The 166,749-nt window shown below is 67.9% G+C and carries 167 protein-coding genes (1 of these 167 running past the window's edge); 82 read left to right on the top strand and 85 right to left on the bottom strand.

The window, feature by feature from the left end:
- Positions 1-339 (bottom strand): hypothetical protein (locus H0X95_RS15190; RefSeq protein WP_077208843.1); only part of this gene is annotated, 339 nt, incomplete at its 3' end.
- A 158-nt stretch (positions 340-497) separates the two neighbouring features.
- Here H0X95_RS15190 and H0X95_RS15185 point away from each other — a divergent pair.
- The gene (locus H0X95_RS15185; RefSeq protein WP_034203627.1) at positions 498-866 is read left to right on the top strand and encodes a DUF3175 domain-containing protein; all 369 of its coding nucleotides are present in this window, start codon (positions 498-500) and stop codon (positions 864-866) included.
- A 42-nt stretch (positions 867-908) separates the two neighbouring features.
- Entirely contained in the window at positions 909-2,231 is a 1,323-nt protein-coding gene (locus H0X95_RS15180; protein WP_006498327.1) for a cation:proton antiporter, read from the top strand.
- 4 nt (positions 2,232-2,235) lie between these two features.
- Here H0X95_RS15180 and ligD read toward each other — a convergent pair whose 3' ends face one another.
- From ligD to H0X95_RS15120, 12 genes are all read right to left on the bottom strand, one after another.
- Positions 2,236-5,013 (bottom strand): DNA ligase D, encoded by a 2,778-nt coding sequence (ligD, locus tag H0X95_RS15175; RefSeq protein WP_196446096.1) that lies wholly within the window; start codon positions 5,011-5,013, stop codon positions 2,236-2,238.
- A 51-nt stretch (positions 5,014-5,064) separates the two neighbouring features.
- Positions 5,065-6,084, bottom strand: coding sequence for a non-homologous end joining protein Ku (gene ku, locus H0X95_RS15170; RefSeq protein WP_059722873.1), 1,020 nt, complete (start codon positions 6,082-6,084; stop codon positions 5,065-5,067).
- Positions 6,085-6,156: 72 nt separating this feature from the next.
- Positions 6,157-8,271, bottom strand: coding sequence for a catalase HPII (gene katE, locus H0X95_RS15165; RefSeq protein WP_059722871.1), 2,115 nt, complete (start codon positions 8,269-8,271; stop codon positions 6,157-6,159).
- Between the two features lie 133 nt (positions 8,272-8,404).
- Positions 8,405-8,791, bottom strand: coding sequence for a DUF3022 domain-containing protein (locus H0X95_RS15160; RefSeq protein WP_059722869.1), 387 nt, complete (start codon positions 8,789-8,791; stop codon positions 8,405-8,407).
- Positions 8,788-8,949: a DUF1328 family protein gene (locus H0X95_RS15155; protein WP_006498332.1), complete on the bottom strand. Its 162-nt coding sequence runs from the start codon at positions 8,947-8,949 to the stop codon at positions 8,788-8,790. The genes H0X95_RS15160 and H0X95_RS15155 overlap by 4 nt, the downstream gene beginning before the upstream one ends.
- Positions 8,950-8,995: 46 nt before the next feature.
- A complete protein-coding gene (locus H0X95_RS15150) occupies positions 8,996-9,184 on the bottom strand; it encodes a DUF3008 family protein (RefSeq protein ID WP_006498333.1) in 189 nt (62 codons plus the stop codon).
- Between the two features lie 72 nt (positions 9,185-9,256).
- Positions 9,257-10,690 (bottom strand): RNA polymerase factor sigma-54, encoded by a 1,434-nt coding sequence (locus H0X95_RS15145; protein ID WP_006498334.1) that lies wholly within the window; start codon positions 10,688-10,690, stop codon positions 9,257-9,259.
- 231 nt (positions 10,691-10,921) lie between these two features.
- Entirely contained in the window at positions 10,922-11,431 is a 510-nt protein-coding gene (locus H0X95_RS15140) for a DUF892 family protein (RefSeq protein ID WP_059722866.1), read from the bottom strand.
- Positions 11,432-11,492: 61 nt separating this feature from the next.
- A complete protein-coding gene (locus H0X95_RS15135; protein WP_034204037.1) occupies positions 11,493-11,807 on the bottom strand; it encodes a hypothetical protein in 315 nt (104 codons plus the stop codon).
- Between the two features lie 44 nt (positions 11,808-11,851).
- The gene (locus tag H0X95_RS15130) at positions 11,852-12,163 is read right to left on the bottom strand and encodes a hypothetical protein (protein ID WP_006498337.1); all 312 of its coding nucleotides are present in this window, start codon (positions 12,161-12,163) and stop codon (positions 11,852-11,854) included.
- Positions 12,160-12,402 (bottom strand): hypothetical protein, encoded by a 243-nt coding sequence (locus H0X95_RS15125; RefSeq protein ID WP_006498338.1) that lies wholly within the window; start codon positions 12,400-12,402, stop codon positions 12,160-12,162. The genes H0X95_RS15130 and H0X95_RS15125 overlap by 4 nt, the downstream gene beginning before the upstream one ends.
- Positions 12,403-12,597: 195 nt before the next feature.
- Positions 12,598-12,900 (bottom strand): hypothetical protein, encoded by a 303-nt coding sequence (locus H0X95_RS15120; protein WP_034203633.1) that lies wholly within the window; start codon positions 12,898-12,900, stop codon positions 12,598-12,600.
- Positions 12,901-13,064: 164 nt separating this feature from the next.
- On the opposite strand from H0X95_RS15120, the gene H0X95_RS15115 reads away from it, so the two are divergent.
- The 13 genes from H0X95_RS15115 to H0X95_RS15055 all read left to right on the top strand — a co-directional run bounded on the left by H0X95_RS15115 (position 13,065) and on the right by H0X95_RS15055 (position 24,398).
- Entirely contained in the window at positions 13,065-13,319 is a 255-nt protein-coding gene (locus H0X95_RS15115; RefSeq protein WP_006498340.1) for a hypothetical protein, read from the top strand.
- Between the two features lie 88 nt (positions 13,320-13,407).
- Positions 13,408-13,839, top strand: coding sequence for a CBS domain-containing protein (locus H0X95_RS15110; RefSeq protein ID WP_058903681.1), 432 nt, complete (start codon positions 13,408-13,410; stop codon positions 13,837-13,839).
- 91 nt (positions 13,840-13,930) lie between these two features.
- Positions 13,931-14,413, top strand: coding sequence for a PRC-barrel domain-containing protein (locus tag H0X95_RS15105; protein ID WP_006498342.1), 483 nt, complete (start codon positions 13,931-13,933; stop codon positions 14,411-14,413).
- Between the two features lie 249 nt (positions 14,414-14,662).
- Positions 14,663-15,862 carry a tyrosine-type recombinase/integrase gene (locus H0X95_RS15100; RefSeq protein WP_003103175.1) on the top strand — a complete coding sequence of 400 codons (1,200 nt, stop codon included), beginning with the start codon at positions 14,663-14,665 and terminating at the stop codon, positions 15,860-15,862.
- On the top strand, positions 15,859-16,923 hold the full coding sequence (locus H0X95_RS15095) for a PDDEXK nuclease domain-containing protein (protein ID WP_003103173.1): 1,065 nt from the start codon (positions 15,859-15,861) through the stop codon (positions 16,921-16,923). The genes H0X95_RS15100 and H0X95_RS15095 overlap by 4 nt, the downstream gene beginning before the upstream one ends.
- Positions 16,924-17,293: 370 nt before the next feature.
- Positions 17,294-17,800, top strand: coding sequence for a RadC family protein (gene radC / locus H0X95_RS15090; RefSeq protein WP_003103172.1), 507 nt, complete (start codon positions 17,294-17,296; stop codon positions 17,798-17,800).
- A 125-nt stretch (positions 17,801-17,925) separates the two neighbouring features.
- Positions 17,926-18,183, top strand: a complete 258-nt coding sequence (locus tag H0X95_RS15085) for a metal-sensing transcriptional repressor (protein ID WP_003103170.1) — start codon at positions 17,926-17,928, stop codon at positions 18,181-18,183.
- A 9-nt stretch (positions 18,184-18,192) separates the two neighbouring features.
- Positions 18,193-19,503 carry an MFS transporter gene (locus tag H0X95_RS15080; RefSeq protein WP_003103168.1) on the top strand — a complete coding sequence of 437 codons (1,311 nt, stop codon included), beginning with the start codon at positions 18,193-18,195 and terminating at the stop codon, positions 19,501-19,503.
- 261 nt (positions 19,504-19,764) lie between these two features.
- Positions 19,765-20,115 (top strand): DUF2958 domain-containing protein, encoded by a 351-nt coding sequence (locus tag H0X95_RS15075; RefSeq protein ID WP_003103166.1) that lies wholly within the window; start codon positions 19,765-19,767, stop codon positions 20,113-20,115.
- A gap of 65 nt (positions 20,116-20,180) precedes the next feature.
- Complete coding sequence (locus H0X95_RS15070; RefSeq protein WP_003103165.1) at positions 20,181-20,459, top strand: hypothetical protein; 279 nt, start codon at positions 20,181-20,183, stop codon at positions 20,457-20,459.
- Positions 20,460-21,170: 711 nt separating this feature from the next.
- A complete protein-coding gene (locus H0X95_RS15065; RefSeq protein WP_116803341.1) occupies positions 21,171-21,995 on the top strand; it encodes a DUF932 domain-containing protein in 825 nt (274 codons plus the stop codon).
- 79 nt (positions 21,996-22,074) lie between these two features.
- Entirely contained in the window at positions 22,075-24,126 is a 2,052-nt protein-coding gene (locus tag H0X95_RS15060; protein WP_116803340.1) for a ParB/RepB/Spo0J family partition protein, read from the top strand.
- A gap of 62 nt (positions 24,127-24,188) precedes the next feature.
- The gene (locus H0X95_RS15055; RefSeq protein WP_016851780.1) at positions 24,189-24,398 is read left to right on the top strand and encodes a hypothetical protein; all 210 of its coding nucleotides are present in this window, start codon (positions 24,189-24,191) and stop codon (positions 24,396-24,398) included.
- Positions 24,399-24,527: 129 nt separating this feature from the next.
- Here H0X95_RS15055 and H0X95_RS15050 read toward each other — a convergent pair whose 3' ends face one another.
- On the bottom strand, positions 24,528-24,689 hold the full coding sequence (locus tag H0X95_RS15050) for a hypothetical protein (RefSeq protein WP_023083643.1): 162 nt from the start codon (positions 24,687-24,689) through the stop codon (positions 24,528-24,530).
- Positions 24,690-25,499: 810 nt separating this feature from the next.
- Between H0X95_RS15050 and H0X95_RS15045 the strand changes: the two genes are divergently transcribed.
- Positions 25,500-25,814, top strand: coding sequence for a DUF736 domain-containing protein (locus H0X95_RS15045; RefSeq protein WP_003107092.1), 315 nt, complete (start codon positions 25,500-25,502; stop codon positions 25,812-25,814).
- Positions 25,815-25,877: 63 nt separating this feature from the next.
- On the opposite strand, the gene H0X95_RS15040 is transcribed toward H0X95_RS15045, so the two are convergent.
- Positions 25,878-26,183 (bottom strand): helix-turn-helix domain-containing protein, encoded by a 306-nt coding sequence (locus H0X95_RS15040; protein ID WP_020750592.1) that lies wholly within the window; start codon positions 26,181-26,183, stop codon positions 25,878-25,880.
- A 240-nt stretch (positions 26,184-26,423) separates the two neighbouring features.
- On the opposite strand from H0X95_RS15040, the gene H0X95_RS15035 reads away from it, so the two are divergent.
- The 32 genes from H0X95_RS15035 to H0X95_RS14880 all read left to right on the top strand — a co-directional run bounded on the left by H0X95_RS15035 (position 26,424) and on the right by H0X95_RS14880 (position 56,843).
- Positions 26,424-26,774 (top strand): DUF2958 domain-containing protein, encoded by a 351-nt coding sequence (locus tag H0X95_RS15035; RefSeq protein ID WP_003107096.1) that lies wholly within the window; start codon positions 26,424-26,426, stop codon positions 26,772-26,774.
- Between the two features lie 309 nt (positions 26,775-27,083).
- A complete protein-coding gene (locus tag H0X95_RS15030) occupies positions 27,084-27,845 on the top strand; it encodes a DUF2285 domain-containing protein (protein WP_003107098.1) in 762 nt (253 codons plus the stop codon).
- 83 nt (positions 27,846-27,928) lie between these two features.
- The gene (locus tag H0X95_RS15025) at positions 27,929-28,210 is read left to right on the top strand and encodes a helix-turn-helix transcriptional regulator (RefSeq protein WP_003107109.1); all 282 of its coding nucleotides are present in this window, start codon (positions 27,929-27,931) and stop codon (positions 28,208-28,210) included.
- Between the two features lie 26 nt (positions 28,211-28,236).
- On the top strand, positions 28,237-29,094 hold the full coding sequence (locus H0X95_RS15020; protein WP_003107111.1) for a replication initiator protein A: 858 nt from the start codon (positions 28,237-28,239) through the stop codon (positions 29,092-29,094).
- 253 nt (positions 29,095-29,347) lie between these two features.
- Positions 29,348-29,986, top strand: a complete 639-nt coding sequence (gene parA, locus H0X95_RS15015) for a ParA family partition ATPase (protein ID WP_003107112.1) — start codon at positions 29,348-29,350, stop codon at positions 29,984-29,986.
- The gene (locus H0X95_RS15010; protein WP_003107114.1) at positions 29,983-30,255 is read left to right on the top strand and encodes a hypothetical protein; all 273 of its coding nucleotides are present in this window, start codon (positions 29,983-29,985) and stop codon (positions 30,253-30,255) included. Before parA ends, H0X95_RS15010 begins: the two co-directional genes overlap by 4 nt.
- Positions 30,252-30,785, top strand: coding sequence for a DUF2840 domain-containing protein (locus tag H0X95_RS15005; RefSeq protein WP_003107117.1), 534 nt, complete (start codon positions 30,252-30,254; stop codon positions 30,783-30,785). The genes H0X95_RS15010 and H0X95_RS15005 overlap by 4 nt, the downstream gene beginning before the upstream one ends.
- Entirely contained in the window at positions 30,782-31,369 is a 588-nt protein-coding gene (locus tag H0X95_RS15000; RefSeq protein WP_003107118.1) for a S26 family signal peptidase, read from the top strand. Before H0X95_RS15005 ends, H0X95_RS15000 begins: the two co-directional genes overlap by 4 nt.
- Before the next feature lie 448 nt (positions 31,370-31,817).
- The gene (locus H0X95_RS14995) at positions 31,818-33,800 is read left to right on the top strand and encodes a relaxase/mobilization nuclease domain-containing protein (protein ID WP_003104027.1); all 1,983 of its coding nucleotides are present in this window, start codon (positions 31,818-31,820) and stop codon (positions 33,798-33,800) included.
- Between the two features lie 110 nt (positions 33,801-33,910).
- Positions 33,911-34,309 carry a BlaI/MecI/CopY family transcriptional regulator gene (locus H0X95_RS14990; RefSeq protein WP_003104024.1) on the top strand — a complete coding sequence of 133 codons (399 nt, stop codon included), beginning with the start codon at positions 33,911-33,913 and terminating at the stop codon, positions 34,307-34,309.
- Positions 34,309-35,304, top strand: a complete 996-nt coding sequence (locus H0X95_RS14985) for a M56 family metallopeptidase (RefSeq protein WP_020750593.1) — start codon at positions 34,309-34,311, stop codon at positions 35,302-35,304. Before H0X95_RS14990 ends, H0X95_RS14985 begins: the two co-directional genes overlap by 1 nt.
- A 139-nt stretch (positions 35,305-35,443) precedes the next feature.
- Positions 35,444-36,691 carry a TolC family protein gene (locus tag H0X95_RS14980; protein ID WP_003104019.1) on the top strand — a complete coding sequence of 416 codons (1,248 nt, stop codon included), beginning with the start codon at positions 35,444-35,446 and terminating at the stop codon, positions 36,689-36,691.
- Positions 36,688-37,917 carry an efflux RND transporter periplasmic adaptor subunit gene (locus tag H0X95_RS14975; protein WP_003104017.1) on the top strand — a complete coding sequence of 410 codons (1,230 nt, stop codon included), beginning with the start codon at positions 36,688-36,690 and terminating at the stop codon, positions 37,915-37,917. The genes H0X95_RS14980 and H0X95_RS14975 overlap by 4 nt, the downstream gene beginning before the upstream one ends.
- Positions 37,918-37,927: 10 nt before the next feature.
- Entirely contained in the window at positions 37,928-41,068 is a 3,141-nt protein-coding gene (locus tag H0X95_RS14970; RefSeq protein ID WP_003104015.1) for an efflux RND transporter permease subunit, read from the top strand.
- A gap of 110 nt (positions 41,069-41,178) precedes the next feature.
- Entirely contained in the window at positions 41,179-41,916 is a 738-nt protein-coding gene (locus tag H0X95_RS14965; RefSeq protein WP_020750594.1) for a HupE/UreJ family protein, read from the top strand.
- A gap of 22 nt (positions 41,917-41,938) precedes the next feature.
- The gene (locus tag H0X95_RS14960) at positions 41,939-42,571 is read left to right on the top strand and encodes a hypothetical protein (protein ID WP_003104009.1); all 633 of its coding nucleotides are present in this window, start codon (positions 41,939-41,941) and stop codon (positions 42,569-42,571) included.
- A 126-nt stretch (positions 42,572-42,697) separates the two neighbouring features.
- Positions 42,698-42,961 (top strand): hypothetical protein, encoded by a 264-nt coding sequence (locus H0X95_RS14955; RefSeq protein WP_126559609.1) that lies wholly within the window; start codon positions 42,698-42,700, stop codon positions 42,959-42,961.
- 84 nt (positions 42,962-43,045) lie between these two features.
- A complete protein-coding gene (locus H0X95_RS14950; RefSeq protein ID WP_003104006.1) occupies positions 43,046-43,990 on the top strand; it encodes a LysR family transcriptional regulator in 945 nt (314 codons plus the stop codon).
- Positions 43,987-44,265, top strand: a complete 279-nt coding sequence (locus H0X95_RS14945) for an EexN family lipoprotein (protein ID WP_003104004.1) — start codon at positions 43,987-43,989, stop codon at positions 44,263-44,265. The genes H0X95_RS14950 and H0X95_RS14945 overlap by 4 nt, the downstream gene beginning before the upstream one ends.
- Positions 44,266-44,501: 236 nt before the next feature.
- A complete protein-coding gene (locus tag H0X95_RS14940) occupies positions 44,502-46,511 on the top strand; it encodes a conjugal transfer protein TraG (RefSeq protein WP_003104002.1) in 2,010 nt (669 codons plus the stop codon).
- Positions 46,508-46,972 carry a ribbon-helix-helix protein, CopG family gene (locus tag H0X95_RS14935; RefSeq protein ID WP_003104000.1) on the top strand — a complete coding sequence of 155 codons (465 nt, stop codon included), beginning with the start codon at positions 46,508-46,510 and terminating at the stop codon, positions 46,970-46,972. Before H0X95_RS14940 ends, H0X95_RS14935 begins: the two co-directional genes overlap by 4 nt.
- Entirely contained in the window at positions 46,969-48,021 is a 1,053-nt protein-coding gene (gene trbB, locus H0X95_RS14930) for a P-type conjugative transfer ATPase TrbB (RefSeq protein ID WP_003103998.1), read from the top strand. The genes H0X95_RS14935 and trbB overlap by 4 nt, the downstream gene beginning before the upstream one ends.
- Positions 48,018-48,401, top strand: coding sequence for a TrbC/VirB2 family protein (locus H0X95_RS14925; protein WP_003103996.1), 384 nt, complete (start codon positions 48,018-48,020; stop codon positions 48,399-48,401). The genes trbB and H0X95_RS14925 overlap by 4 nt, the downstream gene beginning before the upstream one ends.
- The gene (locus H0X95_RS14920; protein WP_003103993.1) at positions 48,398-48,670 is read left to right on the top strand and encodes a VirB3 family type IV secretion system protein; all 273 of its coding nucleotides are present in this window, start codon (positions 48,398-48,400) and stop codon (positions 48,668-48,670) included. The genes H0X95_RS14925 and H0X95_RS14920 overlap by 4 nt, the downstream gene beginning before the upstream one ends.
- Before the next feature lie 15 nt (positions 48,671-48,685).
- Positions 48,686-51,145, top strand: coding sequence for a conjugal transfer protein TrbE (trbE, locus tag H0X95_RS14915; protein ID WP_003103990.1), 2,460 nt, complete (start codon positions 48,686-48,688; stop codon positions 51,143-51,145).
- On the top strand, positions 51,142-51,867 hold the full coding sequence (gene trbJ / locus H0X95_RS14910; RefSeq protein WP_003103988.1) for a P-type conjugative transfer protein TrbJ: 726 nt from the start codon (positions 51,142-51,144) through the stop codon (positions 51,865-51,867). Before trbE ends, trbJ begins: the two co-directional genes overlap by 4 nt.
- Positions 51,868-51,879: 12 nt before the next feature.
- Complete coding sequence (locus H0X95_RS14905) at positions 51,880-52,212, top strand: hypothetical protein (RefSeq protein ID WP_010791835.1); 333 nt, start codon at positions 51,880-51,882, stop codon at positions 52,210-52,212.
- Complete coding sequence (trbL, locus tag H0X95_RS14900; RefSeq protein WP_003158124.1) at positions 52,209-53,588, top strand: P-type conjugative transfer protein TrbL; 1,380 nt, start codon at positions 52,209-52,211, stop codon at positions 53,586-53,588. Before H0X95_RS14905 ends, trbL begins: the two co-directional genes overlap by 4 nt.
- A gap of 24 nt (positions 53,589-53,612) precedes the next feature.
- Positions 53,613-54,317, top strand: coding sequence for a conjugal transfer protein TrbF (trbF, locus tag H0X95_RS14895; RefSeq protein WP_003097768.1), 705 nt, complete (start codon positions 53,613-53,615; stop codon positions 54,315-54,317).
- Complete coding sequence (gene trbG / locus H0X95_RS14890) at positions 54,314-55,306, top strand: P-type conjugative transfer protein TrbG (protein WP_003097771.1); 993 nt, start codon at positions 54,314-54,316, stop codon at positions 55,304-55,306. The genes trbF and trbG overlap by 4 nt, the downstream gene beginning before the upstream one ends.
- Positions 55,307-55,308: 2 nt before the next feature.
- On the top strand, positions 55,309-56,601 hold the full coding sequence (locus tag H0X95_RS14885; RefSeq protein WP_003097773.1) for a TrbI/VirB10 family protein: 1,293 nt from the start codon (positions 55,309-55,311) through the stop codon (positions 56,599-56,601).
- Positions 56,598-56,843 (top strand): DUF2274 domain-containing protein, encoded by a 246-nt coding sequence (locus H0X95_RS14880; protein WP_003097776.1) that lies wholly within the window; start codon positions 56,598-56,600, stop codon positions 56,841-56,843. Before H0X95_RS14885 ends, H0X95_RS14880 begins: the two co-directional genes overlap by 4 nt.
- 341 nt (positions 56,844-57,184) lie before the next feature.
- On the opposite strand, the gene H0X95_RS14875 is transcribed toward H0X95_RS14880, so the two are convergent.
- Complete coding sequence (locus H0X95_RS14875) at positions 57,185-57,664, bottom strand: response regulator (RefSeq protein WP_059722863.1); 480 nt, start codon at positions 57,662-57,664, stop codon at positions 57,185-57,187.
- 233 nt (positions 57,665-57,897) lie between these two features.
- Between H0X95_RS14875 and H0X95_RS14870 the strand changes: the two genes are divergently transcribed.
- Both H0X95_RS14870 and H0X95_RS14865 read left to right on the top strand, forming a co-directional pair.
- Complete coding sequence (locus H0X95_RS14870; protein ID WP_059723083.1) at positions 57,898-58,563, top strand: UdgX family uracil-DNA binding protein; 666 nt, start codon at positions 57,898-57,900, stop codon at positions 58,561-58,563.
- Positions 58,560-59,864: an NRAMP family divalent metal transporter gene (locus H0X95_RS14865; RefSeq protein WP_049006772.1), complete on the top strand. Its 1,305-nt coding sequence runs from the start codon at positions 58,560-58,562 to the stop codon at positions 59,862-59,864. The genes H0X95_RS14870 and H0X95_RS14865 overlap by 4 nt, the downstream gene beginning before the upstream one ends.
- A gap of 87 nt (positions 59,865-59,951) precedes the next feature.
- Here H0X95_RS14865 and H0X95_RS14860 read toward each other — a convergent pair whose 3' ends face one another.
- From H0X95_RS14860 to H0X95_RS14830, 7 genes are all read right to left on the bottom strand, one after another.
- Positions 59,952-60,563, bottom strand: coding sequence for a hypothetical protein (locus tag H0X95_RS14860; protein WP_006498349.1), 612 nt, complete (start codon positions 60,561-60,563; stop codon positions 59,952-59,954).
- 59 nt (positions 60,564-60,622) lie between these two features.
- Positions 60,623-61,237, bottom strand: coding sequence for a DUF4142 domain-containing protein (locus tag H0X95_RS14855; protein WP_034203636.1), 615 nt, complete (start codon positions 61,235-61,237; stop codon positions 60,623-60,625).
- Between the two features lie 34 nt (positions 61,238-61,271).
- The gene (locus H0X95_RS14850; RefSeq protein WP_006498351.1) at positions 61,272-62,129 is read right to left on the bottom strand and encodes an SDR family oxidoreductase; all 858 of its coding nucleotides are present in this window, start codon (positions 62,127-62,129) and stop codon (positions 61,272-61,274) included.
- Between the two features lie 128 nt (positions 62,130-62,257).
- The gene (locus tag H0X95_RS14845; protein WP_059722861.1) at positions 62,258-62,824 is read right to left on the bottom strand and encodes a hypothetical protein; all 567 of its coding nucleotides are present in this window, start codon (positions 62,822-62,824) and stop codon (positions 62,258-62,260) included.
- 60 nt (positions 62,825-62,884) lie between these two features.
- The gene (locus H0X95_RS14840; RefSeq protein WP_006498358.1) at positions 62,885-63,184 is read right to left on the bottom strand and encodes a DUF2795 domain-containing protein; all 300 of its coding nucleotides are present in this window, start codon (positions 63,182-63,184) and stop codon (positions 62,885-62,887) included.
- Between the two features lie 27 nt (positions 63,185-63,211).
- The gene (locus H0X95_RS14835; RefSeq protein WP_059722859.1) at positions 63,212-64,240 is read right to left on the bottom strand and encodes an SDR family oxidoreductase; all 1,029 of its coding nucleotides are present in this window, start codon (positions 64,238-64,240) and stop codon (positions 63,212-63,214) included.
- 30 nt (positions 64,241-64,270) lie between these two features.
- Positions 64,271-64,675 carry a BON domain-containing protein gene (locus tag H0X95_RS14830; RefSeq protein WP_006498360.1) on the bottom strand — a complete coding sequence of 135 codons (405 nt, stop codon included), beginning with the start codon at positions 64,673-64,675 and terminating at the stop codon, positions 64,271-64,273.
- A 244-nt stretch (positions 64,676-64,919) separates the two neighbouring features.
- Here H0X95_RS14830 and H0X95_RS14825 point away from each other — a divergent pair, with 244 nt between their 5' ends.
- Positions 64,920-66,239 (top strand): glycosyltransferase family 4 protein, encoded by a 1,320-nt coding sequence (locus tag H0X95_RS14825; RefSeq protein WP_006498362.1) that lies wholly within the window; start codon positions 64,920-64,922, stop codon positions 66,237-66,239.
- Positions 66,239-67,285 (top strand): UDP-glucuronic acid decarboxylase family protein, encoded by a 1,047-nt coding sequence (locus H0X95_RS14820; protein ID WP_006498363.1) that lies wholly within the window; start codon positions 66,239-66,241, stop codon positions 67,283-67,285. The genes H0X95_RS14825 and H0X95_RS14820 overlap by 1 nt, the downstream gene beginning before the upstream one ends.
- A gap of 24 nt (positions 67,286-67,309) precedes the next feature.
- Here H0X95_RS14820 and H0X95_RS14815 read toward each other — a convergent pair whose 3' ends face one another.
- Complete coding sequence (locus H0X95_RS14815; RefSeq protein WP_059722857.1) at positions 67,310-69,616, bottom strand: hybrid sensor histidine kinase/response regulator; 2,307 nt, start codon at positions 69,614-69,616, stop codon at positions 67,310-67,312.
- A 118-nt stretch (positions 69,617-69,734) separates the two neighbouring features.
- Here H0X95_RS14815 and H0X95_RS14810 point away from each other — a divergent pair, with 118 nt between their 5' ends.
- Together H0X95_RS14810 and H0X95_RS14805 are read left to right on the top strand one after the other, a co-directional pair.
- Complete coding sequence (locus H0X95_RS14810; protein WP_034203638.1) at positions 69,735-70,430, top strand: PIG-L family deacetylase; 696 nt, start codon at positions 69,735-69,737, stop codon at positions 70,428-70,430.
- On the top strand, positions 70,409-71,332 hold the full coding sequence (locus H0X95_RS14805; RefSeq protein WP_059722855.1) for a glycosyltransferase family 2 protein: 924 nt from the start codon (positions 70,409-70,411) through the stop codon (positions 71,330-71,332). The genes H0X95_RS14810 and H0X95_RS14805 overlap by 22 nt, the downstream gene beginning before the upstream one ends.
- A gap of 17 nt (positions 71,333-71,349) precedes the next feature.
- Here H0X95_RS14805 and H0X95_RS14800 read toward each other — a convergent pair whose 3' ends face one another.
- Together H0X95_RS14800 and H0X95_RS14795 are read right to left on the bottom strand one after the other, a co-directional pair.
- Positions 71,350-72,717, bottom strand: coding sequence for a sigma-54-dependent transcriptional regulator (locus H0X95_RS14800; protein ID WP_059722853.1), 1,368 nt, complete (start codon positions 72,715-72,717; stop codon positions 71,350-71,352).
- A complete protein-coding gene (locus tag H0X95_RS14795) occupies positions 72,702-72,890 on the bottom strand; it encodes a hypothetical protein (protein WP_124550664.1) in 189 nt (62 codons plus the stop codon). The genes H0X95_RS14800 and H0X95_RS14795 overlap by 16 nt, the downstream gene beginning before the upstream one ends.
- A gap of 341 nt (positions 72,891-73,231) precedes the next feature.
- On the opposite strand from H0X95_RS14795, the gene H0X95_RS14790 reads away from it, so the two are divergent.
- Positions 73,232-74,266, top strand: coding sequence for a sigma-54 interaction domain-containing protein (locus H0X95_RS14790; protein WP_196446095.1), 1,035 nt, complete (start codon positions 73,232-73,234; stop codon positions 74,264-74,266).
- A 31-nt stretch (positions 74,267-74,297) separates the two neighbouring features.
- Here H0X95_RS14790 and H0X95_RS14785 read toward each other — a convergent pair whose 3' ends face one another.
- The gene (locus tag H0X95_RS14785; RefSeq protein ID WP_034203640.1) at positions 74,298-75,248 is read right to left on the bottom strand and encodes a glycosyltransferase; all 951 of its coding nucleotides are present in this window, start codon (positions 75,246-75,248) and stop codon (positions 74,298-74,300) included.
- Positions 75,238-76,326 (bottom strand): glycosyltransferase family 9 protein, encoded by a 1,089-nt coding sequence (locus tag H0X95_RS14780; protein ID WP_043206015.1) that lies wholly within the window; start codon positions 76,324-76,326, stop codon positions 75,238-75,240. The genes H0X95_RS14785 and H0X95_RS14780 overlap by 11 nt, the downstream gene beginning before the upstream one ends.
- Positions 76,327-76,415: 89 nt before the next feature.
- Between H0X95_RS14780 and H0X95_RS14775 the strand changes: the two genes are divergently transcribed.
- Positions 76,416-77,468: an RNA-guided endonuclease InsQ/TnpB family protein gene (locus tag H0X95_RS14775; RefSeq protein ID WP_059722851.1), complete on the top strand. Its 1,053-nt coding sequence runs from the start codon at positions 76,416-76,418 to the stop codon at positions 77,466-77,468.
- A 13-nt stretch (positions 77,469-77,481) separates the two neighbouring features.
- Here the strand turns inward: H0X95_RS14775 and H0X95_RS14770 are convergent, their stop codons facing one another.
- The 9 genes from H0X95_RS14770 to H0X95_RS14730 all read right to left on the bottom strand — a co-directional run bounded on the left by H0X95_RS14770 (position 77,482) and on the right by H0X95_RS14730 (position 87,680).
- Entirely contained in the window at positions 77,482-78,483 is a 1,002-nt protein-coding gene (locus H0X95_RS14770) for a glycosyltransferase family 2 protein (protein WP_059722849.1), read from the bottom strand.
- Positions 78,480-80,225: a carbamoyltransferase family protein gene (locus H0X95_RS14765; RefSeq protein WP_006498374.1), complete on the bottom strand. Its 1,746-nt coding sequence runs from the start codon at positions 80,223-80,225 to the stop codon at positions 78,480-78,482. The genes H0X95_RS14770 and H0X95_RS14765 overlap by 4 nt, the downstream gene beginning before the upstream one ends.
- 3 nt (positions 80,226-80,228) lie before the next feature.
- Positions 80,229-81,431: a glycosyltransferase family 9 protein gene (locus H0X95_RS14760; RefSeq protein WP_196446094.1), complete on the bottom strand. Its 1,203-nt coding sequence runs from the start codon at positions 81,429-81,431 to the stop codon at positions 80,229-80,231.
- Complete coding sequence (locus H0X95_RS14755; RefSeq protein WP_006498376.1) at positions 81,428-82,039, bottom strand: D-glycero-alpha-D-manno-heptose-1,7-bisphosphate 7-phosphatase; 612 nt, start codon at positions 82,037-82,039, stop codon at positions 81,428-81,430. Before H0X95_RS14755 ends, H0X95_RS14760 begins: the two co-directional genes overlap by 4 nt.
- Positions 82,030-82,779, bottom strand: a complete 750-nt coding sequence (locus H0X95_RS14750; RefSeq protein WP_006498377.1) for an SDR family oxidoreductase — start codon at positions 82,777-82,779, stop codon at positions 82,030-82,032. Before H0X95_RS14750 ends, H0X95_RS14755 begins: the two co-directional genes overlap by 10 nt.
- Before the next feature lie 184 nt (positions 82,780-82,963).
- Entirely contained in the window at positions 82,964-83,491 is a 528-nt protein-coding gene (locus tag H0X95_RS14745) for a hypothetical protein (RefSeq protein WP_043205925.1), read from the bottom strand.
- The gene (locus H0X95_RS14740; RefSeq protein WP_226244865.1) at positions 83,433-86,243 is read right to left on the bottom strand and encodes an ABC transporter transmembrane domain-containing protein; all 2,811 of its coding nucleotides are present in this window, start codon (positions 86,241-86,243) and stop codon (positions 83,433-83,435) included. The genes H0X95_RS14745 and H0X95_RS14740 overlap by 59 nt, the downstream gene beginning before the upstream one ends.
- 47 nt (positions 86,244-86,290) lie before the next feature.
- Complete coding sequence (locus H0X95_RS14735) at positions 86,291-87,142, bottom strand: BON domain-containing protein (protein WP_048987206.1); 852 nt, start codon at positions 87,140-87,142, stop codon at positions 86,291-86,293.
- A gap of 184 nt (positions 87,143-87,326) precedes the next feature.
- Positions 87,327-87,680: a hypothetical protein gene (locus H0X95_RS14730; protein WP_043205927.1), complete on the bottom strand. Its 354-nt coding sequence runs from the start codon at positions 87,678-87,680 to the stop codon at positions 87,327-87,329.
- 279 nt (positions 87,681-87,959) lie between these two features.
- On the opposite strand from H0X95_RS14730, the gene H0X95_RS14725 reads away from it, so the two are divergent.
- Complete coding sequence (locus H0X95_RS14725) at positions 87,960-89,552, top strand: PAS domain-containing hybrid sensor histidine kinase/response regulator (protein ID WP_059722847.1); 1,593 nt, start codon at positions 87,960-87,962, stop codon at positions 89,550-89,552.
- A gap of 4 nt (positions 89,553-89,556) precedes the next feature.
- On the opposite strand, the gene H0X95_RS14720 is transcribed toward H0X95_RS14725, so the two are convergent.
- The 4 genes from H0X95_RS14720 to H0X95_RS14705 all read right to left on the bottom strand — a co-directional run bounded on the left by H0X95_RS14720 (position 89,557) and on the right by H0X95_RS14705 (position 92,395).
- On the bottom strand, positions 89,557-89,880 hold the full coding sequence (locus tag H0X95_RS14720) for a four-helix bundle copper-binding protein (protein WP_006498383.1): 324 nt from the start codon (positions 89,878-89,880) through the stop codon (positions 89,557-89,559).
- Between the two features lie 32 nt (positions 89,881-89,912).
- Positions 89,913-91,118, bottom strand: a complete 1,206-nt coding sequence (locus tag H0X95_RS14715; RefSeq protein WP_034203647.1) for a zinc-dependent alcohol dehydrogenase — start codon at positions 91,116-91,118, stop codon at positions 89,913-89,915.
- Between the two features lie 136 nt (positions 91,119-91,254).
- A complete protein-coding gene (locus H0X95_RS14710; RefSeq protein WP_034203648.1) occupies positions 91,255-91,725 on the bottom strand; it encodes a membrane protein in 471 nt (156 codons plus the stop codon).
- A 31-nt stretch (positions 91,726-91,756) separates the two neighbouring features.
- A complete protein-coding gene (locus tag H0X95_RS14705) occupies positions 91,757-92,395 on the bottom strand; it encodes a MarC family protein (RefSeq protein WP_058903692.1) in 639 nt (212 codons plus the stop codon).
- Between the two features lie 122 nt (positions 92,396-92,517).
- On the opposite strand from H0X95_RS14705, the gene H0X95_RS14700 reads away from it, so the two are divergent.
- On the top strand, positions 92,518-92,736 hold the full coding sequence (locus H0X95_RS14700) for a DUF6566 family protein (RefSeq protein WP_043205930.1): 219 nt from the start codon (positions 92,518-92,520) through the stop codon (positions 92,734-92,736).
- A gap of 49 nt (positions 92,737-92,785) precedes the next feature.
- Here the strand turns inward: H0X95_RS14700 and H0X95_RS14695 are convergent, their stop codons facing one another.
- Together H0X95_RS14695 and H0X95_RS14690 are read right to left on the bottom strand one after the other, a co-directional pair.
- The gene (locus tag H0X95_RS14695) at positions 92,786-93,163 is read right to left on the bottom strand and encodes a DUF5594 family protein (protein WP_059722845.1); all 378 of its coding nucleotides are present in this window, start codon (positions 93,161-93,163) and stop codon (positions 92,786-92,788) included.
- A 42-nt stretch (positions 93,164-93,205) separates the two neighbouring features.
- Positions 93,206-94,735 carry an FAD-dependent oxidoreductase gene (locus H0X95_RS14690; RefSeq protein ID WP_059722844.1) on the bottom strand — a complete coding sequence of 510 codons (1,530 nt, stop codon included), beginning with the start codon at positions 94,733-94,735 and terminating at the stop codon, positions 93,206-93,208.
- Between the two features lie 232 nt (positions 94,736-94,967).
- On the opposite strand from H0X95_RS14690, the gene H0X95_RS14685 reads away from it, so the two are divergent.
- On the top strand, positions 94,968-96,128 hold the full coding sequence (locus tag H0X95_RS14685) for an NAD-dependent formate dehydrogenase (protein ID WP_059722841.1): 1,161 nt from the start codon (positions 94,968-94,970) through the stop codon (positions 96,126-96,128).
- 27 nt (positions 96,129-96,155) lie between these two features.
- Here the strand turns inward: H0X95_RS14685 and H0X95_RS14680 are convergent, their stop codons facing one another.
- From H0X95_RS14680 to H0X95_RS14660, 5 genes are all read right to left on the bottom strand, one after another.
- Positions 96,156-97,580 (bottom strand): aminotransferase-like domain-containing protein, encoded by a 1,425-nt coding sequence (locus H0X95_RS14680; protein ID WP_034203651.1) that lies wholly within the window; start codon positions 97,578-97,580, stop codon positions 96,156-96,158.
- A gap of 381 nt (positions 97,581-97,961) precedes the next feature.
- The gene (locus H0X95_RS14675; protein WP_006498393.1) at positions 97,962-98,210 is read right to left on the bottom strand and encodes a hypothetical protein; all 249 of its coding nucleotides are present in this window, start codon (positions 98,208-98,210) and stop codon (positions 97,962-97,964) included.
- Between the two features lie 35 nt (positions 98,211-98,245).
- Positions 98,246-98,701 (bottom strand): DUF1269 domain-containing protein, encoded by a 456-nt coding sequence (locus H0X95_RS14670; RefSeq protein ID WP_048989244.1) that lies wholly within the window; start codon positions 98,699-98,701, stop codon positions 98,246-98,248.
- Between the two features lie 87 nt (positions 98,702-98,788).
- Entirely contained in the window at positions 98,789-99,241 is a 453-nt protein-coding gene (locus H0X95_RS14665) for a phosphate-starvation-inducible protein PsiE (protein ID WP_006498395.1), read from the bottom strand.
- Entirely contained in the window at positions 99,238-99,615 is a 378-nt protein-coding gene (locus H0X95_RS14660) for a LysR family transcriptional regulator (protein ID WP_034204043.1), read from the bottom strand. Before H0X95_RS14660 ends, H0X95_RS14665 begins: the two co-directional genes overlap by 4 nt.
- Before the next feature lie 414 nt (positions 99,616-100,029).
- Between H0X95_RS14660 and H0X95_RS14655 the strand changes: the two genes are divergently transcribed.
- From H0X95_RS14655 to H0X95_RS14635, 5 genes are all read left to right on the top strand, one after another.
- A complete protein-coding gene (locus H0X95_RS14655) occupies positions 100,030-101,109 on the top strand; it encodes a Dyp-type peroxidase (RefSeq protein ID WP_059723909.1) in 1,080 nt (359 codons plus the stop codon).
- Positions 101,102-101,917, top strand: coding sequence for a family 1 encapsulin nanocompartment shell protein (locus tag H0X95_RS14650; protein ID WP_006498398.1), 816 nt, complete (start codon positions 101,102-101,104; stop codon positions 101,915-101,917). The genes H0X95_RS14655 and H0X95_RS14650 overlap by 8 nt, the downstream gene beginning before the upstream one ends.
- A 104-nt stretch (positions 101,918-102,021) precedes the next feature.
- Positions 102,022-102,291 carry a hypothetical protein gene (locus H0X95_RS14645; RefSeq protein WP_006498399.1) on the top strand — a complete coding sequence of 90 codons (270 nt, stop codon included), beginning with the start codon at positions 102,022-102,024 and terminating at the stop codon, positions 102,289-102,291.
- Positions 102,292-102,838: 547 nt separating this feature from the next.
- Complete coding sequence (locus tag H0X95_RS14640; RefSeq protein ID WP_059723907.1) at positions 102,839-105,667, top strand: ATP-dependent Clp protease ATP-binding subunit; 2,829 nt, start codon at positions 102,839-102,841, stop codon at positions 105,665-105,667.
- Between the two features lie 124 nt (positions 105,668-105,791).
- Positions 105,792-108,071: an FdhF/YdeP family oxidoreductase gene (locus H0X95_RS14635; protein WP_058903695.1), complete on the top strand. Its 2,280-nt coding sequence runs from the start codon at positions 105,792-105,794 to the stop codon at positions 108,069-108,071.
- A gap of 97 nt (positions 108,072-108,168) precedes the next feature.
- On the opposite strand, the gene H0X95_RS14630 is transcribed toward H0X95_RS14635, so the two are convergent.
- Positions 108,169-109,590, bottom strand: coding sequence for a purine-cytosine permease family protein (locus tag H0X95_RS14630; RefSeq protein ID WP_048989242.1), 1,422 nt, complete (start codon positions 109,588-109,590; stop codon positions 108,169-108,171).
- 392 nt (positions 109,591-109,982) lie between these two features.
- Here H0X95_RS14630 and H0X95_RS14625 point away from each other — a divergent pair, with 392 nt between their 5' ends.
- Complete coding sequence (locus H0X95_RS14625) at positions 109,983-110,915, top strand: LysR substrate-binding domain-containing protein (protein WP_034203656.1); 933 nt, start codon at positions 109,983-109,985, stop codon at positions 110,913-110,915.
- A gap of 75 nt (positions 110,916-110,990) precedes the next feature.
- On the opposite strand, the gene argE is transcribed toward H0X95_RS14625, so the two are convergent.
- The 8 genes from argE to H0X95_RS14585 form a co-directional block, all read right to left on the bottom strand.
- The gene (gene argE / locus H0X95_RS14620; protein ID WP_059723905.1) at positions 110,991-112,154 is read right to left on the bottom strand and encodes an acetylornithine deacetylase; all 1,164 of its coding nucleotides are present in this window, start codon (positions 112,152-112,154) and stop codon (positions 110,991-110,993) included.
- Complete coding sequence (locus tag H0X95_RS14615; RefSeq protein WP_059723903.1) at positions 112,147-112,824, bottom strand: DUF1028 domain-containing protein; 678 nt, start codon at positions 112,822-112,824, stop codon at positions 112,147-112,149. The genes argE and H0X95_RS14615 overlap by 8 nt, the downstream gene beginning before the upstream one ends.
- Before the next feature lie 8 nt (positions 112,825-112,832).
- Positions 112,833-113,270, bottom strand: a complete 438-nt coding sequence (locus tag H0X95_RS14610; RefSeq protein ID WP_006498408.1) for a RidA family protein — start codon at positions 113,268-113,270, stop codon at positions 112,833-112,835.
- A gap of 73 nt (positions 113,271-113,343) precedes the next feature.
- On the bottom strand, positions 113,344-114,666 hold the full coding sequence (locus tag H0X95_RS14605; protein ID WP_006498409.1) for a flavin-containing monooxygenase: 1,323 nt from the start codon (positions 114,664-114,666) through the stop codon (positions 113,344-113,346).
- A 294-nt stretch (positions 114,667-114,960) separates the two neighbouring features.
- Complete coding sequence (locus H0X95_RS14600; protein WP_006498410.1) at positions 114,961-115,407, bottom strand: hypothetical protein; 447 nt, start codon at positions 115,405-115,407, stop codon at positions 114,961-114,963.
- Positions 115,408-115,596: 189 nt separating this feature from the next.
- Positions 115,597-116,220, bottom strand: coding sequence for a hypothetical protein (locus H0X95_RS14595; protein WP_230878213.1), 624 nt, complete (start codon positions 116,218-116,220; stop codon positions 115,597-115,599).
- Positions 116,221-116,254: 34 nt separating this feature from the next.
- The gene (locus tag H0X95_RS14590; RefSeq protein ID WP_006498412.1) at positions 116,255-116,548 is read right to left on the bottom strand and encodes a RebB family R body protein; all 294 of its coding nucleotides are present in this window, start codon (positions 116,546-116,548) and stop codon (positions 116,255-116,257) included.
- Positions 116,549-116,662: 114 nt separating this feature from the next.
- Positions 116,663-117,220, bottom strand: coding sequence for an RNA polymerase sigma factor (locus tag H0X95_RS14585; RefSeq protein ID WP_006498413.1), 558 nt, complete (start codon positions 117,218-117,220; stop codon positions 116,663-116,665).
- A 411-nt stretch (positions 117,221-117,631) separates the two neighbouring features.
- Here H0X95_RS14585 and H0X95_RS14580 point away from each other — a divergent pair, with 411 nt between their 5' ends.
- Complete coding sequence (locus H0X95_RS14580; RefSeq protein ID WP_059723901.1) at positions 117,632-118,306, top strand: Crp/Fnr family transcriptional regulator; 675 nt, start codon at positions 117,632-117,634, stop codon at positions 118,304-118,306.
- 82 nt (positions 118,307-118,388) lie between these two features.
- On the opposite strand, the gene H0X95_RS14575 is transcribed toward H0X95_RS14580, so the two are convergent.
- The 4 genes from H0X95_RS14575 to H0X95_RS14560 all read right to left on the bottom strand — a co-directional run bounded on the left by H0X95_RS14575 (position 118,389) and on the right by H0X95_RS14560 (position 120,480).
- Positions 118,389-118,712 (bottom strand): RebB family R body protein, encoded by a 324-nt coding sequence (locus tag H0X95_RS14575; RefSeq protein WP_059723899.1) that lies wholly within the window; start codon positions 118,710-118,712, stop codon positions 118,389-118,391.
- 180 nt (positions 118,713-118,892) lie between these two features.
- Positions 118,893-119,243 carry a RebB family R body protein gene (locus tag H0X95_RS14570; RefSeq protein WP_006498416.1) on the bottom strand — a complete coding sequence of 117 codons (351 nt, stop codon included), beginning with the start codon at positions 119,241-119,243 and terminating at the stop codon, positions 118,893-118,895.
- Between the two features lie 191 nt (positions 119,244-119,434).
- Entirely contained in the window at positions 119,435-119,770 is a 336-nt protein-coding gene (locus H0X95_RS14565) for a RebB family R body protein (RefSeq protein ID WP_006498417.1), read from the bottom strand.
- An 80-nt stretch (positions 119,771-119,850) separates the two neighbouring features.
- Positions 119,851-120,480, bottom strand: a complete 630-nt coding sequence (locus H0X95_RS14560; protein ID WP_034203663.1) for a hypothetical protein — start codon at positions 120,478-120,480, stop codon at positions 119,851-119,853.
- Positions 120,481-120,958: 478 nt separating this feature from the next.
- Between H0X95_RS14560 and H0X95_RS14555 the strand changes: the two genes are divergently transcribed.
- Both H0X95_RS14555 and trpS read left to right on the top strand, forming a co-directional pair.
- A complete protein-coding gene (locus H0X95_RS14555; protein WP_006498419.1) occupies positions 120,959-121,111 on the top strand; it encodes a hypothetical protein in 153 nt (50 codons plus the stop codon).
- 209 nt (positions 121,112-121,320) lie between these two features.
- A complete protein-coding gene (gene trpS / locus H0X95_RS14550) occupies positions 121,321-122,334 on the top strand; it encodes a tryptophan--tRNA ligase (RefSeq protein ID WP_048989245.1) in 1,014 nt (337 codons plus the stop codon).
- Positions 122,335-122,353: 19 nt separating this feature from the next.
- Here the strand turns inward: trpS and H0X95_RS14545 are convergent, their stop codons facing one another.
- The 4 genes from H0X95_RS14545 to H0X95_RS14530 form a co-directional block, all read right to left on the bottom strand.
- The gene (locus tag H0X95_RS14545; RefSeq protein ID WP_034203664.1) at positions 122,354-122,761 is read right to left on the bottom strand and encodes a VOC family protein; all 408 of its coding nucleotides are present in this window, start codon (positions 122,759-122,761) and stop codon (positions 122,354-122,356) included.
- A 92-nt stretch (positions 122,762-122,853) separates the two neighbouring features.
- Complete coding sequence (locus H0X95_RS14540) at positions 122,854-123,774, bottom strand: bestrophin family protein (protein ID WP_048989239.1); 921 nt, start codon at positions 123,772-123,774, stop codon at positions 122,854-122,856.
- Positions 123,775-123,935: 161 nt separating this feature from the next.
- Positions 123,936-124,943, bottom strand: a complete 1,008-nt coding sequence (gene cydB, locus H0X95_RS14535; RefSeq protein ID WP_006498423.1) for a cytochrome d ubiquinol oxidase subunit II — start codon at positions 124,941-124,943, stop codon at positions 123,936-123,938.
- A 2-nt stretch (positions 124,944-124,945) separates the two neighbouring features.
- Positions 124,946-126,346 carry a cytochrome ubiquinol oxidase subunit I gene (locus H0X95_RS14530; RefSeq protein ID WP_006498424.1) on the bottom strand — a complete coding sequence of 467 codons (1,401 nt, stop codon included), beginning with the start codon at positions 126,344-126,346 and terminating at the stop codon, positions 124,946-124,948.
- A 422-nt stretch (positions 126,347-126,768) separates the two neighbouring features.
- Between H0X95_RS14530 and fdhD the strand changes: the two genes are divergently transcribed.
- The 5 genes from fdhD to moaD all read left to right on the top strand — a co-directional run bounded on the left by fdhD (position 126,769) and on the right by moaD (position 131,121).
- Complete coding sequence (gene fdhD / locus H0X95_RS14525) at positions 126,769-127,638, top strand: formate dehydrogenase accessory sulfurtransferase FdhD (RefSeq protein WP_059723898.1); 870 nt, start codon at positions 126,769-126,771, stop codon at positions 127,636-127,638.
- Positions 127,635-128,849 (top strand): molybdopterin molybdotransferase MoeA, encoded by a 1,215-nt coding sequence (locus tag H0X95_RS14520; protein WP_059723896.1) that lies wholly within the window; start codon positions 127,635-127,637, stop codon positions 128,847-128,849. Before fdhD ends, H0X95_RS14520 begins: the two co-directional genes overlap by 4 nt.
- A 217-nt stretch (positions 128,850-129,066) precedes the next feature.
- Positions 129,067-130,191: a GTP 3',8-cyclase MoaA gene (gene moaA, locus H0X95_RS14515; protein ID WP_059723895.1), complete on the top strand. Its 1,125-nt coding sequence runs from the start codon at positions 129,067-129,069 to the stop codon at positions 130,189-130,191.
- Between the two features lie 47 nt (positions 130,192-130,238).
- On the top strand, positions 130,239-130,811 hold the full coding sequence (locus tag H0X95_RS14510; RefSeq protein WP_058903700.1) for a molybdenum cofactor biosynthesis protein MoaE: 573 nt from the start codon (positions 130,239-130,241) through the stop codon (positions 130,809-130,811).
- A 52-nt stretch (positions 130,812-130,863) separates the two neighbouring features.
- On the top strand, positions 130,864-131,121 hold the full coding sequence (gene moaD, locus H0X95_RS14505) for a molybdopterin converting factor subunit 1 (protein ID WP_006498429.1): 258 nt from the start codon (positions 130,864-130,866) through the stop codon (positions 131,119-131,121).
- A gap of 37 nt (positions 131,122-131,158) precedes the next feature.
- Here moaD and H0X95_RS14500 read toward each other — a convergent pair whose 3' ends face one another.
- The 3 genes from H0X95_RS14500 to H0X95_RS14490 form a co-directional block, all read right to left on the bottom strand.
- Complete coding sequence (locus H0X95_RS14500) at positions 131,159-133,081, bottom strand: AMP-binding protein (protein WP_059723893.1); 1,923 nt, start codon at positions 133,079-133,081, stop codon at positions 131,159-131,161.
- 74 nt (positions 133,082-133,155) lie between these two features.
- Entirely contained in the window at positions 133,156-133,959 is an 804-nt protein-coding gene (locus H0X95_RS14495) for an enoyl-CoA hydratase-related protein (protein WP_034203671.1), read from the bottom strand.
- A complete protein-coding gene (locus H0X95_RS14490) occupies positions 133,956-135,302 on the bottom strand; it encodes an aminotransferase class III-fold pyridoxal phosphate-dependent enzyme (RefSeq protein ID WP_059723891.1) in 1,347 nt (448 codons plus the stop codon). Before H0X95_RS14490 ends, H0X95_RS14495 begins: the two co-directional genes overlap by 4 nt.
- 125 nt (positions 135,303-135,427) lie before the next feature.
- Here H0X95_RS14490 and gcvA point away from each other — a divergent pair, with 125 nt between their 5' ends.
- The gene (gene gcvA, locus H0X95_RS14485; protein ID WP_006498433.1) at positions 135,428-136,348 is read left to right on the top strand and encodes a transcriptional regulator GcvA; all 921 of its coding nucleotides are present in this window, start codon (positions 135,428-135,430) and stop codon (positions 136,346-136,348) included.
- A gap of 57 nt (positions 136,349-136,405) precedes the next feature.
- Here the strand turns inward: gcvA and H0X95_RS14480 are convergent, their stop codons facing one another.
- Positions 136,406-137,830, bottom strand: a complete 1,425-nt coding sequence (locus H0X95_RS14480) for an aminotransferase-like domain-containing protein (protein WP_006498434.1) — start codon at positions 137,828-137,830, stop codon at positions 136,406-136,408.
- A gap of 565 nt (positions 137,831-138,395) precedes the next feature.
- Between H0X95_RS14480 and H0X95_RS14475 the strand changes: the two genes are divergently transcribed.
- Positions 138,396-140,570, top strand: a complete 2,175-nt coding sequence (locus tag H0X95_RS14475; RefSeq protein ID WP_059721789.1) for a DUF4132 domain-containing protein — start codon at positions 138,396-138,398, stop codon at positions 140,568-140,570.
- 15 nt (positions 140,571-140,585) lie between these two features.
- On the opposite strand, the gene H0X95_RS14470 is transcribed toward H0X95_RS14475, so the two are convergent.
- From H0X95_RS14470 to H0X95_RS14430, 9 genes are all read right to left on the bottom strand, one after another.
- The gene (locus H0X95_RS14470) at positions 140,586-141,497 is read right to left on the bottom strand and encodes a hypothetical protein (RefSeq protein ID WP_062885696.1); all 912 of its coding nucleotides are present in this window, start codon (positions 141,495-141,497) and stop codon (positions 140,586-140,588) included.
- A gap of 86 nt (positions 141,498-141,583) precedes the next feature.
- A complete protein-coding gene (locus H0X95_RS14465; protein ID WP_006498438.1) occupies positions 141,584-141,907 on the bottom strand; it encodes a TfoX/Sxy family protein in 324 nt (107 codons plus the stop codon).
- Between the two features lie 56 nt (positions 141,908-141,963).
- Complete coding sequence (locus tag H0X95_RS14460; RefSeq protein ID WP_058903705.1) at positions 141,964-143,700, bottom strand: site-specific integrase; 1,737 nt, start codon at positions 143,698-143,700, stop codon at positions 141,964-141,966.
- Between the two features lie 128 nt (positions 143,701-143,828).
- Positions 143,829-145,097: an MFS transporter gene (locus H0X95_RS14455; RefSeq protein ID WP_034203675.1), complete on the bottom strand. Its 1,269-nt coding sequence runs from the start codon at positions 145,095-145,097 to the stop codon at positions 143,829-143,831.
- Between the two features lie 15 nt (positions 145,098-145,112).
- Positions 145,113-145,901, bottom strand: a complete 789-nt coding sequence (locus tag H0X95_RS14450; RefSeq protein WP_059721785.1) for a peptidylprolyl isomerase — start codon at positions 145,899-145,901, stop codon at positions 145,113-145,115.
- Between the two features lie 9 nt (positions 145,902-145,910).
- A complete protein-coding gene (gene narI / locus H0X95_RS14445) occupies positions 145,911-146,594 on the bottom strand; it encodes a respiratory nitrate reductase subunit gamma (RefSeq protein ID WP_058903707.1) in 684 nt (227 codons plus the stop codon).
- 24 nt (positions 146,595-146,618) lie between these two features.
- Positions 146,619-147,323 carry a nitrate reductase molybdenum cofactor assembly chaperone gene (gene narJ, locus H0X95_RS14440; protein WP_058903708.1) on the bottom strand — a complete coding sequence of 235 codons (705 nt, stop codon included), beginning with the start codon at positions 147,321-147,323 and terminating at the stop codon, positions 146,619-146,621.
- Positions 147,320-148,849: a nitrate reductase subunit beta gene (gene narH / locus H0X95_RS14435; RefSeq protein WP_034203679.1), complete on the bottom strand. Its 1,530-nt coding sequence runs from the start codon at positions 148,847-148,849 to the stop codon at positions 147,320-147,322. Before narH ends, narJ begins: the two co-directional genes overlap by 4 nt.
- Positions 148,846-152,616, bottom strand: coding sequence for a nitrate reductase subunit alpha (locus H0X95_RS14430; protein WP_059721784.1), 3,771 nt, complete (start codon positions 152,614-152,616; stop codon positions 148,846-148,848). Before H0X95_RS14430 ends, narH begins: the two co-directional genes overlap by 4 nt.
- A gap of 435 nt (positions 152,617-153,051) precedes the next feature.
- On the opposite strand from H0X95_RS14430, the gene H0X95_RS14425 reads away from it, so the two are divergent.
- The gene (locus H0X95_RS14425; protein ID WP_059721782.1) at positions 153,052-154,230 is read left to right on the top strand and encodes a tetratricopeptide repeat protein; all 1,179 of its coding nucleotides are present in this window, start codon (positions 153,052-153,054) and stop codon (positions 154,228-154,230) included.
- Positions 154,231-154,313: 83 nt separating this feature from the next.
- On the opposite strand, the gene H0X95_RS14420 is transcribed toward H0X95_RS14425, so the two are convergent.
- Both H0X95_RS14420 and H0X95_RS14415 read right to left on the bottom strand, forming a co-directional pair.
- The gene (locus tag H0X95_RS14420; protein WP_006498440.1) at positions 154,314-154,505 is read right to left on the bottom strand and encodes a DUF2964 family protein; all 192 of its coding nucleotides are present in this window, start codon (positions 154,503-154,505) and stop codon (positions 154,314-154,316) included.
- 13 nt (positions 154,506-154,518) lie between these two features.
- Positions 154,519-154,998 (bottom strand): universal stress protein, encoded by a 480-nt coding sequence (locus tag H0X95_RS14415; protein ID WP_048986217.1) that lies wholly within the window; start codon positions 154,996-154,998, stop codon positions 154,519-154,521.
- 296 nt (positions 154,999-155,294) lie between these two features.
- Here H0X95_RS14415 and H0X95_RS14410 point away from each other — a divergent pair, with 296 nt between their 5' ends.
- From H0X95_RS14410 to H0X95_RS14395, 4 genes are all read left to right on the top strand, one after another.
- Positions 155,295-156,056: a 2-keto-4-pentenoate hydratase gene (locus tag H0X95_RS14410; RefSeq protein WP_059721780.1), complete on the top strand. Its 762-nt coding sequence runs from the start codon at positions 155,295-155,297 to the stop codon at positions 156,054-156,056.
- A 31-nt stretch (positions 156,057-156,087) separates the two neighbouring features.
- Positions 156,088-157,500, top strand: coding sequence for a hypothetical protein (locus H0X95_RS14405; RefSeq protein ID WP_048986216.1), 1,413 nt, complete (start codon positions 156,088-156,090; stop codon positions 157,498-157,500).
- 119 nt (positions 157,501-157,619) lie between these two features.
- Positions 157,620-159,788, top strand: coding sequence for a hypothetical protein (locus H0X95_RS14400; protein WP_080323835.1), 2,169 nt, complete (start codon positions 157,620-157,622; stop codon positions 159,786-159,788).
- 7 nt (positions 159,789-159,795) lie between these two features.
- A complete protein-coding gene (locus H0X95_RS14395) occupies positions 159,796-160,503 on the top strand; it encodes a DUF3142 domain-containing protein (RefSeq protein WP_059721776.1) in 708 nt (235 codons plus the stop codon).
- A 43-nt stretch (positions 160,504-160,546) separates the two neighbouring features.
- On the opposite strand, the gene H0X95_RS14390 is transcribed toward H0X95_RS14395, so the two are convergent.
- The gene (locus tag H0X95_RS14390) at positions 160,547-160,921 is read right to left on the bottom strand and encodes a gamma-glutamylcyclotransferase family protein (protein WP_059721775.1); all 375 of its coding nucleotides are present in this window, start codon (positions 160,919-160,921) and stop codon (positions 160,547-160,549) included.
- A 57-nt stretch (positions 160,922-160,978) separates the two neighbouring features.
- Positions 160,979-161,629, bottom strand: a complete 651-nt coding sequence (locus H0X95_RS14385) for a LysE family translocator (RefSeq protein ID WP_059721773.1) — start codon at positions 161,627-161,629, stop codon at positions 160,979-160,981.
- 165 nt (positions 161,630-161,794) lie between these two features.
- Here H0X95_RS14385 and H0X95_RS14380 point away from each other — a divergent pair, with 165 nt between their 5' ends.
- Positions 161,795-162,715: a LysR substrate-binding domain-containing protein gene (locus H0X95_RS14380; protein ID WP_059721772.1), complete on the top strand. Its 921-nt coding sequence runs from the start codon at positions 161,795-161,797 to the stop codon at positions 162,713-162,715.
- Between the two features lie 96 nt (positions 162,716-162,811).
- Here H0X95_RS14380 and H0X95_RS14375 read toward each other — a convergent pair whose 3' ends face one another.
- Both H0X95_RS14375 and H0X95_RS14370 read right to left on the bottom strand, forming a co-directional pair.
- A complete protein-coding gene (locus tag H0X95_RS14375) occupies positions 162,812-163,648 on the bottom strand; it encodes an alpha/beta fold hydrolase (RefSeq protein ID WP_006498449.1) in 837 nt (278 codons plus the stop codon).
- 144 nt (positions 163,649-163,792) lie between these two features.
- Complete coding sequence (locus H0X95_RS14370) at positions 163,793-164,626, bottom strand: oxidoreductase (protein WP_006498450.1); 834 nt, start codon at positions 164,624-164,626, stop codon at positions 163,793-163,795.
- A gap of 94 nt (positions 164,627-164,720) precedes the next feature.
- On the opposite strand from H0X95_RS14370, the gene H0X95_RS14365 reads away from it, so the two are divergent.
- The gene (locus H0X95_RS14365) at positions 164,721-165,692 is read left to right on the top strand and encodes an AraC family transcriptional regulator (RefSeq protein WP_043205938.1); all 972 of its coding nucleotides are present in this window, start codon (positions 164,721-164,723) and stop codon (positions 165,690-165,692) included.
- A 48-nt stretch (positions 165,693-165,740) separates the two neighbouring features.
- Here the strand turns inward: H0X95_RS14365 and H0X95_RS14360 are convergent, their stop codons facing one another.
- A protein-coding gene (locus H0X95_RS14360; RefSeq protein ID WP_059721770.1) for an MFS transporter crosses the window boundary here: on the bottom strand, positions 165,741-166,749 show its 3' portion. It continues 197 nt past the right edge of the window; 1,009 of the gene's 1,206 nt are visible here — the last part of the coding sequence; its start codon lies beyond the right edge, outside the window; its stop codon occupies positions 165,741-165,743.

Genomic DNA, 166,749 nt, shown 5'->3' with positions numbered 1-166,749 from the left:
GCCCGACCCGCCGCCGACCCCGCCGCCGGTGGCGCCGCTACCGCCTTCGCCCGCACCGTTCGGGCCACCGCCCGGCTTCACATGGCCGGCCGACCCGCTGTGCGAACGCATGCCGTGCTTCGCGCCATGCCGCTGCGTGCCGGCCGGCGGGGGCGGCGCGGTCGTATTGCCGTTGGTGCCCGGCGTCGACATGTCCATCGACGGATTCGGCGCGCCGGTGCCCTCGTCCGAGCGCTGCGAGTTCTGCGCCCATGCGGCCGGTGCGGCCGCGACGATCGCGACGGCTGCGCACGCCAGCACGTGCCGCGCGACACACTTCGATTCGAATGCTGATTTCATGGCGTTTTCTCCCTGTGGGTGATCGCTTGATGGAAATTCCTGCTCCGGTCTTTCAGCAAGGCCCATGCCGTCGTCGGCACGTTCGCGACCCGGCACGCGGTTTGCGTCCGCCGTGTTCGCACGACCGTCCTGTGATTCCATACGGAGCCCCTTGCCTTATGCCTTCCGCTTCTGCTTCCCACGCGCACGCCAAGTCGCACGGCAAACGCCACACGCGCCGACCCGGCCGCGCGCGCAGCGCCGACCCGACCCACCGCAAGCGCTGGTCCGGCGAAGTCACGCAAAAAAGCGATGCACTCGACATCGAGCCCGACATCTTCAAATCCGACGATCCGGCCGCGATCGCCGCGTCGCTGAAGCGCTCGGCCGAACACAGCCGCCGCCGCAAGGCGTCGCCGTTCCAGTCGGCGATGTCGATGCTGAACTTCTACGTGAACCGCGCGGGCCGCAACCTGCCGAAAACACGCCGCGCGACGCTCGAACGCGCGAAGCGGAAGCTGCGCGAGGCATTCGGCCGCAAGCCCTGACGGCTGGCGCGCCGCCTCTCTCCCCCTGCTGCGATCACACGCATGCATGAAACGCTCTGGTATCTGATCATCGGCGCGGTGCTGCTCGGCATGGGCGTCGTGACGTCCACGCTGCGCCACCTGCCCTGCAGCTCGGCCATGATCTATCTGGTGCTCGGCGTCGCGCTCGGTCCGACCGGCGCCGACCTGCTGCACCTCGACCTCGAACGCGACGGGCGCCTGCTGCGCGAGATCGTCGAAGTCGCGCTGCTCGTGTCGCTGTTCGCGATCGGGCTGCGGTTGCGCGTGCCGCTGTCCGACAAGCTGTGGCTCGTGCCGTGCCGTCTCGGGCTGCTCGCGATGGTCGTCACCGTGCCGCTGCTCGCCGTCTGCGCGGTGCTCGCGCTGGGCCTGGGCTGGGGCCCCGCGCTGCTGCTCGCGGCGATCCTCGCGCCGACCGACCCCGTGCTCGCGCACGACGTGCAGGTGCACGATCCGGGCGATCGCGACCTGGTGCGCTTCGCGCTGTCCGGCGAAGGCGGGATGAACGACGGCATCGCGCTGCCGTTCGCGCTCGCGGGGCTCGCGCTGTGCGGCGCACCGGGCGCGACGCACGGTATCCCGCCGTTGTCCGGCACGTTCGCGCTGGTCGCGCTATGGGGCATCGCGGGCGCGGCCGCGATCGGCGGCGGACTCGGCTGGGTCACGACGAAGACGATCGGCTGGCTGCGCACGCGGCACGCGCAGGCGCTCGGCCTCGAAGGTTTCTTCGCGCTCGCGCTGATCGTGCTGTCGTTCGGCGCCGCGCAGCTCGCGCATACGTTCGGCTTCATCGCGACGTTCGCGGCCGGCGTCGCGATGCGGCGCGTCGAGCATCGCGCGAGCGGCGACCGCCCGCCGCGCGAAGTGATCGGCCAGATCGATTCGGAAGACGTCGTCGCGACCGAGAAGCATCCGGAGAAAGCGCATGCGTTCATGGCCGAATCGGTGCTCGGCTTCACGATCGAGCTCGAACGGATCGCCGAGGCGATCGTGATGACGATGGTCGGCAGCGTGCTCGCGACGCTGCCCGGCCCGCTGCTCACGTGGGGCGCCGTCGCGCTGGCCGCCGTGCTGTTCGTCGCGGTGCGCCCGCTCGCGGTGCTGGTCACGCTGGCCGGCTCGCGTGCGACGCATGCGCAGCGGCGGCTGATGGCGTGGTTCGGCATTCGCGGGATCGGCTCGTTCTACTATCTGCTGTTCGCGCTCGAGCACGGACCGTCCGACGTCGTGCGCCCGCTCGCGGCGCCGGTGCTGGCGGTGGTGTCCGCGTCGGTAGTCGCGCACGGGATTTCCGCGACGCCGCTGATGAACTGGTATTACCGGCTGCAGCAGCATCGGCGCTGACGGCTCACGCATCGGCGCCGAGCCGCGCGCGCATCGCCGCGGTGATGCGCTGGCGCGTCTTCGCATAACCTTCCCACGGGTCGCGCTTCAGCGTATCCAGCCGTTCGTGCAGCGTGTCGATCGTCCATTGCGCGCCGCCCGTCGTCGCGGGCACCTCGTCCCAGTCGAGCGGCACCGACACGCCCATGCCGGGCCGCGCGCGCACCGAATACGCGGCGATCGTGCTCGCGCCGCGGCCGTTGCGCAGATAGTCGACGAAGATCTTGCCGCGCCGGTGGCGCGGCCCCATCGTCGCGGTGAAACGGTCGGGCAGCGTGCCGGCGACGTGCTGCGCGACCGCGCGCGAAAAGTCCTTCACGTCGTCCCAGCCCGCATGCCGCGTGAGCGGCACGACGACGTGCAGCCCCTTGCCGCCGCTCGTCTTGCAGAACGATACGAGCCCGAGTTCGTCGAGCAGCCCGCGCACGAGCTGCGCGGCGTCGATCATCGTGCGCCACGGCAGCGCCGGGTCGGGATCGAGGTCGAACACGATGCGGTCGGGCCGCTCGATGTTCGACGCGTGCGCGTTCCACGTATGCAGCTCGACCGTGCCCATCTGCGCGGCGCCGAGCAGCGCGTCGACGCTGTCGATCGACAGCAGCGGCCCGTGGCCCGGGTCGAGCCCTTCGTGCTGCGTGACGAACGGAATCTCGCGGCGTTCCGCGTGCTTCTGGAAGAACAGTTCGCCGGCGATGTCGCCGGGTGCGCGCACGAGCGACACGGGCCGGCCTTTCAGGTCGGGCAACAGCCACGGTGCGACCCATTGCCAGTACCGCGCGAGATCGAGCTTGCGCGTGCCGCTTTGCGGATCGAGCACGCGCTCGGCATGCGTGATGCGCACGCGGCCGATCGTATCGTCGCCGGTATCGGCATCGGCGCGCGCGGCGCGCGCCTGGCCCGTGCTCGCGTGACGATCGGTGCGCGACGCACGCCGCGGCTTGTCCCGCGTAGTCGAACGCTGATCCATCGCCCCCTCCGTTTCCGTGTGTGTCGGCATCTCGCGGACGATCTGCTCCGCCGGCTTGTCGTCGCGCAACGCGATGAACGCGGCCTGCCGCACGATGCCGTCACCGGTCCATTCGGCGAATTCGCATTCGGCGACGAGCGTCGGCTCGACCCAGTGCACGCGCGTGCGCGTGCGTTCGCGCGGCGGCGCATCGAACGGCATCGTGTCGCGCTCGTGCTTGCGCAGGATCGCGGCGAGACGGTCGAGCATCCGCGCGTCGAAGCCGGTGCCGACGCGGCCGACGTAGCGCAGCGGCCCCGGCCCGCGTCGCCGTTTGCCGGCCGGCGCCGGTTCGTGCACGCCGAGCAGCAGCGCGCCGAAGCCGTGCCGGCTGCCGGACGGCTCCGTAAAGCCGCCGATCACGAACTCCTGCCGGCGCCGGCATTTGAGCTTGATCCACGCGGGCGAACGGCCAGCGCGGTAGCGCGACTCCGCGCGCTTGCCGATCAGCCCTTCGAGGCCGGTGTCGCAGGCGCTCGCGATCAGCGATGCGATGTCCTCGCCGAGATCGGGCGAAAAGCGCACGCGCGCCGGGTCGCAGTTCGCGAGCAGCGGCTCGAGCAATGCACGACGGGCGGTGAGCGGCGCGTCGCGCAGATCGTAGCCGTCGAGATAAGGCAGATCGAACACGAAGAAAGTGATCGTGTCCGAACGGTCCGTGCCGAACGCGTTCTGCAGCGCCTGGAAATCCGGCAGGCCGTTGTCGCCTAGCACGACGGCCTCGCCGTCGAGCCACGCGTCGTCGACGTCGAGCGCCGCGAGCGCGTCGCGCTGCGCGCGCAGCTTCGCGGTCCAGTCCCGGCCTTCGCGCGTCATCAGCGTGACGCGTCGACGCGCGCCCTTCCCGGCAATGCGCGCGAGGATTCGATAGCCGTCGAACTTCAGTTCGTAGCACCAGCCGCCCTGAGTCGGCGGCGCATCGACCAGCGTCGCGAGTTGCGGCGCGACGCGCTCGGGCAGCGGCGCGCGCACCGCGCCTTCGACTTGCGACGGTTCGGTGGGGCGCGGACCTTCGTGACTTTCGGGGCTTTCGCGTCGCGCGGCACGTGCATCGCCATTCGCGCCATCCGCGCTGTTCGATCCGCGACGCCGCGCAGCATGCTTGCGCGCCGCGCCGTGGGACGCATCGTCACGCACACTCCCCGGCCGCTCGCCGACGACGTCGAATTCATCGGCGCTGCGCGCGTCGTCGTCGCGCTCCTTGATCAGCAGCCACTGCTCCTGACGCCCCTCCTGCCGCCCGCTGCGCACGAGCGCCCAGCCGCCGTGCAGCTTTTCGCCGTCGAGCCGGAACGTCAGCTTGCCGGCCCGATAGCCTTCGCGCGCATGCGCGATGCCGCCATCGGGCGTCCACGTACCTTCGTCCCACACGACGACCGACCCCGCACCGTAATGCCCGGCCGGAATCTCGCCTTCGAACGACGCGTATTCGAGCGGATGATCCTCGACGTGCACGGCGAGCCGCTTCACCTGCGGATCGAAGCTCGGCCCCTTCGGCACGGCCCACGACTTCAGCGTGCCGTCGAGTTCGAGCCGGAAATCGTAGTGCAGCCGGCGCGCGTGGTGCTCCTGGATCACGAAGCGCAGCGGATGGCCTGCGCGTGCGGCAGGCTTCGCGTTTGGCTGCGTCCCCGCTTTCGTCTGCGCCTTCGCACGACGCTTGCCGTGTGCGCCTTCGGGTTCGGGCGTCGCGCCGAAATGGCGCTTGCGGCGATACGGATCGAGCTTGCCGGCCATCGCGTCACCTCGTCGGAGTCGAAGTCGAAATCGGCGTCGGCGTCATCGACGTCATGCCGCGTGCTTGCGGCGCGCGGCGGTCTTCTTCGCCGCAGGGTCGCTCGCCGCGCCGCGTTTCGCTGCAGTCCGCTTCGCCGCGGTTTTCGTCGCGGCGCCTTTCGATGCGGACTTCGCCGCCGGCTTGCGGCGCGCGCCGCTCCGCGATGACGACGACGACGCCGCCTCGTCCTCCGCTTCGTCGCGCGCCTCGCGCAGATCCGCCGCGCGTGCGCCGGCTCCGCCCTTCAGGCTGCGCTTCAGCAACTCGGTGAGATCGACCACGTTGCTCGCCGCGCGGCCGGTCTGCGCGGGCCGGTCCTCGATCTCCTCGATCTTGCCGGCGCGCACCTTGCGCTCGACCAGTTCGAGGATGTCGTCGCGGAACGTGTCGTGATATTCGTCGGGGGTCCATTTGCCCGACATGTCGTCGATCAGCTTCTTCGCCATCCCCAGCTCGCGCGCGGTGACGCCCGCGCCCTTCGCGTCGTCGGCCGGCACCGACAGCTCGTCGAGCGGCCGCAATTCCTCCTGCCAGCGCAGCGTATCGAGCGCGAGCATCGGCCCGACCGGGATCAGCGCCCCCAGATGCTGGCGGTCGCGCATCACCACGAGCGCGATGCCGATCTTGCCGCTGTCCTTCAGCGCGTCGCGCAGCAGCGCATAGACCTTCTCGCCCTTGCGGTCCGGCACCAGGTAGTACGGCGTGTCGAGATAGAGGAACGACACGGCGTCCTCGTCGACGAAGGTCAGGATGTCGACGGTCTGCGTCGATTCCGGGTTCGCCGCGCGGATTTCGTCGTCGGTGAGCACGACGTAGCGCTCCTTCTCGTACTCGTAGCCGCGTACGATGTCCTCGCGCGTGACCTCCTTGCCGGTGCGCTTGTTGATCTGCCGATAGCCGATCGGGTCCATCGAGCGCTTGTCGAGCATCCGGAACGACGGCTTCACGGTGCGCGTCGCCGGAAACAGCTGCACGGGCACGTGCACGAGCCCGAAGCTGATCGCGCCTTTCCATATCATCCGCGGTGCCATGCGTGTTCCTCCTTGCCGAATGCGCGCCCGCCCGCGGGCAGGCGCGCCGTACGGCGCGCGCCGCTGTCGGCCCTATGCCGGCAGCTCCGCCGCCTGCTGTTCGCGCGCCCACACGCGATGCTGGCCGAGGTGGTCGGACAGCGTGTTCAGCACCTTGTCGAGATCGACGGGCTGGCCGACGCACACGCCTTCGGCCGGGTCCGGCAGATGCGCGGCGCTGAGCAGTTGCCGGCCCGACCCGACGGCCGCGATCGGCTTCAGGTGCTTGAACGCCTCGCGCACGAAATGGCGGGCGTCGGCGCTGTGCGCGAGATCGCGGCCATCGCCGTCACCGCCGCACACGAACACCGCGTCGAACATCACCGACGGCATGCCGACGAGCGTCGCCTCCGGCACGATGCCGCCGATCGGCGCGAGTGTCGGCGCGACGATCGTCGGCACCGCGTGCGCGGCCTGCAGCGCGTCGCGCACCTGTTCGACCAGCACCGGGTTCACGCCGGGCGTCGCGATCAGCGCGATCTTGCGCGAGTGGATGCCGGGCTTCGCGCGGCCGATCAGGCTCAGCGCGGGCGAGCGTTGCGGCACGGCCGGCGTCGCGGCCGCCTGCGGCGCGGGCAACCCGAGCCGTTCGGCGACCTGCGCGGCGAGCCCCGCGTCGAAGCGCGCGATGATCTCGTTGACCACCCGCTCGCGAATGTGCGGCTGCGTCACCTTGCCGAGTTCGAAGCAGTACGCGTCGCGGATATGCCGCTGCTCGATGTCCATCATGCTCTGGTAGAACAGCGCGGCCTGCGAGAAATGGTCGGCGAACGATTCGCTGCGCACGCGCACCTTGTGGCCTTCGAGCGGCTCGGGCACGGTCTCGAACCCGCCGCCGGCAGGCGCGGGCGGCGTCTCGCGCGGCCAGCCGCCGCTCGTCGAGTTCGGCTCGTACGACGCCTGGCCGACGTTGATCGTCTGCCGGTGCAGCGCGTCGCGCTGGTTGTTCGCGAACGGGCACACCGGCCGATTGATCGGGATCTCGTGGAAATTCGGTCCGCCAAGCCGGCTCAGCTGCGTATCGGTGTACGAGAACAGCCGCCCCTGCAGCAGCGGATCGTTCGTGAAGTCGATGCCCGGCACCACGTGGCCCGGGTGAAACGCGACTTGTTCAGTCTCCGCGAAGAAGTTGTCGGGGTTGCGGTTCAGCGTCATCCGGCCGATCGGCCGCACCGGTACGAGCTCTTCCGGCACGAGCTTGGTCGGGTCCAGCAGGTCGAAGTCGAATGTGTCCGCATCGGCCGGATCGATCATCTGCACGCCGAGTTCGAACTCCGGATAGTCGCCGCGTTCGATCGCCGTCCACAGGTCGCGCCGGTTGAAATCCGGATCGTGGCCGGCGATCCGCTGCGCCTCGTCCCACAGCAGCGAATACGCTCCGCTCACGGGCCGCCAGTGGAATTTCACGAAACGCTCGACGCCGGCCGCGTTCACGAAACGGAACGTATGCACGCCGAAGCCGTCCATCGCGCGATAGCTCGCCGGCAGCGCGCGGTCCGACATCAGCCACAGCACCATGTGCGTGGTTTCCGGCACCAGCGACACGAAATCCCAGAACGTGTCGTGCGCGGACGCGCCGGTCGGCATCTCGTTCGGCGCCTCGGGCTTCACCGCGTGCACGAAGTCGGGAAACTTGATCGCGTCCTGGATGAAGAACACCGGCATGTTGTTGCCGACGAGATCGTAGTTGCCTTCCTCGGTATAGAACTTCACCGCGAAGCCGCGCACGTCGCGCACGGTGTCGGCCGACCCGCGCGGCCCCTGCACGGTCGAGAACCGCACGTACACCGGCGTTTCGGCGGCCGGGTCCTGCAGGAACGCGGCCTTCGTGTAGTCGGCCATCGGCTCGTACACGCGGAACACGCCGTGCGCGGCCGAGCCGCGTGCGTGCACCACCCGCTCCGGAATGCGCTCGTGATCGAAGTGCGTGATCTTCTCGCGCATGATGAAGTCTTCGAGCAGCGACGGGCCGCGCGCGCCGCCGCGCAGCGTGTTCTGGTTGTCGGCGATCCGCACGCCCTGGTTGGTGCGAAGCGCTTCGCCGTCGGGCCGCGCCCGGTTCTGTTCGAGCTGGCGGGATTTCGCGCTGTCGGGCGGCTGCGTCGGCTGCGTGGGTGGCGTCTTGCCGGCGGATGGGGGATTCGTCATCGCTATCGGTCCTCGTGGCATTCGGATGGGCCGCCGCAGCACGCGCCGACGCGGCGCGCCGCGGCACGCGCGTGCGGACGGCAGGAAAAGCCGGCCCGACGCGCCGCGAACGGCGGCGGAGCCGGCGACGACGTCAGGGCGCGCGCAGCGCCGCGTCGAATTCGGCGGCCGTCACGTCGAGCGTCACGCTGCATTCGATCACGGCGTCCTCGACGCGCGGCTTGTGCTCGTCCACCGCACGCCGCGCGCGGTCGCACAGCTGCGTGCGCACGCGCAGCCGGTCGGCCGTGTCGAGCACCGTGTAACGCTCGATCACGTCCGCATCGAAGCGCATGTCGACCGTGCAGCGCCATTCGCGCGCGTCCTCGTCGGACGGCACGCGCACCCACGACACATGGATCGTCAGTCGCCCGGATGCGTCGTCCGCATGCACGACGACGGTCGACTGCGACGGAAAACCGATCGCGAACGCGTGCTCGAGTTCCGCGACGCGCTGCGACCGGTCGGGCATCACGCTCATCGTCGCACGACGCCCAGCAGCAACGTGACCAGGAAGATCACGACGAAGATGTAGAACAGGATCTTCGCGATTTCGGCCGCGCCGGCGGCGATGCCGCCGAAGCCGAACACGGCGGCAATGATCGCGATGACGAAAAAGATGATGGCGTATCGAAGCATGGAACCCTCCTGGATGACAGCGGTCGTCACTAAACGTCGGCGCCGGTCACGCATCGTGCTTGTGTTTCGGTTTGCCGTGCGTGGGCGTGGAAGCCATTTTCTCGAGCTCTTTCTCGCTCATCGACTTGGCCATCGATTTCGACGGCGGTTTCAGGTCCTTCATTTTCGTGTCACCGCGCTTGGCCGACAGCGCGGCGCCTGCGGCGCGCTGCTGGGCCTGGGATTTGGCTGGCATGATTGCGCTCCTCTCGTTGGCGCGCGGGCCGACGCGACGGACGGCACGCGCGTGGTTGGAACAGTGGGGCCGTCACGCGGCGTCGCGACGCCGCAGATCGGCCGGCGGAATCTTCATCGCCTGGCGATACTTGGTCACCGTGCGACGCGCAAGAAGAATGCCGCGGCCCGCGAGGTTTTCCGCGAGCGCGACATCGGACAGCGGATCGGTCTGCCGCTCGGCCGCGATCATGTCGCGGATCAGCACCTTCGCGGCCGACGCCGAACACACGCCCTTGCCGGCTGCTTCCAGCTTGCGCGGGAAGAAATGCTTGAACTCGAACGTACCGTGCGGCGTGGCCATGTACTTGTTGCCGGTCGCGCGCGAGACCGTCGATTCGTGCAGGTCGAGCTCTTCCGCGATGTCGCGCAGCACCAGCGGCTTCATCGCGATCTCGCCGTAGCGGAAGAAATCGCGCTGCCGCGCGACGATGCACTCGCCCACGCGCTGGATCGTGTCGAAGCGCTTCTGCACGTTGCGGATCAGCCAGCGTGCTTCCTGCAGTTGCTGGCCGAGCGGCGAATCGCGCTCGCCGCTCGACTGCGCGAACAGCGTCGCGTAGCGCTCGTGCAAGCGGGCGCGCGGCAGCACGGCCGGGTTGATCGTCACGATCCACTCGTCGCGCACCTGGCGCACGATCACGTCGGGCACCACGTAGTCGCCGCGCGTGCTGCCGTAGTGATTGCCGGGGCGCGGGTCGAGCCCGCGCACCAGCGCGCACGCCGCGTGCAGCGTCTGCTGATTGCAGCCGAGGCGTCGCTGGATCTCGGCCGTCTCGCGGCGCGCGAGGCGCTCCAGATGTTCGCGCGCGATCGCTTTCGCTTCCGCGAGCGCCGGCGTGCCGGCGGGAATCGCATCGAGCTGCAACACCAGGCATTCGGACAGCGAGCGGGCCGCGATGCCCGGCCGGTCGAGCATCTGCACGAGCCGCAGCGCGACCGCGAGATCCTGCTCCGACAGCAGCCAGGCCGGATCGGCGGCGACCAGCAGTTCAGGCAGTTCCTGACGCAGGTAGCCGTCGTCATCCAGCGCATCGATCACGAGGCGCGCGGCTTCGCGGTCGCGCTTGTTGAGCGGATAGAGCCGCAGCGCATCGTGCAGTTGCTGATGCAGCGACGGCTCGGCGGCGATCCATTCGCCGGGCGACAGGCCGTCGGTGTCGTCACCCTGACGGCTCGTGCCGCGCGGCGCGGGTGCGGCGGTAAACGGCACCTCGCCATCCGGCGGGCGGATTTCGTCGCGCTCGGGCGCCGCTTCGGGCGCGGCGGCTTCGGTCGGCTGCTCGGGCGTTCCGGCAGCGGTGTCATCGTCGCCCTGGCCGTCTTCGAGAAACGGGTTCATGTCGAGCGCCTGGCGCAATTCCTGTTGAAATTCGAGCGAGGACAACTGCAGCAGCCGCAGCGACTGCTGAAGCCTCGGCGTAAGTGCCAGATGCTGTCGCATCTGCAGCGCAAGCGAGACGGGCATCGAAAGCCTCCTGACGGTTCGGTTCGCGGTATGTTTTCACCCTCTTCTACCGGACGTCACGCAGCTTCCGTGCCAGCCGCGCGAAGCGCGAGCCGTCGCGGCTCTCGCGGGTTCGCACCCCGTTTCGCCACGCGTCAAGGCCGCTTTTTTACAAGCCGGGGGGCAAGTTTGGGGCACGCATTTCGCTCGCGGGAAAATGCATGCCGAGGCTGCCGCCCGGCGGCCCCGCCGTCACCGCTTCGCATCGATGCGATCGACCGCCGAACGGTCGAGGAACGCGGTCGTCAACGCCGGCAGATGGCGCAGCAACCACGCGGCCATGTCGCGCTCCTGCTGCAGGATCCGCTCGCAACACGCGCGGATTTCCTCTTCGCCGGCCGCGTGCGCCGCCGCGACGAGCGCGGTGTACGCGGCGATCTGCAGCTGCTCGAACGCATAACCGGCCAGCGCCGTCTTCACGACTTCGTCGTCCGCCAGCATGCCGCTCGCGATCTGCCCGTATGCGGCGACGCGCGCGGCGAGATCCTTGGTCGCCGATGGCGACGTGCCGAGCCGCATCAGGCACGCTTCGACGAGCGCCTGCTGGCCGAGCGTGTCGTCGAGATGCAGCCGCAGCCGGTCCTGCAACTGCGGATAGTGACCGACGCGCTTCAACTGCGCGTCGATCATCGTCTCGGCCTTGCGCTCCATCGCGTACGCATCGCGCAGCCAGTCCTCCAGGTGCTCGTGCTGGTTCGCCATCGCATTTCTCCGGCCGCATCGCGGTGCGGCATGCCGTGACGCGTCGCCGCGACGCGTGCCATCAGTACTGCATCGGCGGCGGCGTGCCCGGCAGCGGCGGGTCGCCCTGCGCGCCGTTCGGGCCCGGCGGCGGCACGTCGGCCGGCTCGCCGACGTTCGCGTCCTTCGGCATCGTGTTGCCCGGCGACGGACGCGTGTCGTAACGCGTATTCGCGTCCGGCATCGTCGTGGTCGACTGCGCGCCGCGGCCGTCCGGCGGCGCGGGCGGCGCCGCCCGCGTGCCGTAGGTGCCGCCGGTCGGTTGCGTGCATGCGCCCAGCGCGCACGCGGCGGCGAACGCACAGGCGCCCACGCGTATCGTCTGGATCGTGTTCATCGAATCCTCCATCGAGGGCTCCAGGCCGGCGCATCGAGCGCCGCTCAGAGCCGGTTGAAATGGAAATCGCCCGCGTACGCGGTCGGTGCGCGGCGCGCCATCATCGTGTCGAATTCGGCCGCGACGCGCGTGAGCGTGCCGCGTTGCCGGTCGACGTCGGCCCGTTCGAGCGCGGCGAATGCATCGGCGTCGAACGTCACGGTCAGCGACGCCGGATGGCCGTCGACCCGAAAGCCGATATGCAATGCGCCGGCCGGCTGTTCCTCGACGTGGAACGGAATCTCGCGCGCCTCGAAATGACGGCCGAGCGTCTCGGCGATGTCGCGCAGCAGGCCGGGTTTCACGCGGATGCTCATTGCAGACCCTCCGTTCGCATCCGCGGCATCGCGCCGGCGGGCCGCGCCCGCACGGGCGGCTCGCGCGACGGCGGATCCCGTTCCGGCGGCGCATGCCCGGGCGGATCGCCCTCCGGTTCCCGATACGGTTCGGGCATGTCCGGCGGCACGTCGTCGGGATCGGGCGGCTCGGGGTCCGGCTCGATGTCGGGAAGCGGCGGTTCGGGCCGTTGCAGCCATTGCGCGGAGTCGTGTTTCATCGGCGTTCCCTCGTTGCGGGGTTCGGGTACGGATCGGCGCGGCGCGCCGCACACCGTGGATTCGCAAGCCGCATGCCCTCCGTGCCGGTCGTCCGCGCGGCGGGAGCGCGCGGGAATCGGCACGCAGGCGCGCGGCTGGCCGCGAAGCGCCATGCCTTCGCTACACCGTTCGCTGCAAATCTTGCAAGCACGCCGCTACGCGTCGTACGCGGCCATCACGAGCCACAGCTCGCGGCCGTCGTCGCGCACGCGCGCGGCGAGCGCGTACGGATCGGACGGCTCGCACGCCCGCTGCAACGCGAAACGGGCGGGCTCGGTTGCGCCGAACGTCTCGTCGCCGAGCGGCCGCACGTCGGCCTTGCCTTCGAACATCCGGCGCTCGGGCCGGTAGATCAGCGGTTCGTGCTTCCACGTATCGAAATGGCTCTTCACCGAATCGAATCCGCCGCCGCATACGTTGACCTCATAGCGCACCCCTGGTCGTCGTTTCGGAATCATCGTCGTGCCTCCCGTCGATGTGCGCAGCAGGCTTCCTGTTGCGCCGTGTCGTGATCGTCGTCATGGTCGTCGCGGTCGCAGCGGCAAGTCGCGTGCCGTCCATGCGCGCCGGGAACGGCCGTTGCGGCACAGGCGGGTCATCGTCACCGATACGGAGCACCGCCATGAAGGATTCGACCCGGCACGGCCACGACGCACCGGCGCACGAGCGGCAGCCCGACCCGCAACCGCCGCTGAAGGAGCACGACCAGACGCGCACGCGCCATTCGGAACGTCATATCGACAAGCAGCTCGAGGACACGTTTCCGGCCAGCGACCCGCCCGCGACCGGCGGCGTCACGCGCATCGAGCCCGACACGCCGCCCGGCACGCACGACGACGGGCCGTGGCAGGAGAAGCGCGAAAGCGACCCCGAGTGACGAGACGGCCGCGCGCACGGCATGCGGTTTGCTGGATCGCAGCACCCGCATCGGCACATTGCTTCACCCAACCCGCAAGGAGAATTTCATGCATCGCGTCAACGAAATCATGTCGCAGGACGTCGTGCGGATCGCCCCGACCGACTCGATCCGTCATGCCGCCCAACTGATGGAGCGCTACGACATCGGCGCGCTGCCCGTGTGCGACAACAACCGGCTGATCGGGATGGTGACGGACCGCGATCTCGCGGTGCGCGCGATCTCGGCCGGCAAGCCGCCGGAGACGCGGATCCACGAGGTCGCGTCCGGCCCGATCGAATGGTGCTTCGACGACGATTCGCTGGACGAGATCCAGCACTACATGGCCGACGCGCAACTGCGCCGGCTGCCCGTCGTCGATCACGACAAGCGGCTCGTCGGCATGCTGTCGCTGGCCGACATCGCGACGCGCACGGCCAGCCCCGAGCGCGACGACGTCGCGAACACGCTGGAAGGCGTGTCGCAACCGAAGCAGACGTGACGGAGCGCTTTTTCCGCTTCGCCCGACCACCCCGCGCGACCCGCTGGGCCCATCCGGGCACGGTCGCGCCCCACGCAGCCAGGAGGAAACCATGCAGACTCCCGATCAAGGTCAGACCCGCATCATCGGCAAGGGCGCCGCGACGGCGGCCGGCCCCGGCCCCGACGTGATGGCAGCCGATACGCTGGAAGGCGACAAGGTTTATACGACCGACGGCGACGATGTCGGCAAGATCAAGGACATCATGCTCGACGTGCGCTCCGGCCGCATCGCGTATGCGGTGCTGTCGAGCGGCGGCATTCTCGGCATCGGCGACAAGCTGCACGCGATTCCGTGGAGCGCGCTGACGCTCGACACCGAGCGCAAGTGCTTCCTGCTGTCGGTATCGTCCGAGCGGATCCGCAATGCGCCGGGGTTCGACAAGGACCACTGGCCGGCAATGGCCGACCCGCAATGGGCCGAGCCGCTGCACGAGTTCTACGGCAGCACCCCGTACTGGAGTGCCGGCGACGAACTCGGGCTGACCGACCCGACCGAGGACCTCGACGATCCGCGTACGCGCGGCCGTCACTGACCGCCCACTGACGCGCGCCGGTTCACCGGCGCCTCCGTTCGACACGCCCCGCCCCGCGCGGGGCGTTTTTTTGTTTCACGATGACTCCAGCCCGGTAGTTCGCTGGACTGCGCCGCAGCTCGATACAGCAGGTTTATCAATAGCTTACGCGCGTCCATCATATGCCGGTGCTTTCTGAAACTTGACCCGGTTTTCCCTCGCGCCGCTCCTATCTGGCTCTTGGAATCCGGGTCGTTCCAAGGAGTCATCATGGCAAAGATCAAGCTCACCAAGACCGCCGTGGAGGCGGCCCAGCCCCAGGCCAAGGATGTTGAACTGCGGGATACCGTGGTGCCCGGCTTCCTGTGCAAGATTACCCCGACGGGCCGCCGGGTGTTCATGCTCCAGTACCGCACGAACTCCGGCCAGCCCCGCAAGCCCTCGCTGGGGCTGTACGGGGAACTGACCGTCGAACAGGCACGAGTCAAGGCACAGGACTGGCTGGCCGAGGTTCGCCGGGGCGGCGACCCCGGCGGCGCCAAGGCCGAGGCGCGCAAGGCGCCCACGATGGCCGAGTTGTGCAAGAAGTTCATGGAGGACTACTCCAAGAAGCGCAACAAGCCCAGCACGCAGGACGGCTATCAGGGCGTCATCGACCGCAACATCATCCCGCTGCTGGGCCGCAAGAAGGTGCATGACGTGAAGCGGCCCGACATTGCCGGGCTGATGGAGAAGCTGGCCTACAAGCCGACCGAGGCGAACAAGACCTTCGGCGTGCTGCGCAAGATGTTCAACCTGGCCGAAGTGTGGGGCTACCGCCCGGACGGCACAAATCCGTGCCGCCACGTCCCGATGTACCCGCCGGGCAAGGAAACCCGGCTCATCGTGGACGAGGAAATGGTGCGGCTCTTCCGCCATCTGGAGAAGCTGGAGGCGGAAGGGCTGGAGAACTACGTCATCCCTCTGGCGATCCGGCTGCAATTCGAGTTCGCCGCCCGGCGCTCCGAAATCTGCCCGCTCGAATGGAGCTGGCTGGACTTCGAGAACCGGCGCGTGGTGTGGCCCGACAGCAAGGTCGGCGGCATTTCCAAGCCCATGAGCGAGGAAGCCTATCGGCTGCTTTCGACGGCGCCGCGCCGGGAGGGCTGCCCTTATGTCCTGCCGTCGCCCAACGACCCGGCCAAGCACCTGACCTTTGGCGAACACTATGGCGGCTGGTGCCGGGTGCTCAAGGCCGCCGGCGTCCCGCACGTCGGCACGCACGGCATCCGCCATCGCTCGACGACCGACATTGCCAATTCTGGCGTACCGACCAAGGTGGGGATGAAGCTGACGGGCCACAAGACCGTGGCGATGTTCATGCACTACGTCCATACCGAGGACAAGCCGGTGCGCGATGCCGCCGAGCTGGTGGCCAGCCGGCGCCAGGCCATCACGGGCGCGCGCCAGCTTGCGGAGGCGGCAGCATGAACACGCGCCGGTCATCCGCAGCATCGTCCGCAGCGCCTTCGGCGCTGCTGGGCGACATTCGGGCACTGATCGAGGCGGCGCGCAAGCGCGCCGCCTCGACGGTGAATAGCGAACTGACGATGCTCTACTGGCGCATCGGCCAGCGCATCCATACGCAGGTCTTGGACGGGCGCCGGGGCGCTTATGGCAAGGAAGTCCTGCCTACCCTGGCGGCGCAGTTGGTGAAGGAGTACGGCAACAGCTTTGCCGAGCAGAACCTGCGCCGCATGGTGCAGTTCGCAGCCACCTTCCCCGACGAGCAGATTCTCGTATCACTGATACGAGAATTGAGCTGGACGCACTTCATCGCCCTGATCCCGCTGAAAGACCCGCTCCAGCGGGACTATTACGCGCAGATGGCGAGCGTCGAACGCTGGAGCGTGCGGACGCTGCGCGAGCGCATCGACTCGATGCTGTACGAGCGCACGGCACTGTCCCAAAAGCCGGGCGAGACGATCGCACAGGAGTTGGCGACGATGCGCGATGCGCAGCGCATGTCGCCCGCCCTGGTCATGCGCGACCCGTACATCCTCGACTTCCTGGGGCTGCGGGACACTTGGCAGGAAGGCGACCTGGAAGCGGCGATCATCCGGGAAATGGAATCCTTCCTGCTGGAGCTGGGCGCGGGTTTCAGCTTCGTGGCCCGGCAGAAGCGCATCCAAATTGACGGCGAGGATTTCCACCTCGACCTGCTGTTTTACAACCGCAAGCTGCGCCGGCTCGTGGCAGTGGAGTTGAAGGTCGGCGAGTTCAAGGCGGCTTTCAAGGGACAGATGGAGCTTTACCTTCGCTGGCTGGACAAGCACGAACGGGAGCCGGAGGAAGCCTCGCCGCTGGGAATCATCCTTTGCACCGGCAAGAAGCGCGAGCAGATCGAATTGCTGGAGCTGGACAAGTCGGGCATCCACGTCGCCGAGTACCTGACCGCCTTGCCGCCGAGGGGCGTGCTGGTGGAGCGACTGCAACAGGCAACGCAGCGGGCACAGTTGCAGATCGAGCAGCGCAAAATCGACAACGAGTAGCCCTGTCCCAAGCAGTCGGGCGTCCCGGCGTGCCGCCGTCGCGCTGTCGTGCTGCGCATCGAGCCTCGCTGCGCGACTCTCGCCCCATCCGGGCTTCCATCGTTCCCTCGCTTTGCTCGGCTGACGCCTCCGGCCCGACTCGCTGATCCGGGCCTGCGCACTCCGCTTGCCAAAAGCCGACTGTGTGCAGTGGGCGGGTGTGGGCGGTCTTGCTGTTCCCTTCACCGTATCACGGCGTTCTCGCCGTCAAGGGCGGCGCGCGCTTGTGCGCGCTTGCGTCCTGGCGGCCGTCTGCGACCCCTGACTGCTTGCGCTGCGCCGTGCTGGCCACGGTTCCGGGCAATTCCGCCCGAGCAACCGGAGCACGATCATGTCGCAACTGACCCTCTCTCACGATACCCCGCTGATGGTGCGCGATGGCCGTGGGCGCTATCGGCCGGCGGACGCCGACCAGATTCTGGAAGCCGCGCGCCAGGTCATCGAACAGAAGATGCAGCGCGGCGAGGCGTTCACTTCGCCGGCGGCGGTGAAGGACTACCTGCGCGCCAAGCTGGCCGGCTTCGAGCACGAGGTCTTCGCGGTGTTGTTCCTCGACACGCGCCATCGGCTGATCGACTACGTGGAGATGTTCCACGGCACGATCGACGCCGCCGAGGTGCATCCGCGCGAGGTGGTGAAGCAGGCACTGCGGCTCAATGCAGCGGCGGTCATCGTTTCGCACAACCATCCGAGCGGAAACCCCGAGCCGAGCGCGGCCGATAAGGCGATGACCTCGCAGCTTCGGCAGGCGCTGGCGCTGGTGGACGTTCGCACGCTGGATCACATCATTGTCGCTGGAAGCCGTACCACGTCATTCGCCGAACGCGGCCTGCTTTGACCTTGGGGGCTTCGGCCCCCTTTTTGCTGCATCCGGTGCCGATTGACAAAGCACACCTGCGGCGGCCGACAGAAGGGCGGCAAGGCGATTTTGTCATATCCCCCCTGGGGGGATACAATTGCCGCATGAAAGCGACGCACAAGCACTCAACCCACACCGACCTTGTGAAGCGACTCAAACGCGCCGAGGGCCATCTTCGGCACGTCATCGGCATGATCGAAGGTGGTCAGTCCTGCCTTGACATCGCCCGCCAGCTCGCGGCGGTGGAAAGCGCGGTGACGGCGGCAAAGCGCGTCCTGATCCACGACCACATCGACCACTGCCTGTCCCATGACGAGGACTCCGTTCTGGCCGAAATGAAGGCGCTGACCAAACTGCTCTGAGGCCATCCCATGCTCTCCGTTCTGAAGAACCGCACCTATCGCCACCTGTTTTCCGCCCAGGTGATCGCACTCGTCGGCACCGGCCTGATGACAGTGGCGCTCGGCCTGCTTGCCTACGATCTGGCCGGCGCGGATGCCGGCGCGGTGCTCGGGACGGCGCTGGCCATCAAGATGCTCGCCTATGTCGGCGTCGCACCTGTCGCGCAGGCTTTCGCCGACCGGCTGCCGCGACGGTCGTTGCTGGTCGCCCTCGACCTGGTGCGAGCATCCGTTGCGCTCTGCCTGCCCTTTGTCAGCGAAATCTGGCAAATCTATCTGCTGATCTTCGTGCTACAGGCGGCGTCCGCAGGCTTCACGCCGACCTTTCAAGCCACCATCCCGGACATCCTTCCCGACGAAGACGAATACACGAAGGCGCTGTCTCTTTCCCGGCTGGCCTACGATCTGGAAAGCCTGATTTCCCCAATGCTGGCCGCCGCGCTGCTGACCGTCATCAGCTTTCACAATCTGTTTGCGGGAACGGTTCTCGGCTTCCTCGTCTCGGCCGCGCTCGTGGTCAGCGTGGGGCTGCCCACAACCGTACCCGGCCCACGCCGGGGCATCTGGGATCGCACTACGCGCGGCACGCGCATTTACCTCGCCACGCCACGCCTGCGAGGTTTGCTGGCAATCAGCCTCGCCGTGGCGGCAGCAGGATCAATGGTGATCGTCAACACGGTGGTTATCGTCAAGGCGCGCTTCGGCCTGGGCGAATCCGAGGTGGCGTGGGCGCTGGCCGCCTTCGGAGGCGGCTCGATGATTGCGGCATTCGCGCTGCCTCGCTTGCTCGACAAGATTGCTGATCGGCCAGCCATGATTGCGGGGGCAACGATGCTGGTGTTGGGGACAGCAGCCGGAGCGATGATTCCGACCTATGCCGTCCTAGTGGTGATCTGGCTGGTGGTCGGCTTTGGCTACAGCGTGGCGCAAACGCCATCCGGTCGGTTGCTGCGTCGCTCCGCTCACCCCGAGGATCGTCCTGCGGTCTTTGCTGCGCAATTCGCCCTGTCCCATGCGTGCTGGCTCATCTGCTACCCCTTGGCCGGTCGCTTCGGTGCTGCCTTTGGACTGCAATCGACCTTCATCGTCATGTCGCTGATCGGTCTTGTAGGAGTGGGATTGGCGTTGCGGCTCTGGCCCGCTAGTGATTCTTCCGACATCACTCACGATCACCCTGATCTGCCGTCAGATCATCCTCACTTGCGCGAACACGCAGATCGCGGCGGGCATCGCCACCCTGCGATCGTGGACGACCTGCACCGGGACTGGACGCGCGTTTAGCGGCTGTCAGCGTTTCACATCCCCAACGCCTCCGGCCCGGATTGCTAGATCCGGGCCTGCGCGCTCGCTTGCCCAAAATCGGAGTGAGTGGGGGCGGTCTTGCTGTTCCCTTCATCGTGCCACGGCGTTCTCGCCGTCAAGGGCTGCGCGCGCCATGCGCGCTTGCGTCCTGACGGCCGTCGTTGACCCCTGACGGCTTGCGCTGCGCCGTGCCCCGGAAGGGTCGGGCAATTCCGCCCGGCAACCTTCCAGGAGTTCACCATGAACAACGCACTCATCACCGACGAGCAGCGCATCGTGCTGCTGGCCAACGGCCGCGAATCCTTGGAGAACCCGGACTTCGATCCGGCACCCGTGGTCAAGCTGTTCACGCCGGACGCTGGCGCGACCTGGCTGCTGACCGAGATTGATCCCGACGACCACGACCACGCCTTTGGTCTTTGCGACCTGGGCCTGGGGGAGCCGGAAATCGGCTGGGTCAGCCTGGACGAGCTGGCGGCGGTGCGCGGCGGGCTGGGCCTGCCGATCGAACGTGACCTGTCTTTCCGCGCCGAGAAGCGGTTGAGCGTCTATGCGCGCGATGCGCGGCTGGCCGGGCGGATCGTTGTCTGACCCGGCCCTGGGAGCGCTGCAAGGCGCTCCTTGTGCTTTCTCAACCATCACAGGAGATCAATGCCATGAGCAGCCATAACGACTACATCATCGAAATCACGGCGCAGCACGATGCGCTCAAGCCGTTCGCGCCGGAGAACGGCCAGCCCTTGCGCTTCAAGATCGGCGACGCGGTGATCTACACCAACGAATTTGGCGCACAGTTCCGGCGCCGCGTTACCGGGTTCTACCGGCCAACCGCGCTTTCGGGCCTGTACGCGCGCGGTGCGCGCTACCTGCTGAACTCGTCATCGCCCTGGATGCCAGTTTCGGAATCCAGCCTGCGCCCTGACGACTCGGCGTGATGCCTTCGCACCCCTGACGGGGCGCTGCGCGCTGCGCTTGCCTCCAGGGGAAAGCCCTGCGGGCTATCCCCGCCGCGCGATGCTTGGCGCCCCTCAAAGACCGCCGAACCGGCTGCGCCGGATCGGCCTGACCACAGTAGTCGCTGTCGAACCTGTTTCCCGATGACTGGCGCATGAGCTTGTGCATCAAGCATTGAAGGCTGTGCGTCCCCGGCCAAGAAACATGGCCGGTCACGCTGTCGTGCGCGTGGCGCATCGAGCCGCCTGCGGCGTCTCGCCCCTGACGGGCTTCCATCGTTCCCTCGCTCCGCTCGGCTGACGCCTCCGGCCCGGCTTCCAGATCCGGGCCTGCGCGCTTCGCTTGCCGTGCGGTCGGCGTGTTGAGGGGCCGTTGCCATGTCCAGCCGTCTCCCCTGACTTCATCACCTTCACCGCGACTGTAGCCCGCGGCCGTGTGCCGTCAAGGCGCGCAGGGCCGTGTCCTCGGCTTCGCCTGCGGGCCGCACCAACCCTGCGCTTATCTCCTTGACGGCCCCCCGTCCGCGCGCTCCTGACCGTCGCGGGCGATGAACTCAGGAAAGACGGTGGCAACAGGGCCAACCGGGTTCCTCGTGCCGACCGCACCGAACAGCCGAAAGGCTGGGCTTCCGAATCTAGGAATCCGGTGTGCGGTGAACAGCAAACCCTTTTTTCTTTGTCAGGAGAAATGCCATGCAACTCGCATCCCGCTTCGCTTCCCGCTCCCCGGTGCTGCGTTCGGAACGTCCCTTGTCGGATGACCAAATCCGGGCCGTGGCCCCGTCGATCTTCGCCAAGGCACCGCACGAAAGCCGCTCCGAGCGGTACAGCTACATCCCCACCGCCACCGTGCTGCAGGAACTGCGCGGGGAAGGCTTCGAGCCTTTCATGGTGACGCAAACCCGCGTGCGCCACGACGACCGCCGCGACTACACCAAGCACATGATCCGGCTGCGCCACGCCAGCCAGATCAACGGGCGCGAGGCCAACGAAATCATCCTGCTGAACTCCCATGACGGCACCAGCAGCTATCAGATGCTGGCCGGGATGTTCCGCTTCGTTTGCAGCAATGGCCTTGTCTGCGGCGACACCGTGGCCGACGTGCGCGTACCCCACAAGGGCGACGTAGCCGCTCACGTCATCGAAGGCGCATACGAAGTCCTGCACGGCTTCGACCGGGTGCAGGAATCGCGCGATGCCATGCGCGCCATCACGCTGGACGCCGGGGAATCGGAAGTGTTCGCCCGCGCTGCGCTGGCGTTGAAGTACGACGAGGACAAGCCCGCGCCCATCACGGAATCGCAAATCCTGATGCCGCGCCGCCATGACGACGACCGCCGCGACCTGTGGAGCGTGTTCAACCGCACGCAGGAGAACTTGACCAAAGGCGGCCTGTCCGCCCGCGCCGCGAGTGGCCGCCGCCAGACCACCCGGCCCGTGCAGGGCATCGACCAAAGCGTGCGCCTGAATCGCGCCCTGTGGCTGCTGGCCGATGGCCTGCGCCAGTTGAAAGCCTGAATCCCCACGCGGCAGGGGCAGGCAGCAGCCCTTGCCGCTTCTCTCGCTGCTGCATCCCTAACCGCAAGGAGTTATCACCATGAACGCCGTACTCAAAACCGAAGCCGTCGCCATCGAAGCCGCCGCACCGCTGGAAATGGCCGACCCGTCCAAGAACCTGATTCTGGTTCCGCTCTCGCAGTTGCTGCCGCGCCGCTCCAAGCGCAACGCCCGCAAGATGCCGCGCCTGTCCATCCCCGAACTGGCCGCGAGCATTGCCCGCATCGGCCTGCTGCAAAACCTGATCGTCATCCTTTCCGCAGATGGCGAGGCTTACGAGGTGGTGGCAGGCGACCGCCGACTGACCGCCTTGAAGCTGCTGGCGAAGAAGAAGCGCATCCCCGCCGACTACGAAGTGCCGTGCCTGCTGGTGCCCGATGCTTCGGCCCGTACCGTCAGCCTCGCGGAAAACCTGATGCGCGAGCAGATGCACCCCGCCGACCAGTTCGAGGCGTTCGCCGCGCTGGTCAAGGAAGGCCGGCCCATCGAGGACATTGCCGCCGACTTCGGCGTGTCCCCGCTGGTGGTGCAGCGCCGCTTGAAGCTCGCCCACATCGCGCCGCGCCTGATGGCCGACTACCGCGCCGGAACCGTCACGCTGGAACAGTTGATGGCCTTGACCATCACCGACGACCACGCCGCGCAGGAGGCCGCGTTCTATGGTGCGCCGGAATGGCAGCGCAGCCCGTCCAAGCTGCGCGAGCGCCTGACCGAACGCGAAATCGACGCCTCGCACGCGCTGGTGCGCTTCGTCGGGCTGGACACCTACCGGCAGGCAGGCGGCGGCGTCCGCCGCGACCTGTTCGCAGAAGGCGATGCCGGAACCTACCTCACCGATACCGCAGTGCTGGAAACGCTGGTGCGCGACAAGCTGGCAACGCTGGCCGAGGACGTGCGCGCCGAGGGGTGGGCATGGGTGGAGGCCGTGCCGCATCTGGCCTACGAGGAACGGCAGGCGTTCCAGAACGCCCCGCGCCATCGCCGCGAGCCGACCACCCGCGAAGCCCGCCGCATCGCCTCGCTGGAAACCCGCCTCGAAAAGATCGACGCCGAACTGGAAGAAGCCTGCGACGCCGAGGACAAGGCCAAGGCCGAGAAGCTGGAACAGCGGCGCGATCAGGTGGTCGGGGAACTGCAAGACGCGGAGGATGCCTTGCAGGGCTATGCCCCCGAGGTGCGCGAGGTGGCCGGTGCCATCGTCACCATCGACCGCAACGGCGAGGCCGTCATTCATCGCGGCCTGCTGCGCGAAGCCGAGGCCAAGGCGCTGCGCACGCTGGAAAAGCTGCGGCGCGGTTTCGGCAGTGCCGAAGGCGAAGCCGCCAACGACGAGCACGAGGACGCCGACGACGCGCCCAAGGCCGCGAGCCTGTCCGACCGGCTGGCGCAGCGGTTGAGCGCCCACCGCACGGCGGCGCTGCAAATCGAAGTTGCACGGCATCCGCATGTCGCGCTGGCCGCGCTGGTGCATGGCATGGTGCAGACCGTCTTGCAGCCCGACGCCTACGGCGATGGCCTGCCGCTGGGCGTGCGCCTCACGGCGCAAGACCGACTGGAAGGCATGGCCCCGGACTGGCCGGAATCGCCCGCTGCCGTGGCGCTGCGCGAACTGCAACAGGTGGCCGGTGAAGCCTTGCCGGAGGACAGCGCCGAACTGCTCGCTGTGCTGCTGGCGAAGTCGCAAGACGAACTGGTGCGGTTGCTGGCCGTGTGCGTGGCTTCCACGGTGGACGTGGTGACGCCTCGCGCCACGGCGCACCAGCCCGGCGAGGAACTGGCGCAGGCCGTGGGCCTCGACATGGCCGCATGGTGGAAGCCGACCGCAGAAGGCTACTTCAAGCACGTTTCCAAGGCTGTGATTCTGGATGCCGTGGGCGCGTTTGCACCGGAATCTGTCACCCGGCTGGCGAAGCTCAAGAAGGCCGACATTGCCAGCGAGGCCGAGCGGCTGGCCGATGGCACGGGCTGGATGCCCGCCATCTTCAAGGCCGCAGGCCCGCAGAATGCCGCGCAGGAGGCAGGCCCGGAGCAGGACGCCCCGGAGGATGCCGAGGCAATGGCGGATGAACCAGCCGAGGCGCTGGCCGCTTGACCCGCGCCGAAGGCAAGCGCCCCGGCCTCGACCGGGGCGCTTCGCTGCAAGGAGAAGCCCCCATGACCCGCACCACCACCAGCCGCCCGCGCATGGCGGCGATCTACGCCCCCGGCACGGTGCGCGCCCGCCGCTGGCACGGCGACGGCGACGTGCGCGGCTACCGCCCGCCCTTGGGCTGGTCGGCTTGCGCTGACCTCACCGACATTCATCCCATCACGGGCCACGCCTTGCCGCGTGCCGTGTGGTGGCTCATCGAGACGAAGAAATAACCGCGTTCAGCACCGCGCCCAGGCCGTTCCGACCTGGGCGCGGTGGACGCAAAATCCGGGCGCGGCAGTGGCCGCGCCCGGTGTTCCAAGCCCGCAACCGAATCGGAACGCCGCCGCCATCACGGCAGTTCAGGCGGCGGCGTTGACGTGACCGGGCTTCCCGCCCGGCAATGGCCGGCCCGCATGGGCCTGCAAGCCGAAGCGCCCGCAGTGCGCGGGAATCACCAGCGGTTTTCGACTTGCCGCGTGCATACCCTGCAGCGTAGGCCGCGCCAATTTCATCAGAGGCATGTCCGCGTTTCCTGTTTGGAAATCTGGAACGGCCTGAGCGTGTCGGCGCACAGCGCCGCCGGGCTTTCGGGCTGCGCCCCGTGCCGACTTCGCTGTCACGGCCATTCGGCTTCAATCCCTCACGCCTTCGCGCCTGCGGCGCTGCGCGCTTCGCTTGCCTCCAGGGGAAAGCCCTGCGGGCTATCCCCGCCGCGCGATGCTTGGCGCCCCTCGATGCCGCCGAACCGGCTGCGCCGGATCGGCCCGGCCAGCGCCCCGCCGCGATGGGCGGGCGCTGGCGAACACGCTGGCGCTCGCTGCGGCAGGTTGTGCAGGTGCGTGCCCGTCCTCAACGCTGGCGGTTCCTGCCCATCACGTCACGAAGGACGGTTCACCGACAACCCGCCCGGCATCGCTATGGAGCTTCCACGCCACGCATCAAGACCGGCGCCGCAAGGTGCGGCGTGGGCGTTCTCGCCTGTCGTCGGGTGGTTGACCTGGCCCGCGTCAGCGGGCGAGCCGGAAAAGCCTTCGGGCGGGGATGCCGAGTCGGCCCCATCTCCTTTCGGAGTGGTTCGGCCCAAGGCGTCCTTGTCTCGTTGTGAATCCTGGCGGGGGTGCGGCTGCGCCTCGGGCTTATGGCTGCAACCGTCCGGCGAAAACAATTTCCCCGCCGCTACGCGGCTTCCACGCGCAACAAATTCTTTTCGCCTCCCGGCTCTCCACTGCGTTTCGACCGCAAGCGGTGCAGCCAGCCCGTCCCCCCGCCGGCCGGATCACAACAAGGACGCGATGGGCGCGAACCTTGTTCAACCGAAAGGAGAAAACATCATGGCCAACATCGGCACCTTCACCACCGACAAAGACGGCTTCACCGGCACGCTGCGCACCCTGACGCTCAACGTCAAGGTCAAGCTGGTTCCCAACGACAAGGGCAGCAGCGAGAACGCCCCCGACTTCCGCCTCCAGGCCGCCGGCCACGACATCGGCGCGGCATGGAACAAGACCAGCGAGGCCGGGCGGGAATACAAGTCCGTGACCCTCGACGATCCTTCGTTCCCGGCTCCGGTCTATGCCCGCCTGATCGAAGGCGAGGACGGCACGCACGACCTGATCTGGTCGCGCAGCAAGCCCCAGGCGGCGTGACCGCCGCAGCGCCCCGCCCACCGCGGCGGGGCGCTGTGCTGCTGGTCGCAGCACACCACCACGTCACGCACGAGGCTTCGCCGAGTCGCGTTCCTTGGCCACCGCCTCCAGCTCCCGGCGCACTTGCGCCAGCAGCTCGTCGGCCTTGCGCGGACTGTCGCCCGCATAGGCCAGCGTCAGCAGCGTGAGCGGGTGGATCTTCATCACCTCGCACAGCTCGGCCAGCTTATGCAGGGTCGGGCTTTTAAGGTTGCGTTCGAGGGTACTCATATAGGTACGGCTGGACACGTCAGAAAAGGCTTCCTGGCTCAAGCCACGCGCCTTTCTGACTGTCTTCAACGCCTTCGCCAATGAGTTCTTAGCCGCCACCTATGGTTTCCCTCGAAAAACCAAGATGACAGCCCATTGCGCCCTATAGGGCTACAATCTATAGTGTTCATTTGGTGTTCTACGTTTTTGTGCCTTTACGGAAATCCGCATCGGCAGGTTCCGGCAAAGCCACGGAACCGCATCCGTGCTTGCGCACGAAGGCGTAAATCCGGTTTCGCGGTTCTGCGCTTTGGCGTGAAACCGCATTCGTGCATCATTGGATTTGTGGAATTGCCGACCATGCCCCAGCCACTCGCCACCGCCCCGGAGCGCGCGCAACTGCTCGCCAACGGCGAGGCCCGCGCCGCTGGCCGGGCCATCGACCCGGTGCCCGTGGTGCGGTTGTTCACGCCGGACGCGCATGTGACTTGGCTGCTGGCCGCGCTCGACCCCGCCGATGGCGACACCGCATGGGGCCTCATCGACTTGGGGTTGGGGATCCCGGCGCAGGGCACTGTCAAGCTATCCGATCTGGCCGGCATCGTCGGGCCGTGCAAGCAGCCCGTGTTACGCGACACCTATTTCCGCCCTACGCGCACGCTGTCGGAATACACCCGGCTGGCCGAGCGCGATGGCGCGATCTCGGATTGAATACGGCCGACTGTGACTTTTTCAGTCTGGCGTCATACCGGGCAGGTCTTAATCAGCATTCTTGCGGCGTAGCCCCACCAGTCTGATCCAAATTGACATGATGCCCAGCGCGGGCTGCGGCAGGCTGGCCTGTGCAGCACTCCAAGTTCGGGGCGCTGCCGCCACATCATTGAGACGAATACCGCAACGCATCGGAGCCAATCGGTCTTGACAATCCCATTCGCCTTTTTAACCCATGACGCTCTAACGATGGCGATGTAGCGCGTAGTTCTTCCGTGGCGGCGAGTCCTGTTCGCAGGAGGAGGCGTCATGGTCAATCCTCATCACCTCGCACACTGGTATCCGACTGCCGCATACCTGTATGTCTTTGGGCTGGATGCGCTCGCGCTCGCTTGGGAGTATCTGCGCAGGCATCCCGACTACCGGCTCGACTGGCTTCGCCGTCATCGCCGGCCAGACACGGCGCATCGCTGGGGCTTACGCCTACTGGAAGACCCGGCGCTCGATGCGCGCGACGCGCATCCGGCTTGGCTGCCCGGCCATGCCGCCGTGGTGCAGCTCTACCCCGATGCCGATCCGTCGCAGGATGCGGCGACCTTCGCGTTCTGGCGCATCCCCGGTCACAAGCAACTGCTGCATGACGGTAAAGGGCTGGCGCTGATCGCGCGCAGCCCAGGTCATTGCCTGCGCTTCGCGTTCGCGCCCGGCCTGGAAGACGGCATGGCCGTGGCCTATGCCCAACGGAGCGGCACCGCCGCGCCTGCGCGCGGTCGTGCGCTCCACGGAGCACTGGCGGCCGCCAAGCCCAGACCGACACCTACCGCACTGCTGGAACTGCACAGCTTGCAGGCGCTCGACGCGACCCTGGCGGGCGCATCCCTGCGTGAAGTCGCGGAAGGACTGTTCGGCGTAGATGCCGCAGCCGATTGGTACAGCGATGGCGGGCTGCGCTCCAAGGTACGCCGCCTGGTACGGCGCGGTGATGCGCTGATGCGCGGCGGCTATCGCCGTCTAGCACAGCTTCCGCCGCTTGAGAAGGGTCGTTTTGAGGACGACGCAAAACGACCCTGAGCAGAACAGCTTGGTTTTCTGAGACTGCCTCCATCCGGTCGCGCTGTGTGGCCGGGCGCTTTCAACCGATGGAGGTTCACACCATGCGTCCCGCTCCCTTGCGGCCTGCCGCCACTGTCTCGACCGCTGCCGCGCAGCCCCAACGCTATCTCACCAACGACGAAGCCGCCGAATACCTGCGCCTGTCGCCGCGGACGCTGGAAAAGCAGCGTGTGATCGGCGGCGGCCCGCGCTTTCGCAAGTTCGGCCGCCGCGTCATGTACGCCGTGGCCGACCTCGACGCCTGGGCTGCCGACCGCAGTTTCGAGACGACTTCCGATCCCGAATACGCCGAGCACCACTCGGCCGACAGCCGTGCGCGCTGATCGGCGGCGCGCGGCAGGCCATCGCTATGTCCAGCACCGGGCTGCCGTCCCGGCAGCGGCCGTTGCAGGAGCGCGAACAGCTCGACCTGTTCCGCGCCTTGCCCGGCGACATGGCGCCGCGCGACAGCCAGGATTTGATGGCCTATCCGTTCTTTTCGCTCGCCAAGTCCAAGCGGGTCAAGCCCATCGACTTCCGTGCGGGCAACGTGACGATTCGCGTGGAAGGCACGCAGGAGCACGGCATCGCCACGATCTGGGACGCGGACGTGCTGATCTGGGCGGCCTCGCAGATCGTGGAGGCGAAGGACGCGGGCCTGCGGCCCTCGCGCCTGATGCACGCCACACCCTACGAGATCCTGCGCTTCTTCGGGCGCGGCAAGTCGCTGCGCGACTACCAGCGCCTCAAGGCGGCCTTGGATCGCCTGCAATCGACCACGGTAGCCACGTCCATCCGCGAGACGACCGGGCGGCGATTGCACCGCTTCTCCTGGATCAACGAGTGGAAGGAACTGGCCGACGCCAGCGGCACGCCGCTGGGCATCGAGCTGATCCTGCCGGACTGGTTCTATGCGGGCGTGCTCGACGCCGCCCTGGTGCTGACCATCGACCCGGCGTACTTCCGGCTTACCGGCGGCATCGAACGCTGGCTGTACCGCCTGGTGCGCAAGCATGGCGGGCGGCAGGAGCACGGCTGGCAGTTCGACTTCCGCTACCTGCACCAGAAATCCGGCAGCACCGCCAAGCCCTACGACTTCGCCTGCGACCTGCGCGCGCTGGTCGCGCGGCAGTCGCTGCCCGGCTACGTCCTGGGCATCGAGCGGATGCCGGACAACGGCATGGAGCTGCTGACCTTCCGGCCCGTGCCGCAGACGGCACGGGGATAACTCCGGGAAAACCTGTGAACAGTGTCGTGCTATCAGGCGTGCGGGGTATCGTGCTATCAGGCGTGGGACTATCGTGCTATCAGGCGTGCCGATCGGCCGCAAACCCGCGCCAGCATTGGGTTTGCGCACCTTCTAACTTCCCTAACTTAATTTCTCTAACTTTTAGTAGGGAAACGCCGCTGCGGTGGACAACCACCACGCGGCCACAAGCGCAGCAGCAAAAGCCCGGCTCTCCAACACGGAGGGCCGCGTCATGATCGTCGCTCTGCTCAACCAGAAAGGCGGCGTGGGCAAGACCACGCTCGCCACGCATATCGCCGGCGAGCTTGCGATGCGCGGCCAGCACGTCGTCCTGCTGGACGCCGACCCGCAGGGTTCGTCGCTGGACTGGACACAGCGCAGAAGCCAGCAAGGCTTGCCAAGGCTTTTCAGCGCCGTGGGCCTCGCACGCGAAACGCTGCACCAAGAGGCGCCAGAACTCGCCAGGCGAACCGATCACGTCATCATCGACGGCCCGCCGCGCATCGCGGCACTGGCGCGCTCCGCGCTGCTGGCGGCCGAGCGCGTGCTGATCCCCGTGCAGCCCAGCCCCTACGACCTGTGGGCCAGCGCCGAGATGGTGGCGCTGATCCGCGAGGCCCAGGTGTTTCGGCCTGCGCTGCGCGCGGCCTTCGTCATCAATCGGCGCGTCAGTACCACCGTGATCGGGCGCGAAGCGCGCCAGGCGCTCGCCGACCAGCCGCTTCCTGCGCTGCGCGCGGAAGTGCATCAGCGCATCGTGTTCGCCGACAGCGTGGCCGCTGGCCGGCTTGCACGCGAGACGGCGCCGGACAGCGCCGCCGCCCGCGAAATCACCGCACTGGTGGACGAACTGCTGCGGTGGCCGACATGACAGCGAAGCCACCGATACGCGCAAAGCGCGTCGGCATCGGCGCGCGTCCGCCCGCGAATCCGCACGCCGAGGCGTGGATTCGCCAAGGCGACGCCGATGCGCTGGGCAAGGGCGACCTCTACACCGCTCGCCTGACCCTCGACATCACGCCCGCGCTGCGCGCGCGCATCAAGGTGTCGGCCTTCACGCAGGGCGTGACCGTGGCCGATCTGCTGCGCGGCCTGCTGGAGCGTGAGTTTCCCGAGCATCGCAGGGAGAACACACCATGACCGCATCCGCTTCGCCTGCCGCTGGCGCGGCTACGGCTGCGCTCGCAGCACCTTCCGGCCAGCCTGCCAGCGCGCCGTTGACGCGCGTGGCACTGGCCTACACCGAACCACGCTTCAAGCTCTACCTGCGCTTCGGCGAACCCGCGCGTACGCACCAGCTCGACCGCTGGCGGCGCTGCGCGGTGTTCCAGCCGGGCGCCATGTTCTGCCGCATCCGCTGGCAGGCCAACGACTACGGCACGATTCGCTGGCAGCTCATGGTGATGCAGGCTTGCACGCCGTTCGATGCGGCGCAGCGCATTCCCGGCGTGCAGCCGGGCGCACGCCTGCTGCTGCACGCCGAGGGCGAGAATCAGGTGCGCGCCGTGCTGGAGCGCATCGACGCCATCGAGGCGCTGGGCATCGCGCCTATCGGTGCCTCGCCCGTGTACTGGCGCACGCTCGCCAACCGGCTCGCTGCACGCCTGCCGCTGCCCGAATACACCGCCGAGCGGCACGCCGCATGGCTCATCGGGAGGGCGCTGCCATGAACGCCGTTTCGACTGTCGGCACCGCGCCGCGTCCTCGCTCGCGCCTGCGCGCTCGCATCGTGCTGGCGGGCCTGTCCGCCTGCGGCCTCGCTGCGCTGGCCTGGGCGTCCTTCGTGCATCCACTGCCGCGCCTGATCTACAACCCGTCCGACAGCGTGGCGGTCGGCTGGTATCGCGTCGATCCGCTGAGCAACGGCACCGGCTCGCTGCCACGTCCTTTGTCCGTGGGCAGCATCGTCCTGACCACGCTGCCGCCAGATGCCGCTGCGCTGGCCGCGCAGCGCGGCTACCTGCCGGCGCGCGTGCCGCTGCTCAAGCGTGTGGGCGCCGTCGCGCCGCAGGAAGTGTGCATCGCGGGCGGCATCGTCCGCATCGACGGCGTGCCTTCGGCCGCCGTGCTGCCTGCTGACCGCTGGGGCCGGCCGCTGCCATCCCGGCAGCAATGCCGTCGCCTCGAACCCGGCGAACTGTTCCTCTTGAGTGTGACCAACCCGGCGTCGTTCGACAGCCGGTATTTCGGGCCGGTCAGCACATCCGCCGTGATCGGCGTCGCGCATCCGGTCTGGCTGGAATCCCGCCCATGATGGCCGTCGATTCGCTGCACGCCGCCGTGCATCTCATCGTGCCATCGGGCGTGTCGTTCTGCTGTTCGTCGCCGTGTCGTCGCGCGTGCAGTGCGGGTGCATTCGCACCGCACTTCGCGCTGCCTTCGGCGCAGCCGTCCAACGTGCAGGCGTCTTGCCTCGAACGCGCCCGGCCTGCGGCCGTGTCCGCGTTCGCCGGCGCGCTGGCTGCTCGCGCAGCAGCGCCGCCGGGCCGCCGCTGCCCGGAGCGACAGCGAGGGGCAAAGGCGGAAGGCAAGACAAAAGGACGCGGCACCGGGCCGCGTCGAAAGCCTGTCTGCACATGGGGTTGGCGCGGCACGGAGCGGCTTCGCCGCCGTGCCGCTTGGGGCGCGAGGCCCACGCCAATGCAGGCATGTCCGCGTGCTTCGCACGACCGGACATGCCAGAGCTTGCAGGGGGCGCAGCCATGACCGACCGCCGCGACGATGATTTCCGCATCCGCCCCAGCGCCCCGAAGAACCAGGGCCAGGGCTTCGTCTCCAAGGTGCTCAAGCAGGCGGGCAAGGCCAGTAGCGGCAAGTCGTCGGTGCGTCGTCCTGGGGGAGCTGGCAAGGGCGCAGGAACCGGGCATCGGCCCGGCTCGCGTCTGGGGCGCGGCCACACGGCGGCGCGCTTCGCCGGGGCGAAGCTGACGCCCATGTCGCGGCGCGTGACCATCAAGACGCTGTTGGTCAATCAGCGCCAGGCCAGCCCGCAATCGCTCGCCAAGCACCTGCGCTACATCGAGCGCGATGGCGTGGGCCGCGATGGCGAGCCAGGCCAAGCCTACGGGCCGCAGACCGATGCCGCCGACCTCGACGCCTTCAAGGAACGCTGCGCCGACGACCGGCACCATTTCCGCTTCATCCTCTCGCCGGAGGACGGCGCCGAGTTGGAAGACCTGCGCACCTACACGCGGCACCTCATGGGCCGCATGGAGGCCGACCTGGGCACGGGCCTCGATTGGGTGGCCGTCAACCACTGGAACACCGACAACCCGCACACGCACATCGTCGTGCGCGGACGCGACGACACCGGCAAAGACCTCATCATCGCGGGCGACTACATCGCCGATGGTTTCCGCCATCGCGCCGCCGAACTGGCGACCGAATGGCTGGGGCCGCGCACCGAGCTGGAGATCCAGCAGACCTTGCAACGCGAGGTGGAACAAGAGCGATGGACGAGCTTGGATCGCACGCTCAAACGCGAGTTGGGCGACGATGGCTTGGTGCATGTCGAACGCCTCAACGAGCCGAGATTGCAACGCCAGCGCCTGCTGCTGATCGGCCGCCTGCAACGCTTGCAGCGCCTGGGCCTGGCCGACGAGATGCAGCCGGGCACCTGGGCCGTCCATACCGATGCCGAAAAGACGCTACGCGCCCTGGGCGAGCGTGGCGACATCATCCGCACCATGCAGCGGGCCATGCGCGGCGAGCCGCGCGAACTGGCGGTGTTCGACCCGGGCGACGATGGCCGAACCATCCTCGGCCGCGTGGCCGCGAAGGGGCTGGCCGACGAGCTGCGCGACCGGGGTTATCTGGTCATCGACGGGGTGGACGGCAAGGCCCACTATGTTGCGCTCAACGCCCGCGACGAACTGGCGAACTATCCGACCGGCGCCGTGGTGGAGGTGAAGGGATCGGCCGACGTGCGTGCGGCCGACCGCAACATCGCCGCGCTGGCGAGCGATGGCCTGTACCTCACCGACCACCACCTCGCCATCGCGCAGAGTCAGGCCGTGCCGGGCCGCGATCCGCAGGAAGTCGTCGCCGCCCATGTCCGCCGGCTCGAAGCCCTGCGCCGAGCCGGCATCGTGGAACGTGTCGCCGAAGGTCTATGGAAGGTGCCGGACAACCTGCCCGAGCAGGGCCGTCAGTACGACGCGCAACGCCTAGGCGGCGTGGCCGTGGAACTGAAATCGCACCTACCCATCGAGCGACAGGCCCGCGTGATCGGCGCCACGTGGCTCGACCAGCAGTTGATCGGCGGCGGCACCGGCCTGGGCGAACTGGGCTTTGGTGGCGAGGCCAAGCAGGCGATGCAGCAGCGCGCCGACTTCCTGGCCGAACAAGGGCTGGCCGAGCGACGCGGCCAGCGGGTGATCCTGGCGCGTAATCTGCTGGGCACGCTGCGCAATCGGGAGCTGGCGCAGGCCGCTAAGGACATCACCGCCGATACCGGCTTGGAGCATCGCCCGGTGGCCGACGGGCAGCGCGTGGCGGGTATCTACCGGCGTAGCGTCATGCTCGCCAGTGGGCGCTACGCGATGCTCGATGACGGCATGGGGTTCAGCCTTGTGCCGTGGAGGCCGGTGGTCGAGCAGCGGCTGGGCCAGCAGCTTGCCGCTACGGTGCGCGGCGGCGGCGTGTCCTGGGAGATAGGACGGCAACGTGGGCCTGCCGTCGGTTAACTTCCCGCGATAGCAGTGCCCGGCATGGGGGTTGCACAATAAACCGATTGACGGTCGGTTTTTCGTGGTGGATACTCTTGAGTTCGAGTCAAAGCTCGGAGCCGACAACATTGACCAACCACAGCGTACCAACACTTGGCGATCTCGAAATCGCCGTGCTCGAAGACATCTGGCGCTTCGGCCCGTCCGACACCAAGGCGGTGTACGCGCGCATTGGGAAGTCTCGCTCGATTTCCTTGAACACAGTGCAATCCACGCTGGAACGTCTGTTTCGCAAGGCCATGCTCCAGCGCGAAAAGATCAGCCATGCCTACGAATACTCGGCACGAGTATCTCGCCGGGAACTGATCCAGAAGCTGGTCGAGTCCACGGTGCGTCGTGTCGCAGGCCCGCAGCCGGATGCGTTGTTGAGTGCCTTTGTCGATCTTGCTGCAAGGGCGGATGATGACCAGCTCAAGAGGCTGGAGGAGTTGATTGCCCGTCGTCGCGCTGAATTGGATCAGCCGTAATGATGAGTTATGGCCCACTACTTCAGTTCGCATTGCTATCCGGCTTCGTGCTGGCAGTAACGCTTACCCTGCTGATTGGAACCTGCGAGCGCCCATTACGCCGTGCGCTGTCAGGAAAGAGCCCCTATCAGCGAGCAAGAGTGTCTTGGTGGATGCTGGTAACACCCGCATTGGCGGGTATTGCCTATACGGCCATGACTATCGCCATGCCGTCGATGTTTGATGATTCGGCCAGATTTGCCGCTGCCTGCTCTGCGCACGCTGACACGCTCCTGCACCTGTGCGTTTGGCACCCGAGCGGCAATGGGCAAAGTGCCTGGCTATGGGGAGCATTGGCATTGTTGGCGGGATACGCGGTTTGGCTGGCATTACGGGCCGTAGTGGGCCTTTGGCGTGCTCGTCGAACCCTTGCCTCGATGGTGCGCCTGAGCTGGCGTCCGGGGTATCCAGACAAACTTCGCGTGCTTGATGTCGATCAGCCTATGGCGCTGGCCTGTGGCGTCGGGAATGGCCACATCCTGCTTTCAACCTCGTTGATGCGGCGACTCGACCCAACGCAATTGCGCGTGGTGCTGGCGCACGAACAGGCTCATATCGCCAATCGAGATGTGCTGCATCGCCTGATCGCTGTCGTGTTGTCGAGCATCCAGTTGCCGGGCACTCGTCGCCGGCTGTTGCGCGATCTGGAACTCGCCTTGGAACAGCGTTGTGATTTCGCTGCTGCAAACGAAGTGGGATGCCCTGTCGCCGTAGCCGAAACCATCGTTGCAGTAGAAAAGATATTTCGGCAACACGCCAAGGAACAGATGCCGTTGGCTATGGCGTTCTTTTCCGATTTCGTCCCTGAGCGTGTCGAGGCGTTGCTGTCGTCCAAGCACACGTCTGTCTCATACCTGGGGCCGATGCTAGGCATTCTTGTTCTGGCGTTTTGCAGCCTATCTACCGGCTGGCTGCATTCCGTGACCGAATCTCTCATCACTGTGATGACGAGGTAAGTCCATATGCGCGCGTGCTGTGTTTTTTTGCCTGAAAAACCGATTGATGATCGGTTTATGACGATTCCACTAAGGCGTGTGCGAGCAGCCGTGACGCGGAATCGTTTGCTCGCCACCTGTCGTCGTCGTGAGGATTTTCATGAATTTGATCCGCTTAGTAGCCTTGGTGTTTGTCGGAGCCTGCGGTACATCCACCGCCCTGGCCGCCGAACCCCTGCGATTGGAGGAGGCTGTCTCCCGCGCACTGGCCGCCCACCCATCCATCGCCGCCGAAACGGCGCAGCTCCAGGCCGTTCGAGCGCGCACACAGCGCGAAGCCCTGCCACCGCCTTACACCATTGGCGGCGAGGTTGAGAACGTCGCTGGGAACGGCAACCTGCGAGGTATCCGCTCGGCCGAAACGACATTGCGCATCGGTCGGGTCATAGAACTCGGTGGCAAGCGCGAGGCTCGCCAAACGCTGGGACAAGCCGAACTGAGAGAACAAGAGCATCAGGCCACCAAAACGCGGATCGACCTGGCCAGTTCAACTACGGCCCGCTTCATTGAAGTGCTCGCTAGGCAACAGCGATTGACGTATGCCGAGGAGCGTATCAAGCAAGCGGAGCGCACCCGTCGAGAGGTTGCAGCGTGGGTAAAAGCCGCTCGCAATCCTGAGTCGGATTTGCAGGCCGCCGATATTGCGGTCGCTGAGGCGCAGCTCAATCGCGAGAGTGCTGAACTCGAATTGGCGAGCGCCAAGATGACTTTGGCCGCGAGCTGGGGGGCAATGACCCCCGACTTCGGCGAAGTCGTCGGTGACCTCCAAACCTTGCCGACCGTGGCGCCATTCGAGACGCTGGCTGCCCGTTTGCCCATGACGCCGGAACTGTGGGCTTCGCGTTTGCAGGCCGACACCATCGGCGCCCGCCGCCGGCTCGCGGAGGCCGAAGCCAAACCCAACATCGACGTCAGCTTGGGCGTGCGGCGTTTGGAAGACTACAAGGATCACGGCGTAGTGATGTCGATCTCGGTGCCGCTGGGCAGCCCGACGCGCTCTGGATACGCGGTGTCCCAGGCCAATGCGGAGCTTGCTGCGCTTGAAGCGCGGCGTGACGCCGAGCGCTTCGAGCGCCACCAGGCGCTGTTCGACAAATATCAGGAACTCACGCACGCACGGACAGAGGCTGACTCGCTACGCGCACGAATGCTGCCTATGGCTGAAAGCGCTTTGGCAACGACTCGTCGCGGTTTCGAGCAGGGCCGATTCTCCTATTTGTCGTTGGCTCAAGCGCAGCGAACGCTATTCGATCTGCGCGCGCGCGCTGTGGAAGCCGCCACTCGCTATCACCTTCTGCTGGTCGAGGTGGAACGCCTCACCGCCACCGTTGAGGACACCGCACCATGATTCGCATTCTTTCCCTGTTGCTACTTTGTGTGTTTGCCGCTGCATGCAGCCCTGGCGGCGACAAGCCCAAAGAGGCGGCCAGCGCCCAAGCCAGCGGAAGCTATGAGCGCGGCCCAAACAATGGCCGGCTACTCCGCGATGGAGACTTCGCTTTGGAAGTCACCATCTACGAAACCAACGCCCCCCCACATTACAGGCTCTACGCCTATCGTGACGGCAAGCCAGTCGCCCCCGCTGATGTTGCCGCAACGATCAAGCTCTCCCGTTTGGATGGCGAGGTCAACCAATTCACGTTCAGGCCAGAAGGCAACTATCTGGTCGGCAGCGGTGAAGTGACCGAGCCGCATTCTTTCGATGTCGCCGTGTCCGCCGAACACGCCGGAAAGAGGTCCACTTGGTCTTATGAATCCTATGAGGGCCGCGTAAGCATTCCGGCTGGTATCGCCAAGGATGCCGGCATCAAAACCGAATCAGCGGGGCCGGCGGTCATCCGAGACGTTGTGCGGCTGATGGGAACCGTTGTTCTGGATGCCGACAGACACGCAGCGGTTCGCGCACGCTTTCCTGGCATCGTGCGATCAGTGAACGTGCAGCAGGGCGAACGAGTCCGCCGCGGCCAGACACTGGCCATCGTTGAGGGCAACGACAGCATGCGCACCTACCCGATTACCGCACCATTCGACGGCGTGGTACTCGCACGCAACACGAACGTCGGTGATGTGGCCGAAGCAGGTGCGCTGTTCGAGCTGGCTGACCCGTCCTACGTATGGATCGACCTGCGCGCCATCGGCACCGATGCCGAAGCCCTACAGCCAGGGCAGCCGGTACGAATCCGGTCAGCCACCGGGAAGACCGAAGCCAGCGGAAAGATCCAGCGATTGTTGCCGGTGGCTGGCAGCGGCCAGAGCGTCATTGCCCGCGTCAGCATCCCGAACCCGGAGGGGCGCTGGCGCCCCGGCATGACCGTGGCGGCCGAGGTCACAGTAGGCACGCGCAACGTACCGCTGGCGGTAAAAGAGTCCGGGTTGCAGCGATTCCGCGACTTCACCGTGGTTTTCGCACAGGTTGGCGAGACATACGAAGTCCGAATGCTCGAACTTGGCGAGCGTGATGGTGAATACGCCGAAGTGACTAGCGGACTCAAGCCCGGCACGAACTACGTGGCCGAGCAAAGTTTCCTGATACGCCAAGACATCGAAAAGTCTGGCGCAAGCCACGATCACTAAGGACGCGGACATGCTCGAACGTATCATTCGCGCGTCCATCGCGCATCGCTGGCTCGTGCTTCTATTGGTGCTCGCCCTGTCCGGGCTGGGCGTCTGGAACTACAGCCGCTTGCCGATCGACGCGATACCGGACATTACCAACGTCCAGGTACAGATCAATACCGAGGCACCAGGCTACTCGCCAATGGAGGCGGAGCAGCGCGTCACTTTCCCGGTTGAGACGGCGCTCGCTGGCCTCGCCCGGCTGGACTACACCCGCTCGATTTCCCGCTACGGCCTGTCGCAAGTCACTGCGGTCTTTGAGGACGGCACCGACATTTACTTTGCCCGCCAGCAGGTTGCCGAACGCTTGCAGCAGGCATCTTCGCAACTTCCGGCGGGCCTGAATCCTTCTCTCGGCCCGGTGGCAACCGGCCTGGGCGAGATATTCATGTACACCTTGGAACCCGAGAAGGGCTACGAGGAAATCTGGACGCCGACGGCGCTGCGCACATTGCAAGACTGGTCGGTGCGTCCGCAGCTCCGCAATCTGAAAGGCGTCACCGAGGTCAACACCATCGGCGGTTACGTGCGTCAGTTCCACATCACACCCGATCCGGTCAAGCTGCTGGCCTACGAGTTGACGATGAACGACGTGCTGAACGCCGTTGCGCGGAACAACGCCAACGTCGGTGCCGGCTACATCGAACGTCACGGCGAGCAGTACCTGATCCGCATCCCCGGACAGGTAGGCGACATCGAGCGACTGCGGAAAATTGTCGTGGCAACGCGCGATGGGCTGCCACTCCGAATATCCGACGTGGCGGAAGTTCTGGAGGGTAGCGAACTACGAACCGGCGCGGCCACGAAAGACGGCAAGGAGGTCGTGCTGGGAACGGCATTCATGCTGATTGGCGAGAACAGCCGAGCGGTTGCACAGCGCACGGTGGAAAAGCTCGCTGAAATCGACGCGACACTTCCCGAGGGAGTCCGAGCACACGCGGTTTATGACCGCACTCAACTCGTTGACCGCACCATCGCAACCGTGCAGAAGAATCTTCTGGAAGGCGCGTTGCTGGTGATTGCCGTGCTGTTCATGTTGCTAGGCAACCTGCGTGCAGCCCTGATAACCGCAGCGGTCATTCCGCTTGCCATGCTGCTGACGATCACCGGCATGGTGCAAAACCGAATCTCGGCCAACCTGATGAGCTTGGGCGCACTGGATTTCGGCCTGATTGTCGATGGTGCGGTCATCATCGTGGAGAACTGCTTGCGCAGGTTCAGCGAACGACAGCACCAGCTCGGTCGGCTGTTGACCCGCGATGAGCGTTTCTCGCTGGTTTCGAGCGCCAGTGCAGAGGTCATCAAGCCTGCCCTGTTCGGATTATTCATCATCACGGCGGTTTACCTTCCAATCTTCGCGTTGTCGGGTGTGGAAGGAAAGATGTTCCATCCGATGGCGCTTACCGTCGTGATCGCATTGACTGGTGCGATGGTGTTGTCCCTGACTTTCGTGCCCGCTGCGGTCGCGCTGTTTGTCACCGGCAAGGTTTCCGAGAAGGAAACCAAGGTGATGCGCGGCATCAGCCGCTTCTATGCGCCACTTCTCCAGAAGGCAATCAGGCTAAGGGTCGCCGTTGTCGCGGCGGCGTCAGTGTTGGTAGTGCTGTCTGGTTTGCTTGCGACGCGCCTGGGCACCGAGTTCATCCCCAATCTGGATGAAGGCGACATCGCCTTGCACGCGATGCGGATTCCCGGAACGAGTCTGACCCAGGCGATTGGCATGCAGCGCCAGTTGGAAGCGCGGATCAAGGAGTTTCCAGAGGTTGAGGAAGTCGTTGCCAAGATCGGTACTGCCGAGGTTGCGACTGATCCCATGCCTCCTTCGGTGGCTGACACCTTCATCATGCTCAAGGATCGCAGCGAATGGCCTGATCCGCGCAAACCGAGAGCCGTACTGCTTGCCGAACTGGAAAAGGCGGTGAACACCATTCCCGGCAACAACTACGAGTTCACTCAGCCCGTGCAGATGCGCATGAATGAGTTGATCGCGGGTGTCCGTGCCGAGGTGGCGATCAAGGTGTATGGCGATGACATGGAGCAACTGGCCCAACTAGGCTCCAAGATTGAAGCCGTGGCCGAGAGTATCGAGGGATCTGCCGACGTGGCACTCGAACAGATTACGGGCCTGCCGCTGATGACAATCACGCCGAACGTGGATGCACTGTCCCGGTACGGCCTGGCGATCGACGACATACAGCAGACGGTGGCAATCGCTCTTGGTGGTGCCGTCGCTGGCCAAGTGTTTGAGGGCGATCGCCGCTTCGATATTGTGGTTCGGCTGCCCGAAGCGCAGCGCCAAGACCCTAAAGCACTGGCGACACTGCCCATTCCCGTTCCGACCGGCGCTGCTGCCGCACCGGGCCAAGCCGCTTACGTGCCGCTCGGCCAGCTTGCGTCAATCGAAGTGGCTCCCGGCCCCAATCAGATCAGCCGCGAGAACGGTAAACGCCGGATCGTCATTACCAGCAATGTGCGCGGACGCGATCTAGGGTCGTTCGTGGAAGAGCTGCGTGAGCGCGTAAGCCGCGAAATCACACTGCCAGAGGGCTATTGGGTCAACTACGGGGGCACGTTCGAGCAACTCATTTCGGCGAGCCAACGGCTGTCCGTCGTCGTGCCGGCTGTACTGGTTCTGATCTTCGGCCTTCTGTTCATGGCCTTCGGCTCGGGCCGGGACGCCACGGTCGTCTTTAGCGGCGTACCATTGGCACTGACAGGCGGCATTGCCGCATTGTGGCTGCGCGATATTCCGCTTTCGATTTCGGCAGGGGTCGGCTTCATTGCCCTATCCGGTGTGGCAGTGCTCAACGGCCTGGTGATGGTGAGCTTCATTCGCAAGCTGCACCACGATGGCGCGCCGATTCAGGATGCCATTGTGAATGGCGCGATGACGCGGCTACGCCCGGTGCTGATGACTGCGCTGGTTGCAAGCCTCGGTTTCGTACCGATGGCCATCAACGTTGGAACGGGCGCGGAAGTGCAACGACCCCTCGCAACTGTCGTCATCGGCGGCATTGTCTCTTCGACGCTGCTGACGTTGCTGGTACTGCCGGCCCTGTATCGCCTCATTCATCGGCGTACCGACCGCCAGAACACCGCGCCAGCGTAAGCACGATGCCAATTTATCAACAGGTTCACATGGTGCGGCGAACGCAAGAAAGATGCTTGCCGCACTCGAACAACAAGGATTTTTAGGAGATTAATTGAGGTATGACATTCATGCGTGAAAGATCACTTGACGTAATACTGGATCGCTATCGACCGATCTGGCAACGGATTTCCCTGTTTCTCATGGCGACGGTTCTCCTGTTGTTCGCGTGTGCGAATCAGGCGCTCGCCCATGCCGTTGCCGAGGGTGATAAGGGCTACATCCAGGAAATATCCGGCGTCAACCTCATCCCTTTTATGTATCTAGGGGCGAAGCACATGGCGACAGGGTACGACCATATCCTGTTCCTGCTCGGTGTGATCTTCTTCCTGTACCGGATGAAGCATATCGCCCTGTATGTGACGCTATTTGCCATCGGCCACTCGACGACGATGCTGCTTGGCGTGTATTTCAACGTCGGGATCAATAGCTACATCATCGACGCGATCATCGGCCTTTCGGTGGTTTACAAGGCACTCGACAACATCGGCGCATTTCAGCGATGGCTCGGCTTTCAGCCCAACACGAAAGTTGCAACGGTTGTATTTGGACTATTTCACGGATTTGGCCTGTCCACCAAAATCATCGAATACAACATCTCACCTGATGGCCTGATTCCAAATCTGTTGGCATTCAATGTCGGAGTTGAAATCGGACAGTTGCTTGCGCTCGGCTCCATTCTGATCGCAATGAGCTACTGGCGCCGAACCGCAAGTTTCTGGCGCCATGCGTACACCGCAAACGTAGCGATGATGTGTGCCGGCTTCATTCTGATCGGCTATCAGCTCACCGGCTACTTCGTTTCCTGAATCGCACTCGGAGAAAATATTTATGTACAACGTATCCAAGCCAACCCTCGACGATCTTCCTTCATCGAAACAACTGCTGCGCTCGACGTTTATTGCACTCGTCGCTGCCATCGCAATTCTGGTCGCCATCGTCCTTCCCTCCGAGCATGCGATCGATCCAACAGGAATTGGCCGCGTACTCGGCCTGACGGAAATGGGGGGAATCAAAACGCAGTTGGCCGAAGAAGCTGCTGCCGACGCCGCAATGGATGCGGCCAAGGCCGTTGCCGTGACGACTGGGAATGCAGGCACCGTCGTGCCTGCACAGGCGCAAAGTACCGCACAGGTGACGAACGATTCTGCTTGGCGCGATGAAATGCGCGTCGTACTCAAGTCCGGCCAAGGGGCCGAAGTGAAGTTGAGCATGAAGGCCGGCGAACAGGCCGAGTTCAGTTGGACTAGCGAAGGCGGCGTAGTGAATTTCGATACCCACGGCGATGGCGGCGGACAGTCCATCAGCTATGAAAAAGGTCGAGCTGTGCCCGCAAGTGATGGCGTGATCCAGGCCGCCTTTAATGGCAATCACGGTTGGTTCTGGCGGAACCGTGGCGATGCTGATGTAACGGTGATTGTTCGCACTCGCGGCCAATACGCGGAAATGAAGCGTGTCTTGTGATTGGCAAATTGGTTACGGGCACATGTCCCATGCACTCCGGCTTTCCTGCCATGCCAATTGCATGGCAGGAAGTCGAAGTTTCCCGCCCTGCCACGTAGGCCGGGCCTTACCCCAGGAGATATTGAAATGAACATTCGTCCGGTTTTGATTGCAGCTCTAGCTAGCGCCTCGCTCGCTTCGCCATTCGTGATGGCCCATACCGGCGGGCATGACGACGATGCGAAGGCCATACCGAAGACATGCGAGCAATTGGCAGATACGAAGCGGTATATCAGTGACGTGGCTTATCCCGAAGTGAAGAAGCTGAAAGAGCAGTGCGACGCCGCGAAGAAGAAGCCAAACGCGGCACAGTCTCCCGCAGCCCGCGGTTCATCCAACGACGGCAACTGATTGTTCAGAGCGTAGCCGCGACTCACAGGTCGCGGCTACCGCCTGCGATGCGCACTCGTGGGAGCTATTGGGAGCTATTCGTCTATGGAGTTGAGACATCTGAAATACTTTCTCGCCGTAGCGGAGGAGCTTCACTTCGCTAGGGCAGCGGAGAAGCTGCACATCGAACAATCTCCACTTTCTCGTGCCATTAAGGAGCTAGAGGAGGAACTAGGTGTTGTGCTGTTTGCCCGCACCACACGCAGCACCCGGCTAACACGTGCTGGCAAGCTGTTTCTGGAGCATGCCCGCCGGGTATTCGCTGTTCTGCAACAGGCGCGCGACAGCGTAAAAGCAGCAGCCAATGGATTTCACGGTCAGTTGCGGGTGGCCTTGTCGGACGGTATTACACCATCGCGCCTTCCGGCAGTGCTCGCCCTATGCCGACAGGAAGAACCTGAAGTCGAAATTCGCTTTTCCGAAGTGCCGTTGTCGCAACAAATCAAGGGGCTACATGACGATCTTTATGACGTAGGATTCGCGCAATCAGACGAAGTGGGCGATGGCATCGTCGCTATACCAGTCTGGAGCGATGCGCTCATGGTGGCTGTGCCGGCTCGGCATCCTCTGCTGGCACATAAGCGCATTCCGTTGGAGGAACTGCTCCGCTACCCTCTGGTTCTATGCGACCCGCAGGTTTGCGAAAGCCACGCGAAACACGTTGATCGGATACTGCGCCGGGCGGACATGGAACCCTTGATCGCGGAGCGCGTGGCCTCCTGCGATTTGATGATGGCGCTTGTATCGGCCGGCTTCGCGCTTGGGCTTACGGGTGCAGCACATATTACAGCCAGCAGAGAGCCGGGGGTGGTGGCTCGTCCCCTGGCATCACGTGTCCCACCCCTGACAACCTATCTGCTGCACCCTATAGGCGAACCATCGGAGGTTCTGGCCCGATTCATTGAGCGCGTACAGGCCATCGAATCTCTGGAATCTCCCAGGCCCATGCTGGGCCGCAATCTTGATCCCCCGGAGGAACCTGCGCCATGAAGAAGATCATTCCGTTCTTACTGGTGGCGGCGTTGACCGCCTGCGGCCAGTCCGAAACGCCTCAGAGGGCCAACACCACAGAAGCGAATGTCCCGTCGGTGGAAGAACTGGCGGCCAACCCCGAACGGCTCAAGGAGCTTCGCCAGCAGTGCAAGACCGATCGCCCCAAGCTGGGCGACGTGCTGTGCAACCGAGTGGCTGAGGCCACACGCAAGCGGTTCTATGGCGACGGTGAAACGCCGTACACGCCGCCGAAGGAACCTCCCAAGTTCTGATTGTCGGCGGCTCGCCGCATCACCTTCATTTTTCTGCTCGACACGCCGCAATGCGCCTGCGCTTGCGGCGTTATTCTTTGATTCGCCGTCGCACTCATTCTGTCTTTTTGCTCGACCTTTCTGCTGAAAACGGTCTTTGACCGGCACCGACCCGGCACCGATTCTGACGCTTGCGGCACGCCTTTGTGCCGCTTCTTCCATGAGGAATCAGCTCAGGAGAAATCGGAGGCCAGGTCATGCAAGGGACGAGCGTGCTGTTCGGTCAGATCGCCGTGGTATTTGGCATCGTGATCGCCGGAGTGTGGGGCGCCACACAATGGACAGCAGCAGCCCTTGGCTACCAGCTACGCCTTGGCTCGCCCTGGTTCGATCTTCTCGGCACGCCGATCTACCACCCATGGCGCCTGTTCGAGTGGTGGTTCTTCTTCGACGCCTACGCGCCGCGCGTGTTCGACACCGGCGGCGCCATCGCGGGCGGCAGCGGCCTGCTGGCGGTGGTGGTCGCCATCGGCATGTCGATCTGGCGCTCGCGGCAGTCGCGCCTGGTCACGACCTACGGCTCGGCCCGTTGGGCGAACGCGGATGACATTCGCAAAGCGGGCCTCACGCTGCCGGCCGGCGTGTTCCTGGGCCAGCACGACCGCCAGTACCTTCGCCACGAAGGCCCGGAACACGTCCTGACCTTTGCGCCTACGCGATCGGGCAAGGGTGTCGGCCTCGTGGTGCCGACACTGCTTTCCTGGCCTGCATCCGCCGTCGTCCACGACATCAAAGGCGAGAACTGGCAGATCACCGCCGGCTGGCGCTCGCGCTTCTCTCATTGCCTGCTGTTCAACCCCACGGATGCGAAGTCGGCGGCCTACAACCCGCTGCTGGAGGTGCGGCGCGGCGCGCATGAGGTGCGCGACGTTCAGAACATCGCGGACATTCTGGTCGATCCCGAAGGCGCGCTGGAGCGCAGGAACCATTGGGAGAAAACCAGCCACGCGCTGTTGGTCGGTGCGATCTTGCATGTGCTCTACGCCGGCGAGGACAAGACGCTGCGCGGCGTCGCCAACTTCCTGTCCGACCCGGCCAGCCCGTTCGAGCTGACCTTGCACCGGATGATGACCACGCCGCACCTGGGCGATGGGCCGCATCCGGTCGTCGCCTCTGCGGCGCGCGAAGTGCTCAACAAATCGGACAACGAGCGTTCTGGCGTGTTGAGCACCGCCATGTCGTTCCTCGGTCTGTACCGCGACCCGACGGTGGCCGAAGTCACCTCGCGCTGCGATTGGCGCATCGCCGACCTGATCGCTGCCGAGCATCCGGTGTCGCTGTACCTGGTGGTGCCGCCTTCGGACATTTCGCGGACGAAGCCGCTCATTCGCCTGATCCTCAACCAGATCGGCCGGCGCCTCACCGAATCGCTCGACGGCTCCGACGGCATCGAGCGCCGCCACAAGCTGCTGTTGATGCTCGATGAGTTCCCGGCGCTGGGGCGCCTGGACTTCTTCGAGACGGCGCTGGCCTTCATGGCCGGCTATGGCATCCGCAGCTTCCTCATTGCGCAGTCGCTCAATCAGATCGACAAGGCGTATGGGCAAAACCACTCCATCCTCGACAACTGCCATGTGCGCGTGACGTTCGCCACGAACGACGAACGCACCGCCAAGCGCATCTCCGAGACGCTGGGTACGGCCACCGAGCTGCGCGCCCAGCGCAACTATGCGGGCCACCGGCTGGCGCCGTGGCTCGGGCATCTCATGGTGTCGCGCCAGGAAACGGCCCGACCGCTCCTCACGCCCGGCGAGGTGATGCAGCTTCCGCCCGACGAGGCCGTGGTGATGGTGTCCAGCGTGGCGCCGATCAAGGCGAAGAAACTGCGCTACTACGCGGACGCCAATTTCAAGCGTCGCGTGCTGCCACCGCCCACGCTGGCGAACCAGCAGTACGCCGACGCGCCGCCGTCGCGGCCCGACGACTGGAGCGGGCTGGCGATTCCGTCCGTGCCCGCTGCACCTGCCACGGCATCCGCCGATGGCCTGGAGAACTCGGCTTCGGCCGACGACGGCGGCCCGCGCCGTCAGCCCGAACTCTCCGAAACCGTCGCCTACGACCCCGAGCTGGCCGCGCCCGCGGCCGACCTTGGGCTACTCGATGACGACGACGATTTGCCGCTTCCCCTTCCTCGCCAGCTCGATCCAGCCATGCAGCGCACGGCCCGGCTGGCTTCCCTCGACCCCAACGACGGAATCGAGCTATGAGCCACTACCGCCTCAACTTGTTCATCCAGCCGGAGCACGCCAAGCGCCTGGACGAGCTGGCCGCCAAGAAAGGCGTGTCCAAGTCGTCCATTGTCGCGGCGGCGCTCGCATCGTGGCTGTCGCCCGACGCTGCCGACCAGCGCGAGGCGGCCATTGCCAAGCGGCTGGATCGCCTCTCGCGCCAGGCCGAGCGAATGGAGCGCGACCAGAACATCGCCATCGAAACGCTGGCGCTGTTCATCCGCTACTACCTGACCGTGAGCACGCCGGTTCCCGAGGCGCACCAAGACGCGGCACGCGCGCAGGGCAAAGCGCGCTTCGAGCAGTTCACCGAGAAGCTTGGCCGCCACCTGCTGCGGGGCCGCAGCTTGGTGCGCGACGTGGTGGAGGAACTGCATCCCGATCCGATGCGGATGGAGGACGCGGCGGCAGCCGCCCAAGCGCGGGAGCGTGCGTCATGAGCGCCGTTCCCCAATCCATAACCGCCACGTCGCTCGACCGCCGCATCCAGATGCTGCGCACGGCGATGGGGCCGCTGATCGCCGCCGCGCTCGAAGACCCGGACGTGGTGGAGGTGATGCTGAATCCCGATCGCACCCTTTGGGTGGATCGGCTTTCCAGTGGGCGCGCGCCGATGGGCGTGGAACTGCCCGAGGCGGACGGCGAGCGAATCATCCGCCTCGTGGCCGCCCACGTTGGCGCGGAAGTGCATCGCGGCCAGCCGCTGTTGTCCGCCGAGTTGCCCGAAACGGGCGAACGCTTCGAGGGCATCTTGCCGCCGGCAGCGCCGGGGCCGGTCTTCGCGCTGCGCAAGCGCGCCATCGGCGTGATTCCGCTGGAGCGGTACGTCATCGACGGGATGATGACCAGCGCGCAAGCGGGCTTTCTCGTTCGCGCCGTGCGCGAGCGGCAGAACGTGCTGATCGCCGGCGCCACCAGCAGCGGCAAGACCACGCTCGCCAATGCTTTGCTCGCCGAAATCGCCGCCACCGGCGACCGCGTGCTGGTGCTCGAAGACACGGTGGAGCTGCAATGCGCGGCCCGCGACCACGTTCCCCTGCGTACCCGCGCAGGCGTGGTGTCGATGACCGAGCTGGTTCGCTCGTCCATGCGCCTGCGGCCTGATCGCGTCGTCGTTGGCGAAGTGCGCGGCGCCGAGGCACTGGATCTCATCAAGGTGTGGGGCACAGGCCATCCGGGCGGAATCGCCACGATCCATGCCGGCTCCGCGCTCGGCGCGCTGCAGCGCCTGGAGCAACTGATTCTCGAAGTGGCGGTGAATCCGCCCCGTGCGCTGATCGCCGAAGCGGTCAACGTGGTGATCCACATCGCCGGGCGCGGGCGCAAGCGCCGCATCGAGAGCATCGCTCGCGTCGTCGGCTTCGACGGCGTGGGCTACCAACTGGCGGACGCGCTGGAAACGCCGTTTCCCGAGCTGCCGCCACTTCCCGATGCCGCACCCGCTGCGGCGACTTCCCCATCCCCTGACTCACTTGGAGAACTGCCATGACGCAGATGACCATTCCTGCTTTCCGTTTTTCTGCAAATCCGGCTTTGCGTCTTGCGCGGCTGCGCTGCCTGGCCCGCCCTGCGGGGCAAGGGCTGCTGCTGGCCGCGCTGCTGCTGTTCCTGGCCGGAACCGCACAGGCCGCCGGTTCCTCGATGCCGTGGGAAGGCCCGCTGCAATCCATCCTCGAATCCATCCAGGGGCCGGTGGCGCGAATCGTCGCGGTCATCATCATCATCGCCACGGGCCTCGCGCTGGCTTTCGGCGACACATCCGGCGGATTCCGCAAGCTGATCCAGATTGTCTTCGGTCTATCCATCGCCTTCGCCGCTTCGAGCTTCTTCCTGTCGTTCTTCAGCTTCTCCGGCGGGGCGGTCGTATGAGTGCCCCAGACACCTTCGCGGACGGTTTCGAGGTGCCGCTGCATCGCTCGCTGACCGAGCCGATTCTGCTGGGCGGTGCGCCGCGCACCGTGGCGATCGCCAACGGCACGCTGGCCGCCGCTGTCGGGCTGGGCCTGCAACTGTGGATTCCCGGCGTGGTGCTCTGGATCGTCGGCCATTCTTTGGCGGTGTGGGGTGCGCGCGTCGATCCGCAGTTCATGCAAGTCTTCGCCCGGCACATCAAGCATCGCCCGCTGCTGGACGTGTGAGGGGAGGACGCCGCGATGCTGAACCTCGCCGAATACCGCCAGCGCCCGGCCTTACTTGCCGACTGGCTGCCCTGGGCCGGGCTGGTCGCGCCGGGCGTCGTCTTGAACAAGGACGGCAGTTTCCAGCGCACGGCCCGGTTTCGCGGGCCTGACCTCGACAGCGCGACGCAAGGCGAGCTGATCGCCACATCGGCGCGGTTGAACAACGCGCTGCGCCGTATGGGATCGGGCTGGGCGCTGTTCATTGAAGCCGAGCGCCGTCCCGCTGCCGACCATCCGCACTCGGAGTTTCCTGAGCCGCTGTCGTGGCTGGTGGACGAGGAACGCCGCGCCACCTTCGAGGACTCTGGCAATCACTTCGAGAGTGGCTATCACCTGACGCTGGTGTACCTGCCGCCCGAGGAATCGCGCGCCCGCGCGGCGGGGATGCTGTACGAGAACCGGCCCACCGATGGCGTGGACTGGCGCGAGCGCCTGACGGCCTTCGTGGCGGAAACAGATCGCGTGTTCGACCTGCTCGATGGCGTGATGCCGGAAATCGCCTGGCTCGATGACAGCCAGACGCTGAGCTACCTGCACGCCACCATCTCGACGCGGCGCTACCGCGTCGGCGTGCCCGAAGTGCCGTTCCACATCGACGCGCTGCTGACCGACTCCGCGCTGGTCGGTGGCCTGGCACCCATGCTGGGCGACCAGCACCTGCGCGTGGTGTCGGTGCGGGGCTTTCCGACCTCGACCTGGCCGGGGATTCTGGACGACCTCAACCGCCTCGGTTTTGCCTACCGCTGGAGTACGCGCTTCCTCTGCCTGGACAAAGCCGAGGCGGAAAAAGAACTTTCCCGTCTGCGCCGCCAGTGGTTCGCCAAGCGCAAGAACGTCATCGCGCTGCTGCGCGAAACGATCTTCCAGCAGGAAAGCCCGCTGGTCGATACCGACGCCAACAACAAGGCCGCCGACGCGGACGCCGCCCTGCAGGAGCTGGGAAGCGATCAAGTCGCCTTCGGCTATCTGACGGCGACCGTCACCGTCATGGACGAGGACGCCGCCGTCGCAGACGAGAAGCTGCGCATGGTGGAGCGCGTCATCCAGGGGCGGGGCTTCGTGACTATCCCCGAAACGCTCAACGCCGTGGATGCGTGGCTGTCGTCCATTCCGGGCAACGCCTACGCCAACGTGCGCCAGCCCATCGTCTCGACACTGAACCTGGCTCACATGATGCCGGTGTCGGCGGTATGGGCCGGGCCGGAGAAGAACGACCACCTCGACGGCCCGCCGCTGATCGTCACGCGCACCGATGGCGCCACGCCGTTCCGGCTGGTGACGCACATCGGCGACGTGGGCCACACGCTGGTCGCGGGGCCGACTGGCATGGGCAAGTCGGTTCTGCTCGCCACGCTGGCAATGCAGTTCCGCCGCTATCGCGGCTCGCGCATCTTCGCGTTCGACATGGGCCGCTCCATGCGGGCCGCGATCCTCGGCCTGGACGGCGAGCACTACGACCTGGGCACGGATGGCGAAATCGCCTTCCAGCCACTCGCGCGCATCGACCGTGAGGGCTACCGCACCTGGGCCGCCGAATGGATCGAAGGCCGCTTGCTGCACGAAGGCGTGGCGGTTGGCCCCGACGAGAAAGCGGCCATCTGGTCGGCGCTCGGCAGCCTCGCCGGTGCGCCGGTGGAGCAGCGCACGATGACGGGGCTTTCCGTGCTGCTGCAATCGAACGCGCTGCGCCAAGCGCTCGCGCCCTATGTGCTGGGCGGCGCGCACGGCAAGCTGCTGGACGCCGATCACGACCGGCTCGGCATGGCCGACGTGCAGTGCTTCGAGATGGAGGAGCTGATGCACAGCAAGGCCGCCGTCATGGCCGTGCTGCATTACCTCTTTGCGCGTTTCGATGAACGCTTCGACGGCGCGCCCACGCTGCTGATCCTCGATGAAGCGTGGCTATTCCTCGATGACCCGGTGTTTGCCGAGCGTATCCGCCAGTGGCTCAAGACGCTGCGCAAGAAGAACGTCAGCGTCATCTTCGCCACGCAGAGCCTCGCCGACATCAAGGATTCGAGCATCGCGCCCGCGATCATCGAGAGCTGCGCGAGTCGGATTTTCCTGCCCAACCCGCAGGCCACCGAGCCGCAGATTCGCACGATCTACGAGGGCTTCGGCCTCAACAGGCGGCAGATCGAAATCGTCGCCACCGCGCAGCCCAAGCGCGACTACTACTACCAATCCCGTCTCGGCAACCGCCTGTTCGACCTCGACCTGGGGCCGGCGGCGCTGGCCTTCGCGGGCGCGTCCACGCCGCAAGACCAGCGCGACATAGACCGCCTGCTGCTGGACGCCGGCGCACCCGGCTTCGCGGGCGCTTGGCTGCGCCATCGCGGCCTCGATTGGGCGGCCGACCTGCTGCCCTCGTTCCCCGGCCTGGCGCCGGGTTCCCTCCGTACCACCGACCACCCACAGGAGAGCCTGTCATGAAGAAGCGCCTTATCGCCGCCGCCGTCGCGGCCATGCTTTGCACCGCCACCGCTCATGCGCAATGGGTCGTGGTCGATCCCACGAACCTCGTGCAGAACACGCTGACCGCGATCCGCACGCTGGAGCAGATCAACAACCAGATCCAGCAGCTCCAGAACGAAGCACAGATGTTGATGAACCAGGCGCGCAACCTCGCCAGCCTGCCGTCCAGCGTGGTCGGCCAGTTGCGCGCCAATCTGGCAACGACCGAGCGGCTGATCGCCCAGGCCCGAGGCTTGGCCTATGACGTGACGAATCTGGATCGGGAGTTCGCACGCCTGTATCCCGAGCAGTACGCCGCCACCGTCAGCGGCGACCAGATGTACCGCGACGCACAGGAGCGTTGGCGGAACACGCTCAACGGCTTGCAGACCACGATGCAGATGCAAGCTCAGGTGTCGCAGAACCTGGGTGAAGACGAGAGCGTGCTGGCCGATCTCGTTGGCAAGAGCCAGTCGGCCGAAGGTGCGTTGCAGGCGATGCAGGCCATGAATCAGTTGCTGGCCTTGCAGGCCAAGCAGTCGATCCAGTCGCAGCGGCTCCAGATCACGCAAGACCGGGCGGCGTCGCTGGAGCTGGCGCGGCAGGCGGCGGCCACGGAGCGCGCCCGCGAAGTGCGGCGGCGCTTCCTGGGCGAAGGGACGCCGTACACGCCGCAGTCCGTGAACTTCTACGGCAACTGACGGGAGGCCGCCATGCGATGCGTCCTCGCCCCGTCTGTTGTGGTGCTTGTCGTGCTGCTGGCCGCTTGCGGCAAGCAGCCGGCCGACAACCTTGCCGATGCCCTGGCCGTCGATCCCGTGCGGCTCAAGGCATTGCGCGCGCAATGCGCGGCCGACCGGCAGGCCACGGGCGAGGACGCTTGCCGTGCCGCCGCCGAAGCCTTCCGGCGGCGCTTCTTCTCCGGCAAGGCCGGGCCGGATGAATACCAGACGCTGGCCGACCTGCCGCCGATCCCGCCGAGCTTCGATGAACCGGCCGATGGCATGGCGCCGGCCGTTCCCGCCGAGCCGGAGAACACGCCATGAATGACGTGACCATCATCGACCAGTTCCTCAACACCTTTGCCGCGTATATCGACTCGGGTTTCGGGCTGCTGCGGGGCGAAGTGGCGTTCCTCACGGCCACGCTGATCGTCATCGACATGACGATCGCCGGCCTGTATTGGGCCATGAGCCATGCCACCGGTCAGGGCGAGGACGTGATCGCCAAGCTTCTGCGCAAGGTGCTGTACGTCGGCGCCTTCGCCTACATCATCAATAACTTCAACTGGCTGGCCAGCATCGTATTCCGCTCGTTTGCGGGATTAGGCATAACCGCCACCGGCTCGGCCATCACGATGGAAAACTTCTTGCAGCCGGGCCGGCTGGCGAAAACCGGCATCGACGCCGGGGCGCCGATTCTGGAGCAGATCGGTGAGATGGCGGGCTTTCCCGAAGTATTCGTAAACCTCGACCCCATCGTGGTGATGTTCCTCGCGTGGCTGGTCGTGGTCTTGTGCTTTTTCGTGCTGGCGATCCAACTGTTCATCACGCTGATCGAGTTCAAGCTGACCACGCTCGCCGGATTCGTGCTGGTGCCATTCGCGCTCTGGAACAAGACCGCGTTCCTCGCGGAAAAGGTCTTGGGCAACGTGGTGGCCTCCGGCGTCAAGGTTCTGGTGCTGGCCGTGATCGTCGGTATCGGCTCGGGCTTGTTCGCTCAGTTCCAAGTCCATCCCGCCGAGCCGTCTATCGACCACGCGCTGGTCATCATGCTGGCCTCGCTCACCTTGCTGGCGCTCGGGATCTTCGGCCCCGGCATCGCCACGGGCCTCGTGTCCGGTGCGCCGCAGCTCGGCGCTGGCGCAATGGCCGGTGCTGCTGTCGGCGCTGCCGGCACGGCCGTCGCCATCGGCGCCGCCGCGACGGGCGTAGGTGGCGCAGTCATGGCCGGGGCGCGCATGGCGCCTGCCGCCGCCAAGCTTGCCGGCAGCGGCGCGCGCGCCGCCACGTCGGCGGCCAGCAGTGCGAAGTCGGCGTTCCAGGCCGGTTCCGCCGCCGCTGGCGGCGGCGCAAAGGGCGCGATGGCGGGCCTAGGCAACGTCGCCAAGACCGGCGCGCAGTCCGCCGGACGCGCCGCAGCATCCCGTGCTTCCGCTGCCGGGCAGCGGATGGCCGCTCCGTTCCGTGCTGGCTGGAATGGCTCGACGGCCGACGCTGGCGCGTCAACCGGTCAAGCCTCCGCAGGAGAAGCCCCCGCAGGCGGCGCCGCTGCACAGAAGCCGGAACAACCCGCCTGGGCCAAGCGGCTGCATCGCCGCCAGCAACTCACCCACGCCGCGACCACCGCCGCGCACACGCTGCGCGGCGGCGACGGTGGCGGCTCGGGGCAAGGCCCGAGCCTGCGCGGCTCCGACGACTAAAGCGATTCACAAGGAGAACTGACCATGCGATTCAGAAAACCGCAGGTGCGCTATGCCGGCACGCCGCAGCCTGCCACGCCGTACCAAGCTGCCGGCCAGGTGTGGGACGACCGTATCGGCTCGCCGCGCGTGCAGGCGAAGAACTGGCGCCTGATGGCCTTCGGCTGCCTGACGCTCGCGCTGCTGATGGCCGGCGGCTTGGTGTGGCGCTCGGCGCAGTCCATCGTGACGCCCTACGTCGTGGAAGTGGACAACGCGGGCCAGGTACGCGCGGTCGGCGAAGCCGCCACGCCGTACCGGCCCAACGATGCGCAGACGGCGCATCACATCGCGCGTTTCGTGACGCTGGTGCGCTCGCTGTCCATCGACCCCATCGTCGTCCGCCAGAACTGGCTCGACGCCTACGACTACACGACCGACAAGGGCGCGGCCGTGCTCAACGACTACGCACGGGTCAACGACCCGTTCGCGCGCATCGGCAAGGAGTCGGTGACGGTGCAGATCACCAGCGTCGTGCGCGCCAGCGACACGTCTTTCAACGTGCGCTGGACGGAACGCCGATACGTCAACGGTGCCGCGGCGGGCTTGGAGCGGTGGACGGCCGTGGTGTCCATCGTGCTCCAGCCGCCACGCACCGAAGAACGCCTGCGCAAGAACCCCCTGGGCATCTACGTCAACGGCCTGTCGTGGAGCCGTGAACTGGATTCTTCCGAAGGAGCCAAGCCATGAATGATCTTTTCCGTAAATCCGCCTTGCCGTTGATCCTGCTTTCCCTCGCGGGCTGCGCCACGCAGGGCAAACCGCCGCCGACCATCTCGCTCGATGAGCCAGTGCAGGCCCAGCCGCTGCCGGAGCCGCCCGCGCCGGTGGAAGTGGTCAAGGTGCCCGAGCCGCTGGCGCTGCCGGCGCAGTTGAAGCCATTGCCCGAGGCAGAGGACGCCAAGGCCGCGCCGGAACCGGCCGACGAGAAGGTGCGCGTCTCGCGGGCCAATACGGAGGCGCGCGTCGCGCCCACGCGCGAGGGCTACGTCAATGCGATTCAGGTCTGGCCCTTCACTGACGGTGCGCTGTATCAGGTCTATGCGGCCGTGGGCCGCGTGACCGTGATCGCGCTCCAGCCGGGCGAGGAACTGGTGACGGTGGCCGCCGGCGATACCGTGCGCTGGATCGTGGGTGATACGTCCAGCGGTAGCGGCGCCGACCTGCGCGTGAACGTGCTGGTCAAGCCAATCCGTTCGGCCCTAAAGACCAATCTCGTCATCACCACCAGCCGCAGGACGTACCTTCTGGAGCTGGCTTCTACGGAAAAGACGTGGATGGCGTCGGTGTCCTGGGAGTACCCGCGCGACCGGATGCTGGCTTTGCAGCGCCAAGCGCAGGCGGCCAGCGCCGCCGCGCCGGTGGACTCCGGCTTGTCGCTGGAAAACCTGCGCTTCCGCTACGCGGTCAGCGGTAGCAACCCGCCGTGGAAGCCGCTGCGCGCGTTCGACGACGGGCAGAAGGTCTATATCCAGTTCCCCGCCGGCATCGCGCAAGGCGAGCTGCCGCCGCTGTTCGTGATCGGGCCGGAAGGCGACGGGCAACTGGTCAACTATCGCTTCCGCTCGCCGTACTACATCGTGGATCGGCTGTTCGGCGCCGCCGAACTCCGCCTGGGCGGAGACAAGAGCGACGTGGTGCGAATTGAACGCACGGACGGCGTTGCGCGGAGGAACTGACCATGAGCCAGGACGACACCCCCGACCTCGCCACGCCGCAGGCGGGCAAGGTTGCGCCGGAGGCGGTGGCGCTGCGCGCCCAGCCACGCCCGGTCACGCGCCTGAATCGGCGCACGCTGGCCATCCTCGCCGGCGGCCTGTCGGTCGCCGTGCTTGGGGCCACCATCTGGTCGCTGCAACCGCAGCGGCGCGGAGCCAACGAGCAGACCGAGCTTTACAACGTCGATCGCGTCTCGAAGTCCGAAGGGCTGGATGCGCTGCCGACGGACTACTCGAAGCTGCCGCCAGCCTTGCCGCCCGATGTGCCCGAACTGGGGCCGCCGTTGCCCGGCGACCTTGGTCCGGCCATCGTCGCTTCGCAGCAGCCGGTGACGCCGGGCTATTCGCCGCCAGGCCATGATCCCGAAGATGCCTTGCGCAAGGAGGCGGACGCGGCGGCGGCCTCGTCGGTGTTCTTCCGCTCGGGCGGCCAGGGTCAGGGCCAGGCCGCCGCCACGGTCGCGCAAGCTGCGCCGGGTGCGCCTGGTGTTGCAAACACACTCGCGGCCTTCGATCCTCTCGCTGCCGGGCCTGCCTCGACAGCGGCCCAGCCCGCCGACCCGACCGCCGTGCAGAACCGGCAAGACCAGAAAGAGGCATTCCTGAAAGCCGGTTCTACGGAAACCCGCAATTCCGGCCATCTGGCGCTGCCCGCATCGCCCTATCAGGTGATGGCCGGAACGGTGATCGCGGGTGCGCTGGTGACGGGCATCCAGTCGGATTTGCCGGGCGACGTGATCGCCACGGTGACGGAGCCGGTCTATGACACGGCCACGGGCAAGTTTCTGCTGATCCCGCAGGGCTCGCGCATCCTTGGCAAATACAACAGCCAGGTCAGCTACGGACAAAGCCGCGTGCAGGTGGTGTGGAATCGCGTCATTCTGCCCGACACATCCTCGCTGACGCTGGACAACCTTGTCGGCACCGATCCGGCCGGCTACTCCGGCCTGGAAGACGACGTGGACTGGCATTGGAATCGCATCGTTGCCGGCGCGGTGCTGACGACGTTGCTGGGCGTAGGTGCCGAGCTGGCCGCGCCGGAGAACCGCCAGGATGGCAACCGCATCGTCATCGCCGGGCGCGATGGCGCACAGGACAGCATCAATCAGGTCGGCCAGGAAATCACCCGGCGCAACATGAATATCCAGCCGACGCTGACCGAGCGGCCGGGCCTGCCCGTGCGAATCATCGTCAACCGGGATCTGGTGCTGCGGCCGTACCAGCCGCTGTTCTTCAATCGGGGAGCTTCGCAATGAGCACGACCAAGAAGCTGCGGCTCGGGCCGCTGCCCAAGACCGAAAGCGTCAAACTGACCTTTGCCTGCCCAGCCAGCTTGAAAGCCGACCTCGACCGCTACGCCGCGCTGCACGCGCAGACCTACGGCGAGGCGGTTGATGCCATGACGCTGATCCCGCACATGCTGGAGGCGTTCATGGCGGGGGATCGGGGATTCAGGAAGGACACGGCGACCCGGAGCGCGCCATCGAAGCCGACATGATGGCGTCGCATACCAACGGCATCCATCGAACGCGCAGCCCCAGGCTGCGCGTTCTTCATTCTGGATGCCGCTATGTCTCTTGGGCTATGATGACGCGACAGGCCCGCCGTTCCTCGGCAATCCAGCACGACACAGTGCGATGCGGCTTTCTCCCCCGACGCTCTTATGTGGCTCCTAGCCGACGAAGCCGTGGTTCTGCAAAGCGGCCGCGAAAAGAGCTAACCTACTGTCCCATATATGGTTTCAAGCCTTACGTGCTTTGCACGCAAGACTTGACACCGGCACTTTTTTGTCCTCGCGCCGCGGTGGCCGGCGCCGCACCCGGCGCGCCGCCCGCCTTTTTACAAGGGTCGTGTAACGTCCCCGTCCGGCTTCGCAGCACCGCCGCTTGCCGATTCGAGGTAGCCCAGCAGCCGGTGCGGCGTCAACGGCTTCGCGCAGTGCGCGTCGAAGCCGGCTTCCTTCGCCCGTTCGCAATCGCGCCGCGATGCGAGCCCGCTGCACGCGACCAGCAGCATGTCCGACGTTCGCGGATCGCGCCGCAGCAGCGTCGCGAGCTGCAACCCGTCGAGGCCCGGCATCGCGATGTCGAGCACCACCGCGAACGGCTGCCAGTCGCGCGCGACGTCGCACACGGCGAACGGATCGTCAGCGACCCGGCACTCGAAGCCGCGCGCCTCGAGCAGCAGGCGCAGCGCATCCGCCGCATCGCGATAATCGTCGACGACCAGCACGCGGCGCGGGCGGCGCGGCACGCTGTCGGGGTCGCGCCACAGCAGCACGTCGTCGGCGGCCGGATCGTCGCCGGGATCGGGTTGCATCGTGCTTCTCCTGTCGTTGGACCGGCTTGCGCCGCAAGGCGCGCGCCCATACCGACTGCATGCGGCATGCCGGTTGCTGCATGTTTCGCATCGTCGACCCTGGAGTCCTTCATGCGCGCGATGCGGTTTCAAGCGTCCGGTTTGCGTCCCTCTGCGCGTGCGACCACGTGCGCGCCGGCATGTTCCGCGCGATCGCGGCGCGCCGCTATTTCGGCCTGCACCGGAGGCGCCGCATGACCCGCAAAGCACCCGACCGTCCGACGCCGACGCCGGCCGACGACGATGCGCCGTCCACGCTCGACGCATGCCGCCGCTGCGCGCTGTGGGAAGACGCGACGCAACCGGTGCCGGGCGCCGGGCCCGTCGACGCGCCGATCATGCTCGTCGGCGAACAGCCGGGCGACCAGGAGGACCGCATGGGCCTGCCGTTCGTCGGCGCGGCCGGCCGCATGCTCGACCGCGCGCTCGACGAAGCGGGGATCGAGCGCACGCACGTCTACCTGACGAACGCGGTCAAGCACTTCAAATGGGAGCCGCGCGGCAAGCGGCGGCTGCACAAGACGCCCGCGCAGCGCGAAGTGGCCGCGTGCCACTACTGGCTCGAACGCGAGCTGCAAGCGGTCCAGCCGCGCGTGGTGGTCGCGCTCGGCGCGACGGCGCTGCGCGCGGTGCTGCAGGACAACGACGCGACGCTGGAGCGCACGCGCGCACCGGTGCGCACCGAGGACGGCCGGATCGTCGTCGCGACCTATCACCCGTCGTACGTGCTGCGCACGCGCGGCGCCGATTCCCGCGAACACGCGTACCGCACGCTGGTCGACGCGCTGCGCACCGCGTCGCGGCTCGCGCGCGAGCGGCGCCACGGCGGCGCACGCCCGTCGCACGGGGACGCCGGATGAGCGGACTGGACGAAGACGCGCGGCCGGCGACCGAGGCGTCGCCGCCCGCCGCGACACCGTGGTATCGGCGGCTCGGCCCCGGGCTGCTCGCGGGCGCGTCCGACGCCGATCCGAGCAACGTCGCCGTCTATGCGCAGGCCGGCAGCCAGTTCGGCTTCAACATGCTGTGGATGATCGTCGTCACGCTGCCGATGATGGTCGCCGTGCAGCTCGCGTCGGCGTTCATCGGGCGCACCAACCGCGAAGGCCTCGTCGCCGGCATCCGCGAGATGTTCTCCGAGCGCCTCGCGAAAGGGCTGATCGCGATGGTCGTGATCGTCAACGTGGTGAACGTCGGCGCGGATCTCGCGGCGATGGGCGACGCGACGGCGCTCGTCGTCGGCGGCCGCAGCTACTGGTATGCGCCGGTCTACGGCCTGGCGTCGCTCGCGCTGCAGGTGCTGATGTCCTATGAGCGCTACGCGCGCTGGCTCAAATGGATGACGCTCGGGCTGCTCGCGTACGTGATCGAACTCGGCTTCGTGCACGTCGACTGGGGCAACCTGTTGCATGCCATCGCGCTGCCGCACATTTCGTTCACGCACGACTACGCGACGACCGCGGTCGCGGTGCTCGGCACGACGCTGAGCCCCTACCTGTTCGTGTGGCAGGCCGCGCTCGAGGTCGAGGAAACCCAGGCCGAGCGCCGCAACGGCGATACGTCGTGCGCGCCGGGCGCGCGCCGCGAGACCGAGCAGCGCATCACGTTCGATACGTGGACCGGCATGGTCGTCACCAACGCGGTGTCGTTCTGCATCATGGTGATCGGCGCGGCCGTGTTCTTCGCGCACGGCCGGCACGACATCGGCAGCACCGCGCAGGCCGCCGAGGCATTGCGGCCGATCGCCGGCGAAGCCGCGTTCCTGGTGTTCGCGTTCGGCATCGTCGGCTGCGGACTGCTCGCGATTCCCGCGTTCGCGGGCAGCGCCGCCTACGGCTGCGCGGAAGCGTGGCGGTTTCGCGAAGGGCTGAACGAGCCGGTGCGGCGTGCGCCCGCGTTCTACACGGTGCTGGCGCTGTGCGTGATCGTCGGCATCGCGATCTGCTTCAGCCCGATCGACCCGATCCGCGCGTTGTACTGGAGCGCCGTGCTCAACGGCGTCGCGGCGGTGCCGATGCTCGTGCTGGTGATGCTGCTCGCGCGAAAGCGCGACGCGGCCGGCCGGCCCGGCAGCGGCCCGGTATCCAGACTGTTCGGCTGGCTGGCGGTCGCGCTGATGGCGGCGTCGGTGGTGACGATGATCGTCGACATGCTGACGTGAGGATCGAAACAGCGGGATGAAAGCCGTTGCGGACGCAACCGGCTCGACCGGCAGGCGGGCAGCCGCGCCGCCCGCCTGCCCGGGGCGTTACATCATCTTGCCGCGCGAGCGCTCGGCACGTGCCGCATCCGCGGCGGACTCCACCTTCTTCACTTCCTCCGGCGGCGGCAGCACCGCCTTGAAGCCCATCGACTCGATCCACATCTCGCGCGCCCAGCCACGCGTGTGATACAGGTGATGATCCTCGTCGGCCTCCACCTCGTCGTGCGCGGCCTTCAGCGCCTTCGCGGCGTCGCTGTCGGGCAGCTGGTCGGCCGCATAGCCGATCAGCTCCCAGTTCAGGTGATCCTTGGTTTCGGCGAGCACCACGCACTCGGCCGCGACCACCTGCGCGACCGCCGGATCGGCCTGCTTCTTCGCCTGCTCGATCACCTGCACCAGCGACTTGCCGGTGGCGGCCACCGCGGCGCGCCCCGGCGATTGCGCATCGGGATCGAGGCCGAGTGCGGCGAACACGTTGCGCAGCACCTCCTGGTGGTGCAGCGTCTCGCGATGGTACTTCTCCCATTCCTTGTGCAGGTCCTCGTCGGTCGCGCACTGGAGCGCGGCCTCGTAGATCTGCGCGCCGCCAAGCTCGGTCTCGTATGCCTGGCAGAGCAGTTCGAGGATACCTTCGTGCTTCGATTGCCGTTGGGCCATGACTGCTTCTCCGAAAAAGCGGGCCGCCCGTGCGGCCCAGGGGTGGAACCGGGCGCGCGTTATTGCGCGCCCACCTTGCGTGCGAGCGTCTGCGCCATGCTCAGGTGATGCTTGAGCGTCGGCAGCGTGGATTTGGCGAATGCGCGCAATTGCGCGTCCTTGCCGTCGCGCGCTTCGTCCTCGAACAACGCGACCGCCTTCTGGTGCGCGTCGGGGCCGGCCGCCGCGAGATACGCGGTGTCGAAGTCGTGCCCGCTCTTGCCGCGCAGCGCCTCGACGTCAGGGTCCGAGATCTGTTCGACCTGCGGCTTCATGCCCTTGCGTGCGGCGAGCTCGGTGAGCTTCGCGTTCGCCTTGCCATGATCCGCGACCATCCGTTTCGCGAATGCTCGCACGTCCGCCGACTGCGCCTGCTTCAGCGCGAGCTGGCTGGCCTGCACTTCCGCCTTGCCGGCCATCGCGGCCTTGTCGACGAACTCCGCATCGGCGCCCTTCGGCGCTTTCGCGATGCCGGGGTCGCCGGCGGCGCCCGCGCCCGACGACGGGTTGATCACGCCGCCCGGCACGTGCGAATTCGATGCGGGCGGCTCGCTCGGCATCTGCGCGCGGGCGAGCCCCGACACGGCGAGCACGCCGGCGGCGAGCGCCGCGATCGTCCAGTTGGGTTGTCTCATCAGCTTTCTCCTGGTGCTTGCGTGGAAACGGCCATCAACCGCCGACGATCGAGCCGCCGTTCGGGTGCAGCGTCTGCCCGGTCATGTAGCTCGCGCCGGCCGACGCGAGCAGCACGTAGCAGTCGATCAGTTCGTCCGGTTGCCCCGGCCGCTTGAGCGGCACGTTCGAGCCGAATTTCGCGACCTGCTCGGGCGTGAACGTCGACGGAATCAGCGGCGTCCAGATCGGCCCCGGCGCGACCGCGTTCACGCGGATGTCGCGTTCGGCCAGCTCGATCGACAGCGACCGTGTGAACGCGACGATCGCGCCCTTGGTCGCCGAGTAGTCGGGCAATTTCGGGCTGCCGTGATACGCGGTGACCGACGCCGTGTTGACGATGCGACCGCCCGCCTTCATGTGCGGCAGCGCGGCCTGCGTGCAGAAGAACATTCCGTACACGTTGGTGCGGAACGTGCGTTCGAGCTGTTCCTCCGACACGTCCTCGATGCCCGGCTGCGGATGCTGCTCGCCTGCGTTGTTCACGAGCACGTCGAGCCGGCCGAGCCGTTCGACCGTGCGGGCCACCGCGTCGTGCGCCTGCCGGCGATCGCCGACGTCGCAGGCAATCGCCTCGCAGCGTCGGCCGGTCTGCTCGATCAGTTGCCGGGTATGCGCGGCGTCGTCGGATTCCTTCAGGTAGACGATCGCGACGTCCGCGCCCTCCTTCGCGAAACCGATCGCCACGGCGCGGCCGATCCCGCTGTCGCCGCCCGTCACGAGCGCGACCTTGCCGGCAAGCTTGCCGCTGCCCACGTAGTCGGCCGCTTCGTCGCGCGGCTTCGGATGCATGTCGCGCTCGGTGCCCGGCTGATGCGTCTGTTTCTGCGGTGGCGGCGTCTGTGCAGTGGTCATGGGGTTCCTCCTTGAACGGGTGCCGCCGATGCTGCGCAAACGGCGTGCCGCGCGCGGCGCACGCCGGCCCGCGCACGGCGGCCGTGTTTTCAGGGTTGACGTTGCAAGCGTCTGGAAAAACGGCGTCGTCAGCGGGGGCCGCCGGACGGGACTTCGTCGGGCCGGCGCACCGGATCGAAATCGCGCCATTCGCCGTCCTGCCAGTCGCCTTCGACGCGCTCGATCGACTTCGCGCCGGTCGCGCGCAACACGTCTTCGGCGGTCGTCGCGGTGTCGGGCGTCACGCGCGCGGCGAGAATCACGCCCGTTTCGCTCTGCGCGAGCGTGCCCTTGCCTTCGGCCTGCTCGCCGCGCATGCGGCCGAGCGCGCCGCCGAATGCGCCGAGATAGGCGCCGGCCAACGCGGCGGCGGCCGGCACGAACCAGTAGCGCAGGCCGAGCGCATAGGCGATCAACCCGATGACGACGCCGATCAGCAGCCCGCGGATCGCGCCGATCATCGCGCCGCGACCGCCCGGTTTCGCCGCGGTGTCGGCATACACGTCGCCGCCGATCGGGAAGCGCGCGTGCTGGCCGCCGGGGTTCAGGAAGAAGATCGACACGTCGTCCGGCCCGAACGCGCGCTCGTAGAGGTGACGCGCCCCACCTTCCGCTTCATCGAACGTCGTGAAACGGCCTGCGACGATCATCGCCATGGTCGTGCTCCTCATGATGGATGCGCCGCGCGCGCGAGCACGCGGCGCGATGGGCGACGCTCACATCAGCCGCCCGAGCTCCTTCGATACCGATGCGGGCGTGTCGTACTCGCGCTCGGGAATCTTGCGCAGCATGTCGAGCACCGCGCGGTCCGCGTTCGAGCGTTCCGCGCACTGCACGACGTCCGCCTTGCTGGCCGGATAGTCCATTCCCTTCAGCGCCTTCTGCACGTCGACCGGGCTCGGCGGCTTGCCGTGCCCCGTCTGGTGCCCGCCCTTGTCGTGGTCCTGCTGGGTGCGCTCGCCTTCGTGCGCGCGCGAGTGGCTGTACTCGTGGCCCGTGTGTTGTCGGGATGTCATGAACGCCTCCTTGGAAAATGAACGAAATCACGCGGACGACCGGCGCGCACGCGCGAACGCGGCAAACACCAGCGCCGCCGCGCCCAGCGCGACCGCGCCGGCGACCTTGGGCCGCTGCACCACCGTGTTGTACGCACAGCTGCGCAGCACCGGCCCCTCCATGCCTTCGCGCTCGTGCAGCGCGTGGCGCGAGTCGTACAGCGCGTTGTCGTCGCGCGGCCGCGCCGGGCGCACCGTGCGCTGGCCGCGCGAGAACAGCGTGGCCGCGACGCGGTCGAACAGGCGCGGCGCGTGGTACGCGCTCGCCGACGTGAACTTGGCGGCGCCGCCGACGAACAGCGTGCGGCGCGGATGCGCGGCCGCGAACAGGATCGCGTCGGCCACCAGGTCGGGGTCGTAGATCGGCGGCGGCAGCTTCGCCTCGACGTTCATGTAGTTCTTCGCGTGCATCACGAACATCGTGTCGATCGCGGCCGGCTTGATCAGCGTGACGGACACCGGCAGGTGATCGGCTTCCATCTCGAGCCGAAGCGAATCGGTGAAGCCCTTCACCGCGTGCTTCGACGCGACGTACGCGCTTTGCAGCGGCACCGGCGCGTCGGACGCCTCGCTGCCCATGTTGATGATCGCGCCGCCGTGGAAATCGCTCTTGCGCCGGAAATGGTCGGCCGCGACGAGCGAGCCGTGCACGACGCCCCAGTAGTTGGTGTCGAACAGCCGGCGCTGATCCTCGAGCGGCACCTGGGCCGCCGTGCCGAAGATCGATACGCCCGCATTGTTGATCCAGGTGTCGAAGCCGCCGTAGGTGTCGGCCGCCGCCGCGGCCGCGCGCTGCAGATCCTCGACGTTGCCGACGTCGCCGGCGACCGGCACCGCGAGGCCGCCGTGCTGGCGGATTTCCTCGCACAGCGTGTTCAGCGCTTCCCCGTTGCGCGCGAACAGCACGAGCTTCGCGCCGCGCCGGGCCGCCTTGCGCGCGGTGACGAGACCGATGCCGCTCGTCGCGCCGGTAATCACGATCGTCTGTTCGCCGACCGGTTTGAGCATGCAGTTCATCACTGGACTCCTGTTACGGTCGCGTCGCGGTTATTTGGGCCGGATGGTCAACTGGTCGCGCACGTCCTGCACGCCGTCGACCTGCTTCACGACGCTGACGGCCTGCGTGCGCTGCTGCTCGTCGGGCACGCTGCCGGTGAGCGTCACGGTGCCGTGCCGCGTCTTCACGTGGATGTCGCCGGCCGACAGGCCGCTCGTGCCGACCAGCTCGGCCTTCGCCTTGGTCGTGATCGTCGCGTCGCGGATCTTCGTGCCGGTGCTCGAATGCGACGACGACGTCGACGACGATGCGGCGCCATCGTCGCCGGCGGCGACCGCGTTCGGCGCGACGACCATGCATGCGGTGGCCGCGGCGATCGCGACCGCCATGCCGGTGCGCATCGCGCGCTGATGGCGGATGCGCGGGGAGCGGGCTTGCAGCTGGAATACCTTCATCGTGACCTCCTTTTCATCGGGCCGGGCGAGCCGGCGGGTGAGCAGAGGTCGCGCAAATCGCGTGCCGCGCCGCGTGCGCCGCATGCCAGCGGGATGCCGCGATCAGACGCCCTTTCATCCAACGCGTTGTAAATTTTTCGGCACCCCGGGAAGCGGTTTTCCCCGCAATGCAGCGGGCATGCCGATTGCCGGGTCACCGACAACGGTGGCCCGTGTGCGCGGCCCCGATACCGGGAGCAATACCATGCAAAGAATCGCGTTGATCAGTGAACATGCGTCGCCGCTGGGGGTGATCGGCGGCGTCGATGCCGGTGGTCAGAACATCTACGTCGCGAACGTCGCGAAGCAGCTCGCGGAGCGCGGCCTCGACGTCGACGTGTACACCCGCTGCGACAATCCGCATTTGCCGGAAGTCGTGCCGATCGGCCCGCGCATGCGCGTGATCCACGTGCCGGCCGGACCGCCGACCGACGTGCCCAAGGAGCAGTTGCTGCCGTACATGGGCCCGTTCGCGCAGTACATGATCGCGCGAATGCGACGCGAGCCCGATCCGGTCGACGTGATGCACGCGAACTTCTTCATGTCCGGCGACGCGGCGCTGCGCGTGAAAAAGGCGCTCGGCATCCCGCTCGTCACGACGTTCCATGCGCTCGGCCGCGTGCGGCGGCTGCACCAGGGCACGGCCGACGGCTTCCCCGACGCGCGCTTCGCGATCGAGGACACGCTCGCGCGCCGCTCGGACCGCCTGATCGCCGAATGCCCGCAGGATGCGCTGGACCTGACGACGCACTATCGCGCCGATACCGCGCGCATCGAGATCGTGCCGTGCGGCTTCGACGCGCGGGAATTCCGGCCGGTGCCGCGCGTCGATGCGCGCGCGCGGCTCGGCTGGCCGCAGGACGCGTTCGTCGTGCTGCAACTGGGGCGCCTCGTGCCGCGCAAGGGCATCGACACCGTGATCGACGCGCTCGCACGCATGCCGCGCGACCCGCAGCGGCCGACCCACCTGTACGTGGTCGGCGGCAGCCAGGCGACGCCCGACCCCGCGCGCGACCCGGAACTCGCGCGGCTCGCCGCGTTCGCGCACGAACTCGGCATCGCGAACCGCGTGACCTTCGTCGGCCGGCGCGATCGCGACGCGCTGCACCTGTACTACAGCGCGGCCGACGTGTTCGTGACGACGCCGTGGTACGAGCCGTTCGGCATCACGCCGGTCGAGGCGATGGCGTGCGCGACGGCGGTGATCGGCAGCGACGTGGGCGGCATCCGCACGACGGTCGACGACGGCACGACCGGCTATCTCGTGCCGCCGCGCGACCCGGCCGCGCTGGCCGCGCGCCTCGTGCAACTGCGCGCGCAACCGGACCTGTGCGCGGCGCTCGGCCGCGCCGGCTACCTGCGCGCGCATCGCTTCTACACCTGGCAAGGCGTCGCCGACCGGCTCGTCGACATCTATCGCGACGTCGCCCACGCGCAGCGCGCCGGCACGTCGGCCGGCACCGGCCGGCGCACGCCGGTCGCCACCACGCGAGGCGTGCTCGCACACCGCAAGGAGAATACGTAATGAAGGGCTACGACCGAAAACGCGTCCTCGTCACCGGCGGCGCCGGCTTTCTCGGTTCGCATCTGTGCGAACGCCTCGTGACCGCCGGCCACGACGTGCTGTGCGTCGACAATTTCTACACGGGCACGAAGGACAACATCGCGCACCTGCTCGATGCGCCGAACTTCGAGCTGATGCGGCACGACGTGACGTTTCCGCTCTACGTCGAAGTCGACGAAATCTACAACCTCGCGTGCCCGGCATCGCCCGTCCACTACCAGCGCGACCCGGTGCAGACGACGAAGACCAGCGTGCACGGCGCGATCAACCTGCTCGGCCTCGCCAAGCGCGTGAAGGCGCGCATCCTGCAGGCCTCGACGAGTGAAGTGTACGGCGACCCGGACGTGCATCCGCAGGACGAGCACTATTGCGGCCGCGTCAATCCGACCGGCATCCGCGCGTGCTACGACGAAGGCAAGCGCTGCGCGGAAACGCTGTTCTCCGACTATCACCGCCAGTACGGGGTCGACGTGCGGATCGCGCGGATCTTCAATACGTACGGCCCGCGCATGCACCCGGCCGACGGGCGCGTCGTGTCGAACTTCGTCACGCAGGCGCTCGCGGAACAGCCGTTGACCGTCTACGGCGACGGCAAGCAGACGCGCTCGTTCTGCTACGTGGACGACATGGTCGACGCATTGATCCGGCTGATGGACGAACCGGGCGACGCGAGCGAGCCGGTCAATCTCGGCAGCGACGTCGAGATCGCGATGATCGACGTCGCGCGGGAAGTCGTGCGGATCGTCGGCGCAACCGTGCCGATCGAGTTCCGGCCGCTGCCGTCGGACGATCCGCGCCAGCGGCGGCCGAATCTCGCCGCCGCGCAGAAGCGGCTCGGCTGGCGCGCGACGACGACGTTCGCGAACGGGCTCGCGCACACCGCGCGCTACTTCATCCAGCGCCAGGTCACGCACCACACGCCCGGCGACCTCGTGCGCAGCACGCGAATCGCGTCGCATCTGCTCGCGCAGGTCCATACGCAGAACCGGCCGGCGCCGACCACCTGACGCGGCCGGCACGCGCGACGTGTGTCAGCCGTCGCGCTTCGTCACGTGTGCGATCTTGTGTGCGAGTTCGCGCACGTCGACCGGCTTGCACAGGTAGCCGTCGAAGCCGGCCTCCAGCGCGCGGCGCTCGTCGGCCAGGCCCGCGTGCGCGGTGACGGCCAGCACGCGCACGTCGGATGGACCGCTGTCGCCGTTCAGGGCGCCGCGCCGCAACGCATCGAGCAGCCAGAAGCCGTCGCCGTCGGACATCGCGAGATCGGACAGCACGACCGTCGGCCGCATGTCGGCCGCCATCGCGAGCGCCTCGCGGCCCGACGACGCGATCGCGACGGCCGCGCCGAACGTGGTCAGCGCGGCCGTCAGGCTCGCGCGCGTGGTCGCGTCGTCGTCGACGATCAGGATGCGCTGCGTATCGAGCACGAGCGGCTCGCGGCGGCCGCTTGCGTGCAGGAGGCTCCATGCCATCGCGCCACCCGGCTGCCACCCGGCCGGCAGCGTCACCGTAAACGTCGTACCGCGATCGCGGCCCGCGCTCGCGACGCTCACGCGACCGCCGTGCAGCTCCGCGATGTGCCGCACGATCGATAGGCCCAGACCGAGGCCGCGTCGCGGCGACGCGGGCGAATCGTCCGCGCGGCGGAACATGTCGAACACGTATGGCACGAACTCCGTCGCGATGCCCTGCCCGGTATCGGTGACGGTCAGCACCACCTGCGATTCGTCGCGCGCGAGGCCGACCGTCACGCTGCCGCCGCCCGGCGTGAATTTCAGCGCATTCGAGATGAGGTTCGACAGCATCTGCCGCAACCGCTCGGCATCGCCCGACACGATGCACGCGGACACGTCGCAGTCGAATTCGAGCATGATGCCGGCCGACGACGCGGCCGTCTGGAACGTGCCGACCACATCGGAGAACAGCCGCACGACGTCGACCGGCGTCGCATCGAGCCGCAGTTTGCCGGTCGCGAGCGACGACGCATCGAGGATGTCGCCCACCATCCGCGTGAGCGAGCGCGCGCTGCGGTCGATCGCGTCGATCGCCTGATGCTGCAGCGCCTGCTCGCCCGAGTTGCGCAGCACCTCGATCCACCCGTAGATCACGTTCAACGGCGTGCGCAATTCGTGCGACACCGTGGCCAGCAACTCGTCCTTCAGCCGGTTCGACGTGTCGGCCTGGTCGCGTGCGTCGCGCGCGCCCTGCAGCGAGCGCTGCGCACGCAGGTCGCGGCGACGCTGCGCGCCGGTTTCGCGCAGCGTCAGCGACAGCGCGACGCTGGCCCGCGCGTCGCCCTGCACCGGGCACGCCGACACCGTCGCCCGAAACCGCCGGCCGTCGCGCCGCACGCACAGCAGTTCGAGCGGCCCGACCGGCTCGTGCATCGCGTCGAACGCGTCGGCGAGCGGATTGAGCCGCAGCCAGCGCCTCGCGATCAGCGTATCGAACCTGCGGCCGCGCGCATCGGCCTCGTCATAGCCGAAGATCCGCTGCGCGGCCGGATTCCAGCTCGCGATGCGGCCGTCGCCATCGATCCCGACGATCGCGTCCGGCGCCGCCTCGACGACCGCATGCTGAAGCCGCGATGCGTCGACGCGCGCGCGGTCCGCGCCCGCATCGCGCAGCAGCAATACCGCGCCGTCGAGATTGCCGTCCCCATCGCCGATCGGCGACGCCACCGCGACGATCGGCACCGGCTCGCCGCTGCCGGCCTGCAGCCAGTGCCGGTCGGACGTCGCCCCGGCGCCGCCGAGCGCGTGATCGAGCGGCGTGGTCTGCACGCGGCGGCCGTCGTGATCGACGATCCGCAGCACGTCGCGCGCCGGCCGCCCGATCGCGTCGTCCGGCCGGCAGCCGACGAGTGCGGCCGCGGCCGCGTTGAGATAGGTGAGCCGCCCGTTCGGATCGGTCGCGATCACGCCGTGCGGCAACGCGCCCAGCACGGCTTCGAGCTGGCGGCGCGCGCCCGCCTCGCGCCGGCGCGCACGATCGTTCGTGACCCGCGTGTGATGCAGCAGCGACGCGACCGCGCACACCAGCGTCCCGATCAGCATGAACGTGCCGAGCTGCACGAGCCGCTCGGGCAGCGGCGCCGTATAGGCGGCCGGATCGGACAGGAACAGCGTCCACACGAGCAACCCGCTGACCACCGTCGACACGATGCCGAACAGGAACGACGTCGCCCACGCGGCGCCCGCGAGCAACGGGTAATACAGGACGAACGGCAGATTCACGCCGCCGAACCGGATCGCGAGCGTCTGCAGCACGGTCGCGATCGCGACCAGCATCACGGCCGTTGCGTAATTTCCGGCCTGCGGTCGTGCAATTTCAGTCATCGAACACGCTCCTGCGGGGACAGTCGGCGGCGACCGGCGTGGCGGCCGCCGGCGGGCACGGCACATGCTGGCCGATCGGAACCGCGGCCCGGCCGCTCACGAAGGAGATCTTCACGCCATGCCCGACCCGACACGCTGGCTCGTCGTCTCGCCGCATCTCGACGATGCCGTCTTCAGTTGCGGGCAACTGCTCGCGCAGGCGCCCGGCTCGATCGTCGTCACCGTGTTCGCGGGGATGCCGCCGCCTGGCATGCCCGCGCCGCCGTGGGATCGCCGCGCGGGCTTCCATCACGCGGACGAAGCGATGCGCGCGCGCCGCGACGAAGACCGCCGCGCGCTCGCGCTGCTTGACGCACACCCCGTGTGGCTCGATTTCCTCGACGATCAGTACGGCATACCGTCTACGTCGACCGCGATCGCCACACGCGTGGCCGCGGCGATCGACGCGTACCCGGGCTTCGGCGTGCTCGCGCCGGCCGGCCTGTTCCATCGCGATCACCTGCAGGTGCAGGAGGCCATGCTGTGGCTGCTGCGTGACGACGATCCGTCGCACGTCTGGCGCTTCTACGAGGACGTGCCCTATCGCCGCATCGACGGGCTGATGGCCAGGCGCGTGGCCGGCTGGCGCGAGCGCGGCTGGATCGCGCATCCGGTCGCGACGCCGGCCGGCGGTGATACGAACAGCGCCGCCGCGAAAGCCGCCGCCGTCGACGCGTACGCCAGCCAGGTCACGCTGCTCGAGCCTCATATGCGCGCCGCTCTCCGCGAACCCGAAATGATCTGGCGGCTCGAATGCGACGTCACGTCCGCGTAACGCCCGCCCGTGTCGCGCTGCCGCCGGGCGAGCCGCGCGTGACCGCCATCGTGCTGACCTGCCGGCGCGCCGCGGAACTCGCGCGCACGCTCGACCATCTTTCCGGGCTGCCCGACCGGCCGGCGATCGTCGTCGTCGACAACGCGGCGGACGCCGAGACGGCCACCCTGATCCGCGAACGCTTTGCGCATGTCGCGCTCGTGCATGCGCCGGGCAACCTTGGCGCGGCCGGCCGCAATCTCGGCGTCGCCGTCGCCCGCACGCGCCACGTCGCGTTCTGCGACGACGACACGTGGTGGGCGCCCGGCTCCATCGCCGACGCGGCGAACCTGCTCGACGCGTATCCGCACGTCGCGGCCGTCACCGCGCGCGTGCTGGTGGGCCCCGACGAACGCGAGGACCCGACCTGCCGGCTGATGGCCGACAGCCCGCTCGACGCGCCCGTCGCGCTGCCGGGCCGCCCGATCCTCGGGCTGCTGGCCGGCGCGACCGCGTTCCGGCGCGACGCGTTCGTGCGCGCGGGCGGCTACCATCCGCGCTACTTCCTCGGCGGCGAGGAAGCGCTGCTCGCGCTCGATCTGACGCGCGCCGGCCACTGGCTCGTGTATGCGCCGGGACTGACGGTCCATCACTACCCGTCGACGCGGCGCGACCGGCCGACACGTGCGCGCACCGCCGCGCGCAACGCGGTGTGGACCGCGTGGCTCAGATGGCCGGCCGCCGCCGCGTGGCGCCATACGGTGCGCATGCTGCCGCTGCTGCGCCGCGAACGTGCAGTGGTGCGCACCTTCGCGGGCCTGCCGTGGATCCTGCGCGAACGACGCACGATCCCGCCGCACGTCGAACGCATGCGCCGCCGCCTCGAACGCGACACGCGCCGCGAGGCCGAAACGGGAACATGAACGCGATCGTAGCGGCATCAGGAATCCGGCTTCTCCGCTTCGTCTTCCAGTTGCGCGAGCCGGTTGTAGATCGTCTTCAGGCTGACGTCGAGCACCTCGGCCGCCTGCGCCTTCACGCCGCCGCATTGCGCGATCGTGCCGAGGATCAGCTTGCGGTCGACTTCCTCGAGCGGCGTGCCGAACGGCACCGTCACGCGATCTTCATGCGAATCGACCATGCTGGACAGCTCGTCCATGATCGGCGGCGGCAGCGTGTCGATCACGTCGGCGTCGGTGAAGATGCTCGCGCGCTGCACGAAGTTGCGCAGCTCGCGCACGTTGCCGGGCCATTCGTAGGTCTTCAGCGCTTCGCGCGCGGCCGGCGCGAAGCGCAGGTTGCGGCCGGTCTCTTCGTTGTAGCGCTGCAGGAACGCGTCGGCGAGCATCGGAATGTCGTCGCCGCGTTCACGCAGCGACGGCAGCGGAATCGGGAACACGTTGATCCGGTGGAACAGGTCGGGCCGCAGCTTGCCGTCGGCCATCGCGGCTTCCGGGTCGCGGTTGGTCGCGGCGACGATGCGCACGTCGACGTCGATCTCGCGCGTCGAGCCGAGCCGCGTGAGGCGTCCGGTCTCCAGCACGCGCAGCAGCTTGACCTGCGACTCGAGCGGCATCTCGGTGATTTCGTCGAGAAACAGCGTGCCGCCGTCCGCGCGTTCGAAGAAGCCCTTGTGCTGACGTTCCGCGCCGGTGAAGCTGCCGCGGTCGTGGCCGAACATCTCGCTCTCGACGAGATTCGCGGCGATCGCGCCGCAGTTCACCGCGAGAAACGGCCCGCGGCGGCGCAGGCTCAGGTCGTGCACGGTCTGCGCGGCGAGTTCCTTGCCGGTGCCCGATTCGCCGGTGAGCAGCACCGACGCTTCGGTGCGCGCGACGCGACCGATCGCGTCGTAGACGGCCTGCATCGCGGGCGAGCTGCCGAGCATGCGGCCGAACCGGCCGAGGCGCTGCAGTTCCGAGCGCAGTTCCGCGATTTCCTCGTGCAGCGCGGTCGTGCGCGGCACGCGCGCGAAGATGCTGTTCAGCCGCTGCATGTTGAGCGGCTTCACCAGGTAATCGGTCGCGCCGCGCCGCAATGCGTCGATCGCGGTTTCAAGGCTCGCGTGGCCGGTGGTCAACACCATTTCGCAATGCCCGCGCTTGGGCAATGCGTTGAACAGCTCCATCCCGTTGCCGTCGGGCAGCACGAGGTCGCACAGCACGAGATCGGGGGTATGCGTCGAGACGAGCGTGCGCGCTTCTTCAAGCGTCGCCGCCGTATCGCACGTCAGTTGCTGCGTGCGCGCGAGCGTGGCCAGCATCGTTCGCGTATCGGCGTCGTCTTCGACGATCAGGACGTAAGGCATCGAGACTCCTTGTAATGCGGCCCGGCAGGTACGTCGGCCGGCACCGCGACACGTGCGGCGCAATGCACGTCATGGGGCCCGTTCATGCTGATGACGGGCTTGCGCCGGCCCCCGGAAGGGCCGAGCGCGAGGATGGCGACGAAGCGAATACGCGACGTATTCGCGACGAGCATGACGCGGCGCTCGGCCCTTCCGGGGGGCCAGCGCCACGCATGCATTTTTCCAAACAAGGGAACGTGCGCTGGCCCAAGACGGCATCTTCAACGCTGCACACGAACGGACAGACAAGCTGTCCCGCATGGGAAAACAGGTGCTTAGCAGTATAGAAGAACGATGTCGTCCATTCGCGGCCCATCGAATAAATCTATCTGCTGACGTAAGCCGCATTGCCAGATTCAATGTCGGCGAATCGGTATAAAAGGTATCCTGCGTACGTGAAAGACGACGTGTGCCACGTCATTTTTTACCTGGTCACGACGCATTCGGTCAAAACTTCCCAACCCGGTCATACTCCATGTCGAAATCCGACGATGACGGCACGCGACTGTTCGGCCGTTCGCGAACAATTCAGGAACTGCTGCTGAAAGTGTCGCGCGTCGCCGCCACCCGCGTGAGTGTGCTGGTGGTCGGCGAAAGCGGTGCGGGCAAGGATATCGTCGCCCGGCTCATTCACGACATGAGCTCGCGCCGGCGCGGCCCGTTCGTGCCCGTCAACTGCGGCGCGATTGCGAAGGACATCGCGGAGTCGCAGTTGTTCGGCCACGAAAAAGGCAGCTTCACGGGCGCCGTCGCGCAACACGTGGGCATGTTCGAAGCCGCACGCGGCGGCACGCTATTTCTCGACGAGATCGCCGAGATGCCGCTCGAATTGCAGGTCAAGCTGCTGCGCACGCTCGAAACCAACACGATCGTGCGCGTGGGCGGCCACGAGGCGATTCCGCTCGACGTGCGGATCGTCGCGGCCACCCACCATGATCCGGTCGAGGCGTTGCGCAGCGGCCGGCTGCGCGAGGACCTGTTCTACCGGATCGCGCCGATCGCGCTGCACGTGCCCGCGCTCAGGCAGCGCGAGGACGACGTCGGCGACATCGCGCTGCAGATCGTCGAGCGGCTGAACGCGCGGCACCGTACGAGAAAGCGCCTGTCGACGCAGGCGATGAAGGCGCTGCGCGCGTACACGTGGCCCGGCAACGTGCGCGAATTGCGCAACGCGCTGGAGCGCGCGTTCATCCTCGCCGACGAGCAGATCGAACTGCAGTTGCCGCGCCGCCAGCCGCCGCGCGAGGAAGTGCGCCACAACGCGATGACGCTGCATATCGGCACGACGCTCGCGCATACGCAGCAGCGCTTCATCGTCGCGTCGCTGCGCCATTTCAACGGCGACAAGCCGCGCACCGCGAAGGCGCTCGGCATCAGCCTGAAAACGCTGTACAACCGGCTCGCGCTGCTGCCGGAAAACGAGCGCAACGCGGTCAGCGGCGCGCCGCCGGCGCCGAATGCCGCGAACGGCGGAAACGCCTCCGGTTCGCCGCCCGCGACGACGCCGTGAACGCGGCCGGCACGCCGCCGCGCTCACGTCGTCACGTCGTCACATCGCGGAGGGCGGCGTCCCAGTCGCGCGCGAACCGTTCGATGCCGAAGCGCTCGCACGCGTCGCGTTTGGCTGCGGCGCCCCATTCGCGCGCCAGGTCCGGATCGCGAATCAACATCCGCATCGCGTCGATCAGCACGGCCGGCCGCGTATCGGCCACGCCGTTGCTGCCGGTCTTCACGAGTTGCGCCATCTCGGTCGTCGCGAGCGCGACGATCGGCAGCCCGATCATCATCGCCTCGATCACCGCGAGCCCCAGACTCGTGTAGCGGATCGGGTTGAAGAAGAACCGGTAGTGCGACAGGAATTGCGGCAGCGCCGGGTTCGGCACTTCGCCGATCCCGCCGAGATCGGTCGAGCCCATCCCGACCAGGTCGATCGGCACGCTGTGCCGCACGACCTCGAACAGGTCCGCGCCGAGGCGCCGGCCGCGGCGCGCAAGGTTGTTCACGACGGCCACGCCCTTCGGCAGCGTGCCGTGATACTCGACGCCTTCCGGCATCAGCACGCCGTGCTCGATCACGCGCGTCGGCGTCACGCCGTTGTCCCACATCAGCGCGTTGAACGGCGTCACGTGCACCAGCAACACGTTCGGGTCCTGCACCGGATGCAGCGTGTCGGTCGGATGCTCGCGCGGCGGATCATGCTCGACGAACAGCGTCGGCAGCGCGCGCTGCGCTTCGCTCAGCAGCCGCAGGCGGTCGTGCTGATAATGCTTCACGTGCTGGTACAGCACGCAGTCGAATGCGGTGTCGCGCACGCATTCGGCCGGCACCTCATGGACGTTGTCGCCCCACGGCAGGTGCCCGACGCGGCCCGCGTAGCCGGGCGGATGCTGCGGCTTCGTCACGATGTAGAAATCGTGCGGCGCCTGCGACAGGTAATACAGGTAATTGCCATGCACGTGCCAGGTCAGCACGCGCAACCGCTTACGTGACATGACGTCTCTCCTCCGCGAGCAGTTCGCCCGCCCGGTCGATCACTTCGCCGACGCCGATCGCCGTCGCGCACTCGTGCCCGTACGGACACGACTCGAACATGCACGGGCGGCACGCCGGATAGTTCGCGAGCACGCGATGGCGTTCGGCGTCGAGCGGCGCCCAGCGGGCCGTATCGCTGCCGCACGCGATGACGATGCTCGGCGTGCCGAGCGCCGCCGCGACGTGCGACACGCCCGTGTCGTTGCACAACAGCAGCCGCGCGCGGGCGATCAGCGCGGCGAGCGCGCCGAGCGGCGTGCGGCCGCACAGGTTCACGCACGGCCGCCCGAGGTGTTCGGCGAACGCGCTCGCCAACGCCAGTTCCGCGCGCGTGCCGGTCAGCACGATCTGCCACCCGTCGTCGGCGAGTTGCCGCGCGGCGAGCGCGAAGCGTTCGACCGGCCAGCGCCGCGACGCCATCCGCGCGCCGGGATGGACGATCACGTAGCGGCCGGGATCGAGCGCGTGCTCGTCGCAGAGCACGTGCCACAGCGCGTAGTCGAGGCCGCCGAGCGGGAATTCGAGGTAGTCGCCCCAGTCCGCGTAGCCGAGCTTGCGCGTGAGCGCCAGATAGCGCGTCACTTCCGGTTCGTCGTCGCGCCACACGAGCGCGCAGTCGAGCGCGGTCGTGCCGCCGTCGGCCGGCACGAAGCCGGCTGTGCGGGTCGCACCGAGCGACGCGACGATCGCGTTCGTGTGCGCGCCGCTGCCGTGCAGCTGGATCGCCAGGTCGAAGTCACGCGAGCGGCATTCGGCGATGAACGCTTCGCGCGTGGCCGCGTCGGGTTCGGGCTGTTCGCCGAGCCCCGGCGCGCCGGGGAATGCGATGAAGCTGTCGATGTAGTCCGAGAAGCGCGACGCGAATTCGCGCGCCCACGGCAGACCGATCAGCGTGATGCGCGCGTCGGGTTCGCCGCGCCGCAGCGCACGCAGCGCGGGCACCGCGCACAGCATGTCGCCGAGCTGCAACGCGCGGAACACTGCGATCCGCTTCGGGCCGCGCGGGCCGTCGGAATCGACGCTGGAATCGAGCTTCATCATTTGCTCCGAGAAACCCCGACCTTCAGGACGGAGAGGAAAGGCGTGCTGTCGACAGGCTGCTTCTTCCACGGGTTAGGATCACCGGCATGATCCTTGTCTATCGCTACCGGGTGAAATCGCTCAATGGACTGCTCAACAAGCAGAGCCGTGCGGTGAACTACGTCTGGAACTTCTGCAACGACACGCAGAAGCACGCGCTCAAGTGGAATAAGAAATGGCCGACGGGTTTTGATCTGAACGTGCTGACGACCGGCAGCAGCAAGGCGCTCGGCATCCATTCCGGCACGATCAACGCGACGTGCGAGCAATACGCGAAGTCGCGCAGTCGGAACCGTCGGCCTTACCTGCGCTATCGCGGCATGAAATCGCTGGGCTGGGTGCCGCCGAAGGGCCGAGACCTGAAGCGCGAAGGCGAAGCGTTTCGCTTTGCCGGCAACACCTTCCGCGTGTTCAACAGTCGACCGCTTCCCGAATGCAAGATCAAGGACGGGACCAATTTTGCGCAGGATGCGCGCGGCAACTGGTTTCTCAACATCGTGATCGAGATGCCCGATGTGCAGGTCCGACCGGTCCGCTCCGGTGTCGGCATCGATCTCGGCCTGAAAGACTTCGCCACGCTTTCGACCGGAGAAAAACTGCCGAATGACCGGTTCGGCCGATGCGCGGCAGAAAAGCTGACGAAAGCGCAGCGAGCACGAAAGCACAAGCGACATATCGCGAAGCTGCACGCAAAGATCTCGAATGCCCGTGCCGATTTCCAGCACAAGCTCGCGCTCGATCTGGTGCGGCGCTTCGATTACATCGCGGTCGGCAACGTGTCGGCCGCAAAACTCGCCAGAACCAGGATGGCGAAGAGCGTCTACGACGCATCCTGGTCGTCCTTCCGGAACAAGCTCCGCTATAAAGCGATCGCGCACGGAGCCACGTTCGAGGAAGTCGACGAAAGCGGTTCGACCCAGTCCTGTTCGTCGTGCGGATCGAAAGACAGCACGACGCGGCCGAAAGGTATCGCGGGACTGCGAATAAGAGAGTGGGCCTGTAGTGACTGTGGTGTCGAACATGATCGAGATACCAACGCTGCGTTGAACATTCTCCGATGCGGACGTGCATCGCCAGGTGTGGGAATCCTCTCCCCTTAAGGAGATGAGGGCGTCAAAGGAAGAACACTCTGAAGTGAAGCGCGCCGCGCATGCGCCAGTACAGCGACACGGGCGGAATCGCGATGGACGTGACGATCATCTCGGCCACATGCGACGGCGTGAGCTGCGTGCCGCGCAGCCGCTTCGCGCAGAACCCCGCGGTAATCGCGGCCCACACCGCCGCACACACGATGGCCGGCGCCGGCCAGCCGGCCGCGAAACAGCCGAGCGCGCCGAGCGCGGCGAGCACGGCCGCGTAGTAATGCCACGGCGGCGTCGGCCGGATATGGCGCCGATAGGTCGTGCGATGCTTCTTGTACAACAGCGCATCGAAATACACCTTCGACTGCGCGCCGATGCTCGATCCCCAGCGTGCGGGACGCACCGGATGCACGATGCGCGCGGCGTCGGCCTCGACGATCGGCCCCGCATGCTCGCGCAGCGCGAACATCAGGTCGGCGTCCTCGCGCCACGCGCGCGTGAAGCGCTCATCGAAGCCGCCGACGCGTTCGAGCGCCGCGCGCCGCACGAAGCAGTTCGCGGTCGCGAATTCCGCGTGCGCGAGCCCCGCCGCGTCGCGTTCGTAGTCGGTCGGGCGCGGCCGCAACGGCACGTCGATCCGGCCGGCCGCGGCCGCCGCCGACGGCTCGGCCAGCAGCGCGGCCGCACCGTGGCGCAGCCAGGTCGGATCGGGAATCGTGTCGTCGTCGGTGAATGCGATCAGCGCGCCGCCCGCGCTGCGCCAGCCGACGTTGCGCGCACCGGCGGGCCCCTGCGTGTCGGGCGCGGTCATGTAGCGGATCACCGGCACGTCGGTCACGCGTGCGCGGCACGCATCGACGACGGCGCGCGCACTGCCGGCCGGATCGTCGTCCACGACGACGATCTCGTAGGTGGTCGGATCGAACACCTGCACGCACAGCGCGTCGAGGCAGCGTTCGAGCAGATCGGGCCGCCGGTAGGTCGGCACGACGACCGACACGACCGGCGGCAGGTGCGTGTCGCGCATGTTCATCTCGGCTTCTCCAGCAGGAACGGGCCGATCACGAGCGCGTCGAGCGGCGACGTCCAGAAGCATTCGATCGCGTCGCGCGGCGAGCATACGATCGGTTCGCCGCGCGTGTTGAACGACGTGTTGACGAGCACCGGCACGCCGGTGAGCGCGTCGAACTCGGTCAACAGCGCATGCAGCAGCGGATGCTGGCTTTCGTCGACGGTCTGCACGCGCGCGGTGCCGTCGATGTGGCGCACGGCCGGAATCCTGTCGGCGCGCTCCGGCACGACGTCGTACACGAACAGCATGAACGGCGCGCGCAGCGGCGTGCCGCGGCCGCCGCTGAACCAGTGATGCGCACGATCCTCGAGCACGACCGGCGCGACCGGCCGGAAATCCTCGCGATCCTTGATCCGGTTCAGCTTGCGCTGCATGTCCGGATCGATCGGCGACGCGAGGATCGACCGCGCACCGAGCGCGCGCGGCCCGAATTCCATGCGCCCCTGGAACCAGCCGATCACGCGGTTCGCGGCGAGTAGCGCGGCCGTCTGCGCGGCGACGTCGGCGAGCCGCCGGTACGGCAGCTGCGCTTCCTTCAGGAACGCCTCGATCGCATCGTCGTCGTAGGCCGGCCCGAGGTACGCATGGTCCATGCGCCAGCCGCCGCGCTCGCCGCGCATCCGGAAGTCGGTCCATAGCGCGGCGCCGAGCGCCGTGCCCGCGTCGCCGGCGGCCGGTTGCACCCACACGTCGTCGAACGGGCCGCGATCGCGGATCTTCGCGTTCATCACGCAGTTCAGCGCGACGCCGCCCGCCATCGCGAGCTGCCGCTCGCCGGTCTCGGCGGCCAGCCAGTCGACCGCCTGCAGCGTCGTCTCCTCGAGCACCAGTTGCAGCGCATGCGCGATGTCGCAGTGATGCGGCTCGATCGGGCCGCCGCGTTCGCGCGGCGGGCCGAATCGCGCGGCCAGATCGTCGTCGACCACGTCGTAGCGCCCTTCGCCGCGATACCGCACCAGCTTGCGCATCTCGTCGGCGAACACCGGCTTGCCGTACGACGCGAGCGCCATCACCTTGTATTCGTCGGACGAGTGCAGGAAGCCGAGATAGCGGGTCACGCGCTCGTACAGCAGCCCGAGCGAATGTGGCAGGTTGACCTGCCCGAGCCGCCGGTACGCGCGGCCGTCGAACACGCCGTAGCTCGTCGTCGCGCGCTCGCCGCGCCCGTCCATCGTCATCACCGCGCAGCGCTCGAACGGCGCCGCGAGAAACGCGCTCGCCTCGTGCGCGAGATGGTGCTCGATGAAATGCCAGCGGAACGGCCCGTCGTGCGTGACGCCGCGAAAGCGCCGCTGCAGATGATGCGGCACGCCGCCCGCGAGCTGGCGCGGCGCGTTGACGATCGACGACAGGAACAGCGGATGCCACGGCGACGCGCCGTCCTCGCGCGGCGCATGCGCGGACGGCGACAGCGGCAAGGTCAACGCCTGCGGCGTGCCTTCGCGGTCGAGTTCGAACCACGGGTCGTACGAGTACGCGACGTGGTCCACGTCCGCGAGCGTGATGCCGGCTTCCGCGAGGCAATAGTCGATCGCATGAAAAGGCAGCTCCCAGGTCGAGAACGGCACCGGGCGCTTCGCGTGCTTCACGTGCGTGAAGCGTTCGTCCTCGGCCGCCGCGATCACGACGCCGTCGCGCACGATGCACGCGGCGCTGTCGTGGAAGGCGGCGTTGATGCCGAGCGTATGGATCGGATCAGGCATGCGTCAGTTCCTCGTGATGACGTGCGCGAACGGAAGCACGTTCGATGCGGGCACCGCGACCGGCTCGCTGCCGTGCGCGGCAGCCCGCGCGGCCGCGCGTTGCGCATGGCGCGCGCTGCCGCGCAGCAACGCGTGCACGGCGGCGACCACGTCGTCGACGCTCACGCCGCGCAGGCACGGATGGCCGGGCTGATTGCACACGCTGCGATAGCAGTTGCGGCACGGCACGTCGACGTTCAGCACACGGTGCGGCACACGCCACGGCGTGTGCTGCGGATTGGTCAGTGCGTACAGGTCGACCACCGGCGTGCCAAGCGCGGCCGCGAGATGCACGGGGCCGCTGTTGTTCGACAGCAGCAGGTCGGCCGTTTCGATCAGCGCGCCGAGTTCGCCGAGCGGCAAGACGCCGGCCAGCGGCACGGCGCGCGGCCCCGCGCGTTCGCACACCGCGTCGACCAGCGCGCGTTCGTCCGCGCTGCCCGTCACCGCGATGCCGTCGAACAGCGGCGCGACGGCGGCGGCCGCTTCGCCGAAGCGCTCGGCCGGCCAGCGCCGCGACGCCGCGCTCGCGCCCGGATGGACGACCAGCCAGCGCGCGCGCGGCGCCTCCGGCTGGCGCGCGCCGCCAAAGCGGTGCAGCGCGGCCTGCAAGCGTGCGTGCACCGCGCGCCGCGCCGCGTCGCCCGGCTCGAACGCCATGCGCCAGTCCGACGTCGTCGCGCCGACCGTGCGCACCAGCGCGAGCTGGCGCGCGACCTCGTGGCGCACGTGCGATTCCGGCTCGGTTTCCGGCACGCGGTCGGTCAGCAGTTCGTACGGGTTCTCGCGGCAATGCGCGAGCCGCAACGGAATGCCGGCGAGCCAGCACATCATCGCGGCGGGCAGCGGATTCTGGCTGTAGACGGTGAAGATCACGACCGCGTCGAAGCGGCCCGCCAGCAGCCGGTCGATCATGTCGAGATCGGCGACCGGGTCGCCCCGCGTGTCCGGATGCTTGACCCACGGCGCGTCGTAGGACCACACGTCGTCGACCATCGGCAGGTGCTTCGCGAGCGCGGCGCCCGTGCGCGACGTCAGCAGCGTCAGCCGGCGGTCATGGCCGCCCTCCTTCAGCGCGCGCAGCGCGGGCGTCGTCATCAGCACGTCGCCGATGCTGTCGAGCCGCACGCACAGGATGCGGCGGGCGCGGCTCCAGGCGGTGCTCATCGCCGCACCCACGAGCCGTGCCGGCGCACGGCCTCGCGCACGACGATGTCGGCGGCCAGGTCGATGCGATCGACGACGTGGTGCGGCGTGCGGGCGGCGTTCAGGCGCCACTCGGTCTCGTTGCCGCAGTCGACCAGGATCGTGCCGCAGCGCGCGGTGCGGCCGGCTTCGACGTCGTCGAGGATGTCGCCGATCATCCAGCTCCATTCGGGGACGACGCCGAGCGCGGTCAGCGCGCGGCGCAGCATGCCGGGGCGCGGCTTGCGGCAGATGCAGTCACAGGTGTAGCGCGGCACGCTGCCTCGCGGGTGATGCGGGCAGTAAAAAAAATCCGCCAGCGTCGCGCCGTTCGCTTCGAACAGTTCGGCGAGACGCTGGCGGACCGCGCCAAGCTCGTTTTCGGTAAAGCGGCCGAGCGCGACGCCCGGCTGGTTCGACACGACCGCCAGCGGCATCCCGGTCGCGCCGAGGGTGCGCAGCGCGCGCGCCGCGCCCGGCGCGAGGCGCATGTGCGCGGGATCGACGTTGTACGGCACGTCCTCCAGCAGCGTGCCGTCCTTGTCGAGCAGCACCGCGCCGGGCAGCCGCCGTTCGCGCTTCAGGGCCATGACGTCTCCTTCATCGGCAGCACCATCAGTTCCGGCACCACGGTGCCCGGCGGCTGCGTCAGCACGAAGCGCACGGCGGCCGCCACGTGCTCCGGCGGCTGCAGCGTCTCCTCGTCGATGTCCGGAAAGCGGTCGAGCAGGAACGGCGTGCGCATCCCGCCCGCGACGATCGCCGACACGCGCACGCCGCTCGGCCGCAGTTCGGCATGCAGCGCGTGCGACAGGCCGAGCAGGCCCCACTTCGTCGCGTGATACGCGGAGGCGTTCGGCCACGCGCGCTTCGACGCGGTCGACGCGATGTTGACGATGTGTCCGTCGCCGCGCGCCTTCATCATCGGCACGGCGGCGTGGCACATCAGGTACGGGCCGAACAGGTTCGTCATCAGCACCTGCTGCCAGGCCTCGACGCTCACGTCGTCGATCGGCGCGGTCACGTCGATCGCCGCGTTGTTGACGATCACGTCGAGGTCGCCGAGCGACTCGCGCGCGTCGTGCACGACCTGCAGCACCGACGCTTCGTCGCGCACGTCGAGCGGCCGCCCCACCGCGTGGCCGCCGTGCCGCTCGAGCCGCTGCGCGACGGCCGCCGCGCGGTCGCCGTCGAGATCGGCGACGACGACGTGCGCGCCATGCTGCGCAAGCTCCTCGCAAATGGCTTCGCCGAGACCGCGGCCGCCCCCGGTCACGAGTGCGGTCCGGCCGGCGAGCGGCGGTCTGGCTGGATCGTGAGTCGCGTTCACCTGCACCTCCTGTCGATGTCGGAAAGCCATCCGGCTGACGGCGACACTTGTCGCGACAACCGTCCGTGCATGAGGTACAGCGAAAACCGTGCCGGCCTGCGTGCGCCCGCGCCGCGTCGGGCTGTGCCGCGCGCCCGCTGGCTTTTTTATAACCGGCTGTAAAAACGGGTCCGGGCCGCCGCGCTCAGATCGCGAGCCCGTCGGGCGTCGCCTGCGCGCGGTGCTTGGCGAGCGCGCGCAGGCAGTGCGCGATGCAGCCCGCGAACGCCTCGTCGAACCACGGCTGCGCGCCCGACACGCCGACCACGATGCCGCCGAGCGCGACGCCGCCCCACAGGTTCGTGTCGCCGGCGCGCAGCCGGTACGGCTCCAGCGCCTGCACGACGTGGCCGTCGCGGCCCGTTTCCCACGACAGCCGCGCCTTGGCCCGCGCGTAAGCGCGATAGTCGGCGTCCCAGTCCTTCGGGTCGGGCAGCGAAAACTCATACAGGATCGCGTCCTCGAACGCCGCGTCGTGCGGCCCGAGCGCCGGGTCCATGATCACGATGTGCAGGCAGCCGCTGTCGCCGACGAAGTCGCTCTGCAGCGCGGCGGACAGGCTCGGCAACAGCAGCTCGACGGCCGCCACCGCGGCCTGGCGGTCGGCGAACGCACTACCGCCGCGACGCGCGTTCAGGGTTTCGGGTGGCGTCGGATTCAGAAGGTTCGGCATGGATTTCTCCGGAGGAAAACGCGAGCGCACGCAACGCCGCGATCAGGTCGGCCGCTACCGCGGGCTTGGTCAGGTACGCATGGAAACCGGCTTCGACCGCCCGCGTGCGATCGCGGTCGCGCGCATGGCCGGACAAGGCCAGCGCCTCGAGCGGCGCGCGGCCGTCACGATCGCGATCGCGCGCGGCGTCGAGCTGGCGCACCCGCGACATCACCGCGTAGCCGTCCTCCTCGTCGTCGCCGAGGTCGATGTCGCAGACGAGCAGCGCCGGCCAGTCGGCCCGGCGCGCGCGCCACAGGTCGTCCAGCAATGCCTGGCCCGACGCATACGCGTGCACGTCGGCGCCGGCGACCTTCAGCAGCGCGGTGAGCGCCTCGCGCGCCTCGTCGTGATCGTCCACGCACGCGATGCGCAGGCCGTCGAGCGGCTTCGCCGCGGGCGCCGCGCCGGCATCCGGATTCGCCACGGCGCCGTCGGGTTGCATCGACGCGGGCGCCACCGCACACATCGGCAGCGACAGGTGCAGCGTCACGCCGGTATCGTCGCGTTCGCGCACGACATAGCCGCCGGCCTCCTCGATCGCGTCCTGCAAGCGTTCGAGATCGATCAACGACAGTTCGGTGGCGTCGACGCCCGCGCATGCGATCGTGATCCGCGCTTCCGGGTCGTGGCGCGCGGTGCGCACCTCCAGCTGCCCGCCGCTGCTCGCGTCGACCGCGCCGCGGCACAGTTCCCACACGAAGCGCCGCAGCGCGGCCGGATCGGCCTTGACGACCAGATCCTCGTCCGACAGATGGCGAAACACCGGCACGCCGCGCTGCGCGGCCGCCTCCGCCAGCGAATCGAGCACCTGCGACACGAGCGGGTTGATGCGCACCGGCTGCCGCGCGAACTTCGCCTCCGTGCGTTCCAGTTCGCGCTGCTTCGCCTGCAGCGCCCACATCTGCGCATACACGCCGCCGCTTTCGAGCAGCTCGTCGTGGGTGCCGTGCTCGACGAGCCGGCCGTGCTCCATCACCAGGATGCGATCGGCATCGACGATCGTCGACAGCCGGTGCGCGATGATGAGGCTGGTGCGATGCTGCGCGACGCGCATCAGTTCCTGCTGGATCGCGCGCTCCGAGCGCGTGTCGAGCGCCGATGTCGCCTCGTCGAACACGACGATCGGCGGCGCCTTCAGCAACGCGCGCGCGATCGCGACCCGCTGCCGTTCGCCGCCCGACAGCCGTACGCCGCGCTCGCCGACGCGCGTGTCGTACGCGTCGGGCAGCCGCTCGATGAACGCGTCGAGCTGCGCGCCGCGCGCGGCCGCGATCACCTCGCCACGCGTCGCGTCGCGCTTGCCGTACGCGATGTTGTACGCGAGCGTGTCGTTGAACAGGATGGTGTCCTGCGGGACGATGCCGAGCGCGTCGCGCAGGCTGCGCTCGGTGACGAGCCGCAAGTCCTGGCCGTCGATCCGGATCGTGCCCGCGTCGGGCTGGTACAGCCGGAACAGCAGGCGCGCGAGCGTCGACTTGCCCGAGCCGCTGCCGCCGACCACCGCGACCGTCTGCCCGGCCTCGATACGGAACGACACGTCGAACAGAATCTGCCGGCTCGGCTCGTAGCCGAAGTCGACATGCTCGAACTCGATCGTGCCGCCACGTACGACGAGCGGCTGCGCGCCGGGCGCGTCGCCGTCCTCGCCCGGCTTGCCGCGCGCATCGAGCAGCCCGAACAGGCGCTCGATGTTCGTCATCGCGTCGTTCGCTTCGCGGAACACGAAGCCGAGCGCATTCAGCGGCAGGCTGATCTGGATGATGTACGCGTTGATCAGCACGAGATCGCCCACCGTCATCGTGCCGCGCGCGACATGTTGCCCGGCCAGCAGCATCACGGCCGCGATCCCCGCGCCGATGCACGCGCTCTGCCCGATATGCAGCGTCGACAGCGCGTACTGGTTGTCCACGCCGGCTTCGCGCCATTCGTCCAGCACGCGGTCGAGCCGGTCGCGCTCGACGTCCTCGCGCGCGAAGTACTTGACCGTGTCGACGTTCAGCAGGCTGTCGACCACGCGCGAATTCGACTCGGCCTCGAGCGCGTTCACGCGCCGCTGGTAACGCATGCGCCGACGCGTGAACACTCCCGTATACGCCGCGTAGACGGCGAACGTGACGAAAATGATCGCCGTGAAGCCGCCCCCGTACTTGCCGATGACGATCACGAGCACCGAGCCGATCTCGATGGCCGTCGGCACGACCGTGAACACCGCGACGCCGAGCAGATAGCCGATGCCGGCCGTGCCTTTCTCGAGATCGCGCACGACGGCGCCCGTCTCGCGCTGCGCATGAAAGCGCGCGCCGAGCCGGTGCAGGTGGCCGAACGTGCGCACGGTAAACGACGCGACCGTGTGCTGCGTGACCTGCACGAACGTCATGTCGCGCACTTCGTTCAGCGCGTTCGACGCGAAGCGCACCACCGCGTACGCGAACAGCAGCAGTACCGGCCACGCGACGGGCTGGCCGGCCGCGCGGCCGAAGCCGTCGACGATGTCCTTGAGCAGCAGCGGCACCGACACGGCCGCCGCTTTCGCGAGCACCAGCAGCACGATCGCCGCCAGCACGCGCGCACGGTAATGCCAGATCGCGCGCCAGAGTTCGACCGCGATCCGCACCCGCAGGCCGCGTTCGTCGCGGCGGCGGCCCTGGCGCGCGCGGCCTGCCGCTACGTCACGGTCCTTGGTTGGCGTTTCGTCGAGTCCGGTCGTCATGCACGCAGTGCTCGCGGTCGGGGGCGCGCCGTGTCACGCATCGGCGCTCAGTGGCGCGGTTCACGCTCGCGGCCGCGTACCACGGTGCCGGGCTCGGGGTCGCGCGCGGCGGGCTGGGTCGGCGTCACCGTCCGCTGGTCCGGATGCAGCACCATGCCCGTATCGTGTTCGCCTTCGCGGCGCACGCGCACGCGATTCTCGACGTCCTGCACGCCCATGCAGCCGTCGGCCAGATCCTCGATGTCGTGCTTCATCCAGCGGGCCGGCACCGTGCCGTCCAGTTCGACGCGACCGTCGCGTACCTGCACGGTCACGTCGCTCACGTCGATCTCGAGCGCATGCGCGAGCCGCTCGCAGACGTCCTCGCGAATCCGTTCGTCCGAGCGCGTATAGCCCTTCGGCCCGCGGCGATGACGCAGCGCTTCGCGTTCGGTGTCCCGGCCGAAGCGCGACAGGTCAGGCGCGCTGCCGCCATGGCGCGGATCACCGGGGTCGCGCTCGCCGCCGTACCAGCCCATCCGGTGCTGGCCGCGGAATTCCGGGCGCTCGCCGCCGTACCGGCCTTCGCGGCCTTCCGCGCGGCGACCCGGGTCGCCGTAGCCGCGCTCGGGGGTCCGCGCCGGCTGGCGCGCGCCGCCCGGCCAGTCCGGGTCGGCGGCAGCGCGCCGCGGGTCGACCGGGCGCGCGGCGCGCTCGGTCCATTCGCTGCCCCAGTCTTCCGGGCCCACGTCCTCGCTCGCGAAGCGGCGGTAAGCCGATTCGTAGTCTTCTTCCGGCCACCGTGCGGGGTCGTCCGGGATGCCGCGCTCGCCAGCGCCCCGGTACGCGCGTTCGTTGCGCTCGTGCCAGTCGGGCGGGCCACCGCGCTCGCCGGACCGTCCGGGATATCGTCGTTGCATCGTGTCTCTCCTTGATCGCCTGCGCCGCGCACGGCCCCATGCCGCGGCGCGGCGCGCGTCGGTCGGGTGAATGCAAATCGCGTGCCGGCGACATGGCCGTACCGCGACGGTTGCGCGTCGCAGCGCCGGGAAGCCGTCGGGCGCCCCAATCTGCAACGCGATTGCAGTTTTTGCGTGCCGGGCGTCACGGCGCGCCGCCAGGTTCGTCCGGTTCGTCGGTGCGACCGGGCTCGCTCAGCCGCTCGGTGCGGTCCGGCTCGATGTCGGCGCCTTCCTCGAGCGTCGAGTCGCCGTCCGCCGATGCCCGCTCGCCGGTGCCCGCGCGGTCCGTGTCGCTGCCGAGCGCGGCATCGCCGCGTTCGAGCGCGTGATCGTCGAGCGGCGAATCGACGTCGAACGGATGGCGCCGCGCGCCCGCCGTGTCGCTGCCGCTGTCGGACGAGTCGCTCGGACCGAGCGCGCGGCCGTCGCGGCCGCGGCTCGCGTTGTCGTCGTCCGGGCCGGCCGGTTCGTTGTCGGGATTCAGCGTGCTGTTCATGTCGATCTCCTTGCGTGGCTTGCCGCCGCGCGCGGGGCCGGACGACCGGCGCGCGGCGGATGGACCAGCAGGTCGTGCAATCGGCATGCCGGGCCGGCTACCGCCGGTCGCGCCGGCGCCCATCCCGGCGCACGGCACGGCCGATGCGCGCCCATTGATCAGCCGAATCGAGTTCCTTTATCCTTTCGGACGTGCCAATCGCTCCGTATGGCCGCCGCCGGCGCGTCCGGGGGCGGGCCGGCGACCCGCGGCCGCCCGTATTTCCAACTTGCCGCTCCGATGAAGAAAGACGACGCCGATCTCCAACCGCATCCGCCGCCGCCCGGCTTGTCCGATCCGCGCGACCTGCAGCACCGCTTCGCCGAATTCCGGTTCCAGACCGTGGTGGAGTCGATCACCGACTATGCGGTATTCATGCTCGATCCGTACGGCAACGTCGCGACGTGGAACGCCGGCGCGGCGCGCATCAAGGGCTACGACGCGGCCGAAATCGTCGGTCACCATTTCTCGCTGTTCTATCCGACCGACGCGATCGCGGCCGGCCGGCCGTCGCAGGGGCTCGCGCTGGCCGCCGCGCATGGCCACTTCCAGGACGAGGGCTGGCGCGTGCGCAAGGACGGCACGCAGTTCTGGGCGAGCGTGACGATCACGCCGGTGTACGACGCGACGCACGAGCTGTGCGGCTTCATCAAGATCACGCGCGACATGACCGAGCGCAAGCGGCTCGAGGAGCTCGAAGCATCGACGCAGCGGCTCAGCGTGTTCATCGCGACGCTCGCGCACGAACTGCGCAATCATCTCGCGCCGCTGCGCAATTCGGTCGGCGTGCTGCAGAGCCTGTCCGATCCGCCGCCCGCGCTCGCGCAGTGTCGCGACGCCGTGCACCGCCAGGTCGGGCAACTGACGCGGCTCGTCGACGATCTGCTCGACGTCGGGCGCATCACGGCCGGCAAGATCGAACTCGACGCTCGCCCGGTCAGCGTGCGCGATATCGTGTGCCGCGGCGTCGAGAGCATCCAGCCGAAGCTGGCCGCGCGCGGGCAATGGATCCGCGTCGACCTGCCGGCCGACTCCGTGGTGCTGCACGGCGACGACGCACGGCTCGTCCAAGTGCTGCACAACCTGCTCGACAACGCATCGAAATTCTCGCCGCACGGCGGCCGAATCGACGTCGGTGCGCGAATCGAAGGGCCGTCGGTGGCGATCAGCGTCGTCGATCGCGGCGTCGGCATCGCGCCCGGTGCGCTCGAAACGATCTTCGACCTGTTCGAACAGGAAGATGCACCGGGCCGCTCTCCGTCCGGCGGTTTCGGGCTCGGTCTCGCGATCTGCCGGTCGTTCGTCGAACTGCACGGCGGGCGGATCGTCGCGGAAAGCGACGGGCCCGGCCACGGCGCGACCTTCACGGTCTGGCTGCCGATCGCGCACACGATGCGCGCCGAGCGCGCCGCACTGCCCGCACCGGCCGTGCCTGAACAGCCGGCGGACGCGCCGCTGCGCATCGTCGTCGTCGACGACAACCGCGATTCGGCCGATACGCTCGCGGTGCTGCTGCAGTTGAAAGGGCATGCGCCGCGGGTCGCGTACAACGCGGCCGACGCGCTGGCCCTCGCGCGCGACTACCTGCCGCAGCTGATGCTGCTCGACCTGACGATGCCGGACATCGACGGCTTCACGCTGCTGCAGGAATTGCGCGCGATCGACACGCTGCGCGACACGACCTGCGTCGCGCTGTCGGGCCATGCGCGCGCGTCCGACCTCGCGCGCACCGAACGCGCAGGCTTCGACGACCATCTCGTGAAGCCCGTCGAGATGGCCGTGCTCGATGCGTTGCTGCAGCGCGTCGCGCGGCGGGTTCAGGGCACGTCGTAAGCACTCAGGCCATCGCGCGGCACATCGCCGCGCAGGCCTCGCACGCGAGCGCGCAGCGGCGGCAATGCTCGTGCGCATGCCGCGAGCACTCGGCCGCGCACAGGTCGCACGCATGCGCGCACAGCGCGCAAATGCGCGGTGCGAGCCCGCTGCGGCGCGCCATCGCGCCCGATGCGAAGCGGCACAGCTGCGCGCACTCGATGTCGAGCGCAATGCACGCGGCCAGCGCATGCACGTCGCGCTCCGCAAGACAGGATGCCGCACAGGTGTCGCACGCGTGCGCGCAGGCGTCGCACGCGGCCATGCAATTGTCGTATCGATCGTTCATCGCAATGCTCCCGGTTTCGGTTCGTGTCGTCGTCATGGCGTCAGCTTGACCTTCATCCAGCCCGGCTCGCGCACGTCGAACGCGCGATACGCATCGATCGCGTTCGTCAGCGGCTCGCTGCGCGTGAGCACCGACAGCGGGTCGAACGCGCCGCTGCGCACCAGCTCCACGAGCGGCGGCGTCACCGTCCGGTGATTGCAGTTGCCCATCTTGATCGTCAGGTTGCGGTTCATCGCGTCGCCGATCGGAAACACGCGCGCGGCCGGCGGATACACGCCGATCACCGAGATCGTGCCGGCCTTCGCGACCGCACGCACCGCCCATTGCAGCACCTGCGACGGCCCGTCGCCCGGCACCCAGTTGCGACCGTCCGGCTTGCGGTGCGGCGCGATCGCGTCGACTTCCGCATCGAACGCGCGCGCGGCGTCGCGATCGGCTGCGGCCGGCCCGTGCGTCGCGCGCATCGCGTCGACGCCCACCGCGTCGATCACGCGATCGACGCCGATCCCGCCGGTGAGCCGCAGGATCGTATCGACCGGATCGTCCTCGGAAAAATCGACGATCTCGGCGCCCTGCCCGCACGCCATCTCGAGCCGCGACGCGATCCGGTCGATCGCGATCACGCGCCCGGCGCCCATCAGCTTCGCGCTCGCGATCGCGAACTGCCCGACCGGCCCCGCGCCGAACACGGCGACGGTATCGCCCGGCTTCACTTCCGCGAGCTGCGCGCCGAAATAGCCGGTCGGGAAAATGTCCGACATCAGGATCGCGCGATCGTCGTCGATCGCGTCGGGCAGGCGAATCAGGCTCGCATGCGCAAGCGGCGTGCGCGCATATTCGGCCTGTAGCCCGTCGACCGGGCCCGTTTCCGCCGGCCCGCCGAAGAACGAAGTGCCCGCGCGCGGCCCGCCCGGGTTCGCGACGTCGCATTGCGCGGTGTAGCCCGCGCGGCAGTAGGCGCAGCTGCCGCACGCGATCGTCGACGGAATCAGCACGCGATCGCCGCGCCGCAGGTTGCGCACGTCGCGCCCGACCGCCTCGACGATGCCGACGCCCTCGTGGCCGAGGATCGTGCCCGGCTTCATGCCGCCCAGCGTGCCGCGCACCATGTGCAGATCGGTGCCGCAGATCGCGCTGGCGGTCAGGCGCACGACCGCGTCGGTCGCCGCGGAGACTTCCGGATCGGGCACCGTGTCGATGCGAATGTCGCCGATGCCGTGAAATACGACTGCTTTCATGTCAGGCCCTCCTTGTCGAAAGCGGAAACGGTGAATGAGACCGTCGAGCGAATCGAGCAAGGCGTGCGCCTGTGCGGCGCGCCGTGAGGCACGGACAGGAAGCGCTGCGTTTTCGAGGAGGAATCGAGCCGGCGCGTCAGTCCGTCGCCGGGCCGCTGCCGATGCCGCCGTCGCGCGCGTTCGAGATCGCTTCGACGAGCTTCAGTTCGTCGTCGATCGACAGCGTCGTGTCGACCACGTCACCGCCCAGCGGCCCGAGCGCCGCGCTCAACGCGTAGATGTCGACCTGCGTCGCGGCCAGCCCGAGCGAGACGGTGCCGGGGCGCGCCTTGCGCGCGACGCGATCGGTCAGCGCATCGTCGACCGGCCGCTCGCGCCATGCGTCGAGCGACGATTCGATGTGCGCAACGACGCTGTCGAGCAGCGATCCGGATGCCACGCGGCCCGGATCGACTGCATGCGTGCGCAACTGTCCGTCGGTCGAGCACTCGACGATCACGATCCCCGCGAGCGCGACGACGTGCCGGTCGCGCAGCGTGCCGAGTTCGGCCAGCGCGCGACGCGCCGCATCAAGATCCGGGTAGGACAACACGATCAGCGTGTTCATCAGCGACTCCATGCAATCCGAACGGGCGCGCTCAATGCGGCGGCCCGAACGCGGCTTTCAGGCTCGCGACGATCATCTGCATCGCGATCGCCGCGAGAATCATCCCCATCAGGCGCTGCGTGACAGCCGTCACGCGCGGCGACAGGTAGTGGCCGATCAGCGGCGCCGACAGCAGCGACACGGCCAGCAGCACGAGAAACGCGGCCAGCCCGAGCGCGAACGCGAGTTCCTGCCCGGTCGAGACCGCGCCGTGTCCGAGCACGATCATCGTCGCGATCGTGCCGGGGCCGACCAGCAACGGGATCGTCAGCGGGTAGATCGCGACGCTTTCGGCGGCTGCCGGATCGGCGCCTTCGTCGCTGCCCGGCGCATGCTGGCGGCTCGGCGCGCCATGCAGCATCGACAGCGCGATCAGCAGCACCAGCAGCCCGCCCGCGAGGCGGAAATCGTCGATCGTCAGGCCGAACGCGCGCAGGATCGCGCCGCCCGCGACGGCCGACACGATGCAGCCGACCGTCACGCCGATCGCGGCCGTCAGCGCGACCTTGCGGCGCACGCCGTCCGCCGCGCCTTCGGTCAGCGACAGGAACACCGGGATGTTCGCGATCGGGTTCATGATCGCGAACAGCGCGGCGAATACCTTGATGGAAAAAGTCAGATCGAAGGCCACAGGGTCGCTCCCGTCTCGCGCGGCACGTGACACGCCCACGCCGGTTCGTTTTCGATGCGCGGCGCACGCCATGCTGATACGATCCACGCACCACGTTCATCCACGACGGAGGGCCCCGCTCGATGCAAGCCACCGACACTTTCATGGGTCACGAAATTCGCGTCGACGCGACGCGCAACGCGAACGGCGCATGGGTCGCGCAGGTGCGGATCTTCCGCGACGGCGCGCCCGTCGACCTGCCCGCGCCCGAACTCGTCACGCCCGAATGGCTGACGTGCGACGAGGCGCTGCGCGGCGGCATCGACCAGGGGCGCGTGATGATCAAGACGCGCGACCGGTAACGCCACCCGGTTCATCGGCGCACGGGCGACCGGCGTCGCGCGATGCACGTCACGCATCGAAATCGAGGTCGCCGATCAGGATCTCGCGATCGCGCTGGGTCCGTGTGCTGAAATCGACCGGCAGCTCCATCTGCCAGCGCTCGATCGTGACCGGCAGCGCCGCGAGATAGCGATCGAAGCGGCTGGGATCGGGCTCGGCCAGCAGGCCGGCGATCGCGTCGTCGCGCCACGCGAGCCGCACGTTCAACCGGTTCGGCAAGCCGACCGTCGACGTGAGGCCGATCACGTCGATGCAGGTCGGGCTGCCCTGCCCGTCGTGCGGCACGACGTCGACCTTCACTTCGCCGGGCTGGTACAGGCCACGCAGGCGCGTCGCGATGCGCGGCGCGAACTCGGTTTCGAAACGGGCGCGGACGTCGGGGTTCATCTTGCCTCCATCAAGGGTTCGGCAGGTGTCGTCTTGCTGCTTTCATGCGGGCGTCATCTGCCGCTCGAGCGCCGCTTCGGCCTTCAGGTTGTCGAGATCGCGAGCGATCGTCACGACCGCGAGCCGCGTGTTGCCGCGCCAGTACGCGATCGAGCAGTCGTGCGCGCCGAGGTCGCCCTCGATCTCGACGCGCTCCCATTGCTCCGCATGCCCGACATAGCGGAGCGTCAGGTCGTAATGCTGGCTCCAGAAAAACGGCACCGCGTCGAACGGCCGCTGCTGGCCGAGCAGGTTGCGCGCCGCGACGATGCCCTGCCGCTCGGCGACGACCCAGTGCTCGACGCGAATCCGCTGGCCCGTCAGCGGATCGGGCCAGCGCGCGATATCGCCGGCCGCATAGATGCCGGGCGCACTCGTCTGCAGGAAGCGGTCGACCGTCACGCCGCGTTCGACCGCGAGCCCGGCGTCCTGCGCAAGTTCGACGTTCGGATGCACGCCGATACCCACCAGCACGACGTCGGCCGGCAGCACGTCGCCGCTCGACAGCGTCACGCTGTCCGGCCCGATCCGCGCGGGCGTCGCGCCGAGATGGAACACCACGCCGTGCGCTTCGTGCAGCGCCTTGATCGTGTCGCCGAGCGCATCGCCGAGCACGCGGCCCATCGGATGCGGATCGGGCGCGACGACGTGCACGTCGAGCCCGCGCGTGCGCAACGCAGCGGCCGCTTCGAGCCCGATGAAGCTCGCGCCGACCACCACGCAGCGGCGCGCGGTTTTCAGCTTCGCGATCAGCACATCGCAATCGGCGCGAGAGCGCAACGTACACACGTGCGGCAGATCGGCGCCGGGCACGTTCAGCTTGTTCGGCTCGGCGCCGGTCGCGAGCAGCAGCGCGCCGTAGTCGACCCGGCCGCCGTCGGCCAGCTCGACCGACCGCTGCGCGGGATCGATGCGCGTGACCCGCGTATTGCAGCGCACGTCGATCCGCTGCTCGGCATAGAACGACGGCGCGCGCAGCGGCAGCCAGTCGGCTTGCGCCGTGCCCGCGAGGTAATCCTTCGACAGATTCGGCCGGTCGTACGGCGGATCGGCATCGGCGCTCAGCAGCGTGATCGCGTGCGGATAGCCTTCCTGCCGCAGCGTCACGGCCGCCGCGATCGCAGCGGCGCCGCCTCCGACGATCACGACCGACGCGGGCAGCCCGGTTGCCTTCAGCGCGGGCGGCACGGCGGCCGGCCGCGCATCGACGACGACCGCGCGGCCGTCGCGCCGCTCGACGCGCCAGCACGGCAGCCCGTCGAGCGCCGGCGCGCGCTCCATCTCACCGGTGCGCAGGCAGAACGCCGCGTGATGCCACGGACAGCGAATCGTGTCGCCGACCAGCAGGCCCTCGGCCAGCGGGCCGCCATAGTGCGGGCATTGCGCGCCCACCGCGAACAGCTCGTCGCCGCGACGCACGAGCAGCACCGCCGCGTCGCCGACATGGCCCTCGATCATCGCGCCGTCGGCGAGATCGTCGAGCGCGACCCCCTGCGTGAGGTCGGGGCGTGAGGACGCATCGCTTCCAGTCATGACGTGGCTCCCGAAAAGTCAGGTAACGATCCCATTATCGACATCCCTCCTGAAAAGAACAGGTACAGACGCCCCGCAGCGCACGCAAACCCGGACTGTAGCTTGTACGCGATCCATGACCGGCGTAGAACGTGATCAACGTTGCGGCGCAACACGGCGGCCGCCTGCGAGGCGCACGACGCGACCCGCGCAAGCCGCGTGCCGCCTTCACCCGTCAAAGGAGCACTACCCGATGGCCACCGTCCTGTGCGTGCTCTACCCCGATCCCGTCGACGGCTATCCGCCGCGCTACGTGCGCGACGCGATCCCGGTCGTCACGCACTACGCGGACGGCCAGACCGCGCCGACACCGGCCGGCCCGCTTGGCTTCCGGCCCGGCGAGCTCGTCGGCTCGGTGTCCGGCGCGCTCGGCTTGCGCGGCTATATGGAAGCGCACGGCCACACGCTGATCGTCACGAGCGACAAGGACGGCCCCGACTCCGAATTCGAGCGCCGGCTGCCCGAAGCGGACGTGGTGATTTCGCAGCCGTTCTGGCCCGCGTACCTGAGCGCCGAACGGATCGCCCGCGCGCCGAAGCTGAAGCTCGCGCTGACGGCCGGCATCGGCTCCGATCACGTCGACCTGGATGCGGCCGCACGCGCGCACATCACCGTTGCCGAAGTCACCGGCTCGAACAGCATCAGCGTCGCCGAGCACGTGGTGATGACGACGCTCGCGCTGGTGCGCAACTACCTGCCGTCGCATGCGATCGCGCAGCAGGGCGGCTGGAACATCGCCGACTGCGTGGCGCGCAGCTACGACGTCGAAGGGATGCATTTCGGCACGGTCGGCGCGGGGCGCATCGGCCTCGCGGTGCTGCGCCGGCTGCAACCGTTCGGCCTGCATCTGCACTACACGCAGCGCCATCGGCTCGATGCGTCGATCGAGCAGGCGCTCGCGCTCACGTATCACGCCGATGCGGCGTCGCTCGTGAGCGCCGTCGATATCGTCAACCTGCAGATTCCGCTGTACCCGTCCACCGAGCGGCTGTTCGACGCGGCGATGATCGCGCGGATGAAGCGCGGCGCGTACCTGATCAACACCGCACGCGCGAAACTGGTCGACCGCGATGCCGTGGTGAATGCCGTCACGTCCGGCCATCTCGCCGGCTACGGCGGCGACGTGTGGTTTCCGCAGCCGGCGCCGGCCGATCATCCGTGGCGTACGATGCCGTTCAACGGGATGACGCCGCACATCTCGGGCACGTCGTTGTCGGCGCAGGCGCGCTATGCGGCCGGCACGCTGGAGATCCTGCAATGCTGGTTCGACGGCAAGCCGATCCGCAACGAATACCTGATCGTCGACGGCGGCACGCTCGCCGGCACGGGCGCGCAATCGTACCGGCTGACGTGACGCCGCGCGCCGCGTTCGGCCGCGCGGTCAGTCGAGGCAGGATGCGGCGAGCTTGCCGACGGTGACGACCGCGCGCTCGATCTCCGGCGACCACGGGCTGCTGTAGTTCAGGCGGATGAAATTCCGGTAGCTGTCCGCGATCGAGAACATGTAGCCCGGCCCGATCGTGATCCCCTGCTCCAGCGCGAGCTGATACAGCCGCATCGCATCGACCTGCACCGGCAGCTCGATCCACAGCACGTAGCCGCCCGCCGGGCTCGAAATGCGCGTGCCTTCCGGAAAGAACCGCGACACCATCGCGCGCATCAGGTTCGCCTGCTGTGCATAGGCCTTGCGAATCCGCCGCAGGTGATGCTCGTAGCCGTCGCGTTCGAGAAACTCCGCGATCGCCAGTTGCGGCAACGACGGCGTCGCCAGCGTATTCAGGAACTTCAGCTTCTCGACCTGTTCGCGGTAGCGGCCCGGCAGCGCCCAGCCGATCCGGTACGCGGCCGTCAGGCTCTTCGAGAACGACGCGCAATGCAGCACGATGCCTTGGCGGTCGAACGATTTCAGCGTGCTCGGATGCATGTTGCCGAAATACAGTTCGTTGTACACGCCGTTCTCGATGATCGGCAGGTCCGCTTTCGTTGCGAGCGCCACCAGTTCGCGCTTGCGCTCGTCCGGCATCTGGAAACCCAGCGGGTTCTGGAAGTTCGGCATCACCATGCACGCGGCGATCGGCTGCGATTTCGCGATCGCGGCCAGCGCCGCGATGTCGATTCCGTATTCCGGATGCGTGGCCACCTCGATCGCCTTCATCCCCATCCGCTCGATCGCGTGCAGCATCGCGTAGAACGTCGGCGATTCCACCGCGATCGTGTCCCCCGGCTTCGCGACCGCCTGCAGGCACAGGTTGATCGCCTCCGTCGCGCCGACCGTCACGATGATCTCGTTCGGGTCCACCGACATCCCGTTTTCCAGGTAGCGCCGCGCGATCTGCCGGATCAGCCGCGGATGGCCCGGCGGCAGCCCGTCGGTCACGCCCCACAGCGACTTGTCGCGGCCGGCCGCGTACGCGTAGCGGTTCAGCTTCTCGAACGGGAACAGGCTCGGGTCCGGATACGGCGAGCCGAGCGGCACCGCGTCGTCCGTGCCGATCGAGCGCAGCGTCGACAGCACGAGCCGGCTCACGTCCACCGACGACGAGATCGCGATCGGCTTCGACGGCCGCAGCTCGCGCACCGGTGCGTGGCTGTCGTCGCGCCGCAGGTTCACGAAATAGCCCGACTGCGGCCGGCTTTCGAGCAGCCCGCGGCTTTCCAGCAGCAGATACGCATGCAGCACCGTCGTGATGCTGATCCGGTGCTGCTGGCTCGCCTGCCGCACCGACGGCACACGGTCGCCGTGTCGATATACCCCTTGCCGAATGAGTCGCTCTACGTCGTTCGCAAATTTCTCGTAGAGCTTCATCCGCCTCGCCCCGCGAGCGATGAACCGGCCTGCGCCGCATGGGCGGCGCGGCCGCGCCGACGCACGAAGCCGGATAGCCGTCGCCGGGTGCGGGTGTCCCGGTTCGAACCTCGTCCGTTACCGAAATTGAAGGCGGATAGCAATGCGAATCTCATCAAGACAAGGTTCGGCATCCTACTGCGTCATTTCGGCGAATGTAAGTGACAGTTTGGCGGGGAAACGTCAAATCCGGCCGGCGTGGTGAACAGATGATGCGAAGGCGACGGCGCGGCCGCGCGCGATCGCACGGCAGCCGTTCGTCCGGCGCACGTCACGATGTATTGCGGTAGCAGAGGGAGCGGCGGTGAAGCGCAGCCCGGCCATGCGCGGGCCCGCTCGCCCTCACGCGTCGTCGACGTTGTCCGCGTAGTGGTCGATCGCGACCTTGCACTCGTCGAACACCACCGTCAGCAGCGCGACGTCGTTCGACTCGAGCCACTTGCGGATCTGCAGGAACTGGCTCGTGCCGAGATCGGCGAGGCGGCCCGGATCGTCGGTCGTCACGTCGACGCTCGCGATCGCGCGGTTGCCGGGCAGCGGCGATAGCGTCGCCGCGATGTCGAAGCGGCGGTACGATTGATCGATGCGCATGCGGTTCTCCCGGCTCGGTTCGAAAAGGGGTGGGCTCAGTCGAGCGTCTGGCGAAACACCTTGCCGCCGAATCCCGTCACGACGTTGTCGACCGAGAACGGCGTGTCCTCCCTCGCTTCGAGAATGACCGCGACGCTGCCGGGCACGAGCCGCGCCGCGACCGTCTCGACGAACGTGCCGTCGAGCAGCGCGTTGCCGGCCGCCTGCGCGAGAATGCCGGCGCCCGCGCCGGCCGCCATGCCGGTCACCACGCCGAGCGGCCCGGCGAGCAGGCCGAGCAAGCCGCCCGCGATCGCGCCGATCACCCCGCCCTTGAACGGCCGCGATTCGGCGTCGAGCACCGCGAGCTTGCCGTTCGCGTCCTTCTCGACGACGACGCCGTTCTCGATGTGGAATCCTTCGTTCTTCTCCGACAGCGCGTCGAAATCGTTCGCAGCCTGACGAGCCGTCTCGACGCTGCCGAACACGGCGACGATCAATTGCCTGGTCATGCGACACCTCGCTTGATTGAATGGTGGGGGAACCGCCGCACCGCGCACGACGCGCCGGGGTTCGCTTCGAATGCCGCCCGGGCCGCGTTACTTGCGAGCATGCACGTCGTCCTCGACATCGTCGACGTCCGCCGGAAAGCGATGCTGGCCGAAGCTCAGGATCAGCACGCCGACCGCGAGCAGCACGATCCCGAAGGTCGTCATCAGCATGCGCTCGGGGCTGTCGGTCGCGCCGCGCAGGATCAGGTCGCGCGCGAGCGACGTCATCGCGATGAACAGCGGAAACCGCACCGGCAACCGGCCGAGCCGCAGGTAGCGCAGGTCCATCGCGAGCACTTCCAGATACAGGAACATCAACAGCAGGTCGGTCAGCGACACTTCGCCCGCGAGCACGACCTTCCACGCTTCCTGCGTCATCGCGAACGCAGTCGCCAGCCCGATCACGACCAGCCCGGCCAGCTCGGCCGCGTGAAGGAAATGGCCGAAGCGGCGACGGATGCGCTCGGCGGCCGTATCGGCGGATGCAGTGGACGTATTCAAGGTGTGAGCCGGTGTAGTGTCGTGGGCGCGGCGATCGATGCTCCGTCGCCGCAACGGGGGGTCTCGGGCAACGGAAAGCCCGCGACGGGCGAACGGGAACCCGTTGCGCACGCCTCTGCTCCGCTCGCGCCGGTCGCCTGCGCGACCGCGGACAGCGTGCGCCGGCAACACGCGTAAAACGCGACGCCGGCCTCGGTGCAGACGACATCGTCGCCCGCGCGCTCCAGCAACAACCGGCAGCCGAGATAGCGTTCGAGGCCGTCGAGCCGCGCGCCGACCTGCGCGACGTCGAGCTTCAGATCGGACGCCGCGCCGGACAGCCCGCCGTGCTCGACGATTGCACCGAAAATACGCATCGCTTCCAAAAGGTTCATCATGATGGCCGTCGTCGAGCGGAGCGAACCTAATCTACTGCACGCGACACGCACGCTCAAGAGCACAGCGCCGCGCGCGCCAGGAGTACAGCTGCGCGGGCGCCGCACAAAATCCGGCCCGGTTTGACCCATTCGAATGACAGATCGTCGATACGTGTTCCAAAGACCCGCCGAAGCTGCTAGATTGCATGCTCGACGACGTTACGCGGTGCGGGCAGCCCCACGCGCCGGGCGAACGCGCGGCCACCCCGTCCGCCTCCCCGTCGCGCCGGGAGCCGGCCGCCGCCGCTGCGGCCCGTTGCGCGATGCCCGCGCAACGTCCTTCATCCGGATGTCACAAAGAGAACCGTCGCATGACACAGTTCAACCGTTCGCCTTCGCGCGCCGCGGCTGCCGCGGCCCGTCCGTCCCGACATGACTGACCGGCAGGCCGCGATGCAGACCACTCCTCCCCCGCTCTCCCAGGCCGTTCACAGCACGATCACGCGCAGCGCGATCTTTCTCGTGGCGACGATCAATCCCGGCGCCGATCACGCCGACACGATCCGTTCGTGGTGCGGCGACATCGCCGCGCTGGTGCGCTCGGTCGGCAAGCGCGTGCCGGGCGGCAATCTCACCTGCGTGTGCGGCTTCGGCTCCGACGCATGGGATGCGCTGTTCGGCGAGCCGCGCCCCGCGTCGCTGCGTCCGTTCCGGGAATTCGGCGCCGGCCAGCGCGTCGCGGTCGCGACGCCCGGCGACATCCTGCTGCACATCCGCGCCGAAGCGATGGACCTGTGCTTCGAACTCGCGACGCAACTGCTCGGCGCGCTCGGCGACGCGGTCACGGTCGTCGACGAGGTGCACGGCTTCCGCAATTTCGACCAGCGCGCGATGATCGGCTTCGTCGACGGCACCGAGAACCCGGAAGGCCGCGAGGCGGTCGACTTCACGGTGATCGGCGACGAAGACGCCGAATTCGCGGGCGGCAGCTACGTGCTCGTGCAGAAGTACCTGCACGACATGGCCGGCTGGAACGCGCTCGCGGTCGAGACGCAGGAGCGCATCATCGGCCGGACCAAGTTGTCCGACATCGAACTCCCGCCGGACGTGAAGCCGTCGTGCTCGCACAGCTCGCTGACCACGCTCGACGAGGACGGCCAGGAAGTGAAGATCCTGCGCGACAACATGCCATTCGGGCGCCCGGGCGCCGGCGAATTCGGCACTTATTTCATCGGCTATGCGCGCTCGCCGGCGCCGATCGAGCAGATGCTCGAGAACATGTTCGTCGGCCGGCCGCCCGGCAACTACGACCGCCTGCTGGACTACAGCCGCGCGGTCACCGGCTCGCTGTTCTTCGTGCCGTCGGCCGACCTGCTCGAAGCGCTCGCCGACCGCCCGGCGCCGCCCGCCGAAGCCATCCAAACGGAATCCACGCCGTCCGCGCCTTCCGCCCCGCGTCGCGACGGCTCGCTGAACATCGGCTCGCTGAAAGGAACCCCGACCTATGAATAACCTGCACCGCGAACTCGCTCCGATCTCGTCGTCCGCCTGGGAACAAATCGAGGAGGAAGTGGCGCGCACCTTCAAGCGCTCGGTGGCCGGCCGCCGCGTCGTCGACGTCGACGGCCCCGAGGGCCCCGAACTGTCGGCCGTCGGCACCGGGCACCTGCTCGACGTCGCCGCGCCGCGCGAGCACGTGAACGCACGGTTGCGCGAAGTACGCACCATCGTCGAGCTGACGGTGCCGTTCGAGCTGAGCCGCGACGCGATCGACAGCGTCGAGCGCGGCGCGCGCGACGCCGACTGGCAGCCGGCGAAGGAAGCCGCGCAGCGGCTCGCATTCGCCGAAGACAACGCAATCTTCGACGGCTACCCGGCAGCCGGCATCGTCGGCATCCGCGAAGGCACGTCGAACCGCCGGCTCACGCTGCCGGCGGACGTCGGCGCATACCCGGACGCGATCAGCGACGCACTCGAAGCGCTGCGCCTCGCCGGCGTCGACGGCCCGTACTCGGTCGTGCTCGGTTCGGACGCGTACACCGCGCTCAGCGAAGCGCGCGACCAGGGCTATCCGGTCCTCGGCCATATCAAACGCATCGTCAGCGGCGAGATCATCTGGGCGCCGGCGATCAGCGGCGGCTGCGTGCTGTCCACGCGCGGCGGCGACTACGAGCTGCACCTCGGGGAAGACGTGTCGATCGGCTACACGAGCCACACCGACAAGAGCGTTCGCCTGTACCTGCGCGAGACCTTCACGTTCCTGATGCTGACGAGCGAAGCATCGGTGGCCGTGGCTCCGCAGGGCAACGCGGCCGCCTGAGCGCGGTTGCCCGCGCGCGATGCCCGGCCGGGCGTCGCGCGCGACGGCCGCACCGCCGGCCGCAGGCTCGTCGCCGATCCAGCCCATCTTGCATGGAGGATGTCATGAGCGAATCGAATGACGCATTACAGGCGCTGCAGGCGTCCGTCGCTTCCTTGAAGCAGACGGTCGACGCGAACGCAGGCAGCCAGGCCGGCGACACCGCCGTGCTGTTTACCGTCGTGTCGCTGATGCTGGCCGAACTGCCGCCCGACACGCGCAACCTGATCGAGGATTCGTTCTCCGTCTGGGCCAATGGTCTGCCGAATGCGGCACTCTCGTCCGACGTGAAGCAAATCGCCCGGCAACGGCTCGCGATGAACCTGTCGGACTGATCGCGGTTCGCGACGGTTGCGCGATGTCCGGCGCATCCCGTGCAACCCGTCCTCGCCTTCGCCGGCCCCCCGCCACGCATCGGCTGCGGTGCGTGCGGAGCCGGCCGTAACCGCCGCGCGCCCGCACCGCGCGTCGTTCGCGCGCCGCCCCTTCCCGTTCCCTTCCACCGCAGGCCGCATGCGCCGCGCACGCCCGCGCCGCGGCGCGCTTGCCCCTCTGTACTCCTTGTCGCCGGATCGCGCGCGCATGTGAGGGTGCAATTCACGGCCGGCCCGGCATGGAACTGTGTCTTGGATGGCCCGTGCCGATTCGCTATTTTGAACGCAGTCGAAGCGATGCCGTGGGCTCCTCGCAGCACTCGCGCTTCCCGCCCCGACCGCGACCGTGCGCCACGCCGGCGCGCGCCGCGCGAACGCACTGGTGCCGCACGCGCGCCGCCGCGATGCGTGTCGTGCGCGTCGTGCGTGCGCGGTCGGAACGCGCGGGCGCCGCACCGCATCGGGCTTCACCCTTCGACCCACCTTCACCGACAGGAGCCAGACCACCATGCCCGCACTTTGCGATATCTGTCACGCCCGGCCGGCCGTCGCGCGCGCAACCGTGATGCAGGACGGCGAGCGCAAGACGATCTCGATCTGCGACTACCACTTCCGTCAGTTGATGCGGCATCAAAGCATGCTGAATCCGTTCGATTCGCTGCTGGGCGGTGGCGGCCCGTCGCTGTTCGGCGGGCTCGGCGACGAATCGCCGCTCGCCGCCGAGATTCCGCGCGAATCGGTCGACCCGACCGACGCGTTCAGCGAACAGACGCTCGAACTGCTGCAGCGCGCGGCCGAGAAGGCGCATGAACTGCGTCGCAGCGAACTCGATTCCGAGCACCTGCTGTACGCGCTCGCGGACACCGACGTCTGCGCCGCGCTGCTGAAGGAACTGAAGCTGTCGCCGCAGGACATCCGCGCGTACATCGACGAGCACGCGCACACCGGCACGGCCGACCCCGATGCGCCGCTCGACAAGCTGTCGATCTCGCCGCGCGTGAAAAAGGCCGTGCAGTACGCGTTCCAGGCGTCGCGCGATCTCGGCCACTCGTACATCGGCCCCGAGCATCTGCTGATCGGGCTCGCGTCGGTGCCGGACAGCGTCGCCGGCACGCTGCTGAAGAAATACGGCGTGACGCCCGAGGCGCTGCGCCAGAAGGTCGTGAAGGTGGTCGGCAAGGGCGCGGAGGACGGCCGCGTCGATGCGCCGACCGGCACGCCGAACCTCGACAAGTTCGGCCGCGACCTGACCGCGATCGCGCGCCAGGGCAAGCTCGACCCGGTGCTCGGCCGCGCGCAGGAAATCGAGAGCACGATCGAGGTGCTCGCGCGCCGCAAGAAGAACAACCCGGTGCTGATCGGCGAGCCGGGCGTCGGCAAGACGGCGATCGTCGAAGGCCTCGCGCAGCGGATCGTCAACGGCGACGTGCCGGAAGTGCTGCGCGACAAGCGGCTCGTCGAGGTCAACATCAACTCGATGGTGGCCGGCGCGAAGTATCGCGGCGAATTCGAGGAACGCGCGAAGCAGCTGATCGACGAAGTGACCGCGAAGCAGGACGAACTGATCCTGTTCATCGACGAGCTGCACACGATCGTCGGCGCGGGCCAGGGCGGCGGCGAAGGCGGCCTCGACATCGCGAACGTGCTGAAGCCCGCGCTCGCGCGCGGCGAGCTGAGCCTGATCGGCGCGACGACACTCAACGAATACCAGAAGTACATCGAGAAGGACGCCGCGCTCGAACGCCGTTTCCAACCCGTGTTCGTGCCCGAGCCGAGCGTCGAGCAGACGATCGTGATCCTGCGCGGGCTGCGCGACAGCCTCGAGGCGCACCACCAGGTGACGTTCGCCGACGACGCGTTCGTCGCGGCCGCCGAATTCGCCGACCGCTACATCACGTCGCGCTTCCTGCCCGACAAGGCGATCGACCTGATCGACCAGGCGGCCGCACGCGTGCGGATCGGCGCGACGTCGCGCCCGGTCGACATCCAGGAAGGCGAAGCGCAGATCGCGCAACTGAAGCGCGAGCAGGACTATGCGACCTCGCGCAAGCGCTTCGACGAAGCGAAGCAGTTCGAGGAGCAGATCAACGCGAAGCAGAAGGCCGTCGACGAGATGATGGAGGCGTGGCAGCGCAAGACCGGCTCGGAGACGCTCGAGGTGACCGTCGAATCGGTGGCCGAGGTCGTGTCGCGGCTGACCGGCATCCCCGTGTCCGAACTCACGCAGGAAGAACGCCAGAAGCTGCTGAAGATGGAGGAGCAACTGCGCGAACGCGTGGTCGGCCAGAGCGATGCGGTGGTCGCCGTCAGCGATGCCGTGCGGCTGTCGCGCGCGGGGCTCGGCCAGACCCATCGGCCGATCGCGACGTTCCTGTTCCTCGGGCCGACGGGCGTCGGCAAGACCGAGCTCGCGAAAGCACTGGCCGAGACCGTGTTCGGCGACGAGCAGGCGATCATCCGCATCGACATGTCCGAATACATGGAGCGCCACGCGGTCGCGCGGCTGATCGGCGCGCCGCCCGGCTACGTCGGCTACGACGAAGGCGGCCAGCTCACCGAGCGTGTGCGGCGCCGCCCGTACAGCGTGATCCTGCTCGACGAGATCGAGAAGGCGCATCCGGACGTCTACAACGTGCTGCTGCAGGTGTTCGACGACGGGCGTCTCACCGACGGCAAGGGCCGCGTGGTCGATTTCAGCAACACGATCATCATCGCGACCAGCAACCTCGGCGCGGCGATCATCATGGACAACCTCACGCAGCCGGAAGCCGCGCGCAAGACCGACAAGGCGATCCGCGAGGAACTGATGCAGGTGCTCAAGGGGCACTTCCGTCCCGAGTTCCTGAACCGGATCGACGAGGTGATCGTCTTCCACGCGCTGTCGAAGGACAACATCCGCTCGATCGTGCAGATCCAGCTCGACCGCGTGGTGCGCACGGCCGCCGCGCAGGACATCACGCTCGTGATGGGCGACTCGCTCGTCGACCATCTGACCGAAGTCGGCTACCAGCCGGAATTCGGCGCGCGCGAGCTGAAGCGCCAGATCCGCCAGACGATCGAGACGCGGCTCGCGAAGGAGATCCTCGCCGACCGGCTGAAGTCGGGCGACAAGTGCGAGGTCGACTACGACAAGAACAGCGACGAAGTGAAGTTCAACACGCTCGCGGCACCGGAAGCGAAGGACGCGAAGCCGGACGCCGACGGCAAGGCCAAACCCAACGGCAAGGCCGCCAAGGCAGCAGCAGACGCGAAGCAGGACGACACGCCCGCCGACGCTCCGCCGCCCGCGGCGAAGCCCGGCAAGAAGTCGTCCGGCGCGAAAAAGGACGCACACTAAAACAACGCATGCCCTGCAACCCGGGGCATGCATGACCGGCTCCGTCCGCCGGACGGAGCCGCCCCACGCCGCGACACGGCGCAACCGAGCCACCCGCACCGGGCCCGGCTATTGGAGATTCACCATGACAAATCGACGCGAAGTGCCAGGCATCAGGAAATACGATGGGCCCGCCGGCGGTTGGGGCGCGCTTCGCGCGACAGCCGATGCGGTGCGCACGCAAATGGAAACCATCGAGGCGCCGATCGTGCTGATGCGGACCAACCAGCCCGACGGCTTCGACTGTCCCGGCTGCGCGTGGCCCGACAAGGAACACAAGTCGACGTTCCAGTTCTGCGAGAATGGCGCGAAGGCCGTCACGTGGGAAGCGACGACCAAGCGCGTGACGCCCGAGTTCTTCGCGGCGAACACCGTGTCGTCGCTGCTGCGCATGTCGGACTACGAACTGGAGAACATGGGCCGGCTCACGCATCCGCTCGTCTACGACCGCGCGACCGACACGTTCCGCGCGATCGAATGGGACGACGCGTTCGCGCGCATCGGCGAAGTGCTGCGCGCGCTGCCGCCCGAGCAGGTCGAGTTCTATACGTCGGGCCGCGCGTCGAACGAAGCCGCGTACCTGTACCAGCTGTTCGCGCGCGAGCTCGGCACCAACAACTTCCCCGACTGCTCGAACATGTGCCACGAACCGACCAGCGTCGGCCTGCCGCAGTCGATCGGTATCGGCAAGGGCACCGTGTCGCTGGAGGATTTCGACCACTGCGAGCTGATCATCTCGATCGGCCACAATCCCGGCACGAACCATCCGCGGATGATGGGCACGCTGCACGAGTGCGCGCGCCGCAACGTGCCGATCATCGTGTTCAACCCGCTGCGCGAACGCGCGCTCGAACGCTTCGCCGATCCGCAGGACATGATCGAGATGGCGTCGTTCGGCTCCACGCGGATCGCGTCGACGTACTACCAGGTCGACGCGGGCGGCGACGCGGCCGCGCTGAAAGGCATCATGAAGGCGCTGCTGAAACTCGAAGCCGAGCAAGGCAACGTGCTCGACCGCGACTTCATCGCGCAGCACACCAACGGCTTCGACGCATTCTCGGCCGATCTCGAGGCGACGTCGTGGGACGACATCGAACGCGCGAGCGGCTTGAGCCAGGCGCAGCTCGAACAGGTCGCGCTCGCGTATGCGAAGTCGAACGCGACGATCGTCACGTACGGGATGGGCGTCACGCAGCACAACAAGGGCACGGCGACCGTGCGCCTGATCGCCGACCTGCTGCTGATGCGCGGCAACATCGGCAAGCCGGGCGCCGGCGTGTGTCCGCTGCGCGGCCATTCGAACGTGCAGGGCAACCGCACGGTCGGCATCACCGAGAAGCCGTCGGCCGAATTCCTGAAGAAGATCGAGGACGTGTGCGGCTTCACGCCGCCCGCGCAGCACGGGCACGACGCCGTGCAGGCGATGCAGGCGATGATCGACGGCACCGCAAAGGCGCTGCTGTGCCTCGGCGGCAACTTCGCGGTCGCGCTGCCCGACCCCGAGGTGTCGTTCCCGGCGATGGCGAAGCTCGACCTGAGCGTGCATCTCGGCACGAAGCTGAACCGTTCGCACCTGCTGGTCGGCAAGGAAACCTTCATCCTGCCGGTGCTCGGCCGCACCGAGCTCGACATGCAGGCCACCGGCCGGCAGTCGATCACCGTCGAGGATTCGATGTCGATGGTCCATGCATCGGCCGGCAAGCTCAAGCCCGCGTCGGACCAGTTGCGCTCGGAGCCCGCGATCGTCGCGGGCATCGCCCATGCGACGCTGCCGAACAGCAAGGTCGCGTGGCTCGACCTGATCGCCGACTACGACCGCATCCGCGACCTGATCGACAAGACGGTGTCCGGCTTCGAGGCGTTCAACGAGCGGATCCGCACGCCGGGCGGCTTCCGGCTGCCGCTGCCGCCCACCGAGCGCGTGTGGCCGACGCCGACCGGCAAGGCGATGTTCTCGGTCTACAAGGGCGTGAAGGAGGACGCGGACGTGCTCGGCGCCGAGCAGGTGCTGCGGCTGATCACGCTGCGCAGCCACGACCAGTACAACACGACGATCTACGGCCTCGACGATCGCTATCGCGGCGTATTCGGCCGGCGCGACGTGCTGTTCATGAACGCGGCCGATCTCGCGAAGTACGGGCTCGAACACGGCGACCTCGTCGACATCGAGACGGTGACCGCGTCGGGCCGTACGCTGCGCCTCGAAAAGATCACCGCGATCGAGTACGACATCGCGCCGGGCTCGGTCGGTGCGTACTATCCGGAAGCGAACGTGCTCGTGCCGCTCGACTACATCGACAAGGAAAGCGGCACGCCGTCGTACAAATCGGTGCCGGTGCGCGTCGCGCGCTCGGCGGTGGTCTGATGCCGCGGCAGGCCTGCACCCTGTAGTCCGGCGCTGGCCTGCCCGGTTCCTTCCACTGCTTGCCGCCGCGTCGCAACCGATGCGGCGGCCCCCTTCCTTACCGCGCCGCCGTCGGCGGCAGGTGCGCGCCGCCCTGCCGGCGCCGATATGCGCTGTCGCGCGTCGCGAGCCAGTAGTACAGCGGCGACGTCAGCAGCAGGCCGACGAGCCACGACAGGTCCGCGCCGCCCAGATGCGCGGGAATCGGTCCCGCATACATCGGCGTGTTCATGAACGGGATCTGCACGACGATACCGATCGCATACGCGAGCAGCGCCTGCGGATTGAAGCGGCCGTAGATTCCGCCGTCCGCCATGAAGATCGACTGGATGTCGTACTTGCCCTTGTGGATCACGTAGAAGTCGATCAGGTTGATCGCCGTCCACGGCACCAGTACGACCAGCAGCGCGAGCACCAGATCGACGAGGTTGCCGACGAAGTTCGTCGATGCGCCGATCGCCGCGTAGCAGCATGCGACGAAGATCACGACCGACACCACCGCGCGCGCCTTCGCGGTCGGAATCCACTTGTACGCGAACGTCTGTACCGACGTGATCACCGCGAGCACCGCGCCGTACAGGTTCAGCGCGTTGTGGCTGATCACGCTCAGCAGGAACAGCACGAGCATCAGCGGGCCGAGCGGGCCGGTCGCCTGCTTGACCGCGTCCATCGTGTCCGCGCCGGCCGGCACCGCGAGCACCGCCACCGCGCCGAAGATGAACGCGAGCGTCGAGCCGAGCGTGCAGCCGAGATAGGTCGCCCAGAACGTCGACGCGACGCCGACGTTCTCCGGCAGATAGCGCGAATAGTCCGACACGTACGGCGCGAACGCGATCTGCCACAGCGCCGACAGCGACACCGTCGCGAGCCAGCCCGCGAAGTCGAAGCCGCCGCGCGTCAGGAAATCGGCGGTGCTCACGTGCGACAGGATCATCCAGAAGCCGACGGCGATGCCGATGCCGAGCACCCACGTGCCGATGCGGTTCAGGATGTGGATGAACCGGTAGCCGACGATCCCGATCAGCCCCGAGCCCACCGCGCCGATCACGATGCCGACCGGAACCGGCACCGACGATGCGATGCCGTGCACCGACTTGCCGGCGAGCACGATGTTCGACGCGAAGAAGCCGACGTACATCACGGCCGCGATCACCGTCACGAGCAGCGCGCCCCACGAGCCGAACTGCGCGCGGCTCTGGATCATCTGCGGGATGCCCATCTGCGGCCCCTGCGCCGAATGCAGCGCCATCAGCACGCCGCCGACCGCCTGGCCGACGACGATCGCGACGATGCCCCACATCAGGTTCAGGTGGAACATCTGCACGCCGAGCGCGCCGGTCACGATCGGCAGCGGCGCGATGTTGCCGCCGAACCAGAGCGTGAACAGGTCGCGCACCTTGCCGTGGCGTTCCGCAGGCGGCACATAGCCGATCGTGTGCTTCTCTATCATCGGGGACGCATTGCGTTCCGCGTTCGTCATGGTGATGTCTCCTGTCCTGCGCGGCGATGCGCGCGTGCCGTTTCCGCCGGCGCGCGTCGGGGTGCGCGCCGGCAATCGGGTCCGGATGCGCGAGCGACGCCGCGCCGCGTGCACACGCGGCCGGGTCGGCAAGGCGAACGATGCGCGGCAGGCGGGGACGGATGACCGCCTCCGCCCGCACGCGCGGCCTCGCCGCGATCCAGGTCGGCGACGATGGTGCGCCACGTGCATCGGGACCGGAAAATACTAAAAATATTTCCGCGACATACGAAAAAGCTCTGCAGCGGAAATTTCGGCGCGGAACGACTTCAGGTAAGGTGCCAGGGTCTGTTTCCCTACGGAACGCGCATGCGCCCGCGGCGGCACGCCGGGGCCGGGCATCAGAGGTGCTTGTGGCTCACTACACTTTGCGGCAACTGAAATACTTCATCACGACGGTCGAATCCGGCAGCGTCGCCGAGGCCTCGCGCCAGCTCTTCATCGCGCAGCCGTCGATTTCCAGCGCGATCAAGGGGCTCGAAGAGAGCTTCGGCGTGAAGCTGTTCATCCGCCACCACGCGCAGGGCGTGTCGCTGACGCCGAGCGGCACGCGCTTCTACCGGAAAGCGCAGGAACTGCTGCGCATCGCGCACGAGTTCGAACAGAACGCGCTCGCCGACAACGACGTGATCACCGGGCAGATCGACATCGGCTGCTTCGAGACGGTCGCGCCGCTCTATCTGCCGCAACTGATCGCCGGTTTTCGCGAGCGCTACCCGGGCGTGAACATCCGGCTGCGCGACGGCGACCAGCAGGAACTCGTGCAGGGACTGACGTCCGGCACCTTCGATCTCGCACTGATGTACGACCACGATCTGGACGGCACGATCGAAACCGAGCCGCTGATGCCGCCGCAGCAGCCGTACGTGCTGCTGCCGGAGAACCACCGGTTCGCGGGCCAGACGCACGTGTCGCTGCGCGACCTGTGCGTCGAGCCGATGATCCTGCTCGACGTGCAACCGAGCCGCACGTACTTCGTGAGCCTGTTTCATGAACTCGGGCTCACGCCGAACATCGTGTTCGGCTCGCCGTCGATCGAGATGGTGCGCGGAATGGTCGGCCAGGGCTTCGGGTTCTCGCTGCTCGTCACGCGCCCGCATTCCGACTATACGTACGACGGCCAGCGCGTCGTGACGATCGCCCTCAGCGAAACGGTCAGCCCGTCCGGGCTCGTGAGCGCACGGCTGAAGCGCGGCCAGCTCACCAAGCAGGCGCAGTCGTTCGTCGATTTCTGCCGCGAACGGCTCGCGCAGATCGTCGCGCAATCGGCACAATCGGCGCGATAAGGACGACAGGATCGCGAGCGGGAACAGGACCACGCACGCGCCGCCGGATGCGGTGCGTGCGTGTCGGCCGCACGTTCAGGCGGCGGAAGCGAGATACGCGGCCAGGCGGCCCAGCATCGCGTCGCATCCGTGCAGCTGGTCGAGCGTGACGAACTCGTCGGGCTTGTGCCCCTGATCCATGCTGCCCGGCCCGCACACCACGGTCGGAATGCCGGCCTGCCCGAACAGCCCGCCCTCGGTGCCGAACGCCACCGTGCCGAACGCATCGGAGCCGCTCAGCAGCGCGAGCACGCGTGCGGCCTCGCTGTCCGGCGCGGTCGCCAGCCCCGGATACGCGCCGAGCGGCTGCAACCGGATGTCGGTATCGGGCTGCACCGCGCGCATCTTCTGCAACAGTTCGGATTCCGCATAGTCCTGCAGCTTTCTCGGCACGTCGTGCGCATCGAAATCCGGCAACGCACGCACCTCGAAATCGAATTCGCATTCGGCCGGCACGATGTTCAGTGCGCGGCCGCCCTTGATCAGCCCGGCCTGCACGGTCGAGAACGGCGGATCGAAGCGGCGGTCGTGATGCTCGGGCCGTGCGAGCGCCGCGCCGATCTCGCCGAGCCGGCCGATCAGCTTCGCCGCGTAGTCGATCGCATTGACGCCCGACGGCGCGTAAGCCGAGTGGCACGCGGCGCCCTTCACGTGGCAGCGCATCGCGAGCTTGCCCTTGTGACCGAGCACCGGCTTCAGTTCGGTCGGCTCGCCGATCACGCACAGCCGCGGACGATGTTCGCGCACGGCCAGTTGGTCGAGCATCGGCCGCACGCCGAGACAACCGACTTCCTCGTCGTACGAGAACGCCAGATGCACGGGCAGGCCCAGCGGCCGTGAAACGAACGCCGGAACGGCCGCGAGCACCGACGCGATGAAGCCCTTCATGTCGGCCGTGCCGCGACCGTACAGGCGGCCGTCGCGCTCGGTCAGCCGGAACGGCTCGACCGTCCACGCCTGCCCGTCGACCGGCACCACGTCGGTATGGCCCGACAGCGCGACACCGCCGCGATCGCACGGGCCGATCGTCGCGTACAGGCTCGCCTTCGTGCGTTCCGCGTTGTAGAACAGTTCGCTCGCCACACCGAACCCGGCGAGATAGTCGCGGATGAAGCCGATCATCTCGAGGTTCGAATCGCGGCTGACCGTCGCGAAGCCGATCAGCCGTTCGAGCAGCGCGCGGCTCGACGGATCACTCATCGCCCGGCACTCCGTAGCTCGGCGCGGCGGTCGGATTCAGCGCGCGCGTCTGGTAGTCCTGCATCTGCGGCCGATACGCGCGCCACAGCGCATCGAGCTGCCCGATCGGATCGGCGTCGGCCCAGTCGACGCGCAAGTCGACGATCGGCCAGGTCACGTCGCCCGCCACCTTCAACGCGGCCGAATGCACCGGCCCGGCCTCGCCGCCGGCCGCCATCGCCGCGTGCATCGCGGCCAGCAGGCGATCCGCGAGCAGCCCGGGCGCCTGCTCGAAGGCCCGCACCATCGCGTCGATCACGGTCGGCGCGGCGAGCAGGTTGCCGGCCGCCACGCACTGCTCGCCCTGCACCGCGTGATGCGTGCCGAGCGCCTCCTTGCCGGTGAAGCATGCGGTCTGCCCCTGCCCGTCGATCACCGTGACCTGCCGGTACTGGCTCCAGCCGTTCGCGCTCAACGCGCGGTCGAGCGCCGCGGCGGGCGTGAGCGGGTCGTGCTCGATCAGGTCGAGGATCTGGGGCCCGAGCGCCGGCAGCGTGATGTTCTGCGTCGCGACGGCGCCGACGCCCGCGCGCACCCACGGGCAGCGCGCGCCCACCGCGATGCTCGACGAGCTGATCGCGATCCCGAGCTGGCCCGTTTCCGGGCAGCGCCCGATGATGGAGAAAGTCATGTCGCCTCCTATGCGCGGTTCGGCTGCCGGTTGTCGGGGATCACCGCGATCACGTCGATCTCCATCAGCCACTGCGGCTGGCCGAGCGCGGAGACGACGAGCCCCGTCGAGATCGGGTAGACGCCTTTCAGCCACTTGCCGACTTCCTGGTACACGGGTTCGCGGTAACGCGGGTCGATCAGGTAGGTCGTCGTCTTCACGATGTGCGTGATGTCGCTGCCGGCTTCCTCGAGCAATTGCTTGACGTTCTTCATCGCCTGCTCGGCCTGCGCGCGCGCGTCGCCGAGGCCGATCAGGTTGCCGTCGAAATCGGTGCCGACCTGGCCGCGCACGTAGACGGTGTTGCCGGCCCGCACGGCCTGGCACAGGTCGTTGTCGAGCGTCTGGTTCGGGTAGGTATCCCGGGTGTTGAACATGCGGATACGCGTATGGGTGGGCTGGCTCATCGAGGTCCTTCGAGTGTCGGTGGGTTGCCCGCCGCGCCGGAAGCAATCGCGGCGCGGCGGGATGTGTCGGGGATCAGTTCGCCGCTTCGGCGAGCGGGCGGGCGTCGGGCCGTGCCGCTTGCGCGGCCGCGCGGTGCTGCGACGCGTCGTGGTACGCGAGGTACTTGCGCTGCGTGACGATGTGATCGGCGATGTGTTTCGCGTCGTGCCACACGCCCCAGATGAAGCTCGAGCCGCGCCGCGACAGCCACGGCAGCCCGAGAAAATAGATGCCGGGCTCCTTCGACACGCCGCGCTGGTGCTGCGGCTTGCCGTCCGGCCCGAACGCGTCGACGTTCAGCCAGCCGTAGTCGACCGCATAGCCCGTCGCCCAGACGATCGACGCGATGCCGGCGCCGGCGAGGTCGAGTGCGAGGATCGGATGCGCGACGCATTCGGGATTCGGCAGGATGCGCCGCGCGTCCGGCTCTTCCGGCAGGTCTAGGCCGTTGCGTGCCGCATACGCGTCGGCCGCGTCGAGCAGCGCCAGGTAGTTCTCGTCGCCGCGCGCGAGATTGATCGCGAGATCGCGCTCGAACACCGCCACGCCGCCGTCGAACGACCTCGTCAGCCCGACCAGCGTCACGCCCTGGTTCGCCAGTGCGCGGAAATCGACCGTATGGCCGCCGCGCGCGCCGCTCACCGCGATCGTCACGTGCTCGCGGCCGGGCGTCGCGACTTCCTTGTCCCATTCGCCGAGCACGCCGAGCCACCAGCAGAAGTCGCGGCCGCGATACGCGCGCGGCGGACGATCGTGCGGCCCGACCGACAGGTACACCTGCCGCCCCGCGCGCTGCAGCTCGTCGGCGATCTGCACGCCCGACGAACCGGCGCCGACCACCAGCACCGCGCCCGCCGGAAGCTGACCGGGGTTGCGATAGTCGGCGGAATGGATCTGCACGAGGCGCGCATCGTCCGGCGCGATCGGCGGAATCACCGGGCGCTGGAACGGCCCCGTCGCGACCACCACGCGGTTCGCCTCGATCGTGCCGTCCGACGTCTCGACGACGAAGCCCGGCTTGCCCGTGTTGCGCACGACGTGCTTCACTTCGACGCCGGTACGGATCGGCGCGTTGAACTTGCGTGCATACGCTTCGAAGTAGTCCGCGACCTGGTCTTTCGACGCGAACGCGTCGGGATCGAGGCCGTCGAATTCGAGCCCCGGGAAACGGTCGTGCCACGCGGGGCCGTTCGCGACCAGCGAATCCCAGCGTCCGGTGCGCCAGCGTTCGGCGATGCGGCTGCGCTCCAGCACGAGATGGGGCACGCCCAGCTTGCCCAGATGTTCGCTCATGGCCACGCCGGCCTGCCCGGCGCCGACGACGAGCGTATCGATTGAGGTTGTTTCGACTGCCACGGCTGTCTCCTTCTGAAGTGCGGCTCATGCGACGCGCGTGTCGCTGCGTGAGCTGGAATGGAGACATTCTGCGAACAGGGCGTCTGGCGCGAAATGAGGTTTTTTGTTGGTGTTGACGAGCAAAAAGCTGGGGCGGGAGGCGGTGGCGCGCAGCGTGCAAGCAGGCAGCCGAAGCGCAATGCCGGTCGGGAACGGTTCGACACGAGCGCATGGGTGCGCCAAAAAATCCGATGTCCCGACGCAGCCGAACCGATCGTCGACGCGCCCCACCGGTATGTCACCGGCTCGTGCCGACTACACGTTGGTCCACCCGTCGGTGCCCTTCCGATACGCCATCACGCCACCATGGATTCGCACCCGCAGATTGCCGTCCGGCACCTGCACCCACTCGAACATGTCGAGACTCTGCATCAGCGCGGCGAAGAAATCCTGCACCTCCTGCGACTCGTTGGCCTGCCAGACGTCGATACGCCCGAGGCACGCACGCATGTCGCCGCTCTGCTGCATGATCGTCTCGACCTGCCCGGCGACATTCGCCGCCGTGTCGTAGACCTTCGTGCCGTCGGGGCCGACGATCGACAGATGGATGCCGCGCACCATCGTCGGCTGACCCGGCGTCTGCTCGACGAGCGCGATGCAGCTCGTCATCGCGCCGAAATCGATTTCCGTCGCATCTCCCCATTGGCGCTCGCCGACCGCCAGCGGCGCGGGACCGTTTACGTGCTGAATGATGTAGGACATGGGTTCCTCACATGATTGGACTGGACTGCCGGTAGCAGGCCGCGACGTGTTCGACGAAGAACGCGCGTCGCGCCTGCCGCTCACATCCCGCATCGGGCCGGGCGGCCCGGCGGGTCGTGTCGATCGATGCGTTGCCGCCACTCGCGCGACAGGCGATCGCCCGCGACGTTCGTGATCGACGTCGCGCCCCTACGTGCCCTTCTTGTCCAGCAACGCCTGATACTTCTGCAGGCTCTCGTCGATCCTGTCGAGCGCGACGCTCGCGGCCTCGCCTTCGATCGCCTCCGCGGCGCCCGCGACGACCGCCGCGGTCGCGACGAACAGGTCCGTCAACAGCAGGCCCACCGCATCCATCGCCATGCCTTTCACGTCCTCGTCGACGGTCTTCTGCGCCAGATCCTTCATCAGCACGCTCTTGCCCGCGATCGCCAGCGACGTCGACGCCTCGAAGTAGTTGGCCGCCGCCTGCGCGACCATGCCGCCCGCCTGCGTGATCATCATGTTCGGGCCGACGGCGATCTGCGTCGTCGCGTAGGACGCAGCCTCCGCGTTGATCGCCTGCACGGTCTGCAGCGCCGAGTGGGCGGACCCTCTCGCGCCCGCGATCTGGTCCGGCGCCTTCAGCGCATCGGTGAACCTGCGCAGCCGGTTGGTCGGCCACGCGCGCGTGCCGGCTGCCGAAGCAGCGGCGTGCGGCGCGACATCGGCCGGCGTCGTTGCTTCGGCTGCGGCGGATGTGGCGGCTGTTGCGTCCGCGGCGCCGTCCGGCACTTGCGTCGCGCCGTCTGCGCGGCCGCCCAAAAGACCTTTCATGTTCATTATTCAGATATCCTGATAACGTCGCGTCCTAGTGCGTGGAGCCCGTCGGCGGCCCGCCCGCCGCGGGCAGCGACGCGCCGCCCGATGCCGGCTTCGGCGACGCTTCGACGGACAGGATCATGGCCACCGCCTTCGACACCACGGCGTTCGAGATCTGGTTCAGCGCCGCCTGCTGCTGGGTCATGTTCTGCGCCGAGATGCCGACGGCCTGGCTGAACATCTGGTACAGCATGCCCAGCGCCTGGGCCGGCGATCCCGCGACGACGTTGACGTTGGTCTGCGTCAGCGCATCGGTAATCTGCTCATTGACTTTGTCTGCCACGAGGCCTCCTCGGATCTCGGCTCCGGCATGCGATTGAAGGAACGGGCGGGCCGGCAGGCCATCGACGCCGCGCATGCCGTTAGGAACGCTGCGTGCCGGCATTCGTGAACGCGCTCACGCGAGTTCCTCGCGCAACTTCTTGCGCAGCAGCTCGACCCGTTTTCTGGCGAGCGGCTCGTTGATCCCGAGCGTCTCGGCGATGTGCAGATAAGGCCGGTCCTCCTCGAACTTCAGCGTGAACAGCATCTGCTGCTGCGGGGACAGCATGGACAGCGCCTGCTCGAGGCGCAGCAGCTGTTGCCGCAGCAGCAGTTGCTGCTCCACCGACGGCGCGTGGCCGGCCAGCTCGACGGCGTGATCGTCGTCCCAGCCCGGGTCGAATTCGAGCATGCCGCTTTCGCGCAGACGGCGGCGCGCGCCATCGAGGAACGCGTGATTCAGCGCCAGAAAGAGAAAACCCGTCAGGTTCCGGACGCGCTCGGGCGAGCGCTGCAGATAAATGTGGACCTTGAGTGCGGTATCGGAAAGCAGTTCGTCGGCACGGTGAATATCACCCTTGCACAACAGGCGCGCGCGGCGCCGCAATTTTCCCTGCATTTCCCGCCACGTGCGGTCGAGCTGCTGCGCCGGAGACTCGGGCGGCGGGGCAGCGTGCTGGTTCGAGGTTGTCATCCCGTGTCTTCCTTTTTTATGGAAAACACAGAATCGATTCGACGCCGGGAATGGCGCTGTTACCCGTGTAACACCGATATAACGATAATCGGTTTCAGTAAATTTTCTTGATTATTATGAACGGAAATTTTAATTCACCGGCATAGCCCGATCCGTCGTTTCAGGTGCGTCGCCGGGCCTGACCGGATAACGGCATTGCGATGAACAAGCAGGACTCCCGCCGCGATGCGCCCGTGCGTCGGCATGCGGCTTCCCCTGTCGGTCGAACAAGCGCGCTTGCCGCCAAAACACGGCCCCGTCCGGACCGCTTGCCGATTATTTCGATACTTTCATTATTCATTTTTCACGCAATGCCAAAGGCAGCGTTTTTCGCTAGGTGGCTGCATCGTCAAACAACCTCGCGCGGAAAACATGCCTGCCCTTGCTAACGCTCAAACGCTGCGCAATATACCGATACTCGCCGATCTTCCGGAGAGCCTGCTCGCGCACATCGAGCGGCACGTCACGTCCTGGCCGGAACACGGCAATCGCCTGTTGTTCTTCAAGGGCGATCCGGGAGATTTCGTCGCGTTCGTGCACCGCGGCCGCGTCTACAAGACGCTGCACGAACCCGGCGGACGCGAGATCATTCTCGGTCACGCGATGCCGGGCGACCTCATCGGCGAGAACACGCTGATTCGCGCGCACCGGCGCAGCTTCACCGCCCAGTTGAGCCCCGACTGCCGCATTTCGCTGCTGCATCGCCAGCACTTCGCGCCGCTGCAGGCCAACGCGGAATTCATGGCGCGCATCCACGAGCAGCTGTGCCGGCACATTCACCAGTTGAGCGACTTCGTCGAGTCGGCATGCCTGTACCGGCTCGAAGCACGGCTCGCGCGCCATCTGCTGAACCGCATGCAAGGAAACGATCTCGAGGTGCCGCTGCCGGAGAACCAGAGCATCCTCGCCGCGATGCTCAACGTCAGCCGGCCGCGACTGAACAGCAGCCTGCAGAAGATGCAGCGCGACGGCCTGATCCGGCTACACGAACACGGTGTGACGATCGAGAAACCGGAGCAGCTCCGGACCATCGTCGCCGCCAATTGATGCCCCGGCAAGCGCGTGCGCCGGGCAGCGCCGCCATGCGGGCATGGTTGCGCGCGCCGGATTGCGCGGCGCGCGGTGAAGGTCAGCCGCGCCCGTGGCCGATGGCGTTCATCAACTGAGCGACGGCGGCCAGTTGCGAGACGAAGTTGTCGTTCGCGGACCGCGCCGCGCTGGCCAGCGCTATAGGCGAGCCGGCATAGAGCTGCATGATGCCGACGGTCGTGGCGGCGAGGTTGGATGCCGCCTGGTTCGCCTGCATCTGCACCGCGTTGTGAAGCAGGATCGCGGACGCGTGGCTGTTGGACTGCATGAGCGTGCCCAACGCCACGGCGGGCGCTTCGCCCACTACCTTGACGTTGGCTTGCGTGACTGCATCGGTCGTCGCGGGGGAAACCTGTTCCGGCATGTCTTGGCTCCTGGTTGGCTCGCCGCCGCGGCGCGGTCGTGGCGAGCGCATGAGTGGGTCGGCCGGCGCCGACGCTACGTGACGGGGTGTCCGCCGTCACGTGCGTCGACACGATGTCGGGCGCCGGGCGGCAGCCACCGCGATCGGGGCCACCGCCCGGCGCCGACGCCGGGCTACGCGTCAGGCCAGCGCCTTGCCGAGCGCGAGCACGTCGGCCAGCACGGACAGCACGCCGTTCGAGCCGATTTCCGTCGCGGCCGCGCCGGCGCTCGCCGGCCCGAGCGTGTACAGCTGCATCGTGCCCACGTTCGTCGAGGTCGGCAGCTGCACCGCGGACTGCGACTGCTGCTGCACGGCGTTCTCGAACAGCACGCTGAGCGAATGGCTCTGGGCCTGGTACAGCGAGCCCGTGGCCATCGCGGGCGCCTCGCCGACCACCTTGACGTTGGTCTGCGTGACCGCGTCGGTGATCGCGGCGTTGACCGCACACGTCTTGCAGGGGTCCTTCGCGTCGTTTGTGTCATTTGCCATCGTATTTCTCCTGTTTCGCGAACGGGCTGCGCATCGAATCGGCGCTGCCCGCTCCGTCGTTTGCTCCGGAACACCGCACGGCACCGTGGGTCAGGCGCCGGCGGCCATGCTGCGAATCCGCGCCGCGGCGGCGGGATCGGCGGCGCGTGCCGCGGCCGCCGCCGCTTCAACCACGGCGCTGCGATGACGCCTTACGGCCGGGCCACCGCCTTCCCGATCGCGATCACGTCGGCCAGAATGGAAATGATCCCGTTCGCGCCGATTTCCGTGGCGGCCGCGCCCGCGCTTTCCGGCCCGATCGTGTAGAGCTGCATCGTCCCCACGTTCGTCGACGTTTGCGACTGGATCGCGGCCTGCGACTGCTGCTGCACCGCGTTCTCGAACAGGATGCTCAGCGAATGGCTCTGGGCCTGGTACAGCGAGCCCATCGCCATCGCCGGCGCTTCCGCGACCACCTTGACGTTGACCTGTGTGACCGCATCGGTAATCGCGGGATTGACCTGGCACACTTGACACGTATCAGCCATTTGTTGCTCCTTGGTTCACGTAGTTGAGAGGTCGCACATCGGGGCCGGCCGGTTCCGCGTTCGGTCGCATGACCCGCGTGCTACTCCATGGACGCTCGGCCGACGGTGTCGTGAACGGCAGCGGCAGGTTCGGATCGTTCAACCGGGCCGGTGTCGATGCGCCGCAACCGGTCCTCCATTGCGTCGAACCTGGCCGCGAGCCGTTCGGCGAGCGCATCGCCGTATTGGCGGAAGCACGTTTCGATTTCCTGCCGGATCAGGCCCGTCAGCTGTTCGCCGATCATCGTCAGCGCCTCGCGGGTGCTGTCCTGAATCTCCGCCGCGCCGGCAGCCTGCGCGTCGCCCGCCGCCTCGTGCGCGTCGAGCACGCCCGCTACTTTCCGCTGCTCCGACGCCAGCATGCCGAGGGTCGTCTCGTTCTGCGTGTCGATCGTCTGCAGGATGCCGCGCATCTTCTCGTAAGCCTTTTGCTGGTTGAGCTGCAGAAAATGCTTGATCTGTTCGCGCGCCTCGCGCCGGGTTTTCAACTGCGGCAAGGACGGATTCGCGGTGCTCGCCGGCGTGGCCGGGCCGGCGGCGGACGCCGACGGGTGCCCCTGGCTGCTCGGCAGCCGCTCCAGCAGCGCCTGTTCTTCGCCCGGCTCGAGCGGCCGGCCCAGACGCTTCTCCGCAAACTGGCGCAGCAGGGGGTCGAGTGTGTCGTTGCTCATGGCTCACACCTCCTCGAGGGACGCCCCGGCACGGGGACGCGAGGGTCGGGTTCGGATGGACGCCGCGCCACGGCGGCCTGATCGGCGTGCTGCAATGGATATCGCATGGGGTTCTCCGGGAAAGGAAGGTGCGACGGCCCGGCCGGAAATTTCGGCGGACCGCTGCAGGGACGAACCATGCGACGTGTCTGTGAAGTCGGGAACGGGGCCGGCGCGCCGGCCGCGCCCGTTCCCGACAATTCTTGACTGTGTCCGGCCCGTTGAACTGGTAGGATGCCGGTCGCCTCGACGCGGGCAGCCGGCACGACCTCTCAACCGTCCCCTTTTTCACGCCCCGCGGCTGGTAAACTTCGCGCTCGGCCCGGACGACCCGGGCCCCGGACAGCATCCCAGTCCCGTAAAACCCGTCATACCTCGGCCTCGCCCCGCGCGAGCCGTTGCAGTAACCGTTGGAGTGGCGCACCCCGCGCCTGCAAGCATGAAGAAATCGAAGCAGCCCACCCATCCCCGCGACAAAGACCGCACGCCGTTCGTCCGCGCCGGCGCATTGCTGCTGATGGCCGGCCTGCTGTACCTGCTGTGGCCGTCCGCCGAAACCGCGTACCTCGCGATGGAGTCGGTGATCCGCTGACGCACGCGTCCTGCCGCGCACTGCGCTATACTGGCGCGATGGAAACCCGACCTGCCTCGCCGATCGTGCATTGCTGGTGGCGCGCCTGACCCAGGCGGCCCGTTTCCTTTTGCATGTCCCAAACGTGATGCCGCCAGCCATGGCGGCATTTGCGTTTCTGCGCCGAGACCATGGCTGGCGGCTTCGACAACCCGGAGCCCACGACGACCATGACGCACCCCACCCGCCCGATCATCCTCACCGGCGACCGCACGACCGGCCCGCTGCACCTCGGCCACTACATCGGCTCGCTGCGCGCCCGCGTGCAGATGCAGCACGAGGCGACGCAATTCCTGCTGCTCGCCGACACGCAGGCGCTCACCGACAACATGGGCCGCCGCCAGCGCGTGACCGAAAACGTGATCGAGGTCGCGCTCGACTACCTCGCCGTCGGCATCGATCCGGCGATCTCGACGATCGTCGTGCAGTCGCAGGTGCCCGAACTCGCCGAGCTGTCGCAATACCTCCTCAACCTCGTCACGGTCGCGCGCCTCGAACGCAATCCGACCATCAAGGAAGAAATCCGCCTGCGCGGGTTCGAGCGCGACATCCCGGCCGGCTTCCTGACCTACCCGGTGAGCCAGGCAGCCGACATCACCGCGTTCAAGGCGACCCACGTGCCGGTCGGCGACGATCAGTTGCCGATGATCGAGCAGACCAACGAGCTCGTGCGTCGCTTCAACGCGACCGTCGAGCAGCCGGTGCTGGTCGAATGCGAGGCCGTGCTGTCATCGGTCACGCGGCTGCCCGGCATCGACGGCAAGGCGAAGATGAGCAAGTCGCTCGGCAACGCGATCACGCTCGGCTCGACGCCGGACGAGATCGCGCAGGCCGTGAAGGACATGTACACGGACCCGAATCACCTGCGCGTGAGCGACCCCGGCCAAGTGGAGGGCAACGTCGTGTTCACGTTCCTCGATGCGTTCGAGCCGGACGTGGCGAAGGTCGACGAGCTGAAGGCCCACTATCGCCGCGGCGGCCTCGGCGACAGCGTCGTCAAGCGCGTGCTGAACGAGCGGCTGCAGGCGCTGATCGAGCCGATCCGCGCGCGCCGCCGTGAGTTCGAAGCCGACAAGGCCGAAGTGATGGCGATCCTGAAGCACGGCACGCTGCATGCGCGGGAAGTGGCGGGGGCGACGCTCGCGGAGGTGAAGGGGGCGATGGGGTTGACGTATTTCGGTTGAGCGATGCCGTCACGGCCGCTCACGCTCCGGCGCCGGCCGCCGCATGACACACGGCCTCGACCCGGTTGCCGGCCGGATCGACCAGAAAAGCCGCGTAGTAGTCGGCGTGGTACTGCGGCCGCAACCCGGGTTCGCCGTCGGACTGGCCGCCTGTCGCGAGGCCGGCCTCGAAAAACGCATGCACCTGCTCGCGGGAAGTCGCCTTGAAACACCAGTGCCGCTTGCTCGCACCGATTTCGGCGGGATCCAGATACACCGCCAGAAAGGTCGACCCCGGATCATTCGCGCTGCAACGTTCGCCGTAACCGAGCGCATTGGGCCGGTCATAGACCTTGGTCGCGCCCAGCGCAGCCATGACGGCATCGTAGAAGGGGCGTGCCTGGTCGATATCCGGCACGCCGATCGACACGTGATCGAGCAGTTGCATGGTGTGGGCTCCATTGAACGAGCACGAGTCTACACACCCGTCATCGCTCCGGCCGATCAACCTTACAGACGACTACACTACCGCCCCGCAGCCTACGTGATCTGATAGGTCGACGCGGGCACGAATTCCTCCGGCATCGGCCGATCCCCGAGTTCCAGCACCGACCGCTCGATCGTACGCGTCATCGCATCGAGCGCGAGCGCATTCGGCGCGAGGCCGAACGGCTCGGCCACTTCGTTCGCGATCGCTTCGAGCGCGATCAGCGTATACGCAATGAACACGCAGATCAGTGGCGTGAAGAACTCCGTCGAATCGACGAGCCCGAACGGCAGCAACACGCAATACGCATACACGGTGCGATGCAGCAGCACGCTGTACGAAAACGGGATCGGCGTCGACAGGATGCGCTCGCACCCTCCGACCGACTTGCCGAGCTCGTCGAGTTGCGTCTCGAACATCCAGCAGGTCGCGTCGCTGCCCGGCGCGCGGCCCAGCGCACGGACGATGCCGCCGCGCAGTTCGTCGAGGATCGCGACCGGCTTGTAGCATTTGCCGCCGAGCGCGGCCGTACGCTCCGCGCCGAGAATGCGCTGCAGGTCCGCGGTCGGATCGGTATGGCGCAGCTGGTGCTTCAGCGCATACGCGAGCGCGATCAGCAGATCGGCGAGCCGGTTGCGCTCGGCGTCGCCGACGCTGTCGGGCAGGTAGCGATGCAGTTGCGACGTCACGGTGCGCGCGGCGATCAGCAGGTTGCCCCACAGATGCCGCGCCTCCTTGAAGCGCTCGAAGCTCGCGTTGTTGCGAAACCCGAGGAAGATCGCGAGCGCAAGCCCGAACAGCGTGAACGGCGCGGTGTTGAGCGGAATCTTCTCGCCGAAGATGCGCCCGTTCGTGAAGACCGCCAGCGTGCTGACGATCGCCATGAACACGAGCTGCGGAATGATCGACTGCAGCACGGAGCCGTTCCATACGAACAGCATCCTGAGCCAGTTCTGTCGTGGTCTGACGATCATGATGTTTTCTCGACTGCCAAGGAAATGCGCAACCCGTTGCGCCCGCACCCGATGCGCAACGGCCCGCGCGTGGCGGGCCGCTTTCGTATCGGGTGCCGTGTCGGGCGCCGCGCCGCGCGTGATGATACGCGAGCGCCGCGCCCCGTCACCGCGCTGGCCGCTCAGTGATAGCCGACGTCGCCCTCGCGCACCTTGCCACGGAACACGCGGTACTGCATCGCGTTGTACACGAGGATGATCGGCAGCACGATCACGGTGCCGACGAGCGCGAACAACTGGCTCGAATGGCTCGACGACGCGTCCCAGATCGTCAGCGACGGCGGCACGATGTTCGGCCAGATGCTGATCACGAGCCCGGTGTAGCCGAGGAACACGAGGGCCAGCGTCAGCAGGAACGGCGTGGCCTCGTGCGCGCGCTTCACCGTGTGGAAGATGCCCCACACGCATGCGACGACGAGGACCGGCACCGGCAGGAACCAGCCGAGGTTGCCGCTGCCGAACCAGCGGTGCGCGACGGCCGGCAGCCCGATCACGGTCCACAGGCTCACCACGCCCATCACCGCGAGCAGCACGCCCGTGAGCGGCTTCATCAGCAACCGCATCTTGCGCTGCAGTTCGCCGTCGACCTTCAGGATCAGCCAGCCGCAGCCGAGCGTCGCATAGGTGACGAGCACGCCGATCCCGCACATCATGCTGAACGGCGACAGCCAGTCGAACGGCCCGCCCGCGAAGTGGTTGTTCTCGATCTTGATGCCCTGCAGCAGCGAACCGAGCACGATTCCCTGGCAGAACGCCGCCAGCGCCGAGCCGCCGATGAACGCGAGGTCCCACATGTGCTGCGTGCGGGTGGCTTTCGCGCGCAGCTCGAACGCCGCGCCCCGGAAGATCAGCCCGACCAGCATCAGCACCAGCGGCAGGTAGTTGGCCGGCAGCAGCGTCGAATACACGACCGGAAACGCGCCGTAGAGGCCCGCGCCGCCGAGCACGAGGAACGTCTCGTTGCCGTCCCACACCGGCGCGACGGTGTCGAGCATCACCTGGCGCTCGGCCTTCGCATCGAAGAACGGAAACAGCAGACCGATGCCGAGATCGAAGCCGTCCAGCATCACGTAGATGAATACGCCGAGGCCGATGATCGCGGCCCAGACGACAGGAAGATCGATGTGCATGGTTACTCCGCCTCGGTGACGTTCAGCGGCGTGGACAGCGCGCTCTTGCGCAGCCCCGGATGCCGGTGCAGTTCGATGTAGCCGGCCTGGGCCGCCGGCCCGCGCTTCATCAGCTTCATCATGTAGTAGATACCCGTTCCGAATACCAGGAAATACACGACCACGAAGACCAGCAGCGACACGCCGACCTGCTGAGCGTCGAGCGGGGAGACCGAATCGATGGTGCGCAGCACGCCGTATACGGTCCACGGCTGCCGCCCGACCTCGGTCGTGATCCAGCCGGCCAGCAGCGCGACGATGCCCGACGGCCCCATCGCCACCACGAACCACTGGAACCAGCGCGTTTCATACAGGCGCCCGCCCTTTCTCAGCAGCAGCCCGAGCAGCGCGGTCAGCAGCATCAGCATCCCGAGGCCGGCCATGATCCGGAACGTCCAGAAGATGATCGGCGAATACGGACGGTCCTGCGGCGGGAATTCCTTCAGCCCGCGGATCTCGCCGTCCCAGCTGTGCGTGAGGATCAGGCTGCCGAGGTGCGGCACCTGGATCGCATAGCGGGTGGTTTCGGCCTGCATGTCGGGCAGCCCGACGAGGTTCAGCGCGGTGCCGCCCTTCTCGGTTTCCCACAGCCCTTCGATCGCCGCGATCTTCGCCGGCTGGTATTCGCGCGTGTTCAGCCCGTGCGCGTCGCCGACGACGATCTGGATCGGCGCGAGCACCAGCAGCATCCACAGCGCCATCGAGAAGCTGCGCTTCACCGGTTCGTCGCGACGCCCCTTCAGCAGGTGCCACGCGCCGCACGCGGCGACGATGAAGCCCGCGACGATGAACGCCGCGATCGTCATGTGCACGAGACGGTACGGAAACGACGGGTTGAAGACGACCTTGAACCAGTCGACCGGCACGACGAGGCCGTTCTCGATCTTGTAGCCTTGCGGCGTCTGCATGAAGCTGTTCGACGCGAGAATCCAGAACGTCGAGATCAGCGTGCCGACCGCGACCATCAGCGTCGCGAAGAAGTGCGCGCGCGGGCTGACGCGCTGCCAGCCGAACAGCATCACGCCGAGGAAGCCGGCTTCGAGGAAGAACGCCGTCAGGACTTCATACGTGAGCAGCGGCCCCGTGATGTTGCCCGCGACGCGCGAGAAGCCGGCCCAGTTGGTGCCGAACTCGTACGCCATCACGACGCCGGAGACCACGCCCATGCCGAAACCGATCGCGAAGATCTTCGACCAGAACTGAAACATGGATTTGTAGGCGGCGTCGCCGGTGACGAGATAGCGCCATTCCAGCACCGCCAGGAAGCTCGCCATGCCGATGCTGATCGCGGGGAACACGATGTGGAACGACACCGTGAATGCGAATTGCAATCGGGCGAGATGGAACGCATCGAAGATTTCCATGACCGTAATTTGCTCGTGGTTGTGAGGACGTACGCCCGAAGCAGGAAATCGCGCGACGGCTTGGCGATGACACATGCGAACACAACGGGTCACTCGCATGGCATCGAAGCGTGAATGACGATATCGCGTTTGCAACGATACTCGCAATCACTCGAACGTGCGCTGAAACTGTGCTGCTTGCGCCGCCAAAGATGTGTGCACGGAAAATAGTTTCCGTGCCGGCGGGACGCTCAGCTGTACTGCTTTCCGCGTGGCGGCGCTGTGTCTGCGACGCACTGTTCACTCCACTTAACATGTTATGCAACGCCTGCCCGCGGCGGTCGTGCGCCCTGCGGCGCCCGCCCGGCGGCATCGAATCCCGTCGTTCGGCGCCCGCGCCGAGCCCGGCCGGCCCGCCGGCCGTCCCGCCTGGAGAAACCCGCATGGAGTCCTGCACCCGCCGCGACGATCCGACCGGCAGCACCGCATGTCAGGTGACGCGCCACCGCGCCGGCGCCGCGTGCGACACCGTCGATCGCGTCGTCGACGAAACCCCGGTTGCACTCGTGTTCAACGGCATCGCGCACACGGTCATGATGGCGACGCCGATCGACCTCGACGCGTTCGGCCTCGGCTTCGCGCTGAGCGAAGGCATCGTCGAGCGCGCGTCGGACGTCTTCGACATCGAAAGCGAATGCCGGCCCGGCAGCGCCGAAGTCCGGCTCACGGTGTCGCAGCAGGCGTTCATGGCGCTGAAGGCGCACCGCCGCGCGCTGGCCGGCCGCACGGGCTGCGGCGTGTGCGGCATCGAAAGCATCGCGCAGCTCGACCTGCACCCGCCGTGGATCGCGGCCGCCGGCACGGCCGCGGGCATCGGCGCCGATGCGATCGCGCGCGCCGCGCGTGCGCTGCCGGCCCGGCAGACGCTGATGCGCGAAACGGGCGGCATCCACGCGGCCGCGTGGTGCGACCGCGACGGCGCCGTGCTCGACGTGTTCGAGGACGTCGGCCGCCACAACGCGCTCGACAAGCTGATCGGCCAGCTCGCGCGCCGCCGCGCCGACCTGCGCGCGGGCTTCGTGTTCCTGTCGAGCCGCGCGAGCTACGAACTGGTGCGCAAGGCCGCGCGGGTCGGCATCCCGATGCTCGCGACGATCTCGGCGCCGACGTCGCTCGCGATCGACGTCGCCCGCGAAGCCGGCGTGCGGCTGGTCGGTTTCTGCCGCGACGACGGCTTCGTCGAATACGTGTCGCCCGCCGCCGTTCACCTCGACCCACTGCCTGCACCGGTGCACCCGGTCCATTCGTCATGAAACCCCTGTTCGATTTCGATACCGCACAGCAGCAATTCGCCGGTGCGTTCGCGCCGCTCGCGGCCGCCGCGTCCCTGCCGGTCGCCGACGCGGCCGGCCACGTGCTGGCCGCGCCGCTGACCGCGGTGCTCGACCAGCCGCCGGCCGACCAGAGCGCGATGGACGGCTATGCCGTGCGGCACGCCGACCTCGCGCACGGCGAGCCGCTGCGCGTCGCGCAGCGCTGCTATGCAGGCGACACGCCCGCGCCGCTCGCGCCGCGCACCGCCGCACGCCTGTTCACCGGCAGCCTGATTCCGCCCGGCGCCGACACCGTCGTGATGCAGGAGCATGCGCACGAACAGGACGGCGGCGTCACGTTCGACGCGCCGCAACGCATCGGTTCGCACATCCGCCGCCGCGGCGAGGAAGTGCGCGCCGGCGACCTGCTCGTGCCGGCCGGCGTGCGGATGGGCGCGATGCACGTCGGGGTGGCCGCCGCGCAGGGGTTCGCGCGGATCGACGTGCGGGCGGCGTTGCGCGTCGGCATCCTGACGACCGGCGATGAATTGATCGCGTGCGGCCAGCCGCGTGCGCCGCAGCAGATCTACAACAGCAACGCGCCGATGCTCGCCGCGCTGGCCGCGGGAACCGGCGCCGACGTCGCGATGAGCCTGCATGCGGCCGATACGCCGGCCGCCGTCGAGCGGGCGCTGCGCGACCTGCACGCGCGGTGCGACCTCGTGATCTGCGTCGGCGGCGCGTCGGTTGGCGACAAGGACCTGCTGCGCCCCGCGCTGGCCGCGCTCGGTGCGTCGTTCCTCGTCACCGGTGTGCGCATGAAGCCCGGCAAGCCGGTCGCGCTCGCGCGGCTCGATGCGCGGCCCGTGGTACTGCTGCCCGGCAATCCGGGCGCCGCGATGACGGCGTTCGCGCTGTTCGTCGCGCCGCTGATCCGCCGCCTGCAGGGGCGCGACGCTTGCCTGCCGGTCGTGCCGTCGCTGCCGATCGATACCGGCTTCGAGCCGGATGCGCAGCGCGAACGCTTCGTGCGCGTGCGGCGCATCGTCGGCGCCGATGGCGCGCCCATGCTCGACACGTTGCGCCAGCAAGGCGCCGGCACGCTGCAGTCGCTCGTGCAGGCAACCGGGCTCGCGCGGCTGCCGGCCGGGCGCACGCTCGCGCGCGGCGACGCGGTTCCGTACTACGAATTCACTCCCTGGCTCGCATGAACACGACGCCGACTACCCGCCCGGCGCGACGCATTCGCGCCATTCGCCGCGCCTGTCGCGCGTCCGGCGCGGCGAACTGTATTCCTGCAATTCGGGCGCGATTGTGTCTCTGCCGGAAAAATCCGGCGGACTATGCTCACGATGAGGCTCGTCACGACCTGTGCGCCGACACGTCGGCACCCGCACGGCCGAACGGCGACGCCCCTCCGCTTACTTCATGCAGGCCGACGACCCGATCGTGAATGCCATCGTTTCCGCCGCGCCGGCCGTCGCCGCTTCATCCGGCGGCGCATCGCCCGGCGCCTTCCCCCGCCCGTCCGACACGCTCGGCCGCCCGCTGCGCGACCTGCGCCTGTCCGTGATCGACCAGTGCAATTTCCGCTGCGGCTACTGCATGCCGCGCGAAAGCTTCGGCGCCGACTACGCGTTCATGCCGTCGTCCGAGCGCCTGTCGTTCGCGCAACTGGAAAAGATCGCGCACGCCTTCACGTCGCTCGGCGTCGAGAAAATCCGCATCACGGGCGGCGAACCGCTGCTGCGCCGCCACCTCGAAGCGCTGATCGAACGGCTGGCCGCGCTGACCACCATCGACGGCAAGCCGGTCGAAATCGCGCTGACGACCAACGGCTCGCTGCTCGCCGCGAAGGCACGCACATTGCGCGATGCGGGGCTGTCGCGCGTGACCGTGAGCCTCGATGCGCTCGACGACGCGGTGTTCCGCCGGATGAGCGACGCGGACGTGCCCGTGGCGCGCGTGCTGGCCGGCATCGAGGCCGCGCATGCGGCCGGGCTCGCGCCGGTCAAGGTCAACGCGGTGATCGAGCGCGGCGTGAACGACGAGCAGATCCTGCCGCTCGTGCGGCACTTCCGGCATACGGGCGTAGCCGTGCGTTTCATCGAATACATGGACGTCGGCGGCGCCAGCTACTGGTCCGGCGACAAGGTGGTGCCGGCCGCGCGGATGCGCGAGCTGATCGACGCCCACTATCCGCTCGTGCTCGTCGGCGAGCCGGGGCACGACGCCACCGCGATCCGTTGCGCGCACATCGACGGCGCGGGCGAAGTCGGCTTCATCGCCAGCGTGTCGCATCCGTTCTGCGGCACCTGCTCGCGCGCCCGCGTGTCGGCCGACGGCCAGCTTTATACGTGCCTGTTCGCGACGCAAGGCACCGACCTGCGGCCGTGGCTCGACGACGCGGCGTCGAGCGCCGACCTCGCCGCCGCCGTGCGCGCACGCTGGACGCAGCGCGACGACCGCTATTCCGAGCGCCGGGCCGCACGGCCGGCCCGCGCGCCGGGCAAGACCTATCCGACCGTGCGCATGTCGCTCGTCGGCGGCTGACGGGCCGCCGCGCGACACCGGATGCGCCGCCCACTGGAGAACCTGTCATGACGACCTTCACCGAATCCCGCGCCGGGCTGCCGGACGATCCGCTGCGTGCCGCCAGCCCGCCGCCGCCCGTCGACGCGACCGACCCGCACCCCGAATCGGCGCCCGCGATTGCCGCGGGCTTCGAAGTACGCGTGCAGCATGCGCCGATCGACGCGGGCGCGGAGCTGGCGCCGATCGTTCGCAATCCGAATGTCGGCGCGGTCGTGAACTTTCTCGGGGTCGTGCGCAAGGAAGGTGACGTCGACGACGTCGTCGCGCTGGAAGTCGAGCACTACCCGACGATGACCGAACAGGCACTGTGGAGCATCGTCGAGGAGGCCACCGCGCGCTGGCGGCTCGAAGCGGTCAGGATCGTGCACCGCGTCGGCCGCATTCCGCTCGGCCAGCCGGTCGTGCTGGTCGTGGTGGCCGCCGCGCATCGCGCGTCCGCGTTCGATGCATGCGAATTCCTGATGGATTTCCTGAAGACCCATGCGCCGTTCTGGAAGAAGGAAATCCGGCACGACGGCGAATCCGGCTGGGTCGAGGCGAAAGCGCACGACGACCTGGCGATGCGGCGCTGGGGCTGACCGCACCCGCTTCGCGTTTTCCGATTCCGCCGCTCCTGCCCGAGACCACTCGATGAAACTGACGATCAAATACTTCGCGAGCATTCGCGAACAACTGGCGCTCGACGAGGAAACCGTCGAGATCGATGCGCGCGAACTCACCGTCGACGCGCTGCGCGGCACGCTGGCCGCACGCGACGCGCGCAGTGCGGACGCGCTGCGGATGGACCGCCCGGTGCGGGCGGCCGTGAACCTCGAAATGGTGACCGGGGAATTCGTCGTGCGCGAGGACAGCGAAGTTGCGTTCTTTCCACCGGTGACGGGCGGATGACGTTACACCGCGCCCCGCCCGTTCCGATGTCGATCCGTCATGCCGTGCCCTGACCGGCCAGCGCCTGCAAGGCTGCAAGCGCCGCCGGGTTCTCGAGGGCGCTCACGTCGCCCGGCGGCAAGCCCCGCAACACGTTTCGCACCACGCGGCGCATGACCTTGCCGTTGCGCGTGCGCGGCAGATCGGGCACGAGATGTACGATGCCCGGACGGAACGGCTTGCCCAGCGCCGCCTCGATCCGGTCGGCCAGCGAGGTCGCCAGCGCGCCCGGCGGTTCGCCTTGGGTACTGACGCAAACCACCAGCCGCTCCCCTTTCACCGGATCGGGCAGCGAAACGGCCGCCACGTCGCGCACGAGCGGCGACCCGAGCACGACCGACTCGACCTCGGCCGGCCCCAGCCGCTTGCCGGCAATCTTCAGCGTGTCGTCCGCGCGGCCGAGGATGAAGAATTGTCCGTCATCGTCTTCGAGCAGCAGGTCGCCATGCGTCCACAGCCCGGGCCGCTGGCGCCAGTACGTTTCCTCGTAGCGGTCGGCCGCGTTCCAGAATCCCGACGTCATCCCGACGAACGGCGCGGCGATCACCAGTTCACCGGGAACGCCGCGCACGCGCCGCCCTTGCTCGTCGGCCGCGAACGCGTCGACGCCCGGCGATACGGCGTTGAAAGCGCACGCACGGATCGGGCGCACGGGAACATTGCCCAACAGCGCGCCCGACGCCTCCGTGCCGCCGCTGTAGTTGATCACCGGCAACCGCGACCGGCCGAACGCATGGAAGAACCACGCGAAGTGATCCGGGTCGATCACCTCGCCGGCCACCATCAGCACGCGCAGGCTGTCCAGCACCGCGCCGTCGACCGCCCGCGGCGACGCCGCCAGACTGCGGATCAGCGTGGGCGACGCACCGAAGTGCGTGACCTGGTGGCGGTCGACGACTTCGGCCAGACGCCCGGCGTCCGGATAGTCGGGCGCGCCGTCGTAGCACACCAGGGTCGCGCCGCGGACAAGCGCGCCGATCGTCGTGAGCGGGCCGACGATCCAGCCCATGTCGCTCGGCCACAGCCAGCGGTCGCCGGGGCGCAACTCGAAGTGGTATGCGCAATCGTGCAGGATCTTCAACGGGAAGCCGGCATGCGTATGCACCGTGCCCTTTGGCGACCCTGTCGTTCCCGATGTGAAAACGATCATGAACGGCTGGTCGGGGTCCTGCGCGGGGAACGCATGGGGCGCCGCCGCGTGCAGCGAAGATCGGGCGTCTGGCGTGACGGGGCCCGCCGGCTCGTCGCCCTGGATAACGATGCGCAAACCCGGCATCCGTTCCTGCAATGCGTCGAATACCGGTTTCAGGTCGACGGTGCGTCCGCGGCGCAGGTAGCCGCCGCTCGCCAGCAACACACGCGCGTCGGCCAGCGTCAGTCGCGCGGCGACGGCGTCCGCCCCGAAGCCGGTGAACAGCGGCACGGCGATCGCGCCGAGCGCCGATACGGCAATCAGGCTGGCCGCGGCCTGCGCCCCCATCGTCATCATGATGCCGACCCGATCGCCCGCGCCGACGCCGAGCGCGCCCAGCCGCGACGCCCGTTGCCGTACATCCCGAGCCAGCGCGGCATAACTGGTCGTGCTGACGCGCCCGTCCTCCGTCTCCGTGACGACCGCCGCCTGCAGCGCACGCGGGCCGTCCGCGTGCGCAAGCACATGATCGACCCAGTTCAGCCGACCGCCGGGGAACCATCGCGGAAACGCGGGCCCGCTCGCAAGATCGACATGCCGCCGCGGCAGCATCCGCCACTGGAACTGCAGGTGCGCCATCACCGCGGCCCAGTAGCGTTGCGGCTCATGCAGCGACATCCCGATCAGATCTTCGAACGACGAGGCGCCCACGCGCGCGCAGAGTTCACCCAGCAGCGTGCTGGTCCGCCAGTCGGCCGGTGGTTGCCAAAGTACGTCAGTGGTGCTCATCAAAGTGCTCCGTCCGAATCGTCTGTCGCACGATGCCGCCCTGCCGGATCGCGTCGAGCAGGCAGGGCGACCGTTCAGGGTTGAGGATCATGGCGTGCCTTTGCGCGCCGGAAAGCGGGCTTGCGCCGTTCGCGGAAGGCGCGTGTGCCCTCTTTCGACTCGTCGGTGGCGTAGTACAGCGACAGCGCCTCGAATCCCAGCGCACCGATCGCGCGGATATGCTCGGAGTCCGCATTGAACGACCGCTTGGCGATCGCGAGCGCCGTGGGGCTCAGTGCAAGGATTTCGTCGCACCATCGCGCGACTTCCCCGTCGAGCCGATCGGCAGGCACGACCGCATTGAGCCACCCCATCGCAAGCGCGTCGCGCGCCGTGTAGCGCCGGCACAGGAACCACACTTCCCGCGCGCGTTTTTCGCCGAGGACGCGGGCGAGCAACGCCGTGCCGAAGCCGGGATCCACCGACCCCACCCTGGGCCCCACCTGCCCGAGCTGCGCCGCTTCGCTCGCGATCGCCAGGTCGCACACCGTCACGAGCACGTTGCCGCCGCCGATCGCATAGCCGTTGACGCGCGCGATCACCGGCTTCGGCACGTCGCGGATCAGGCTCTGCAACGCGTCCACGGGCAAGCCGATCGTGCCGCGCCCGCCGTAGCCGCCATCGCCGTGGCTCGTCTGGTCGCCGCCGGTGCAAAAGGCCTGGTCGCCGGCGCCGGTCAGCACGATCACGCCGATCTCCGGATTCCAGCCCGCCTGCTGAAACGCGTGCAGCAGTTCGTCGACCGTCCTCGCGCGGAACGCGTTGTACACCGACGGACGGTTGATCGTGATCGTCGCCACGCCGCCTGCTTCGCGATACAGGATGTCCTCGTAGTTCATCGCGCGGCCTCCAACACCGTCAGCGCCGCGTCGAGCGCGTCGAGCCCCTCGTCCAGCTCCGTGCGCGAGATGACGAGCGGCGGCGTCACGATCACCACGTTGTAGCGCCCGTACGCGTGAACGCCGCGCTTCAGCAGTTCGCCATAGAACGCGCGCATCGGCGCCGATCCCGCCGGGTGGTGCCACTCGACGAGCGGCTCGCGCGTTTCCCGGTCGCGCACCAGCTCGATGCCGAACTGGGCGCCCATGCCCCGCACGTCGCCGATCGACGAATGACGCTCCGCCAGCTCGCCGAGACCGTCGCGCAGCCAGCCTTCGATCTCGCGCGCCCGCTCGAACAAGCCCTCTTCCAGATAGACCTTCAGTGCCGCGAGGCCGCCGGCGACCGCCAGTACATGGCCCGCATGCGTGTGGCCCACGTCGAAGAGTTCCGTATCGAAGTGGCGGGCCACGCCTTCGCGCACCAGGACGCCGCCAAGGGGCGTATACGAAGAGCTGGCCCCCTTGGCGAACGAAATCAGGTCCGGCAACACGCCGACCCGCTCGGCGCAGAACAATGCCCCCGTGCGCCCGAAGCCCGTCATGATCTCGTCGAAGACCAGCAGGATGCCGTGCCGGTCGCACAGGTCGCGAACGCCTGCGAGATACCCCGGCGGGTAGACGACGACCCCGCTCGATCCCGTCATCGGCTCCATCAGGATCGCGGCCACGTTCTGTGCGCCTTCGTGCGAAAGGACGCGCGCCAGGTGATCGAGGGCGCGCCGGGTTTCCTCGGCCGGCTCCGACGTATGGAACGGGCTGCGATACGGATACGGCGCAAAGAACTTCACCATGCCCGACAGCGCCGGGAACGGATCGCGCCAGCGGTCCACGCCCGTCATCGCGCTCGCGCCGAGTGTGCTGCCGTGATACGACCGGTAGGCGGTCAGCACCTTGGGCCGGCGTGTCACCAACCGCGCGATCTTCACCGCATCGTCGTTCGCCTCGGCACCGCCGCAGGTGAAGTGCACGCGCAGCCCTTCCGGCCACGGCGAAACGCTGTTCAGACGTTCCGCGTATTCGGCGCGCACGTCGTTGAAGTAGCTGGACGCGACCCAGCACATGCGCGCGGCCTGCGCCTGGATCGCCTCGACCACCTTCGGATGGCCATGTCCCAACGACACCGCGACATAGCCGCTGGTGAGGTCCAGGTAGCGCTTGCCGTTCGCATCGTAGAAGTAGCATCCGTGCGCATGCGTGATGACCGGCGGATTGAGCCCGCCCTGGACCGCCCAGGGCACGAGCACCTTTCGAAACGACGACGCGAGCGCGGGATTCGACTCGCCGTGAATGCTGAGATCCATGTTGACTCCGGAAATGGCATGGCTCACTATTTCTGAGCCTCGTGACAGGAGGCTTGTAGATTAAGCAGGCCTTTCCCGCGTAACAAATCAAACGTTTCCGCACTGAGCCTTAATTCAATTCAGTCATGTCGCGACAACTTCCACCGCTGCTCTCCGTCCGCGCATTCGAGGCGGCCGCGCGCCATGGCGGCTTCGCCCGGGCAGGTGACGAGCTGTGCGTCACGTCCGGTGCGGTGGGTCATCAGGTGCGGCTGCTGGAGGAGTGGCTGGGCACGCCGTTGTTCATGCGTGGCGCCCGGTCGGTCCAGTTGACGGAGATCGGGCGGCGCTACTTCCTGGAAATCGAGCGCTTGATGGACGAGCTCGAGCGCGCGTCGCTCGACATCCGGCAGGCCGCGGATTCGCCGGAAGTAACGGTCACCGCGATGCCGTCGTTCGTCACGCGTTGGCTGATGCCGCGCCTGGGCGAGTTCCGGCGGCTGCATCCCGACATCGAGGTGCGCCTGCTGGCTTCGGTGCCCGCCGTCGACTTCAGCCGCGAGCGCGTGGACGTGGCGATCCGCCTGGGTGGGGGCCCCTATCCGGGGCTCGTCGCGGAAAAGCTGATGTCGGAAACGTTCCTCGCGGTCGGCCAACCGTCGCTATGCAAGCCGCTGCGCACCGTGGACGACGTGTTGCGTGCAACCCTGCTGCACGACGAATACGAGGCGCGCATTCCGGAGCAGGTGGACTGGGTGCGCTGGTGCCGGATGCAGGACGGGCACGCGAGCGCGGCGCGTTTGCGACAGGGGCCGAGCTTCTCGCATACCTATCTGACGCTCGATGCCGCGATCGCGGGTCAGGGCGTGGCCGTGGCGTCGGACGTCCTCGCCGCCGATGCGGTCAGGCAAGGGCTGCTGGCCATTGCGCCGGGCAAGCCGGTGCAAGGCCCCTACAGCTACCATCTGTTGACGACGCGCGCGGCCGCCGCGCGGCCGCAAATCGATGCGTTCTGCAGTTGGCTGCGATCGGCCGCACGGTCGTTTTCGGCGGCCGGCTGGGCTTGAACGACATGAATCGCACGCGGCAGGTCCCGCCGCCCGCGATCCATGTCACCCGCCCGTTCACCGCATGCACGCCGCGGCCAGCTTCCCGACCGTGATCACCGCCTGCTCGATCTCCGGCGACCACGGGCTGCTGTAGTTCAGGCGGATGAAGTTCCGGTAGTTGTCGGTGATCGAGAACATGTAGCCCGGCCCGATCGTGATCCCCTGCTCCAGCGCGAGCTGGTACAGCCGCATCGCATCGACCTGCGCGGGCAACTCGACCCACAGCACGTAGCCGCCCGCCGGGCTCGAAATGCGCGTGCCTTCCGGAAAGAACCGCGACACCATCGCGCGCATCAGGTTCGCCTGCTGCGCATACGCCTTGCGCAAGCGCCGCAGGTGATGCTCGTAGCCGTCGCGTTCGAGAAACTCCGCAATCGCCAGTTGCGGCAACGACGGCGTCGCGAGCGTATTCAGGAACTTCAGCTTCTCGACCTGATCGCGATAGCGGCCCGGTAGCGCCCAGCCGATCCGGTATGCAGCCGTCAGGCTCTTCGAGAACGACGAACAATGCAGCACGATCCCGGTCCGGTCGTAGGACTTCAGCGAACTCGGATGCGTATCGCCGAAATACAGTTCGTTATACACACCGTTCTCGATGATCGGCATCCCGGACTTGGTTGCGAACTCAACCAGTTCGCGCTTGCGCTCGTCCGGCATCTGGAAACCCAGCGGGTTCTGGAAGTTCGGCATCACCATGCACGCGGCGATCGGCTGCGACTTCGCGATCGCGGCCAGCGCCGCGATGTCGATCCCGTATTCCGGATGCGTGGCCACCTCGATCGCCTTCATCCCCATCCGTTCGATCGCGTGCAGCATCGCGTAGAACGTCGGCGATTCCACCGCGATCGTGTCCCCCGGCTTCGCGACCGCCTGCAGGCACAGGTTGATCGCCTCCGTCGCGCCGACCGTCACGATGATCTCGTTCGGGTCCACCGACATCCCGTTTTCCAGGTAGCGGCGCGCGATCTGCCGGATCAGCCGCGGATGACCCGGCGGCAGCCCGTCGGTCACGCCCCACAGCGACTTGTCGCGGCCGGCCGCGTACGCGTAGCGGTTCAGCTTCTCGAACGGAAACAGGCTCGGGTCCGGATACGGCGAGCCGAGCGGCACCGCGTCGTCCGTGCCGATCGAGCGCAGCGTCGACAGCACGAGCCGGCTCACGTCCACCGACGACGAGATCGCGATCGGCTTCGACGGCCGCAGCTCGCGCACCGGCGCGTGGCTGTCGTCGCGCCGCAGGTTCACGAAATAGCCCGACTGCGGCCGGCTTTCGAGCAGCCCGCGGCTTTCCAGCAGCAGATACGCATGCAGCACCGTCGTGATGCTGATCCGGTGCTGCTGGCTCGCCTGCCGCACCGACGGAATCCGGTCGCCGTGCCGGTACACGCCCTGGCGGATCAGGCGCTCGATATCGTCCGCGAGCTTTTCATAGAGTTTCATCGTGCGTCTCCCGCCGGCGCACGCCGCCCCGCCGCCCCACCGTGTGCGCCCGATACGCACGCGTTGCACGTGTTTCGCCCGCCGACCGGGCCGTCGTGATTCCTGATCTTTCCCTCCGGTTTTGCCTTTTCCATCGCACTGGCTCTCTCTTGAAGATGCGCCGCCAGCGGTCCGGACCAACTGGATCTGCGGCACTGTGCACTTGATGATCGGATCTTAAGAGAAGAACAGTTGGTGACGAGTACACACATCGAGCACGCGAACAAGAGTACAGTTCGGCGCGAATCGCGCATCGCGGGAAAACTGTACGTCTTATGAAATGGCCGGACGGTCGGTCGGCTGGCACGGCGCGGGTGAATCGGCCCGGGAGGCCCGCCGCACGGGCCTCCGCGCGCGCGGATCAATGGGGGTGCAATACTGTGCGCCCGCACGGTTTTTCACGATGAGAGCCAGACCATGCAGCACACGATCGAACCCGTAGCCGGCCTCGGCGGCGCGAGACGCGTCGCGCGACCGGCACAAAAGAAATCGCGCCAGAACGGTGCGGCCGACCGGGCACGTACGCATGGCTGATCGCGCCCTCGTAGCGCTACTCGTCGGGCGGCTGACCGACCCGGCCGCCCACGCGGGCGCCATCGACGAGCCGATCGACCTGTCGGCGCTCGACGCGCCTGCGCTCGGCACCGTGTGGCCGGCGCTGCGGCGCGTCGAGCACGAGATCCTCGTGCGCGACCAGGCGTTCGGCGACCCGCGCGCCGAATTCGCGCGCACGGTGCACCGGCAGATCGATGCGCTCGGCCTCGTGCCGCTCATCGACGCCGATGCGGCGCTCGAACTCTTCCGCGCCATTCCGGCCGGCGGGTGGAAACGCGCGCTCGAGGATCTGCCGTACCTCGACGCGCTGCCGTCGCCCGCGCTGCAAGCCGAACTCGCGCGGATCGCCGACGAACCGGAAGAAGGCGGATTGCGCGCGGCGTCGGCCTATGCCGCGTATGCGCTCGACTGGTTCGCGGGCCGCCGCGACTTCTCGGCGCGGCGCGCAGCCTGTGCGCAGGCGCTGGCCGGTTCGCCGTTTCGCGTGCGCGAACTCGACGTGTTGCCCGAACTCGGAGCGGCCGCGCTACTCGCACTGGCTGCAACGAACGACGGCTATTTCGCGCCGAAGCGGCTGTGGCTCGACCTCAGCGATCCGGCCGTGACGCTCGCGGAAGAAGCCGCGTACGTCGCGTTCGCGCGCGACGCGCTGACCGAAGCGGCGCGACAGGTCGCCGCGCTGCATGCCGGCGCCGTGCCGTACGAAGCCGATCGCGCGTTCACGACCGACGACGCGCAAGTGCTGTCCCGCGCCGCGCGCGTGGCCGCCTATCGCGACGAAGCATGGCTGCGCCCGCTGATCGGGCCGCTGCTGACGGGGGTATGCGTCGCGCCGACGGCCGCGAAAACCGCGCCGTCGCAATCGCTAGCCATCGCGCTCGGCCATGCGATCGAGACGATCCCGACGCCCGAGGGCGTGCGCGCGCTGCGCGACGCGTTGGCCGTCGTCCGTCACGCGGGCGTGCAGAAGAAACTCGCGCGCAACCTGAAGCCGGCCGAACGCGCACTCGGCGAGCGGCCGCGTACCGCGCTGCGAATGACGCTCGACGCGCAGCCCGACAAAAAGTCCCTCGCGATGCTCGCCACGTGCATGGAGACCGGCTTCTGGCAGCCGCTGACGCTCGGCCACGCCGAATGGCGCGAGCGGCTCGTCGATGCGCCGGCCGGCGTCGCGTTCTCGGCGCGGATGATCTGGCAGGCACGCCGCGGCGACGGCTCGACGCAATCGTTCACGCCCGATATCGCCAAGGGCAAGGTCGTGCTGCGCGACGCGGCCGGCCGCGCATGCGAGATCGCCGACGACTGCGAGATCCGGCTATGGCACCCGCTGCTGGCCGACGCGGACGAGCGGCTCGCGTGGCAGCGCGCGATCGTCGGCCGGTCGCTGCGGCAACCGGTCAGGCAGGCGTTCCGCGAGTACTACGTGCCGAGCGACGACGACGCGTCGGCCAGCGATACCGCGATGTTCGAAGGCCACGTGCTGTCGAGCCGGCCGCTGCTCGGCGTCGCACGCCGCGAAGGCTGGTCGATCCGTGCCTATGACGACGCGCTCGTCCGCGAATTCGGCGACGTGCGCGCGACCTTCCGCGTCGATGCGCGCCTCTATCCGGGTTCGGAAAGCCACGGTACGTCGCGCCGGCTGCACTTCGAACGCCGGCACGGCGCCCGCTGGCTGCCGCTGCCGATCGGCGAGATCGATCGGGTGGTGTTCTCGGAAGCGGCGCGCGCGGTCGACCTGCTCGTCAGCGTGTCCGCGTTCGCGCTCGACGACGATGCGACACGTGCGGCGACCGCTTCGCTCGCGGCGGACCCGGTCCGCCTGCGTGAGCTCGAAGCCGAACGCTGGCAGCGCCTGAACCGGTTGTCCGATCTGCCGCTGGGTGTGATGGCGCAGCATCGCAAACACGTGCTGTCGCTCGTGTTCGCCGAGCCGGTTGCGCAAGGAAAGATCACGATCGACGAACGCCACGTGCGCGTCGGCGCATGGTCGGTGCATTGCGCGACCGGCCACGTGACGCGCGACGGCGAGCCGGTCGAACCGGCGATCGCGCCACCGCCGTCGCCGCTGCGCGCGGTGCCGTGGCTGCCCTACGACGAAGCGCTGCTGCAGCGAATCGTCGACGTCGTCGCGGGGTTGCTCGATTGACGGCGATGCAGGCGCCTACCGCGCCGTCTGCTGCCGCTGCACCTCCTGCGCTTTCATCTGCAGATACGCGCCGCGCTCCACCTCGTGCAGTTGCTGCGGATACTGCTCGGTCGCGTCGAACCAGCGCGCGAGGCGCTGGTCGAGCGGCTTGTCGAGCGTCGCGAGATAGGTGTCGATCGCGAGGTAGTAACGCATCGTGTTGCGCTCCAGCAGCCCGCGCACGCCGCCGATGTACTGCGGCTGCGCGGCCGACGCGGCACCGACGGTCGTGAACCCGACCTTGTCGCTGCCGACCGTCGCGAGGTAGGTCTTCATCGCCATCCGGCCGACCGTGCCGAACCCGTATGAATACGTGAGGTGCAGGAACGTGCGCGACGCGCCGACCGGCACGGCTTCGAGCGCGATCCGGTAATCTTTCGTGCCCATCGGGCCGCTGTCGGCGGTCAGGTCGACCTGGAAATAGTCGGGCGTCGCGGCCGCCACGCGATAGCGGAACTGCACGCGATAGGTATCCGGCAACTTTTGCTGGATCTTGCGGCCGAGGTTCACGTCGAGCACCGGGCCGTTGGCGCCGCTCGATGCGTGACAGTACTTGGTGTTCAGGTGCAGGATCAGCACCGCGCACCAGTTCGCGGGGCCTTGCGCGGGATCGTTGAGCTGGCCGTTCACGACCGCGAACGGATAATCGACGACCGCGTAGATGTCGCCCTTCAGCGACGACGACGCTTCCGACGATTCGAGGACCACGGGCCGGTGAAACGCGTTGTCCTTCAGTTGCGCGCCGAGGCTGCGGTAGCGGTCGAGCAGCGCGGCCGCGCCGTTCGCGCCCTCCGCGCCGAACGACAGCGCGCTCCAGCCTGCACACAGGGCTGCGACGAGCGCGCGCCAGGCACGGCGCGTGCCGCGCGAAGCTGCGGATGTCTCCATGTTGGTACTCCCGGGCGCACGGTGGCCGCGCGCATGTGTCACAGAATACGCCTGCCGGCCGCGCGGCGTGGCAGGCGGCGCGATCGTCATCGGCTGCGCTTCACCGGCAGCGGCACTTGCGCGGCGGTGATCCGGATCAGCGTCGACAGCCATTCGCGATCGTCCCAGCGATCGCCGGCAATGACGAGATGCGGCTTCGCGCTCGGATACGGCGGGGCTTCGTCGCACACGCCGAGATACGCGCGGCCTTCGGGCGTCGGCTTGACGAACAGCCGGTCGTCGCAGACGAGCGCGACCATCCTGCCGTCGCAATAGATGCCGTATTCGCCGAACATCTTGCGCGCCGAGACCGTACCGGCCGCCGCGATCTGCTCGACGATGAAATCGACTGTGCTCTGGCTCGATGCCATCCGAATCTCCAGGACCGAAAATTCGTCTGACCTGCGTCGACGCCGCGCCGTTCAACTCATTTGTCGATACCGAACGCGCTCGACATCTGCCGCGCCCGCTTCACGTCGTCGCCATGCAGGTAGATCGACGTCGTCGAGATCGACGCATGCCGCAGGTTGTCGCGCACCGTCGTCAGCTCCGCGCCGCGCGCCAGCGCGTGCGTCGCATGCGTATGCCGCATCCAGTGCGGGCTTGCCTGGCGCAGCTTGTGCGCGAGCGCCGGGTGGTCGGCCTCGACGCGCTCGGCCGTCTGCGCGAAGAAACGCTGCATCACCTTCCACAGCCGCACGCTCGTGATCGCGGCCGCGTCGTCTTCCGCGAGGCTCGGAATCAGCGGCGTATCGGGCCGCCAGCGCGCCGGCGTGACCGGCAGACGGCGCGCGACCAGATAGCGATCGAGCGCCGTGCGCGCGAGCGGCGGCAGCGCGACGCGGGCGGCCTTGCTGCCCTTGCCGATTACCTTCAGCCACGCGTCGCCGTGCGCGTCCGTCTCGATGTCGCCGAGCGTCGCGCCGACCAGTTCGCTCGCGCGCAGCCCCGTCGCGTAGCCGAAATCGAGAATGAAGCGCAGCCGTTGCGCGGCGGCCGGCGTCCAGCCCGACTGCGGCGCGCCCTTGAGCGGGCGCGTCTGGAACTCGAGCCCGTCGGCGATCGTGCGGACCAGCAGCCACTCGCCTTCGGTGAACGCGTGCGACGTATCGAGTGCGGTCGCGCCGCGCGTGTCGCGCACCTTCACGCCGGCGAACGGATTCGCGAGCAGGTAGCGCTGTTCGATCAGCCAGCGGAACAGCGCGCCGAGCACCGACAGCGTGTACGCGGCCGAGCGCGCGGACAGCGCGCCCGAGAACGGCCGCCAGTCGGGCGCGCCGCGCGGCCGCACGGGCCCGACCCAGCGTTCGTGCGGCGTCGGCCGCCGGATGAACGCGCGATACGCGAGCGCGTCCTCGGTCGTCAGCGACGACAGCGCGCGGCCGCGTTCGACGATCGCCCACAGGATCAGCCGCTCGGCCTCCTTCCGGTACGCGCGCCGCGTCGCGGCCGATTCGTGCAGCGACAGCCACGCGTGCACGGCCGCGTAATCGTTGTCCGCGTCGAGCGTGCTGGTCGCGCGCGGCGCGCGGAACGTGCCGGCCGAGCCGTCGACTTCGTGCGGCAGCTTCAGATGCTCCCACGGCACGATGCTGCCGCGCGGCGTCGCGGCGATCAGCGCACGCGCGCGTTCGGTCAGGTCCGGATGCGCGGCGAAGAACGCCTCGACGCGCCGCGCGCTGGCCATGCCGAGGCCCGCGATCGCCCGCCACCACTGGCGCCGGCGCGGAATCCGCACCGTCAGGTCGGCGAGCGTCGCGATCCCGTGCGCACGCAATGCAACGACCGCGCGCGTCGGCAGCCACAGGCCGACGTTGTCGCTGATCTGCGGGACCGGCGCGCGCGCATGACGCAGCACGCCGATCGCGTCGGTTGCGGCTTTCGCCTCCCGTAAACGCTCACCGTCCGGATGGCCGAGCCGTGCCGCGAGATCGGCGCGGCCCACCTGCCGCGCGACGCGCACGAGGCGGCGGCGAATGGCGCCGATCACGCCGCGCGCCGACCGCCCGTCGCCGAGCCGGTCGGGCAGGTAGCGCTCGACGGCCTGGCGCACGGTCATGCCCGCGTACCACGCACGCAGGGCAGCCAGTTCGTCGGCATCGGGAAAGCCTGCGGGCGCAGGCGCGGAATCGGGGGAAAGCGGTGACGTCAGGCGCGGTTTCATGGGCGCCAGTTTGACAGAAGCGTGCGCGGCCGGATACGTCGCGCGCGCCATCCCGGACGGGACACTGCGCCAGCGCGCCCCGGCCCCTCCCGGCATCGCGCCAGCGCATCGGATCGGTCGAACCGACCTCAGCCCTTGACGACGGGCGTGCGTCGCACTTCCGACAGGTAGATCAGGATCAGCGACACCCACACGATCCCGTACAGGAACATGAAGCACGTCGTGCGCACGCGCAGCAGGTCGAGCAGCATGCCGAACAGGATCGGCAGCAGGAAGCCGCCGAGCCCGCCCGCGAGCCCGACGATGCCCGTGACGACGCCCATGTTGTCCGCGAAGTCGTCGGCGACGTACTTGAAGGTCGACGCCATCCCGAGCGCGAACACCGCGCCGAGCACGAAAGTCAGCGCGACGAAGCCCGCCGCCGGCATCGCGACGTTCAGCGTCGCGGTGCCGTCGATTGTGTGGATCACGAAGTCGGTCGCCGGATACGACAGCAGGAACAGCGCGATCCACGCGACCCACAGCCCCCACCACGTGACCGCATGCGCGCCGAAGCGGTCGGACAGCGCGCCGCCGAGCGCGCGCAGCACGGAGCCCGGCAGCGAGAAGCCGGCCGCGAACGCGGACGCCATCACGAGCGACATCCCGTATTCGCTCTTCAGGTACTGCGGGATCCACAGCGACAGCGCGGTGAAACCGCCGAACGTGATCGAGTAGTACTGGCAGAGCCGCCATACGCGCGGGTCGCGCAGCACCTTGAACGAATCGAGCATCGACCCGCCGCGCTTGCCCGCCCCCGGATCGGGCGCCGACGCGAACCAGAAGATCAGCGCGGTGACGAGCAGCGCGACCGCATAGATGCGCGGCACGACGCGCCAGCCGTACGCGTCGAGCAGCAGCGGCGTGACGAACAGGTTGACGGCCGCGCCGCATGTGCCCGCGCCGAACACGCCCATTGCGAGCCCGCGCCGCTGCGGCGGGAAAAAGCGCGCGACATACGGCGTGCCGACCGCGAACGACGCACCGACGCAGCCGAGAAACAGCCCGATCAGCAGGAACTGCCACAGCTGCGTCGCGTAGCTGACCACATAGACGGGCACCGCGCACACGACCAGCAGCACCGTCATCACGATGCGGCCGCCGAAGCGGTCGGTCCACGTGCCGAGCGGCAAGCGCATCAGCGCGCCGGTCAGCACCGGCGTCGACGTGAGCAGCCCGAACTCCGTGCTGTTCAGTCCGAGATCGGTGCGCAGCTGCACGCCGAGCACGCCGAACATCATCCACACGACGAAACACACCATGAACGCGAGCGTGCTCGCGGCCAGCACCGACCACGCACGCAGCGGCACGGCCGGCGCGTTCACGACCGGCCCCGCATTACCTTGTTGAGTTGCCATATGCAAAACCCCGTTTCATTGGACCAGCGGCCCGTTCGCACCGTCGAATTCGATGCCTTCGACGCATGCGCCGCCCGCGAGAATCGCCACGTACTGCCGCATCGCCTGCCGCCGCACGCGCGCCGACAGGTATGCGGCAATCTGGTCGGCGGCCGCTTCGAACGGCACCGCGTCGCCCGGCACGCGGCGCTCGATACGCACGATGTGGAAGCCGAAGCGCGTGTTGACGAGTGTCGGCAGCACGCCGATGCCGTCGGTGTCGAACAGCGCCGCCTCGAGTTCCGGCACCGTGTCGCCGCGCAGCAGTTGCCCGAGGCTGCCGTCCATTTCCGCCGACGGGCAATTCGACGACGCGCGCGCGACCGCTTCGAACGTATCGGGCGCGGCCACCACGTCGGCGAGCACCTGTTCCGCGCGCTGCCGCAGCGGCGCGAGCGGCATGCGATCCGTCATCGCGAACAGCACGTGGCTCGCATGGACGACGTCGTTGCGCCGAAAGCGCGCCGGATGCCGCGCGTAATAGCGCTCGCACGCCGCGCGATCGGGATCGGGCACGTGCGTGAGCTCGCGTTCGAGCAATGCGTCGACGGCCACATCGTCGAGCGGCGCACGTTCGTCGAGCAACGCGAGCGCCACCGCGCGCTGCCGCAGCAGTTCGCGTACCGCAAGCGCACGCCTCGCCGCATCGAGCGGATCGCGCGCGGCGCCGTGGTGCTCGGCTTCGGCAGCGATCGCCGCGGCGTCGATCCCGACGCCGTTGATCGTCAGCGGCGCCGTTGCGGCCTCGGAGAGAACGTCGTTCATGCGGCCTCCTCAGCGCTTGCGCACGAGCTGGTAAGGACGGATCAGGTACGCGACCGACGCGATCCCGCTCCAGACGTGCACCATCCGTGTGAACGGCGACACGAGGAAGATCGTGAAGCCGAGCAGGATGTGCAGCCGGTACGTGAGCGGCACGCCGACGAGCAGGCTCGCGATGTCCGGGCGGAACGTGACGACGCCCTTCACGTAGTCGGTCAGCTGTTCGAACATCACGCCGTCCATGTGGCGCGTCGACAGCACGACCGTGCCGAGCCCGAGCGCGAGCTGCACCCACAGCATCAGCACGATCACGATGTCGGACGTGCGGCTGTTCCCGCGGACGCGCGGGTCGCCGAGGCGGCGCCCGATCAGGATCGTCAGCCCGATGATCGCCGCGACGCCGGCCGCGCCGCCCGCCACCATCGCGACCAACTGGTGCCCGGATGCCGACAGGAACGGCGACACGAGCCAGTGCGGCGCGAGGAAGCCGCCGAAGTGCCCGAGCACGACGACCAGCACGCCCCAGTGGAACAGGTTGCTGCCGAGCCGCAGCATGCCGTGGCGCAGCAGCTGCGACGAATCGCTTTTCCACGTGTACTGCTCGCGGTCGAAGCGGATCAGGCTGCCGACCAGCAGTACGGCGAGGCAGATGTACGGGTAGATCCCGAACAGGAACTGATGCAGGTAAGCGTTCATGTCTTTCCCCAGTTGGGCCCGCGCTTACGCGCCGCGGGCCGGCCGCTTGTCATGGAAGCGCACCGTCTGCTCCGCGCGCGCCGGTGTTGCCGCGCCGACGAAGCGCACGGCCTCGTCCGCATACGACGCGTCGAGCGCGCGGTAGTCGTCGGCGCTCGGCCGCTCGGCGGCCACGTCGTCGTCGGCCGCCTCCGGCGCGTCGACGGGTGCGAGGCCGGCCATCGGCAGCAACGCCCCGACGACGAAGCTGTAGTGGCTGCCGCGCTGCGAAAGCTGCTTGGCCAGCGCACGCAGGATCTCGCCGGTTTCGGCGAGCAGCTTGCAGGCATCGGGCGCCGGCAGCCGCGACAGGTATTCGAGAAACACGGGCAGGTAGTCGGGCAGTTCGCCCGGGTTCAGGAACAGCCCGTGCCGCTCGTACATCTGCAGCAGGTCGACCATCGCCTGCCCGCGGTCGCGCGATTCGCCGTGCACGTGCTCGAACAGGTACAGCGACGTCGCGCGGCCGCGATCGAACAGCCCGACGTAGTTCTCCTGCAGCGTCAGCAGATCGCGCTCGCGCACGTACGCAAAAAACCGGTCGAGGCCCGCGCGCACCGCTTTCGGCAAACGCGAGCGCTCGCGCAGGTGCGTGTCGATCGAATCGAGCGCGGCGACCAGCGATTCGTCGGGATAGTCGAGCAGCGCGGCGAGCGCCGCATAGGTCGGATCGGATGCGGTGCTCGTCATCGGGAAGCCTCGTGAATCGGAATCGTCTTGTTGCCCTTCCTCGGGCCGAACAGGCTCGCGCCGGAACGGCCGTCCGAGCAGCCGTTGCCGAACGAGAAGCCGCACGACGCGCGCAGGTCGTACGCGTTCTCCGCGTATTCGCGGTGCGTGGTCGGGATCACGAAGCGATCCTCGTGGTTCGCGATCGCGAGATAGCGGTACATCTCCTCGACCTGCGCGAGCGACAGCCCAACCTGGTCGAGCACGCCGCGTGCGTCGACGCCGTCCACGTGGCGCGCGCGCATGAACGCGCGCATCGCGAGCAGCCGTTCGAGCGCGAGCTTCACGGGCGCCTCGTCGCCGGCCGTCAGCAGGTTCGCGAGATAACGCAGCGGAATGCGCAGCGATTCGACGTCCGGCAGGTAACCGTTCATGCCGAGATCGCCGCTGTTGGCCGCCGCGTTGATCGGCGACAGCGGCGGCACGTACCACACCATCGGCAGCGTCCGGTATTCCGGATGCAGCGGGAACGCGATCTTCCAGTCGATCGCCATCTTGTAGGTCGGCGAACGCCGCGCGGCCTCGATCCACGCGGCCGGCACGCCGTCGCGCTCGGCCTGCGCGATCACGGCCGGATCGTCCGGGTCGAGGAACAGCGACAGTTGCGCCTCGTACAGGTCCTTCTCGTTCTCCGCGCCGGCCGCGTCGCCGATCCGGTCCGCGTCGTACAGCAGCACGCCGAGATAGCGGATGCGGCCCACGCAGGTTTCCGAGCACACGGTCGGCTGGCCGGCCTCGATACGCGGATAGCAGAAGATGCACTTCTCGGCCTTGCCGCTCTGCCAGTTGTAGTAGATCTTCTTGTACGGGCAGCCCGACACGCACATGCGCCAGCCGCGGCACTTGTCCTGGTCGATCAGCACGATGCCGTCTTCCTCGCGCTTGTAGATCGAGCCCGACGGGCACGACGCGACGCACGCCGGGTTCAGGCAGTGCTCGCACAGGCGCGGCAGGTACATCATGAAGGTGTGCTCGAACTGCCCGTAGATGTCCTTCTGCACGTTCTCGAAGTTGGTGTCCTTCGCGCGCTTTTCGAACTCGCCGCCGAGGATTTCCTCCCAGTTCGGGCCCCACTCGATCTTCTCGAGCCGCTGGCCGCTGATCACGGAACGCGGCCGGGCAACCGGCATCGCACGCGTGTTGCCGGCTTCCTGCAGATGCGCGTAGTCGAACGTGAACGGCTCGTAGTAGTCGTCGATCTCGGGCAGATGCGGGTTCGCGAAGATCTGCGCGAGCAGCCGCCACTTGCTGCCCAGACGCGGCTCGATCTTGCCGTCGGCACGCCGCTGCCAGCCGCCGCGCCAGCGGTCCTGGTTCTCCCAGTCCTTCGGATAGCCGATGCCCGGCTTCGTTTCGACGTTGTTGAACCACGCGTATTCCATCCCTTCGCGGCTCGTCCATACGTTCTTGCAGGTCACCGAGCAGGTATGGCACCCGATGCACTTGTCGAGGTTCAGCACCATCGCGATCTGTGCGCGTATTTTCATGACGTTTCTCCGGCCCGTACTGCGTGCGTGGTGGGGTCGACCGCGGTCTCTTCGCCATCGAGCCAGTCGATCTTGCTCATCTTGCGCACGATCAGGAACTCGTCGCGATTCGAGCCGACCGTGCCGTAGTAGTTGAAGCCGTACGCGAGTTGCGCGTAGCCGCCGATCATGTGCGTCGGCTTCAACGCGATGCGCGTGACCGAGTTGTGGATGCCGCCGCGCGTGCCGGTGATCTCCGAGCCCGGCGCGTTCACGATCTTCTCCTGCGCGTGATACATCATCACCATCCCGGACGGAATCCGCTGGCTGACGACGGCCCGCGCGCACAACGCGCCGTTCGAGTTGTAGCACTCGATCCAGTCGTTATCGACCACGCCGATCGCTTTCGCGTCGTCCTCCGATATCCACACGATCGGGCCGCCGCGCGACAGCGTCAGCATCAGCAGGTTATCGGTGTACGTGCTGTGAATGCCCCACTTCTGGTGCGGCGTCAGGAAATTCAGTACACGCTCGGGGTTGCCGTTCGAGCGCTTGCCGACCATGTGTTCGTAGCTGCCCGTATCGATCGGCGGCTTGTACGCACACAGCGATTCGCCGAACGCGCGCATCCACGCGTGATCCTGATAGAGCTGCTGGCGGCCGGTCATCGTGCGCCACGGCACGAGTTCGTGCACGTTCACGTAGCCGGCGTTGTACGACACATGCTCCGATTCGATCCCGCTCCACGTCGGCGACGAGATGATCTTGCGCGGCTGCGCCTGAATGTCGCGAAAGCGGATCTTCTCGTCCGCGCGCGCGGCGGCCAGGTGCGTGTGATCGATGCCGGTGATGCCGGACAGCGCACGCCATGCCTTCACCGCCACTTCGCCGTTGGTCTCGGGCGCGAGCGCGAGGATCACCTCGGCCGCATCGAGCGCCGTGTCGATGCGCGGACGCCCTTGCGCGGCGCCGTCGGCGACCGTGTAGTTGAGCTCGCCGAGCAGCTTCACTTCGTCCTGCGTGTTCCAGCCGATGCCCTTGCCGCCGTTGCCGAGCATGTCCATCAACGGCCCGAGCGACGTGAAGCGTGCATACGTATTCGGATAGTCGCGCTCGACGACGGTCACGTTCGGCATCGTGCGGCCCGGCACCGGTTCACATTCGCCGCGCTTCCAGTCCTGCACGTCGAACGGCTGCGCGAGTTCGCCCGGCGTATCGTGCGCGATCGGCGCGAGCACGACGTCGCGCTCGACGCCCAGATGCCCGTCGCACAGCTCGGAGAAGCGCTTCGCGATCCCCTTGAAGATCTCCCAGTCGCTCTTCGATTCCCATGCGGGGTCAACCGCCGCCGACAGCGGATGGATGAACGGGTGCATGTCGGACGTGTTCATGTCGTCCTTCTCGTACCAGGTCGCGGTCGGGAGCACGACGTCCGAATACATGCAGGTCGTCGACATCCGGAAGTCGAGCGTCACGAGCAGGTCGAGCTTGCCGCGCGGCGCTTCGTCGTGCCAAGTCACTTCCTCGGGGCGCCGGCCGCCGGTCGCACCGAGATCCTCGCCCTGCACGCCGTGGGTCGTGCCGAGCAGGTGCTTCAGGAAATACTCGTGACCCTTGCCCGACGAGCCGAGCAGGTTCGAGCGCCACACGAACAGGTTGCGCGGGAAATTGCCGGGCGCGTCGGGATCCTCGCTCGCCAGCTTCAGCGTGCCGGCCTTCAATTGCTGCGCGACGTCCGCGCCGGCGTGTGCGGGATCGGCAAGCGCCGCGCCGACCTTCAGCGGGTTCGTCGCGAGCTGCGGCGCGGACGGCAGCCAGCCCATCCGCTCCGCGCGCACGTTGTAGTCGATCGGCGCGCCGTGGAATTGCGACTTGTCCGCGAGCGGCGACAGCAGCGTGGCCGGGTCCATCGGGTCGTAGCGCCACTGGTCGGTATGCGCGTAGAAGAACGACGTCGCATTCATCTGGCGTGGCGGGCGGCTCCAGTCGAGCGCGCCCGACAACGCGGTCCAGCCCGTCTGCGGCCGCAGCTTTTCCTGGCCCACGTAGTGCGACCAGCCACCGCCCGGCTTGCCGATGCAGCCGCACATGATCAGCATGTTCATGATCGCGCGGTACGACATGTCCATGTGGAACCAGTGGTTGATCCCCGCGCCGATGATCACCATCGACTTGCCCTGCGTCTTGTGCGCGTTCTCCGCGAACTGCCGCGCGACCGAAATCACGTCCGCGCGCTTCACGCCGGTGATCGCTTCCTGCCAGGCCGGCGTGTACGGCAGGTCGTCGTCGTAGCTCGCGGCCACGTCGCGGCCGCCGAGCCCCTGGTCCAGCCCGTAGTTCGCGACGAACAGGTCGTAGACGGTCGCGACCAGCATCTCGCCGTTGCGTGTCGCGATGCGCCGCACGCCGATCCGGCGCGATAGCTCGGACGCGTGCTGCGTCCCGTTGAAGTGCGCGTGCGGCTGGTTGCCGAAATACGGGAACAGCACGTCGACCACGTCGTCGTGCGCGGCCGTGCACGACAGCCGCGGCGACAGCGCCGCGCCCTTCGACGTCTCGCCGCGCAGGTTCCACTTGCCCTTGTCGGCGTCGTCCTGCTGGCCCCAGCGGAAGCCGACCGAGCCAACCGGCACGACGAATTCGCCGTTCGCGTCGTCGATCATCACGGTCTTCCACTCCGGATGCGTGGCTTCGTCGAGGGCGTCGTCGAAGTCGGATGCGCGCACGAGGCGCTCCGGCACGTAGCCGCCGCCGTGCGGCACGAGGCGCACGAGGCACGGCATGTCGGTGTAGCGCTTGCAGTAGTCGGCGAAGTAGTCGCTCTTTCCTGCCAGATGAAATTCTTTCAGGATCACATGCCCCATCGCGAGCGCCAGCGCCGCATCGGTGCCCTGCTTCGGGTGCAGCCACAGGTCGCCGAACTTCGCGCCTTCCGAGTAATCGGGGAACACCGACACGATCTTGGTGCCGCGATAGCGCGCCTCGACGAGGAAATGCGCGTCGGGCGTGCGCGTCTGCGGGACATTGGAGCCCCACATCATGATGAACGTCGAGTTGTACCAGTCGGCCGATTCCGGCACGTCGGTCTGCTCGCCCCAGGTCTGCGGCGACGCGGGCGGCAGGTCGCAGTACCAGTCGTAGAAGCTCAGGCACACGCCGCCGATCAGCGACAGGTAGCGCGAGCCGGCCGCGTACGACACCATCGACATCGCCGGGATCGGCGAGAAGCCGACCACGCGATCGGGGCCGTGCCGCTCGACCGTGTGCACGTTTGCGGCCGCAACGATCTCGTTGACCTCGCTCCAGCTGGAACGCACGAAGCCGCCGAGCCCGCGCCGGCGCTGGTACGAGCGGCGTGCATCGTCGTCCTCGACGATCGATCGCCATGCTTCGACGGGGCCGAGCGTGCGGCGGCGTTCGCGCCACAGCTTCACGAGCGCGCTGCGCACCATCGGATGCTTGAGACGGTTCGCGCTGTACAGATACCACGAGTACGACGCGCCGCGCGAGCAGCCGCGCGGCTCATGGTTCGGCATGTCGGGACGCGTGCGCGGGTAGTCGGTCTGCTGGGTTTCCCAGGTGACGATCCCGCCTTTCACATAGACCTTCCACGAGCACGAACCCGTGCAGTTCACGCCGTGGGTCGAGCGGACGATCTTGTCGTGTTGCCAGCGCATCCGGTAACCGTCTTCCCATTTGCGGTCTTCGTCGGTGACGGCGCCATGGCCGTCGGAAAAGCGTGGCCTCGTGGTGGAGAAATAACGCAATCTATCCAGGAAATGGCTCATGGGGATCTCGTTTTTCCGGTCTTTCGGCAGACCCTGATTGTTTAAGGACGTGAAATACCGGTTGCAAAGGACGACCGAATGTCGATCGTTTCGCCCTGCTCACCGTGTCGAACCCATTGTCAGACGGATGGACATATCACGACTTGATACAAATCACGAAATCATTCACCCACCCGCAACAACGAAACCCACCGGGGATCGGATCGAGCCGCAGCAGCCTGCTATGCTGCGCACTGCATTCCCGCACCACCCGCCCGGCGCTTCAATGCACCGACGCACGCGGGATTCGCATTGATTTGCACGGGACGATTCGACCCAATCGATTGGAATTCGCCCGCCGTCGCCCGTCGTTTTTCTGGGACGGTGCGGGTCGTTCCGTGCATTTCCGGCCGTCGCACGATAAAACCACGACCTACAAGAAAGAACTGCAATTCCATGACACCCCGACTTCTCGCCGCGCTCATCGTCGCGACCTTGAATTGCGCCGCGCTGCCGGCCGCCCACGCCCGCACCTATGTCCCGCCGACGGCGTCGCTCGGCAAAGGGGCTTACGTTCACCAGTTCGTGCTGCGCGATCCAGCCACGCATCAGCCGCTGCCGAATGCGCGCTATCGGCTGTTCCTGCCGGGCCAGGTGATCGCGGGGCTGCCCGCCAAGCCGGATCAGCACGACAGCGTGATTTTCGGCACGACGGATGTGGCCGGGCGCACGGCCAAGGTCCGCCTGCCGACACGCCATCCTCAGAAGCAGTGGGTGTTCAACGCGGTCGTCGGCGACGGCGAGCTGGGCGAATCGTTCCGGCTGGTCGACCCGGGCGGCAAGGCGATGCTCGGCCACGTCCCGTACATACTGGACGTCGACAGTGAATATCTGGCGTGCGGGTATTCGGATGCGAACGGCTACACCTACTACGCGCAGTCGCGCACGCCGAGGAACGTCGATCTTTACGTCGGCACGCTGGCCGGCTCGGCCGATATCGACTGGTGCGCGGGCCCGGGCCTGGCCATCGCGAACAGCGCGAACACCCCCGGCGCACCGGACCTGTATACGCAGTACCTCGGCACCCTGGTCGCCAACGGCGAGCGGATCAGCAATGGCTTGCGGCGGCAGATCGTCGCGAAGCTGCTGTCGCTCGCGATCGCCGAACGCGACGCGAGCCGCGTGACCGCCGTGCTCGACCTGGACAGGATTCCCGACGACCGCCTGAACGACATCGGCTATCGGCTCGCCGATGCGGGCGTCGCGGTCGAGCGCGGGCTCGCGATGATCGACGCGCATCTCGCGCAAGCGCCGAACGATGCGTATGCGCTCGACAGCAAGGGCTGGGCGCTGTATCGCCTCGGCCGCCACGACGACGCGCTCGTGTGGTTCGACCGCTCGATCGCGATCTTCGCGAAGGACGACGACAGCGACGCACGCGAAGCCCGTGCGACCGGGTTGGCGCACAAGGGCGAAGTGCTGTGGAAGCTGGGACGCCAGGATGAAGCGCGCGATGCGTTCGCGCAGGCAGGGAAGCTTCAGCCGAACAACACCGCGCTGGCGGAAACGTTGAAGCGGCTGATGATTCAGATCGTGCAGGACGGCGTGCAGGCGCCGGCGACGACGAGCGACTAGGCGACATCGCCGGCGAGGCAACGGCTACCGCGGGCCGTCGTCAAACCATGGCCGGACGTGCGCCGCCCCTTCGCCCGTGGCGGTCACTCCTCGCCTTTCGGCCCCGGGTTCAGCATCACGACGAAGCCCGCCACGCCGACGATCAACGCGATGGCGCCGCCGCGCAGCGCCGACGTGGCATCGAACAGCAGGCCCGTCACGACGGCCATCATCCCGGCGAGCGACACGAACACGGCGATCGCCGCGACGACGATGCGGTACTGGCGACGTATCATCGCGCGCGCCGCGTCATGCCGCGGCCGCGGCGGCCGGCTCGCCGGCGTCGTCGCCGCGAATCAGCAGCACCGGGCACTTCGAGCCGCGCACGAAACGCTCGGCGACGCTGCCGAGCAGCACGCGCCGGATGCCGCGCCGCCCGTGCGTGCCGACCACTGCGAGGTCGATCCCGTGCTCCTTCACGTAGCGTTGCAGGCGTTCCGCGATGTCCTCGCCGATGCTCTCGGTCTCGACGAGTTCGCCTTCGCCCTTCGCGCCGGCCAACGCGATGATCTGTTCGGCTTCGCGCAGCACCTTGCGCCCGTCGTCGCGGATTTCCTCGACGAGCGCGTGCGGATCGACACGGCCCGCGTACGTGAACAGCACCGACTTGTCGACCACATACACGACGCTGACGTGCGCATCGCCCGCCAGCGCCACCTTCACGGCTTCGGCAAGCGCCTGTTTCGACGAAGCGCTGCCGTCGACGGCCACCATGATTTTCTCGTACATGCGAACCTCGCTGGGGTGAGCTGCCGCGCACCCTGTCGCGCGCGGCCATGTCACCATCATCGGCCGACGGCAGGTTCGGATGTTGACGGCGGTCAAGCCGCGGCGGCGATCACGCATGCGACAAAACGGCACGACGGGAAGCGGGAAGCCTGCGTTCTCGGCCAACCGAAACCGGACCGGCAACGCATGAGCCGACGGGCTTTCGAGCGGCCATCGCGCCGAAGGCGCTATCATCGACGATGCGACTTTCGTCCGGCCCTTTTTTGCCGGCCCCACTTTCGACTCGCTCAACCGACATGACAACGACTACCGAACGCGTGGACGGCGCCGCCCAGCATCTCGTCGCCGCCCGCCATGCCGGCTCGCCCGGCCCGCTGTTGCCCGATGCACTGCGCCCCGACGACATCGACACCGCGCTCGCGATCCAGCAGCGCGTCGCCGACCTGCTCGGCGAACCCGTCGGCGGCTGGAAATGCGCACTGCCGCCGCCCGATCGCGTGATCCTCGCGCCGATCTTCGCGTCGACGATCCGCGAAGCCGATGCGCCGTACCGCGTCGTCGGCGGGCCGATCGTGCGGATCGAACCGGAAATCGCGTTCGTGCTCGATCGCGATCTGCCCGAGCGCGAGCAGCCGTACGACGAAAGCGACGTGCGCGCCGCGATCCGCGAAGTGCGCATCGTGCTCGAAGTGCTCGGCTGCCGCTATGCGGAGCCGGCGCGCGCGTCGAAGTTCGAGCTGCTGGCCGACGGGCAATTCAACCAGGGGCTGTGCGTCGGCCCGGTCGTGCCCGACGGGCTGAACGTGCCGCTCGCGACGCTGGCGCTGTCGTTCGACGGTGCGCTGAACCGCACGATCGACGGCCGCCATCCGGACGGCGATCCGCTCAAGCCGCTGGTGTGGCTCGTCAATTTCCTCGCGTCGCGCGGCGACGCGGTGCGCGCCGGCCAGATCGTGACGACGGGTTCGTACGCGGGTGCGATCGAGGTGCCGCTCGGCGACGCGCTGACGGTCCGCTTCGGCGAGCTCGGCAGCCTGTCGGTGACGTTGACGGCGTGACGGGTCACGTCTCTTTCACGCCCAACCCGCCATGTCGCTGACACCGCTTCCCGCCCTGCTCGACGCCACCCTGCGCACCGTCGCGCGCCGTTACCGGCTGCCGCCGCTCGAACGCGCGTCGTCGCTGACCGACGCGACGAACCCGGCCACCGCGCTGGCGATCGTGATCGAGGAAGCGCGCAGGGTGCGGGCGGATGGCCACGCGCCCGGCGCGGACTTGCGGCAGCGCTTCATCGATGCGCTCGCGCGGATGATCCGCGACGCGATGGACCCGTCATCCGGCGATCCGTCGTTTCAGGCGTCGGTGCTGCGTCACGATGCGCCGAACGTACGCGAATACGCGTCGTTGTCCGCGCACGCCGAGCAGGACCGGCGCGCGCTCCACTCCGCCGTCAATGCGATCGCGCATCCGGCCAAGCTCGAACGCAGCGCGCAGGCCTGGCAACGCGACGGCCTCGCGCGCCTGCATGCGGCCGCGACCGCGGCATCGTGGGCCGAACTGCATGCCGCGCTCGCGCAACTGCTCGCGCTGCCCGAGATGGCGACCGACGCGGCGTTCGAGCAGGACATCGTGAAGCTCAAGGACGGCCCCGCGCTCGAACGCATGCTGCGGCTCGACGCGCTGGCCGCGGACGAGGACGTCCGTCGATATCGCGCGCTGTGGGTCCGCCAGGGTCCGCTCGTCGGCAGCACGGTCGCCGTCGCGCAGGGCGCCGCGTCCCAGCAGCGCGGCGCCGCCGTCGAAGCACTGGCGGCGCAGGCGCTCGACGCACTGGCGCGCCGGCTCGACGCGGTGGACGCGCAGCGCACCTACCGCGTGGTCACGTCGATGCGCGTGCCTTCGTCGATCCCGGGCCGGCACGACCGCGCGAAAACCGAATGGGACGCGATTCTGCTCGAACGCGCGCGCGGCAGCGACCCGGCGTCCCCGTGGAACGTGCGCTTCCTCGTCGAAGCGAAGGCCTCCGCGGATGCCGCGACGACCGACCTGCCGCGGCTGCTGCGCGGCCTGACCCTGCTCGCGCAGGCAGCGCCCGACACGGTCTATGCATTCGAGACGCATCAGGGCACGGTGCACGTGCACGGCGCATCGCTGCACGCGTTGACGACCGACGAAACGACGCTGCCACGCGAAGTGCTGTATTGCTGCGACGCGTCCGCGGACGCGACGCCGCGTCTGCTGGGCGCCGCGAGCCGGATGCAGTTGCTGTCCGCGCAGGCGAGCCTCGAATACGCGAGTGCGCTCGCGCAGCAGCCGGATGCCGATCCGGATGGCCTCGGCGTCATCTGGCATGCGCTGCTGACCCTGCCGCAATGGCAGGCCGTGCTGCATCAGTACCCGTCGTTGCGGCAGGTCCGCGAATTGATGGTGGCGATCGACGACTTGCGCGCCGCGATCGAAGACATCGACGAAGGCGGCATCGCCAGCAGCGTGTGCGCGTGATGCGCGAGCAGGGCCGCCGCTCGACGGGCGTGTGCGCGCCGTGAGGTACGATACGCGCCGGGGCAAAGCGCCCCCCTGAGAGACCCGGCCGTCGCGGCCCCCTACCCAGCACAACAAAAATGCGAAGAAACCCGACGCTGCACCGCAACCTGTTCGCCGCGCTGGCGGCCAGCCTGCTCTGGATGCCGGCCGCCCACGCCAGCGGCGACGACGGCTGCTACGTACCGAACACGCTCCGGCAGACTTCCTACTCGTGCGGCAACATACCGATGCTGACGCCCGCCAACGACACGCGCATCAACGCGATGCTGATGATGGTCGACAGCGCCAAGGTCGCGCAGGTGTTTCCGGACCCGAGGACCATCCCCGCGAAAGAGCGGATCAACCAGATCGTCGTGCCGTTCCCGATGGATTTCTCCGGCTGGATCTACATCGGTCAGAAGGAGCCCGACAAGGCCGGCGGCGCAGCGGATGCCGATGCGTCGTCGAGCCGGTACGCCGACGGCGAAGGCAGCATCTGCCGCAGCATGAGCGCGGGCGCGGCAGCGTTCGACGACGCGTTGGGCGGCGCAGGCGGCCTGCCCGCGGACGAAGCCGCCCGCCTGCGCGCGGCACGCGCCGACATCGCGCAGAAGACCTGCACCGCGGGCGGCGCGGGCGCCGCGTGGACGAAGCCGCCGGTCAAGTCGCCGCTCGGCCAGCAGTTCGCCGCGTACCTCGACGGCACGAACGCGTTCTACCGCGCCGACTTCCTCACCGCGACGCGGGCCTTCGCGAACGCATCGCACAGCGCGGACCCGTGGCTGAAGGAAACCGGCCTCTACATGGCCGGCCGCGCGCAGCTGAACGCCGCGCAGGCCAACGTATTCGACAACGACGGCCCGACGCCGTCGCGCGCACGCGTGACGAAGGTCTCGCTCGACGCGGCGAACACGGTATTCCGGACCTACCTGAAGGTGTATCCGAAGGGGCGCTATGCGGTTTCCGCGACCGGGCTGCTGCGGCGTGTCGCGTGGCTCGGCGGGAACGTCACGCAGCAGGCCGACCTGTACGGCCACGCGCTCGCGCGCTGGTCGCCGGCCACGTCGAACGTGCCGCTGATGCAGTTGGCGAACGAACTCGACAGCAAGCTGCTGTTCGGGTCGGAATTCGACGCGAGCCAGATCCAGTCGCCGACCGTGCTCGCCACCGTCGACCTGCTGCGCATGCGCGCGTCCGACAGCAGCGACGCGAGCCGCAAGCCGATGACGCTGGACGAGCTGCAGGCGCAGAAGCCGCGCTTCGCGAACGCGCCCGCGCTCTACGGCTACCTGCTCGCGACCTGGTACGTCCAGATCGGGCACAAGCCGGATGCCGCCCTCGAGTTGCTGCCGCAAGCGCCCGCCGCGCCGCTCGACTACTTCGGCCTGAGCCAGCAGGCGCTGCGCGGGTTCGCGCTGGAAGACAGCGGCCAGAACGACAAGGCCCGCCAGCTGTGGCGCGACCTGATCCCGCTCGCGAAATTCCGCTTCCAGCGCGAAATGCTGGAACTCGCGCTCGCGATCAACCTGGAGCAGGCCGGGCTCGTCAACGACGCGTTTGCCGACGATTCGCTCGTGCAGAACGCGGCGATCCGCGCGGTGCTGCTGCAGCGCGCGGCCAATGCCGACCTGCTGCGCGCGCAGGCGCAAAACCAGGCGACCGGCGGCGCGCTGCGCGACACCGCGCTGTACACGCTGCTGTACAAGGAGCTCACGCGTTCGCACTACGCGGACTTCCTCGCCGATACCGCGCTGGTGTCCGGCACGCCCGCCGATCCGTTGAAGCCGTTCATCGCAGCCGGCGCGAAAAACGAAGACGGCTACACGTGCCTGTCGGCGCGCGACATCGCCGCGACGCTGCAGCAGAATCCCGCCGACCCGAAAGGGCTGAACTGCCTCGCGGATTTCGTGCGCCTGCATCCGCCCGCGGCCGGCATCGAAAGCGATCCGGTGCCGCCGTGGATCCGCAATGCGTCGAGCACGGCCGCCACGCGCGTGCCGCCGACGCTCGGTGCGGCGCCGTCGCAGTTCGCGGGCAAGCCGTACGAGCGGATGTCGAGCTACGTGGCGGTGATGGCCGATACGCAGGCGAACCCGAACGATCGCGCGTACGCGTTCTACCGCGCGATCAAGTGCTATGCGCCGGCCGGCGCGAACGAATGCGGCGGCAAGGAAGTGTCGAAGAGCACGCGCAAGCGCTGGTTCGACACGCTGAAGACCGCCTATCCGGGCAGCCCGTGGGCGCAGAAGCTCCGCTACTACTGGTAAGCGGCGCATGAAGCGCATCGCGGGCATCGCGCTGCTGCTGGCCGCGCGCGTCGCGCTGGCCGGCACCGTCGACGCCGCGCGGTACGACGCGTTCTGGCTGTGGGCGGGCGTGAAGCCGCAGGCGGTCGTGCACGGCGCGCGCGCCGTCTATGTGCTGCAAGGGCAGATCGAAGCGTCGCCGCGGGACGAGTCGCAGGTGCGCGTGATCGCGCAGGGCGTCGCGCTGCCGCCCGCGCCCGACGCGCGCGTGTGGCTCGTCTATCGTGCGCATACGCTGCGCTGGACGCCGCGCGTCACGCAGATCATGCTCGCGCAGCTCGCGCGCTGGCGTGCGTCGGGCCGCACGATCGCCGGCATCCAGATCGACTTCGATGCGGGCACGCGCCACCTCGAGGATTACCTCGCGTTCCTGCGCACGCTGCGCGACACCCTGCCCGCCGATTGCCGGCTGAGCATCACGGGGCTGCTCGACTGGAGCAGCCGCATCGATACCGACCAGGTCAACCAGCTCAAGGGCATCGTCGACGAGGTGGTCGTGCAGACGTACCAGGGCAGCCGCACGATTCCCGACTACGCGGCCTACCTGCCGCGCGTCGCGCGGCTGCAGCTGCCGTTTCGCATCGGCGTGATCCAGGGCGGCGAATGGGACGCGCCGCCGTACCTCGCAACGAATCCGTGGTTCCGCGGTTACGTCGTGTTCCTGCGCAACGGCTAGCGGCCGCACACGCGACGGCGTCGATCCCGCCCGCGTAGCGGATTCAGTCGGCGCGCGGCGAACGCGCGTCCACGTACACCCATGCGGCGACACCCGATTCGAGCACGACGCGCTCGCGCCGATACGCATCGACTTCGTAATCGTCCGCGTGCTGCAGTTCGTCGCGGGTGATCGCGAACACGGTGCCCGTGACGCGGTCGCCCGTCTGCCCCGTATAGGTCACCACCGGATGATGGGTCTTCCCGCTCGTCGCGACCACGTCCGGATCGTCGATCCGCAGCATCGTCATCGCATAGCCGGGCATCGCGTCCGCGTGACCGTCGAGCTTGCGGCCGAACGTGGCGAGCTGCACCTGATCGAGCTGCAGCGTGCCATATGAGAAAAGGTGCTCGGAGAAAGCCGGGGCGGAACGGGACATGATCGAACTCGATGAAAGAATCGGTGCCGACGAAGCGTAACGCAGATCGCCGATGCGCTACGCGGCGCCCGCGATCGTGCTGCCGAGCCCGGCGAGCGCAATCGCGAGCAGCGCAAGCGCCGACGAGGCCGAGATCCAGCGCTGCTTCCGATGAATCGCCGGATGGTTGATCGCGGCCATGTAGCCGGCGAGGATCGTGAAATCGACCGCGATCCACAACGCGGCGAGGATCGCGAGGCTCACGCGCGAATCGGGCGTGATGCCGACGAACTGCGGAAAGAACGCGACGAAGAACAGCAGGTCCTTCGGATTCGCGATGCCGACGAGGAAGCCGCGCACGACGCCGGGCAAACCGCGCGGCTGCGGTATCGGTTCGCCTGCCGCCGCGCCATCGCCATGCCGTGCGCGGTTGGCGCGCCATTCGCCGAGCAGCGTCCGGATCGCGAGCACCGCGATGAACAGGCACCCCGCGACATGCAGGCCGGCAAGCAGGCGAGCGCTGACCATCACGACGCCGAACACCATCAGCATCGCGCCCGCGATCATCACGAGGCTCGCGGCATTCGCGCCCACCGCGGTCAGCACGCCCTGGCGGAATCCGCGCCGCCCGACGGTGCCCGTCACGAGCATGACGACCGGGCCGGGCGTCGCGACGAGCAGCACGATCGCGGCCAGATAGGCGAACAGCAGCGGGTAATGGAGTGTCATGACAAAAAGTTGTTCGATGAGTCGAGAAGCACGCCCGTCACGATGGCATCATGGAGACCCGATGGATCGAAAAGCGCGGTTTCTGGCAGTATCACGCGCCCGGGCCGCCGACCGAAAACGGAAAATCCTGTCCGATGACATGAGTTTTATTCATACTCGAAACCCATGAAGGCCAAACCGCTTCCCCCCGTCTATGCGTTGCGCGCGTTCGAGAGCGCCGCCCGCACCGGCTCGTTCACGCTGGCCGCCGAGGAACTGAGCCTGACGCAAAGCGCGGTCAGCAAGCACGTGAAGACGCTGGAGGCCTACTTCGGCCGGAAGCTGTTCGTCCGGCGCGGGCCGAAAATGACCGTGACGGCGGAAGCCCACATCTTCGCGGCCGGCCTCAGGCGCGGCTTCCGGCAGGTCGAGGAAGCGTGCATGCTGTTCCGCACGCAACGCGACGTGCTGCGGCTCAAGGCGCCGTCCACGCTGACGATGCGCTGGCTGCTCGACGCGCTGGCCGCGTTTCGCGGCACGCGGCCGGCGTTCGAGGTGCAGATCGCGAGCGTGTGGATGGACGTCGATACCGTCGATTTCTTCAGCGAATCCTACGATTGCGCGATCCTGCTCGGCGCGGGCAGGTTCGGCGAGAGCACGCATTGCGTGAAGCTGTTCGACGAATGGCTGATTCCGGTGTGCTCGCGGGCCACCGCCACGGTCGCTCGCGCGAATCCCGCCGCGTGCGAGCTGATCCACCCGTCGCCCGACCGGCGCGACTGGCGCCGCTGGCTCAACGGCAGCGGTCACGATCTGGACCTGGACATCACGCGCGGGCAGGTGTTCGACATGCTCGAACAGGGCATCGCGGCGGCCATCGCCGGCCACGGCCTGTCGATCGGCGATCTCGCGCTGTGTGCGACGGCCATCGACGAGAAGCAGCTCGTGCTGCCGTTCAAGACGGCCGTCAGCACCGGCGATGCGTATTACCTCGTGTGGCCGGAAGATTCCGCCAAGGTCGCGCAGGTACGCGAACTGCACGCGTTCCTGGCCGGCCGGATGCCGCGTCTCGCGTATCCGGGCGTTCGTTTCGTCGGTCCGGGGTGAAGCAGATGGCGGGCGATCCGTCCTTTTCCACGCGCGTCCGGATCGCCCGCCTTCGATCGCGGCGCCGCCCGCCGCGGCGGGCCGGCGCCGCCGTCATTACGCCCGTACGAACGCGAGCAGGTCGGCGTTGAGCACGTCGGCGTTGACCGTCAGCATCCCGTGCGAATAACCCGGGTAGGTCTTCAGCGTGCCGTTCTTCAGCAGCTTGACCGACTTCAGCGCGGAATCCGCGATCGGCACGATCTGGTCGTCCTCGCCGTGCAGCACGAGCGTCGGGACGGAGATCGACTTCAGGTCTTCGGTCTGGTCCGTTTCCGAAAACGCCTTGATGCCGTCGTAATGCGCCTTCGCGCTGCCTTCCATCCCCTGCCGCCACCAGTTGCGGATCACGCCCTGGTGCACGGTCGCGCCTTCGCGGTTGAACCCGTAGAACGGGCCGCTCGGCACGTCGAGGAAGAACTGCGCGCGGTTGTCGGCGAGCGCTTTGCGAAAACCGTCGAACACGTCGAGCGGCAGGCCTTCGGGGTTCGAATCGGTTTTCAGCATCAGCGGCGGCACCGCGCTGACCAGCACCGCCTTCGCGACGCGGCCAGCCGGCTCGCCGTGCTTCGCGACGTAGCGCGCCACCTCGCCGCCGCCCGTCGAGTGACCGATATGCACCGCATTGCGCAGATCGAGCGCTTCGACGACCGCGAACGCGTCCGCCGCGTAATGATCCATGTCGTGGCCGTCCCAGACTTGCGCCGAGCGGCCATGGCCGCGGCGATCGTGCGCGATCACGCGATAGCCGTGCTGAACGAAGAACAGCAGCTGCGCATCCCAGTCGTCGCTGGACAGCGGCCAGCCGTGGTGGAACATGACGGGCTGCGCGTCTTTCGGACCCCAATCCTTGTAGAAAATCTCGACGTTGTCCTTCGTGGTGACGTATGGCATCGCGATGCTCCTGTGAGGTGGATGAACGTGGCGAACGGGCCGGTTGCCATTATCGGCCATTATTGTGAAACCACGATGCCATCGTGCAATGCAACGGCCGATCATCCACCGGCAGGAAACGAACGACACGGCGCGCGTCAGCCGTCAGCCGTCCGTCGACACCGTCACGGCTTCCCACGCGCGGATCTCGTCGTCCAGCGCCGCCAGCTTGTTGCGCACGAGCCGCAGCGCATCGCTGCCGAGCAGCAGATGCGCGGGCGGATGGTCCGCCGCGATCACGGCGAGCATCGCCCGCGCGGCCTTCGCCGGATCGCCCGGTTGTTTGCCGCTTTTTTCCTCGCGCGCGCGGCGGATCGGATCGAACAGTGCGTCGTAATCGGCAATCGAGCGCGGCGTGCGCGCCATCGAACGGCCGGCCCAGTCGGTGCGGAACGAACCCGGCGCGACGGCCGTCACCGCGATGCCGAACGGCGCCAGCTCCTTGCCGAGCGTCTCGGAAATGCCCTCCAGCGCGAACTTGCTGCCGCAGTAGTACGCGATGCCCGGCATCGTGATGTGGCCGCCCATCGACGTGATGTTCAGGATGCGGCCGCGCCGGCGTTCGCGCATGAACGGCACGACGGCCTTCATCATCGCGACCGCGCCGAACACGTTCACGTCGAACTGCCGGCGCAGCTCGTCGAGCGGCGCTTCCTCCAGGATCCCTTCGTGTCCGTAACCCGCATTGTTCACGAGCACGTCGACGGGCCCGACGTTCGCCTCGATGTCCGCGACGACGCCGTCGATGCGCGCGAAGTCGGTCACGTCGAGCACGCGCGCGACGGCCGCCTGCGCGGACAGCGCTTCGAAGTCGCGCGCCGCCTGCGCGCTGCGCACCGTGCCGACCACCGTGTGACCGGCGGCCAGCGCTTCCTGGGCCAGCGCACGGCCGAAACCGCTGCTGACGCCGGTAATGAGCATGATGTTGCCGGATGCCATCTGAGCTTCTCCCGAATGTCGATTGAAGCGTGCATACTAGTCTGACGAACCACGCCGAATAAGCCCGATTCCGCTGATTTTCTTGCACAAAACTATGAGCATCTCGCCCGCCTCCGTTCGCTCTTCAGCGCTGCCGCCGCGCGACCGGAAGCGCCTGGTGACGCTGCTGCGCACGCTGGCGCCCGACGAAGGCTACAACCTGACCGCGCTGCCGAGCGTGCGCATCCTGCGCGCGAACCGCGCGCTGTCGCGCACGCCGGTGCTGTACGACCCGGGCATCGTGATCGTGTGCCAGGGATCGAAGCGCGGCTACTTCGGCGGCGAGCGCTATCTGTACGACGAACACCATTACCTGGCCGTCTCCGTGCCCGTCCCGTTCAGCATGGAAACCGACGCCACGCCCGAGCGCCCGCTGCTCGCGCTGTACCTGCACCTCGATTTCACGCTGGCCGCCGAACTCGCCGCGCAGATCGACCGCGCTGGCCGCGCGGAAACCGTGCAGGCGCCGAAGAGCATGATGTCGACGCCGATGGATCAAGCGATGCACGCGTCGGTGCTGCGGTTCGTCGAGGCGCTGCAGCGGCCGCTCGACGCCGCGGTGCTCGGCCCGGCGCTGCTTCGCGAGTTGTATTTCCGCGTGCTGACCGGCGCGCAAGGTGACGCGATGCGCAGCGCACTGGCGATGCGCGGGCAATTCGGCCGGATCGGACGATCGTTACGCATGATCCACGCCGATTACGCGCGGCCGCTCGACGTGTCGCAACTGGCCAACGAAGCCGGCATGAGCGTGCCGAGCTTTCACAGTCACTTCAAGGCGGTCACGCAGGTGTCGCCGATGCAGTACCTGAAATCGACGCGCCTGCATCAGGCGCGGTTGTTGATGGTGCGCCAGGATCTGACGGCGGAGGCGGCCGGCTACGCGGTCGGCTATACGAGCCCGTCGCAGTTCAGCCGGGAATTCAAGCGCCTGTTCGGGTTGACGCCGGCGAAGGAAACACAGCGCATGCGCGCGAGCTTCGCGATTCCGCAAGCGTTCGACGATGCGGTGTTCGTGTCGTCGCATTGAGGTGGGCGCGAACATCCGGCCGATGACCGTCGCCGGTCCCGCACGCACTCAACCGGCGGACGTCGGTTCGCCCGAGGCATCGACGCTCACGCGTGCGGCCCCGACCCACCCGGCTGCCGCCAGGGCAACGGCCGCGACGAACATCATCGCACCCCACCCGATCCGTTCGACGAGCATGCCTGCCGCCACGGCGCCGCCCGCGCCGGCCGCGTAGTACAGCGTCAGGTACGCGGCGCTCAATGCACCGGCCCGCGCGGGCTGAATCGCCACGACCCGCGCCTGGTTCGCGACCTGGGCAGCGAAACAACCGGCATCGAACCACGCCAGCCCGACGCCCAGCCAGCCTGGATGTCCGAGGGCGACGCCAAGCAGCAACGTGGAAAGCGCGGCCACCGCGAGCCCCCAGCCGATCACCGCCCGATCGCCGAAGCGATCGGTGAGCTTGCCGGCCACGCGCGTCACACCCAGGCCGAGCACGCCGGCGAGACTGTATGCGCCGATCGCGGCCGCCCCCATGCTGTACGGCGGCGCGGCCAGACGGATCGCCAATCCGACCCAGACCAGATTGAACGCGAAGAACCACAGCATGCCGGCGCCGGTGCGGCGCCTCAATGCGGTGCTGTCGCGCAACAGCCGCGAAATCGCGCCGATCGTGGCTGCGTGGCCGGAACGCCGTTCGGGCCGACCGCCGGGCAACAGCACGCCACTGCCGACGGCCGCCAGCGCCACGCAGCCGGCCAGCGCGAGCAGCGCGCCCCGCCATCCGCACCACTGCGACAACGCGCCGCCGACGAAACGGCTCAGCAGGATGCCGGCGGAAATGCCCGCGGAAACCACGCCCATCGCCGCGCCCCGCCGACGCGGCTCCGCATGCTTGCCGACCACCGCGCTGCATTGCGCCGCGACCGTGGTGGCGGCCCCCACCAGCACGAAGCAGGCGTCGAGCGCGAGCGGCGTCGACGACAGCGACGCGCACGCGAGCAACACCGCGAGCCCCCCCATTTGCGCCGGAATGAGCGTGCGCGGACCGAACCGGTCGACCAGCGGCACCAGCAGC

This window comes from Burkholderia sp. 9779_493, assembly GCF_015712215.1.
Lineage (GTDB): Bacteria > Pseudomonadota > Gammaproteobacteria > Burkholderiales > Burkholderiaceae > Burkholderia > Burkholderia cenocepacia.
The sequence above is the reverse complement of the archived record's forward strand: the minus strand, read 5'-3'. Positions and strand labels throughout refer to the sequence as shown.

Bases quoted from the DNA above. Each gene is read 5' to 3' on its own strand.
- H0X95_RS15185 (WP_034203627.1), top strand. From the start codon at position 498: ATGCCTTCCGCTTCTGCTTCCCACGCGCACGCCAAGTCGCACGGCAAA.
- H0X95_RS15180 (WP_006498327.1), top strand. From the start codon at position 909: ATGCATGAAACGCTCTGGTATCTGATCATCGGCGCGGTGCTGCTCGGC.
- ligD (WP_196446096.1), bottom strand. From the start codon at position 5,013: ATGGCCGGCAAGCTCGATCCGTATCGCCGCAAGCGCCATTTCGGCGCG.
- ku (WP_059722873.1), bottom strand. From the start codon at position 6,084: ATGGCACCGCGGATGATATGGAAAGGCGCGATCAGCTTCGGGCTCGTG.
- katE (WP_059722871.1), bottom strand. From the start codon at position 8,271: ATGACGAATCCCCCATCCGCCGGCAAGACGCCACCCACGCAGCCGACG.
- H0X95_RS15160 (WP_059722869.1), bottom strand. From the start codon at position 8,791: ATGAGCGTGATGCCCGACCGGTCGCAGCGCGTCGCGGAACTCGAGCAC.
- H0X95_RS15155 (WP_006498332.1), bottom strand. From the start codon at position 8,949: ATGCTTCGATACGCCATCATCTTTTTCGTCATCGCGATCATTGCCGCC.
- H0X95_RS15150 (WP_006498333.1), bottom strand. From the start codon at position 9,184: ATGCCAGCCAAATCCCAGGCCCAGCAGCGCGCCGCAGGCGCCGCGCTG.
- H0X95_RS15145 (WP_006498334.1), bottom strand. From the start codon at position 10,690: ATGCCCGTCTCGCTTGCGCTGCAGATGCGACAGCATCTGGCACTTACG.
- H0X95_RS15140 (WP_059722866.1), bottom strand. From the start codon at position 11,431: ATGGCGAACCAGCACGAGCACCTGGAGGACTGGCTGCGCGATGCGTAC.
- H0X95_RS15135 (WP_034204037.1), bottom strand. From the start codon at position 11,807: ATGAACACGATCCAGACGATACGCGTGGGCGCCTGTGCGTTCGCCGCC.
- H0X95_RS15130 (WP_006498337.1), bottom strand. From the start codon at position 12,163: ATGAGCATCCGCGTGAAACCCGGCCTGCTGCGCGACATCGCCGAGACG.
- H0X95_RS15125 (WP_006498338.1), bottom strand. From the start codon at position 12,402: ATGAAACACGACTCCGCGCAATGGCTGCAACGGCCCGAACCGCCGCTT.
- H0X95_RS15120 (WP_034203633.1), bottom strand. From the start codon at position 12,900: ATGATTCCGAAACGACGACCAGGGGTGCGCTATGAGGTCAACGTATGC.
- H0X95_RS15115 (WP_006498340.1), top strand. From the start codon at position 13,065: ATGAAGGATTCGACCCGGCACGGCCACGACGCACCGGCGCACGAGCGG.
- H0X95_RS15110 (WP_058903681.1), top strand. From the start codon at position 13,408: ATGCATCGCGTCAACGAAATCATGTCGCAGGACGTCGTGCGGATCGCC.
- H0X95_RS15105 (WP_006498342.1), top strand. From the start codon at position 13,931: ATGCAGACTCCCGATCAAGGTCAGACCCGCATCATCGGCAAGGGCGCC.
- H0X95_RS15100 (WP_003103175.1), top strand. From the start codon at position 14,663: ATGGCAAAGATCAAGCTCACCAAGACCGCCGTGGAGGCGGCCCAGCCC.
- H0X95_RS15095 (WP_003103173.1), top strand. From the start codon at position 15,859: ATGAACACGCGCCGGTCATCCGCAGCATCGTCCGCAGCGCCTTCGGCG.
- radC (WP_003103172.1), top strand. From the start codon at position 17,294: ATGTCGCAACTGACCCTCTCTCACGATACCCCGCTGATGGTGCGCGAT.
- H0X95_RS15085 (WP_003103170.1), top strand. From the start codon at position 17,926: ATGAAAGCGACGCACAAGCACTCAACCCACACCGACCTTGTGAAGCGA.
- H0X95_RS15080 (WP_003103168.1), top strand. From the start codon at position 18,193: ATGCTCTCCGTTCTGAAGAACCGCACCTATCGCCACCTGTTTTCCGCC.
- H0X95_RS15075 (WP_003103166.1), top strand. From the start codon at position 19,765: ATGAACAACGCACTCATCACCGACGAGCAGCGCATCGTGCTGCTGGCC.
- H0X95_RS15070 (WP_003103165.1), top strand. From the start codon at position 20,181: ATGAGCAGCCATAACGACTACATCATCGAAATCACGGCGCAGCACGAT.
- H0X95_RS15065 (WP_116803341.1), top strand. From the start codon at position 21,171: ATGCAACTCGCATCCCGCTTCGCTTCCCGCTCCCCGGTGCTGCGTTCG.
- H0X95_RS15060 (WP_116803340.1), top strand. From the start codon at position 22,075: ATGAACGCCGTACTCAAAACCGAAGCCGTCGCCATCGAAGCCGCCGCA.
- H0X95_RS15055 (WP_016851780.1), top strand. From the start codon at position 24,189: ATGACCCGCACCACCACCAGCCGCCCGCGCATGGCGGCGATCTACGCC.
- H0X95_RS15050 (WP_023083643.1), bottom strand. From the start codon at position 24,689: ATGCCTCTGATGAAATTGGCGCGGCCTACGCTGCAGGGTATGCACGCG.
- H0X95_RS15045 (WP_003107092.1), top strand. From the start codon at position 25,500: ATGGCCAACATCGGCACCTTCACCACCGACAAAGACGGCTTCACCGGC.
- H0X95_RS15035 (WP_003107096.1), top strand. From the start codon at position 26,424: ATGCCCCAGCCACTCGCCACCGCCCCGGAGCGCGCGCAACTGCTCGCC.
- H0X95_RS15030 (WP_003107098.1), top strand. From the start codon at position 27,084: ATGGTCAATCCTCATCACCTCGCACACTGGTATCCGACTGCCGCATAC.
- H0X95_RS15025 (WP_003107109.1), top strand. From the start codon at position 27,929: ATGCGTCCCGCTCCCTTGCGGCCTGCCGCCACTGTCTCGACCGCTGCC.
- H0X95_RS15020 (WP_003107111.1), top strand. From the start codon at position 28,237: ATGTCCAGCACCGGGCTGCCGTCCCGGCAGCGGCCGTTGCAGGAGCGC.
- parA (WP_003107112.1), top strand. From the start codon at position 29,348: ATGATCGTCGCTCTGCTCAACCAGAAAGGCGGCGTGGGCAAGACCACG.
- H0X95_RS15010 (WP_003107114.1), top strand. From the start codon at position 29,983: ATGACAGCGAAGCCACCGATACGCGCAAAGCGCGTCGGCATCGGCGCG.
- H0X95_RS15005 (WP_003107117.1), top strand. From the start codon at position 30,252: ATGACCGCATCCGCTTCGCCTGCCGCTGGCGCGGCTACGGCTGCGCTC.
- H0X95_RS15000 (WP_003107118.1), top strand. From the start codon at position 30,782: ATGAACGCCGTTTCGACTGTCGGCACCGCGCCGCGTCCTCGCTCGCGC.
- H0X95_RS14995 (WP_003104027.1), top strand. From the start codon at position 31,818: ATGACCGACCGCCGCGACGATGATTTCCGCATCCGCCCCAGCGCCCCG.
- H0X95_RS14985 (WP_020750593.1), top strand. From the start codon at position 34,309: ATGATGAGTTATGGCCCACTACTTCAGTTCGCATTGCTATCCGGCTTC.
- H0X95_RS14980 (WP_003104019.1), top strand. From the start codon at position 35,444: ATGAATTTGATCCGCTTAGTAGCCTTGGTGTTTGTCGGAGCCTGCGGT.
- H0X95_RS14975 (WP_003104017.1), top strand. From the start codon at position 36,688: ATGATTCGCATTCTTTCCCTGTTGCTACTTTGTGTGTTTGCCGCTGCA.
- H0X95_RS14970 (WP_003104015.1), top strand. From the start codon at position 37,928: ATGCTCGAACGTATCATTCGCGCGTCCATCGCGCATCGCTGGCTCGTG.
- H0X95_RS14965 (WP_020750594.1), top strand. From the start codon at position 41,179: ATGCGTGAAAGATCACTTGACGTAATACTGGATCGCTATCGACCGATC.
- H0X95_RS14960 (WP_003104009.1), top strand. From the start codon at position 41,939: ATGTACAACGTATCCAAGCCAACCCTCGACGATCTTCCTTCATCGAAA.
- H0X95_RS14955 (WP_126559609.1), top strand. From the start codon at position 42,698: ATGAACATTCGTCCGGTTTTGATTGCAGCTCTAGCTAGCGCCTCGCTC.
- H0X95_RS14950 (WP_003104006.1), top strand. From the start codon at position 43,046: ATGGAGTTGAGACATCTGAAATACTTTCTCGCCGTAGCGGAGGAGCTT.
- H0X95_RS14945 (WP_003104004.1), top strand. From the start codon at position 43,987: ATGAAGAAGATCATTCCGTTCTTACTGGTGGCGGCGTTGACCGCCTGC.
- H0X95_RS14940 (WP_003104002.1), top strand. From the start codon at position 44,502: ATGCAAGGGACGAGCGTGCTGTTCGGTCAGATCGCCGTGGTATTTGGC.
- H0X95_RS14935 (WP_003104000.1), top strand. From the start codon at position 46,508: ATGAGCCACTACCGCCTCAACTTGTTCATCCAGCCGGAGCACGCCAAG.
- trbB (WP_003103998.1), top strand. From the start codon at position 46,969: ATGAGCGCCGTTCCCCAATCCATAACCGCCACGTCGCTCGACCGCCGC.
- H0X95_RS14925 (WP_003103996.1), top strand. From the start codon at position 48,018: ATGACGCAGATGACCATTCCTGCTTTCCGTTTTTCTGCAAATCCGGCT.
- H0X95_RS14920 (WP_003103993.1), top strand. From the start codon at position 48,398: ATGAGTGCCCCAGACACCTTCGCGGACGGTTTCGAGGTGCCGCTGCAT.
- trbE (WP_003103990.1), top strand. From the start codon at position 48,686: ATGCTGAACCTCGCCGAATACCGCCAGCGCCCGGCCTTACTTGCCGAC.
- trbJ (WP_003103988.1), top strand. From the start codon at position 51,142: ATGAAGAAGCGCCTTATCGCCGCCGCCGTCGCGGCCATGCTTTGCACC.
- H0X95_RS14905 (WP_010791835.1), top strand. From the start codon at position 51,880: ATGCGATGCGTCCTCGCCCCGTCTGTTGTGGTGCTTGTCGTGCTGCTG.
- trbL (WP_003158124.1), top strand. From the start codon at position 52,209: ATGAATGACGTGACCATCATCGACCAGTTCCTCAACACCTTTGCCGCG.
- trbF (WP_003097768.1), top strand. From the start codon at position 53,613: ATGCGATTCAGAAAACCGCAGGTGCGCTATGCCGGCACGCCGCAGCCT.
- trbG (WP_003097771.1), top strand. From the start codon at position 54,314: ATGAATGATCTTTTCCGTAAATCCGCCTTGCCGTTGATCCTGCTTTCC.
- H0X95_RS14885 (WP_003097773.1), top strand. From the start codon at position 55,309: ATGAGCCAGGACGACACCCCCGACCTCGCCACGCCGCAGGCGGGCAAG.
- H0X95_RS14880 (WP_003097776.1), top strand. From the start codon at position 56,598: ATGAGCACGACCAAGAAGCTGCGGCTCGGGCCGCTGCCCAAGACCGAA.
- H0X95_RS14875 (WP_059722863.1), bottom strand. From the start codon at position 57,664: ATGCAACCCGATCCCGGCGACGATCCGGCCGCCGACGACGTGCTGCTG.
- H0X95_RS14870 (WP_059723083.1), top strand. From the start codon at position 57,898: ATGACCCGCAAAGCACCCGACCGTCCGACGCCGACGCCGGCCGACGAC.
- H0X95_RS14865 (WP_049006772.1), top strand. From the start codon at position 58,560: ATGAGCGGACTGGACGAAGACGCGCGGCCGGCGACCGAGGCGTCGCCG.
- H0X95_RS14860 (WP_006498349.1), bottom strand. From the start codon at position 60,563: ATGGCCCAACGGCAATCGAAGCACGAAGGTATCCTCGAACTGCTCTGC.
- H0X95_RS14855 (WP_034203636.1), bottom strand. From the start codon at position 61,237: ATGAGACAACCCAACTGGACGATCGCGGCGCTCGCCGCCGGCGTGCTC.
- H0X95_RS14850 (WP_006498351.1), bottom strand. From the start codon at position 62,129: ATGACCACTGCACAGACGCCGCCACCGCAGAAACAGACGCATCAGCCG.
- H0X95_RS14845 (WP_059722861.1), bottom strand. From the start codon at position 62,824: ATGGCGATGATCGTCGCAGGCCGTTTCACGACGTTCGATGAAGCGGAA.
- H0X95_RS14840 (WP_006498358.1), bottom strand. From the start codon at position 63,184: ATGACATCCCGACAACACACGGGCCACGAGTACAGCCACTCGCGCGCG.
- H0X95_RS14835 (WP_059722859.1), bottom strand. From the start codon at position 64,240: ATGAACTGCATGCTCAAACCGGTCGGCGAACAGACGATCGTGATTACC.
- H0X95_RS14830 (WP_006498360.1), bottom strand. From the start codon at position 64,675: ATGAAGGTATTCCAGCTGCAAGCCCGCTCCCCGCGCATCCGCCATCAG.
- H0X95_RS14825 (WP_006498362.1), top strand. From the start codon at position 64,920: ATGCAAAGAATCGCGTTGATCAGTGAACATGCGTCGCCGCTGGGGGTG.
- H0X95_RS14820 (WP_006498363.1), top strand. From the start codon at position 66,239: ATGAAGGGCTACGACCGAAAACGCGTCCTCGTCACCGGCGGCGCCGGC.
- H0X95_RS14815 (WP_059722857.1), bottom strand. From the start codon at position 69,616: ATGACTGAAATTGCACGACCGCAGGCCGGAAATTACGCAACGGCCGTG.
- H0X95_RS14810 (WP_034203638.1), top strand. From the start codon at position 69,735: ATGCCCGACCCGACACGCTGGCTCGTCGTCTCGCCGCATCTCGACGAT.
- H0X95_RS14805 (WP_059722855.1), top strand. From the start codon at position 70,409: ATGCGACGTCACGTCCGCGTAACGCCCGCCCGTGTCGCGCTGCCGCCG.
- H0X95_RS14800 (WP_059722853.1), bottom strand. From the start codon at position 72,717: ATGCCTTACGTCCTGATCGTCGAAGACGACGCCGATACGCGAACGATG.
- H0X95_RS14795 (WP_124550664.1), bottom strand. From the start codon at position 72,890: ATGCTCGTCGCGAATACGTCGCGTATTCGCTTCGTCGCCATCCTCGCG.
- H0X95_RS14790 (WP_196446095.1), top strand. From the start codon at position 73,232: ATGTCGAAATCCGACGATGACGGCACGCGACTGTTCGGCCGTTCGCGA.
- H0X95_RS14785 (WP_034203640.1), bottom strand. From the start codon at position 75,248: ATGTCACGTAAGCGGTTGCGCGTGCTGACCTGGCACGTGCATGGCAAT.
- H0X95_RS14780 (WP_043206015.1), bottom strand. From the start codon at position 76,326: ATGAAGCTCGATTCCAGCGTCGATTCCGACGGCCCGCGCGGCCCGAAG.
- H0X95_RS14775 (WP_059722851.1), top strand. From the start codon at position 76,416: ATGATCCTTGTCTATCGCTACCGGGTGAAATCGCTCAATGGACTGCTC.
- H0X95_RS14770 (WP_059722849.1), bottom strand. From the start codon at position 78,483: ATGAACATGCGCGACACGCACCTGCCGCCGGTCGTGTCGGTCGTCGTG.
- H0X95_RS14765 (WP_006498374.1), bottom strand. From the start codon at position 80,225: ATGCCTGATCCGATCCATACGCTCGGCATCAACGCCGCCTTCCACGAC.
- H0X95_RS14760 (WP_196446094.1), bottom strand. From the start codon at position 81,431: ATGAGCACCGCCTGGAGCCGCGCCCGCCGCATCCTGTGCGTGCGGCTC.
- H0X95_RS14755 (WP_006498376.1), bottom strand. From the start codon at position 82,039: ATGGCCCTGAAGCGCGAACGGCGGCTGCCCGGCGCGGTGCTGCTCGAC.
- H0X95_RS14745 (WP_043205925.1), bottom strand. From the start codon at position 83,491: ATGCCGAACCTTCTGAATCCGACGCCACCCGAAACCCTGAACGCGCGT.
- H0X95_RS14740 (WP_226244865.1), bottom strand. From the start codon at position 86,243: ATGACGACCGGACTCGACGAAACGCCAACCAAGGACCGTGACGTAGCG.
- H0X95_RS14735 (WP_048987206.1), bottom strand. From the start codon at position 87,142: ATGCAACGACGATATCCCGGACGGTCCGGCGAGCGCGGTGGCCCGCCC.
- H0X95_RS14730 (WP_043205927.1), bottom strand. From the start codon at position 87,680: ATGAACAGCACGCTGAATCCCGACAACGAACCGGCCGGCCCGGACGAC.
- H0X95_RS14725 (WP_059722847.1), top strand. From the start codon at position 87,960: ATGAAGAAAGACGACGCCGATCTCCAACCGCATCCGCCGCCGCCCGGC.
- H0X95_RS14720 (WP_006498383.1), bottom strand. From the start codon at position 89,880: ATGAACGATCGATACGACAATTGCATGGCCGCGTGCGACGCCTGCGCG.
- H0X95_RS14715 (WP_034203647.1), bottom strand. From the start codon at position 91,118: ATGAAAGCAGTCGTATTTCACGGCATCGGCGACATTCGCATCGACACG.
- H0X95_RS14710 (WP_034203648.1), bottom strand. From the start codon at position 91,725: ATGAACACGCTGATCGTGTTGTCCTACCCGGATCTTGATGCGGCGCGT.
- H0X95_RS14700 (WP_043205930.1), top strand. From the start codon at position 92,518: ATGCAAGCCACCGACACTTTCATGGGTCACGAAATTCGCGTCGACGCG.
- H0X95_RS14695 (WP_059722845.1), bottom strand. From the start codon at position 93,163: ATGAACCCCGACGTCCGCGCCCGTTTCGAAACCGAGTTCGCGCCGCGC.
- H0X95_RS14690 (WP_059722844.1), bottom strand. From the start codon at position 94,735: ATGACTGGAAGCGATGCGTCCTCACGCCCCGACCTCACGCAGGGGGTC.
- H0X95_RS14685 (WP_059722841.1), top strand. From the start codon at position 94,968: ATGGCCACCGTCCTGTGCGTGCTCTACCCCGATCCCGTCGACGGCTAT.
- H0X95_RS14680 (WP_034203651.1), bottom strand. From the start codon at position 97,580: ATGAAGCTCTACGAGAAATTTGCGAACGACGTAGAGCGACTCATTCGG.
- H0X95_RS14675 (WP_006498393.1), bottom strand. From the start codon at position 98,210: ATGCGCATCGATCAATCGTACCGCCGCTTCGACATCGCGGCGACGCTA.
- H0X95_RS14670 (WP_048989244.1), bottom strand. From the start codon at position 98,701: ATGACCAGGCAATTGATCGTCGCCGTGTTCGGCAGCGTCGAGACGGCT.
- H0X95_RS14660 (WP_034204043.1), bottom strand. From the start codon at position 99,615: ATGAACCTTTTGGAAGCGATGCGTATTTTCGGTGCAATCGTCGAGCAC.
- H0X95_RS14655 (WP_059723909.1), top strand. From the start codon at position 100,030: ATGACTGACCGGCAGGCCGCGATGCAGACCACTCCTCCCCCGCTCTCC.
- H0X95_RS14650 (WP_006498398.1), top strand. From the start codon at position 101,102: ATGAATAACCTGCACCGCGAACTCGCTCCGATCTCGTCGTCCGCCTGG.
- H0X95_RS14645 (WP_006498399.1), top strand. From the start codon at position 102,022: ATGAGCGAATCGAATGACGCATTACAGGCGCTGCAGGCGTCCGTCGCT.
- H0X95_RS14640 (WP_059723907.1), top strand. From the start codon at position 102,839: ATGCCCGCACTTTGCGATATCTGTCACGCCCGGCCGGCCGTCGCGCGC.
- H0X95_RS14635 (WP_058903695.1), top strand. From the start codon at position 105,792: ATGACAAATCGACGCGAAGTGCCAGGCATCAGGAAATACGATGGGCCC.
- H0X95_RS14630 (WP_048989242.1), bottom strand. From the start codon at position 109,590: ATGACGAACGCGGAACGCAATGCGTCCCCGATGATAGAGAAGCACACG.
- argE (WP_059723905.1), bottom strand. From the start codon at position 112,154: ATGAGTGATCCGTCGAGCCGCGCGCTGCTCGAACGGCTGATCGGCTTC.
- H0X95_RS14615 (WP_059723903.1), bottom strand. From the start codon at position 112,824: ATGACTTTCTCCATCATCGGGCGCTGCCCGGAAACGGGCCAGCTCGGG.
- H0X95_RS14610 (WP_006498408.1), bottom strand. From the start codon at position 113,270: ATGAGCCAGCCCACCCATACGCGTATCCGCATGTTCAACACCCGGGAT.
- H0X95_RS14600 (WP_006498410.1), bottom strand. From the start codon at position 115,407: ATGTCCTACATCATTCAGCACGTAAACGGTCCCGCGCCGCTGGCGGTC.
- H0X95_RS14595 (WP_230878213.1), bottom strand. From the start codon at position 116,220: ATGAAAGGTCTTTTGGGCGGCCGCGCAGACGGCGCGACGCAAGTGCCG.
- H0X95_RS14585 (WP_006498413.1), bottom strand. From the start codon at position 117,220: ATGACAACCTCGAACCAGCACGCTGCCCCGCCGCCCGAGTCTCCGGCG.
- H0X95_RS14580 (WP_059723901.1), top strand. From the start codon at position 117,632: ATGCCTGCCCTTGCTAACGCTCAAACGCTGCGCAATATACCGATACTC.
- H0X95_RS14575 (WP_059723899.1), bottom strand. From the start codon at position 118,712: ATGCCGGAACAGGTTTCCCCCGCGACGACCGATGCAGTCACGCAAGCC.
- H0X95_RS14570 (WP_006498416.1), bottom strand. From the start codon at position 119,243: ATGGCAAATGACACAAACGACGCGAAGGACCCCTGCAAGACGTGTGCG.
- H0X95_RS14565 (WP_006498417.1), bottom strand. From the start codon at position 119,770: ATGGCTGATACGTGTCAAGTGTGCCAGGTCAATCCCGCGATTACCGAT.
- H0X95_RS14560 (WP_034203663.1), bottom strand. From the start codon at position 120,480: ATGAGCAACGACACACTCGACCCCCTGCTGCGCCAGTTTGCGGAGAAG.
- H0X95_RS14555 (WP_006498419.1), top strand. From the start codon at position 120,959: ATGAAGAAATCGAAGCAGCCCACCCATCCCCGCGACAAAGACCGCACG.
- trpS (WP_048989245.1), top strand. From the start codon at position 121,321: ATGACGCACCCCACCCGCCCGATCATCCTCACCGGCGACCGCACGACC.
- H0X95_RS14545 (WP_034203664.1), bottom strand. From the start codon at position 122,761: ATGCAACTGCTCGATCACGTGTCGATCGGCGTGCCGGATATCGACCAG.
- H0X95_RS14540 (WP_048989239.1), bottom strand. From the start codon at position 123,774: ATGATCGTCAGACCACGACAGAACTGGCTCAGGATGCTGTTCGTATGG.
- cydB (WP_006498423.1), bottom strand. From the start codon at position 124,943: ATGCACATCGATCTTCCTGTCGTCTGGGCCGCGATCATCGGCCTCGGC.
- H0X95_RS14530 (WP_006498424.1), bottom strand. From the start codon at position 126,346: ATGGAAATCTTCGATGCGTTCCATCTCGCCCGATTGCAATTCGCATTC.
- fdhD (WP_059723898.1), top strand. From the start codon at position 126,769: ATGGAGTCCTGCACCCGCCGCGACGATCCGACCGGCAGCACCGCATGT.
- H0X95_RS14520 (WP_059723896.1), top strand. From the start codon at position 127,635: ATGAAACCCCTGTTCGATTTCGATACCGCACAGCAGCAATTCGCCGGT.
- moaA (WP_059723895.1), top strand. From the start codon at position 129,067: ATGCAGGCCGACGACCCGATCGTGAATGCCATCGTTTCCGCCGCGCCG.
- H0X95_RS14510 (WP_058903700.1), top strand. From the start codon at position 130,239: ATGACGACCTTCACCGAATCCCGCGCCGGGCTGCCGGACGATCCGCTG.
- moaD (WP_006498429.1), top strand. From the start codon at position 130,864: ATGAAACTGACGATCAAATACTTCGCGAGCATTCGCGAACAACTGGCG.
- H0X95_RS14500 (WP_059723893.1), bottom strand. From the start codon at position 133,081: ATGAGCACCACTGACGTACTTTGGCAACCACCGGCCGACTGGCGGACC.
- H0X95_RS14495 (WP_034203671.1), bottom strand. From the start codon at position 133,959: ATGAACTACGAGGACATCCTGTATCGCGAAGCAGGCGGCGTGGCGACG.
- H0X95_RS14490 (WP_059723891.1), bottom strand. From the start codon at position 135,302: ATGGATCTCAGCATTCACGGCGAGTCGAATCCCGCGCTCGCGTCGTCG.
- gcvA (WP_006498433.1), top strand. From the start codon at position 135,428: ATGTCGCGACAACTTCCACCGCTGCTCTCCGTCCGCGCATTCGAGGCG.
- H0X95_RS14480 (WP_006498434.1), bottom strand. From the start codon at position 137,830: ATGAAACTCTATGAAAAGCTCGCGGACGATATCGAGCGCCTGATCCGC.
- H0X95_RS14475 (WP_059721789.1), top strand. From the start codon at position 138,396: ATGGCTGATCGCGCCCTCGTAGCGCTACTCGTCGGGCGGCTGACCGAC.
- H0X95_RS14470 (WP_062885696.1), bottom strand. From the start codon at position 141,497: ATGGAGACATCCGCAGCTTCGCGCGGCACGCGCCGTGCCTGGCGCGCG.
- H0X95_RS14465 (WP_006498438.1), bottom strand. From the start codon at position 141,907: ATGGCATCGAGCCAGAGCACAGTCGATTTCATCGTCGAGCAGATCGCG.
- H0X95_RS14460 (WP_058903705.1), bottom strand. From the start codon at position 143,700: ATGAAACCGCGCCTGACGTCACCGCTTTCCCCCGATTCCGCGCCTGCG.
- H0X95_RS14455 (WP_034203675.1), bottom strand. From the start codon at position 145,097: ATGGCAACTCAACAAGGTAATGCGGGGCCGGTCGTGAACGCGCCGGCC.
- H0X95_RS14450 (WP_059721785.1), bottom strand. From the start codon at position 145,901: ATGAACGACGTTCTCTCCGAGGCCGCAACGGCGCCGCTGACGATCAAC.
- narI (WP_058903707.1), bottom strand. From the start codon at position 146,594: ATGAACGCTTACCTGCATCAGTTCCTGTTCGGGATCTACCCGTACATC.
- narJ (WP_058903708.1), bottom strand. From the start codon at position 147,323: ATGACGAGCACCGCATCCGATCCGACCTATGCGGCGCTCGCCGCGCTG.
- narH (WP_034203679.1), bottom strand. From the start codon at position 148,849: ATGAAAATACGCGCACAGATCGCGATGGTGCTGAACCTCGACAAGTGC.
- H0X95_RS14430 (WP_059721784.1), bottom strand. From the start codon at position 152,616: ATGAGCCATTTCCTGGATAGATTGCGTTATTTCTCCACCACGAGGCCA.
- H0X95_RS14425 (WP_059721782.1), top strand. From the start codon at position 153,052: ATGACACCCCGACTTCTCGCCGCGCTCATCGTCGCGACCTTGAATTGC.
- H0X95_RS14420 (WP_006498440.1), bottom strand. From the start codon at position 154,505: ATGATACGTCGCCAGTACCGCATCGTCGTCGCGGCGATCGCCGTGTTC.
- H0X95_RS14415 (WP_048986217.1), bottom strand. From the start codon at position 154,998: ATGTACGAGAAAATCATGGTGGCCGTCGACGGCAGCGCTTCGTCGAAA.
- H0X95_RS14410 (WP_059721780.1), top strand. From the start codon at position 155,295: ATGACAACGACTACCGAACGCGTGGACGGCGCCGCCCAGCATCTCGTC.
- H0X95_RS14405 (WP_048986216.1), top strand. From the start codon at position 156,088: ATGTCGCTGACACCGCTTCCCGCCCTGCTCGACGCCACCCTGCGCACC.
- H0X95_RS14400 (WP_080323835.1), top strand. From the start codon at position 157,620: ATGCGAAGAAACCCGACGCTGCACCGCAACCTGTTCGCCGCGCTGGCG.
- H0X95_RS14395 (WP_059721776.1), top strand. From the start codon at position 159,796: ATGAAGCGCATCGCGGGCATCGCGCTGCTGCTGGCCGCGCGCGTCGCG.
- H0X95_RS14390 (WP_059721775.1), bottom strand. From the start codon at position 160,921: ATGTCCCGTTCCGCCCCGGCTTTCTCCGAGCACCTTTTCTCATATGGC.
- H0X95_RS14385 (WP_059721773.1), bottom strand. From the start codon at position 161,629: ATGACACTCCATTACCCGCTGCTGTTCGCCTATCTGGCCGCGATCGTG.
- H0X95_RS14380 (WP_059721772.1), top strand. From the start codon at position 161,795: ATGAAGGCCAAACCGCTTCCCCCCGTCTATGCGTTGCGCGCGTTCGAG.
- H0X95_RS14375 (WP_006498449.1), bottom strand. From the start codon at position 163,648: ATGCCATACGTCACCACGAAGGACAACGTCGAGATTTTCTACAAGGAT.
- H0X95_RS14370 (WP_006498450.1), bottom strand. From the start codon at position 164,626: ATGGCATCCGGCAACATCATGCTCATTACCGGCGTCAGCAGCGGTTTC.
- H0X95_RS14365 (WP_043205938.1), top strand. From the start codon at position 164,721: ATGAGCATCTCGCCCGCCTCCGTTCGCTCTTCAGCGCTGCCGCCGCGC.